This window comes from Enterobacter sp. RHBSTW-00994 (assembly GCF_013782625.1).
GTDB lineage: Bacteria > Pseudomonadota > Gammaproteobacteria > Enterobacterales > Enterobacteriaceae > Enterobacter.
Genome location: NZ_CP056199.1, coordinates 1,839,711 through 2,062,360 on the forward strand (window position 1 = coordinate 1,839,711; position 222,650 = coordinate 2,062,360).

253 protein-coding genes, 2 tRNA genes, 1 other RNA gene, 1 pseudogene and 1 other annotated feature (2 of these 258 cut by a window edge) are annotated in these 222,650 nt (G+C 50.5%); of the genes and pseudogenes, 151 read left to right on the top strand and 106 right to left on the bottom strand.

Annotation, left to right across the window (positions count from 1 at the left end; all coding sequences use genetic code 11):
• From phoQ to rluE, 7 genes are all read right to left on the bottom strand, one after another.
• A protein-coding gene (gene phoQ / locus HV346_RS08660) for a two-component system sensor histidine kinase PhoQ (RefSeq protein WP_181623104.1) crosses the window boundary here: on the bottom strand, positions 1 to 340 show its start. 1,124 nt of this gene lie to the left of the window's left edge; the window shows 340 of its 1,464 coding nt (coding positions 1-340); the start codon lies at positions 338 to 340; the stop codon falls past the left edge of the window.
• Complete coding sequence (gene phoP, locus HV346_RS08665) at positions 341 to 1,012, bottom strand: two-component system response regulator PhoP (RefSeq protein WP_181623728.1); 672 nt, start codon at positions 1,010 to 1,012, stop codon at positions 341 to 343.
• A gap of 124 nt (positions 1,013 to 1,136) precedes the next feature.
• Positions 1,137 to 2,507: an adenylosuccinate lyase gene (purB, locus tag HV346_RS08670; protein ID WP_181623105.1), complete on the bottom strand. Its 1,371-nt coding sequence runs from the start codon at positions 2,505 to 2,507 to the stop codon at positions 1,137 to 1,139.
• Between the two features lie 19 nt (positions 2,508 to 2,526).
• Positions 2,527 to 3,156, bottom strand: a complete 630-nt coding sequence (gene hflD, locus HV346_RS08675; RefSeq protein ID WP_181623106.1) for a high frequency lysogenization protein HflD — start codon at positions 3,154 to 3,156, stop codon at positions 2,527 to 2,529.
• A 27-nt stretch (positions 3,157 to 3,183) separates the two neighbouring features.
• Positions 3,184 to 4,296 (bottom strand): tRNA 2-thiouridine(34) synthase MnmA, encoded by a 1,113-nt coding sequence (gene mnmA / locus HV346_RS08680; protein ID WP_181623107.1) that lies wholly within the window; start codon positions 4,294 to 4,296, stop codon positions 3,184 to 3,186.
• Between the two features lie 40 nt (positions 4,297 to 4,336).
• Positions 4,337 to 4,810, bottom strand: coding sequence for an NUDIX hydrolase (locus tag HV346_RS08685; RefSeq protein ID WP_181623108.1), 474 nt, complete (start codon positions 4,808 to 4,810; stop codon positions 4,337 to 4,339).
• 10 nt (positions 4,811 to 4,820) lie between these two features.
• Positions 4,821 to 5,474, bottom strand: a complete 654-nt coding sequence (rluE, locus tag HV346_RS08690; RefSeq protein WP_181623109.1) for a 23S rRNA pseudouridine(2457) synthase RluE — start codon at positions 5,472 to 5,474, stop codon at positions 4,821 to 4,823.
• 117 nt (positions 5,475 to 5,591) lie between these two features.
• Between rluE and icd the strand changes: the two genes are divergently transcribed.
• Positions 5,592 to 6,842, top strand: coding sequence for an NADP-dependent isocitrate dehydrogenase (icd, locus tag HV346_RS08695; protein WP_181623110.1), 1,251 nt, complete (start codon positions 5,592 to 5,594; stop codon positions 6,840 to 6,842).
• Between the two features lie 113 nt (positions 6,843 to 6,955).
• Here the strand turns inward: icd and HV346_RS08700 are convergent, their stop codons facing one another.
• Both HV346_RS08700 and HV346_RS08705 read right to left on the bottom strand, forming a co-directional pair.
• On the bottom strand, positions 6,956 to 8,098 hold the full coding sequence (locus HV346_RS08700; protein WP_181623111.1) for a phage integrase Arm DNA-binding domain-containing protein: 1,143 nt from the start codon (positions 8,096 to 8,098) through the stop codon (positions 6,956 to 6,958).
• A complete protein-coding gene (locus tag HV346_RS08705) occupies positions 8,088 to 8,324 on the bottom strand; it encodes an excisionase (RefSeq protein WP_181623112.1) in 237 nt (78 codons plus the stop codon). The genes HV346_RS08700 and HV346_RS08705 overlap by 11 nt, the downstream gene beginning before the upstream one ends.
• 215 nt (positions 8,325 to 8,539) lie before the next feature.
• Between HV346_RS08705 and HV346_RS08710 the strand changes: the two genes are divergently transcribed.
• Complete coding sequence (locus tag HV346_RS08710; protein WP_181623113.1) at positions 8,540 to 8,893, top strand: hypothetical protein; 354 nt, start codon at positions 8,540 to 8,542, stop codon at positions 8,891 to 8,893.
• A gap of 76 nt (positions 8,894 to 8,969) precedes the next feature.
• On the opposite strand, the gene HV346_RS08715 is transcribed toward HV346_RS08710, so the two are convergent.
• From HV346_RS08715 to HV346_RS08735, 5 genes are all read right to left on the bottom strand, one after another.
• On the bottom strand, positions 8,970 to 9,299 hold the full coding sequence (locus HV346_RS08715; RefSeq protein WP_249415131.1) for a hypothetical protein: 330 nt from the start codon (positions 9,297 to 9,299) through the stop codon (positions 8,970 to 8,972).
• Complete coding sequence (locus HV346_RS08720; protein WP_181623114.1) at positions 9,292 to 9,492, bottom strand: hypothetical protein; 201 nt, start codon at positions 9,490 to 9,492, stop codon at positions 9,292 to 9,294. The genes HV346_RS08715 and HV346_RS08720 overlap by 8 nt, the downstream gene beginning before the upstream one ends.
• A 109-nt stretch (positions 9,493 to 9,601) precedes the next feature.
• Positions 9,602 to 10,006, bottom strand: a complete 405-nt coding sequence (locus HV346_RS08725; RefSeq protein WP_181623867.1) for a hypothetical protein — start codon at positions 10,004 to 10,006, stop codon at positions 9,602 to 9,604.
• Entirely contained in the window at positions 10,003 to 10,830 is an 828-nt protein-coding gene (locus HV346_RS08730) for a chromosome partitioning protein ParB (protein ID WP_181623115.1), read from the bottom strand. The genes HV346_RS08725 and HV346_RS08730 overlap by 4 nt, the downstream gene beginning before the upstream one ends.
• The gene (locus tag HV346_RS08735; RefSeq protein ID WP_181623116.1) at positions 10,830 to 11,189 is read right to left on the bottom strand and encodes a hypothetical protein; all 360 of its coding nucleotides are present in this window, start codon (positions 11,187 to 11,189) and stop codon (positions 10,830 to 10,832) included. The genes HV346_RS08730 and HV346_RS08735 overlap by 1 nt, the downstream gene beginning before the upstream one ends.
• A gap of 204 nt (positions 11,190 to 11,393) precedes the next feature.
• On the opposite strand from HV346_RS08735, the gene HV346_RS08740 reads away from it, so the two are divergent.
• The 3 genes from HV346_RS08740 (at position 11,394) to HV346_RS08750 (ending at position 13,493) form a co-directional block, all read left to right on the top strand.
• Positions 11,394 to 12,091, top strand: a protein-coding gene (locus HV346_RS08740; protein WP_249415132.1) for an IS1 family transposase whose coding sequence is annotated in 2 segments (ribosomal slippage) — positions 11,394 to 11,643 and positions 11,643 to 12,091 — 699 coding nt in all. Because the reading frame shifts where the segments join, the coding sequence is not laid out codon by codon here.
• A 574-nt stretch (positions 12,092 to 12,665) separates the two neighbouring features.
• Positions 12,666 to 12,851 carry a hypothetical protein gene (locus HV346_RS08745; RefSeq protein WP_181623117.1) on the top strand — a complete coding sequence of 62 codons (186 nt, stop codon included), beginning with the start codon at positions 12,666 to 12,668 and terminating at the stop codon, positions 12,849 to 12,851.
• 156 nt (positions 12,852 to 13,007) lie between these two features.
• A complete protein-coding gene (locus HV346_RS08750) occupies positions 13,008 to 13,493 on the top strand; it encodes a hypothetical protein (protein WP_181623118.1) in 486 nt (161 codons plus the stop codon).
• Positions 13,494 to 13,852: 359 nt separating this feature from the next.
• Here HV346_RS08750 and HV346_RS08755 read toward each other — a convergent pair whose 3' ends face one another.
• Positions 13,853 to 14,479, bottom strand: coding sequence for a LexA family transcriptional regulator (locus HV346_RS08755; RefSeq protein WP_181623119.1), 627 nt, complete (start codon positions 14,477 to 14,479; stop codon positions 13,853 to 13,855).
• 101 nt (positions 14,480 to 14,580) lie between these two features.
• Here HV346_RS08755 and HV346_RS08760 point away from each other — a divergent pair, with 101 nt between their 5' ends.
• From HV346_RS08760 to HV346_RS08970, 44 genes are all read left to right on the top strand, one after another.
• Positions 14,581 to 14,778, top strand: a complete 198-nt coding sequence (locus tag HV346_RS08760; RefSeq protein ID WP_181623120.1) for a Cro/CI family transcriptional regulator — start codon at positions 14,581 to 14,583, stop codon at positions 14,776 to 14,778.
• Between the two features lie 40 nt (positions 14,779 to 14,818).
• Positions 14,819 to 15,370, top strand: a complete 552-nt coding sequence (locus tag HV346_RS08765; RefSeq protein WP_181623121.1) for a YmfL family putative regulatory protein — start codon at positions 14,819 to 14,821, stop codon at positions 15,368 to 15,370.
• Positions 15,371 to 15,533: 163 nt separating this feature from the next.
• Entirely contained in the window at positions 15,534 to 15,740 is a 207-nt protein-coding gene (locus tag HV346_RS08770; protein WP_181623122.1) for a DUF4222 domain-containing protein, read from the top strand.
• Positions 15,703 to 16,629, top strand: a complete 927-nt coding sequence (locus HV346_RS08775) for a conserved phage C-terminal domain-containing protein (RefSeq protein ID WP_181623123.1) — start codon at positions 15,703 to 15,705, stop codon at positions 16,627 to 16,629. The genes HV346_RS08770 and HV346_RS08775 overlap by 38 nt, the downstream gene beginning before the upstream one ends.
• Positions 16,626 to 17,120, top strand: a complete 495-nt coding sequence (locus tag HV346_RS08780) for a hypothetical protein (protein WP_181623124.1) — start codon at positions 16,626 to 16,628, stop codon at positions 17,118 to 17,120. The genes HV346_RS08775 and HV346_RS08780 overlap by 4 nt, the downstream gene beginning before the upstream one ends.
• Positions 17,120 to 17,779: an MT-A70 family methyltransferase gene (locus HV346_RS08785; RefSeq protein WP_181623125.1), complete on the top strand. Its 660-nt coding sequence runs from the start codon at positions 17,120 to 17,122 to the stop codon at positions 17,777 to 17,779. Before HV346_RS08780 ends, HV346_RS08785 begins: the two co-directional genes overlap by 1 nt.
• On the top strand, positions 17,776 to 18,003 hold the full coding sequence (locus tag HV346_RS08790; RefSeq protein ID WP_047716552.1) for a hypothetical protein: 228 nt from the start codon (positions 17,776 to 17,778) through the stop codon (positions 18,001 to 18,003). The genes HV346_RS08785 and HV346_RS08790 overlap by 4 nt, the downstream gene beginning before the upstream one ends.
• A complete protein-coding gene (locus HV346_RS08795) occupies positions 18,000 to 18,389 on the top strand; it encodes a RusA family crossover junction endodeoxyribonuclease (RefSeq protein ID WP_045337005.1) in 390 nt (129 codons plus the stop codon). The genes HV346_RS08790 and HV346_RS08795 overlap by 4 nt, the downstream gene beginning before the upstream one ends.
• Before the next feature lie 24 nt (positions 18,390 to 18,413).
• Entirely contained in the window at positions 18,414 to 19,130 is a 717-nt protein-coding gene (locus tag HV346_RS08800) for a phage antirepressor KilAC domain-containing protein (RefSeq protein WP_346010422.1), read from the top strand.
• A complete protein-coding gene (locus tag HV346_RS08805) occupies positions 19,127 to 20,116 on the top strand; it encodes a DUF968 domain-containing protein (protein ID WP_181623126.1) in 990 nt (329 codons plus the stop codon). The genes HV346_RS08800 and HV346_RS08805 overlap by 4 nt, the downstream gene beginning before the upstream one ends.
• Before the next feature lie 13 nt (positions 20,117 to 20,129).
• Complete coding sequence (locus HV346_RS08810) at positions 20,130 to 20,708, top strand: DUF1133 family protein (protein WP_181623127.1); 579 nt, start codon at positions 20,130 to 20,132, stop codon at positions 20,706 to 20,708.
• 101 nt (positions 20,709 to 20,809) lie between these two features.
• On the top strand, positions 20,810 to 21,499 hold the full coding sequence (locus HV346_RS08815; protein ID WP_181623128.1) for a hypothetical protein: 690 nt from the start codon (positions 20,810 to 20,812) through the stop codon (positions 21,497 to 21,499).
• 87 nt (positions 21,500 to 21,586) lie between these two features.
• Positions 21,587 to 21,982, top strand: coding sequence for a phage holin family protein (locus HV346_RS08820; protein WP_016063604.1), 396 nt, complete (start codon positions 21,587 to 21,589; stop codon positions 21,980 to 21,982).
• Positions 21,969 to 22,274, top strand: a complete 306-nt coding sequence (locus HV346_RS08825) for a phage holin family protein (RefSeq protein ID WP_181623129.1) — start codon at positions 21,969 to 21,971, stop codon at positions 22,272 to 22,274. Before HV346_RS08820 ends, HV346_RS08825 begins: the two co-directional genes overlap by 14 nt.
• The gene (locus HV346_RS08830; protein WP_181623130.1) at positions 22,252 to 22,794 is read left to right on the top strand and encodes a glycoside hydrolase family 108 protein; all 543 of its coding nucleotides are present in this window, start codon (positions 22,252 to 22,254) and stop codon (positions 22,792 to 22,794) included. The genes HV346_RS08825 and HV346_RS08830 overlap by 23 nt, the downstream gene beginning before the upstream one ends.
• Positions 22,791 to 23,066 (top strand): hypothetical protein, encoded by a 276-nt coding sequence (locus tag HV346_RS08835; RefSeq protein WP_065102231.1) that lies wholly within the window; start codon positions 22,791 to 22,793, stop codon positions 23,064 to 23,066. Before HV346_RS08830 ends, HV346_RS08835 begins: the two co-directional genes overlap by 4 nt.
• Positions 23,017 to 23,217, top strand: a complete 201-nt coding sequence (locus HV346_RS08840; RefSeq protein WP_181623730.1) for a hypothetical protein — start codon at positions 23,017 to 23,019, stop codon at positions 23,215 to 23,217. Before HV346_RS08835 ends, HV346_RS08840 begins: the two co-directional genes overlap by 50 nt.
• 70 nt (positions 23,218 to 23,287) lie before the next feature.
• Entirely contained in the window at positions 23,288 to 23,791 is a 504-nt protein-coding gene (locus tag HV346_RS08845) for a hypothetical protein (RefSeq protein WP_181623131.1), read from the top strand.
• A 78-nt stretch (positions 23,792 to 23,869) separates the two neighbouring features.
• Positions 23,870 to 24,220, top strand: coding sequence for an HNH endonuclease signature motif containing protein (locus HV346_RS08850; protein WP_181623132.1), 351 nt, complete (start codon positions 23,870 to 23,872; stop codon positions 24,218 to 24,220).
• A 123-nt stretch (positions 24,221 to 24,343) separates the two neighbouring features.
• On the top strand, positions 24,344 to 24,841 hold the full coding sequence (locus tag HV346_RS08855; protein ID WP_181623133.1) for a phage terminase small subunit P27 family: 498 nt from the start codon (positions 24,344 to 24,346) through the stop codon (positions 24,839 to 24,841).
• Positions 24,838 to 26,571, top strand: a complete 1,734-nt coding sequence (locus tag HV346_RS08860) for a terminase large subunit (protein WP_181623134.1) — start codon at positions 24,838 to 24,840, stop codon at positions 26,569 to 26,571. Before HV346_RS08855 ends, HV346_RS08860 begins: the two co-directional genes overlap by 4 nt.
• Positions 26,568 to 26,729 (top strand): hypothetical protein, encoded by a 162-nt coding sequence (locus HV346_RS08865; RefSeq protein WP_181623135.1) that lies wholly within the window; start codon positions 26,568 to 26,570, stop codon positions 26,727 to 26,729. The genes HV346_RS08860 and HV346_RS08865 overlap by 4 nt, the downstream gene beginning before the upstream one ends.
• Positions 26,719 to 27,945 carry a phage portal protein gene (locus HV346_RS08870; protein ID WP_181623136.1) on the top strand — a complete coding sequence of 409 codons (1,227 nt, stop codon included), beginning with the start codon at positions 26,719 to 26,721 and terminating at the stop codon, positions 27,943 to 27,945. The genes HV346_RS08865 and HV346_RS08870 overlap by 11 nt, the downstream gene beginning before the upstream one ends.
• A complete protein-coding gene (locus HV346_RS08875) occupies positions 27,938 to 28,537 on the top strand; it encodes an HK97 family phage prohead protease (protein WP_181623137.1) in 600 nt (199 codons plus the stop codon). The genes HV346_RS08870 and HV346_RS08875 overlap by 8 nt, the downstream gene beginning before the upstream one ends.
• Before the next feature lie 9 nt (positions 28,538 to 28,546).
• Positions 28,547 to 29,767, top strand: coding sequence for a phage major capsid protein (locus HV346_RS08880; RefSeq protein ID WP_181623138.1), 1,221 nt, complete (start codon positions 28,547 to 28,549; stop codon positions 29,765 to 29,767).
• 73 nt (positions 29,768 to 29,840) lie between these two features.
• A complete protein-coding gene (locus HV346_RS08885) occupies positions 29,841 to 30,164 on the top strand; it encodes a head-tail connector protein (protein ID WP_181623139.1) in 324 nt (107 codons plus the stop codon).
• On the top strand, positions 30,161 to 30,574 hold the full coding sequence (locus HV346_RS08890; RefSeq protein WP_181623140.1) for a phage head closure protein: 414 nt from the start codon (positions 30,161 to 30,163) through the stop codon (positions 30,572 to 30,574). Before HV346_RS08885 ends, HV346_RS08890 begins: the two co-directional genes overlap by 4 nt.
• Positions 30,549 to 31,052: a hypothetical protein gene (locus HV346_RS08895; RefSeq protein ID WP_181623141.1), complete on the top strand. Its 504-nt coding sequence runs from the start codon at positions 30,549 to 30,551 to the stop codon at positions 31,050 to 31,052. Before HV346_RS08890 ends, HV346_RS08895 begins: the two co-directional genes overlap by 26 nt.
• Entirely contained in the window at positions 31,052 to 31,612 is a 561-nt protein-coding gene (locus tag HV346_RS08900) for a hypothetical protein (protein WP_181623142.1), read from the top strand. The genes HV346_RS08895 and HV346_RS08900 overlap by 1 nt, the downstream gene beginning before the upstream one ends.
• Before the next feature lie 8 nt (positions 31,613 to 31,620).
• Positions 31,621 to 31,803, top strand: a complete 183-nt coding sequence (locus HV346_RS08905) for a DUF2635 domain-containing protein (RefSeq protein ID WP_181623143.1) — start codon at positions 31,621 to 31,623, stop codon at positions 31,801 to 31,803.
• Positions 31,800 to 33,293: a phage tail sheath subtilisin-like domain-containing protein gene (locus HV346_RS08910; RefSeq protein ID WP_181623144.1), complete on the top strand. Its 1,494-nt coding sequence runs from the start codon at positions 31,800 to 31,802 to the stop codon at positions 33,291 to 33,293. The genes HV346_RS08905 and HV346_RS08910 overlap by 4 nt, the downstream gene beginning before the upstream one ends.
• Complete coding sequence (locus HV346_RS08915) at positions 33,293 to 33,649, top strand: phage tail tube protein (RefSeq protein ID WP_181623145.1); 357 nt, start codon at positions 33,293 to 33,295, stop codon at positions 33,647 to 33,649. The genes HV346_RS08910 and HV346_RS08915 overlap by 1 nt, the downstream gene beginning before the upstream one ends.
• A complete protein-coding gene (locus tag HV346_RS08920; RefSeq protein WP_181623146.1) occupies positions 33,649 to 33,918 on the top strand; it encodes a phage tail assembly protein in 270 nt (89 codons plus the stop codon). The genes HV346_RS08915 and HV346_RS08920 overlap by 1 nt, the downstream gene beginning before the upstream one ends.
• A complete protein-coding gene (locus HV346_RS23525) occupies positions 33,885 to 34,067 on the top strand; it encodes a hypothetical protein (RefSeq protein ID WP_346010423.1) in 183 nt (60 codons plus the stop codon). The genes HV346_RS08920 and HV346_RS23525 overlap by 34 nt, the downstream gene beginning before the upstream one ends.
• Positions 34,060 to 35,850 (top strand): phage tail tape measure protein, encoded by a 1,791-nt coding sequence (locus tag HV346_RS08925; RefSeq protein ID WP_181623147.1) that lies wholly within the window; start codon positions 34,060 to 34,062, stop codon positions 35,848 to 35,850. Before HV346_RS23525 ends, HV346_RS08925 begins: the two co-directional genes overlap by 8 nt.
• Positions 35,851 to 35,915: 65 nt before the next feature.
• Positions 35,916 to 36,440 carry a hypothetical protein gene (locus HV346_RS08930; protein ID WP_181623148.1) on the top strand — a complete coding sequence of 175 codons (525 nt, stop codon included), beginning with the start codon at positions 35,916 to 35,918 and terminating at the stop codon, positions 36,438 to 36,440.
• A gap of 60 nt (positions 36,441 to 36,500) precedes the next feature.
• A complete protein-coding gene (locus HV346_RS08935; RefSeq protein ID WP_181623149.1) occupies positions 36,501 to 37,802 on the top strand; it encodes a DNA circularization N-terminal domain-containing protein in 1,302 nt (433 codons plus the stop codon).
• A complete protein-coding gene (locus HV346_RS08940; protein ID WP_181623150.1) occupies positions 37,799 to 38,878 on the top strand; it encodes a phage baseplate assembly protein in 1,080 nt (359 codons plus the stop codon). Before HV346_RS08935 ends, HV346_RS08940 begins: the two co-directional genes overlap by 4 nt.
• Positions 38,878 to 39,420, top strand: coding sequence for a phage baseplate assembly protein (locus HV346_RS08945; RefSeq protein WP_181623151.1), 543 nt, complete (start codon positions 38,878 to 38,880; stop codon positions 39,418 to 39,420). Before HV346_RS08940 ends, HV346_RS08945 begins: the two co-directional genes overlap by 1 nt.
• On the top strand, positions 39,420 to 39,845 hold the full coding sequence (locus HV346_RS08950; protein ID WP_181623152.1) for a phage GP46 family protein: 426 nt from the start codon (positions 39,420 to 39,422) through the stop codon (positions 39,843 to 39,845). The genes HV346_RS08945 and HV346_RS08950 overlap by 1 nt, the downstream gene beginning before the upstream one ends.
• Positions 39,832 to 40,890 carry a baseplate J/gp47 family protein gene (locus HV346_RS08955; RefSeq protein WP_181623153.1) on the top strand — a complete coding sequence of 353 codons (1,059 nt, stop codon included), beginning with the start codon at positions 39,832 to 39,834 and terminating at the stop codon, positions 40,888 to 40,890. The genes HV346_RS08950 and HV346_RS08955 overlap by 14 nt, the downstream gene beginning before the upstream one ends.
• Positions 40,881 to 41,462, top strand: coding sequence for a YmfQ family protein (locus HV346_RS08960; RefSeq protein ID WP_181623154.1), 582 nt, complete (start codon positions 40,881 to 40,883; stop codon positions 41,460 to 41,462). The genes HV346_RS08955 and HV346_RS08960 overlap by 10 nt, the downstream gene beginning before the upstream one ends.
• Positions 41,463 to 41,473: 11 nt before the next feature.
• Entirely contained in the window at positions 41,474 to 42,160 is a 687-nt protein-coding gene (locus HV346_RS08965; RefSeq protein WP_181623155.1) for a hypothetical protein, read from the top strand.
• A 3-nt stretch (positions 42,161 to 42,163) separates the two neighbouring features.
• On the top strand, positions 42,164 to 42,598 hold the full coding sequence (locus HV346_RS08970) for a tail fiber assembly protein (RefSeq protein WP_181623156.1): 435 nt from the start codon (positions 42,164 to 42,166) through the stop codon (positions 42,596 to 42,598).
• Between the two features lie 33 nt (positions 42,599 to 42,631).
• On the opposite strand, the gene HV346_RS08975 is transcribed toward HV346_RS08970, so the two are convergent.
• On the bottom strand, positions 42,632 to 43,387 hold the full coding sequence (locus tag HV346_RS08975) for a sialate O-acetylesterase (protein ID WP_181623157.1): 756 nt from the start codon (positions 43,385 to 43,387) through the stop codon (positions 42,632 to 42,634).
• Positions 43,388 to 43,540: 153 nt separating this feature from the next.
• Complete coding sequence (locus tag HV346_RS08980; protein ID WP_181623158.1) at positions 43,541 to 43,807, bottom strand: DinI family protein; 267 nt, start codon at positions 43,805 to 43,807, stop codon at positions 43,541 to 43,543.
• Between the two features lie 99 nt (positions 43,808 to 43,906).
• On the opposite strand from HV346_RS08980, the gene HV346_RS08985 reads away from it, so the two are divergent.
• Together HV346_RS08985 and HV346_RS08990 are read left to right on the top strand one after the other, a co-directional pair.
• Positions 43,907 to 44,146 carry a hypothetical protein gene (locus tag HV346_RS08985; RefSeq protein ID WP_058673523.1) on the top strand — a complete coding sequence of 80 codons (240 nt, stop codon included), beginning with the start codon at positions 43,907 to 43,909 and terminating at the stop codon, positions 44,144 to 44,146.
• Positions 44,146 to 44,466, top strand: coding sequence for a hypothetical protein (locus tag HV346_RS08990; RefSeq protein WP_181623159.1), 321 nt, complete (start codon positions 44,146 to 44,148; stop codon positions 44,464 to 44,466). The genes HV346_RS08985 and HV346_RS08990 overlap by 1 nt, the downstream gene beginning before the upstream one ends.
• 12 nt (positions 44,467 to 44,478) lie before the next feature.
• Here the strand turns inward: HV346_RS08990 and HV346_RS08995 are convergent, their stop codons facing one another.
• Positions 44,479 to 44,865, bottom strand: coding sequence for an Arc family DNA-binding protein (locus tag HV346_RS08995; RefSeq protein ID WP_129344088.1), 387 nt, complete (start codon positions 44,863 to 44,865; stop codon positions 44,479 to 44,481).
• Positions 44,866 to 44,980: 115 nt separating this feature from the next.
• Between HV346_RS08995 and HV346_RS09000 the strand changes: the two genes are divergently transcribed.
• From HV346_RS09000 to HV346_RS09015, 4 genes and pseudogenes are all read left to right on the top strand, one after another.
• Positions 44,981 to 45,142, top strand: a complete 162-nt coding sequence (locus HV346_RS09000) for an Arc family DNA-binding protein (RefSeq protein WP_129344089.1) — start codon at positions 44,981 to 44,983, stop codon at positions 45,140 to 45,142.
• A complete protein-coding gene (locus HV346_RS09005) occupies positions 45,123 to 46,076 on the top strand; it encodes a Bro-N domain-containing protein (RefSeq protein ID WP_249415133.1) in 954 nt (317 codons plus the stop codon). Before HV346_RS09000 ends, HV346_RS09005 begins: the two co-directional genes overlap by 20 nt.
• 591 nt (positions 46,077 to 46,667) lie before the next feature.
• Positions 46,668 to 46,835: pseudogene (locus HV346_RS09010) on the top strand (isocitrate/isopropylmalate family dehydrogenase); the annotation flags it as partial.
• Between the two features lie 203 nt (positions 46,836 to 47,038).
• Positions 47,039 to 48,172, top strand: a complete 1,134-nt coding sequence (locus HV346_RS09015; protein ID WP_181623160.1) for an acyltransferase — start codon at positions 47,039 to 47,041, stop codon at positions 48,170 to 48,172.
• Between the two features lie 41 nt (positions 48,173 to 48,213).
• On the opposite strand, the gene HV346_RS09020 is transcribed toward HV346_RS09015, so the two are convergent.
• Positions 48,214 to 49,713 carry a cyclic diguanylate phosphodiesterase gene (locus HV346_RS09020; protein WP_181623161.1) on the bottom strand — a complete coding sequence of 500 codons (1,500 nt, stop codon included), beginning with the start codon at positions 49,711 to 49,713 and terminating at the stop codon, positions 48,214 to 48,216.
• A gap of 240 nt (positions 49,714 to 49,953) precedes the next feature.
• On the opposite strand from HV346_RS09020, the gene HV346_RS09025 reads away from it, so the two are divergent.
• The 4 genes from HV346_RS09025 to HV346_RS09040 all read left to right on the top strand — a co-directional run bounded on the left by HV346_RS09025 (position 49,954) and on the right by HV346_RS09040 (position 54,450).
• The gene (locus HV346_RS09025; RefSeq protein ID WP_181623162.1) at positions 49,954 to 50,397 is read left to right on the top strand and encodes a hypothetical protein; all 444 of its coding nucleotides are present in this window, start codon (positions 49,954 to 49,956) and stop codon (positions 50,395 to 50,397) included.
• A gap of 193 nt (positions 50,398 to 50,590) precedes the next feature.
• Positions 50,591 to 52,129: an EAL domain-containing protein gene (locus HV346_RS09030; protein WP_181623163.1), complete on the top strand. Its 1,539-nt coding sequence runs from the start codon at positions 50,591 to 50,593 to the stop codon at positions 52,127 to 52,129.
• 227 nt (positions 52,130 to 52,356) lie between these two features.
• Positions 52,357 to 53,883, top strand: a complete 1,527-nt coding sequence (locus HV346_RS09035; protein WP_249415134.1) for a sensor domain-containing diguanylate cyclase — start codon at positions 52,357 to 52,359, stop codon at positions 53,881 to 53,883.
• A 318-nt stretch (positions 53,884 to 54,201) separates the two neighbouring features.
• Positions 54,202 to 54,450, top strand: a complete 249-nt coding sequence (locus tag HV346_RS09040; RefSeq protein WP_181623164.1) for a GlsB/YeaQ/YmgE family stress response membrane protein — start codon at positions 54,202 to 54,204, stop codon at positions 54,448 to 54,450.
• A 129-nt stretch (positions 54,451 to 54,579) separates the two neighbouring features.
• On the opposite strand, the gene HV346_RS09045 is transcribed toward HV346_RS09040, so the two are convergent.
• Entirely contained in the window at positions 54,580 to 54,678 is a 99-nt protein-coding gene (locus tag HV346_RS09045) for a YoaK family small membrane protein (protein ID WP_049003319.1), read from the bottom strand.
• Positions 54,679 to 54,723: 45 nt separating this feature from the next.
• Entirely contained in the window at positions 54,724 to 55,752 is a 1,029-nt protein-coding gene (locus HV346_RS09050; protein WP_181623733.1) for a sensor domain-containing diguanylate cyclase, read from the bottom strand.
• 321 nt (positions 55,753 to 56,073) lie between these two features.
• Here HV346_RS09050 and HV346_RS09055 point away from each other — a divergent pair, with 321 nt between their 5' ends.
• Together HV346_RS09055 and HV346_RS09060 are read left to right on the top strand one after the other, a co-directional pair.
• Complete coding sequence (locus HV346_RS09055; RefSeq protein ID WP_181623734.1) at positions 56,074 to 56,322, top strand: DUF333 domain-containing protein; 249 nt, start codon at positions 56,074 to 56,076, stop codon at positions 56,320 to 56,322.
• 78 nt (positions 56,323 to 56,400) lie between these two features.
• Positions 56,401 to 56,706 (top strand): hypothetical protein, encoded by a 306-nt coding sequence (locus HV346_RS09060; RefSeq protein ID WP_181623165.1) that lies wholly within the window; start codon positions 56,401 to 56,403, stop codon positions 56,704 to 56,706.
• Here HV346_RS09060 and HV346_RS09065 read toward each other — a convergent pair.
• Together HV346_RS09065 and HV346_RS09070 are read right to left on the bottom strand one after the other, a co-directional pair.
• Positions 56,699 to 57,052: a DUF488 domain-containing protein gene (locus HV346_RS09065; protein ID WP_181623166.1), complete on the bottom strand. Its 354-nt coding sequence runs from the start codon at positions 57,050 to 57,052 to the stop codon at positions 56,699 to 56,701. The genes HV346_RS09060 and HV346_RS09065 overlap by 8 nt on opposite strands.
• Positions 57,039 to 57,542, bottom strand: a complete 504-nt coding sequence (locus HV346_RS09070) for a DUF523 domain-containing protein (protein ID WP_181623167.1) — start codon at positions 57,540 to 57,542, stop codon at positions 57,039 to 57,041. Before HV346_RS09070 ends, HV346_RS09065 begins: the two co-directional genes overlap by 14 nt.
• Before the next feature lie 156 nt (positions 57,543 to 57,698).
• On the opposite strand from HV346_RS09070, the gene HV346_RS09075 reads away from it, so the two are divergent.
• Positions 57,699 to 58,406: a CTP synthase gene (locus HV346_RS09075; protein WP_181623168.1), complete on the top strand. Its 708-nt coding sequence runs from the start codon at positions 57,699 to 57,701 to the stop codon at positions 58,404 to 58,406.
• A gap of 32 nt (positions 58,407 to 58,438) precedes the next feature.
• Here HV346_RS09075 and HV346_RS09080 read toward each other — a convergent pair whose 3' ends face one another.
• Positions 58,439 to 59,626 (bottom strand): CynX/NimT family MFS transporter, encoded by a 1,188-nt coding sequence (locus tag HV346_RS09080; RefSeq protein WP_181623169.1) that lies wholly within the window; start codon positions 59,624 to 59,626, stop codon positions 58,439 to 58,441.
• A 99-nt stretch (positions 59,627 to 59,725) separates the two neighbouring features.
• Between HV346_RS09080 and HV346_RS09085 the strand changes: the two genes are divergently transcribed.
• Positions 59,726 to 60,517, top strand: a complete 792-nt coding sequence (locus tag HV346_RS09085; protein WP_181623170.1) for a helix-turn-helix transcriptional regulator — start codon at positions 59,726 to 59,728, stop codon at positions 60,515 to 60,517.
• On the opposite strand, the gene HV346_RS09090 is transcribed toward HV346_RS09085, so the two are convergent.
• Entirely contained in the window at positions 60,501 to 60,947 is a 447-nt protein-coding gene (locus HV346_RS09090) for a DUF441 domain-containing protein (RefSeq protein WP_181623171.1), read from the bottom strand. The genes HV346_RS09085 and HV346_RS09090 overlap by 17 nt on opposite strands.
• Positions 60,948 to 61,096: 149 nt before the next feature.
• On the opposite strand from HV346_RS09090, the gene yoaI reads away from it, so the two are divergent.
• The gene (gene yoaI / locus HV346_RS23400) at positions 61,097 to 61,201 is read left to right on the top strand and encodes a small membrane protein YoaI (RefSeq protein ID WP_249415135.1); all 105 of its coding nucleotides are present in this window, start codon (positions 61,097 to 61,099) and stop codon (positions 61,199 to 61,201) included.
• A 21-nt stretch (positions 61,202 to 61,222) separates the two neighbouring features.
• Here the strand turns inward: yoaI and HV346_RS09095 are convergent, their stop codons facing one another.
• On the bottom strand, positions 61,223 to 61,723 hold the full coding sequence (locus tag HV346_RS09095; protein ID WP_181623172.1) for a YbaK/prolyl-tRNA synthetase associated domain-containing protein: 501 nt from the start codon (positions 61,721 to 61,723) through the stop codon (positions 61,223 to 61,225).
• 164 nt (positions 61,724 to 61,887) lie between these two features.
• On the opposite strand from HV346_RS09095, the gene HV346_RS09100 reads away from it, so the two are divergent.
• Complete coding sequence (locus tag HV346_RS09100) at positions 61,888 to 62,784, top strand: diguanylate cyclase (RefSeq protein WP_181623173.1); 897 nt, start codon at positions 61,888 to 61,890, stop codon at positions 62,782 to 62,784.
• Between the two features lie 35 nt (positions 62,785 to 62,819).
• Here the strand turns inward: HV346_RS09100 and HV346_RS09105 are convergent, their stop codons facing one another.
• Both HV346_RS09105 and yeaG read right to left on the bottom strand, forming a co-directional pair.
• Complete coding sequence (locus tag HV346_RS09105) at positions 62,820 to 64,103, bottom strand: YeaH/YhbH family protein (RefSeq protein ID WP_181623174.1); 1,284 nt, start codon at positions 64,101 to 64,103, stop codon at positions 62,820 to 62,822.
• Between the two features lie 71 nt (positions 64,104 to 64,174).
• On the bottom strand, positions 64,175 to 66,109 hold the full coding sequence (gene yeaG / locus HV346_RS09110) for a protein kinase YeaG (protein WP_154125124.1): 1,935 nt from the start codon (positions 66,107 to 66,109) through the stop codon (positions 64,175 to 64,177).
• Positions 66,110 to 66,542: 433 nt separating this feature from the next.
• Here yeaG and HV346_RS09115 point away from each other — a divergent pair, with 433 nt between their 5' ends.
• Both HV346_RS09115 and HV346_RS09120 read left to right on the top strand, forming a co-directional pair.
• A complete protein-coding gene (locus HV346_RS09115) occupies positions 66,543 to 67,289 on the top strand; it encodes a MipA/OmpV family protein (protein ID WP_181623175.1) in 747 nt (248 codons plus the stop codon).
• Between the two features lie 90 nt (positions 67,290 to 67,379).
• Positions 67,380 to 68,234 (top strand): aldo/keto reductase, encoded by an 855-nt coding sequence (locus tag HV346_RS09120; protein WP_181623176.1) that lies wholly within the window; start codon positions 67,380 to 67,382, stop codon positions 68,232 to 68,234.
• A 45-nt stretch (positions 68,235 to 68,279) separates the two neighbouring features.
• Here HV346_RS09120 and HV346_RS09125 read toward each other — a convergent pair whose 3' ends face one another.
• Together HV346_RS09125 and gapA are read right to left on the bottom strand one after the other, a co-directional pair.
• The gene (locus tag HV346_RS09125) at positions 68,280 to 69,164 is read right to left on the bottom strand and encodes a D-hexose-6-phosphate mutarotase (RefSeq protein ID WP_181623177.1); all 885 of its coding nucleotides are present in this window, start codon (positions 69,162 to 69,164) and stop codon (positions 68,280 to 68,282) included.
• A gap of 75 nt (positions 69,165 to 69,239) precedes the next feature.
• The gene (gene gapA, locus HV346_RS09130) at positions 69,240 to 70,235 is read right to left on the bottom strand and encodes a glyceraldehyde-3-phosphate dehydrogenase (RefSeq protein WP_181623178.1); all 996 of its coding nucleotides are present in this window, start codon (positions 70,233 to 70,235) and stop codon (positions 69,240 to 69,242) included.
• Between the two features lie 341 nt (positions 70,236 to 70,576).
• Here gapA and msrB point away from each other — a divergent pair, with 341 nt between their 5' ends.
• Positions 70,577 to 70,990 (top strand): peptide-methionine (R)-S-oxide reductase MsrB, encoded by a 414-nt coding sequence (gene msrB, locus HV346_RS09135; protein WP_181623179.1) that lies wholly within the window; start codon positions 70,577 to 70,579, stop codon positions 70,988 to 70,990.
• Between the two features lie 41 nt (positions 70,991 to 71,031).
• Entirely contained in the window at positions 71,032 to 71,307 is a 276-nt protein-coding gene (locus HV346_RS09140; RefSeq protein ID WP_181623180.1) for a YeaC family protein, read from the top strand.
• 59 nt (positions 71,308 to 71,366) lie between these two features.
• On the opposite strand, the gene yajD is transcribed toward HV346_RS09140, so the two are convergent.
• The 4 genes from yajD to sppA form a co-directional block, all read right to left on the bottom strand.
• Positions 71,367 to 71,711 carry an HNH nuclease YajD gene (gene yajD, locus HV346_RS09145; protein ID WP_181623181.1) on the bottom strand — a complete coding sequence of 115 codons (345 nt, stop codon included), beginning with the start codon at positions 71,709 to 71,711 and terminating at the stop codon, positions 71,367 to 71,369.
• A 62-nt stretch (positions 71,712 to 71,773) separates the two neighbouring features.
• Positions 71,774 to 72,415, bottom strand: coding sequence for a bifunctional nicotinamidase/pyrazinamidase (gene pncA / locus HV346_RS09150; protein ID WP_181623182.1), 642 nt, complete (start codon positions 72,413 to 72,415; stop codon positions 71,774 to 71,776).
• A 9-nt stretch (positions 72,416 to 72,424) separates the two neighbouring features.
• Positions 72,425 to 73,441: an asparaginase gene (ansA, locus tag HV346_RS09155; RefSeq protein ID WP_181623183.1), complete on the bottom strand. Its 1,017-nt coding sequence runs from the start codon at positions 73,439 to 73,441 to the stop codon at positions 72,425 to 72,427.
• Positions 73,442 to 73,502: 61 nt separating this feature from the next.
• Positions 73,503 to 75,359, bottom strand: coding sequence for a signal peptide peptidase SppA (sppA, locus tag HV346_RS09160; RefSeq protein WP_181623184.1), 1,857 nt, complete (start codon positions 75,357 to 75,359; stop codon positions 73,503 to 73,505).
• Between the two features lie 166 nt (positions 75,360 to 75,525).
• On the opposite strand from sppA, the gene HV346_RS09165 reads away from it, so the two are divergent.
• Entirely contained in the window at positions 75,526 to 76,077 is a 552-nt protein-coding gene (locus tag HV346_RS09165) for an NAD(P)H nitroreductase (RefSeq protein WP_181623185.1), read from the top strand.
• A 554-nt stretch (positions 76,078 to 76,631) separates the two neighbouring features.
• Here HV346_RS09165 and HV346_RS09170 read toward each other — a convergent pair.
• On the bottom strand, positions 76,632 to 76,937 hold the full coding sequence (locus HV346_RS09170; RefSeq protein WP_181623186.1) for a hypothetical protein: 306 nt from the start codon (positions 76,935 to 76,937) through the stop codon (positions 76,632 to 76,634).
• An 886-nt stretch (positions 76,938 to 77,823) separates the two neighbouring features.
• Here HV346_RS09170 and selD point away from each other — a divergent pair.
• Together selD and HV346_RS09180 are read left to right on the top strand one after the other, a co-directional pair.
• The gene (gene selD, locus HV346_RS09175; protein WP_181623187.1) at positions 77,824 to 78,867 is read left to right on the top strand and encodes a selenide, water dikinase SelD; all 1,044 of its coding nucleotides are present in this window, start codon (positions 77,824 to 77,826) and stop codon (positions 78,865 to 78,867) included.
• Between the two features lie 4 nt (positions 78,868 to 78,871).
• On the top strand, positions 78,872 to 80,779 hold the full coding sequence (locus tag HV346_RS09180) for a DNA topoisomerase III (protein ID WP_181623188.1): 1,908 nt from the start codon (positions 78,872 to 78,874) through the stop codon (positions 80,777 to 80,779).
• Between the two features lie 54 nt (positions 80,780 to 80,833).
• Here HV346_RS09180 and gdhA read toward each other — a convergent pair whose 3' ends face one another.
• Complete coding sequence (gene gdhA, locus HV346_RS09185; protein ID WP_181623189.1) at positions 80,834 to 82,177, bottom strand: NADP-specific glutamate dehydrogenase; 1,344 nt, start codon at positions 82,175 to 82,177, stop codon at positions 80,834 to 80,836.
• Between the two features lie 242 nt (positions 82,178 to 82,419).
• Here gdhA and HV346_RS09190 point away from each other — a divergent pair, with 242 nt between their 5' ends.
• Positions 82,420 to 82,677 carry a YnjH family protein gene (locus tag HV346_RS09190; RefSeq protein ID WP_239006361.1) on the top strand — a complete coding sequence of 86 codons (258 nt, stop codon included), beginning with the start codon at positions 82,420 to 82,422 and terminating at the stop codon, positions 82,675 to 82,677.
• Here HV346_RS09190 and HV346_RS09195 read toward each other — a convergent pair.
• Entirely contained in the window at positions 82,637 to 83,053 is a 417-nt protein-coding gene (locus HV346_RS09195) for a pyrimidine (deoxy)nucleoside triphosphate diphosphatase (RefSeq protein WP_275943329.1), read from the bottom strand. The genes HV346_RS09190 and HV346_RS09195 overlap by 41 nt on opposite strands.
• Positions 83,054 to 83,128: 75 nt before the next feature.
• On the opposite strand from HV346_RS09195, the gene HV346_RS09200 reads away from it, so the two are divergent.
• Both HV346_RS09200 and HV346_RS09205 read left to right on the top strand, forming a co-directional pair.
• Entirely contained in the window at positions 83,129 to 83,698 is a 570-nt protein-coding gene (locus HV346_RS09200) for a carboxymuconolactone decarboxylase family protein (protein ID WP_181623191.1), read from the top strand.
• Positions 83,691 to 84,308 carry a CDP-alcohol phosphatidyltransferase family protein gene (locus HV346_RS09205; RefSeq protein WP_181623192.1) on the top strand — a complete coding sequence of 206 codons (618 nt, stop codon included), beginning with the start codon at positions 83,691 to 83,693 and terminating at the stop codon, positions 84,306 to 84,308. The genes HV346_RS09200 and HV346_RS09205 overlap by 8 nt, the downstream gene beginning before the upstream one ends.
• Here HV346_RS09205 and HV346_RS09210 read toward each other — a convergent pair.
• From HV346_RS09210 to xthA, 6 genes are all read right to left on the bottom strand, one after another.
• Positions 84,305 to 85,612 carry a sulfurtransferase gene (locus tag HV346_RS09210; RefSeq protein ID WP_181623193.1) on the bottom strand — a complete coding sequence of 436 codons (1,308 nt, stop codon included), beginning with the start codon at positions 85,610 to 85,612 and terminating at the stop codon, positions 84,305 to 84,307. The two genes, HV346_RS09205 and HV346_RS09210, sit on opposite strands and share 4 nt — an antisense overlap.
• Positions 85,613 to 85,697: 85 nt before the next feature.
• Entirely contained in the window at positions 85,698 to 86,318 is a 621-nt protein-coding gene (locus HV346_RS09215) for an ATP-binding cassette domain-containing protein (RefSeq protein WP_181623194.1), read from the bottom strand.
• Positions 86,318 to 87,853: a thiamine ABC transporter permease gene (locus tag HV346_RS09220; protein WP_181623195.1), complete on the bottom strand. Its 1,536-nt coding sequence runs from the start codon at positions 87,851 to 87,853 to the stop codon at positions 86,318 to 86,320. Before HV346_RS09220 ends, HV346_RS09215 begins: the two co-directional genes overlap by 1 nt.
• The gene (locus HV346_RS09225; RefSeq protein ID WP_181623736.1) at positions 87,826 to 88,989 is read right to left on the bottom strand and encodes an ABC transporter substrate-binding protein; all 1,164 of its coding nucleotides are present in this window, start codon (positions 88,987 to 88,989) and stop codon (positions 87,826 to 87,828) included. Before HV346_RS09225 ends, HV346_RS09220 begins: the two co-directional genes overlap by 28 nt.
• A gap of 22 nt (positions 88,990 to 89,011) precedes the next feature.
• Positions 89,012 to 89,692 carry a TVP38/TMEM64 family protein gene (locus tag HV346_RS09230; RefSeq protein ID WP_181623196.1) on the bottom strand — a complete coding sequence of 227 codons (681 nt, stop codon included), beginning with the start codon at positions 89,690 to 89,692 and terminating at the stop codon, positions 89,012 to 89,014.
• 5 nt (positions 89,693 to 89,697) lie between these two features.
• Complete coding sequence (gene xthA, locus HV346_RS09235) at positions 89,698 to 90,504, bottom strand: exodeoxyribonuclease III (RefSeq protein WP_181623197.1); 807 nt, start codon at positions 90,502 to 90,504, stop codon at positions 89,698 to 89,700.
• A gap of 433 nt (positions 90,505 to 90,937) precedes the next feature.
• Between xthA and HV346_RS09240 the strand changes: the two genes are divergently transcribed.
• The 7 genes from HV346_RS09240 to ves all read left to right on the top strand — a co-directional run bounded on the left by HV346_RS09240 (position 90,938) and on the right by ves (position 98,681).
• A complete protein-coding gene (locus HV346_RS09240) occupies positions 90,938 to 92,158 on the top strand; it encodes an aspartate aminotransferase family protein (protein WP_181623198.1) in 1,221 nt (406 codons plus the stop codon).
• The gene (gene astA, locus HV346_RS09245; protein ID WP_181623199.1) at positions 92,155 to 93,189 is read left to right on the top strand and encodes an arginine N-succinyltransferase; all 1,035 of its coding nucleotides are present in this window, start codon (positions 92,155 to 92,157) and stop codon (positions 93,187 to 93,189) included. The genes HV346_RS09240 and astA overlap by 4 nt, the downstream gene beginning before the upstream one ends.
• Positions 93,186 to 94,673, top strand: a complete 1,488-nt coding sequence (gene astD / locus HV346_RS09250) for a succinylglutamate-semialdehyde dehydrogenase (RefSeq protein WP_181623200.1) — start codon at positions 93,186 to 93,188, stop codon at positions 94,671 to 94,673. Before astA ends, astD begins: the two co-directional genes overlap by 4 nt.
• The gene (gene astB, locus HV346_RS09255) at positions 94,660 to 95,985 is read left to right on the top strand and encodes an N-succinylarginine dihydrolase (protein ID WP_181623201.1); all 1,326 of its coding nucleotides are present in this window, start codon (positions 94,660 to 94,662) and stop codon (positions 95,983 to 95,985) included. The genes astD and astB overlap by 14 nt, the downstream gene beginning before the upstream one ends.
• Before the next feature lie 10 nt (positions 95,986 to 95,995).
• The gene (gene astE, locus HV346_RS09260) at positions 95,996 to 96,961 is read left to right on the top strand and encodes a succinylglutamate desuccinylase (protein ID WP_181623202.1); all 966 of its coding nucleotides are present in this window, start codon (positions 95,996 to 95,998) and stop codon (positions 96,959 to 96,961) included.
• A gap of 368 nt (positions 96,962 to 97,329) precedes the next feature.
• A complete protein-coding gene (gene spy, locus HV346_RS09265) occupies positions 97,330 to 97,824 on the top strand; it encodes an ATP-independent periplasmic protein-refolding chaperone Spy (RefSeq protein ID WP_181623203.1) in 495 nt (164 codons plus the stop codon).
• Positions 97,825 to 98,123: 299 nt separating this feature from the next.
• On the top strand, positions 98,124 to 98,681 hold the full coding sequence (gene ves / locus HV346_RS09270; RefSeq protein ID WP_181623204.1) for an environmental stress-induced protein Ves: 558 nt from the start codon (positions 98,124 to 98,126) through the stop codon (positions 98,679 to 98,681).
• A gap of 40 nt (positions 98,682 to 98,721) precedes the next feature.
• Here ves and nadE read toward each other — a convergent pair whose 3' ends face one another.
• A complete protein-coding gene (gene nadE / locus HV346_RS09275; RefSeq protein ID WP_181623205.1) occupies positions 98,722 to 99,549 on the bottom strand; it encodes an ammonia-dependent NAD(+) synthetase in 828 nt (275 codons plus the stop codon).
• Positions 99,550 to 99,780: 231 nt separating this feature from the next.
• On the opposite strand from nadE, the gene osmE reads away from it, so the two are divergent.
• The 8 genes from osmE (at position 99,781) to cedA (ending at position 105,996) form a co-directional block, all read left to right on the top strand.
• Positions 99,781 to 100,125: an osmotically-inducible lipoprotein OsmE gene (gene osmE / locus HV346_RS09280; protein WP_181623206.1), complete on the top strand. Its 345-nt coding sequence runs from the start codon at positions 99,781 to 99,783 to the stop codon at positions 100,123 to 100,125.
• 280 nt (positions 100,126 to 100,405) lie between these two features.
• Positions 100,406 to 100,726, top strand: a complete 321-nt coding sequence (locus HV346_RS09285; RefSeq protein WP_181623207.1) for a PTS sugar transporter subunit IIB — start codon at positions 100,406 to 100,408, stop codon at positions 100,724 to 100,726.
• An 80-nt stretch (positions 100,727 to 100,806) separates the two neighbouring features.
• Entirely contained in the window at positions 100,807 to 102,165 is a 1,359-nt protein-coding gene (gene chbC / locus HV346_RS09290) for a PTS N,N'-diacetylchitobiose transporter subunit IIC (RefSeq protein WP_181623208.1), read from the top strand.
• 46 nt (positions 102,166 to 102,211) lie between these two features.
• Positions 102,212 to 102,559, top strand: a complete 348-nt coding sequence (chbA, locus tag HV346_RS09295) for a PTS N,N'-diacetylchitobiose transporter subunit IIA (protein WP_181623209.1) — start codon at positions 102,212 to 102,214, stop codon at positions 102,557 to 102,559.
• A gap of 29 nt (positions 102,560 to 102,588) precedes the next feature.
• Positions 102,589 to 103,407 carry a transcriptional regulator ChbR gene (gene chbR / locus HV346_RS09300; protein ID WP_181623210.1) on the top strand — a complete coding sequence of 273 codons (819 nt, stop codon included), beginning with the start codon at positions 102,589 to 102,591 and terminating at the stop codon, positions 103,405 to 103,407.
• A gap of 111 nt (positions 103,408 to 103,518) precedes the next feature.
• Entirely contained in the window at positions 103,519 to 104,874 is a 1,356-nt protein-coding gene (locus HV346_RS09305; RefSeq protein ID WP_181623211.1) for a 6-phospho-beta-glucosidase, read from the top strand.
• 11 nt (positions 104,875 to 104,885) lie between these two features.
• Positions 104,886 to 105,638 (top strand): chitin disaccharide deacetylase, encoded by a 753-nt coding sequence (gene chbG / locus HV346_RS09310; protein ID WP_181623212.1) that lies wholly within the window; start codon positions 104,886 to 104,888, stop codon positions 105,636 to 105,638.
• Between the two features lie 118 nt (positions 105,639 to 105,756).
• Positions 105,757 to 105,996: a cell division activator CedA gene (gene cedA, locus HV346_RS09315; RefSeq protein WP_239006353.1), complete on the top strand. Its 240-nt coding sequence runs from the start codon at positions 105,757 to 105,759 to the stop codon at positions 105,994 to 105,996.
• A 48-nt stretch (positions 105,997 to 106,044) separates the two neighbouring features.
• Here the strand turns inward: cedA and HV346_RS09320 are convergent, their stop codons facing one another.
• From HV346_RS09320 to hxpB, 4 genes are all read right to left on the bottom strand, one after another.
• A complete protein-coding gene (locus tag HV346_RS09320; protein WP_181623214.1) occupies positions 106,045 to 107,436 on the bottom strand; it encodes an L-cystine transporter in 1,392 nt (463 codons plus the stop codon).
• Positions 107,437 to 107,562: 126 nt separating this feature from the next.
• Entirely contained in the window at positions 107,563 to 108,153 is a 591-nt protein-coding gene (locus tag HV346_RS09325) for a metal-dependent hydrolase (RefSeq protein WP_181623215.1), read from the bottom strand.
• Between the two features lie 94 nt (positions 108,154 to 108,247).
• Positions 108,248 to 109,009, bottom strand: coding sequence for a 2-dehydro-3-deoxy-D-gluconate 5-dehydrogenase KduD (gene kduD / locus HV346_RS09330; protein ID WP_181623216.1), 762 nt, complete (start codon positions 109,007 to 109,009; stop codon positions 108,248 to 108,250).
• A gap of 142 nt (positions 109,010 to 109,151) precedes the next feature.
• A complete protein-coding gene (gene hxpB, locus HV346_RS09335; protein WP_181623217.1) occupies positions 109,152 to 109,823 on the bottom strand; it encodes a hexitol phosphatase HxpB in 672 nt (223 codons plus the stop codon).
• Positions 109,824 to 109,971: 148 nt separating this feature from the next.
• On the opposite strand from hxpB, the gene HV346_RS09340 reads away from it, so the two are divergent.
• Positions 109,972 to 110,508 (top strand): YniB family protein, encoded by a 537-nt coding sequence (locus HV346_RS09340; RefSeq protein ID WP_181623218.1) that lies wholly within the window; start codon positions 109,972 to 109,974, stop codon positions 110,506 to 110,508.
• Positions 110,509 to 110,544: 36 nt separating this feature from the next.
• Here HV346_RS09340 and HV346_RS09345 read toward each other — a convergent pair whose 3' ends face one another.
• From HV346_RS09345 to pfkB, 3 genes are all read right to left on the bottom strand, one after another.
• Complete coding sequence (locus tag HV346_RS09345) at positions 110,545 to 111,405, bottom strand: fructosamine kinase family protein (RefSeq protein WP_181623219.1); 861 nt, start codon at positions 111,403 to 111,405, stop codon at positions 110,545 to 110,547.
• 105 nt (positions 111,406 to 111,510) lie between these two features.
• Positions 111,511 to 111,801, bottom strand: a complete 291-nt coding sequence (ghoS, locus tag HV346_RS09350) for a type V toxin-antitoxin system endoribonuclease antitoxin GhoS (RefSeq protein ID WP_181623220.1) — start codon at positions 111,799 to 111,801, stop codon at positions 111,511 to 111,513.
• Positions 111,802 to 111,904: 103 nt separating this feature from the next.
• Positions 111,905 to 112,837: a 6-phosphofructokinase II gene (pfkB, locus tag HV346_RS09355; RefSeq protein WP_181623737.1), complete on the bottom strand. Its 933-nt coding sequence runs from the start codon at positions 112,835 to 112,837 to the stop codon at positions 111,905 to 111,907.
• 294 nt (positions 112,838 to 113,131) lie between these two features.
• Between pfkB and HV346_RS09360 the strand changes: the two genes are divergently transcribed.
• Positions 113,132 to 113,890: a YdiY family protein gene (locus HV346_RS09360; protein WP_181623221.1), complete on the top strand. Its 759-nt coding sequence runs from the start codon at positions 113,132 to 113,134 to the stop codon at positions 113,888 to 113,890.
• Positions 113,891 to 114,155: 265 nt separating this feature from the next.
• Complete coding sequence (locus tag HV346_RS09365; RefSeq protein WP_181623222.1) at positions 114,156 to 114,389, top strand: hypothetical protein; 234 nt, start codon at positions 114,156 to 114,158, stop codon at positions 114,387 to 114,389.
• A gap of 206 nt (positions 114,390 to 114,595) precedes the next feature.
• Here the strand turns inward: HV346_RS09365 and yniD are convergent, their stop codons facing one another.
• Positions 114,596 to 114,703 carry a small membrane protein YniD gene (gene yniD / locus HV346_RS09370; protein ID WP_008500658.1) on the bottom strand — a complete coding sequence of 36 codons (108 nt, stop codon included), beginning with the start codon at positions 114,701 to 114,703 and terminating at the stop codon, positions 114,596 to 114,598.
• Between the two features lie 98 nt (positions 114,704 to 114,801).
• Positions 114,802 to 114,984 (bottom strand): stress response membrane protein YncL, encoded by a 183-nt coding sequence (yncL, locus tag HV346_RS23530; RefSeq protein WP_346010421.1) that lies wholly within the window; start codon positions 114,982 to 114,984, stop codon positions 114,802 to 114,804.
• A 235-nt stretch (positions 114,985 to 115,219) separates the two neighbouring features.
• Here yncL and thrS point away from each other — a divergent pair, with 235 nt between their 5' ends.
• The 14 genes from thrS to selO all read left to right on the top strand — a co-directional run bounded on the left by thrS (position 115,220) and on the right by selO (position 127,845).
• Positions 115,220 to 117,148: a threonine--tRNA ligase gene (gene thrS, locus HV346_RS09380; protein ID WP_181623224.1), complete on the top strand. Its 1,929-nt coding sequence runs from the start codon at positions 115,220 to 115,222 to the stop codon at positions 117,146 to 117,148.
• A 3-nt stretch (positions 117,149 to 117,151) separates the two neighbouring features.
• Positions 117,152 to 117,694 (top strand): translation initiation factor IF-3, encoded by a 543-nt coding sequence (gene infC, locus HV346_RS09385; RefSeq protein WP_181623738.1) that lies wholly within the window; start codon positions 117,152 to 117,154, stop codon positions 117,692 to 117,694.
• A gap of 96 nt (positions 117,695 to 117,790) precedes the next feature.
• Positions 117,791 to 117,988, top strand: coding sequence for a 50S ribosomal protein L35 (gene rpmI / locus HV346_RS09390; protein ID WP_001124225.1), 198 nt, complete (start codon positions 117,791 to 117,793; stop codon positions 117,986 to 117,988).
• A 54-nt stretch (positions 117,989 to 118,042) separates the two neighbouring features.
• Complete coding sequence (rplT, locus tag HV346_RS09395; RefSeq protein ID WP_012017122.1) at positions 118,043 to 118,399, top strand: 50S ribosomal protein L20; 357 nt, start codon at positions 118,043 to 118,045, stop codon at positions 118,397 to 118,399.
• A gap of 117 nt (positions 118,400 to 118,516) precedes the next feature.
• Positions 118,517 to 118,640 (top strand) — a sequence feature (Phe leader region).
• Positions 118,522 to 118,566 (top strand): pheST operon leader peptide PheM, encoded by a 45-nt coding sequence (gene pheM / locus HV346_RS09400; protein WP_001386830.1) that lies wholly within the window; start codon positions 118,522 to 118,524, stop codon positions 118,564 to 118,566. It overlaps the preceding feature by 45 nt.
• Before the next feature lie 40 nt (positions 118,641 to 118,680).
• Positions 118,681 to 119,664 carry a phenylalanine--tRNA ligase subunit alpha gene (pheS, locus tag HV346_RS09405; RefSeq protein WP_181623225.1) on the top strand — a complete coding sequence of 328 codons (984 nt, stop codon included), beginning with the start codon at positions 118,681 to 118,683 and terminating at the stop codon, positions 119,662 to 119,664.
• A gap of 15 nt (positions 119,665 to 119,679) precedes the next feature.
• Positions 119,680 to 122,067: a phenylalanine--tRNA ligase subunit beta gene (gene pheT / locus HV346_RS09410; RefSeq protein WP_181623226.1), complete on the top strand. Its 2,388-nt coding sequence runs from the start codon at positions 119,680 to 119,682 to the stop codon at positions 122,065 to 122,067.
• 4 nt (positions 122,068 to 122,071) lie between these two features.
• Positions 122,072 to 122,371, top strand: coding sequence for an integration host factor subunit alpha (gene ihfA, locus HV346_RS09415; RefSeq protein ID WP_003857805.1), 300 nt, complete (start codon positions 122,072 to 122,074; stop codon positions 122,369 to 122,371).
• 100 nt (positions 122,372 to 122,471) lie between these two features.
• The gene (btuC, locus tag HV346_RS09420) at positions 122,472 to 123,452 is read left to right on the top strand and encodes a vitamin B12 ABC transporter permease BtuC (protein ID WP_181623227.1); all 981 of its coding nucleotides are present in this window, start codon (positions 122,472 to 122,474) and stop codon (positions 123,450 to 123,452) included.
• 35 nt (positions 123,453 to 123,487) lie between these two features.
• Complete coding sequence (locus tag HV346_RS09425; protein WP_181623228.1) at positions 123,488 to 124,039, top strand: glutathione peroxidase; 552 nt, start codon at positions 123,488 to 123,490, stop codon at positions 124,037 to 124,039.
• Complete coding sequence (gene btuD, locus HV346_RS09430; protein ID WP_181623229.1) at positions 124,039 to 124,794, top strand: vitamin B12 ABC transporter ATP-binding protein BtuD; 756 nt, start codon at positions 124,039 to 124,041, stop codon at positions 124,792 to 124,794. The genes HV346_RS09425 and btuD overlap by 1 nt, the downstream gene beginning before the upstream one ends.
• Positions 124,795 to 124,868: 74 nt before the next feature.
• Positions 124,869 to 125,333 (top strand): NlpC/P60 family protein, encoded by a 465-nt coding sequence (locus HV346_RS09435; RefSeq protein WP_181623230.1) that lies wholly within the window; start codon positions 124,869 to 124,871, stop codon positions 125,331 to 125,333.
• Positions 125,334 to 125,627: 294 nt separating this feature from the next.
• Positions 125,628 to 126,341: an EAL domain-containing protein gene (locus HV346_RS09440; RefSeq protein ID WP_181623231.1), complete on the top strand. Its 714-nt coding sequence runs from the start codon at positions 125,628 to 125,630 to the stop codon at positions 126,339 to 126,341.
• Positions 126,342 to 126,402: 61 nt separating this feature from the next.
• On the top strand, positions 126,403 to 127,845 hold the full coding sequence (selO, locus tag HV346_RS09445) for a protein adenylyltransferase SelO (RefSeq protein WP_181623232.1): 1,443 nt from the start codon (positions 126,403 to 126,405) through the stop codon (positions 127,843 to 127,845).
• Here the strand turns inward: selO and HV346_RS09450 are convergent.
• The 8 genes from HV346_RS09450 to HV346_RS09485 all read right to left on the bottom strand — a co-directional run bounded on the left by HV346_RS09450 (position 127,842) and on the right by HV346_RS09485 (position 136,004).
• Positions 127,842 to 128,621 (bottom strand): heme ABC transporter ATP-binding protein, encoded by a 780-nt coding sequence (locus HV346_RS09450; RefSeq protein WP_181623233.1) that lies wholly within the window; start codon positions 128,619 to 128,621, stop codon positions 127,842 to 127,844. The genes selO and HV346_RS09450 overlap by 4 nt on opposite strands.
• Entirely contained in the window at positions 128,614 to 129,606 is a 993-nt protein-coding gene (locus tag HV346_RS09455; RefSeq protein WP_181623234.1) for an iron ABC transporter permease, read from the bottom strand. Before HV346_RS09455 ends, HV346_RS09450 begins: the two co-directional genes overlap by 8 nt.
• Positions 129,606 to 130,427: a hemin ABC transporter substrate-binding protein gene (locus HV346_RS09460; RefSeq protein ID WP_181623235.1), complete on the bottom strand. Its 822-nt coding sequence runs from the start codon at positions 130,425 to 130,427 to the stop codon at positions 129,606 to 129,608. Before HV346_RS09460 ends, HV346_RS09455 begins: the two co-directional genes overlap by 1 nt.
• Positions 130,424 to 131,452, bottom strand: a complete 1,029-nt coding sequence (gene chuS / locus HV346_RS09465; protein WP_181623236.1) for a hematinate-forming heme oxygenase ChuS — start codon at positions 131,450 to 131,452, stop codon at positions 130,424 to 130,426. Before chuS ends, HV346_RS09460 begins: the two co-directional genes overlap by 4 nt.
• 46 nt (positions 131,453 to 131,498) lie before the next feature.
• A complete protein-coding gene (locus HV346_RS09470; protein WP_181623237.1) occupies positions 131,499 to 133,484 on the bottom strand; it encodes a TonB-dependent hemoglobin/transferrin/lactoferrin family receptor in 1,986 nt (661 codons plus the stop codon).
• A gap of 77 nt (positions 133,485 to 133,561) precedes the next feature.
• Entirely contained in the window at positions 133,562 to 133,750 is a 189-nt protein-coding gene (gene hemP / locus HV346_RS09475) for a hemin uptake protein HemP (RefSeq protein WP_181623238.1), read from the bottom strand.
• A 220-nt stretch (positions 133,751 to 133,970) separates the two neighbouring features.
• On the bottom strand, positions 133,971 to 135,017 hold the full coding sequence (aroH, locus tag HV346_RS09480) for a 3-deoxy-7-phosphoheptulonate synthase AroH (protein WP_181623239.1): 1,047 nt from the start codon (positions 135,015 to 135,017) through the stop codon (positions 133,971 to 133,973).
• Between the two features lie 153 nt (positions 135,018 to 135,170).
• On the bottom strand, positions 135,171 to 136,004 hold the full coding sequence (locus HV346_RS09485) for a pyruvate, water dikinase regulatory protein (RefSeq protein WP_181623240.1): 834 nt from the start codon (positions 136,002 to 136,004) through the stop codon (positions 135,171 to 135,173).
• Between the two features lie 337 nt (positions 136,005 to 136,341).
• Between HV346_RS09485 and ppsA the strand changes: the two genes are divergently transcribed.
• A complete protein-coding gene (gene ppsA, locus HV346_RS09490) occupies positions 136,342 to 138,720 on the top strand; it encodes a phosphoenolpyruvate synthase (protein WP_181623241.1) in 2,379 nt (792 codons plus the stop codon).
• Positions 138,721 to 138,759: 39 nt separating this feature from the next.
• On the opposite strand, the gene HV346_RS09495 is transcribed toward ppsA, so the two are convergent.
• The 3 genes from HV346_RS09495 to ydiK form a co-directional block, all read right to left on the bottom strand.
• Positions 138,760 to 139,416: an epoxyqueuosine reductase QueH gene (locus tag HV346_RS09495; protein WP_181623242.1), complete on the bottom strand. Its 657-nt coding sequence runs from the start codon at positions 139,414 to 139,416 to the stop codon at positions 138,760 to 138,762.
• Between the two features lie 83 nt (positions 139,417 to 139,499).
• Positions 139,500 to 139,607, bottom strand: an RNA gene (rprA, locus tag HV346_RS09500) — antisense sRNA RprA.
• Positions 139,608 to 139,801: 194 nt separating this feature from the next.
• Positions 139,802 to 140,914: an AI-2E family transporter YdiK gene (gene ydiK / locus HV346_RS09505; RefSeq protein ID WP_181623243.1), complete on the bottom strand. Its 1,113-nt coding sequence runs from the start codon at positions 140,912 to 140,914 to the stop codon at positions 139,802 to 139,804.
• A gap of 325 nt (positions 140,915 to 141,239) precedes the next feature.
• Here ydiK and HV346_RS09510 point away from each other — a divergent pair, with 325 nt between their 5' ends.
• The 3 genes from HV346_RS09510 (at position 141,240) to HV346_RS09520 (ending at position 144,993) form a co-directional block, all read left to right on the top strand.
• Entirely contained in the window at positions 141,240 to 144,296 is a 3,057-nt protein-coding gene (locus HV346_RS09510; RefSeq protein ID WP_181623244.1) for an FAD-binding and (Fe-S)-binding domain-containing protein, read from the top strand.
• A complete protein-coding gene (gene menI / locus HV346_RS09515; protein ID WP_042715638.1) occupies positions 144,293 to 144,703 on the top strand; it encodes a 1,4-dihydroxy-2-naphthoyl-CoA hydrolase in 411 nt (136 codons plus the stop codon). The genes HV346_RS09510 and menI overlap by 4 nt, the downstream gene beginning before the upstream one ends.
• Positions 144,704 to 144,798: 95 nt before the next feature.
• Entirely contained in the window at positions 144,799 to 144,993 is a 195-nt protein-coding gene (locus HV346_RS09520; protein ID WP_181623245.1) for a YdiH family protein, read from the top strand.
• A gap of 55 nt (positions 144,994 to 145,048) precedes the next feature.
• Here the strand turns inward: HV346_RS09520 and HV346_RS09525 are convergent, their stop codons facing one another.
• Positions 145,049 to 145,678: a winged helix-turn-helix transcriptional regulator gene (locus tag HV346_RS09525; RefSeq protein ID WP_181623246.1), complete on the bottom strand. Its 630-nt coding sequence runs from the start codon at positions 145,676 to 145,678 to the stop codon at positions 145,049 to 145,051.
• Positions 145,679 to 145,764: 86 nt separating this feature from the next.
• Positions 145,765 to 146,412: a helix-turn-helix domain-containing protein gene (locus tag HV346_RS09530; protein ID WP_181623247.1), complete on the bottom strand. Its 648-nt coding sequence runs from the start codon at positions 146,410 to 146,412 to the stop codon at positions 145,765 to 145,767.
• Between the two features lie 367 nt (positions 146,413 to 146,779).
• On the opposite strand from HV346_RS09530, the gene HV346_RS09535 reads away from it, so the two are divergent.
• From HV346_RS09535 to fdnI, 9 genes are all read left to right on the top strand, one after another.
• Positions 146,780 to 147,286 carry a fimbrial protein gene (locus tag HV346_RS09535; protein WP_249415142.1) on the top strand — a complete coding sequence of 169 codons (507 nt, stop codon included), beginning with the start codon at positions 146,780 to 146,782 and terminating at the stop codon, positions 147,284 to 147,286.
• 60 nt (positions 147,287 to 147,346) lie between these two features.
• Entirely contained in the window at positions 147,347 to 148,024 is a 678-nt protein-coding gene (locus tag HV346_RS09540; protein ID WP_181623249.1) for a fimbria/pilus periplasmic chaperone, read from the top strand.
• Between the two features lie 83 nt (positions 148,025 to 148,107).
• Entirely contained in the window at positions 148,108 to 150,609 is a 2,502-nt protein-coding gene (locus HV346_RS09545) for a fimbria/pilus outer membrane usher protein (RefSeq protein ID WP_249415143.1), read from the top strand.
• Positions 150,606 to 151,553, top strand: a complete 948-nt coding sequence (locus HV346_RS09550) for a fimbrial protein (RefSeq protein ID WP_181623740.1) — start codon at positions 150,606 to 150,608, stop codon at positions 151,551 to 151,553. The genes HV346_RS09545 and HV346_RS09550 overlap by 4 nt, the downstream gene beginning before the upstream one ends.
• Before the next feature lie 10 nt (positions 151,554 to 151,563).
• The gene (locus tag HV346_RS09555; RefSeq protein ID WP_181623250.1) at positions 151,564 to 152,073 is read left to right on the top strand and encodes a fimbrial protein; all 510 of its coding nucleotides are present in this window, start codon (positions 151,564 to 151,566) and stop codon (positions 152,071 to 152,073) included.
• A gap of 51 nt (positions 152,074 to 152,124) precedes the next feature.
• Positions 152,125 to 152,784 carry a LuxR family transcriptional regulator gene (locus HV346_RS09560; protein ID WP_181623251.1) on the top strand — a complete coding sequence of 220 codons (660 nt, stop codon included), beginning with the start codon at positions 152,125 to 152,127 and terminating at the stop codon, positions 152,782 to 152,784.
• A gap of 151 nt (positions 152,785 to 152,935) precedes the next feature.
• A complete protein-coding gene (gene fdnG, locus HV346_RS09565) occupies positions 152,936 to 155,986 on the top strand; it encodes a formate dehydrogenase-N subunit alpha (protein ID WP_181623252.1) in 3,051 nt (1,016 codons plus the stop codon).
• Between the two features lie 12 nt (positions 155,987 to 155,998).
• A complete protein-coding gene (gene fdxH / locus HV346_RS09570; protein WP_181623253.1) occupies positions 155,999 to 156,886 on the top strand; it encodes a formate dehydrogenase subunit beta in 888 nt (295 codons plus the stop codon).
• A complete protein-coding gene (gene fdnI / locus HV346_RS09575; protein WP_181623254.1) occupies positions 156,879 to 157,517 on the top strand; it encodes a formate dehydrogenase-N subunit gamma in 639 nt (212 codons plus the stop codon). The genes fdxH and fdnI overlap by 8 nt, the downstream gene beginning before the upstream one ends.
• Positions 157,518 to 157,555: 38 nt before the next feature.
• Here fdnI and fdhF read toward each other — a convergent pair whose 3' ends face one another.
• Positions 157,556 to 159,706, bottom strand: a complete 2,151-nt coding sequence (fdhF, locus tag HV346_RS09580; RefSeq protein WP_181623255.1) for a formate dehydrogenase subunit alpha — start codon at positions 159,704 to 159,706, stop codon at positions 157,556 to 157,558.
• 287 nt (positions 159,707 to 159,993) lie between these two features.
• Positions 159,994 to 160,497, bottom strand: a complete 504-nt coding sequence (locus HV346_RS09585; RefSeq protein ID WP_181623256.1) for a DUF1543 domain-containing protein — start codon at positions 160,495 to 160,497, stop codon at positions 159,994 to 159,996.
• A gap of 436 nt (positions 160,498 to 160,933) precedes the next feature.
• On the opposite strand from HV346_RS09585, the gene sufA reads away from it, so the two are divergent.
• The 7 genes from sufA (at position 160,934) to HV346_RS09620 (ending at position 167,559) form a co-directional block, all read left to right on the top strand.
• Positions 160,934 to 161,302 carry a Fe-S cluster assembly scaffold SufA gene (gene sufA, locus HV346_RS09590; RefSeq protein ID WP_181623257.1) on the top strand — a complete coding sequence of 123 codons (369 nt, stop codon included), beginning with the start codon at positions 160,934 to 160,936 and terminating at the stop codon, positions 161,300 to 161,302.
• A gap of 8 nt (positions 161,303 to 161,310) precedes the next feature.
• The gene (gene sufB / locus HV346_RS09595; RefSeq protein ID WP_181623258.1) at positions 161,311 to 162,798 is read left to right on the top strand and encodes a Fe-S cluster assembly protein SufB; all 1,488 of its coding nucleotides are present in this window, start codon (positions 161,311 to 161,313) and stop codon (positions 162,796 to 162,798) included.
• A 9-nt stretch (positions 162,799 to 162,807) separates the two neighbouring features.
• Complete coding sequence (gene sufC, locus HV346_RS09600) at positions 162,808 to 163,554, top strand: Fe-S cluster assembly ATPase SufC (RefSeq protein WP_181623259.1); 747 nt, start codon at positions 162,808 to 162,810, stop codon at positions 163,552 to 163,554.
• Positions 163,529 to 164,800, top strand: coding sequence for a Fe-S cluster assembly protein SufD (gene sufD / locus HV346_RS09605; RefSeq protein ID WP_181623260.1), 1,272 nt, complete (start codon positions 163,529 to 163,531; stop codon positions 164,798 to 164,800). The genes sufC and sufD overlap by 26 nt, the downstream gene beginning before the upstream one ends.
• Positions 164,797 to 166,017, top strand: a complete 1,221-nt coding sequence (gene sufS / locus HV346_RS09610; protein WP_181623261.1) for a cysteine desulfurase SufS — start codon at positions 164,797 to 164,799, stop codon at positions 166,015 to 166,017. The genes sufD and sufS overlap by 4 nt, the downstream gene beginning before the upstream one ends.
• 14 nt (positions 166,018 to 166,031) lie before the next feature.
• Positions 166,032 to 166,448, top strand: coding sequence for a cysteine desulfuration protein SufE (gene sufE, locus HV346_RS09615; RefSeq protein ID WP_181623262.1), 417 nt, complete (start codon positions 166,032 to 166,034; stop codon positions 166,446 to 166,448).
• 97 nt (positions 166,449 to 166,545) lie between these two features.
• Positions 166,546 to 167,559 carry a L,D-transpeptidase family protein gene (locus HV346_RS09620; RefSeq protein WP_181623263.1) on the top strand — a complete coding sequence of 338 codons (1,014 nt, stop codon included), beginning with the start codon at positions 166,546 to 166,548 and terminating at the stop codon, positions 167,557 to 167,559.
• A 60-nt stretch (positions 167,560 to 167,619) separates the two neighbouring features.
• Here the strand turns inward: HV346_RS09620 and lpp are convergent, their stop codons facing one another.
• The 4 genes from lpp to HV346_RS09640 form a co-directional block, all read right to left on the bottom strand.
• Positions 167,620 to 167,856 (bottom strand): murein lipoprotein Lpp, encoded by a 237-nt coding sequence (gene lpp, locus HV346_RS09625; protein ID WP_010430241.1) that lies wholly within the window; start codon positions 167,854 to 167,856, stop codon positions 167,620 to 167,622.
• A 310-nt stretch (positions 167,857 to 168,166) separates the two neighbouring features.
• The gene (gene pykF / locus HV346_RS09630; protein WP_181623264.1) at positions 168,167 to 169,579 is read right to left on the bottom strand and encodes a pyruvate kinase PykF; all 1,413 of its coding nucleotides are present in this window, start codon (positions 169,577 to 169,579) and stop codon (positions 168,167 to 168,169) included.
• A gap of 377 nt (positions 169,580 to 169,956) precedes the next feature.
• Complete coding sequence (locus HV346_RS09635; RefSeq protein WP_181623265.1) at positions 169,957 to 171,102, bottom strand: PLP-dependent aspartate aminotransferase family protein; 1,146 nt, start codon at positions 171,100 to 171,102, stop codon at positions 169,957 to 169,959.
• Positions 171,103 to 171,114: 12 nt separating this feature from the next.
• Complete coding sequence (locus HV346_RS09640) at positions 171,115 to 172,485, bottom strand: cystathionine beta-synthase (RefSeq protein ID WP_181623266.1); 1,371 nt, start codon at positions 172,483 to 172,485, stop codon at positions 171,115 to 171,117.
• Between the two features lie 400 nt (positions 172,486 to 172,885).
• Here HV346_RS09640 and HV346_RS09645 point away from each other — a divergent pair, with 400 nt between their 5' ends.
• From HV346_RS09645 to fumD, 4 genes are all read left to right on the top strand, one after another.
• A complete protein-coding gene (locus tag HV346_RS09645) occupies positions 172,886 to 173,908 on the top strand; it encodes an ATP-binding cassette domain-containing protein (protein ID WP_181623267.1) in 1,023 nt (340 codons plus the stop codon).
• Positions 173,901 to 174,569: a methionine ABC transporter permease gene (locus tag HV346_RS09650; protein ID WP_181623268.1), complete on the top strand. Its 669-nt coding sequence runs from the start codon at positions 173,901 to 173,903 to the stop codon at positions 174,567 to 174,569. The genes HV346_RS09645 and HV346_RS09650 overlap by 8 nt, the downstream gene beginning before the upstream one ends.
• A gap of 28 nt (positions 174,570 to 174,597) precedes the next feature.
• Positions 174,598 to 175,410: a MetQ/NlpA family ABC transporter substrate-binding protein gene (locus tag HV346_RS09655; RefSeq protein WP_181623269.1), complete on the top strand. Its 813-nt coding sequence runs from the start codon at positions 174,598 to 174,600 to the stop codon at positions 175,408 to 175,410.
• A 108-nt stretch (positions 175,411 to 175,518) separates the two neighbouring features.
• A complete protein-coding gene (gene fumD, locus HV346_RS09660; RefSeq protein WP_008500615.1) occupies positions 175,519 to 175,728 on the top strand; it encodes a fumarate hydratase FumD in 210 nt (69 codons plus the stop codon).
• Here fumD and HV346_RS09665 read toward each other — a convergent pair.
• Genes HV346_RS09665 through HV346_RS09680 form a run of 4 tightly spaced genes read right to left on the bottom strand, consistent with a single transcriptional unit; the run spans position 175,709 to position 178,815 of the window.
• The gene (locus HV346_RS09665) at positions 175,709 to 176,395 is read right to left on the bottom strand and encodes an amino acid ABC transporter permease (protein WP_181623270.1); all 687 of its coding nucleotides are present in this window, start codon (positions 176,393 to 176,395) and stop codon (positions 175,709 to 175,711) included. The two genes, fumD and HV346_RS09665, sit on opposite strands and share 20 nt — an antisense overlap.
• Positions 176,392 to 177,168: an amino acid ABC transporter permease gene (locus HV346_RS09670; protein WP_181623271.1), complete on the bottom strand. Its 777-nt coding sequence runs from the start codon at positions 177,166 to 177,168 to the stop codon at positions 176,392 to 176,394. The genes HV346_RS09665 and HV346_RS09670 overlap by 4 nt, the downstream gene beginning before the upstream one ends.
• Positions 177,168 to 177,983, bottom strand: coding sequence for an amino acid ABC transporter ATP-binding protein (locus tag HV346_RS09675; RefSeq protein WP_181623272.1), 816 nt, complete (start codon positions 177,981 to 177,983; stop codon positions 177,168 to 177,170). Before HV346_RS09675 ends, HV346_RS09670 begins: the two co-directional genes overlap by 1 nt.
• 1 nt (position 177,984) lies before the next feature.
• Positions 177,985 to 178,815 (bottom strand): ABC transporter substrate-binding protein, encoded by an 831-nt coding sequence (locus HV346_RS09680; RefSeq protein WP_181623273.1) that lies wholly within the window; start codon positions 178,813 to 178,815, stop codon positions 177,985 to 177,987.
• Positions 178,816 to 179,059: 244 nt separating this feature from the next.
• On the opposite strand from HV346_RS09680, the gene HV346_RS09685 reads away from it, so the two are divergent.
• On the top strand, positions 179,060 to 179,227 hold the full coding sequence (locus HV346_RS09685) for a hypothetical protein (RefSeq protein WP_181623274.1): 168 nt from the start codon (positions 179,060 to 179,062) through the stop codon (positions 179,225 to 179,227).
• 79 nt (positions 179,228 to 179,306) lie between these two features.
• Here the strand turns inward: HV346_RS09685 and HV346_RS09690 are convergent, their stop codons facing one another.
• Positions 179,307 to 180,170 (bottom strand): LysR family transcriptional regulator, encoded by an 864-nt coding sequence (locus HV346_RS09690; protein ID WP_181623275.1) that lies wholly within the window; start codon positions 180,168 to 180,170, stop codon positions 179,307 to 179,309.
• A gap of 147 nt (positions 180,171 to 180,317) precedes the next feature.
• Here HV346_RS09690 and HV346_RS09695 point away from each other — a divergent pair, with 147 nt between their 5' ends.
• Together HV346_RS09695 and HV346_RS09700 are read left to right on the top strand one after the other, a co-directional pair.
• Positions 180,318 to 181,043, top strand: coding sequence for a glutamine amidotransferase (locus HV346_RS09695; protein ID WP_181623276.1), 726 nt, complete (start codon positions 180,318 to 180,320; stop codon positions 181,041 to 181,043).
• Positions 181,044 to 181,055: 12 nt separating this feature from the next.
• Positions 181,056 to 181,745 (top strand): amino acid racemase, encoded by a 690-nt coding sequence (locus HV346_RS09700; protein WP_181623277.1) that lies wholly within the window; start codon positions 181,056 to 181,058, stop codon positions 181,743 to 181,745.
• 17 nt (positions 181,746 to 181,762) lie between these two features.
• On the opposite strand, the gene HV346_RS09705 is transcribed toward HV346_RS09700, so the two are convergent.
• A complete protein-coding gene (locus HV346_RS09705; protein WP_181623278.1) occupies positions 181,763 to 182,683 on the bottom strand; it encodes a LysR family transcriptional regulator in 921 nt (306 codons plus the stop codon).
• A gap of 120 nt (positions 182,684 to 182,803) precedes the next feature.
• Between HV346_RS09705 and HV346_RS09710 the strand changes: the two genes are divergently transcribed.
• Genes HV346_RS09710 through HV346_RS09720 form a run of 3 tightly spaced genes read left to right on the top strand, consistent with a single transcriptional unit; the run spans position 182,804 to position 185,616 of the window.
• Positions 182,804 to 184,243: an NAD-dependent succinate-semialdehyde dehydrogenase gene (locus tag HV346_RS09710; RefSeq protein ID WP_181623279.1), complete on the top strand. Its 1,440-nt coding sequence runs from the start codon at positions 182,804 to 182,806 to the stop codon at positions 184,241 to 184,243.
• Positions 184,244 to 184,280: 37 nt separating this feature from the next.
• Positions 184,281 to 184,613, top strand: a complete 333-nt coding sequence (locus HV346_RS09715) for a carboxymuconolactone decarboxylase family protein (protein ID WP_181623280.1) — start codon at positions 184,281 to 184,283, stop codon at positions 184,611 to 184,613.
• A 13-nt stretch (positions 184,614 to 184,626) separates the two neighbouring features.
• Positions 184,627 to 185,616: an NAD(P)H-quinone oxidoreductase gene (locus HV346_RS09720; RefSeq protein WP_249415136.1), complete on the top strand. Its 990-nt coding sequence runs from the start codon at positions 184,627 to 184,629 to the stop codon at positions 185,614 to 185,616.
• A gap of 82 nt (positions 185,617 to 185,698) precedes the next feature.
• Here HV346_RS09720 and HV346_RS09725 read toward each other — a convergent pair whose 3' ends face one another.
• Positions 185,699 to 185,839: a hypothetical protein gene (locus HV346_RS09725; RefSeq protein WP_003857665.1), complete on the bottom strand. Its 141-nt coding sequence runs from the start codon at positions 185,837 to 185,839 to the stop codon at positions 185,699 to 185,701.
• Positions 185,840 to 186,065: 226 nt separating this feature from the next.
• Here HV346_RS09725 and HV346_RS09730 point away from each other — a divergent pair, with 226 nt between their 5' ends.
• Positions 186,066 to 186,701: a carbonic anhydrase gene (locus tag HV346_RS09730; RefSeq protein ID WP_181623281.1), complete on the top strand. Its 636-nt coding sequence runs from the start codon at positions 186,066 to 186,068 to the stop codon at positions 186,699 to 186,701.
• A gap of 30 nt (positions 186,702 to 186,731) precedes the next feature.
• Here the strand turns inward: HV346_RS09730 and HV346_RS09735 are convergent, their stop codons facing one another.
• From HV346_RS09735 to mdtK, 4 genes are all read right to left on the bottom strand, one after another.
• A complete protein-coding gene (locus HV346_RS09735; RefSeq protein WP_181623282.1) occupies positions 186,732 to 188,324 on the bottom strand; it encodes an FAD-NAD(P)-binding protein in 1,593 nt (530 codons plus the stop codon).
• Between the two features lie 119 nt (positions 188,325 to 188,443).
• A tRNA-Val gene (locus HV346_RS09740) sits at positions 188,444 to 188,520 on the bottom strand.
• Between the two features lie 4 nt (positions 188,521 to 188,524).
• Positions 188,525 to 188,601: transfer RNA gene (locus tag HV346_RS09745), tRNA-Val, on the bottom strand.
• 153 nt (positions 188,602 to 188,754) lie between these two features.
• Entirely contained in the window at positions 188,755 to 190,128 is a 1,374-nt protein-coding gene (gene mdtK / locus HV346_RS09750) for an MdtK family multidrug efflux MATE transporter (RefSeq protein ID WP_181623283.1), read from the bottom strand.
• A gap of 226 nt (positions 190,129 to 190,354) precedes the next feature.
• On the opposite strand from mdtK, the gene HV346_RS09755 reads away from it, so the two are divergent.
• On the top strand, positions 190,355 to 190,996 hold the full coding sequence (locus HV346_RS09755) for a riboflavin synthase subunit alpha (RefSeq protein WP_181623284.1): 642 nt from the start codon (positions 190,355 to 190,357) through the stop codon (positions 190,994 to 190,996).
• A 29-nt stretch (positions 190,997 to 191,025) separates the two neighbouring features.
• Here HV346_RS09755 and cfa read toward each other — a convergent pair whose 3' ends face one another.
• A complete protein-coding gene (gene cfa, locus HV346_RS09760) occupies positions 191,026 to 192,174 on the bottom strand; it encodes a cyclopropane fatty acyl phospholipid synthase (RefSeq protein WP_181623285.1) in 1,149 nt (382 codons plus the stop codon).
• 300 nt (positions 192,175 to 192,474) lie between these two features.
• Positions 192,475 to 193,674 (bottom strand): purine nucleoside transporter PunC, encoded by a 1,200-nt coding sequence (gene punC / locus HV346_RS09765; RefSeq protein WP_181623286.1) that lies wholly within the window; start codon positions 193,672 to 193,674, stop codon positions 192,475 to 192,477.
• A gap of 114 nt (positions 193,675 to 193,788) precedes the next feature.
• Here punC and punR point away from each other — a divergent pair, with 114 nt between their 5' ends.
• On the top strand, positions 193,789 to 194,700 hold the full coding sequence (gene punR / locus HV346_RS09770) for a DNA-binding transcriptional activator PunR (RefSeq protein WP_181623287.1): 912 nt from the start codon (positions 193,789 to 193,791) through the stop codon (positions 194,698 to 194,700).
• Between the two features lie 18 nt (positions 194,701 to 194,718).
• Here the strand turns inward: punR and purR are convergent, their stop codons facing one another.
• Positions 194,719 to 195,744 (bottom strand): HTH-type transcriptional repressor PurR, encoded by a 1,026-nt coding sequence (gene purR / locus HV346_RS09775; RefSeq protein WP_181623288.1) that lies wholly within the window; start codon positions 195,742 to 195,744, stop codon positions 194,719 to 194,721.
• A gap of 297 nt (positions 195,745 to 196,041) precedes the next feature.
• Here purR and HV346_RS09780 point away from each other — a divergent pair, with 297 nt between their 5' ends.
• Positions 196,042 to 196,131: a YnhF family membrane protein gene (locus HV346_RS09780; RefSeq protein ID WP_181623289.1), complete on the top strand. Its 90-nt coding sequence runs from the start codon at positions 196,042 to 196,044 to the stop codon at positions 196,129 to 196,131.
• A gap of 1 nt (position 196,132) precedes the next feature.
• On the opposite strand, the gene HV346_RS09785 is transcribed toward HV346_RS09780, so the two are convergent.
• Positions 196,133 to 196,297, bottom strand: a complete 165-nt coding sequence (locus tag HV346_RS09785; RefSeq protein WP_181623290.1) for a hypothetical protein — start codon at positions 196,295 to 196,297, stop codon at positions 196,133 to 196,135.
• On the opposite strand from HV346_RS09785, the gene HV346_RS09790 reads away from it, so the two are divergent.
• Positions 196,296 to 197,462 carry an MFS transporter gene (locus HV346_RS09790; protein ID WP_181623291.1) on the top strand — a complete coding sequence of 389 codons (1,167 nt, stop codon included), beginning with the start codon at positions 196,296 to 196,298 and terminating at the stop codon, positions 197,460 to 197,462. The genes HV346_RS09785 and HV346_RS09790 overlap by 2 nt on opposite strands.
• Positions 197,463 to 197,499: 37 nt before the next feature.
• On the opposite strand, the gene sodB is transcribed toward HV346_RS09790, so the two are convergent.
• Together sodB and HV346_RS09800 are read right to left on the bottom strand one after the other, a co-directional pair.
• A complete protein-coding gene (gene sodB, locus HV346_RS09795; protein ID WP_181623292.1) occupies positions 197,500 to 198,081 on the bottom strand; it encodes a superoxide dismutase [Fe] in 582 nt (193 codons plus the stop codon).
• Positions 198,082 to 198,202: 121 nt separating this feature from the next.
• The gene (locus HV346_RS09800) at positions 198,203 to 198,970 is read right to left on the bottom strand and encodes a C40 family peptidase (RefSeq protein WP_181623293.1); all 768 of its coding nucleotides are present in this window, start codon (positions 198,968 to 198,970) and stop codon (positions 198,203 to 198,205) included.
• A 338-nt stretch (positions 198,971 to 199,308) separates the two neighbouring features.
• Between HV346_RS09800 and grxD the strand changes: the two genes are divergently transcribed.
• Entirely contained in the window at positions 199,309 to 199,656 is a 348-nt protein-coding gene (gene grxD / locus HV346_RS09805; RefSeq protein ID WP_181623294.1) for a monothiol glutaredoxin 4, read from the top strand.
• A 58-nt stretch (positions 199,657 to 199,714) separates the two neighbouring features.
• On the opposite strand, the gene rnt is transcribed toward grxD, so the two are convergent.
• The 5 genes from rnt to eptA form a co-directional block, all read right to left on the bottom strand.
• Entirely contained in the window at positions 199,715 to 200,365 is a 651-nt protein-coding gene (gene rnt, locus HV346_RS09810; protein WP_181623295.1) for a ribonuclease T, read from the bottom strand.
• Positions 200,366 to 200,461: 96 nt separating this feature from the next.
• Positions 200,462 to 200,869: a lactoylglutathione lyase gene (gene gloA / locus HV346_RS09815; protein ID WP_181623296.1), complete on the bottom strand. Its 408-nt coding sequence runs from the start codon at positions 200,867 to 200,869 to the stop codon at positions 200,462 to 200,464.
• Positions 200,870 to 200,957: 88 nt separating this feature from the next.
• Positions 200,958 to 202,055 carry an alkene reductase gene (locus tag HV346_RS09820; protein ID WP_181623297.1) on the bottom strand — a complete coding sequence of 366 codons (1,098 nt, stop codon included), beginning with the start codon at positions 202,053 to 202,055 and terminating at the stop codon, positions 200,958 to 200,960.
• Between the two features lie 53 nt (positions 202,056 to 202,108).
• Positions 202,109 to 202,708: a TetR/AcrR family transcriptional regulator gene (locus tag HV346_RS09825; RefSeq protein WP_181623298.1), complete on the bottom strand. Its 600-nt coding sequence runs from the start codon at positions 202,706 to 202,708 to the stop codon at positions 202,109 to 202,111.
• Positions 202,709 to 202,746: 38 nt separating this feature from the next.
• The gene (gene eptA / locus HV346_RS09830) at positions 202,747 to 204,375 is read right to left on the bottom strand and encodes a phosphoethanolamine transferase EptA (RefSeq protein WP_181623299.1); all 1,629 of its coding nucleotides are present in this window, start codon (positions 204,373 to 204,375) and stop codon (positions 202,747 to 202,749) included.
• A 150-nt stretch (positions 204,376 to 204,525) separates the two neighbouring features.
• On the opposite strand from eptA, the gene HV346_RS09835 reads away from it, so the two are divergent.
• Both HV346_RS09835 and HV346_RS09840 read left to right on the top strand, forming a co-directional pair.
• On the top strand, positions 204,526 to 204,765 hold the full coding sequence (locus tag HV346_RS09835; RefSeq protein WP_181623742.1) for a DUF1289 domain-containing protein: 240 nt from the start codon (positions 204,526 to 204,528) through the stop codon (positions 204,763 to 204,765).
• 48 nt (positions 204,766 to 204,813) lie between these two features.
• Complete coding sequence (locus HV346_RS09840) at positions 204,814 to 205,710, top strand: aldo/keto reductase family oxidoreductase (RefSeq protein ID WP_181623300.1); 897 nt, start codon at positions 204,814 to 204,816, stop codon at positions 205,708 to 205,710.
• Between the two features lie 22 nt (positions 205,711 to 205,732).
• Here HV346_RS09840 and HV346_RS09845 read toward each other — a convergent pair whose 3' ends face one another.
• From HV346_RS09845 to HV346_RS09855, 3 genes are read right to left on the bottom strand one after another with little or no spacing between them, the layout of a single operon-like run.
• Complete coding sequence (locus HV346_RS09845) at positions 205,733 to 207,766, bottom strand: FUSC family protein (RefSeq protein ID WP_181623301.1); 2,034 nt, start codon at positions 207,764 to 207,766, stop codon at positions 205,733 to 205,735.
• Positions 207,763 to 208,626, bottom strand: a complete 864-nt coding sequence (locus HV346_RS09850; RefSeq protein WP_181623302.1) for an HlyD family secretion protein — start codon at positions 208,624 to 208,626, stop codon at positions 207,763 to 207,765. The genes HV346_RS09845 and HV346_RS09850 overlap by 4 nt, the downstream gene beginning before the upstream one ends.
• Before the next feature lie 2 nt (positions 208,627 to 208,628).
• Positions 208,629 to 208,865: a DUF1656 domain-containing protein gene (locus HV346_RS09855; RefSeq protein ID WP_181623303.1), complete on the bottom strand. Its 237-nt coding sequence runs from the start codon at positions 208,863 to 208,865 to the stop codon at positions 208,629 to 208,631.
• A gap of 186 nt (positions 208,866 to 209,051) precedes the next feature.
• Here HV346_RS09855 and slyA point away from each other — a divergent pair, with 186 nt between their 5' ends.
• Positions 209,052 to 209,492 (top strand): transcriptional regulator SlyA, encoded by a 441-nt coding sequence (gene slyA / locus HV346_RS09860; protein WP_181623304.1) that lies wholly within the window; start codon positions 209,052 to 209,054, stop codon positions 209,490 to 209,492.
• 35 nt (positions 209,493 to 209,527) lie between these two features.
• Here the strand turns inward: slyA and HV346_RS09865 are convergent, their stop codons facing one another.
• Both HV346_RS09865 and slyB read right to left on the bottom strand, forming a co-directional pair.
• A complete protein-coding gene (locus tag HV346_RS09865) occupies positions 209,528 to 210,889 on the bottom strand; it encodes a GGDEF domain-containing protein (protein WP_181623305.1) in 1,362 nt (453 codons plus the stop codon).
• A 203-nt stretch (positions 210,890 to 211,092) separates the two neighbouring features.
• The gene (gene slyB / locus HV346_RS09870; RefSeq protein ID WP_181623306.1) at positions 211,093 to 211,560 is read right to left on the bottom strand and encodes an outer membrane lipoprotein SlyB; all 468 of its coding nucleotides are present in this window, start codon (positions 211,558 to 211,560) and stop codon (positions 211,093 to 211,095) included.
• A gap of 254 nt (positions 211,561 to 211,814) precedes the next feature.
• Here slyB and anmK point away from each other — a divergent pair, with 254 nt between their 5' ends.
• The 5 genes from anmK to pdxY all read left to right on the top strand — a co-directional run bounded on the left by anmK (position 211,815) and on the right by pdxY (position 216,398).
• On the top strand, positions 211,815 to 212,939 hold the full coding sequence (anmK, locus tag HV346_RS09875) for an anhydro-N-acetylmuramic acid kinase (protein WP_181623307.1): 1,125 nt from the start codon (positions 211,815 to 211,817) through the stop codon (positions 212,937 to 212,939).
• Between the two features lie 95 nt (positions 212,940 to 213,034).
• Positions 213,035 to 213,358: a C-type lysozyme inhibitor gene (gene mliC, locus HV346_RS09880; RefSeq protein WP_181623308.1), complete on the top strand. Its 324-nt coding sequence runs from the start codon at positions 213,035 to 213,037 to the stop codon at positions 213,356 to 213,358.
• Positions 213,359 to 213,415: 57 nt separating this feature from the next.
• Positions 213,416 to 214,072 carry a pyridoxamine 5'-phosphate oxidase gene (gene pdxH / locus HV346_RS09885; RefSeq protein ID WP_181623309.1) on the top strand — a complete coding sequence of 219 codons (657 nt, stop codon included), beginning with the start codon at positions 213,416 to 213,418 and terminating at the stop codon, positions 214,070 to 214,072.
• Positions 214,073 to 214,197: 125 nt separating this feature from the next.
• A complete protein-coding gene (gene tyrS / locus HV346_RS09890; RefSeq protein ID WP_181623310.1) occupies positions 214,198 to 215,472 on the top strand; it encodes a tyrosine--tRNA ligase in 1,275 nt (424 codons plus the stop codon).
• A gap of 65 nt (positions 215,473 to 215,537) precedes the next feature.
• The gene (gene pdxY, locus HV346_RS09895) at positions 215,538 to 216,398 is read left to right on the top strand and encodes a pyridoxal kinase PdxY (protein WP_181623311.1); all 861 of its coding nucleotides are present in this window, start codon (positions 215,538 to 215,540) and stop codon (positions 216,396 to 216,398) included.
• Between the two features lie 58 nt (positions 216,399 to 216,456).
• Here pdxY and gstA read toward each other — a convergent pair whose 3' ends face one another.
• From gstA to rsxC, 7 genes are all read right to left on the bottom strand, one after another.
• Positions 216,457 to 217,062 (bottom strand): glutathione transferase GstA, encoded by a 606-nt coding sequence (gene gstA / locus HV346_RS09900; RefSeq protein ID WP_181623312.1) that lies wholly within the window; start codon positions 217,060 to 217,062, stop codon positions 216,457 to 216,459.
• Between the two features lie 107 nt (positions 217,063 to 217,169).
• Entirely contained in the window at positions 217,170 to 218,678 is a 1,509-nt protein-coding gene (dtpA, locus tag HV346_RS09905) for a dipeptide/tripeptide permease DtpA (protein ID WP_181623313.1), read from the bottom strand.
• Between the two features lie 614 nt (positions 218,679 to 219,292).
• Entirely contained in the window at positions 219,293 to 219,928 is a 636-nt protein-coding gene (gene nth / locus HV346_RS09910; protein WP_181623314.1) for an endonuclease III, read from the bottom strand.
• A complete protein-coding gene (locus HV346_RS09915; RefSeq protein WP_181623315.1) occupies positions 219,925 to 220,611 on the bottom strand; it encodes an electron transport complex subunit E in 687 nt (228 codons plus the stop codon). The genes nth and HV346_RS09915 overlap by 4 nt, the downstream gene beginning before the upstream one ends.
• Positions 220,612 to 220,613: 2 nt before the next feature.
• Positions 220,614 to 221,234, bottom strand: coding sequence for an electron transport complex subunit RsxG (gene rsxG / locus HV346_RS09920; protein ID WP_181623316.1), 621 nt, complete (start codon positions 221,232 to 221,234; stop codon positions 220,614 to 220,616).
• Between the two features lie 4 nt (positions 221,235 to 221,238).
• Positions 221,239 to 222,297 carry an electron transport complex subunit RsxD gene (gene rsxD / locus HV346_RS09925; protein ID WP_181623317.1) on the bottom strand — a complete coding sequence of 353 codons (1,059 nt, stop codon included), beginning with the start codon at positions 222,295 to 222,297 and terminating at the stop codon, positions 221,239 to 221,241.
• A protein-coding gene (gene rsxC, locus HV346_RS09930) for an electron transport complex subunit RsxC (protein WP_181623318.1) crosses the window boundary here: on the bottom strand, positions 222,298 to 222,650 show its 3' portion. The gene runs 1,840 nt beyond the window's last position; the window shows 353 of its 2,193 coding nt (coding positions 1,841-2,193); its start codon lies off the right edge, out of view; it ends in the stop codon at positions 222,298 to 222,300. It abuts the gene before it with no gap.

Consider the following 222,650-nt stretch of genomic DNA (forward strand, 5'->3'; position numbering starts at 1 on the left):
GCCACTCAGGGCGTATACGTTTTACCAGCCAGGGAACGTCGCGCTGTGCCCACAATAATTGCCCTTTTTCATTATAAATGAGGGCCATTGTCGGGCTTTGCTGGTTCAGGTTATCCGGCATTTCCACACTGATATGATTATTTTCCCACCTGGCAAGGGTATAAAACAGATTACTTTCGCCACGTAAGAGACGAAAGGTTGTTTTATCAAAACTCACGCTATACCCAACCAGTGCCACCATGCCATAGGAGAGCGATAACACCAGTACAACGGCTGCGGTTGCCAGTAAAAAGCGAACCCGTAGAGAGAGGGGTAAAATGTGGCGCAGGATCCTTTTCATTTAGCGTAATTCGAACAGATAACCCTGACCACGCACGGTGGTGATCACATCCTGCGGGTGCTGCGCCTGGATTTTTTTGCGCAAACGTCCCATCAGCACATCAATGGTGTGGCTTTCACGCAGTTCAGCATCAGGGTAAAGCTGTAGCATCAATGAGTCTTTACTCACAACCTTACCTCTGTTGCGAATTAACGTTTCCATAATGGTGTATTCAAAGGCTGTCAACTTGATGACGTCATCATTAATGGAGAATTCGCGACGGGAGAGGTCCACCTGAAAAGGGGGGATAGAGATAATCTGTGAGGCCAGTCCGCTGTTGCGACGCAATAGTGCCTGCATGCGTGCAGCCACTTCTTCAATATGAAACGGCTTGGTGACGTAATCATCTGCACCCGCACTAAGGACTTCAACTTTATCCTGCCAGCCTTCGCGGGCGGTTAAAACCAGAACGGGCAGGGAGACATCATGGCTACGCCAGCGACGAATCAATGACAGACCGTCTTCATCAGGGAGCCCTAGATCGACAATGGCGATATCAGGCAAATGTTCATTGAGATAATAGTCGGCTTCTTTTGCGTCTTCGGCATCGTCCACCTGGTGTCCCATCTCCTGAAGCTGTACTTTCAGGTGATGGCGTAACAATGCATTATCCTCAACAACCAATACGCGCATCATCTCTTCTCCCTAAATTAATGGTATGAATAGTTTAACGCTGATTATGTTGTTGTGGGGATAAACATTTATTAAACCGAGGGAAAGCTGCCTCTTTTCCGGGCGGAAAAGAGGCTGAGGGGCATCACTTCAGTTCATCAACCATTGTGATAGCACGACCAATATAATTGGCTGGTGTCATGGCTTTCAGACGTGTTTTCTCGTCTTCAGGCAGTGCAAGGCCATCAATAAACTGCTTCATACCTTCGGCATCAACGCGTTTTCCGCGGGTCAGTTCTTTCAGTTTTTCGTACGGTTTTTCGATGCCATAACGACGCATTACCGTCTGGATAGGTTCAGCCAGTACTTCCCAGTTGTGATCCAGCTCATCCAGCAGACGATCGCGGTTCACTTCCAGTTTACTTACACCTTTCAGGGTGGATTGATAAGCGATCAGCGCATAGCCAATACCCACGCCCAGGTTACGCAAAACGGTGGAGTCTGTCAGGTCACGCTGCCAGCGTGAAACCGGGAGCTTGCTGGCCATATGTTGCAGGAGGGCGTTAGCCAGACCTAGGTTGCCTTCGGAGTTTTCGAAATCAATCGGGTTCACTTTATGCGGCATCGTTGAAGATCCGATTTCACCGGCGATCGTTTTCTGTTTGAAGTGATTCAGTGCAACATAACCCCAGATATCGCGATCGAAATCGATCAGGATGGTGTTGAAGCGGGCGATGCAATCAAACAGTTCAGCGATGTAGTCATGCGGCTCGATCTGCGTGGTGTACGGGTTCCACTGAATACCCAGAGAGGTCACAAACTCTTCGCTGAACTGATGCCAGTCCACTTCAGGATAGGCTGCAATATGAGCGTTATAGTTACCGACTGCACCGTTGATTTTACCCAGGATCTCAACCTGCGCCAGCTGGCGATACTGGCGCTCCATACGGTACGCAACGTTCGCCATCTCTTTACCCATGGTGGATGGTGTGGCTGGTTGACCGTGAGTACGGGAAAGCAGTGGAATATCGCGATACTGAACGGACAGGTCTTTTACGGCATCAATAATTTTGCGCCAATAAGGCAGCACCACATCCTGACGCGCGGTGGAAAGCATCAACGCGTGGGAGAGGTTGTTAATATCTTCTGATGTGCAGGCGAAGTGGATAAACTCAGAAACAGCATGCAGCGCCGGAACACTTGCCACTTTTTCTTTCAGGAAGTATTCAACCGCTTTCACGTCATGGTTAGTGGTGCGTTCAATGGTTTTAATGCGTGCAGCATCTTCTTCGTTGAACTCGGCAACGATTTTATCAAGGTAATCGTTTGCCTGGCTGTCAAAAGCAGGAACTTCCTTGATTGCTGCCTGAGTGGCCAGCTTTTGCAGCCAGCGCACTTCAACCTGTACACGGAACTTCAGCAAACCATATTCGCTGAAGATCTCGCGCAGCGCGCTGACTTTATCGCCGTAGCGTCCGTCGACAGGGGAAACGGCGGTCAGTGAGGATAATTCCATAATTCGCAACTCCGGGAGGTTAACAATGAGCAAGAATTTGTTTTGCCTGAGTGGTCAGGCGATTACGAGAAAACATTAACTGCAGGCGGCCACCGCCAACCTGATGCCACAGTACGGCTGCACGAATACCTGCCAGCAGCGAGGCACGAACCTTCGCCTGCACCTGTGGGCTTTGCAGCACAGCAGGGGAGCCAGTAACCTGAATGCGTGGCCCCAGTGGGCTGATGACGTCGACATAAATGCCAGCCATTGCGCTGAGCAGCGTTTCTGATTGCAGATCAAAATGGTCAAGCTGACGCTGCAAGCCGGCAATACGGTTACCGAGGGTATCGAGCGCCCCTTTTGCAGCCGTCAGCTTACGTTCCAGTACCATCAAACTCAGGGTGTAGCGAGTGAGTTCCGCATTCAAACCCTGACGGTTGCTGGCGTTAAGTACACCGAGCAGAGTTTCAAGACCGAGGCGAAGATTCGTTTCACTTCCACCGAAGACACCCAGCGTGGAGCCAGGGTTAAGATCGATAACGCTGTTAAGTGAAACGTGCAGCGCGTCAGCATCGCAATGACCCTGATGCGCCAGCTGTTGCACCAGACGGGCTGACTGGCAAATTCCCGCCAGCGCCAGGGTGATGTCATAATAATTCTTCGCCACACGTTCTCCTTTATGTGTGCAATCGTGTTAGGCAGCAGTCAGTGGCAGACGCTGTTCAATGATCCCGCCGCCCAGGCAAATTTCACCGTGATAGAAGACGGCTGACTGGCCTGGGGTGACAGCAGCAACAGGCTCATCGAAATGGACTTCAATACGGTCATCGTCAAGCGCCGTGACAGTACAAGGAATATCCGTCTGACGATAGCGTGTTTTTACCGTACAACGCAGCGTACCTTTAACCGGTTCACGATCAACCCAATGCAGTTGCTGGGCGATCAGACCCACCGACATCAGTCGTGGATGGTCGTGTCCCTGAGCAACGATCAGAATGTTGTTTTCAACATCTTTGTCGACGACATACCACGGATCTTCGCTGCCTTCTTTCGTACCACCAATACCCAGACCTTTACGCTGGCCGAGAGTGTGGTACATCAGACCCTGATGTTGACCAATTTCGTCACCGTCAACGGTCACTATTTTCCCCGGCTGCGCTGGCAGGTAGCGACCCAGGAATTCACGGAATTTGCGTTCACCGATAAAACAGATACCGGTGGAGTCTTTTTTCTTCGCGGTGATCAGATCCAGCTCTTCAGCGATTTTGCGCACTTCAGGTTTTTCCAGTTCACCAACCGGGAACAGGCTTTGTGCGATCTGCTCATGGCTCAGTGTGTACAGGAAGTAGCTTTGATCTTTGTTGCCATCCAGACCACGCAGCAGCTGGCTTTTGCCATTCACATCTGCGCGACGAACATAGTGGCCGGTTGCAATATAATCAGCGCCCAGGTCTTCCGCGGCAAATTCAAGGAAGGCTTTAAATTTGATCTCTTTGTTGCACAGAATATCCGGGTTTGGGGTTCGGCCCGCTTTGTACTCTTCAAGGAAAAGCTCGAATACGTTGTCCCAGTATTCTGCAGCAAAGTTAACGGTGTGCAGTTCGATACCGAGTTTATCGCATACGGCCTGCGCATCGGCGAGATCGGCTGCGGCAGTGCAGTATTCCTCGCCATCGTCTTCCTCCCAGTTCTTCATGAACAGGCCTTCTACCTTATAGCCCTGCTGTTGCAGCAGGTAGGCGGAAACGGAGGAATCGACACCGCCGGACATGCCGACGATTACTTTTTTCTGGCTGTTATCTGACATGGAATACTCACGACATTGAACTTCAAGGCGGCGTATTCTATCACGCGCCCCCACCATTGACACCCTCTGTAAACGGCCAGTTAAATTCTCCGATAACATCAAGCGGTAAGCGCCCCGTTGAGTGCCAGCAGCGGATACTTTCGGCAACCAACGGAGAACGCAGGTTTGGTGCATTCAGGATCTCATCAGCAGTCAGCCACAGGCAGCGATCGATATCGTCATCATGTGGTTCAGTGGCGCACGTTTCGCTAAGTTCGATGGTAAATAAAAAGCGCAAAAACGGGGTGCGGTCAGGCGCGATCCATTGATGCAAACGAATGAAGTGCTGCGGTACGGCATGGATACCCGTCTCTTCCCACAGTTCACGCGTTGCGGCCTGCACCAGTGTTTCATTCTCTTCAAGATGTCCGGCCGGTTGATTCCACAACGCTTTACCGTTGATGGTCTCTTCCACTACCAGAAATTTACCCTGCGCGTGAACGACGCAGGCAACCGTCACATGAGGTTTGAACATTATTTCTCCTTTAAGGGGCAACGTCTCGCCATTCACCGTTTGCCAGTGAATTCAGGGTGTAACTGCCCATGCTGTAGCGGATAAGTCGCAGGGTAGGGAATCCTACATGCGCGGTCATCCGGCGAACCTGGCGGTTACGACCTTCGTAAAGGGTGATTTTTAGCCAGGCGGTTGGAATAGATTTACGTTCACGAATAGGGGGATTGCGCGGCCATAACCAGTCCGGTTCACCTACTCTTTCAATGCCTGCCGGCAAGGTTGGACCATCGTTGAGTGTTACGCCTTTGCGCAAGGCTTCAAGTGTCTCTTCATCCGGTTCGCCTTCAACTTGCACGAAGTAAACCTTACCTGTCCGTTTGCCCGGTTGGGTGAGTTTTGCCTGTAACGCCCCATCGTTGGTTAATACCAGCAAGCCCTCGCTATCCCGATCCAGGCGGCCTGCAGCGTACACGCCTTGTACAGGAATGTAATCTTTAAGGGTGCTACGCCCGGCTTCATCCGTAAATTGTGGCAAAACATCGTAGGGTTTATTGAACAAAATGACCCGCTTTGGCTGGTTTTCTGGCGATCTTCTGGTGGCTTGTCGTGAGCTGAATCGCTCAACCCGGTGATTTCTAAAAGAAGTTTTCTTCATGGTATTTTCAGACTTTATCAATTGCCGCATTATAGCCTAATAACGAAGACCTTTCATGGCGCCGGACATTCGGGTACTATCGGGAGGCTCATTACAAATTATTAACATAAGATCAGTAACAACCAGAAGCGCTCGAAGGAGAGGTTAATGGAAAGCAAAGTAGTTGTTCCGGCGGAAGGTAAAAAGATCACCCTGCAAAATGGCAAAATTAACGTTCCTCACAATCCGATTATTCCGTTCATTGAAGGTGATGGTATCGGTGTAGACGTTACTCCAGCAATGCTGAAAGTGGTTGATGCCGCTGTTGAGAAAGCCTACAAAGGCGAGCGTAAAATTTCCTGGATGGAAATTTACACCGGTGAAAAATCGACCCAAGTTTATGGCCAGGATGTCTGGCTGCCAGCGGAAACGCTGGACCTGATCCGCGACTACCGTGTTGCCATCAAAGGCCCACTGACGACCCCTGTTGGCGGCGGTATCCGTTCCCTGAACGTTGCTCTGCGTCAGGAGCTTGACCTGTACGTGTGTCTGCGTCCGGTTCGTTACTACCAGGGCACGCCAAGCCCGGTTAAACGTCCAGAGCTGACCGACATGGTGATCTTCCGTGAAAACTCTGAAGACATCTATGCAGGTATCGAGTGGAAAGCGGACTCTGCTGATGCAGAAAAAGTGATTAAATTCCTGCGTGAAGAGATGGGCGTGAAGAAAATTCGCTTCCCGGAACATTGCGGTATCGGCATCAAGCCGTGCTCTGAAGACGGAACCAAACGTCTGGTGCGTGCAGCGATTGAATATGCTATCACCAACGATCGTGATTCTGTGACGCTGGTTCACAAAGGCAACATCATGAAGTTCACCGAAGGCGCGTTCAAAGACTGGGGCTACCAGTTGGCGACCGAAGAGTTCGGTGGTGAACTGATCGATGGCGGACCATGGCAGAAGATCAAGAACCCGAACACGGGCAAAGAGATTATTATTAAAGACGTGATCGCCGATGCGTTCCTGCAGCAGATCTTGCTGCGTCCTGCTGAATACGACGTGATCGCCTGTATGAACCTGAACGGTGACTACATCTCCGATGCGCTGGCTGCCCAGGTTGGTGGTATCGGTATCGCCCCAGGCGCGAATATCGGTGACGAATGCGCTCTGTTTGAAGCAACCCACGGTACTGCGCCGAAGTATGCCGGCCAGGACAAAGTGAACCCAGGTTCTATTATCCTGTCTGCAGAAATGATGCTGCGTCATATGGAATGGTTCGAAGCCGCAGACCTGATCGTTAAAGGTATGGAAGGCGCGATTAACGCGAAAACCGTAACTTACGATTTCGAACGTCTGATGGAAGGCGCTAAGCTGCTGAAATGCTCAGAGTTTGGTGACGCGATTATCGCGAACATGTAATCCAGACTCTGGGTTAAACAAGAACGGGAGCCGATGGGATCCCGTTTTTTATTACCTCAGAAAAATCTTCCCCAAAACTTTCCCCAAAACGTTTCCCCAAAATCCCACCAGAATTATCCCGTTTTAGCATCGACAACAACCCAATCCTTGCCTCGGTCATCGTTATATTTGTCAGTCATTTTTCTTGATCTGTGCCCAAGTAACTTCTGAGTATCTATCCCTTGCTCTCTATAAATTCTCTCAGATAAAGAGCGTTGTTCATGGAAGGTTGGTGCTGTTCCTTTTTCCCATTCAATACCGCATTTATTCCTGGCTTTTTTAAAGGTGGTTGTAAGGCTGCTTGAAGAAACACTATCTCCCCTGGTCGATTTAGAAGTCGAGTGGCGAAAGTGAACCAGGTATTTGCTAATAACTGCATCCCGGCATTTTGCAACCACATCGCGAAGCGTCAATCCTAATGCCTCGCATTTCAGGTTAAGAGGAATAGCCAGTTTTGAACCTGTCTTTTCTTGTTCAATATGGAGCATATCGTCCCATATATCTGAGAATTTCATGTTACAAATATCACCAAGCCTTTGCCCGGTGACCAGAGCAAGTAACATCCCACATTGCAGATACGATTGCTGATTCTCTGCCGCATCATAAATTGACTTCCATTCTTCAAATGAAAGCCGCTGTCTGGTGACTTTATGCCGTGGTTGCTTGGTAGCCATCGCTGGGTTATAGCCAGGAGGGACATGTCCTGCATGCTGAGCTTCTTTAAACACATCAACCAGAACCAAACGTACAATCTGCGCCATTCGTCCATGCCCTGCATTTTTAATATCATCGGTGATTTCCGCGATATCAAGAGTTTCTATATCTTTCAGATGACGCATACCACAGTGTTCTCTGAAGAGCCGCAACGGTTTATTTTTCTGTAGAAAAGAGTTTGGTCGTAGTTCGTTATTATTGAGACGATCCTCTTGTATCGTTATATATTTATCGATCCACTCAGTAACAGTTATATCTGTCCTTTTCCCTTGCATTCTTGCAAGGCGGTCATTAACGCGAAGGATTTGCCGGGTTCGCTGCTCGGCAATAATGATATTGGCCTCGTTAGCTACCTGTTTTGCTTCGGACTCATCTGTTCCAAGACTATGAAAGCGCCCAGAAATGGGGTGTTTATACTGCCAGTAAACCTTTCCAGTTCTCTTATCTAACTTGCAATACAGATTAGGAATAGAAATTTTGTGTGTGCGTGGTCTAGCAGCCATCAGCAATGATCCGTTTTAATCTGGGGTTTGAATTAGCAGGGACAACAGGTTCGGCTATTACTCCTACGTAACGAGCCTCACGGTCAACCATCCAATAGCGGCCAACCTTAACGGCTGGCGGAACCATCATTCGGCCCTTAGCGTATTTTTTCAATACACGCTCACTTGGCGCTTGTTCTCCAAACTCTTCTTGTGCCCAGTCGATTAAAGGCATCATGCGGGACATAAGTTCCTCCACTTAACCGGCTGCACCCGGCTATCTCTTATAGAAAATGCATGATGAACATCCGCCACGGAGCCCATCGCTACAGGCACGACATACGTCAAATTAAAGGTATGTGTCTAAAATACAGATCACTTCCATTGGCGTAGTGCTGCCATATTTCTAAGTGAAATTGTTAATTTCGAAGCGTATTATTCCGCCATAAAACAGGAGTGATCATGCGTATCAAATCCATTCCATCCCCAAATGCCAAAAAAGCCTCTCGAAAAAAAAACGCCAGGGCAGCCTCTGTTTCTACTCCGCTCTTTGGTCCTGATAGTGTTAGGCCTGTTGGTGATAGCCCTGAAAGCATTGCGAGGGAGAACGCAGCGAAGTTGCGCGAGCGTAATTTTAAAAAAATTGCTGAGACTCTCTACAAATCTGGTGTCATAACACTGATCACATTTGACAGAGAGTGCTCTGTAGGAGGAAAAGACAGGAAGTATTTGCGACATATCTTTTCTCTCCTTTTGGCCGAAAAGGTTAAGTCTAAGAAAAAGAAGCTTGCTCTCAATGAGATGAAGAGAATCTAAGCTGTCATTTTTTGTTGTTTTCCTTGCAGCTAATCATCCGAGGACTCATCGGTCAGATGCGAATAATCAGCAATGCTCATTCTGCTGCTCCTTGACGTAACCAGATACACACAGCGCCGTCTTCGGTATCGTGGATCGAACCTACAAACCAGCCATAACCAGCAGGGGGGGCGGGTTGCCACGTTGATATATCGTATCCATCTACTTCAGGGTCAAAATCATCTTCATCACGGTAATCGACTTTCCATTCCAGACCGTTTTCTTTCAGCCAGACGTTGAGCTCATCAGGCGAGATAAATTCACGCCCGTCGCAGAATGCATCGTAAAGCGGGTGGGTCCAGTAACCGTACCTGTCACGTTCAACAGGGATTGCTACGATCTGACTGCTCATTGGGCGGCTATTCATCGCTATTATCCTCACTGCAAAAGTGGCGACCTTCTGGGTCAGCGCTTATGTGTCCGCAGATATCGCACTCTATGCCTTCACCACCAGGCCATTCTTCCATATCATCTTCATGCTGGCAGTTACGGCACAACTGCTGTCCTTTCCACATATCCTCTTTGCAGCGCGGACAGCGGTCTAAATCTTCGTCTTTCATTCTTCACGCGCCTCGCAGGTGTGTGTCTCTGGCTCATCAGCCTTGTAGTAACCGCCGCAGATTGTGCATGGCACCATTGGCACTTCGTCGTAATGAGAGGTTCCGGTAATCACGACTGCACTCCTTTGCGAAACTGGGCTGCGAACTCATCGAGAGCCTTTGAAACTGCGTAAGCTCCTGCTGTGCGCTGCTCTGCGTCTTCATAGCTGATTCCGTTCGACTCCATAACACAGTCAGTGTCAAACACCCCATCTAGCGATTTAAGTGCATCTGTGATTGCACTGGCCCGCACCTCAGCCAGGAAAGCGTCTAAAGCAGGCGTTTCGCGTTTCGATGGCAGGTATGTGCCAGGATGTTTCAGGTCGTACACTTCCGCAGCCAGCGCTGCGCATTTGGCTTCAGAGTCGGCCAATTTATTGCGCAGACCATCAGCACAATCATGCGCGCCACTGCGACCTCTCTGGAAAAAAAATCCGCAGTCGCAATAAAAAACATTATTTTTTTCGGTAATCATGATGTTGCTCCATGGCGATGAGCGGCGATAGCTTTGTGCTCGTCGATAATTTCCAGCACTTCTGCATGGACCAATCCTTCGAGAGAGATAACACCTGTGTCGCTTATACCTGCCAGGCTGATCAGCTCTACAAGACGACGCGCTTTCTTCACGCTAATTTCTGGCGCTATAACGCTACGGGTAACTTTCTTCTTACCTTTGGCAGCAGCAGAAGCTTTATCCTTCTGAAGAACCTCACCGGCTTTTTCGCCGAACTCTTTTACGCGGTTCACAGCTACATCTACTGACACGGTACCGGACTTAACTTCCCGCTGTACGTCGTGGTTAGCAGCGCTTAGTAGCAGAAGTTTTTCAACAGTCGGCACAGATTTGTTGACCAGTTTTGCAATCTCGCTGGTGGTCTGGTTGAAGGCGTTATGCAGCTCCTGAATAACTGCAGCCTGTTCCATATCGGAGAGTGGCAGCTGGTTGTTACTGGTCATGATGCGCGCCAGGCGCTGAACATCGTTACCGTTAAACGGCATGATGTGTATGCGGTCTACTGGCTTGCCAGCTTCAGCGCAGCGTGCATAGCATCGGCGGCGACGGTGACCTTCAACAACCCACACTCCACCTTCATCACGAGCGATAACTTCCAGTGGTGGAACTGATCCGCCGTTCATCAGATAGCTGAACAGGTCATCATCAGCCTGGCGGGTGCGTTCATCGTCTTCACGCTTGTTGAAACCTTCACGCGCATAGATTTCATCGAGACTGATGAACATCCCGGTATCTGTGCGCTTGATTGTCCCGTCACGGGTCATTTGCTTGAATGAGTTAGCCATTAGAGAGCAACCTCGCTATTCATGGAAATGACCACAGGAGATAGCTCACGCAATTCTCGCTGAGCTTCCAGCAGATGCATGTTGCTAGGCGTTTTGGTGTGGCGCTCTTCGATGCGGTCGCACTCTTTGGCCCAGATGGCAACATCCTCACGCAGGGTGGAGTTCTGCTCAGCCAGTTCCTTACGCTGTGCCAACGCCTCACAAAGCGCGACGCTGGTAACATCAAGGCGCGTAGCCAGTTCGTTAACCATCCAGCCGTAAGCGGCAGGGAGGAGAGGGGCGGCCTTACGAGCTGCGTCGATAAGCTGTTCTCTGGTCATACGTGGTTGTAACTCGGTGACGTTCTGTGTGTTCGTCATGGATAGTTTCTCCGTGTTATATGCGCTCTGCACAGCGCGAAAAATCAAAAATATAATTAAAGATTTTGTCTTCATTTCCGATTATATTTTTGTTCTCTCTAATTCTTTAAGATAACAATAAAGGGTCAACGTAATGTCTAAGAAAAGACGGTGATGCTGCCAACTTACTGATTTAGTGTATGATGGTGTTTTTGAGGTGCTCCAGTGGCTTCTGTTTCTATCAGCTGTCCCTCCTGTTCAGCTACTGACGGGGTGGTGCGTAACGGCAAAAGCACTGCCGGACATCAGCGCTATCTCTGCTCTCACTGCCGTAAAACATGGCAACTGCAGTTCACTTACACCGCTTCTCAACCCGGTACGCACCAGAAAATCATTGATATGGCCATGAATGGTGTTGGATGCCGGGCAACCGCCCGCATTATGGGCGTTGGCCTCAACACGATTTTACGTCACTTAAAAAACTCAGGCCGCAGTCGGTAACCTCGCGCATACAACCGGGCAGTGATGTGATTGTCTGCGCTGAAATGGACGAACAGTGGGGCTACGTCGGTGCTAAATCACGTCAGCGCTGGCTGTTTTACGCGTATGACAGGATACGGAGGACGGTTGTGGCGCACGTCTTCGGTGAACGCACTCTGGCCACACTGGAGCGTCTTCTGAGCCTGCTGTCGGTCTTTGAGGTCGTGGTATGGATGACGGATGGCTGGCCGCTTTATGAATCACGCCTGAAGGGAGAACTGCACGTTATCAGCAAGCGTTACACTCAGCGCATTGAGCGACATAACCTGAATCTGAGACAACATCTGGCAAGGCTGGGACGGAAGTCACTGTCGTTCTCAAAATCGGTGGAGCTGCATGACAAGGTCATCGGGCATTATCTGAACATAAAACACTATCAGTAAGTTGGAGTCATTACCAGAAAAGACTAGAAGTTCCTTTTGAAGGTAATGATCAATACTATGAAGGCATACGTGGCCTTATGCTCAGTTCTATTTGTTCAGTGCTTGGCGTTATTCTATATGCTGGATTGTTAGGTAAATTGACATTAAGTAATTTTAGCCTTGATATAATGATTGCGTTATTCGGCTGGGTATTCGTCTGTTTAGTCATATTGATACTCTCCTTCAAACGAACCAATAGGGTATTGATTTCTTTTTCAGAACCTACACCACGTCCAAGAGTGGCTGCTGTTTTCTTAATTCTGTTATACATAGTTATCGGTATCTTTTGCGCTCTCCTATTTGATGCTCTGACAATGTTAGATGACCCATTGACAAAAGCTGACGACTTTTGGAAAACGTTTAAAGCATTCCTTATTACCGCGGGATGTATGTTCGTCTTCCTGTTTGCTTTCGGTAATTACGCTGTAAATAAGGTGTCCCCCTTAACTACCTCAGAGTAGTTTTAAGCACGTAGCGTCCTTTTGGACGCTTAAGCTATCCTCGTATTTTCCGTGTTATCACACCAGCCACGCGGGTGAAACGTCTCTGGCTGTCGTACTCGCTTGGCTTGCACATTCCGGCTACCCGCTGGATCGGGATACTGCCTAAGAATCCCCGGACCGCTGCGGAACATGTGCCAATTACCGTACTGCAACTGCTGCCTGTCTTTTCACCACATCAGGCTCAGTGGATCTTGTCATTCCCCAACAACAAGAATTGAGTTAATCTGGATATCCCCAACAACATGAAGGAAAGCTGAAAGATGGCTTACGATTATGAGGAAAAGCATCTGCCGCCAAAAAAACCGCCGCAGAAGCATGAACCACCTCCAAAACCGCAACACCCTGATAAAAAATAAGGGTGAATGGAGAATAAAATGAGCAGAGACGACTTAAACTTCAATATTTATTACTCTTACATTCTTGAAAGAATGAATTACACGCTGCTTTCAAGAATTGATAAGTGTATTACTTTAGTTTTAATCGTTTTGGGGTTTTCTGTTTTTGCTCCATTTAGTAATTATTTCTTTTTTGGTGTGGTAGTTGCCGCATTGTCTGTATTCCAACTCGTATACCGCTATGGAGAGGAAGCCGGTATTTCAAAGGAGCAAATGAAGCAATATAAAAAATTGCTTGTTTCTGCGCCGTCTTTATCAGATGAAGAATTACAGGCTCAATACATCTCTGTTCAAAATACTGACAGCAATCCTTGGCGCACTCTTGAACACCCTGCTTACATCGTTGCCTGTCTTTACTTTGATCTTGAGGTTAAGCGTGACATGACATGGAAGGAGTGCATGATGTCGAGATTATCTGGTGGCTACCCAGTCGAAAGAAAAAGCGAAGAGGAAAAAAATGAGTAGACCAGTAGAACCATTTCATGTACCGCCTCACCCTAGACCTCCTGAGAAAAAATGTGGTGCAGATATTCACTACATTTATGAAGGTCCGCAACCAGACAGTCAGATTCCGCCAAAGCCCCGACCTGTACCTAGACCAAGGTAAGCTGTTGGGATATCCAGATTGTTAAAGAGCTAAGCGTCCTATGGGCGCTTTTTTTTGTTACCTGCGAATCATCCGGTCATTCATACGCCACCGGCGGCTACTTCGTGGGCGTCCTGCCTGTTCGCTGTCGATGGAATGAATCTAATTTAACTTAGCTTTCTGGTCAAGAGGGAAAACCAAGCTTTTCTTAGTTTGGTGTTTTGAAGGTGGGGGACACTTAGATTTCGTACTGAACGCCTTTAACTACACCGATGATGATGCAGTTGCCGTTAATGGGAATGTTTGGGTAGCGTGGGTTTAGCGGAACTAGAAATTTTTGATGCCCGTCTATGACGAGTTTCTTTACTGTCGCTTCGTTCGTTCCATCCAATCGAGCAACCACAATTTTGCCATTCATAGGCTCCGCATCAGGATCAACAATTACAGTTGCTCCTTGAGGGATTGTAGGCAAACCGTTAGGGTTGGTCATAGAGTCGCCCTGTACATCAAGTGCAAAGGAGCGATCACTTACGCGAAGAGCAGTCTCGACCCACCGATTAGCCTCACTCACAATCTCAGCTGGACTTGTTTCGGTAAAACGCCCTGCCTGCACCCAAGAAATAACAGGGAGCCTCCTCATGCTAGTGATTAACTTATCTTCAAATTGAGTTCCATAGAGAATGTAGTCAATAGAAGTGTTGAAATATTTCGCCAGCTTACCTAATGCCTCACCACCTGGAACATTGACATCTTTTTCCCAGTAGCCGACAGCGACATCACTTACGCCGCAGAATTTACCTAATTCCTTCTGCGATGTTTTAGTTATTCGTCTTAGCCCTTTAATTCTCTGCCCAACCGTTTCCATTCTCACACCACTCTCCGAAATAAAACTAACTAATCTTAGTTTTTATTGACCAAAGATAGATTGGTATTTAATATCTAATCAAACTTAGTAATGGAGGTGTTATGACGACCGATGAAGTAGAGAAATATTTCGGCAGTACCGAAAAGGTTGCGGTTTTTTTCGGTATCACAAGTGAGGCGGTTTACCAGTGGCGCAATCGACCTGGGCGACTGATTCCAAAGGGCAGGGCAGCTGAGGCTGCATATCGCACCGAGGGTAAATTGCCTTTCCGTCCTGAGCTGTATGGCAAGTCTAACTAGGCATCCTCGAAACAGTAACCACAGAATCAAGAGGTTAACCGTGGGTAATGAACACTGGAAGGTAGAGAAACAACCAGCCTGGCTGGTAGCCGCAATTCGTAAGACGATCGCAGCTTTGCCGGGTGGATATGTGGAAGCAGCCGAAATACTGGACGTAACACAGGATGCACTGTTCAACCGTCTGCGTACTGGTGGTGATCAGATCTTCCCAATGGGTTGGGCGATGGTCCTGCAAAAGGCTGCTGGTGTGAGTTATATCGCCGATGCATTTTCCCGTGAAACAGATAACGGGATACATGTTCCTGGTGCTGTTCCAGATGACGAAAACGAAGAGATTGGCCTGAAGCTGGCAGAGCTGGTGGGGCGGCTCGGTGAGTTGGTCAATGCATACCGCCATTACATCGAAGATGGCGTTGTGGATAAAGGCGAGTGGCAGAGTCTTAACGATATTGCATATCAATTCAGGGTCACTCTCATGACGTTCCTGAATCTGATTTCTCGTGTTTATTGCCTTCCAGAAATGGGTGACGCCCGCGAGTGTGCAGCTCCGGGCGTCGTGGCGTGTCGATTCAGTGGAGAAACTAACGCATGAACAGTTTAACGGTAAACAACCGTCTTCCGCAACTACGGGGAATTCCCGTATATGGGACCTCGTCGTTTCGGTATGAGCGCATGGTATCAGGCCGCTGGGTTCCGTGTAACCACAGTAGAGCGCTGGCAATTGTGGGTGTATGGCGTCGTAAAGGGAAATCGTTATGCGAGAACTTAACCGGCGATTCAAAGACCACAGAGGTATCACCGTCCACGTCATCAGATGGGAGCCACAGACTCGACGCGTTATATACCTTCGCGAAGGGTACGATCATGAGTGCTTCAGCCCTCTTGAGCAATTCCAGCGCAAGTTTACAGAGTTAAAGGACTGCCATGAGCCTGTTAATGCCATCCCGGCCGATAGTGATTAACCCTGACCTTGCATACAGCATTGGCCTGAACGAGGCTATTGCGTTGCAGCAGGTGAACTACTGGCTGAAAGAAACCACCTCCGGACTGGAGCGTGACGGCGTGCGCTGGATTTACAACACCAACGAGCAGTGGCTGGAGCAGTTCCCGTTCTGGTCTGAGTCTACGCTGAAGCGCACATTCACCCGCCTGAAGAACCTCGGCGTGCTCAAAGTTGAGCAGCTGAACAAGTCTCAGCGCGACATGACGAACTACTACACGATCAACTACGAAAGCGAGCTTTTAGATGAGGTCAAAGTGACCAAATCGAAGAGTTCAAAATGCACTCTTCCATCAGGTCAAAATGAACCGATGGAAGAGGTCAAAGTGGAACTCTCCATCGGGTCAAAACGAGCCGATGTCATCAGGTCAAATTGCACCGATGTTCTTACAGAGAATACAACAGAGAATACTACAGATATTAAAACCCCTTCTTGTCCGGTTGCCTCGCAACCAGACCGTGATGTGCTGATCACCGATCAGGCTAAACAGGTTTTGGTTCACCTGAATCAGGTGACTAACTCCCGGTATCAGGTTTCAACCACCTCGCTACAAAACATCCGCGCCCGCATTGGTGAAGGGTTCACCGTGGAAGAGCTTACGCTGGTGGTGGACTACTGCAACGCGAAGTGGGGCAATGACCTGAAGATGTCCGATTACCTCAGGCCACAGACGTTGTTCCAGCCGTCCAAGTTCCCTGGCTACCTGAAATCTGCGAACAACTGGGCCAAAGCTGGCCGACCAGCCCGTGTTAACGGTGAGTGGGCCCGCGAAGATGGCGTATTCCGTTCCAGCTTCCAGAACACTGACTACAGCAAAGTCCCCAACGGTTTCAGAGGAGCGAACTCATGAGCTTTCTCAAAACAATCCAGATGTTCGTTGCCAATAACCCTGGACTGACGAACAAGCAGATCGCCGCAGCACTCCCGGAGTACGCATTGCACAGTGTTCAGCGTGCGGTATGCCGCCTGGTCATGCTTAACCGCGCTGAGCGCAAAAGTGTGCGTCCTAACTTCCGTTACTACGCAAAAGCTCCGACAGGACCTATTGGGCCGATCATCCCACGCGCACCGATCGAAAAAGCTGAAGTAATTCCTGAGCCAAAACAGGAAACAGCACCAAACCAGGCTGTCATTGCGATGATGGACAAGGCTAAAGAGTTATCTGACAAGGGGCTTTATCTGCGTGCTGCGACCGTTCTGATGGAGGCATTCAATCGCTCAAAGAACGAAACCATGCGAGCCAAAATTCTCAAAGAGCGTAAGCGCTGCCTGAGCATGGCGCCGAGGGTTAAAACCACCGGCGATGGCTGGTGTCTGGCTGGCAGAGCGAGGAACGTCTGATGAAATACTCTCTGATTTACGCTGACCCAGCCTGGGAATACGGCAACACCGTCAGCAACGGCGCGGCTACAAATCACTACGGCACAATGAAGCTGATCGACATGAAGCGTCTTCCAGTGTGGGACCTTGCTGCCGATGATGCTGTTCTGGCCATGTGGTTCACCGGCACGCATACCCGCGAGGCAATCGAACTGGCTGAGGCGTGGGGCTTTAAGGTCCGCACGATGAAGGGCTTCACCTGGGTTAAGTTCAACCAGCTGGCTGAGCAGCACATCAACAAAGCGCTTCAGGCTGGTGGAGTGGAGGACTTTTACGACTTTCTCAACCTTTTAAACGCGCAGACGCGCATGAACGGCGGCAACTACACCCGAGCCAATACCGAGGACATACTGATCGCCACCAGGGGGAATGGACTGGAACGCCAGTGCGCCAGCATCAAACAAGTTATCTACAGCCCACTCGGTGAGCACAGCAAAAAGCCAGCAGAGGCGCGCTTCCGTCTGGAGAAGCTTTACGGTGACGTTCCGCGCATTGAACTCTTCAGCCGCTGTGGTGCGCCTGGCTGGGACCACTGGGGTAATCAGGCCGAGTCAGCTGCAGTCGAGTTGATTCCCGGTGTTGCTGTTCCGGTCACAAATAATCGGGAGCATGCAGCATGAAGAAGCTATCAACCGAGCAGGAGAATGCGGTGCGTGACGTTGCCCGTCAATGCTCTGATGCCATTAAGAAAGCACTGAAGAAGAAGCCGAAGCCAAGCTGGAACGTCGTTGTACCTCCGATCCTGAAGGAGTACCACGAGAAGGTAAAACCGATGGGCGTAAGCCTAGTGATGTTCAATAGCGTAATTGGGCGCCTAAACGGGCGATATGGAGTTGATTCATGAGACTGATTCTCCCGTTTCCCCCGAGCGTAAACACCTACTGGCGAGCCCCTAACAAGGGGCCGTTAAAAGGCCGCCATCTTATCAGTGAGAAAGGCAGGGCATATCAGAGTGCGGCATGCGCAGCGATTATTGAGCAACTGCGTTGCCTTCCAAAACCATCATCATCACCAGCTGCGGTGGAGATCCTTCTCTTTCCGCCAGATGCACGCCGCCGCGACATCGATAATTACAACAAGGCTCTGTTTGACGCGCTTACGCACGCTGGCATCTGGGAGGATGACAGCCAGGTGCAGAGAATGCTGGTGGAGTGGGGCCCGAAAGTACCCGGTGGACGAGTAGAGATATCGATCAAGAAACATGAACCTCTGGCGGGTGCAGCCGCCTGAAAAGTGGAGAAGAGCATGAATCAGATGAATATCACCGTAATGTGTCCGAGCCACCACGCCGGAGCGATGGGGCAGCAAATAACGATGTCCAGCCGTGAGATTGCAAAGCTGGTCGACTCACGCCACAGCAACGTATGTGTGACCATCGAGCGCCTCATGAATTCTGGCGTAATTGGGGGGTATGCTGCATTGCAGTACACCCACCCTCAGAACCAGCAGGTTTACCACTACTACGAAGTTAACAAGCGAGACAGCTATGTGATCGTCGCGCAGTTGTGCCCGGAGTTTACCGCCCGTCTGGTTGACCGCTGGCAGGAACTGGAGAGCGGGGCCGGGATGGTGGTACCGCAAACACTTCCTGAAGCACTTCGCCTCGCTGCCGATCTTGCCGAACAGAAGCAACGCCTGAGTGAAGAACTGGCCATAGCAGCGCCTAAGGCTGAATTTGTTGATCGCTACGTCAAAGCCACTGGCTCAATGACGTTCCGGCAGGTTGCTAAACTCCTGAACGCCAAAGAACCAGAGTTCGCGATGTTCCTCATTGAGAACGGCATCATGTACCGGTTAAACCGTGTGCTTACACCAAAGAGCAAGCACATCGAAGCAGGGCGCTTCGAAGTTAAGACAGGGACCACCAACCAGACTAACTACGCATTCAATCAGTCCCGCTTTACTGCAAAGGGCGTGCGCTGGATTGGCGGCCTGTGGGCTGAACATATTGCTAAGGGGCAAATTGCGTGAGAGCCATACTGACACCTGAAGTTGCGCCTATGTCCGGGGTAGTTCTGTTCCGCCCTGGAAACGAACTGCTGTGGCTGTTTCGTCGTGGCCGGGTGGTGATTGAAACTCCTTCGGAAGCCATCCAGCATCTGCCATCTGGGCTGATTCCTGAAGCTCACCAGCCACTGAAAGATGATGTAAGTATGCAGGAACTTTTCCTGAACGAGCGGGTTATTCAGCGTGCTGGTGGACTGAGTGGCCTTGATGCCTGGCTGGAACGTAAATTCGAATGTCAGTGGCCGCACAACGAATGGCACTCAAAGGACTTCACACTGCTACGCCACGCCCCCGGCAGTATTCGACTGTGCTGGGGATGCGATAACCAGTTGCGTGAACAAACCACTGAAAGACTGGCAGGAATTGCCATGCAGAACCTGGTAAAATGGCTGCAGGAAAGGGTGAATATCATGCTGGGTTTCAGCGCTGACCACACCCTGACGTTGCCGGAGTTTTGCTGGTGGATGGTACGTAACGATCTGGCTGACCTGATTCCTGAATCAGTGGCTAACCAGGCGCTACGGATTAAGCCTGAATCGCACACCTCAGTGATGCGGGAAAGCGATATTGTTCCGTCATTACCGGCAACTGAAATCCTCCAGGAGAAAGTTAAGAAGATAGTCTCGGTGAAGGTCGATCCTGAATCACCTGAATCTTTCATGTTGAGGCCAAAGCGCCGCCGCTGGGAGAACGAGAAGTACACCCGTTGGGTGAAGTCGCAGCAGTGCAGTTGCTGCAATAACCCGGCAGACGACCCCCACCACCTGATAGGCCACGGGCAGGGCGGAATGGGTACCAAAGCGCATGACCTGTTCGTGATACCGCTGTGCAGAGCGCATCACGACGAGTTGCACGCTGATCCTGTGGCATTTGAAGCGAAGCACGGCGACCAGTTAACGCTGTTGTTTCGGTTTTTAGATCGTGCGCTGGCAATAGGCGCACTGGCGTAAGTGGAGACGCAACATGATCAATCCTTCAGAAGTTGGCAAATCCGGCGAGATGGTTCGCCTTCGCACTCTCGAAAGCATCTGGGTACAGGGCAAGCTCCGCATGTGGGGCCGCTGGTCATACATCGGTGGTGGTTCAGGCGGAAACATGTTCAACCAGCTGCTGGCATCCGGGAAAATCACCAAGACCGCAATCAACGATGCGTTGCGCCGAATGAAGAAATCCGGCATCACTAAACCTGAGCTGGAAGCTTACCTGCGCGAAATCTTAGACAGCAAAAACAAAACAGGACTCGCTTTCTGCTCAGACGAAGAAGGCCTTAAGGTGGATGGTGTTATTGCTTCGGTTCTGATGAATGATGAATACCGTGGTTTATATGGCGTAATAGTTGACCGTCACCGGCTGCGTAAGAGCAAACTGCAGATGGCCAACGAGCTTAATTCAAAACACCCTGACTGGACCCTAATCACATGCCGCCGACGCATTGACACATGGGTAAGTTTGGCAGAATCGATCCTGTACGCTCCACTTTGTGATGCGTTTGGCACAAATGGCGACAGATTTAAGTTGCAGAGTGAGCAAGAAAGTGCTTAAATTGTGATAAGCTCGGGACGTTAAAACGAACTGAGCAACAAATAAATGAAACCCGCCAACAGTGCGGGTTTTTTGTTATGATGCCTCAAAAAGGAGGCGTTATGGCTTGGCAAGGTATTCCGTTCCCGCTCAATGGTTCTTTAGGGTTATTAATTGAAAAAATACCCCATCTTAATGTGACAACTAATTCTGGTTTTGGCTGGGATACTATTACAGCGAGTGTGGCAGGTGCTATCATCGCTTCAGCTATACCTGCGGCAATTGCTTGGTGGTCAATTAAAAACAATAATAGAACCATGCGCGAAGACAGGGATAAACAGTTTAAAGATTTTGAAGAAAGTCGAAAGACACAAATCACAATTGCTGAGGAAGGGCGTAAAGCTCAAGTAATTTCAGCTAATAGATTAGTTTGGATAAAAGATCTGCGAGAGGCTTCTGCCGAATTCGTCTCTACAGTTTATGAAAATATTGTTCTGAGTCAGCGACTTGTTTACGAAGTGCACGCGAAAACTTCAGGGCAACAGTTAACTTCAACGAAAAACGCTTTAAATGATTCATTTATTAAACTAGTACTTCAGTCAACTCGGATAAGAATGATGTTGAACCCGAGTAGAAAGGACCACGACAAGATAGTTGAAATAATGTCAGAACTTAAGACTCATTCTGAACATATGATTAAAACGTCAACGGAAATGGATTCAGTAAAAGTAAATGAAAATCTGAATAAATTCGTTTTAGCAATGCAGTTACTCTTAAAAGAGGACTGGGAAAAAGCCAAACAAAATCTTTAATCAACAATACTTTATCGAGGCTGCCTATTGGCAGCCTTTTTTATTCCCCTCGTTCTGAGAGGAGTCACGGCAATAAGAGGGGGCTAAATGTCCGATCCTGTTTCTGGCACTACGGTAGCGGCTGGTGGTCTGATGGGGGCCAGCATGTTTGGCCTGGCAACCGGCATAGACTACGGTGTGGTGTTCGGCGCATTCGCTGGTGCGGTGTTCTACGTCGCTACAGCGGTAAACATCAGTCGACTTAAGCTGGTGGGCTACTTCATCACATCATTCATCTTCGGTGTTATCGGTGCGCCTCTGCTTGGTTCGTACTTCTCAAAGTGGACGGGCTACAGCGACAGGCCGCTTGATGCGCTGGGTGCGGTAATCGTTGCTGCGGTGGCGATCAAGCTGCTGACGTTCGTCAACAGTCAGGATTTGGGCAGCCTGTTTGGAATTCTCTCTCGCTTACGTGGAGGAGGGGCCAGCAATGGTAACAAGTGATCCGAGTGCAATGGCAAACGCTCTTATCTGTGGAGTCATTGTCGTTGCCCTGATGTTCTACCAGCGCGGCGGGGCGAGACATCGCCCTCTGGTATCGCTGATGGCTTATTTCACGGTGCTGGTATACGCCAGCGTCCCTTTTCGTTACCTGTTCGGCCTGTACCATGAATCACACTGGTTCGTGGTGCTGGTGAACGTCCTGATATGCGCCGCCGTTCTCTGGGCTCGTGGAAACGTAGCACGCATCATTGACGTCCTGAGGCATTCACATGACCAAAGACGAAATTTTTAATGCCATCCTCGGTAAAGAGGGCGGCTACGTTAATCACCCTGACGATAAGGGCGGTCCAACTAACTGGGGGATCACACAAGCGGTAGCTCGCGCCCACGGATTCACCGGGGATATGCGAAACCTGACCCGCCAGCAGGCGCTGGATATCCTGACGGCTGACTACTGGACAGGGCCACGCTTTGATCTTGTTTATGAGGTATCACCAGCCATCGCCGCAGAACTGTGCGATACCGGCGTTAACATGGGCCCATCGGTGCAGACCAAATGGTTCCAGCGCTGGCTGAACGTGTTCAACATTCAGGGCACGCTCTATCCCGATCTTATTGCAGATGGTTTTATCGGCCCGCGAACGATCAGCGCGTTAAAAAGCTATCTTACCCGGCGCGGAAAAGAGGGCGAGTTGGTTATGCTCCGGGCCCTGAATTGCAGCCAGGGTCAGCGTTATCTCGAACTGGCAGAACAGCGCAGCGCGAACGAGGCGTTTGTTTATGGCTGGGTAAAGGAACGGGTGGTTATATGACGCTTGAGATGATCACCGGACTCGTTGTAGCAGTATTTGCTGCTATCGCTGCCGCGTTTGGCTTGGGTCATTCACGCGGAACCAGCAAAGCGGAAGCGAAAGCAGACCAGCAGCGCACTGAAGAAAAGGCCGCAGCCACTGAAGCAGTAGCCGAACGCCGGGTAGAAGCAACGAAAGAGGCCAGCAATGTACAGCAGACTGTTAACCGCATGCCTGATGACGATGTTGATCGCGAGCTGCGTGACACGTGGAAGCGTCCCGGTGGTGGTTGATACCGCGTGTGACTGGGTAAAGCCAATCTACCTGACTGATCACGACATCGATGTTATGGACCGCCAGACGAAGAAAGACATCTTGGCGCATAACAAAGCGTGGCTGGCAAACTGCCAGCATCCAACTTCCGTCACCCTGCCAAAAGGATAGTCATTAAAGAAAGTATTCACTGATCGCCTTTGATAATGCATGATATGGTCATTTATAAGGTGAGGTGACTATGACTATTAGCGATATAATGGCTTTATTAGGTTTATTAGTGGGCGTTGTGGCAGCGTTTTTTGCATGGAAAGCATATTCAGTTTCGAAAGAACTATCTTTTCCTGCAAAGAAGGCCCACACGAATGCATGTTACCTAAAGCCTTTGTCGAAGAATGCTGAAGATTTTAGAAGGTTTTTGGAAGAAAATAATTTCAAAAAAATATACTTAAACATTCAATTTGATAGTGATGATTGCGAATATGCTGAGTGTGATGGGGAAAGTAAATTTAATGTCACTGCGACTCTTACTTTCTGGGTTGATAATTTCACTCCCTTAAAGGAAGGCGAGGTTCTTAATAGTTTTAATTCTTCCTCTCTTTTAATTCAAGTTAGCGGAGCACATGAAAGGCACCTCTATTGGCATAAAGGGGGATATCGTCTTCAGGGCTACTTTGCATTAGAAGGTTATGGTGTGCAGCAGGGCCACTCAGGCTGCCTATTAAGGCCATTACCTATTACCTAAATTATTGTAATTAGCAAATAGTCATCTAACCATCTGAAGCCACAAGCATATGCTAGTGGCTTTTTTATTGGGATCAAAATGCCACCACGAACGCCAAAAGCCTGCCGTGTTCGCGGCTGCCGCTCCACCACTACAGACCCATCCGGTTACTGTGAAAAACATAAAGGCGAAGGATGGAAATCCTATAAACCGGGTCAATCCCGTCAAAAGCGTGGATATGGGGCGAAGTGGGAAGCCATACGCGTCCGCATACTGAAGCGCGATAAAGTTCTTTGCCAGAACCATCTACGTCAGGGGATTGTGAAGCAGGCTTCGTGTGTTGACCACATCAAGGCGAAGGCTCACGGCGGTACCGATGAAGACAGCAACCTTGAAAGCCTGTGTTGGTCGTGTCATGCGGCGAAAACCGCGCGCGAGCGGCTCAAGTGAGAATAAGTGTCATCATAAGCTAGGGGGGGAGGTCAAATCTCTGTAGCCCCTTGCCTTCCGGACTGCCCGCCTCCTCGAATTTTTTTACCCGCAAAAAATCAAATTTAACCAGGAGTGTCGCTTATGGCTGGAACGGCGGGGCGTTCCGGGCGTCGCCCCAAGCCTACGGCGCGCAAGGAACTGGCTGGAAACCCCGGCAAGCGAGCCCTGAATAAAGAAGAACCAGTTTTCACACCAATTAAGGGTGTAACAGTGCCGGAGTGGTTTTCTGAAGATGACGGTATGCCCCTGGCAACAATCATGTGGGAACTGACAACGAAAGAGTTATGTGGTCAGGGGCTTTTATGTGTTACCGATCTCGCGGTACTTGAGCGCTGGTGTGTGGCGTATGAATTCTGGCGTCGTGCTGTTAAAAACATCGCCAGAGATGGGCTCTCAATTGTTGGTGCAATGGGCGGAAAAATTAAGAATCCCGAACTCACCGCCAAGAAAGAACAGGAATCGGAGATGAGTTCTACCGGTTCAATGCTGGGTCTTGATCCCAGCAGCCGCCAGCGTTTGATCGGTCTCGCCGGGCAGAAGAAAACCTCCAACCCATTCCTGAAGATGATTAACTCATGAGCCGGAAATCGTACCCCAACGTTAACGCCGCGAATCAGTATGCCCGCAACGTTGTGCGGGGAAAAATTACGGCGTGTCAGTATGTCATTCAGGCCTGCCAGCGTCACATTGACGATATGGCGCAGGAGAAGAGCAGAAAATTCCGGTATCGCTTCGACAAGGATATGGCGGAAAAGGCTGCGAAATTTATTCAATTGCTGCCACATACAAAGGGTGAGTGGGCATTCAAACGGATGCCGATCACCCTGGAGCCGTGGCAACTGTTCATTGTCTGTTGCTCATTTGGCTGGGTGCAGAAAGGTACTAAGCTGCGACGGTTCCGTGAGGTCTATACGGAAATACCGCGTAAGAACGGGAAGTCAGCGATCTCTGCTGGTGTGGCTTTGTATTGCTTCACCTGCGATAACGAATTCGGCGCGGAAGTTTATTCCGGCGCGACAACTGAAAAACAGGCATGGGAGGTTTTCAGACCCGCTCGCCTGATGTGCAAGCGTACGCCACTGCTGGTGGAGGCTTTCGGTATTGAAGTAAACGCTTCAAACCTTAACCGCCCGGAAGATGGTGCGCGTTTTGAGCCATTGATTGGCAACCCAGGTGACGGGGCATCCCCTCACTGTGCCATCGTCGATGAATACCATGAGCACCCCACGGATTCACTTTACACAACCATGCTCACAGGCATGGGGGCTCGTCGCCAGCCGCTGATGTGGGCCATCACTACAGCAGGCTACAACATTGAAGGACCATGCTACGACAAACGCCGTGAAGTGATTGAAATGCTCAACGCTTCTGTTCCAAACGAAGAGTTGTTTGGTGTTATTTACACAGTGGATGAAGGCGACGACTGGACAGATCCGAAGGTGCTGGAGAAGGCCAACCCCAACATGGGGGTCTCGGTATACCGTGATTTCCTTCTCAGCCAGCAACAGCGAGCGATAAACAACGCTCGTCAGGCTGGTGTGTTTAAAACGAAACATCTCAACATCTGGGTTGCTGCAAGAGCCGCGTTCTTTAACCTGGTATCCTGGCAGAACTGCGAGGATAAAACGCTGACGCTGGAACAGTTTGAGGGGCAGCCGTGCGTGCTTGCATTTGACCTGGCTCGCAAACTGGACATGAACAGCATGCCTCGTCTGTTCACAAGGGAAATCGACGGGAAAATACATTACTACTGCATTGCTCCGCGTTTCTGGGTTCCTTACGACACGGTCTACAGCGTAGACAGAAACGAGGATCGGCGCACAGCTGAGCGTTTCCAGAAATGGGTTGAGATGGGTTTGCTGACGGTAACGGATGGGGCAGAGGTTGATTATCGCTATATCCTCGAAGAGGCTAAAGCGGCAAACAAATTAAACCCGGTAAGTGAGTCACCGATCGATCCATTTGGCGCTACAGGTCTTTCCCATGACCTTGCTGATGAGGGACTAAACCCCATCACCATTGTTCAGAACTACACCAACATGTCTGACCCGATGAAAGAGCTGGAGGCAGCAATTGAGTCGGGACGATTTCATCACGATGGAAACCCGATCATGAACTGGTGTATCAGCAATGTTGTCGGTAAATACCTTCCGGGTAACGACGATGTGGTTAAACCTATCAAAGAGCAGAACGAAAACAAGATCGACGGCGCTGTTGCGCTGATTATGGCAATCGGGCGGGCAATGCTTAAAGAGCCTGGCGATTTCCTTTCATCTCTTGATCCGGACGATGACCTCTTAATTCTATGAAATCACTTATCACTGATGTAATCGGGCTAACCGGTTACGGCCTGCTCACGTCTGGGTTTTACCTGCAGTTTGGCCTGGCCCCGGCTCTGATGTTCTCCGGTGGACTACTGCTGGTGGCCGCACTGGCTATTGCCAGAAGGGGGAAACGTGCTGCTTGATGCTTTATTTCGAAGCGAATCACTTGAGAATCCTGCCACACCAGTAACAGGTGATGCGGTTGATACCGATGGCTTGTTCAGGGCTGATGTTTATGTCAGTCCTGAAACCGCGATGAAACTGGCGGCAGTTTACGCCTGTATCTATGTTCTTTCTTCAAATCTCGCTCAGATGCCATTGCATGTTATGCGTAAGCATAATGGCAAAGTTGAACCTGCACGGGATCACCCTGCTTTTTACCTGGTACATGATGAGCCGAACACCTGGCAGACCAGCTATAAATGGCGCGAGTTAAAGCAGCGCCATATCCTCGGCTGGGGAAACGGGTATACGCGGATCAAGCGTAGCCGTCGTGGTGAGGTGCTCTCACTTGATTGCTGTATGCCGTGGGAAACAACCCTGTTAAAAACAGGCGGTCGTTATACCTATGGTCTTTACAACGAAGAGGGTGCGTTCGCAATAAGCCCTGATGACATGATCCACATCCGCGCGCTGGGTAATAACCAGAAAATGGGGTTAAGCCCGGTGATGCAACATGCCGAAACGATTGGTATGGGCATGAGTGGGCAGAAGTATACCGAGAGCTTTTTCAGTGGTAACGCCAGGCCAGCCGGGATCGTTACTGTAAAGAGTGGGCTCAATAAAGAAAGCTGGGGCTGGCTGAAGGAGCAATGGAAGAAAGCGGCTCAGGCGCTGCGCAGCCAGGAAAATAAAACCATGCTGTTGCCCGCAGACCTCGATTATAAAGCGCTGACCGTGTCACCGATCGATGCGCAGGTCATCGACATGTCAAAACTCAACCGATCAATGATTGCCGGGATTTTCAACGTGCCCGCGCACATGATTAATGACCTCGAAAAAGCCACCTTCAGCAACATTACACAGCAGGCGATCCAGTTCGTACGCTACTCAATGATGCCCTGGGTGACGAACTGGGAGCAGGAACTTAACCGCCGCCTGTTTACCCGTGCGGAACTGGCCGCAGGCTATTACGTCCGTTTCAACCTGACGGGATTGCTTCGCGGCACACCGCAGGAACGGGCACAGTTCTATCACTTTGCTATTACTGATGGCTGGATGAGTCGCAATGAAGCCCGCGCTTTCGAAGATATGAATCCCGTTGATGGACTGGATGAAATGCTTGTCAGCGTTAATGCCGCTAATCCTGCTGCTGATTTTAAGCAAACCAAAACCGAAGAGGAAAAAACCGATGAGTGAACGCGAGATTCGCTGTTACAGCGGTGAAGTCCGTGCCGATCAGCAGGGGGATCAGCCCACGCGCATTATCGGTTATGGGTCGGTATTTAACAGCCGATCAGAACCGCTATGGGGATTTCGGGAAATCATTAAACCCGGTGCGTTTGATGATGTGCTTGGTGACGATATCCGGGGCCTGTTTAACCATGACCCCAATTTTATTCTTGGCCGGAGTAGCTCAGGAACACTGAGTGTGAGTGTTGATGATAAAGGACTCCGCTATGACATCGCTGCCCCTGATACCCAGACCATTCGTGATCTCGTACTGGCCCCGATGATGCGTGGCGATATCAATCAGTCATCTTTCGCATTCCGGATCGCTCACGATGGCGAGAACTGGTATCAGGACGATGAAGGGATTGTTATTCGTGAAATTAACCGTTTTTCACGCCTCTTCGATGTCAGCCCGGTGACTTACCCGGCGTATCAGGAGGCAGATTCTGGCATCCGTTCCATGAAAGCCTGGCAGGAAGCGCGCGAAAGCGGTGCGCTAAAGAACGCCATTAACCAACGAATGGCGCGTGAGCGCCTGCTGACTCTTCTTAACGCGTAAGGAAAAAACATGAAATTGCATGAACTGAAGCAAAAACGTAACACCATCGCCACTGACATGCGTGCCCTGCACGAAAAGATTGGTGATGCCACCTGGACTGATGAGCAGCGCAACCAGTGGAATACTGCTAAATCAGAACTGGATGCACTCGATGAGCAGATTGGTCGCGTAGAAGAGCTTCGTCGCCTCGACCAAACCCATGTTGAAGAGCAGGAAGAAGGACATCGGCAGCAGCGTAACAGTTCTCCGGAAAATCAGAATGCAGAGCGTCGCGCTGTAGCGTTTGATAAGTTTCTGCGTAACGGTTTCAGCGAACTATCTTCTGAAGAACGTCAGGCACTCAAAGAATTACGTGCGCAGGGTACTTCACCCGATGCTAAAGGCGGTTACACAGTGCCAACGCAGATGCTGAATAAAATCGTCGACTCGATGAAAGCCTATGGCGGCATTGCCAGCGTTGCGCAGATCCTTAATACCTCTAATGGACAGGATATTACCTGGTCAACGTCTGACGGTACTGCGGAAGAAGGGGAGCTCCTGGGTGAAAATACCGAAACTACCGAAGAGGATGTGACCTTTGGTACTGCAATTCTCGGTGCTAAAAAGCTTTCTTCTAAAATCATCCGTGTCTCAAACGAGCTTCTGCAGGACAGTGGCGTGGATATTGAGGCATACCTTTCGGCTCGCATTGGTCAGCGTATCTCTCGTGGTGAAGCCCGATACCTGGTTCAGGGCTCTGGCGCAGGTGCACCTGTTCAGCCAAAAGGACTGGTTACATCGGTGACGGGTACGGTGAACACCGCTGCGGCGGCTGCATTCACCTGGCAGGAAATGAACAAACTGAAACATGCAATCGACCCGGCTTATCGCGGTGGTCCTAAATTCCGCTGGGCTTTCAACGATTCGACGTTACAGGTGATCGAGGAGATGGTTGATGGTCAGAACCGACCTTTGTGGTTGCCTGACGTTGCTGGTGGCACTCCTGCAACTATCCTGAATATTCCCTACGTTATCGACCAGGCTATCGACAGTGCCGCAGCGGGTAAAAAATTCGCTTTCCTGGGCGATTTTGACCGATTCATTATTCGCCGCCTTAACTATATGACGCTGAAGCGACTGGTCGAACGTTATGCTGAGTTTGATCAGACGGCGTTTCTGGCCTTCCACCGCTTTGACTGTGTTCTGGAAGATACTGCAGCGATTAAAGCGTTGGTGGGAAAACCAGCGTAATTCTTACCACTGTCAAATGACGCCGCGAAAGCGGTTTTTTTATGCCTGCTGTATGGCGGGCATAAGGATTCTTATGCTGCTTGACCTGAGTGAAATTAAGCGGCAGCTCCGGCTTGAAGATGATTATGCAGAGGAAGACGAGCTGCTGAATATGATTGGCGGTGCTGTACAGTCCAGAACCGAGTCATTCCTGAATCGTAATCTTTATGCGAAAAAATCGGACCTCTCCGACGCTGATCCAGAGGGTCTGGTCATGACTGACGATATAAAACTGGGGATGCTGCTTCTGGTAACCCATTTTTATGAGAATCGTTCATCTGTTTCTGAAGTCGAAAAAATGGAAATGCCACAGTCATATACCTGGCTTGTTGGCCCTTACCGGTTTATCCCGTTATGAAACTTCGACAGACTCAAACCAGCGCAACGTACCTGCTGCCTGATCCTGGTGAACTCGATAAAAGGGTGATGATCCGCCAGCGCGTCGACACGCCGTCAGATGATATGGGCACGGAGCCGACTTACCCGGTGTCGTTTTATACCTGGGCAAAGGTGGTACAGACCAGCGCGACGACGTATCAGGAAACGGCCCAGACCGACAACGCAATCACCCATTACATCACCATTCGCTGGCGCAGTGGCATCACCTCAGATTTCGAGGTGGTGCAGGGTGATATGGTGTTCCGTGTGCATCGTGCGCGGGATCTGAACAGCAAGCGGCGATTTTTACTGCTTGAGTGTACCGAGCTTGGCGTTCAGCCAGCGACATCAGGAGGGAACAGTAGTGGCAACTCCCTTTTTTCACGTTGATTTTCAGCAACCGAAGGAGATGCGCTTCAACCGGGCCCGTGTCCGCCGCGCATTTATTCATATTGGTCAGCGCCATATGCGTGACGCCCGCCGTCTGGTGATGCGCCGGGGCCGATCTGAACCAGGTGAAAACCCCGGTTATCAAAGTGGACGCCTGGCAAAATCAATCGGCTTTATGGTCCCCAGGGCAAGTAAAAACCGCCCCGGCTTTATGACCCGCATTGCACCTAACCAGCGTAACGGTCAGGGAAACCGGCTTATCACGGGCGATTTTTACCCAGCCTTTCTTTTCTATGGTGTTCGTGGTGGCGCAAAACGTCGTCGCAGTCATCAGCGCGGTGCTTCTGGCGGCAGCGGCTGGCGGCTGGCTCCGCGAAATAACTTCATGGTGGAAACGCTGGAAAAAAACAGCCCGTGGACGCGCTATTACCTTCTGCGTGAACTTCGCCAGTCGCTTAAACCGGAGAAACGTCGCTGATGAAACTCACCCCTGTTATTGCTGCGCTTCGCGCCCGATGTCCTGTTTTCGAAAATCGTGTTGCGGGTGCGGCGCAGTTTAAGGACCTGCCTGAAGTCGGCAAGATGAAACTCCCGGCAGCTTATGTTGTTCCTGGTGATGATTCACCTGGGGAGCAGAAAAGTCAGACGGATTACTGGCAGACGCTGACTGAAGGTTTTTCCGTGATCGTGTTTGTCAGCAACGGACGTGACGAACGCGGCCAGTTTGCATCTTATGATGTGGTTCATGATGTCCGTCAGATGTTGTTTAAAGCGTTGCTGGGCTGGAATCCGGAAGAACGCGGGAATCCGATCACCTACAGCGGAGGCTCGCTCCTTGATGTAAACCGCCATGAACTGAGCTATCAGTTCGACTTTGTCGTCGAAAACGAACTGGGTGAAGACGACACGCGGCAGCAGGGCGAGCTAAACGACCTGGATGATTTTAAAACACTCTCAATCGATGTGGATTTTATTAACCCTGGCAATGGGCCTGATGATGTGATCGAACATCACACAGAAATTACTCTTCCTGACTGAGGAACACCATGTTTGTGAAACCCAAAGACGGGCGGTCAGTTCATGACCCAGCCCGGGGCGACTTATTGCCTGTAGAAGGGCGGAACGTCGAACCGAACCAGTACTGGTTCCGTCGTGAAATCGACGGTGATATCGAAATTGGTCAGCCGGAAAAAGGCGGTAAACCGGATAATAAGGTGGTCACTAAATGACTGTATCCATGAATAACATTCCGTCCGATCTCCGCGTACCGCTTTTCTACGCCGAAATGGACAACAGTGCGGCAAATACAGCGCAAACCAGTGCCCCATCGCTGCTGATTGGTCATGCGAATACCGGGGCAAATATTGCCACGAATCAACTGGTCTTTATGCCGTCGAAAGACTACGCGATCCAGCAGTGCGGTGCAGGCAGTCAGATGGCGCGTATGGTGGAAGCCTACCGGCTCACCGATCCATTTGGTGAGTTATGGGTGATTGCCGTACCTGATACTGGCACAGCCGCAACGTTTACGCTGACAGTAACTGGCGCGGCCACGGAGTCCGGTGTTGTCAGTCTGTACATTGGACGCAGACGTATTCAGGCTAACGTTACCACTGGTGATGATACCTCTGCTGTGGCATCTGCCATTGCCGCCGCCATTACTGCTGACGGGCAAACGCCGTTTACCGCATCTGCTGCTGCAGGTGTTGTAACGCTTACGGCCCGCCATAAAGGAACATGGGCAAACGATATTCCGATCACACTGAACTACTACGGCTTCAGTGGAGGTGAAGTGCTTCCTGCCGGCATTCTTATTGCTATTGCAGCGGGTGTGGCTGGAGCGGGTGCGCCGGTATTGTCAGGAACCATTGCAGCGATGGGGGATGAACCGTTCGACTATATTGGACACCCGTTCAACGACACCGCGTCTATGAACACGTTCACGCTGGAAATGAACGATACCAGTGGTCGCTGGAGCTGGTTACGCCAGATTTACGGGCACGTGTATACGTCTAAAATCGCTGCGATAAGTGACCTGATCACCGTTGGCGATATGTTCAACGACCCGCATGTGACGCTGGCAGGCTATGAAAAAGCGGTGCAGTCGTGCCCCGATGAGCTGGCGGCGAGCCGTACAGCCAGGGCTGCAGTGTTCCTGCGTATAGACCCTGCACGCCCGACGCAAACGGGCGAGCTTACCGGGATGCTTCCGCCTCCGAAGGGTAAGCGATTTATTAGTACCGAACAGCAGTCATTACTGACTCACGGTATCGCTACTGCGAAAGCAGAAGGTGGTGTGCTGCGTACTCAGCGCGATATCACCACGTACAAGAAAAATGCCTATGGCGTGGCGGATGACAGCTATCTGGACAGTGAAACGCTGCATACCAGCGCGTATGTCCTCCGTCGTCTTAAATCGGTGATCACCAGCAAGTACGGGCGTCATAAGCTGGCGAATGACGGTACACGCTTTGGCCCTGGCCAGGCCATCGTAACGCCTGCGGTTATTAAGGGTGAATTGCTGGCGACATATCGCCAGATGGAGCGTGAAGGCATAGTAGAAAACTATGAACTGTTCAAAAAATATCTGATCGTTGAGCGCGATGCTAATTACCCGACCCGCATCAACGTGCTGTACCCACCTGACTACGTTAACCAGTTGCGTGTCTTCGCATTGCTTAACCAGTTCCGTCTTCAGTATCAAGAGGAGTCCGCATAATGTCGCGCATTGGTGGTACTTGTTATTTCAAAATTGACGGCCAGCAGTTGTCGCTGACAGGCGGCATTGAAGTTTCGATGAACAAGACGGTCAATGATGATGTCATTGGCCAGGACGGTTCAGTGGATCGTAAAGAGACACACCGCGCACCATACATCAAAGGCACTTTCAAAGTGCCTCAGAATTTTCCAGTCAGCAAGATCACTACGTCAGACCAGATGACAATTACTGCTGAGCTAGCGAATGGTCAGGTCTATGTTCTGTCGTCTGCCTGGCTGCACGGTGAAGCCAACCACAACGCCGAAGAAGGCACGGCTGACCTTGAATTCCACGGAGAAGAAGGAGATTACCAGTAATGAAAGAGCTTCCGCTGGTAAAAGCTGTCACTGCGCATGGAGAAACGATCGGCGTCCTGGAATTCAACGACCCCACGGGTAAAGACGTTCGTGAACTGGGTTATCCCTACCAGATGAACCAGGATGAGTCGATCAAGCTTCAGGCACACATTATTGCGAAATACATTGTCAGGCTGGCAAATGTCCCTTTGAGCACTGTTGATCAGATGTCCCCAGGAGACCTGAATTCTGCTGGCTGGCTGATTGCCGGTTTTTTCCTCCAGGGCTGACGGCGGAGTATCTCACCGACCGCTATTTTGACTGCGCCAGTTACTGGCGCATCAATCCTCTTGAATTGCTGAATATGCCTATCAGTGAGATCCCTTTACTGGTCAGCCAGGCAAACAGAATAGAGCAGGAGAAGCATCGCAATGGCTGAGTTTGAATTAAAGGCGCTAATCACAGGCGTGGATAAACTTTCCCCTGCGCTTTCTCGAATGCAGAAAAACATTCGTGGTTTTAAACGCCAGGCTGAAGAGGCATCAAAAGGAGGGATTGCTCTTGCTGGTGGTCTGGCGGCAGGGCTGACAGTATCCCTCAAAGCCTATGCAGATCAGGAGAATGCGGCCACAGGTCTGAAAGTGGCGATGATGCAGGCCAATGGTGAGGTCGGCAACAGTTTCGAAAAAATCAATAAACTTGCTGTCGGGCTTGGTAATCAGTTACCGGGCACGACGGCTGATTTCCAGAACATGATGCAGATGCTTGTCCGTCAGGGTATTCCGGCAGAGAACATCCTCGGGGGAGTGGGTAAGGCTACAGCCTATCTTGCTGTGCAACTGAAAAAGACACCTGAAGCGGCTGCTGAGTTTGCAGCAAAAATGCAGGACGCAACAGGAACTGCCTCGGATGACATGATGGGGCTGTTCGATACCATACAGAAGGCATTCTATCTTGGTGTTGATGATACCAACATGCTCTCGTTCTTCACCAAGACCAGCTCTGTACTGAAGATGGTAAACAAGGATGGACTGAAAGCCGCACAGGGGCTGGCCCCAATCAGCGTGATGATGGACCAGATGGGTATGCAGGGTGAATCTGCTGGTAACGCCCTGAGAAAAGTCATTCAGTCGGGTCTTGATGTCAAAAAAGTTAAAGGTGTAAATAAAATTCTTGATCGTCAAAAACTTGGGGTAAACCTTGATTTTACTGACGGTAAAGGAGGCTTTGGCGGTCTGGACAATATGTTCCAGCAGCTTTCAAAGCTACGCAAATTAACTGACGTCAAACGAACTGGAGTACTTAAGGCGTTGTTTGGTGATGACGCGGAGACACTCCAGGTTGTTAATGCACTTATCGACAAAGGTAAGGATGGTTACGATCAGGTTCAGCAGAAAATGAACAAGCAGGCCAGCCTGAACAAACGTGTAGAAGCTCAGCTCGGAACACTGGCTAACCTGTGGGAGGCAATGACAGGTACGGCTACCAACGGGCTTGCTGCTATCGGTAGTGCATTTTCTGGTGACACAAAAAATCTGACGATCTGGCTTGGTGATTTGGGCGAAAGATTCACGACCTTTGCTGACCAGAATCCGAGGGTTATTCGTAGTGTTGTGGGACTTGTTGCAGGTCTTGCCACCCTCAAACTGGGAATTATGGGGGTAGGGCAGGCCATCACTATTGCCAGCAGACTTGCATCAATGACGCCGCTTGGGATGATCCTGTCAGGAATAGCGTTGGCTGCTGGTCTTATTATTTCAAACTGGGATGCCATCGGACCTTATTTTAAAAAAATGTGGGACACAGTTAGCCCTTATTTTGAAACCGGATGGGAACTTATCAAAAAGGTGTTTGGCTGGACACCGCTTGGGATGGTTATCAAAAACTGGGCTCCGGTTGTTAAATGGTTCCAGGATAAGTGGGAAAAACTAAAACCCATCATCGAGTGGTTTACCGATGGAGCGAGTGATACGGTCGCTGCCGCGAATGCCGCTCAGTGGGGGGCGGGTGGCTATGGGGCTTATGGTACGGGTGTACCATCACCAGGCTATAACCCTTACCAGATAAAACAGGGACCAGCCTCTCAGCCACAGGGAAAGGTTACTGTTCAGTTTGAGAATGCTCCGCCAGGCATGAAGGTCACTGACACACGCGCTTCCGGCATTGATGTAAATCACGATGTTGGTTATACGAGGATCGGTAAAGTTGGCATGGGTGGTTAACTGAATGTATTGTGTATTCTCTATCATTTGCATAGCAAATAACTTCACCTTAACTAAGGTTAATCATGAATAACACTATTGTGGCCAGCGCAATCATTGGCGTGTCGATGATTTTTTCTGGACTTATCATATCTGAGAACATCTCCTTCAAAGATCAGCATGTAATCCCACTTGCTGGTGGCGCTGTAAAGCTTGGTGATATATATAAGGAAGAGAAACTAATTAGCGCAAAACTCATTTTTAAACAGGGTGAGCAGGTGTTAATTTCTCAAGGCAATCCCGATGACTTTAGCAGTGAAGTTGATAATAAAATTGCTGAAATTATCAAAGGACTAAATGCCGATAAAACGAAAAATGACGAGCGCATTACACCTGAAACACTCAGTGTTCTTGATGATGCTGAGTTGGAATTAGTTTCAGCAGTGAGATACAACAGTGAGCATCAACCAATGTTTACTTTAACTCTTGAAAAAAAAGTTATTCCAATGGTTAAGGGTTCTTACATCAAGGATTTTTCTCTTCAAAATATTAAAAAGTTCGTTGAAAGCCAGCAGCAAGCCTATAGTCAGTCTCTGTTTATAACAAAGTAATTACCGATATGTTTGAATAAAACCCGCCAATAAGCGGGTTTTTTATTATCTGGAGTTTATATGGCGTGGAAAGACAGACTTCAGGAAGCGTCCTTTCGGGGGATTCCATTCAAGGTTGAAGGGGAAGGGGCTCCGGTAGGGCGTCGTGTTGAAACCCATGAATACCCAAATCGGGACAAACCCTACACGGAAGACCTGGGCAAAGTCACTTTCCGCCCGAATATTACCGCTTATGTTGTGGGTGATGATTGCTGGGAACAGCGTGACAGACTTATTGAAGCGCTAAACAAACCGGGACCGGGGGCGCTGATTCATCCGACATATGGAGAAATAAGCGTCTGTGTTGATGGTGAGATTAAAGTCAGCACCACAGCAGGTGAAGGCCGGATGGTTCGCTTTGATCTCCAGTTCGTTGAAGCTGGCGAGTTATCTTATCCCACTGCCGGTGCAGCAACAGCCAACACCCTGGTATCTTCTTGCTCGGTTCTGGATGACTGTATCAGCGATAACTTTGAAAATTTCAGTATTGATGGTGTTGCTGATTTTGTTCAAAACGATGTTATCGGCTCAGCCACGGAAATGATGGGGTCTGTATCAGATGCCATGAAGGTGGTGGATTCAACGGTTTCTGATGCCGCCAGGCTGATGCAGGGTGATATCTCTGTTTTGCTCCCTCCGCCATCATCCGGGAAAACGTTTGTGGATCAGCTTCAGTCCATGTGGCGTACAGGTAAGCGACTGTATGGCAATACAGGTGACCTGCTGACGATGATCAAAACGTTTTCAGGAATAAGCCTGGGCAGTGACCTGCAGCCTCATGGCGTGTGGAAAACCGATAGTGTCACGACGAAGACGGTTAAAGAGCAGCGCAATTATGTGGCGAGTGCCATTCGGACTACTGCAATCTCCGAGGCTGCTTATACCGTCACCACGATCCCCGCACTTTCTCAGTCAACAAATAATTCACCCCGGGAGGCAACCGGCTGGCCGTCGGTCACACATCCGGCACTGAATAATGCGGCAGAAGAAACGGTGACTGTTGATGTGCCCACCTGGGATGAACTGGTAGATATCCGTGACACGCTGAACACTGCCATTGATAAAGAGATGGCAAGAACCACAGATGACCGATTATTCCTTGCTCTGCGCCGTGTAAAGTCCGATCTCAACAGTGACATCAAATCCCGTCTTGCTCAGACAGAAAAAACGGTTGAGCGTACCCCGTCTGAGGTTTTGCCTGCGCTGGTTCTTGCTGCAACCTGGTTTGATAATGCAGCCCGTGAGTCTGACATTGTCAGGCGCAATGCGGTCACACACCCCGGCTTTGTGCCAGTTTCACCTCTGAGGGTTCCTGTACGATGAGCGATAACGTAACGCTGCGGGTTAACGGACGTGAATGGGGGGGCTGGACATCAGTCCGCATAGGTGCAGGCATTGAGCGGCTGGCACGAGATTATAGCGTAGAGATTACACGTGAGTGGCCTGGTGGTGATGGTGTGGCATCGCTGCAACCACGAGTGAAAAATGGTGATCGTGTTGAGGTGCTGATTGGGGATGATCTGGTAATAACCGGCTGGGTGGAAGCAACGCCAGTCAGGTACGATTCCCGGTCAATCAGTACAGGTATCAGTGGACGCAGTATTACAGCCGATCTAATTGACTGTGCAGCAGAGCCAACTCAATTTAACGGCCGATCTCTGGTACAGGTAGCCGCAGCACTGGCTAAACCCTTCAGCATTGAGGTAGTTAATTCCGGCGCACCTTCTGCTGTTATTCCCGGTGTTCAGCCCGATCACGGTGAAACCGTTATTGAAGTGCTGAATAAAATGCTGGGGCAGCAGCAGGCGCTGGCCTATGACGATCCTAAAGGGCGTCTTGTTATTGGAGGTATTGGCTCAACGCGTGCGCATACCGCACTGGTGCTGGGGAAAAACATTATTTCCTGTGATACCGAAAAGAGCATCCGGGAGCGTTTTTCTACGTATCAGGTTTCAGGCCAGCGAGCAGGTAATGATGATGACTTTGGTGCTGCGACCACAACGGCACTACGGGCTAAAACCACTGATGCGGCGATAGGGCGTTATCGCCCGATGGCTGTTCAGCAGACGGGACAGGCCACAGGCGCGAGCTGTATCGCCCGAGCAGAGTTTGAAGCAAGGCAGCGCGCAGCGCGTACCGATGAAACAACATATGTAGTCTGGGGCTGGAGGCAGGGAGACGGGAGCCTGTGGCAACCAAACCAGCGCGTCATTGTTTTCGACCCGGTTTGCGGCTTCAACAACAGCGAACTCCTCATCTCTGAAGTGACATTCACAAAAGACAATAACGGTACGCTGACAGAATTGCGTGTCGGGCCTCCAGATGCCTATCTTCCTGAGCCTGAAGACAAACAAACGAAAGGTGCTAAAAAACGCAAAGTGAAGGAGGACCCGTTCTGATGGGGACTTTACAGAGCCTTCAGCGGCAGGTACTGAGCCTGATTGGTCGTGCAGTAGTGAAAAGCATTGATGCCGCGAGCAAATGCCAGACGGTTGATGTTGAACTGGTAGGAGGACAGCCAAAAAGTGGAATTGAACATTTTGAGCCATACGGTTTCACGTCACGGGCTAACGCCGGGGCTGAGGCTCTCGTCTTATTTCCTGATGCGGATCGATCGCATGGTATTGCTGTTGCGGTTGCTGATCGGCGTTATCGCCTGAAAGGGCTGAAAACAGGAGAGGTCGCTCTCCACGATGACCAGGGCCAGTCAGTCACTCTGACACGAAATGGGATAGTGGTTGATGGTGGGGGGAAAATAATCACCTTCAAAAATGCCCCAAAAGCCCGCTTTGAAATGGACATCGAATCGACAGGGCAGATTAAGGACTTATGTGATTCCTCTGGGCGGACAATGGCCGAAATGCGTATTACCTACAACGGGCACAAACATAAGGAGAACGGAAATATCACTGACATACCTGATACGAAAATGGAGGCGTAATGGAACTCTGGTTAACGGTAAACGGGAAAACAGTCAGCGCCAGTTCTCAGCTCGACATGCTAACCCGTGCAGTTGTTATTTCACTCTTCACTCACCGGCGTGCCGATCCTGACGACAATGTTGATGTACCGATGGGATGGTGGGGGGATACCTGGCCTGTTGTTGAAAATGACCGATACGGCTCAAAACTCTGGTTACTGCAACGCAGCAAACTGACGAATGCCCTGGTGAATACTGTACGTAATTATCTGCGCGAAGCACTCCAGTGGATGCTTGATGATGGCGTGGTATCTCGCGTAGACATCGATATTCAGCGAACCGGTATTAACGAACTGGGAAACAGAATTGTCCTCTGGCGCAGGGATGGTCCCGTCACTATTTCCTTCAATGACTTATGGAGTGTAATCACCAATGGCGGACAGTGAATTTCAGCGGCCAACGCTGGCCGAAAATATTAGCATGATCCGCACAGACCTTTTTGCCCGTCTCGACATCAATGATGAGCTTCGTCGTATGGATGAAGATGTCAGGGCTAAGGTTTATGCGGGGGCTCTGCATACGGTCTACGGCTATATCGATTACCTGGCAATGAATATGCTGCCTGACCTTTGCGACGAATCATGGCTTTACCGTCACGCAGCAATGAAACGCTGCCCTCGAAAAGATGCCGTGGCCGCGTCTGGTTTTATGCGCTGGGACGGCGTATCGAACGGGCTGAAGGTGAGCGCCGGGGCGGTAATTCAGCGTGATGACCTCGTGCAGTATACGGCGCAAGCAGATGCTACAAGTGCGGGCGGCGTTCTTCGCGTCCCCGTTCTTTGCAGTGTGACAGGCATGACCGGAAATATGGATGACGGGGAGACGCTTTCACTGGTTTCGCCTGTTAACGGACTCCCTTCCGGCGGCCTGGCAGATACGATAACCGGCGGCTTTGATATTGAAGATCTTGAGGTATGGCGCGCCCGAGTTCTTGAGCGTTACTACTGGACCCCACAGGGGGGTGCAGACGGCGATTATGTTGTCTGGGCAAAAGAAGTTCCTGGCGTAACCCGCGCATGGACCTACCGGCACTGGATGGGAACGGGAACGGTTGGTGTTTTGATAGCCAGCAGTGACCTCATTAACCCTATTCTGGATGATGCAACGGTTGCAGCAGCTCAGGCTCATATAGAACCTCTGGCACCGGTTGCGGGTTCAGACCTTTATGTGTTCAAGGGAACACCAAAAACGGTCAACTACACAATCGACCTGAATCCTGACACGCCAGAAATACGCGCTGCGGTGGAGGCTGAACTCCGCTCATTTCTGCTGCGGGACGGCTATCCGGAAGGAACCCTGGAGCTTTCCAGGACGAACGAGGCGATTTCTATTGCTGCGGGCGAGTACAGCCATAAACTTCTTTCGCCAACAGCAGATACGCCGATCGCGAAAAATGAACTTGCCGTTCTGGGGGTAATAACGTGGGCGTGAGCAATGATGATTATGTCCAGCTTCTGGGGGCGCTGCTGCCTCCTGGCCCTGCATGGTCAGTTGACGATGTGGCGATAAGCGGCGCTGCTCCGTCTTTACTCAGGGCACATCAGCGTGGGGACGAGCTCATGCTGGAGATCGACCCACGAACGACAACAGAGCTTATTGACCGATGGGAGCGGTGCTGTGGTCTGCCTGACGAATGTATTCCGTCCGGAACACAGACTTTGCGGCAGCGGCAGCAGCGGCTTGACGCTAAGGTCAACCTTGCTGGTGGTATTAATGAAGATTTCTATCTTCGCCAGCTGGCAGCACTGGGTAAGCCGGGAGCCACGATCACGCGCTATAACAATGGTCCATTTAAATGCACATCATCGTGTGTCGATGTGACCTACTCAACTGAATGGCGGTATTACTGGCAGGTCAATATGCCTGCTTCAACAGATGCCACCTGGATGACCTGCACAGACAACTGTGAAACACCGGTTCGCTACTGGGGAGATACGGTTGCTGAATGCGTCATCAATAAACTCTGCCCGTCACATACCTACGTCATTTTTAAATATCCGTAATCGGAGACATTATGCATCGCATCGACACACCTACTGCGCAGAAAGATAAATTCGGCGCGGGAAAGAATGGCTTTACCCGTGGCAATCCACAGACAGGAACCCCGGCCACAGATCTTGATGACGATTATTTTGACATGCTGCAGGAAGAACTGGCTGGCGTGGTTGAAGCTACAGGGGTTGTGCTGGATAAATCCAAACACAACCAGCTTCTGACAGCCCTGAAATCATTGTTGCTCAGTCGCGTACATCCATTTGCTGATATCAAAGCTGATGGCTCTGCTGCAGTGGCCGAAGCTCTCACAAATCTGGGAATTGGGGAAGCAGCAAAGCTTGGCGTCGCTACCAATTCGCAGATGGCAGCCGGAACAGCAACTAATCTCCTACCAAGTGTTGCAGCAGTTATGAGTCTTTTCAGTAAACGAAATTTTGCAACGAAGGATTATATCCGTATTCCAGATGTACCTGGTGGGTTAATTATACAGTTTGGAACAAGTGTAATTAGCGCAACTTCGGGGTCACTTGCATTTGCCACACCTTTTCCCAACTCAGCATTAGCATTTGTAGCATTGAAAAATGGAAGCGATGGTCGCTTTGTTTCTTATTCTGGACTTATTTTGAATGGTGTTAGTGTTTATGGTTTTTCAAATACTACCCCTACAAATATTGATACGTTTAACTGGCTTGCTATAGGGTATTAAATTATGGGGTGCGCATATTTCTCACCATCAAAATTAATATTTATTCCTGAGGAGTGGAAGAGTGATGGAACATATAGTGATACAACTTGGCCTCCGGACGCAATTCTTCTTTCACAAGAGGAGTCTAACTGTTTTTGGCGTAATGACCCACCGGAAGGTAAGCAGTTAGGCGAAGTTGGAGGAAGGCCTTCTTGGGTGAATACTCCTAAACCAACGGCAGAACAATACATTGAAGAAGCTGAAGTAAAAAAGAAAGGCTTGCAGTTGTTTGCCACTAATAATATTATTGTATGGCAAACTAAATTATTAATGGGACGAGCGTTAACGAATATAGAAAAATCGCAGCTAGATAAATGGATGGATTTTATTGATTGTTTATCAGCTGTTGACGTAACTAAGAGTCCCAACATTGATTGGCCAGAACCACCAGGAAATTAAATATTGCATGGGAGGCAAAAAGCCTCCCTGTAATTAATTAAGTGACTTGGCAAATAACTGATCGAGATTAACAATACCTTTTGTATCATAGTGTAGATTATCAGGCCCTTTGGATAATCCATCACAGTCAAACCACTTGTAACCATCTGCATGAACATTTTCTTGGGCATTCCTCACGACTGAAGTATATTTAAACATCGAATCTGGAGAGGTTACCCTGCATACAGAGAACTTAAGATTCTCATTACCTGTCTCTTTCTTGATATTTCTAATGAATTTTTCTAGATTTGATTTGTACGCTTCTGCATATTCAGCATTCCCACCATCACTTTCACCCTGCATCCACATAACGCCTTTAATGGAAATTTTCCTGGTTTTTTCAGCGGCACTGATCTCTGCAAGTGTTTTTTGGTAGAGGAATCCCTTTGGCTCAGAGTTCCATTCCTTTGCTAATTTAGTATCACCTGCGGAAACTTTGATAATTCCTATCTTTTCTTTTTTAGCTATCTCATGAGCAAAGGAAACTTCAGGGCCGAAACCTTTTACCTCAAAAGATGATGGGGAAACCTGAACCCATTTACCCTCTTTGAAGATGAAGGCATTCTCGCTTGGCTTCTTCAAATCCTCTGGCAAATCTGCGGCAACAGACCTCATTCCAACCATGTTGCTTTGACCAAGAAGTAGATAGACGGGTAATGGCGATTCAGTTTTCACTGACGCTGAATTGTCGCATCCAGATACAAGAAAAGCAGACGCAACGGAAAACGCAAAGACATATCCAGTTTTCATAAAAGTCCAGTTACATGAATGATTAATGCATTAGCCATCAGGCATATGATGTTATAATAACCCCTAATAACTCTAAGCTTAAGAGTAAATTGCCTTGATCTATTTTCCAACTAAAACTACTGCATACACATACAGTAGATAGACTGCATAGTTTCAAAGACCAACCTGGTGAACTGTCGGGAACTCTGAAACCAACCACATATCGGACTCTTCAAACATATCCTCCAGCATGCGGTTCAGCTTTTCCCGATCGCTTTTGCTGGCATCACTATTTAAGGCGTTTGCTTGCATTGGCTTCACCCTCACTTCGGCATCAGGGAAAATCCGGTGCACCCGCTTCGTCAGCTCGGCCAGGATGATACCTCTGGCCTCTTGGAGCCCATCAACATTTCGCTTGTCATAAACCAGTTCAACAAACATACCGATCCTCTTATAAGTGAAAACTGCCTGTGTTTGATCTGTGTTTGTAAAAATACTACTGTATATGCATACAGTCAATGGGTGAATGAGGGTGCGTTTATGCCTCGTCAACCGGATATTCGTGCTGCTTTTATTGCGGCCATACAGCAAAACCCGAAGGGCTATCTCTGCCTGCATACAGACAAATTCATCGCTGAACTGCAGGAGAGGCACTGGCATTTCAGTCAGACGGATGCAAATTCATGGATTGAGCGATACCAGCCAGACTTCGCCGATAAGACGACAAACGGAAGCGAGAACCGCTACTGGATCTTACGCAACATGGGGAGGATATTCTGATGGGCTTTCCTTCACCGGCAATGGATTACCAGGAACAGCGGTTAACCATAGATCTGCTATGCGGAATTGACGGGAACTGCCGGGTAATAGAGACGTCATGTGGTTGGGCTGTCATTAACGTTGCCCTGAGACCAGAGCAGGGAGATACGCTACTGGTAAGAATGGATAACAGGAATGAGTTTGCAAAGCTTTACGGTTCTGCATTGGTCACTGAAGATGGTGAAGCGATAGAAGGCGACGCACTGGATGGTGTGGAGGTTTTTGGAGTGTTAACGCATAGCCTTAACAGGGTAGGGAACGATGATTGCCCGGCGATTTGATTTGAGCCCAAATTAGGGCTCTTTATCTTCATTCTTTAATCCATGTCTTTCAGCGATTTCTTTATAATTTACTGTTTTATTTAAAAAATCCTGAATGTCAACTCCTGTTGCCATCTTATAATGTAGTTTTAAGAGCGCGATCTGTTCGGTGGCTAAGTTGAACGATTTTTCCTGCAAATCAATTACGGACTTCATAGCTTCAATTTGTTGTTCATAAAGTTTTATGAGGTCTTCATCATTACCTTCCCCCTCTCCAGAATAGCCCTCAAATGATTCTTCAAGGATTTGAACGATTTCAGCATTCATTGAGCGACCATGTGCCTTGGCTTGCTCTTGAATTTTTTCTTTTAAATCAGAAGGCATCCGCACCCCATACGGTGCAATATCACGAACTTTCATAAATAACCCTGTGGATAAGAACCTTCTACACAATGTAGCTACTTCAGGTTTGACATTCTATGCTCACAATGTAATATTTGTGTAGTCATTACACGATGTAGAAAAGGTGAGCGTTATGTGTAAGGTTAGCAACATACCACCAACAGGAATCAGATTCCCAGAATACTTAAAGGAACTACTTAAGGAGGCGGCAAAAAGGGAAGGTAGGTCTGTCAACAATGAAGTGGTTAAGCGCATAGAAAGGAGCCTTAAGGAAGATGGATTTATCAAGGCTTAGAAATAGTGAAACCCCAAAGGCGGCAACCTTTGAGGCTTCTAATTTGTCAGCAACTTACGAGAAACCAACAATGAAGAGTTTAGCAAAAACAACGGCAAATTTCACTATCTTCAATTTCGGTGATAGTACGATCAGAGTAACCGATAAAAGCGGTGAACCTTGGTTTGTTGCAAAGGATGTTTGTGAAGTACTTGGTATTGCAAACAGCCGAGATGGAATAAGTAGACTGGATGCTGATGAAAAGGATGTAGCTTTAACCGACACCCTTGGTGGCCAACAAGAACTTGCTGTCGTGAGCGAGTCAGGGATGTACACATTGGTCTTACGATGCCGTGATGCAATTAAGCCAGGAACGGTGCCACATTCTTTCCGGAAGTGGGTTACTGCAGAAGTTTTGCCTGCTGTTAGGAAGAATGGAGTTTATGAAAAGCCTTTATCAAATAAAAAGGATCACCAGTCTACTGCCACCCAACTCACACCTCTTAGGCAAACAGCGGAACGTTTGATCACCACCGGAATTGGCCGCATCTATCCTGATATCTGGAAATTAGTTCATAAAAAATTTGGAGTTGACCATATCCACCAACTCCAACCAAATCAGGTGTTTGAGGCTATTGAATACTTGAATGCAATAGAAGGGGAATACATTTCCAATAAGAGTCGACAGCTATCGCTACCGATCAGTTATCCCATGTCTTACTTTGACCAGTATCGTTGGATGATTGGCGATAAAGGATTGTCTTCTCCATGGAACTATCCTGAAAAAATGCTGGTTCCAAACGGAGATTTTCCTAACCCTTTAGGTCGTCTTCTTTTTGATTTAAGGAATGCAGGTTATGAAGTTGATGCTGCGATGTTTCAACTCAAAGCCCTTCAACACCATATTGAAGCTTTGCACTCGAAAATTGAGAAGGTTAGTGCTGCTTTAAGATAGGTTAAACCATCATTTCACCATAGTTTCACCATAGAGATTTTACACAAAGAAAAAACCAGCCGTAAAAGGCTGGTTTTGATAATAATTTTGGTCGGCACGAGAGGATTTGAACCTCCGACCCCCGACACCCCATGACGGTGCGCAAGTTAAATTTAGCTAGTGCCAAGAGACCTTGGACACCGCCTGTCATGACGCCAGCCACCACACTTATCATCCCAGCCCATACAGTTTCAGTGAAACATGATACGAACATTACTACCTGACGAATTATTTTACCCATAAGCTTCTCCTCATTATTTTTGCTATTGACGTAATCGTTTAACAACACACTTACATAACGTATTACAGCAAGGATGGGAATCGCTGAGATGAGTATTGTGGTTAGGGGAATCGAACCCACTGATGCACTAGCTAAATTCACTCAGCGAGTATGATAACAGATGCGCGAAAATTTACAAGGAAGCGTTCCCCAAAACTAAAAACAAAGTTAGTGGTATCAGCAAGTTAGCATATGGCATTATTGTTGTATAATGACATAAAGATTGTTGATAATTATCTTTAAAAGCAGTAGCTTAAGCAAAGCCCAAACATGTAATGCTGCGTCATATGGAATGGTTCGAAGCGGCCGACCTGATCGTGAAAGGTATGGAAGGCGCAATCAACGCGAAAACCGTAACTTATGACTTCGAACGTCTGATGGAAGGCGCTAAGCTGCTGAAATGTTCAGAGTTTGGCGACGCGATTATCGCGAACATGTAATCCAGACTCTGGGTTAAACAAGAACGGGAGCCGATGGGTTCCCGTTTTTATTGTTAAATAACGACGCCAGCCAGCCTTATTTATCTTCTGGATAAGAGCAAGTTTTCATATTTGTTTGTTATTTTTTGGTTCGCTTCAATAGAAACTTCACATATAATAACCCCCTTTTTTATTGGTAGAATATATTCAGGGTGTGAATTTTTATGTCTGCTTCAGTTAACCATGAAGTGATGCCCAAAAAACGGTTTGAGTTTCTTGATGGTATTAGAGGATGGGCTGCACTGATAGTTGTTTTTGGTCACACGATGGTTGGTGTTATTGCTTTAGACGCTCCCGATTTTGTGCATCAAATTTATCTTAAATTTATTACTCACGCATATCTGTCTGTGATGATTTTCTTCGTATTATCTGGGTACGTTCTCTCTATAAGTCAAATTTTAACAACTAAGCGAAACTTAGCAATAACAACAGTAGCCAGATATTTTCGGTTGTTAATCCCGGTCTTTGTTGTAACAGTTATTGCCTACTTATTTCTCAAAATGGGTTTTTTTTACAATGTCGAATCGTCAACTACTGAGGAAGCAAAGTCGTGGTTAGGTCGTTTTTATACCTTTAGTCCAGATATTATCGATGCTCTAAGATTTGCGTTTTTTGATACTTTTTTTAATTATGATGGGCAACATACGTATAATTCGTCTTTATGGACAATGCCAGTGGAGATGATGGGCTCCATTCTCATTTATTCGTACATTGCTATATTTAGGGTGATGGATAAAATATACTGGCTAGTCGCTGCTGTATTGGTTGTTTATTTTTATAACGTTTCGCCATACATGTTTTGTTTTATGGCAGGATATATGTTAGCAGAGCTAAAAATACGGCAAAGAAATTTCACCAACGGTATCACACAAGTATTGCTTGTTTTACTTTTTATTGGTGTTATTTTTTATGATACGTTTAATCGTCCAGCGACGGATCAAGGCAATTGTCTGGAAGCCGTAATCCTTATCTTTTGTATTTCATATTCTCAACCATTGATGCATTTCTTTTCAAACTCTTTCTCTAAATATCTTGGGAGAATTTCGTTCTCATTATATCTCATTCAGATAGTCGTTATTTGCTCATGGTCCTCATATCTTCGTATTCACTTACCTGCGTATGGTTTTGGGATTTATGTTGATGCAATTATTAACCTGATATCAACAATCGCAATATGTATTGGTTTTGCACATTTATTGACTCCTGTTGATATTGCTGCGGTGAAATACTCTAAAATTATCGCCAGGAAAATTTTGTACATTAAAACTGGGGAAACAAAACCCGTGGAGATAGGTTAATAGGGGCAGGCGGGAGTCAATAGATTCCCGTTAATTCCTTTTTATCTCTGGCGAGGTGATAAGATGTTGTTCAGTTCGTTTTTGCTCAGTGATTTAGAAAAATACCATCCCTGGATAAGAGAGTGAGGGTATCGGGATGCAATAAAATCATATTGAATATGATCTTCGACTCCTTCGAAAACAAGTGTTTTATTAAGTTTCATCAATGCATCGCAGAAAATAATGAAAATATCTTGTTTATAATTTTCGCTAATACCATCAACAAGTGATTTGTCGATTTTTATTTCATCATACTCAAGTTTTGCCAGTCTGGATATATTAGAGTTTTGCACACCAAAATCATCGATAGATATTTTAACGCCAATTGATTTTAGCTCTTTACAAAACTCTTCGAGAATACCTTCACTGGCGACAGCTTTTTCAGAAAGCTCGATTTTTATCAATGACAACGGTATGTTGTTAAGTAAACACTCGCGATGTAACACTTTACTGAATGTTTTATCTTCAATTTCGGTTCTGCCGACATTCAATGAGATAAGTAGTTGATGTTCCGTAATAAGACTTGATATTTCAGAAAATGCTTTTCGCATTATATGTGTATAGTACTCGTCATAAAGTCCCAACTTTTCAATTAGAGGTATGAAAAATTCTGGTGATATATGCATATGGTTCGTATCACGCCATCTGGACAGAACCTCAACACCAGTTATTTTTTGATCATAGGTTCGAATGATTGGCTGGTAGTTGACCTCGAAAGCATTAGCTTTCACTGCTTTGACGAGTGTCCTTTCAAGAGAGAAACGATCTTCATACAGTCTGGTAGTGAAAAGTAACAGTGAGAACCAGATAAAATAAAGCACAGCCCCAAGAAGTATAAATACCACAACTGATAGCGAAGCCAGTCCTGCATCATTATGTTTGACGGTAACGCATAAATCCCAGGTTGAACTGCATTTTGTTATGGTCAATGTAAATAACTTTGAGGATAACCAACTTCGATTTTCTGATGATGGAGATGCGGTAAAAAAAGTCCTGCGGAAATCTTTTGTTGTCGAATTTAATGAATAGCTTGCAGTTACCGGAATAAATTTATCATAAGCATATCTGGACGTAAAAATGATAATGTTATTATAAATAGCAGCATTGCCTGTGAAAAATTTTTTTTGCGAAAATTGAACCAGAGTAAAGCCATTTGGGGTCCGATGTAACTCATTGGGAAGTAATATAGGGGTTGTCAGTTTTCCCCAGAATGCTGTGCAGAGTATTTTACCTTTTTGTACAAAGCCAATATCACTGAAGTACAGACTGTCGAGTTTTACTTTTCGGTAATTATCGATGCTTTCTTTGTCACATCCCTGAGTGGTCATACTTTTAAGTGTACTCGCGACACTTAAGGATAAATTTTCAGAATACTGCAACAACGTATTGGCGATCTCACGCTGTTTGCTTTTTTGCTGTTGTACAATTGCTGAATTAACCGCATAGAAAGACAGGATAACCAGGATGGTTGAAATGATAGACACAACAATGATCTTTTTCATTTTTATTGCCCTGTCTACTTATTATCTTAAATAGCCCAGATTTTAACACAAACAAGAGAAGCCTCAAGCCTACCAATAACAGGATGTATCTGTACTTTGCTCATCAATTTTGACTCAGGACTTCGTTTCATTGACTGTTTTAGGGCGTGGATAACATAATAAGTGAGAATACTCCTTGTTGGTGATGTTTTCTGTGCCTTCTGAGTAATCGATTTGGCAACTCTGACGTTAAGGAAAACGATGAAATTTTATGCGATGGCTCTCCTCTTTTTATCCTCAACTTCTGCTTTGGCAACTTACCAGGCTCGTGAATACAATACGTGGTACGCAAAGGATGCTGTCTTGTCTGTTATGACGCAGACATCTGAGGGATTGCCCGTAATGGTGAGCTTCTCTCATCCGGGACAGAATTCTGCTAATCTCGTCATTTCACAGGCAACAGATGGCGAGTGTGCCGATGGCATTCAGACTCTTAATGTGAATGGTGCGATTGTTCCGGCGGCTTATACTTGCATCGATCTGTCCGGAAAAAGAATTGAACATTTTACTGTTGTCGATGCAGATCATGTGAATGACATGTTTGCCCACTTGAGATCAGACTTCACACTTCTGCTACAGGGAAACATCAAAGTCTGGGCGGCAAATGTGAAAAAACCGCGATATGGCATTGCGCCAAAATTTTGAAATGCCTTGCGTCACTTGGCTTTGCGTCGGCTCACTCGGGGTAGAGCCAGTGAAAAAGTCAGGCGCGGTAGCCAGGCCTTCAACTTAAATCTCAGCTATGCTCTACTCATCGCCATAAGCGGCGCTGAGTCAGTCTCTGTCTCTCATTCAACCTGACAAAACGGCTTGTTTTTTCTGTATAAAGGAAAAAATTGTGCGCAACGTTTTTATCCCCTTGCTCAGTGCTTTGTTTCTGTTTATGGCCGGGTCGCTGATCATAAACTGGCAACTTTGGCATATGGCGACGATGAGCACCGCCGAGGCCGCCAGGATCAGCACGCATAAAATAGACACTATTCTTAATGAGGCTGTGAGCGCAACAAATACAGCGCAGCGAGTTGCCGAGCAAGGATGCACGGACCGAGGACAACTAGACTTAGGGACCGAAGCGGCACTTAAACCGCATTTGCGCGCAATTATGATAGAGCAGAAGGGGAGAATTATCTGCACCTCACTTCCCGGAAATGGTGTATTAATTATTCATCCTGAAACTCTGCCCAACCTAAAATTAATGTTGCTTCCTGGTAGGCGGTTATTAAATGATGTTCCTGTTCTTATTTTTCAGACCCCCATCGCTAATGGACGCATTATGATCAGCATCAGTGATGCGCATTTGCGAGATGTGATGGCTGGTGTATCAGAAGGGCTGAATTTGTCATTACAGGTGGGGGATCATAGTCTGAAACGTACAGGGGATGTCAGTATTGTGGCGTCATCGCATGAAGTTCCTGTCATGGTGTCCTCGACAATGTTCCCCTTCAGCATAACCTGGCAGCCTCTACCATTTTTTAACTCAACGCGGTTAGTGCAACAGGGTTGGAGCCTCCTGTTATTGATTTTCTTTCTGTCCGTTGTCATGGGAATTTTGTTGCGTCGGTATATGGGTAAAAGCACTACATTTGAAGATGATCTCCGTAAAGCCATCACCAAAGGAGAAATTACTCCGTATTACCAGCCAGTGGTAAACGGCGAAACCGGTGGGCTTTATGGTGTAGAGGTACTTGCAAGATGGAAGCACCCGAAATCAGGATTCATCCCGCCAGATGTATTTATTCCGATAGCTGAACGTAGTGGATTGATTATTCCTCTTACGAAAAATCTTATGGCGAAGGTCGTTAGTCAACTTAAACCTCTCTCACCTAAGCTACCTGATGGTTTTCATATTGGGATCAATGTGAGTGCCAGTCATATTAATTCGTCCTCCTTTATTGGGGACTGCCACGCGTTTGGTCAGGGATTCAAGGGAAAAAAAGTAAAACTGGTTCTGGAAATCACGGAAAGGGAGCCTTTGCTTGACAATCCTCACTTGATTGAGAATTTAAACACGCTGCATGACGCCGGATTTGTTATTGCATTAGATGACTTTGGCACAGGTTATTCAGGTCTCTCCTGCCTTAATAATCTTGCAATTGACTACATCAAAATTGACAAGAGTTTTGTGAACAGAGTAACAGAGCAGAAAGATTCAACGATGCTTCTGGACTGTGTTATTGAGTTAGCGAAAAAACTATCATTAAGTATCGTGGCTGAAGGGGTCGAAACAAAGGAGCAACTAGACTATCTTAATCGCAATGAAATTACTTTGTTGCAAGGGTATTATTTCGGTAAACCGGTCTCATACATTGAGCTTATTAAGCTATTACTTTCCAAACCCAGGGAGAAGATCAAACTCTATGAAAATGAGAAGATGTGAGCTGGTGTTATCACTGAAAATGTACCCTTTATTGTAGCGATAATATGGAGTTTTCATCGATACATGGGCCTTATCTTTACCATATAATGGGTATCACGACTCCACACATCCGGTTTGCAATGCGGTTGCGAAACTTTCGACGCCTAAGCACAATTTGTTTTTCTCTCCTCTTGACCTTTGCTACAGTAACGAGACGTGCCAGCAAGGGAGTTTTAAGGTGCGATAAGGTGGGTAAGATAGTGCATGTGAAGAGTGTTTTTTACACAACAACCATTACTGTTATCATCGTCTCATTTGTTATTTCGCTGTCGCTTGCTTTTCAAATCACTACATCCAGGCAGCAGTCAATTCATCAAATTAACACGAGTGTCGCCAACCTCAGTCATACGCTAGATGTTTATACTGAGGGGATCATGCGTCAGAGCGAAATGCTTATAACCACGATCTCTGATATGACTGAAATTTATGGCATGATCCCACAACAGGCCGCCAATATTCAGCGGATGATGAAAAATCAGGACGACCTTCTTTCTCAAATTAATAATGTGATCATTTACGATAGCAGAGGAGATGTGGTCACGGCATTGCATGAGGATTTTTCAGGGCGACGAAACAGTGCAGACAGGGCATTTTTCATCTATCACCGGGAACACAGCGGGAAGCGTGTTTTTATCGGACAACCGGTGATCAGCAGGACTAATGGTAAATGGGTTATCACTATCAGTAGACGACTCGAAACCCATACTGGTGATTTCAACGGTGTCGCCGTCGTCACCCTGGGCATTGAAAACTTTCTGGCGCTGTATGGACAGATTGATATTGGCCATTCGGGCGTTATTGGGTTAACCACGGAGTCAGGGGTGTTATTGATAAGATATCCCTTCAAGAATAACTATATTGGTGCGATCGTTTCCGACTCTCCGCTTTTCAGAAAATACCTAAAGGTCCAGAATTCAGGTATTGCCAGGTCAATATCGCGGTTTGACAACATTGAGCGAATATACGCGTTTGAGAAGAATAAGCGTTACGGTTTAGTCACTACGGTCGCCGTTAGTACTGATGAGGCAATGTATTCATGGCGAAAACAGGCTATTCAGTTAGCTGTACTGATATTCATCTTTACTGTGGTCCTCATTGTAGCTTCCTATTTCCTGTATTCAGATTTATCAAAAAAGCACAAAATGAACAAAGAACTTGCTGCCGCTAAAAATGTGTTAAAGCAAGCAAATGAAGAGCTTAAGGTTATTGCCTCAGAAGATGCTCTGACGGGTCTTAATAACAGACGTATTTTTGATGAAAAATTGCTCTCTGAAATTGCACGTTGTGCACAGCAAGATTCCCTGATTTCAGTCCTGATTGTGGACGTCGATTATTTCAAAAGATTCAATGACAACTATGGTCACCCGGCGGGGGATCGCTGCCTGGCGCAGCTCGGTGAAATCCTTAAAAAGAGTGTAAGGGGTGACGATCAGATTGTCGCGAGGTATGGCGGCGAAGAATTTACCCTGATCTTACCCCATATGGGCAACGCGGAGGCGATCAGTCTAGGGGCGTCTATAATCCGGGAGGTCAATGCAGAAAATATTGAGCACGGGTTTAGTCCATTTGGTCGTGTCACGGTGAGTGTGGGAATTTCAACGGCGCGTGCTGTCACGCTTGCCGGTAAAGAACAAAGTATCGTCATGTCTGCCGACAATGCGCTGTATCAGGCGAAACGCTCAGGACGAAATCAGTATGCCTTTGTGGCTGGGTAGCTGTGGGCAGGAAAGCCCCTTAAAGAGAAGGGCGCGCAAAAAAAAGCCCACTCGAAAGTGGGCAAGAAATACTGGAAGCAATGTGAGCAATGTCGTACTAAATACCTGAGCGTTTAACTCAACTATTCAGTGTTGAGAACAATAATCTTTCTCAACAAAAGATGCAACCCCGCATTTCATGTGGAAAGCCATTTTTTTCAGCCAGAAACTGCGTCAGGTCATTTTGTGATGTATATCACAAATCATCTTTTGCTCATCTTGTGCTATCCTTTCCTGTGTTGTTGATTTAATGACAAAAACCATACAGAGAGGAAAGCTATGGGAATCATATCCTGGATTATCTTTGGGTTAATAGCGGGTATTCTGGCTAAGTGGATCATGCCGGGCAAGGATGGTGGCGGATTCTTCGTGACCGTCATTCTGGGGATTGTCGGTGCGGTCGTTGGCGGCTGGATCAGCACCTTCTTCGGTTTTGGCAAGGTCGATGGTTTCAATATCGGCAGCTTTGCTGTTGCGGTGATTGGCGCGCTGGTACTTCTGTTTATTTACAGAAAGATCAAAAGCTAAATCTGATATGCGTTGAAAAAGGCTGCCTGATGGCGGCCTTTTTACCTTCAGGCACTACCACCAGCCTAATTGCGCTCCCGCAACGGCCACGATCGCAATGATCAACATAATGATGGTTGTTTTTCTCATTTATGCCCCCGGAGCGGCGTATCCGCCGACGAAAAACCACGTTAAAAAAACCACTGCCGTTATGAAAATAACGACCGGGAAGAGTATTCCAATTCTCATGCCATCACCTGTGTCGGTTTACGTAACATTGCAGAGTGTACGGGCTTAATCCATTGTGAGAAAGCGCGTTTTATTTTTTCCTTTTTTATCCTGATACATCGCCACATCCGCAGCGCGTAATGCGCTGTCTGCATCCGTCTGGGTAGGATCGACTTCAATGACGCCGAGGCTTGCTCCGGGATAAAAAATATGGACGTTTCCCAGACAGTATTCGCCTGCGATACGGGCGCTGATACGCGTTTTGAGCAGGCTGATCTGGCTCTTTTCTCCATCATTCTCGTTGTGGCTCAGACACGCGACCAGAAACTCATCGCCCCCCAGACGGCCGATAATATCGTCCTCAGTCTGTTCCTGAGTGAGTCGCTTCCCCACCTCAATCAAAAACTGGTCGCCGGCTTCGTGCCCGTGGAGATCGTTAATCAGTTTAAAATCATCAAGGTCGATAAATGCGATGATGGCATTTCGTTTCAAATGCTTCGCGAGGGAGAACAAGGTTGCGAGATGTTCAAATATCGCCCGGCGATTCGGTAATCCGGTAAGCGCATCGGTATAGGAGTGCGCGACGAGTGCAGCATTGGCTTCACGAAGCTGGGCCACCAAAGACTCTTTTTGAATGTACTGCGCAATTAATCCGGCGAAAAGCCTCAGAACCTGTTCACCGCGTTCGCTAAGCTCTTGCTTCTGCGTACTGGTTGCACAAAGTGTGCCGTAGAGTGAGCCATCAGCAAGGTGAATGGGAATGCTCATATAAGTCGTGATTCCCAGTGCTTTGGCTGCGTCGCAGTCCGCCCAGCGTTCAGCCACCTCGTTACTGAAAAAACTGCTGCTATCAATTGCGCGTTTGCACAGTGTGTCGCCCCAGGGAACGCTGAGTCCCTCCGGGATCTGCATTTGCTTGCTGTTGCGGGCATACAAAATATGCTGCAATCGCGCATTGATATCGACTTTCGTCAGGTAGGTTGACTCCATATCGGTCACAATCTCCAGCATTTCCAGTAACTGACGTACCAGGCTTTCGAGGGATTGTTCAGTGGCGAGAGTTTCTGAAACACGGGCAAGAATAATATCCGACATGACGTAGGTGGACTCCCATGCAGAAGACGTCTGTATCTGCATGTTATGCTGAAATTTTCGACTCTTGCCATAGTAAAACATGAATATTAAAAATTTTATATATCTTAAATAGGGGTGGGCTGCAGGAGAGAGAGGGGAGAAAAAGGCCCCGTTGTTGAGACCGGGGCAAAGACATCTTGATTACGGAATGATGTTCTCAGGTCATTGCGAGAACCAGCTCACTATAGAGTTGAAAAGTGCAGGTTTAATGGAGAAATCATGGAGAAAGCCGTGACGACTCGTTACTCTTACGTTTTCAGTTTGTTTAAAAAGGTCAAAGAGATGAGATCCCTGTTGCTGATGCTGGCATTTCCGCTAGCGGCGTGTACGACAACAACGCCACCCGATGCGCCGAAACCTCCACAAATCGGGATGGCCAATCCTGCCTCAGTTTACTGCTTGCAGAAGGGCGGAGAGCAGATCCCGGTGCAAAGTCCGCAGGGGGTTCGTACCGAGTGCAAATTGCCTGGTGGTGAGGTTATTGAGGAATGGGATCTCTATCGTCGGGATCATCCAACACCGGCCAGGTGACAGAGGTATGTTGACTGCGATACACTTCTCTTTAGGATTATTCTTAGCCCCTGCGGCTGCATTCAGTGCGAGAGAAGTATGTTTCAGCTAAAACCGGGTAGCCTGGCAATGGTTATTGGCGCCCGTACGGCAGCAGGCCGTCGTAATATCGGTAAATCTGTAGAGCTGTTTGCGCTTTGCCAGCCGGGTGTACAATTTGTAAACCCGGTCAATGGGATCATGACGCAATTACCCGCCACCGCGGATCGCGCGCTTTGGCTTGTGACGGGAGATGTTTACGCGTTTGATAACCAACTGGGTTTTGCCTTTGTGCGACCAGAACATCTGATGCCACTTTCTCCGGATAGTGCGCCGCACATGCTGGATGAACTGATGCTCAACTGAGCTCGAGGTGGCGCAGCCAGTCGGCTAATACCAGCGCATGGTTCTGTTTGGTATTTTTCGCGCCATAGAGCAGCGTCAGGGGCTGTTTTTTGCTGAGTTCGACAAGACGCAGGCCTTCATCCTTATGTTGTGCCAGCTCTTCGCGATATTGCTTGCTGAAAGCAGCAAAATCAATTACCTCACCGTGGAAGGCTTTGCGTAACGCGTCTGACGGCGTTAGCGTTTTACACCACTCATCACTGTTGAGATCGGTTTTTTTCATTCCTCGTGGCCAAAGTCTGTCCACCAGCACCCGGTAGCCATCCTCTTTACTTGCCTGCTCGTAAACACGTTTACACTGAATCATTGTCCCTCTCCTCAACCCAGGCGATAAGTTCTGCCAATTGGTTATCTGAAAATACCTGAATTCCATTTTTTTGCAGTAGTGCTGCGGCAACCCCCATTCCGGCCTGACGCTGACCGCTAAACGTGCCACTGTAAATTTCCTGGCTTCCGCAGGTTGGACTTCCGTCTGTCAGTATTGCCGCACAACATCCTGCCTCTTGCGCCGCACGTAATGCCAGCCAGGCGGCAAGCTGATAGTGTGCTGTGACATCATGACCGTCACTTTCCAGTATACGGGCGCGACCCTGCATCACGTCATACCCTGTGCCATCCACGATCTCGGCGGGCAAACGAGGAATGGAAAGCCCTGCCGCCAGTTCCGGGCAGTGTGTGACCAGGCGATGCTCATTTTGCCAACGTCTGAGCGTCTCCTCAAGGTGCGCTTTCTCGCTGCCGTTATAACGAACTTTGTGGCCCATCAGGCAGGCACTGACCAGAATTTTCGATTTCATGACGTCATTATCGGTTCGTAGTAAAGGAAGATACGCTATCACACTATAGCTCTCGGTATTTTTCCACCCAATTTAAGGTATTGTGATAATTGCAAAAGATCGGTAGTCTGAGGTTCCTTATGTTATCTGATAATACTCTGGCATAAGGACCCTTTCATGGAACTCTCCCCGGTTAAAAATACACTGCGCATTGCGTTGGTCGGCGATTACAATCCTGCTGTGATTGCGCATCAGGCTATTCCCCTGGCTATCGATGATGCCGCTGCGGTACTGGAACTCACGGCCGATTATGACTGGCTTGCCACTCCGGATTTGACCAGCCCTGAAGATTTAGTGGGGTACGATGCCATCTGGCTGGTTCCCGCAAGCCCGTATAAAAATGCAGACGCGGCGTTCATTGCTGCTCGTTATGCCCGTGAAAATAGCATTCCTTTTCTTGGAACATGCGGAGGGTTCCAGCATGCGTTAATTGAATACGCACGTAATGTACTGGGCTGGAGTGATGCCGCTCATGCTGAGACGGACACTGAAGGCACGATGGTGATTGCGCCATTAGCCTGCTCGCTGGTGGAAAAAAAGGATGCAATTGAACTGCGGGACAACACGCTGATTGCCAAAGCGTATGGCAAATCAGAGATTGAAGAGGGGTATCACTGCAATTATGGCGTTTCACCTGAATTTGCTCAGGCGCTGGAAAGTGGTGATATGCGCGTGACCGGATGGGATGAGCAGGGCGACATTCGGGCTGTCGAGTTGGTTACGCACCCGTTCTTTGTTATTACGCTGTTCCAGCATGAACGTGCCGCGTTGGATGGGCGTCCGGTTGTGCTGGCGCAGGCAATGCTACGCGCCGCTCGCGGATAAAAAAAGGCAGGCCAAATGGTCTGCCTTTTTGCTTAGCGGGGGGTGATCTCCCGGTCACGCCCGGCAAGTACCCCGCAGACCGCCATCACCACAGAGGCGAGTGCACACGCCAGCAACGGAATGCGCCAGTCGCCAGTGGTATCGTGAATTTTCCCCATCAGAGGCGGTCCACAAGCAGCCAGAAGATAGCCGATGGATTGCGCCATGCCGGAGAGGGCTGCGGCCTGGTGTGCTGAGCTGGCACGGAGTCCGATAAACGTCAGACCCAGGATCATGGTTGCGCCAGAGCCGAAACCAAACAGCAGCGTCCACAGCACTGCCTGGGAAGGAATAAACCAGAAACCCGCAGCGCTTACCGCACACATCATCGCAACCAACCCGGCGATACCGCGCTGATCTTTCAAACGATGGAGGATCAATGGAACAGCAAGACCTGGCGCGGCAGTGGCGAGTTGCAATAAGCCATGCATGGAACCCGCCTGCGTTTCGCTATAACCGTGGCTGAGCAATATGGCCGGAAGCCAGCCGATAATCACATAGTAAATCAGCGAGTTAATACCCAAAAACAACGTCACCTGCCAGGCAAGGGCAGAGCGCCAGATGGCGTGATTGTGAAGAGTACCGGCTCCGGTCACGGATGCGACTGGCGTCTGACGCCACTGCGGAAGCCAAAGCAGCAAAGCCAACAACGGGAATACCATCAGCATTAACAGTGCGCCATGCCAGCCTCCATTTCCCTGTGCCAGCGGAACAATCAGTGCCGAACCCAGCGCCGCAGAGGCCCCCATTGTCAGGGAGTACGCGCCCGTGAGTTTTGCCACCTGGCCTGGGAAGTCTCGTTTGATAAGCCCTGGCAGCAGCACGTTTCCGAGAGCAATACCGCAACCGATGACTGCCGTACCGCCAAACAGTAGCGCGGGCGAGGGCATCGAACGAATACCAATACCGATGCAAATCAGTAGCAAAGCGATAAAGAGACTGCGTTCCATGCCAATCTTGCGCGCGAGCCCGGCGGCGAGCGGCGAAACTAACGCAAAGGCCAGGAGGGGAAGGGTGGTGAGCAGGCCGGTTTGTGCTGTGGTGAGCCCATAATCAAGGCGGATCATATCGAGCAACGGCGCTGCACCCGTGAAGGTGACGCGCAACGTTGTGGCAATCAGCAGGATGCCTGTAATCAGCAGCATCCCGTGTTTCCCTAAAGTACGAATGGCAGTAGTCATTTTTTTCTCTTACGTCGAAGCAAGCGCACACAATACCGATTTTCACGACTGTTGAAATCAAGCTAAAATGACAGTTTATCGCTAATATCGGACAACTTAATGATTGGTCTGGGACTTGACGGCTACGATCCTGATAGCCAGCACGATGCTGCCGTGGCGTTTCGTATTCGTGTTGTCGAAGACGAACAACGCATCCCTCTGCACCAGCATCGAAAAGGGCAATTAATCCTGGCTCTTCGGGGCGCTATCACTTGTGAAGTTGAAAATGCAATGTGGATGGTTCCACCGCAGTATGCGGTGTGGATCCCAAGCCAGGTTGCACACAGTAATAAAGCCACACCAAGTGCCCAGCTCTGCTTTCTCTTTATTGAACCCAACACTGTTGCGTTGCCCGATCGCTGTTGTACCTTAAAAATCTCCCCGCTGGTTCGGGAACTGATTTTGTCTCTGGCAACGAAAACGCGTGAGCAACTGCTGTTACCTGCCACATCGCGTCTGGTTGAAGCTCTTTTTGACGAATTACCGCAGCAGCCTCAGGAACAGTTGCAGTTGCCAGTATCTGCTCATCCTAAAATTCGTCTGATGAGCGAAACCATGGCCCAAGAGCCTGCGGCATGGCAGACGTTAACTCAGTGGGCGCACCATTTTGCGATGAGTGAACGCAACCTGGCGAGGCTGGTCGTGAAAGAGACCGGGCTGAGCTTTCGCCGCTGGCGGCATCAGTTACAGTTAATTCTGGCGCTGCAATTATTGATCAGTGGCAAATCTGTGCAGCAAACGGCGCAATCACTGGGCTACGACTCAACCACGGCGTTTATCACGATGTTCAGAAAAGGGCTGGGACAGACGCCCGCTCGTTACATCACAAGCCTTTCTACGACTTCCCAATAAACAGAGACACCAGCCCGGCCGCAATTAACGGACCAACCGGAACACCACGGAACAAGGCTACACCGAGTACGGTCCCTACCAGTAATCCCGCCACTAATGATGGCTGTGAACTCATCAATGTGACACCCCGCCCGCCAAGCCAGGAGACAAAAATACCGACGACGATGGCAACCAGCGATTTCCAGTTAACAAAGGAGTGGAGTAGCGTTGACGCTGGTAATGTGCCGCTGGCAATCGGCGCCATTACACCAATCGTCAAAATGATGATCCCGACGGTCAGACCCTGTTTTTCGATCCAGGGGAAAAAAGTATTGAGCGGTGTGACGCGCACAATAATCAGCACCAGTATGGATACGGCGACGGTCGTGTTATGGCTGATAAAGCCCAGTGCGGCCAGCCCCATTAGAACCAGCAGGGTAGGGTCAAACATGATTCATCCTTGCCAAAAAAAAGTAAGCCTGCTTACTGTACGCGTAAAAACTTTTGTAAGCAGGCTTTTATAAAAATATCTTTTGGCTGTCATTTAGCTGTCATGCCTGGGGGATAAAAAGGGCTAAATAAGGCAGAAGGAGATACATCATGAACGATCAAATGTTTCTTGAAACGCTGTTTATCTCGTCATCTTTCTTTACGATCGCAATCATTCTGGTGGCATCGGTCATTTTTCTGGAGAAACATGGCTGACCGCGCCACATATTATGAGCCTCAGACTTTTCTGAAGGTGACCAGCTCAGGCCGGGCGATACGCAGGTAGTCATGGGTGTCCATAATGACGGACTTTTCCAGCAAACCGGCGTTAAACGCGATCTCGTCAAAACGCTCGAACAGCAGTGGGTCGGCAACCAGCGTGAGATCAGGGTGAAAGCTAAAAGGCGGAATCGCGCCAAATACACAGGCAGTCAGGTTATCGACTTCTACCGGGCTCGCAAGTGAGGCTTTGAGACCACCAAAATGGCTGGCAAGTTGCGCCAGATCAGCGTGTTGATCGGCTGCAAGGATTGCCAGAATGTGTTTTTTAACGCCGTTTCCCTTTACTTTGCACACCAGCGCTTTTGCCCCTTGTCCCAGGTCAGTTCCTCGAATTTCACTCACTGCTTCACATTTACCGACAGGCTCATGCTCCACAACACGGTATTTTGCCCGTTGAGCAGTTAACAGTGAAATTAATTGCTGGTGGGTTGCTGTCCCTCTTATTTCTTCAGACATGACGTTCATTACCTGTGGGAGATTAAGTCAGCCTTCTACAGTACCACATATTATTTCTCCGATGTGCTGTTGCAGCATCAAGGTTATATACGCCCTGCTGACAAATATAGAGATACCGTTTGTTATTATTCTGAACAGTTATTAACTCATTAGCAGGAGCGCTTATGAACAGAAAGTTCAGGGAAATTGACGCAACCCTTCGGGGATTGAATTATTCCACAGATGCCCATTTTAAATGGTTAGTGACCATACTGCGGTTTGTTGCTAACCGGGATGTTGAGCTACCAGAGATCACCCATGATGATGCTCATCATCGCTGTGAGTTTGGGCTGTGGCTAAATAATCAATTACAGGATGAGCAAAACGACAGTCATTATCTGCTCGATATTTCAGCAAAGCACCATCAGGTGCATCAGACGTGTCGACAAATCATGGCGTCTATTGAGCGACAAGAGGAGTGTCCGGCCTCGTACGATGCGTTTGAAGTTGCGCTGCTGGCATTCACTGAATCGCTTTCTCATTATAAGGCACATTTACTCCAGCTCCGCACGAGCTACGATGCGTTGACGGGGCTTCCCTTGCGCCGGATTCTGGACGAATCGTTTGATCGACTTAATGCCGGGGCAGAAGAGAGAGGACTGTATCTGCTGTTGCTCGATATCGATCATTTCAAAAAGGTGAATGACAATTACGGTCATCTGACCGGTGATGCCGTGTTGCGTTCTTTGGCGCTGCATCTTGAGGATAATGTTCGTCGCTCTGAGTCGGCGTACCGTTACGGAGGTGAAGAATTTATCATTCTTCTTCGGGCGAATAACGACCGTGAAGCCGCCGCTGCTGCAGAACGTCTGCGGCACATTATTGCTGACGCTGAAACCGTCTTTGGCGGGCATACTATCCGCATCACCTTTACCTCTGGATTGACGCGGGTCCATCGCGGTGAGCCATTGCGCGAAGTGTTGGAAAGAGCAGATATGGCGCTATACAGAGGTAAACATGGAGGGCGAAATTGCACCATGCTTATTAACCGGAATCTGGATTGTATTAATGTCAGCACGTAAATAAATGGCCAGCGGGTTATCCGCTGGCCATTGAGTCAGGCGTTACTGGTGGTTGATTGCTTGTGAAACAGCTCTCGGAATACCGGATAAATATCATCCTGATCGCGGATGTGCTGCATCGCAAAGTTATCGAACATGGACTGCAGATGCTCATATTCACGCCAAAGCGTCTGATGTGCCCGACGGGTTATTTCGATATAGCTGTAATAACGCACCACGGGCAAAATTTTCTTCGCCAGAATTTCATGACACAGCGGTGAGTCATCAGCCCAGTTATCACCATCCGAGGCTTGCGCTGCATAGATGTTCCACTGCGCGGGATCGTAGCGTTCTTTCACCACATCATCCATCAGCTTCAGCGCGCTCGATACAATCGTTCCTCCGGTCTCTTGCGAGTAGAAGAACTCGTGCTCATCCACCTCTTTCGCCTGCGTGTGATGGCGAATATAGACAACTTCTACGTTCTTATAGGTTCTGCTTAAAAACAGATAAAGCAGGATATAAAAACGCTTGGCCATGTCTTTGGTGGCCTGGTCCATGGAGCCCGACACATCCATCAGACAGAACATGACCGCCTGGCTTGAAGGTTCAGGGCGTTTTTCGTAGTTTTTATAGCGCAGGTCGAACGTGTCGATAAACGGGACTCGCTCGATTTTTGCGCGCAGTTCGGCAATCTCTTTACGCAGGCGCTCCTCTTCCAGTAACTGCGCAGGTTCCGTGTTTTCAACCGTTTTGAGACTGGTTTCCAGTTCACGTAACTCACGGCGTTTACCGGCCGTCATTGCTGTGCGTCGTGCCAGTGAATTTTGTAATGAACGCACGACACTAATATTTGCAGGTACGCCATTGGCGGTATAACCCGCACGGTGGGTTTTATACTCGTTCAACTGGCGATGTTGATTCTTTTTGAGATTGGGTAAGGCCAGATCTTCAAAGAGCAGATCGAGATATTCGTCTTTTGAAATCTGAAAGACGAACTCATCCTGACCTTCACCGTCCTGGCCTGCCTGCCCTTGACCACTTCCCGAACCGCCTCCGCCCCCTTGTGGACGCTCGATTCTGTCGTTCTGAACGAAGTGATCATTACCGGGATGGACACGATGGCGAAGCCCGCCACGCCCCTGATGGAACATCGGTTCGCTGATATCATCCGTCGGGATAGAGACGGATTCACCGCTATCGACGTCAGTCACCGAACGCTTGTTGATGGCTTCGGAGATCGACTGTTTAATTTGCGCTTTATAACGTCGCAAGAAGCGCTGGCGGTTCACCGTGCTCTTGTTTTTGCCGTTAAGACGCCGGTCAATAAACCAGGTCATATGCCCCCCGTACTGCCAACTATTTGCAGATGTTGTCAGCCCGGCGAGTATCGCGTCGCCGGGCATATGTTTTACGACGATTTACGGACACGCAGATACCATTCGCAGAGCAGGCGAACCTGTTTGCGGGTGTATCCTTTCTCCATCATCCGGTCGACAAAATCGTCATGTTTTTTCTGCTCATCGGTTGAGGTCTTGGCATTAAACGAAATGACCGGCAACAACTCTTCGGTGTTAGAGAACATTTTCTTCTCAATGACCGTGCGCAGTTTTTCGTAGCTGGTCCAGTTCGGATTCCGCCCGCTGTTGTGCGCTCTGGCACGCAGCACGAAGTTCACAATCTCATTACGGAAATCTTTCGGGTTACTGATCCCGGCGGGTTTCTCAATTTTTTCCAGCTCGGCGTTCAGTGATTCCCGGTCAAACAACTGACCCGTATCTGGGTCGCGATACTCTTGATCCTGGATCCAGAAATCTGCATAGGTGACGTAACGGTCAAAAATGTTCTGCCCGTATTCAGAATAGGACTCCAGATATGCTGTCTGGATCTCTTTGCCGATGAACTCAGCATATTTCGGGATCAGATAGCCTTTGAGGAATTCAAGATAACGCTCTGCTTGCTCTTGCGGGAATTGTTCGCGCTCAATTTGCTGTTCCAGGACGTAGAACAGATGAACGGGGTTTGCGGCCACTTCAGCATGGTCGAAGTTAAATACGCGGGAGAGAATTTTAAAGGCAAAACGGGTGGAGAGACCATTCATCCCTTCATCAACCCCAGCGTAATCCCGATACTCCTGATAGGACTTCGCTTTCGGATCGGTATCTTTCAGGCTTTCACCATCATAGACACGCATTTTAGAGTAGATGCTGGAGTTTTCCGGTTCTTTCAGGCGCGACAGAATGGAGAATCGCGACAAAGTTTCCAGCGTGCCTGGGGCACACGGCGCATGTACCAGTTCACTGTGATTAAGCAGTTTCTCGTAAATTTTGATCTCTTCGGAGATCCGCAGGCAATAAGGCACTTTGACGATATACACGCGGTCAAGGAACGCCTCATTGTTTTTGTTATTACGGAACGTGACCCACTCTGATTCGTTTGAGTGCGCCAGAATAATACCGTTAAACGGCAGGGCTGAAATACCTTCGGTCCCGTTGTAGTTCCCTTCCTGGGTCGCTGTCAGCAGGGGATGCAGCACTTTAATCGGTGCTTTAAACATCTCGACAAATTCCATTACACCCTGGTTCGCGCGGCAGAGAGCACCGGAATAGCCATAGGCATCCGGGTCGTTTTGTGCGTGGTGTTCAAGTTTACGGATATCAACTTTACCCACCAACGCTGAGATATCCTGGTTGTTCTCGTCGCCAGGTTCTGTTTTGGCGATAGCAATCTGTTCCAGAATGGACGGCCATACTTTGACAACGCGGAATTTGGTGATATCTCCGCCGAACTCATGCAGACGTTTTGCTGCCCATGGCGACATAATTGTGCCGAGGTAGCGATGTGGAATGCCAAATTCTTTGTCCAGAATCTGCGCATCTTCCTGCGGATTAAACAGGCACAGTGGATGATCGTTCACTGGACTGCGTTCACCATTCGCGCTCAGCACATAGATAGGTACGCGTTGCATCAGCGCCTTAAGCCGTTCTGCCAGTGAGGATTTACCGCCACCTACCGGACCGAGTAAATACAGGATCTGTTTCTTCTCTTCCAGCCCCTGTGCGGCATGTTTCAGGTAGGAGACAATCTGTTCTATGGCATCTTCCATGCCATAGAACTCTTCAAACGCGGGATATCGGGCGACGACCCGATTCGAAAAAAGACGGGAGAGCCGTGGCTCCAGGGCAGTATCAACCATGTTTGGCTCACCAATAGCCATCAATAGCCGTTCTGCCGCATTGGCATAGGCACTGCGATCTTGCCGACAAATGGTAAGAAACTCCTGCAGTGTGAACTCTTCGTCCTTGGCAGCTTCATAGCGCTGGCGATAGTGATCGAATATATTCATGGCATGCCGTCCTTTCGTTTTTTAGCACAGGATAAGAGCCGTTCGTATAAGTAATGGAGGCTCCCGGAAGAAAGTTTCTCGCCTCTCACTCTCCAGTGCAGCAACCTGTGTGCCAGGTCAGACGCTGGAAACCGCTGGGCGTTCAGGAAAATTTCTTCTTACGTTAAAGCGTAGATGGCATTTGCAAAACTTGCATGCCAGGAAAATCTAATTTCAATGACATATCAATAACTCATCAAAAAATTTCCACCTTTGTTATAAGGCAAAAGTGTCGCTTTCATTTCGTCGTCACATAAATGAAAGCTGCTGGTCATCTGAAAAGTTGAAATTAAGGGGTTAATCAAACGCATTAGCAGGCAAAAAATTTTGGGATGTACGGGAAGGGCAGGTACACTTCACCCGCTGATTATTTGACTACAGGAAAGAATGGATTGTGACCAAACTCAAACTTCTGGCATTGGGCGTCCTTGTTGCCACCTCTGTAAGTACTGCAAATGCAGCCGACCAATGGTCTGTTGGTGCGGGTGTAGGTGTGATCAATAGCCCTTACAAGCAGTATGATCGCGATGTGTATCCGGTTCCGGTTGTCACCTATGAAGGCGATAACTTCTGGTTCCGTGGCCTGGGTGGCGGCTACTATCTGTGGAACGATCAGGCGGATAAGCTCTCCATTATGGCGTACTACGATCCTATGCACTTCAAACCTGGCGACAGTGACAGTACCCCACTGCGCCGTCTCGACAAGCGTAAGAGCACGATGATGGCAGGTCTGTCGTACGTGCATAACACCCAATATGGCTTCCTGCGTACCGCGCTGGCGGGCGACACGCTGGACAACAACAACGGCTTTATCTGGGATCTTGCCTGGCTTTATCGCTACACCAATGGCGGTCTGACTTTGACCCCGGGTATTGGTGTGCAATACAGCAGTGAGAACTATAACGACTACTATTATGGTGTTTCCAAAAACGAATCCCGCCGCAGTGGTCTTAAGACCTACGGTGCTGATGACGGCTGGGATCCGTACCTGGAGCTTACCGCGAGCTATAATTTCCTCGGCGACTGGAGCGTATACGGCACAGGCCGCTATGTGCGTCTTAGCGATGAAGTGAAAGATAGCCCGATGGTGGACAAATCCTGGTCAGGTATCTTCTCAGTCGGTGTTAGCTACAAATTCTGATTGTGCATTATTACAGTGCATTCTATGCATCATGACGGGGCGCTTGCGCCCCGTTTGCTTTATGGTGGTGCAGAAAAACAGGAGAACACTATGAACGCAAAATCGGTGACTTTTTCTCGTTCGCATACGCTTGCCGCAATCGGGCAAGGCACATGGTATATGGGTGAAAAAGCCAGCCAACGCAACGACGAAGTGAATGCACTGCGCGCGGGCATTGATCTTGGCCTGACATTGATTGACACCGCTGAAATGTATGCTGAAGGCGGGGCTGAACGGGTTGTAGGAGAAGCGATCAAAGGACAACGTGATAATGTCTACCTGGTCTCTAAAGTTTATCCCTGGAATGCAGGTGGTTCTAAAGGTCAGGCTGCTTGTGAAGCCAGCCTTCGACGTCTGGGAACCGATCATATTGACCTGTACTTGCTGCATTGGCGAGGCGATATCCCTCTGGATGAAACCCTTCAACTCATGATCCGGCTTCAGCAGCAGGGCAAGATTGGTCGCTGGGGCGTCTCGAATCTGGATCTCGGAGATATGCAGGAACTGTGGAGCGAGGAAGGGGGGGCTGATTGTGCAACCAACCAGGTTCTGTATCATCTGGCTTCCCGTGGTATTGAATATGACCTGCTTCCCTGGTGTCAGGAACATGCGATACCGGTGATGGCCTATTGTCCGTTAGCTCAGGCGGGACGGCTGAGATCGGATTTAATGAATCATCCGGTCGTGAACGAGATTGCCCATAATCATCAGTCCACAGTTGCACAGATTTTGCTGGCGTGGGTCATCAGTCATCAGGATGTTATGGCTATCCCTAAGGCGGCGTCGATTGCACATGTCAGGGAAAATGCTGGTGCACTCGATATCATGCTGAGCGCTGAAGAGCTGATTAGACTGGGCAGTGCATTTCCTGCACCAAAACATAAAAGCCCGTTAGATATGGTGTAACGGGCTTTTTACCCTCTCATCACTGGAGAGGGTAAGGCGTCGGCATCAGCGTTTAACGATGCGGATCGTCTGAGCCAGACGAGAAGGTTTATCTCCGCTGGCTTTTTGCAGTGGAGAGACACAGGCTGTTTCAACACAGACGAAGGTTTTGTAACCGTCATCCGGAACATCGCCCATGCTCACAGAAAGTGCGGGACCTGGATTCCAGCCCACAACGTTACTGTTGTGGTGGTGGATAACCTCGATGCCACGATTCAGTTTTGTATCGTGGATCACGCTGCATGCTTCTGGGTTCAGATAAACACGGTCTGTGCGGTCAGGGAAGGTCTGCACGCCGTCGGTTAATTTTCCTTCTTTGGCGTTATCGACTTTGTCGATATAGGTATCGCCAAGTCCGCTTACTTTTACTGCATTGATATCACCTACGTTGAAATAGGTGTGCAGGGCAGAAGAGGTTTCGAAGTCACCGTGGGCTTCGAGTTCGATTTCGCAGGTTTTGCCCAGCTTGAAGCGTGCGTACAGGGTGAAATCGTGCGGCCAAAGTGCGTGCGTTTCATCATTGCTGTGCAGCTCAAAGGTCAATACAGCACCGTTGTCATCTTCGTTATGTGCTTTCAGTGTCCACTGCTGGTTACGGGCGAAACCGTGAGAGGGCAAACCTTGTTCTGCTGCCGGGCCAAACCATGGCCAACAGACAGGAACGCCTCCGCGGATCGCGGCCCCTTTTTTGAAAGAGGTGACAGCGCTCAGCCACAGACCTTCTTCTTCCCCTTCAGGCTTCCAGGAGAGAAGGTGCGCACCATTGAGTGCAACAGATGCTTTAACACGCGGATGATCGACGACAATAATGTCAGCTTCATCAATCTTGCGGCGGGAAAGCACAGGGGTAAGTTGTTCGACTACCGGAAGTGCAAAAATTGTTTTAATCATTACGCAATCCTCTGTCTTTAAAGCAATAAAAAAGGCGACCGAAGTCGCCTTTTTGGATCAGTTTCTCATCTCAACTTATTTGGAGATGTGAGCGATCAGGTCCAGTACTTTGTTAGAGTAACCAGTTTCGTTGTCGTACCAGGATACCAGTTTCACGAAGTTGTCGTTCAGTGCGATACCTGCTTTAGCATCGAACACGGAAGTGCACACTTCACCGTTGAAATCGGTAGATACAACGTCGTCTTCGGTGTAACCCAGAACGCCTTTCATTGGGCCTTCGGAAGCAGCTTTGATTGCTTTCTTAATTTCTTCATAAGAAGCAGCTTTTTCCAGACGAACGGTCAGGTCAACTACAGATACGTTAGGAGTTGGAACGCGGAACGCCATACCCGTCAGTTTACCGTTCAGCTCAGGCAGTACAACGCCTACAGCTTTAGCAGCACCGGTAGAAGAAGGGATGATGTTCTGAGCCGCGCCACGGCCGCCGCGCCAGTCTTTGTGAGACGGGCCGTCAACAGTTTTCTGAGTAGCGGTGGTTGCGTGAACAGTGGTCATCAGGCCTTCAACGATACCGAAGTTGTCGTTGATAACTTTAGCCAGTGGAGCCAGGCAGTTGGTGGTGCAGGATGCGTTGGACACGATGTCCTGGCCTGCGTATTTTTCAAAGTTTGCGCCTTTAACAAACATTGGGGTTTTGTCTTTGGACGGACCAGTCAGAACCACTTTTTTCGCGCCAGCAGTGATGTGCTTACGAGCGGTTTCGTCGGTCAGGAACAGGCCAGTTGCTTCAGCAACAACGTCAACGCCCACTTCGTCCCACTTCAGGTTAGCCGGATCACGCTCAGCGGTAACACGGATTTTTTTACCGTTAACGATCAGATGACCGTCTTTCACTTCAACGGTACCGTTGAAACGGCCGTGAGTGGAGTCATATTTCAGCATGTAAGCCATGTAGTCAGCGTCTAACAGATCGTTGATTGCAACAATCTCGATGTCAGAACGTTCCTGAGCAGCACGGAAAACAATGCGACCGATACGGCCAAAACCGTTGATACCTACTTTGATAGTCATATATTCCACCAGCTATTTGTTAGTGAATAAAAGGTTGCCTGTAAAATTACAAAAACCTTACGCAGCGTCAAGCGGAATCGTGTCAATCATTGCGACAAATCAATCCTGTGACTAACGTTTGTGCGACTGACTCGCCTCACTTTCCCTTTGAGCTAGCAACCACATGGGGGCTGCGCCCGGAATTTTAAAGGCCCGTCAGTATAAAAATGTGATTCGCATCACAATTGACTGACCGGCTTTTCGCGACAAGTAAGTTTAGAACAAAAGTTCAGACTTCAGTGTTAATGTTTTGTTAGAATCCGGGTGAGAAGGTGTCTGTTTCTACAGCGAGATGTAAGCATATGTCGAACCAACGTAACCCTGATGAACTGAAAAAAAATCTCACCGAAATGCAGTTCTATGTCACCCAAAATCATGGGACAGAACCGCCATTTACCGGGCGTTTATTGCACAATAAGCGAGACGGTATCTACCACTGCCTGGTGTGTGACGAACCATTGTTCACTTCGCAATCAAAATACGATTCTGGCTGTGGCTGGCCGAGCTTTTATGAGCCGGTAAGCGATGACGCAATTCGTTACCTGAATGACACAACCCACGGTATGCAGCGCACGGAAATCCGCTGCGGAAACTGTGATGCACATCTCGGGCATGTATTCCCGGATGGCCCTCAACCGACAGGCGAGCGTTTCTGTGTTAATTCCGCATCATTGAGCTTCAGTGATGATGAAAATGGTGACCAGACTAAAGGTTGAAAAAACGATTCAGCAAATTATTCCTTTGAAAGGGAGATATCATGAATATTGAGGACATGATTCACAGCATGACGCCGGACATTTATCAGCGTCTGGTCACTGCCGTTGAACTCGGAAAATGGCCTGATGGTGTGGCGCTGACTGCGGAGCAAAAAGAGAACAGTTTGCAACTGGTGATGCTGTGGCAGGCTCGCAATAACACGGATGCCCAGCACATGACCATCGACACACAAGGTCAGATGGTGATGAAAAGCAAGCGTGAGCTAAAAGAAGACTTTGGTATCACGCCGAAGCCGATTGCGACATTTAGATCCTGATTGTTCTCATCCCTCTGGGGCAAATCTTTCGTTTGCTCCGGAGGAAGAGAACAGGGCGATCACTTCTTATCCATCATCGCTTTAAGATTGGCAAACGGGTTGTATTTGGCTTCGCCAACGCTATCCTGCGCGTCTTCCCCTGCCACAACCGTTGAACCATATTGGTCGGCTTCGGTGTATTTCGAATGTTCATGGTCATGGCAGTACAGGCACAACATTTCCCAGTTGCTGCCATCCTCAGGGTTATTCGAGTGGTCGTGGTCGATATGATGCACGGTCAGTTCGCGCAAATTCGAATAGACGAACTCACGAGAACAGCGCCCACAAACCCAGGGGAAGAGCTTTAGCGCCTTTTCCCGATAACCGACTTCCAGTCGCGCGTAATTTTTAGGGATAAAAGCCATAATCCTCAAGTCTCCTGCTTAAATGATGAGCGATAGCAAACGTGCTATCGCTGATTGATGCTTTACGGCTGGGTCTCTTCCCAGTCTGCCAGTGTATACAGCGTTGCACCCGCAACTGACATCTCCATAAAGGCTAATGTGCTGTCCTGCGTCTGAATGTTGACGCCCCGACATCCGTCGGTGATTACGCTGACGTTGTACCCGAGTTTGAGTGCGTCCAGTACCGTAAATTTCACGCAGTAATCTGTCGCCAGCCCCATTACGATGAGATCGCGGATCTCATGGTGGCGCAACCAGGCATCCAGTTCCGTCTTTTGGCGATGACCGTTGTCAAAAAACGCACTGTAGCTGTCAATGCGTGGGTTTTCACCTTTGTGGAAGACAGCATCAATCGCTTTCTGGTTCAGCAGCGGGTGCAGTTCCGCACCTGGCGTTTGCTGAACACAATGATCGGGCCAGAACGTTTGCGCCAGTCCATCAAGTTCTCCCTGGGTGAAGGGAGCAACGTGATGCTGGCTGGCGAAACTGCCGTGGTTCGCAGGATGCCAGTCCTGGCTTGCGACAACGGCGTCTTCGCGCGCGTTGCACCAGGCAATAAGCCTGTTTGCCACGTCGATGGTGCTGTCACCTTCGGTGACAGCCAGCGCGCCACCCGCACAGAAGTCATTTTGCAGATCAACCAGTAGCAAAGCACGATGTGACATACGAGCTCCTTATTCGTCTGGCGTCAGTTCGCCGCGCAGATTTTGCATCATGGCATTGCGGATGGACTGTACATCCAGATCCTGACTGAGTAAGTAGTGAAGTTTAGTCAGCGTCGCCTCGACCGTCATATCAAAACCGCTAATCACCCCCGCATGCGCCAGCGCATTCCCGGTTGCATAGCCTCCCATGTTAACTTTGCCAGACATACATTGAGTCAGGTTGACGACGACAATCCCGCGTTCACTTGCTTCCTGTAGTTCTTTCAGGAACTCGCCGTTCTGCGGGGCATTACCCACACCGTAAGAACGCAGGATCAGGGCCTTCACTGGCTGGCGCAGGAAGTTGCGCACCACGTCGGCGGAAATTCCCGGATAGATGGTTACCACGCCGATAGGTTGTGGCGTAATCGGATGGACAATCAGTTCACCTGCGGTATGGGGGGCAGGCGGTGTTCCCAGACGGCGAATATGGATCCCCGCTTCCAGCAAGGGTTGTAGATTTGGCGAGGCAAAGGCATCAAAACCATCGGCATGGGCTTTCGTGGTGCGGTTGCCGCGATACAGACGATTGTTAAAGAACAGCGATACTTCATTGATCGGGTAGTTAGCCGCTACGTACAGAGAGTTAAGCAAATTGATCTGCCCGTCTGAGCGCAACTCGGCCAGCGGGATTTGTGAGCCAGTGACAATGACAGGCTTACCCAGATTTTCCAGCATGAACGAGAGGGCCGACGCGGTAAACGCCATGGTGTCAGTGCCGTGCAGAATGACAAAACCATCGTACTTGTCGTAGTTAGCCTGAATATCGTCAGCAATATGCTGCCAGTCTTCCGGCGTCATATCTGAGGAATCCATCAATGGTTCATATTCGTGGATGGTGAAATCTGGCATTTCCGGGCGATGAAACTCCGGCATCAAGGCGAGCTGACGTTGCAGGTGACCGGATACCGGGATATAGCCATTTTCAGAGCGCTGCATACCAATAGTCCCGCCGGTATACGCTACATAGATTGATTTCTTCTGCATGATAGTGAGTTTCTTGTGCTTCAAAGAAAAATCCCCTCTTCTCGCAAAGAGGGGACCGGTTTTAACGTACGTTTGCGCAGGTCAGGCAAAACGCATAACGGCTCTGTGGATCATTAAAGGTGGCGAGTTTGTCGCTTTCCACTTTCATCGCTTTTGCAGCAGTAGCGACAGGGGCTGGCAGGTACGCCTGCAAAGCGTCTGGCAACATGGCACGCACGGAGCCAGACATACTATCCATCACCATATCGAAGAAAGACGGTTCATCCTGGTAGTATTCAACATGCCATTGTTTGAGTTTTGCCAGTTCAGCCGCTTTGGCTACGGCGTCATCAAAATCACCAAGGCTGTCCACCAGACCGTTGTTCTTCGCATCTTGCCCGGTCCAGACGTGACCTTGCGCAATCTGGTCGATCTGTTCAGGTGTTTTTTTACGGGAATCGGCCACCAGCGAGATGAAGCGCTTATAGCCGCTTTCAATGCTGAGCTGCATCATTTCCGACACTTCTGGCGGCAGGGCTTTCGTTACGGAGATGTCAGCCAGGGGAGAGGTCGAAACGCCATCCGTATGAACGCCCAGATAATCAAGGCTGTTCTCAACGGTATTAATGACGCCGAAGATCCCGATGGAGCCGGTCAATGTGCTTGGGTTGGCCACAATATAGTTAGCAGGCGTGGAGATCCAGTAACCACCTGATGCCGCCATTCCCCCCATGGAGACCACAACCGGCTTGCCTGCCGCGCGGGCGGCGACCAGTTCAGCGCGGATCACTTCAGAGGCGCTAACGCTACCACCAGGACTGTTGACGCGCAGGACGATGGCTTTGACTTTTGGATCAAGGCGGGCATCGCGGATCTGTGAGGCCGTGGTATCACCGCCGACATTTCCCGGCGTTTCCTGGCCGTCCATAATGGCGCCGTTGGCGAATACCACCGCCACGCTGCTGCCAGTTTCCGCTGGTTTCTTCGGCGTGTAATCGTACAGGCTTATCGCACTGTAATTTTTATCTTCTTTGCTCCAGCCAAACTGTTTGGTCAGGGCTTTTTCTATTTCTGCACTGGAACCCAGTGCATCCACCAGTTTGTTATCGAGGGCATATTTCGCGGTATCACCCTCCGCTTTACGCAACCCAGCCAGCATTCCTTGTGCTCCAGGGAAGACTTGCTCAGCAGTGATCTGGCGGTTGGCCGCAATCGTGCCCAGATAGTTCTGCCACAGCTCGCCAATCCAGCGGCTGTCTGCTTCACGGGCAGCAGGTGACATATCATCACGGATAAACGGTTCTACGGCAGATTTATAGGTCCCGACACGGAAAACATGCGTGGTGACTTTCAGTTTATCGAGCAGCGATTTGTAGTACAGACCGTTGGTTGCAAACCCATGCAGATCGACAGTACCTTGTGGCGAAAGCCAAATTTTATTTGCAAAACTCGCCAGATAATATTGTCCCTGGCTGTAGCTATCACCGACGGCAATCACTGGTTTGCCGCTGTCGCGGAATTCGCGTAATGCTTTACCGATGTACTGCATCGAGGGTTGATCAGCCCCGGCAAAGTTTTTCAGATCGAGAACGATCCCGGTAATGTTGCGATCGTCTTTTGCCTGGCGAATAGCATCGACGATATCAAAGAGCGAGTTTTCCTGCAGACGATCGGATGTTGCACCAAACAGTTGACGGCCAATCACGCCCAGGCGGTTGCTGGTGGATGGCTTATCAACGATAACTCCGGCAATATCAAGCAACAATGCGCCGCGGGTCGAATGTTGCGCCTGGCTGGTGCTGCTGATGTGCATCCAGATGCCCGCACAAACCAGAACCAGGAAGATGAAAAACAAGTTCATCATCAGTTCGCGGACAAAGTTGAGCAGTCGCCACGTCCATTTAAAGAAGCCGGCAAAGATTCGCCAAAGGGTTCGCATGTATTCTCCCTAACCAGATAATAACGGTTCCGTCGCTACTGGACGGCAATGTGGGGTTATCGTAATGACCCAACCGCCACTTGTCAGCAGGAATCGCCCACCGCGCTGTAACAAAATCTGCTGTCGTGTTAATTTTGTGAGCAAATTTCAAGACAGGAGTTAATTAATGGACGCACTTGAACTGCTTGTTAACCGTCGTAGTGCTTCGCGCCTGGCTGAGCCTGCGCCTGCAGGCGAGCAACTGGACAACATTTTGCGTGCCGGTATGCGCGCGCCGGATCACGGTACGTTGCAGCCATGGCATTTCTTTATCATTGAAGGTGAAGGCCGCGATCGCTTCAGCGCCTTGCTGGAGCAAGGGGCTATTGCTGCAGGCCAGGATGAAAAAGGGATCGAGAAAGCCCGCAGTGCACCGTTCCGCGCGCCAATGATCATTGCCGTGGTGGCGAAATGTCAGCCTGAACATAAAGTACCGGTGTGGGAACAGGAGATGTCAGCGGGTTGTGCGGTAATGGCGATGCAAATGGCTGCTGTCGCACAAGGTTTTAACGGTATCTGGCGTACGGGGCCGCTCACCGAAAGCCTGGTGGTGCGTGAAGGTCTGGCGTGCGGCGAACATGATAAAATCGTCGGATTCCTTTATCTCGGCACGCCACAGCTTAAAGCATCCAGTACAATAAACGTGCCGGACACGACGCCTTTCGTCAGCCGTTTCTGACCGCACGCTAACTGTCTGGATCCTGATCACTTGCAGCAAAATTCAGACAGTTAAACATTTCTTTTTCCCTCAACGTATTATCAAATACCAAATCCGGTTTCGACGTTCCAGACTATAGCGAACATCAGATATAATCTGTTCGAACGTTAATTCCTCCCATACCGCCAAACATTCCAGCATACCTTTAATTTGTCGACTGGAAACCTGGTGGTAAATTACATCCTTTATTTCTTCCTTTGAGTACCAAACAGGACATTTATTTTTGTAATCAAAAATAGGGAACTTATTCATGTTGACTGTAATAACCCACAGCATGTTGATTTTTTTATTTTAAAAGCCGAATCCTTTACACCCTGTAACTGCTATTTTTCGATAACAGGCCAAACCATCTCTGTTTAACAAACGGAGTAAACGTTCTCAGTTGCTTAAACATAGCTTGCTAATACAAGTAAAAAGAAATACAGATTGATCAGGATTGATATTGCAAACAGTGACCAGAAAATGATTTTTTTCATTGACGATTAAAACGTAAAAGGTTGAGCCCGTACAACACATTAAAACCAACACGTCGACCCGTTGTCTGCTTGTGAACCTCCAGTTTCGCCGCAAGCAGGGAGGGTTTTTCCGTCATGGGTAATCATGGTGTAGCCATCGCTGCTTTTATACGTTGAGCTTTGCTTCTTGTGTTTAGGGTGTGGTTTGACATCGCAATCACCGTGAGCCTCCTGGACTTGTGTACAATAGCCGCTTGCATAAAGATCGACATCATCGCCGTCTATACGATGTTTATGAGAATGAGGGGCTGCGACAACACAACCACTTAAAACCATCACCCATGCTATCAAAATGACTTTTTTCATTTTTTAGAACCTATACATTAAACAGATTAAGGAATATTTTTATTATTGATGTAAAACCAATTGTAAGTAACACGAATAACACCCATGTGAAAAAATAGAGCTCACTCATTTCATTGTGCTTGCCTCAGTATAAAATCAACGATCAAATCCATCAAAAAAGAATGTTCAATCCAATGAACTATTTCTAGCCACAAAAGAATACCTATAATTAAATAAAGGCAATGCCAAATACCTTTAATTTGGTTCATTTATTCACTCGGAAGTGTTGTTTTAGTTTAATACCTGATAGTCAGGGGGAGTTGATATAACAGATATTAACAATGCACCTGTTTAACAATCTTCTCCATAGTGTTAACGATAAATGGATAAAGCCAATGTGTTAACGCTGGAAGTATTCATCATTTAATGTGTACTGCATTTTTACTTTAAACATATTTGTCGGCCTTTAATTTCGGTGTGAAATAATGGTAACCCGGTAAAATGCAGGGATCAATGTGTTTCTATAAAAGATACATTAAAGATTTTTATGAACATGCATATAAAATAAATGTTTACTTATTCTGACCCTTTCGTTCGAAATTAGTTTGCTGACCATTAGCCGCCTAAATTAAATGATTGTTGTAAATAACCATTTACTGAGTTAAATCGGGTTCCACATCCTTCATCAGACCCGGTAATAACGCAATGGCCCTGTCAGGCAATTGTACTTCACGCGTATTCTTTTCACCGGGCGGGAGATTAGTCCTGAAGATGAAACACGTCCTTTAGCGGTGATGCCCGCCATGATAGAATTCTTCTAAATTTACACCGATTTTACGATGTGCTATGTGAGATTCTGTAATATATACATCTACTTACATGGCTTTCATCCGGTCAGGAGATGTCAATGAGCGAGCAAACTATTCGTTTAACGCAATACAGCCACGGAGCGGGTTGCGGTTGTAAAATTTCCCCAAAAGTGCTGGAAACCATCCTGCACAGTGAGCAGGCGAAGTTTGTCGACCCGAACCTGCTTGTTGGTAATGAAACGCGGGACGATGCCGCGGTCTACGATTTAGGTAACGGCACAAGCATTATCAGTACTACTGATTTCTTTATGCCTATTGTCGACAATCCGTTCGATTTTGGGCGCATCGCGGCAACCAATGCCATCAGTGACATTTTCGCAATGGGCGGCAAACCGATTATGGCCATCGCGATTCTGGGTTGGCCCATCAACACGCTTGCACCGGAAATTGCTCGCGATGTGATTGAAGGCGGCCGTTTTGCCTGCCAGCAGGCGGGTATCGCCCTTGCTGGAGGTCATTCTATCGATGCCCCTGAACCTATCTTTGGTCTTGCCGTCACCGGCGTTGTGCCAACTGAACGTGTCAAACGCAACAGCACGGCGCAGGCCGGGTGTAAACTTTTCCTCACCAAGCCACTGGGTATTGGCGTGCTCACCACGGCGGAGAAAAAATCGCTGCTCAAACCGGAACATATTGGTCTGGCAACAGAGGTGATGTGTCAGATGAACCTCGCTGGGGCAGCATTCGCAAATATTGACGGCGTTAAAGCGATGACGGATGTGACCGGCTTTGGTCTGCTCGGCCATTTAAGCGAAGTGTGCCAGGGTGCAGGTGTGCAGGCGCAAGTCTGGTATCAGGATGTGCCGAAGCTGCCGGGCGTTGAAGCTTATATTGCACAGGGCGCAGTGCCGGGCGGTACACAGCGTAACTTCGCCAGCTACGGTCATCTGATGGGCGATATGCCTGCCGAATGGCGCGACCTGCTGTGCGATCCGCAAACTTCCGGTGGTCTGTTGTTGGCTGTAACGCCAGATGCCGAAGCTGACGTTCAGGCCACGGCCGCAGAGTTTGGTATCACGCTGACCACGATCGGCGAGCTGGTAACCGCGCGCGGTGGTCGTCCAATGATTGAGATCCGTTAATTCGATGCGGTTGTTTATTGCCGAAAAACCGAGCCTGGCCCGTGCTATTGCTGATGTGCTGCCAAAGCCACATCGCAAGGGCGACGGTTTTATCGAATGCGGTAACGGGCAGGTGGTCACCTGGTGTATTGGTCACCTGCTGGAACAGGCGCAACCTGATGTTTACGACAGCCGCTATGCTCGCTGGAACCTCAACGACCTCCCCATCGTGCCGGAAAAGTGGCGTCTGCAACCTCGTCCGTCGGTGACAAAACAGCTTAACGTGATCAAGCGTTTCCTGCATGACGCGTCTGAAGTTATCCACGCGGGTGACCCTGACAGAGAAGGACAACTGCTGGTGGACGAGGTGCTGGATTATCTCGAACTGGCTCCGGAAAAGCGCCAACAGGTGCAGCGTTGTCTGATAAACGATCTCAACCCGCAGGCGGTAGAGCGGGCGATTTCCCGTCTGCGTGCTAACAGTGAGTTTATTCCATTGTGCGTTTCCGCCCTGGCGCGTGCGCGTGCGGACTGGTTGTACGGGATCAACATGACCCGTGCTTATACCATTCTGGGACGCAACGCGGGCTATCAGGGCGTGCTTTCTGTCGGGCGTGTTCAGACCCCGGTGTTAGGACTGGTGGTACGCCGTGACGAAGAGATCGAGAATTTCGTCGCTAAAGATTTCTTTGAAGTCAAAGCACACATTGTTACGCCTAAGGATGAGCGTTTCACGGCGACATGGCAGCCAAGCGATGCCTGTGAATCCTATCAGGATGAAGAGGGGCGGTTGTTGCACCGTCCGCTGGCGGACCATGTGGTCAACCGGATCACCGGCCAGCCCGCGTTTGTCACCAGCTATAACGATAAACGGGAATCAGAACCTGCTCCGCTGCCATTTTCCCTTTCTGCATTGCAGATTGAGGCTGCCAAGCGGTTTGGTCTGAGCGCGCAAAATGTGCTCGATATCTGCCAGAAGTTGTATGAAACCCATAAGTTGATCACCTACCCGCGTTCAGATAGCCGCTATTTGCCTGAAGAACACTTTGCGGGACGGCAGGCGGTCATGAACGCGATTAGCGTTCACGCCCCGGATTTACTACCGCAACCAGTCGTCAACCCGGATACCCGTAATCGTTGCTGGGATGATAAAAAAGTGGATGCCCACCACGCGATTATCCCGACAGCGCGCAGCAGTTCGGTCAACCTGACGGAGAATGAGTCGAAGGTATATAACCTCGTTGCCCGCCAGTACCTGATGCAATTCTGCCCTGATGCGGTGTTCCGCAAGTGTGTGATTGAGCTGGATATTGCCAAAGGCAAATTCGTCGCTAAAGCACGCTTCCTCGCAGAGGCTGGCTGGCGCACGCTGTTGGGCAATAAAGAGCGTGACGAAGAGAATGACGGCACGCCGTTGCCGGTGGTGGCAAAAGATGACGAACTGTTGTGCGAGAAAGGGGAAGTGATTGAACGGCAAACTCAGCCGCCGCGTCATTTCACCGATGCCACACTGTTATCTGCAATGACCGGGATCGCCCGTTTTGTGCAGGATAAAGATCTGAAAAAGATCCTGCGTGCCACGGATGGTCTGGGAACTGAAGCGACACGCGCAGGTATTATTGAGCTGTTGTTTAAACGCGGTTTCCTGGTCAAAAAAGGGCGCTATATCCACTCTACTGACCCAGGACGGGCACTGATCCACTCCCTGCCTGAACTGGCGGCTCGCCCGGACATGACGGCACACTGGGAGTCGATCCTGACGCAAATCAGTGAGAAGCAGTGCCGCTATCAGGATTTCATGCAGCCACTGGTGGGAACATTGTTTGAGTTGATTAACCAGGCGCGTAGCACGCCGGTGAAGCAGTTCAGAGGAATGGTTGCGCCAGGCGGCGGCGCGAAGAAACCGTTCAAAAAGAAGAAAAGTGCGGCCTGACACCCGATTGTGGCCCTCTCCCGACGGGAGAGGGCCAGCCGCACGATCAATATCTTAAATTACACCTTGTCCGATCATGGCATCGGCAACTTTCACAAACCCGGCAATATTGGCTCCGCGCACATAATTGGTTTGCTTCGCCTCACCGCCGTATTCCACACATGCGTGGTGAATATCCAGCATGATGTGGTGCAGACGCGCATCCACTTTCTCCGCTTTCCAGCCCAGACGTGCGGCGTTTTGCGCCATTTCCAGCCCAGAGGTGGCCACGCCACCTGCGTTTGCCGCTTTACCTGGCGCAAACAGCACGCCAGCTTCCAGGAACAGATCGGTTGCTTCAATGGTGGTTGGCATGTTGGCGCCTTCCGCGACCGCTTTCACGCCATGCGTAATCAATGCGCGCGCGGCTTCAGCGTCCAGTTCGTTTTGGGTTGCACATGGCAAGGCGATATCAACAGGCACAGACCAGGGTTGTTTACCTTCGAGATAGATCAGGCCAAACTCGCGGGCATAATCTGCCACGCGGCCATCGCGGCTGGCCTTGATTTCACAGAGCCGCGCCAGTTTTTCTGCCGTAAAGCCCGCTTCATCTACGACTGTGCCACTGGAATCTGACGCTGTTACTACGCGCGCCCCAAACTGCATCGCTTTTTCAATGGCGTACTGCGCAACGTTTCCAGAGCCTGAAACCGCCACCCGCATCCCTTCAAAACTCAGTCCATGACGCTTCAGCATGGCCTCCGTGAAATAGACCAGCCCATAGCCAGTGGCTTCCGGGCGAATCAGGCTGCCGCCAAACGAGAGGCCTTTTCCGGTAAAGACGCAGGCACTGTTATTGGACAGTTTTTTCATCATACCAGCCATAAAGCCGACTTCACGGCCACCCACGCCGATGTCTCCCGCAGGGACGTCAGTGTCCGGGCCAAGATGACGGTACAGTTCCGTCATCAGCGCCTGGCAGAAGCGCATCACTTCACCTTCGCTTTTGCCTTTTGGATCGAAATCACTGCCGCCTTTGCCGCCACCCATTGGCAGGGTGGTGAGCGCATTTTTAAAGGTCTGTTCAAAGCCCAGGAACTTCAGGATCGACAGGTTTACGGAAGGGTGGAAACGCATTCCCCCCTTAAAAGGACCAATGGCCGAGTTAAACTGCACGCGCCACGCGCGGTTCACCTGTACCTGATTGCGATCATCGACCCAAACAACGCGGAACTGAATCACTCGTTCTGGTTCAACCAGGCGTTCGAGCAGAGACATCTGACGATAACGTGGGTTTTCTTCGAGGAATGGCCACAAGGTGGTCATGACTTCGCGTACGGCTTGTGCAAACTCGCTCTGATGCGGGTCGCGCTGTTGAACATGGGTTAAAAACGATTCCAGAGAGCGTGTCTGATCCATAGATATAAGAACCTCTTATAATATTTTATGTATGTTGTGTAGGCGATTTGTGGTCTTTTTCGACTATACCACCCGTACCGCTTTGCCAGGCAAGCAGAAATTGACCGCTAAAGGGAAATTCATTATCGGGCGCGGGTCATAACAAAAAGCGATGACAAGAGAAATTAAAGGTTCGGCGTTGATTTACCGTTATAGTCAGTATCAGGAGACAACAGGAAGAGACCTCTATGAATCGTTATGTGATGACCGCTGTGTTTGCCCTTTTATCTGCCAGTGCGCAGGCGGACCGTCTTCGTCCGGATGTACAGGTGAATGTCCCGCCGGACGTGTTCAGCTCCGGCGGACAAAGTTCGCAGCCCTGCAATCAGTGCTGCATCTATCAGGATCAAAATTATTCTGAAGGGGCGGTGGTGAAGGCAGACGGTGTGCTGTTGCAGTGTCAGCGTGATGAGAGAACCATCAGCACGAATCCGCTGGTCTGGCGTCGCGTAAAAGGATAAACGCGTGCAGCAGCGGGATATCTGCCGGGGCTAAGGAATAAGTCAACGCCTCTTCAGGCGTACACCACGCCAGGGCGCTGTGGTAGTGCGCCGTAAGTTCGCCAGTATACGCGGGAACATGCCACGCATGCAGATGGATGAGCCTCTGCGAGACTTCCCGCTGATGACTGGCGATATAGCATCCAGGCTGCGCAACAATCCCCAGTTCTTCACGCAATTCGCGGGTGAGTGCCTGCGGTTGCGTCTCTCCTGCTTCCACTTTTCCTCCGGCAAATTCCCACATTCCCGGTTGATCGGCATGGGCGGGGCGTTGTGCCAGCAAAATGCGACCGTCTTTTTCGAGGATTGCAGCCACTACATCGATGGTTTTCAGCATGGTCGTCAATAACAGGTTACGGAAAACGACATAATATCTTGCGCGTCAAAAGAGTCCACCCATCAGGAGAATCAGGTGAAAGAGACAACCGCCTGGGTAGCCCCCGTAAAACATCTTCCCGTCAGCGTAAAACCCATCGCCGCAATGCAACAAAAACACTTCGGTGCGGTACTGAACCCTACACGTTGGTGGGGAAGAATGCCTCGCCTGTTTTGGCTCGTGGCTCTGTTTGTGGGGTTTCTGGAGCGTCGTGCTGCGCGTGTCAGCCCCGAATTGCGTTCGTTGTTAATGACGCGGGTATCGCAGCTTTGTCATTGTGCGTTCTGTATTGATGCAAACAGTCTCCGTCTGGCTGAACGCTCCGGGGCGCTCGATAAAGTTCAGGCCGTTAGCCACTGGCGAGAAGCGTCGATTTTCAATGAAGAAGAGCGTGTTGCACTGGCGTATGCGGAGGCTGTCACCGCCACGCCACCACAGGTAGACGAGGCTATTAAAATGCAGATGAAGCGTTATTTTACCGATGACGCAATTGCCGAAATGACGGCGTTGATTGCATTTCAGAACCTGTCAGCTCGCTTTAATGCTGCCCTGGATATTCCGGCCCAGGGCCTTTGTGCCACGTTCCAGGGGAAACCTCATGCTTGATCGCCATCTGCATCCGCGTCTGAAACCGGTACTGAATCAACTGGCGAGCTTGCTGGATAAGCCCGTTATCTCCCCCGATGGCCTGACGTTAACAGGGTTTGCGACAGGCGTGCTGGCGTTGCCCTTTTTGGCGCTGGGCTGGTATCCGGCGGCACTGGTTGCCATTGTGCTGAATCGACTACTGGATGGGCTTGATGGCGCACTGGCCCGTCGGCGGGGGTTAAGCGATGCGGGCGGATTTCTGGATATTGTGCTCGATTTTCTCTTCTATGCGCTTGTGCCGTTTGGATTTGCGTTGGCTGCACCTGCGGAAAATGCGCTGGCATCCGCCTGGCTGTTATTCGCGTTTATCGGTACGGGAAGCAGTTTCCTCGCGTTTGCAGCGCTGGCGGCGAAACACAATATTGCTAACCCAGGCTATGCGCACAAGTCGTTTTATTACATTGGTGGGTTAACGGAAGGGACAGAGACAATCGCGCTGTTTGTGCTGTGCTGCCTGTTTCCGGCGTACTTCCCTCTGTTTGCCTGGATCTTTGGCGCGTTGTGCTGGCTCACCACCACAACGCGCATCTGGAGCGGTTACGTCACGTTAAAATCGCGGGTGCGTTAACGTGAACTTTCCGGCCCGCGCGCTCCCACAGAGACCGGGTTTTGCGGATGGCTGCTCCATTCGTACCAGCCACCATCGTAGACGGCGACATTTTTCCAGCCCATCGCACGGGCGTACATAAAGGTTTCAGAGGCTCGCCAGCCTGTGCCGCAATAAAACGCCACATGCTGGTCGGGCAGAATGTCCCACTGTTTCCACATCGCGGCGATGTCATCGGCGCTACGCATTGTGCCATCCGGGTTATGGAAGTCTTCCATGTGAGTGGCGTCGCTGCCCGCATGCCCCCATCGAGCACCCGCAATCTCGCCTTTTGGTTTGATGTAGCTATAGCCGCTGGTTTCACCAATGAATTCTGGCCATGAACGAATGCTGACCAACGAGGCATCCTGGCGGTGCAACATGCCGCGCGCGCCTTCCATGTCCACCATCAGCTGTGGCTGGCCAGGGATCGGTGCACCAAAATCGGGGGCAGGTTTCACCTCCGCAGGCATGCCACGCTCAACCGGAAGACCTGCATCGGACCAGGTTTTCCAGCCACCATCAAGAATACGTACATCCTTGACCCCGGCGTAGAGCATGATTTGCGCCACGCGTGCCGCGGCATACACGTCCCGACCGTACAGGATCACCGTAGTGTTGTGACGGATCCCGTGTTTAGCCAGCATGGTTTTTAGCTTATCGTCAGAGACTTTATTCCACAGCGGTTCACTTTCGACTTCATTGGTATCAATGTAGCCCGCGCCAGGGATGTGATTCAGCAGGAAAAACTTCGGCGCGCCCCAGCCGGCTTCAAGTACCTTCCATTCGCCCGCAGGCGCGGCGGCGATCGGTTTACCCTGCTGTAACTGATGGATCCACTGAGGATAAACCAGTTGTTCAAAGTGCGGTAAGCGTTGCAGACGGCCAGCCTGTTGCAGGGCATCACTCAGGACCGATACTTGTGAATACCCGGCTTTTTTCAGACGCGTTCTCACCGCCAGGTTATCGGCCTCGCTGCCATAGAGAGCAATGGGGGCTGAAGGCGCAAGATGATGCTGTTTCGCCCAGCCAGCAAGCTGTTCGTCGCTCATGGCGCTGAGCCAGGAGGCCGAGAGGTTGAGCGCTGCCGGTTCATGTCCAGATGGTCCGCTCAGGGACTGTGGCCAGCCGTTGTAGAAGGCACTCACTCGGGTGTCGATGACGGCCCCGTGTTGTTGTTGCACCTGTTCCAGCGTCAGTGAGTGGGGCATATCAGCAGCCACTGAGGAAAATGAGGCGAGGCCACAGAGCAGAGCCAGCGCGGTCAGTTGAGAAACACGTTTCATCGAAAAGCCTGACGTCAATAAAAGAGGCGGTCATTGTCATCTCACCTGAAACAGAAAACATTGCGTTAGCACAGATTGAAGCACGTTATTGCCAGCGGGATAGCTGAATCACCTCACCATCTGGTGGAATATCCTCTTCGTCGTGAGTGACCAGTATCACGGGGATTTTGCGTGCGCGTACGGTGGCAAATACCCAGGCCCGAAAGGCGGTGCGCAGAGTTTTGTCCAGGCGGCTGAAGGGTTCATCAAGCAGCAACGCCTGGGGCTGAGCCAGCAAGGCGCGTAATAAACTGACCCTGGCACGCTCGCCGCCGGAGAGCGTTGCTGGATCGCTGGCATAGTGATCTGCCAGACCTGCCGAGGCCAGTGCCTGGTGTACTTCCACTTTTCGCGCGTGCCCGGTGATATGTGCCGGAAGAGCCAGCAACAGGTTTTGCCCTACGCTGAAGTGATCAAACAGCAGAGCATCCTGAAACAATATCCCAAGGCCGCGTTCTTCCACGGGGAGTGTGTCGCAGCGACGTTCAGCAAGCCACAGCTCGCCCTGGGCATGAAAATTGGCGGTAAGCGCCCCGACCATCCAGGAAAAAAGTGTCGATTTTCCGCTGCCGGAAGGTCCCATCAGGGTGACAATTTCACCACACTGTACGCAAAAATTAACCTGGCGGAAAAGCGGTTCAATGGAGAGATTTTTCACCATCAGCATTAACGTAATCCTTGTCGGTAACGGCCTGCGAGCCGGGATAACAGGGCCGCAATACTGAATATTGCGCCTGTTAATAATAAAAGTCCCAGCGCACGGGAAGCCAGAATGGGGACGCTGCCGCCACTGCTGAGTGCGACCGCTTCGGTGGTGAGTGTGGCGTAACGTCCCGCACCTAACCAGAGTGTCGGCATGTACTGTGCCATGCTCACGGAAAAACCGGTGGCAAAAGCCAGTAGTGCGGGGCGAAGCATTAGCGGGCATTTTAGCAGCCAAAAGCACTTTACGCGCCGCCAGCCCAGCGTTCGGGCAATCAGGATGAGCCGGGGATCAAGCCTGCGCCACGCAGGTTGCATTACCAGCAACATCCACGGAAATACCCACAACAGATGGCCCCATAATATGGTTGTAAACAGCCCATCGATCCCGAGGTGCAGGGCAATGAAATATTGCCCGGAGACTAACGGTAGCGCAGGAAGTGCCAGCGGCAGCCAGACCCAGACCGCACCACGTTGCGGCCCCCATTCGAGCCAGAGGAAGATCACGACCAGCGCCAGCAAGCTGGCGAGCAGGCCAAAAGAGAGGCTGATGATGAGGGGGGCGAGCGCGGTTTCTCTGTGCTGCGCCAGTACGCCGAGAATCAACAGACTGGCGATCCCGATACCGGGCAGCAACCACTGAAGTACGGCGCCGGGAAGAGGGATGCGCGAGGCGTGACGAACGCCGGAAACGTTCGGCAGTCTCCTCCGCCATACTTTCCCTATGCACAAGCCAGTGGCTGCCAGTAACGCCAGCATCAGCACTAAAACCAGGCACAGCAGGGCGCCTTTCGTCTGTTGCTGCGCATCGCCCTGGCTGAGCCATTGCCACGCCAGCACCGCGAGCGTCGGGGGATTTCCTGGCCCCAGAATTATCGCCACATCCACGACGGCGAGCGACCATGCCAGCACTGCCAGCATTACCGCCCCGAGGGCAGGGGCGATGGTCGGGATGACCAGCCAGCACAGTGTCTGAAAACGCCCATAGCCGAGGGTTTGTAATACCACTTTTTGTTGCGCCAGACCTTTGACCGGTAACACGGCATAAATGGCCCACAGCACAAAAGCGCTCTCTTTGAGCGCGAGCGTTAACCCCAGTCCTACGCCAAACCGGTCAAACGGGGGGGTACAGAATGAGCACAACTGATACCACAGCCCACCCTCTGCAAACATCAGCAGAAGGCTGGTGGCGAAGGCCACATGGGGAATGGCCAACAGCCACGGCAGACGCGTACTCAGGCGATGCCAGCGTTCTCCAGGCCAAAGCGCGGCAACGAGAAAAAGGGCAATAACGAGTGACCCCAGGGTGGCGATAAGCGTTGAGCTTAGGGTGGCGGCAAATGCCTGTGGGAGCTGCGGATCGCTCAGCAGCGACCGCCAGTTTTCAGCGGAGAATGCCGGAGCCAGTATCGTGACTCCGGCAGGAAGCAGCGGGATATAAATGACCGCAACGGCAAGCCAGGCCAGCCCGCTTAGCGGGTTCCGTAACGGCGAAGCCATTCCTGCTCCAGCAACGGGATCCACGCTGCATGAGGTTCCCCTAGCACATCAGGAAGACCTTCAGGCGTATGCCCGTTCAGTTTTTCTGCATCGCTGTCCGAGAGTTTTTTGACATCCAGTACGCTGGGATCGCCCCAGATGGCCGGAGCGGCTTTGCGCAGTTGTGCCCTGGGCGACAGCAGGAAGTTAGCGACAACTTTGGCTCCTGCACTGGCACTGGCGTTAGCCGGGATGGCAACAAAATGTACATTACCGATCATCCCGTTGCGAAAACCGAAGCTGTAACTGTCGGCCGGGAGTTCACCGCTGGCCACTTTTTGTCGGGCATGAGCGGGGTTGAACGTCAGCGAGAGGTTGATGTTGCCACTGGCAAGCAAGGCATCCATTCGCGCGGGGGAAGGCGGAAAATCGCGCCCTTCACGCCACAGATAAGGATGCAGTTTGTCGAGGTATGCCCACAATGGCGCGGTGACCTGAGCCAATGTCGCGGTGTCCGGGGCCGTTTTTAGCGCGTCCGGGTGCGTAGTCAACGTCAGTAAAAGCTGTTCCAGGAACGCTGTACCGGTAAAGTCAGGCGGTCGTGGATAGGTCACTTTTCCAGGATGCTGCTGCACATAATCAAGCAGCATGGCGGGATCGTTCAGCGGTTCAGGCAGGCTCGCGTTGCGGGCGATAAAGGTGAGCTGCGCGCCGCCCCACGGAGATTCTGCCCCATCGGTTGCGATGGCGAAATCTTCCGTCACGGGTTTACGGGTATCGACGTAACGCCAGTTGGGGAGGCTTTGTGCCCAGCCTGTCTGTAGCAGGTTGGCCTCTTTTAAGGTGCGGAAATTCTCGCCGTTGACCCACAATAAATCGACAGAGCCGTTGGTCTTACGCCCGGCGGCGTGCTCGGTCTGAATACGTTTAACCGCATCGGCCGCATCGGCAAGATGAACGATCCTGAGATTGATGGCGTAGTGGCTTTTCATCTCGCCACTGACCCAGTCAAGGTAGCGGTTAACTGCCTGATCGCCGCCCCAGGCATTGAACCAGACGGTCTGGCCACTGGCTTCCCGTTGGATAGTCTGCCAGTTAGTGTCGGCAAAAGCGGGACTTGCCAGTAACAATCCCGTCAGAAACGCGCAAAAACGCACACGGCGCATGATGCCTCCCTGTTTACAGCGAAGAGTGGTAGAAACGAGAAAACAGCCAGCGTGTGACCAGTGGTAATAACCCCAATAGTGTAAAGGCGAATACCATTCCCGGCGACAGAATATCGCGCAGGGAGGTCAGTTTGCCCAGTTCGCGTCCGGCATTAAGAAAGATAACAGTGGCGGGTAGCATCGCAAGCTGGCTGACCCACCAGTACTGGCGCACACCCAGGCGCGTGAGCCCTGCGAGTAGATTCACCAGGAAAAAGGGAAACAGCGGCATAAGGCGGAGTGCAAAAAGATACCCAGTACCGTCGCGATCCATACCGTGATTGACCGTTTTCATCTGCTCGTTAAAACGCTGCTGTACCCAGTCGCGAAGCAAGTAACGGCTCATGAGCATGGCGAGCGTTGCGCCGAGCGTGGAGGCAAAAGAGACTAACAACACGCCTTGCCATAGTCCAAACAGCGCCCCGCCCAGCAGCGTCAGAATCGCCGCGCCCGGAATCGACAACGTCGCGACCGCCACATAGACCGCAAAGTAGAGAGCTGCGCTGCGTACAGGATGATCTTCAACCAGGAGGAGGAGCGTCTGATGGTGCGTTTTTACCGAGTCGAGAGAGAGCGTGCCTGGCGGTAAAAGGGCAAAAGCCAGCAAAAATGCGCCCAGAAGGGCGCACAGGAAGACGATTTTTTGAATGTTCACACAGGTTACAGCTTGAATTTAGCCCACACAGGCGCATGGTCAGACGGTTTTTCCATGCCACGAATAGCGTAATCAATACCGGTTTCGATGCAACGTTCTGCCAGAGGGGCGCTTGCCAGCAGCAGGTCGATACGCAGACCACGGTTATCGTCAAAGCCTTTCGAGCGATAGTCGAACCACGAGAAACGATCCTGCGTTTCCGGGTTCGCGGCGCGGAAGGTATCAACCAGTCCCCAGTCCTGGAGTCGCTGCATCCATTCCCGCTCTTCCGGCAGGAAGGAACATTTACCGGTACGCAGCCAGCGCTTGCGGCTGTCTTCGCCAATGCCGATATCCAGATCGGTTGGGCTGATGTTGACATCTCCCATGATCAGCACCGGGTTGTCTTTGTTCAGTTCGGTGTTCAGGTAATCCTGAAGATCCTGATAAAACTTCGCTTTTGCCGGGAATTTGGTCGGATGGTCACGGCTTTCGCCCTGCGGGAAGTAGCCATTAATCACCGTAATGTTACCCAACGGTGAGGGGATCTCGGCCATGATAATGCGACGCTGTGCCTCTTCATCGTCACCAGGGAAACCACGACGAACGGCAACAGGGGTCTCTTTGGTCAGCAGCGCGACGCCATAGTGACCTTTCTGCCCGTGATAAAAGACGTTGTACCCCAGCTTTGCCACTTCTTCGAGAGGGAACATATCGTCGTGAACTTTTGTCTCCTGCAGGCCAATCACATCCGGTTGATGTTGCTCAACAATGGCTTCCAGTTGGTGAGGGCGGGCGCGCAGGCCGTTGATATTAAAAGAGACAAATTTCATAGTCGCTGCCAATGCAAGGTGAATAGTGCATGGATGGTAGCAGAAATTGCACCGTCTGTTATGCGGGATGACCAATAACTGCAACAGAAAATGCCAACGGTGCAAGATTTGCACCATTCCAACGCGCTACGCCCCTGAATGGTGCGTAAACGGCCAATAAATTTCGCGAGCGATCACAATTCCAGAATTATATTTGGCCTGTGAATAGTCTTTCATGTTTTCGTTCGGCAAACCGCCGCCTGTCATAAAAATATTCACTTTTTATGCAATAACAGTGAATAACTCCATATTGCAACTCGTTGATATTCTGTCCTCCCCTGCCATTTATGCATTTTTATCGCTGGCTGGCACGAACCCTGCAATCTACATTTACAGCGCAAACACTCAATTATTTAACATTTAAACAACTATTTATTTACCGGATGAGGTCGCTATGTCTCTGTCAATTACGCGTGAAAATTTTGATGAATGGATGATGCCGGTTTACGCTCCGGCGGCTTTTATTCCGGTACGTGGGGAAGGTTCGCGCCTGTGGGACCAGCAGGGCAAAGAGTATATCGATTTTGCTGGCGGTATCGCGGTTAACGCACTGGGACATGCGCACCCGGCATTGCGTCAGGCGCTGAACGATCAGGCTGCGAAGTTCTGGCATACCGGTAATGGTTATACTAACGAGCCGGTGCTGCGTCTGGCGAAGAAACTGATTGACGCGACGTTTGCCGAGAAAGTCTTTTTCTGTAACTCCGGTGCAGAAGCCAACGAAGCGGCACTGAAGCTGGCGCGCAAATACGCGCATGACCACTTTGGTGCGCAGAAAAGCGGGATTGTGGCATTTAAGAATGCGTTCCACGGTCGCACGTTGTTCACCGTCAGCGCCGGTGGGCAACCCTCCTATTCGCAAGACTTTGCGCCTCTGCCTCCGGATATTCGTCATGCCGTTTATAACGATTTGCGCTCAGCAAGCGAGCTGATTGACGACAATACCTGTGCGGTCATTGTTGAGCCGATGCAGGGGGAAGGCGGGGTCGTCCCGGCGCAGAAGGCGTTCCTGCAAGGGCTTCGCGAGTTATGCGATCGCCACAACGCCCTGCTGATTTTTGATGAGGTTCAGACGGGGGTGGGACGTACCGGCGAGCTGTATGCCTATATGCACTATGGTGTAACTCCGGATGTGCTTTCGACGGCGAAAGCGTTGGGTGGCGGCTTCCCGGTGGGGGCCGTGTTGACGACCAACAAATGTGCCAGTGCCATGACGGTAGGCACGCACGGGACAACCTATGGCGGTAACCCGCTGGCGTCGGCGGTGGCGGGGCAAGTACTGGACATCATCAATACGCCGGAAGTGCTGAACGGGGTGAAATTGCGTCATGACTGGTTTGTCGAACGCCTGAATGCCATCAATACCCGGACCGGGCTGTTTAAAGAGATCCGCGGTCTGGGGCTGTTAATTGGGTGCGAGCTGGCCCCTGAGTTTGCCGGAAAAGCTAAACTTATTTCACAGGAAGCGGCAAAAATGGGCGTAATGGTGCTGATTGCTGGCGCTAACGTGGTGCGGTTTGCCCCTGCGCTGATTGTCAGCGAAGAAGAGGTAAATACCGGCCTGGACCGTTTTGCGCAGGCCTGTGAACACGTGAAGTCAGAGGTGTCATCATGATGGTCATCCGTCCCGTTGAGCGCGGCGATCTCGCCGGGCTCATGCAGCTCGCGGGGAAAACCGGGGGAGGGTTGACCTCGCTTCCTGCTGATGAACAAACGTTGTCGGCGCGTATAGATCGTTCCCTGCAAACATGGCTTGGAACGTTGCCAAAAAGCGAACAGGGCTACGTATTCGTGCTTGAAGATACCGATACAGGAACCGTGGCCGGGATTTGCGCCATTGAAGTGGCGGTCGGGCTTAATGATCCCTGGTACAACTACCGCGTCGGAACACTCGTGCATGCGTCGAAAGAGCTGAATGTCTACAACGCATTACCGACGCTGTTTCTCAGTAACGATCACACTGGCAGCAGTGAGCTGTGTACGCTGTTCCTCGATCCGGCCTGGCGTAAAGAGGGTAATGGCTATTTGCTCTCCAAATCGCGCTTTATGTTTATGGCTGCGTTTCGCGATCGCTTTAATGAGAAAGTGGTGGCCGAAATGCGTGGCGTGATTGACGAGACGGGATATTCCCCGTTCTGGGAAAGTCTCGGCGAACGCTTTTTCTCGATGGAGTTCAGCCGCGCGGATTACCTGTGCGGTACGGGGCAGAAAGCCTTTATTGCGGAATTGATGCCTAAGCATCCTATCTACACCCATTTCCTCAGCCCTGAGGCGCAGGCGGTGATCGGCGAAGTTCACCCGCAGACTGCACCCGCGCGTGCGGTGCTGGAGAAAGAAGGTTTCCGTTACCGGAACTATGTTGACATTTTCGACGGTGGACCGACGCTGGAGTGCGATATCGATCGCGTACGTGCGATCCGTAAAAGCCGTTTGGTTACGGTGTCCGAAGGCCAGCCTGCGCCGGGGGAGTGGCCTGCGTGCCTGGTCGCCAATGAACAATACGACCACTTTCGCGCCATGCTGGTACAGGCCAACCCGAAATGTGAACGTCTGGTGTTGACTGCCGCCCAACTGGATGCCCTGAAATGTAGCGCAGGCGACACGGTTCGTCTGGTGCGACTCTGCCCTGAGGAGAAAACAGCATGACATTATGGATTAATGGTGACTGGGTCACGGGTGAAGGCGCACCGCGCGTGAAAACGAACCCGGTGAGTAAAGATGCGTTGTGGCAGGGAAATGATGCCAGCGCGGCCCAGGTGGAACTGGCCTGCAAAGCGGCAAGACGAGCGTTCCCGGCCTGGGCGAAACAGCCGTTTACTGTCCGTCAGGCGATTGTCGAAAAGTTTGCCTCTTTGCTTGAGGCGAATAAAGCCGAACTGACACGCGTTATTGCCTCGGAAACCAGTAAACCGCGCTGGGAGGCCGCAACCGAAGTTACGGCGATGATCAATAAAATTGCGATCTCGGTGAAGGCGTATCACACCCGAACCGGAGAGCAACACACTGAGATGGCGGATGGTGCAGCGACACTGCGCCACCGTCCGCATGGCGTGCTGGCCGTATTCGGTCCCTATAATTTCCCAGGGCATCTGCCGAATGGCCACATAGTGCCAGCGCTACTGGCGGGGAATACCGTCATTTTCAAACCCAGCGAATTAACGCCGTGGAGCGGCGAAGCGGTAGTGAAATTGTGGGAGCAGGCCGGTTTGCCGCCAGGCGTACTGAACCTGGTTCAGGGGGGCCGTGAAACCGGCCAGGCACTGAGTGCGCTGAACGATATCGATGGATTACTGTTTACCGGCAGCGCCGGAACAGGCTATCAGCTGCATAAACAGCTGGCAGGTCAGCCGGAAAAAATTCTGGCGTTGGAAATGGGCGGCAATAACCCGCTGATCGTCGAAGATCCGGATGATATTGACGCGGCGGTACATCTGACGATCCAGTCGGCCTTTATTACCGCCGGGCAACGTTGTACCTGCGCACGACGCCTGCTGGTGAGACGCGGCGAACGGGGCGATGCTTTCCTGGCGCGCCTTGTTGAAGTCGCTGCACGTCTTGTTCCTGCCCGGTGGGACGCTGATCCCCAGCCGTTTATGGGGGGACTGATTTCCGAGCAAGCCGCACTTCAGGTTCTGAAGGCCTGGCAGGAGCATGTTGCGCGGGGTGCTAAAACCTTGCTGGAGCCGAAACAACGACATCCTGGAACATCTCTTCTGACTCCTGGGATCATTGAGATGAGCGAGGCAAGTCATGTACCGGATGAGGAGGTCTTCGGCCCGCTGTTGTGTGTCTGGCGCTATGACGCGTTTGAGGATGCCATCCACATGGCGAATAACACGCGCTATGGCCTGTCGAGCGGATTGATCTCTCCTCAGCGTGAAAAATTCGAACAATTGCTGCTGGAGGCGCGAGCCGGCATTGTGAACTGGAACAAGCCGCTCACAGGGGCCGCAAGTACCGCGCCATTTGGTGGGGTGGGAGCGTCGGGTAACCATCGCGCCAGTGCGTGGTATGCCGCAGATTATTGCGCATGGCCAATGGCGAGCCTGGAAACGCCGGCATTAACGCTACCGGAAACGCTGAGTCCGGGGCTGGATTTTAGTCAGGGGAATGCTCATGAAAGCGCGTGAAGTTAACTTTGATGGGCTGGTTGGGCTGACGCATCACTATGCCGGGCTGTCGTTTGGTAATGAGGCGTCGACGAAACACCGTTTTCAGGTCTCGAACCCGAAACTGGCGGCTAAGCAGGGGCTACTGAAAATGAAGGCGCTCTCGGATGCCGGGTTCCCGCAGGCGGTTATCCCGCCACAGGAGCGTCCGAATGTGCCTGTCCTGCGTCAGTTGGGTTTTAGCGGTAGCGACGAGCAGGTGGTCGAGAAAGCGGGGACGCAAGTGCCGCATTTACTCTCTGCGGTCAGTTCTGCCTCTTCAATGTGGGTGGCGAATGCGGCAACCGTTGCGCCTTCGGCGGATACGCTGGATGGCAAAGTGCATTTGACGGTTGCGAACCTGAACAACAAATTCCACCGCGCGACCGAAGCCGGGACCACAGAGCGTGTGTTGCGTGCCATCTTCCGCCATGAGGGCCATTTCAGCGTGCATGGCGCGCTGCCTCAGGTCGCGATGTTTGGGGATGAAGGGGCCGCTAACCATAACCGCCTGGGCGGGGATTATGGCGATCCTGGTCTGCAGCTTTTTATTTATGGGCGTGAAGAGGGCGGTCATTCCGCACCGTCACGTTATCCTGCACGGCAAACGCTGGCGGCGAGTCAGGCCGTTGCCCGCCTGAACCAGGTCAATCCATCGCAGGTGATTTTTGCGCAACAAAACCCGCATGTTATCGATCAGGGCGTGTTTCATAATGATGTGATTGCCGTTTCTAACCGACAGGTGCTGTTCTGTCATGAACAGGCGTTTGCCCATCAGGAAAAGCTCCTTGCTACGCTCCAGGAGCGTGTGCCGGGGTTTATGGCGATCCAGGTTCCGACCGGGGCCGTAAGTGTACAGGACGCAGTTGAAACGTATCTCTTCAATAGCCAGCTGTTAAGCCGTGATGACGGCAGTATGATGCTGGTCCTGCCGCAGGAATCTCGCAATCACGACGGCGTGTGGCGCTACCTGAGTGAACTCGCGAAGGCTGATAACCCTATTTCTGAACTCAAGGTGTTTGATCTGCGCGAAAGTATGGCAAACGGTGGTGGGCCTGCCTGTTTACGCCTGCGGGTGGTGTTGACCACGGATGAGATGAAAGCGGTTAATCCGGCGGTGATCATGAATGAGGCACTCTTTAATACCCTGAATAACTGGGTCGATCGTTACTATCGCGACCGGTTGACGCAGGCTGATTTGGTTGACCCGCATTTGTTGCGCGAAGGGCGCGAGGCGCTGGATGCCTTAACGACGATCCTGCAACTGGGTTCTGTCTATCCGTTCCAGCGTTAAAGGAGATGTTATGGAGAATTTACTGGCACTGACGCTGGCGGATGAAACGCCGGACGCAAGTGAAGGGGAAGGTCCTTCATTCGGCTGGCGATGGCTGGGAAGTGGCATACTCGAACTGACGCCGTTCGAGGCCAGTGAGCAGTCTCTGGTGCTGTCAACGGGCATTCACGGTAATGAAACCGCACCCGTCGAGATCGTTGATCTCCTGCTGCGTACGTTATACCGCGGGGATATTACGTTACGCTGTCGCGTGCTGGTGGTGTTGGGGAATCCTCCGGCTCTGGCGCAAGATAAGCGCTTTCTCGTGAGCGATATTAACCGGATGTTTGGCGGTCGCTGGGCACAGTTCCCGGACAGTGAAGAGACGCGGCGAGCTCAATGGCTGGAAAATGTGGTGGAGGCCTTCTTTTCCTCTGCTGGAGAAAATCGGTGGCATCTCGATCTGCATACGGCGATCCGCGCCTCATATCATGTGCGTTTTGGCGTGTTACCGCAGCGGACGCGGCCCTGGGATGACGATTTTCTGACCTGGCTTGGCGATGCGGGGCTGGAGGCGCTGGTATTCCATCAGTCGCCAGGCGGTACGTTTACTCATTTCACCTGCGAAAAATTCGGTGCACTTTCGTGCACACTGGAGCTGGGAAAAGCCCTGCCGTTTGGGCATAACGATCTTGCGCGTTTTGCGATAACACATCGCGCGCTTCAGGCGCTGCTGTCAGGAAGTGCGCCTGAGCACAATGCGGAGACGGTGGAGCGCTATCAGGTGGTTCAGCAGATCACGCGGCAAAGCGAGGCATTCTTATTGCACATGGCGGCGCACACGCTTAACTTCACGCCGTTCAGGCAGGGCTTCCTGCTGGCAGAGGATGGTGAGAAACGCTATGAAGTTCACAAGACCACGGAGTATGTGTTGTTCCCGAACCCATCGGTAGCTTTTGGGCTGAGAGCCGGGTTGATGCTGGAAAAAATAACGTAATGTTTATCGCCCCTCTTTCGTAAGTAGAGGGGCGGTATCACTGGTGTGTTTTTTCCAGGGCTATTCCATTTATTTTCTTAGCGATTATGGCGGTCTGATTTTTTTTACGGATTATTCCTGGTTGTTTGCTTTCAAAATAAACACCGTTTCGCTATACTCATAAACAATCCATTTAAAATCAGTAAATTGAATATTTTAATTTCAACTCTCCACGCTTTTTCCTTAATTTCTCCACATTTGGCGATAATTTGTTTTTTACACTTTCATTGTTTTACTGTTGCTCTGACTAATTGACGATAAACCCCGTAAAGTTAATCTCGTCAACACGGCATAGCGCCGAAGAATAACTGAAAGTAAGGACATAAATTATGCGTAAATTAACTGCACTGTTTGTTGCTTCTACCCTGGCTCTGGGCGCTACCAGCATGGCGTTCGCCGCCGATACTGCGACCACCACCGCAGCGCCAACGGAAGGAAAAATGATGATGCATCATAAAGGCAAACCGGGTCCGCATCATGAGATGATGATGTTCAAAGATTTGAACCTGACGGATGCACAGAAACAACAGGTCCGCGACATTATGAAAAGCCAGCGCGACCAGATGAAACGCCCACCGCTGGAAGAGCGTCGTGCAATGCATGACATCATCGCGAGTGATTCTTTCGATAAGGCAAAAGCCGAAGCGCAGATTGACAAGATGGCTGCACAGCATAAAGCCGGTATGCTGGCCCGTATGGAAACACAGAATAAAATCTACAACATTCTGACACCGGAACAGAAAAAACAGTTTAATGCCAATTTTGAGAAGCGTCTGACAGAACGTCCGGCCCCAGAAGGTAAAATGGCTCCGCCTGCTGAATAATCAGCACATCACATTAAGACCGCCGGAATCCTGTTCACAAAAGCGCTATCGCTGTGGACAGGTCCGGCGGTTTTTTCTTTCATGCCCTCTTGCCAGCCGCCAGAAGCGCGGTATTCTCCTGTAGTCGTCCCAGAGAATGTATAACAGAGTCATGGCGTTAGTATTTTTCTCAACGCCTGGCTAATACATGTCTGCTCTGCTGCCGATAATACGTCTGTGATTACCCAACGATAACAATCAAGATAGCGACGATAGGCATATCGTTGCACTGGCGCATGTTGTGCCTTTCAGGAGTGGTGATGGAGTTTTTTGATATCCGTAAGATGCCTGTCAGTCTCTGGCGTAATGGTGCTGGCGAGACACGAGAAATTTGTTGTTTTCCTCCCGCGACGCGCGATTTTTCCTGGCGCGCCAGTATTGCTTCCCTTGCCAGTAACGGTGAGTTCTCTTCTTTCCCCGGAGTTGATCGGGTGATTACGTTGCTTGAAGGCGGTGAGGTGACACTTGATGCAGGTAAGGCTTTTTGCCATACCCTGAAAACTCATCAACCGTTTAGCTTTCCGGGCGACCAGCCAGTAAAAGCCCAGCTTACAGATGGCCAGATGTCGATGGACTTCAATATTATGACGCGAAGGGATCGCTGCCGGGCTAAAGTCCGCGTGGCGGATCGCACCTTTACGACATTTGCTTCTCGTGGTGGGGTGGCGTTTGTGCTCAGTGGCGCATGGCAACTGGGGGATAAGCTGTTGACGGCGGATCAGGGAGCAAGCTGGGAGGAGGGGATCCATACTCTGCGCTTACTTGAATCTGAAGGGACACTGCTATTCAGTGAAATTATCTGGCTGGCAGGGCATTAATCCCAAAAAGAGGCGGCGTTAGCGCCGCCTGTATGTGTGATTACCGTTTCCAGAAATCATCAAATACGGTGATGGGTGGACGGCGTTTGTGCTCCGTTTTCAGATACCAGCCTTCAATAATCCGCGCCGTACCTTCATCAAGGGTTTTGCCTTCCAGATAGTCATCAATGTTGTCATAGGTGACACCCAGTGCAGCTTCGTCTGGCAGAGAAGGGCGGTCGTCTTCCAGGTCCGCCGTTGGTGCTTTATTGTATAAGTGCGCCGGGCAACCCAATAACGCGAGCAACTGTTTACCCTGACGCTTGTTCAGACGGAAGATCGGGTTAATATCGGTTCCACCATCACCGTATTTGGTGAAGAAGCCTGTCACAGCTTCTGCTGCATGGTCGGTCCCAACCACTACGCCTTTTGTCATGCCTGCAATACTGTACTGCGCTTTCATCCGCTCGCGGGCTTTCTCATTACCGCGTACAAAATCGCTTAATTCGATACCGGCTTCACGTAAGGCTTGCTCACTTGCCAGCACAGACCCTTTGATATTTACGGTGAGCACACGGTCAGGCTGAATAAAGGTGATCGCGTCCTGACAATCCTGCTCATCAGCCTGGACACCATAGGGGAGGCGTACGGCGATAAACTGTAATGCCGTGTCGCCAGTTTCTTCACGCAACTCTGAAATCGCCAGTTGGCACAATTTCCCGGTGAGTGTGGAATCCTGACCACCACTGATGCCCAGCACCAGGGATTTCAAAAAGGGATGGGTTTTCAGATAGGATTTTAAAAAATCGATGCTACGGCGGATTTCATCGTGTGCATCGATCGCAGGCTTAACGCCAAGCGCCTGAATAATCTCTTGTTGCAGAGCCATTACGCCCTCCATATGCAGTACTAACCAGAATGTGTGATCTGTTAAAACTAACCCTTTGGGCGTAAAACGACAAGGATCACAGTTTCGAGTGCGGCAAATTGCGGCGATTTAGCAGGTTATCTTTGTTTTATTGGAATCTTCCGAAAGTCATCCTGTAAAGCCCGCATAGTTGAAAAATGATATTTTATATTCCAGGCTTAGATAACACGCTGATAAAAAAGAGGACGAAATATGAACAAGAACGTAGCAGGCGTTTTGGCAGCAGCAGCGGTAGTAACGATGTTGGCAGGCTGTTCAGCTTACGATCGTACGAAAGATCAATTTACACAGCCGGTCGTAAAAGACGTCAAAAAGGGGATGACCCGTGCGCAGGTGGCTCAAATTGCGGGTAAACCGTCTTCTGAGATCACCATGATTCATGCCCGTGGTACATGCCAGACCTATATCCTCGGTCAACGGGATGGTAAAGCAGAGACCTACTTTGTGGCGCTTGATGACACAGGACATGTGATTAATTCTGGTTATCAGACCTGTTCGGAATATGACACTGATCCTCAGGCAGCCAAAGCCCAGTAGGGTCATTTACTGAGCATCGAATGAAACCGGCCCTATGGCCGGTTTTTTTTTACTGAGTATAATCTTATTTATTTGCGCGAATTATTTGCCCGAAATGTGAAGGGAGTCAATACGCAAGGTCAATGAGAGACAATTTTAGGTCATCCGGTAATATCCCCTCCTTGTACCATGCCGTATACTCACTTTAACGATAAACAACGGTAAGCAAACTACCCGTCAGCCAGGATAGCGAGTCGTCTGATGATGCGACGGTGGGTAGTCATACAAGAGGGAAGTTACTATGGAAAAGAAACATATCTATCTGTTCTGCTCGGCGGGCATGTCAACCTCACTGCTGGTTTCCAAGATGCGCGCTCAGGCTGAAAAGTATGAAGTACCTGTGGTAATCGAAGCATTTCCTGAAACGCTGGCGGGCGATAAAGGCCAGACAGCGGATGTCATTTTACTGGGGCCACAAATCGCATACATGTTGCCTGAAATTCAGCGTTTGTTGCCGAATAAACCGGTTGAAGTGATCGATTCTGCGCTGTACGGCAAAATCGATGGTTTGGGTGTATTGAAAGCTGCAGTTGCAGCAATTAAAAAAGCTGCTGTTAATTAATTTATTATTTTTCCCGTCAAAGAGCAATTTCACACACATTACGCCGCAACGTTTGTTGCGGCATTTAAGGGTATTTTCCTATGAGTAAAGTCATCGCTTCACTTGAAAAGGTACTCCTTCCTTTTGCTGTAAAAATAGGAAAGCAGCCTCACGTTAATGCCATCAAAAACGGTTTTATTAAAGTTATGCCGTTGACGCTGGCCGGGGCAATGTTCGTTTTAATTAACAACGTATTTTTGAGCTTCGGAGAAGGGTCCTTCTTTTATTCATTAGGTATTCGGTTAGACGCCTCCACTATTGAAACTCTCAACAGCTTTAAAGCTATTGGGGGTAATGTTTACAACGGTACATTGGGTATTATGTCACTGATGGCGCCGTTCTTTATTGGGATGGCACTTGCAGAAGAACGTAAAGTAGACCCGTTGGCGGCTGGGTTACTATCCGTGGCTGCATTTATGACCGTGACGCCATATAGTGTAGGTGAAGCTTATGCGGTAGGGGCGAATTGGTTAGGTGGGGCAAACATTATATCCGGTATTATTATTGGTTTAGTGGTTGCTGAGATGTTCACTTTTATTATTCGTCGCAACTGGGTTATTCGCTTGCCGGATAGCGTACCCGCTTCTGTATCTCGTTCATTTTCCGCGTTGATCCCGGGCTTTATTATTCTCTCCATCATGGGGATTATTTCCTGGGCGCTCTCTCATTGGGGTACAAACTTCCATCAGGTCATCATGGACTCAATCTCAACGCCACTGGCGTCGATGGGTGGTGTGGTCGGGTGGGCGTATGTGATTTTCACCTCTCTGCTGTGGTTCTTCGGCGTACACGGTTCACTGGCACTGGCTGCGCTGGACAGCGGTATCATGACCCCATGGGCACTGGAAAACGTGGCCCTTTACCAGCAGTACGGTTCCGTTGATGCGGCGCTGGCGGCAGGTAAAACCTTCCATGTGTGGGCGAAGCCGATGCTTGATTCCTACATCTTTCTGGGCGGTACAGGGGCGACACTGGGTCTTATCATCGCGGTCTTTATTACCTCTCGTCGTGCTGACCATCGTCAGGTTGCGAAACTGGCTCTGCCATCAGGCATCTTCCAGATTAACGAACCGATTCTGTTTGGTCTGCCAATTATCATGAACCCGGTCATGTTCATCCCGTTCATCCTGGTGCAGCCTCTGCTGGCCGCGATTACTCTGACGGCGTACTACCTTGGCATTATTCCGCCGGTGACGAACATTGCACCGTGGACCATGCCGACAGGCCTTGGCGCATTCTTTAACACCAACGGTAGCGTAGCGGCCTTCCTGCTGGCGATATTCAACCTCGGCGTAGCAACACTGCTGTACATGCCGTTTGTGGTTATCGCGAACAAAGCACAAACCGCTATTGATGAAGAAGAGAGCGAAGAGGATATCGCGCTCGCACTGAAATTCTAAGATTGACCGGCGCGGGGAAACCCGCGCCCGCAAAGGAGAGAAAGAGATGTTAGATTTGGATACAATCGTGGCAGAAGACGTGGTCGAGAACGATCTGGAAGAAGTGGTGATGGGGCTTATCATCAATTCGGGGCAAGCGCGTAGCCTGGCCTATGCTGCACTCAAGCAGGCCAAACAGGGTGATTTCGCCGCCGCGAAAACCATGATGGATCAGTCCAGAACCGCGCTGAATGAAGCGCATCTTGTCCAGACTAAACTTATCGAAAGCGATCAGGGTGAAGGAAAAATGAAGGTCAGCCTGGTCCTGGTGCACGCGCAGGATCATCTGATGACCTCAATGCTTGCACGCGAGTTGGTTGCAGAGTTGATTGAGCTTCACGAGAAAATGCAGTAAGTCGAAACAGGTAGCAGGAGGTCAGCACGATGGAAATTAAAACCGCACTTGAGCAGCAACTGTTTAATGGCAAGAATTTTCACGTGGTTATCTACAACAAAACGGAAAGCGCCAGTGGTTTGCATCAGCATGATTACTACGAATTCACGATTGTTCTGACCGGGCGTTACTACCAGGAGATTAACGGTAAACGGGTCTTACTGGAACGCGGCGATTTTGTCTTTCTTCCGATGGGCTCCTACCACCAGAGCTTTTATGAATTTGGCGCGACGCGCATTCTCAATGTAGGGGTGAGCAGGCGTTTCTTTGAGAAGCATTACCTGCCGCTCGTGCCATTCTGTTTTGTTGCCTCGCAGGTGTATCGCGTCAAGAACGAGTTTATGACCTGGATCGAAACGGTTATCGCCTCGCTCAACTTCCGTGACGGTGAATTTGATGAGTTTATTGAAACCGTGACGTTCTACGTGATGAACCGCCTGCGTCATCATCGTGAAGAGCAACAGGTAATTGATGATATCCCGCAATGGTTACGCAGCACCGTTGAAGTGATGCACGATAAAGGACAGTTCAGCGATAATGCGCTGGAAAATATGGTAGCGTTGTCAGGCAAATCGCAGGAATATCTTACCCGCGCAACCCAGCGCTACTATCGTAAAACCCCTGTGCAAATTATTAATGAAATTCGTATTAATTTTGCTAAAAAACAGCTGGAAATAACCAATTACTCTATTACAGATATTGCATTTGAGTCAGGTTATAGCAGTCCCAGTCTTTTTATTAAAACGTTTAAAAAACTGACTTCATTCACACCGAACAGCTACCGGAAGAATCTGACGGTAATTAATTAATTTCGGCGGAATACTTCGCCGTAAATATTGACGTGGTCGCTTGCCCAAAATAGCGGGACTGGAACGCTATACCTTGCAGGTGACTAACCTGATACGCTAAGGGAGATATATATGCAACAGAAATTAAAAGTCGTAACCATTGGCGGCGGCAGCAGCTATACCCCAGAATTACTCGAAGGTTTTCTGAAACGCTATCATGAATTACCGGTCAGCGAATTATGGCTGGTGGACGTTGAAGAAGGTCAGGAGAAGCTCAACATTATTTATGACCTGTGCCAGCGAATGGTTAAAAAAGCTGGCGTCCCGTTAACCGTTTATAAAACGCTGGATCGTCGTGAAGCGCTGAAAGGTGCGAACTTTGTTACGACGCAATTGCGCGTGGGTCAGTTGAAGGCACGCGAACTTGATGAGCGTATTCCATTGAGCCACGGTTATCTGGGACAAGAGACCAACGGTGCGGGTGGGCTGTTTAAAGGGTTACGCACTATCCCTGTTATTTTTGACATTATTAAAGATGTAGAAGAAATTTGCCCTGATGCCTGGGTCATTAACTTCACCAACCCGGCAGGCATGGTCACAGAAGCGGTTTATCGCCACACGGGTTTCAAACGCTTTATCGGCGTATGTAATATCCCGATCGGCATGAAAATGTTCATCCGCGATGTGCTGGAACTCTCGGACAGCGATGATCTTTCTATCGATCTGTTTGGCCTGAACCACATGGTCTTTATCAAAGATGTGCTGGTAAATGGCAAGTCACGCTTTGCTGAACTGCTGGATGGTGTTGCATCTGGTCGCCTCACTGCGGCATCCGTGAAAAACATCTTTGATTTACCGTTCAGTGAAGGTCTGATTCGTTCTCTTAATCTTCTGCCGTGTTCATATCTGCTGTATTACTTTAAGCAGAAGGAGATGCTGGCGATTGAAATGGGAGAATATTATAAAGGCGGTGCGCGCGCTCAGGTTGTACAGAAAGTGGAAAAGCAGCTGTTTGATTTGTATAAAGATCCAAACCTGAATATCAAACCAAAAGAGCTGGAGCAGCGCGGCGGCGCTTACTATTCGGATGCGGCATGTGAAGTGATCAACGCTATTTACAATGATAAGCAGGCCGAGCACTACGTTAACGTTCCTCACCATGGGCATGTTGGCAACATTCCGGCAGACTGGGCTGTTGAAATGACCTGTATCCTGGGACGTGATGGCGCGAAACCTCATCCGCGTATCACCCACTTTGACGATAAGGTGATGGGACTGATTCACACCATCAAGGGGTTTGAAGTGGCAGCAAGCCATGCTGCACTCAGTGGCGAATTGAATGATGTTCTGCTGGCGTTGAACCTGAGTCCACTGGTGCATTCTGACCGTGATGCAGAATCACTGGCTCGCGAGATGATTCTGGCACACGAGAAATGGCTGCCTAACTTTGCTGCGACAATTGCGAAGCTGCAAGACGAATGCCATTAAGAGGGATAACGATGGAAAACCTGTTGATCGTTAATGCCGATGATTTTGGTCTGTCGAAGGGACAAAACTACGGCATTGTTGAGGCTTGTCGCCATGGCGTTGTCACGTCAACCACGGCGTTGATCAATGGTGAAGCGGTTGAGCATGCGGCATTGCTCAGCCGTGAATTGCCTGAATTGGGTGTCGGCTTGCATTTTGTGCTTACGCTCGGAATGCCACTTTCGCCGATGCCTGGTTTGGCCCGTGACGGGCTGTTGGGTAAATGGATTTGGGAAATGGCAGAGCAGGGAGCATTGCCCCTGGATGAAATGACGCGCGAACTGGATTGTCAGTTCAACCGTTTTGTCGATGTCTTCGGCCGTGAACCGACACATATTGACAGTCATCACCATGTCCATATGATCCCGGCACTGTTCCCGTTAGTGGCAGAGTTTGCACAGCGAAAAGGTGTGTCGTTGCGCGTTGACAGGCAGGCATTACAGGAGGCTTTGTTACCCTCGGTTGTAACGACAGATGGTTTCAGCAGTGGATTTTACGGCGATGAGATCAGTGAATCGCTATTTCTGCAGGTTTTGGATGATTCATCACAGCGCGGGGAACGTTCTGTCGAAGTGATGGCGCACCCGGCATTTGTTGATAATACCGTGCGTAAAAGTGCTTACTGTTGGCCACGCCTGGCAGAACTGGATGTGCTGACCTCCTCATCACTGAAATATGCCATTGCGGAGCGTGGTTATCGCCTGGGAACATTCAGGGATCTCTGACACAACGCGGTTTAGCTAAAGCTGGCAAGGATTGCATGCAAGGCGCGACTTACGAGGCGGGAATCGGCTATGATAGAGGTTTCCGTCTCTGGAATTTGCTTTAGTGAACCCGTCGCTTATGAAACCATTTCGCCAACAAAACCGTCCTGTTATTAGCTACGTGCCCCGCGTCGAACCAGCGCCGCCTGAACACGCCCTGAAGCTTGATGGCTTTCGTGACGTCTGGCAGTTGCGTGGGAAATATGTGGCATTTGTTATGACGGGAGAGCATTTTCGTCGCTCTCCTGTATTCGCCGTACCGGAGTCGGCTCAGCGGTGGGCAGAGCAAATCCGTCAGGATGAAGATGTTGAAGAATAGCAGACATAAAAAAACCGCCAACTGGCGGTTTTTTTATGTCTGAATCGATTAACGATGTGCGAGTTCGACGTCGTCTTCACTTTCCAGAACTGTTTTGTCTGTCTGTTTCAGCCACTGGCTGGTCAGTGTACCTGCAGTCATGGAGCCGCTCACGTTCAGTGCTGTACGACCCATGTCGATCAATGGCTCAACAGAAATCAGCAGGGCGACCAGTGTCACTGGCAGACCCAGAGCGGGCAGTACAATCAGGGCTGCGAAAGTCGCACCACCGCCAACACCTGCAACACCTGCGGAGCTCACGGTAACAATTCCTACCAGCGTGGCAATCCACACCGGATCCAGCGGGTTGATACCGACGGTTGGGGCAACCATTACCGCCAGCATTGCCGGGTAAAGGCCTGCACAACCGTTTTGTCCGATGGTTGCACCAAAGGAGGCTGAGAAGCTGGCAATCGATTCGGGTACACCCAGGCGACGAGTCTGTGCTTCAACATTCAGCGGAATAGACGCTGCACTGGAACGGCTGGTGAAAGCGAAAGTCAGTACTGGCCACACTTTACGGAAATATTTCAGTGGGCTCACGCCGTTTACCCCCAGCAGGATACCGTGCACCACGAACATGATGCCGAGACCCAGATAAGAGGCAATCACAAAGCTACCGAGCTTAATGATGTCCTGCAGGTTAGAACCCGCAACGACTTTGGTCATCAGTGCCAGGACGCCGTAAGGGGTTAACTGCATAACCAGGCGTACCAGTTTCATCACCCAACTTTGCAGCGTATCGATAGCGGTGAGAACACGCTGGCCTTTCGGCGCATCGTCTTTCAGCAGTTTCAGCGCAGCGACACCGAGGAAGGCTGCAAAAATCACCACACTAATAATCGAGGTTGGGTTTGCGCCAGTCAGGTCAGCAAATGGGTTCTTAGGAATGAAGGAGAGCAGCATCTGTGGAACGGTAAGGTCTGCCACTTTACCCACATAATTACTCTGAATCGCAGCCAGACGCGCTGTTTCTGCGGACCCCTGAACCAGACCTTCAGCCGTCAGGCCAAACAGATTAGTGACCAGCACACCAACCAGCGCGGCAATGAGCGTGGTGAACAGCAGTGTACCGATAGTCAGGAAGCTGATTTTACCCAACTGGCTGGCGTTGTGCAGGCGTGCAACGGCACTGAGAATGGACGCAAACACCAGTGGCATAACAATCATCTGCAGCAGTTGTACATAACCGTTACCGACAATGTTAAACCACTGGATAGAATCTTTCAGCACGGGATTATCAGAGCCATAAATAGCCTGCAATGCCAGACCAAATACGACACCCATGGCCAGACCGACCAGTACTTTTTTTGCCAGACTCCACTGTTTATGACGAGCCTGTGCCAGAAGCAATAACAAAATAACGAACACGACTACGTTCGCGATGAGTGGAAAATTCATCCCCGTTCTCCTGATTTATTATGTGGTCGGTATAACCGACTCTGTTGGCGCAAGGTTAGCAGAAGTGTGATGTTGCGCTTATATCCAAATGGAATGGATTATGACAAATGAGATTATTTTGCTGATTTAGTGTTCAATCTGGTGATTAATAAAACGATTAAACTGAAATTGCAGCGAATTGATCATTTGTGATGACCAGCGGACTGCACCATTTTCGGGCAGCGTCTGCGGCATCCAGACGGCATAAGCGAAGAGTGCCATACAAAGAACGCGTTCCAGTTGATTGCCTTTTTGCGGAGCCAGTATCGGGAAGCGAAAACGCCACCGACAGGGCCACAGCAAGGGAACACCGGCAGGCGTTAGCATATCTGCCAGTATATGGCTGAGGTAGCCGATCACCATACCCTGAATGGCATCTGCCGGGAAAATCCAGCTGTCAGGGACTTTCAAATAAAACAGCGTTAACAGGCCAAATACAGCCAACAGACTGTGGGTAAATCCACGATGACCAAATGCCCGGGCGATGGGTTTTGCGATCCATTTTAAACGCTGACCAAGGAAGGATTTTGGATGGTCAATGTCGGGTAACAGACAGGTCAATACGGCGGAAGGGATAATATGCCACCAGTCCCCTTGTGTCAGCACAGGCGTCAGCTCAGCGTTTTTGGCAAACACTGCGCATGCAATAGAAAAAAGCAGATGGCCTTCCGCCGTCATGATAAAACCCACAAAACTGTCAATTCATACAGTATAGGGTTTTTATACAGTGGGCGGAAGAGGTGACGGTGTAACTCTTTGTCACAAACAGGCGCTAGCGCGCCAACCAACCACCATCCACGGCTAAGGTGTGACCATTAACGTAATTTGAGGCGCTTGACGCCAGGAAAACCACAGGGCCTTGCAGGTCTTCCGGTAACCCCCATCGGCCTGCTGGAATGCGTTCGAGGATTTCCTGGCTACGTTGTTCATCGTCGCGTAATTGCTGCGTGTTGTTGGTGGCCATATAGCCTGGCGCAATGGCGTTGACGTTAATGCCATGTGCGGCCCATTCGTTTGCCAGAAGGCGAGTGATACCCAGCACGCCACTTTTGGACGCGGTATAGGAAGGGACGCGGATCCCACCCTGGAATGAGAGCATGGAGGCAATATTGATGATTTTTCCACCCTGACCCTGATGAATAAACTGCCGGGCAACAGCCTGAGAGAGAAAAAAGACCGATTTGAGGTTCAGATTGATCACCTCATCCCAGTTTTTTTCGCTAAACGAGAGTGCATCTTCCCGGCGGATCGTCCCGGCATTATTCACCAGAATATCGACCCGCCCCATTTCGGCGACAGCTTTCTTCACTACGTCAGGAATACTTGCCTGCTGGCTGAGGTCGGCCTGAACAGCCACGAAGCGTCTTCCTGTCGCTATAACGCGCGCAGCGGTTTCTTCAGGGATCTTCCGATTAACACCGACGATATCGCACCCGGCCTGTGCCAGTGCAATCGCCATTCCTTGCCCCAGACCGGTATCGCATCCGGTGACGACAGCCACTTTGCCTGAAAGAGTAAAGGCATTCAGTATCATATACACCTCAGAGGTAGGGTTATTTTCTCTCTGAGCGTAAGAATAGGAGGGGGATAAAATAAAATCAATTAAAAATGAAACGATGTTTTATTTTATTTTTTTGGGAAGGTTTCAGGCAGCATAACGCTGCCTGACGAAAACACTACTTGCCGTGCAGGTTTTGGGCTGTCAAGTCTGCAAGTGATGTCAGCTTGACATCCGCCAGCGCAAAGCGTGGGTCGTGTTGGCCTTCTTCGGCAGGTACGACAATTGAACGCATGCGAGCGGCTTTTGATGCCACCATTCCGTTAACGGAATCTTCCAGCGCCACGCAGGCGAGAGGGTCGATCCCCAGTTTCGCAGCACAGTCCATATAGACTTGTGGGTGTGGCTTGCTGTAGGGGAGCTTTTCCGCAGAGGCAAGGGCGTCGAAGCTGTCCCGAAGCTCAAACATGGTCAGCACTTTTTCCAGCATATGCAGGGGCGATGCCGAAGCCAGACCAATTTTCAGGCCTTGTGATTTACACAGCGCGATAGCTTCACGGACACCTGGCAGAAGAGGGCGATTCTCTTCGACCAGCGCAATCGCGCGGTTGATGATGAGCGTTGTAACGTCTTCGCGGCCAGGGCCTTCCCACGGCTGATGGGCATACCAAAGGTCAACCACCATATCGATGCGCAGCCCCAGAGTATCGGGAAGCTCATTACGGCGACGAATATCTACGCCCAGGCTAGCGATTACCTCCAGTTCAGCGCGATCCCAAAGTGGTTCGGAATCGATCAGCAATCCATCCATGTCAAAAATAGCGGCAAGAATTTGGCGCGGTGTCGACATTACAACTTCTCCTTATCTAAGGCGTACGGCAGACGATGCGTACTCAGCACTGATTGCAATTTACCATATCGACCTTAAAGATCGGGCGAAAATGATGAGCAGCGGGTAGACTTAGGCACAAATAACGCGTCTTTTGAAAGGGGAATAGATGACGTATCAACAAGCTGGACGCATCGCTGTATTAAAACGTATTGCCGGTTGGGTTATTTTTATCCCGGCGGTCATTTCTACGCTGATTTCTGTGTGCAAGTTTATGTATGACCACAGCGAGAAACAGCCTGGCATTAATGCAGTAATGCTCGATTTTGCCCACGTCATGATTGAGATGATGCGTTTTAATACGCCTTTTTTAAACCTTTTCTGGTACAACTCACCCACACCTGATTTTCATCAGAAACTTAACATCGTATTTTGGATTATCTACGCGTTGATTTTTATTGCGATGGCGTTGCAGGCGTCAGGCGCAAGAATGAGTCGCCAGACGCGATTTTTGCGCGAAGGTGCTGAAGATCAACTGATCCTGGAGCAGGCAAAAGGAGCAGAAGGGTTGAGCCGCACACAGATCGAATCACGGATTGTTGTTCCACGCCACACGATCTTTGTGCAGATTTTCCCGCTCTATGTGTTGCCCGTTATTATCATTATTGCAGGGTATTTCTTCTTCTCACTGCTCGGTTTTTTATAAGAAAAAATGGGTGGCGTTAGGCCACCCATTTCTATCCTATGCCGCCAATACGCGTTCCAGCGCACGCTGCGCCGTAACAAGATGCTCACCGCCAAACAATATTGCGCGGTTAATCAATGTGTAGAGCTGATAAACGGGTTGGCGCTCCAGAAAATCCGTTGGCAGCGGGGAAATTGACTGATAACCGTCGTAAATCTGTGGGGGCTGTTCTGGATGCAGGGGCAACATGGCAAGATCGCACTCTCTGTCGCCCCAGTAACAGGCAGGATCAAAGATATACGGGCCGTTTGGCCCAAGCGCACAGTTTTCTGACCATAAGTCTCCGTGCAAGAGTGAAGGCTGAGGCTGATGCGATGCCAGGCGCTGTTGCACATGATCAACAATGGTGTCGATATTGCCAAATTCCAGCCCCCTTTCAGCAGCCAGTTCCAGTTGCCAGCCAATTCGTTGCTCGGCAAAAAAGGTGGACCAGCGACGTTGCCAGGCGTTAGGTTGCGGGGTGGTGGACAGATCGTTATCAAAGTCGAGACCAAATTGCGGCTGATCGCTCCACTGATGCAGGCGGGCAATTTGCTGTCCCAGAATGAAGGCGTTATGGGCGTCTAACGGACGGGCAGGAAGATAATCCATGACCAGGAAACTGTAGTCGCGATCGCTGCCTACCGCCCAGACCTGAGGAACGGCGACGGTTTTGCTGCGTGACAACAGTTCGAGTTGATCGGCTTCGGCGGTAAAAATAGGGAGTAATTCCCGTTCATCACACTTAACAAAGAAATCACGTCCAGCGTAGCGTAAATGCCATGCGGCGTGGATCTCCCCGCCTGGCAGTTCGTTACGCAGTTCAATTTCACCTTCACCCAGTTGTTCACTTAAAAGATGACTGATAGCCTGCCACATGATGTCTCTCCCATGTTGTCTGCCAGATCATAACGTTAGCGCAAAACCGTGGTTAAAAAACAAGAACTGACGCACACCTGAGCCGTTTAGATTCATGCAGGGCACTTATTGTCCTTGTTTTTGCCAATTTTCCCAGGTGTCCACGTCAATTTCTGCTGTTCTGTGGATAGCGCTTTCTACGAGGCCGCTTGCCAGTGCTTTCACTTCATCTTTACTGAGGGAACTTATCAAAGCAAATGTTAGTGTGCCAAGTTCGTGAATAGTGCCCTCATCATCTGTCAGCGTGAGCAAGAAGTTTGCGCGGGTCAGGGTGTTATTGATTTCGTTGAGCTCGGTCAGTGATGCTTCATGAAATTTAACGACTATGACGTAGCGAATGATGTCACCACTGCTCATATTTCACCTCATTGTTATCATGGAAGTTTTCTTAGCTTAGTCGATAGTACCGGTTTGGCGACTTTTGATCGTACTCCCCTTGTGCTGGCAAGGGGAGTCGCTGTCAGGATCGGGATAAGTACTCGACGATTTTCTGTGTGTCGGCAAGTGAACACAAGCGTGTTCCGTGATTAATGGTCGCAGCGCTACCGGCGGCAACACCGTAGCGAGTCATCTCCAGCAAAGAAGCGCCTTGTGCGAGTTTTAACGTCATCGCCCCCACCATGCTATCGCCAGCACCAACGGTGCTCTGACTTTTCATCGGTGGTGGCACAACCTGTACAAAGCCTGTTTCATCGACCGCAAGCGCCCCTTGTGGGCCCAGAGAGACGACCACGCGACGCGCTTTTCCACTGCATACCAGCTCCTGTGCAGCGGAACGTACATCGTCGGGTTGGGTCAGCTCACGATTAACCAACGCGCTTAACTCTTTCTGGTTTGGTTTGACAAGTTCAAGATTGCCCGGTATCAGAGCCGCATGAAGCGCCTCACCGGAACTGTCGACAATGCAACGGGTCCCTTTTTTCTGCACTGCACGAATGAGCAGAGTCAGTTTTTCTGTGTCAACACCGGGTGGAAGACTGCCGCTAATGACCAGCAGAGCACCACTCTCAATGGCAAGCACTTTTTCCTCTAATTGACAAAACTCATCATCGCTCAGGTGTGCACCAGGCATCACAAAACGGTACTGTTCTCCACTGGACTCAACATGGACGTGTAAGTTTTGCCGCGTCCAGTCTTCAGCATTGACAGTCTCAACGGCCACGTTTTCGTCTGTAAGAAGCGCGACCAGATGTTCCCCGGTTGCTCCACCAACAGGAAAAATGGCGGTGGCTTTACCGCCAAGATGCGTAATTGCCCGCGCGACATTAATACCGCCACCGCCAGGTTCAAAAACAGGGGCGCTGCAGCGCAGTTTACCTTCCGGGTAAATCTGAGGTGTCAGGGTTGCGGAGTCGAGAGAAGGGGAAAGTGTCAGCGTATAGATCGGAACCATCATGACCTCCTTTTTATATGGATATCAGTAAGCCTGGCATCAATTAAGCCGAAGGGAAAGTAAATAACAGTATGATTTTAAAAATGAATGCCGACAAATGTGATGGAAGGTTATTATAAATTAAATGCTGCTTTGAGAGCGTTCTTATTCAAAAAATGAAAGAATAAATCATTGCTATGTTATTAGCGCCTTTTTATAATTTGTTACCTTTCTCTGGACGCCTTGTCATTGATCCTCAAGAAAGTTTCCGGGACCGTGGTGGTCTCTTTTTTTGTTGTACGGACTCCTTAATAAATGAAGCTTTTGAAGACAGTACCTGCTGCACTGATGCTGGCAGGTGGTGTGTTTGCATCAATGAATGCAGCCGCCGATGATACCGTTTTTACTGTCATGGACGATCCCACGACTGCGAAAAAACCCTTTGAAGGTAACCTGAATGCAGGGTATCTGGCGCAGTCGGGTAACACGAAAAGCTCTTCCCTTACCGCTGACACAACCCTGACCTGGTATGGCAGTAATACGGCCTGGTCGCTGTGGGGCAACGCCAGCAATACGTCCGCGAACGACGAGCGCTCCTCGGAGAAATATGCTGCGGGTGGACGTAGCCGTTATAATGTGACTGACGCTGACTACCTGTTCGGTCAGGCAAGCTGGTTAACTGACCGCTATAACGGTTATCGCCAGCGTGATGTATTCACCGCAGGTTACGGTCGTCAGTTCCTGAACGGGCCTGTTCACAGCTTCCGTTTCGAATTCGGTCCGGGTGTTCGTTACGATGAATACACCAACGATGAGACGAAGACACAACCGTTAGGTTATGCGTCTGGTACGTATGCCTGGCAGTTCACTGATAACGCGAAATTTACTCAGGGTGTTTCTGTTTTCGGTGCTGATGATACGACGCTGAACTCTGAGACTGCATTGAACGTTGCCATCAACGAACACTTCGGCTTAAAAGTGGCTTATAACGTGACCTGGAACTCTTCACCTCCAGCCTCTGCGCCGGATCATACCGACCGCAGGACCACGATTTCACTGGGCTACAAGATGTAATTTAGATGGGCCGATATATTATCGGCCCATCTATTTATTTTAACAGGTTGTGCTATTTTACATTGAACAGTGTTTTAAAATAATTGACCTGACAATATCTCCATATTTTCTTCATAATTAGAGCCTGGGATATACAATCAGTTTATTTGACACGAATTGATAAATAAATTGACTAGGAAAAAGTGTGATCAAGATCTACACTCATATCACAGGCAACATTTCGCCTTAAGACGTTCTGCATTAATTTAGAAAGAGAACAACGATTATGAAAAAAATCAAATCCGCTGCTGCAGCAATGGTGCTTTCTGCACTTTCATTTGGTGTATTTGCTGCTGATACAGTCAACCAACCTGCCAGTACCACCACTAGCCAAATTGGTATTACTCAAGCCTCTGATGTAGAAGCTGGCTCTAACATCGCCCCAGGCTCTCAATCAACGGGTCAGTCAATGAATGATGCCTTCGATGTGCACAAACTCGTTGCCGGTGAGTGGTCCTGATAAATACACTGTCGTGTTGTTATTGAATTTCAAGCAATAAATCAACCGTCAAAAAACCGGATTTTGTTGTACCGGTTTTTCGCAGTGAATAGTGTAAGGTTATTTAAGTTTTACTATTAATCTGTATTTCGTATTGACAAAAAATGAGCCGCTGTAATTTATTGTCTGAAACGTAGTTTCTTGTTTTTACTTATTCATTTAATTCACTATCCCCAAATCATTGCGGCCCAGCGTAATAACAGCATTGCGCCACAAATGGCAATTAACACCAGCACCATCTTCCAGTGTTTTACGGCAAAACGTTTTGTTGGCATAACTCAGTCCTTGTCAGTTGATACTGTTAGTGTATCAAACCGAGGGGAGAAATGCTGGCATCCTGGGATAAGCTTATACGCCATGAGTGCAGGCAGACTTAAAACCAGTGAAATTTATCGGCGAGAATCAACACGACACCGGCTGCTGAAAGAATGTTCAATATCACCACAGTTCTGCTGGATACGTTCATCGTTTTCCCCTTTGGATTAGCGAACCTGTTCAAGAATAGTTCAGCGCATGTGAAATGCGAGCACCGGGAACTGACCGTTTGTAAACTCATGCAAAAGTATCAGACGCATCTATCTGACCTCAGAGGGTGCATTCTCCCTTTTGTTAGTGTTAACATTGCAAAGCTTGCCGTGAATCATCCTTTATCTGAATTTCGGGCGAGTGCATGATGACGAGCCAATTTGACGATTGTTGGTCAGATGGCGTCGCAATCTACTGTTAAAACACGATTATTTTCTTTGTATATGCTCTTATGTGTGGGGCATCACTGCAAATAAGGATATAAAATGCCTGTAATTACTCTTCCAGATGGCAGCCAACGCCATTACGACCACGCCGTTAGCCCAATGGATGTTGCCCTGGACATCGGTCCTGGACTCGCAAAAGCGACCATCGCTGGCCGTGTTAATGGTGAACTGGTTGATGCGTCCGATCTGATTGAAAACGATGCGCAGTTATCCATCATCACCGCGAAGGACGAAGACGGTCTGGAGATCATTCGTCACTCCTGTGCGCATTTATTAGGTCATGCGATCAAACAGCTTTGGCCGAATACTAAAATGGCAATTGGTCCGGTAATTGACAACGGTTTTTACTATGACGTTGACCTTGACCATACCCTGACCCAGGAAGATATCGACGCGCTCGAAAAACGAATGCACGAGCTCGCTGAAACCAACTACGACGTCATCAAGAAGAAAGTCAGCTGGCACGAAGCGCGTGAAACCTTCGTAAAACGCGGCGAGAACTACAAAGTTTCTATTCTTGATGAGAACATCGCGCATGATGACAAGCCAGGCTTGTATCATCACGAAGAATATATCGACATGTGCCGTGGACCGCATGTGCCGAATATGCGTTTCTGTCATCACTTTAAATTGATGAAAATCGCGGGTGCATACTGGCGTGGCGACAGCAACAATAAAATGTTGCAGCGTATCTATGGTACTGCATGGGCAGATAAAAAAGCCCTGAATGCGTATCTGCAGCGTCTGGAAGAAGCAGCTAAGCGTGACCACCGTAAAATCGGTAAGCAACTTGACCTGTATCACATGCAGGAAGAAGCGCCGGGTATGGTGTTCTGGCATAACGACGGCTGGACTATCTTCCGTGAACTGGAGACTTTTGTTCGCTCCAAGCTTAAAGAGTATCAGTATCAGGAAGTGAAAGGCCCGTTCATGATGGACCGTGTGCTGTGGGAAAAAACCGGGCACTGGGACAACTATAAAGATGCAATGTTCACTACCTCTTCAGAGAACCGTGAATACTGCATTAAGCCAATGAACTGCCCTGGGCATGTTCAGATCTTTAACCAGGGTCTGAAATCCTACCGTGACCTGCCGTTGCGTATGGCCGAATTCGGTAGCTGCCACCGTAACGAGCCATCAGGCGCGCTGCACGGGCTGATGCGTGTTCGTGGCTTTACTCAGGATGATGCACATATTTTCTGTACCGAAAATCAGGTGCGCGATGAAGTTAACGCCTGTATCCGTATGGTCTACGATATGTACAGCACCTTTGGCTTCGAGAAAATCGTCGTCAAACTCTCAACGCGTCCGGAAAAACGTATCGGTAGCGATGAGACATGGGATCGTGCTGAGGCGGATCTGGCTGTTGCACTGGAAGAAAATAACATCCCGTTTGAATATCAACTGGGTGAAGGTGCATTCTACGGTCCGAAAATTGAATTTACCCTGTATGACTGTCTCGATCGTGCATGGCAGTGCGGTACTGTACAGCTGGACTTCTCTCTGCCGCAGCGTTTAAGCGCCTCTTATGTGGGCGAAGATAACGAGCGTCAGGTCCCGGTTATGATTCACCGTGCGATTCTTGGTTCTATTGAACGCTTTATCGGCATTCTGACCGAAGAGTTTGCTGGTTTCTTCCCGACCTGGCTTGCGCCAGTTCAGGTTGTCGTGATGAACATTACTGATTCTCAGGCTGATTACGTTAAAGAATTGACGCAGAAACTACAAAATGCGGGCATTCGCGTAAAAGCGGACTTGAGAAATGAGAAGATTGGCTTTAAAATCCGCGAGCACACTTTACGTCGTGTCCCGTATATGTTGGTCTGTGGTGATAAAGAGGTGGAAGCAGGCAAAGTTGCCGTTCGCACCCGCCGTGGTAAAGACCTGGGCAGTCTGGACGTAAGTGACGTGATTGAGAAGCTGCGACAAGAGATTCGCAGCCGCAGTCTTCAACAACTGGAGGAATAAGGTATTAAAGGCGGAAAACGAGTTCAAACGGCGCGCCCGAATCGTATTAATGGCGAAATTCGCGCGCAAGAAGTTCGCTTAACAGGTCTGGAAGGCGAGCAGCTTGGTATTGTGAGTCTGAGAGAAGCTCTGGAAAAAGCAGAAGAATCCGGAGTAGACTTAGTCGAAATCAGCCCTAACGCCGAGCCGCCAGTTTGTCGTATTATGGATTACGGCAAATTCCTCTATGAAAAGAGCAAGTCTTCTAAGGAACAGAAGAAAAAGCAAAAAGTTATCCAGGTTAAGGAAATTAAATTCCGACCTGGTACCGACGATGGCGATTACCAGGTAAAACTCCGCAGCCTGGTACGCTTTCTGGAAGAGGGTGATAAAGCTAAGATCACACTGCGTTTCCGCGGTCGTGAGATGGCTCACCAGCAGATCGGTATGGAAGTGCTTAACCGCGTCCGTGACGATCTGAGTGAACTGGCAGTAGTCGAATCCTTCCCAACGAAGATCGAAGGCCGTCAGATGATCATGGTGCTCGCTCCTAAGAAGAAACAGTAAGGCCTTCAAGTAGCAATTCCTGTGGAGCCTATAGGTTTTACAGGCATTGCTCGCCTATGTTTCGTTTATTAACAATGCGAAGTGGAAGTTATTAAGATGCCAAAAATTAAGACCGTACGCGGTGCTGCTAAGCGCTTCAAAAAAACCGGTAAAGGTGGTTTTAAGCACAAGCACGCAAACCTGCGTCACATTCTGACTAAGAAAGCTACCAAGCGTAAACGTCACCTGCGTCCTAAAGCCATGGTTTCCAAAGGCGATCTGGGCCTGGTAATCGCGTGCCTGCCGTACGCATAAGTCGTTAACGTTTTTTAAACCTTTTTTAATTAGAATAGATACAGGAGAGCACATATGGCTCGCGTAAAACGTGGTGTAGTTGCCCGTGCACGTCACAAGAAAATTTTGAAACAAGCTAAAGGCTACTACGGTGCGCGTTCTCGCGTATACCGCGTTGCCTTCCAGGCTGTTATCAAAGCTGGTCAGTATGCTTACCGTGACCGTCGTCAACGTAAGCGTCAGTTCCGTCAACTGTGGATTGCGCGTATCAACGCAGCAGCACGTCAGAACGGTATTTCTTACAGCAAATTCATCAACGGCCTGAAAAAAGCCTCTGTTGAAATCGACCGTAAGATCCTTGCTGACATCGCAGTATTCGACAAATTAGCGTTTACCGCGCTGGTCGAAAAAGCGAAAGCAGCACTGGCATAAGCCAGTTGAAAGAGGGAGCTTTTGCTCCCTCTTTTCATTTAACACCATCAGAAGATTGACTTTTATCCGTTGAGCCTTTTCAATAAGAGCTCAAGATCCTTACCACACAAGGTAACGCAAGCATGAATGCTGCTATTTTCCGCTTCTTCTTTTACTTTAGCACCTGAATTCAGGAGGCTAGCGCGTGAAAGATGAAACGAAAAACAGCGCCAGAAAGCCTCCGAATGGAGGCTTTTTTTGTATCTGCAGCTGATGAATATCGCCACATAATGAGGAAAACCATGTCACATCTCGCAGAGCTGGTTGCCAGTGCAACGGCTGCCATTAACCAAGCGTCAGATGTTGCCGCGTTAGATAACGTCCGCGTCGAATATCTGGGCAAGAAAGGACATTTAACCCTTCAAATGACCACCCTGCGTGAGCTGCCGCCAGAAGAGCGTCCAGCTGCGGGTGCGGTCATTAACGAAGCGAAAGAGCAGGTGCAGCAAGCGCTGAACGCGCGTAAAGCCGATCTGGAAAATGCCGCACTGAATGCTCGTCTGGCTGAAGAGACCATTGACGTTTCCCTGCCTGGCCGTCGTATTGAGAACGGTGGTCTGCACCCGGTAACCCGAACAATCGATCGTATTGAAAGTTTCTTCGGTGAGCTCGGCTTTACCGTGGCGACTGGTCCGGAAATCGAAGATGACTACCATAACTTCGATGCGTTGAACATTCCTGGCCATCATCCGGCACGTGCTGACCACGACACTTTCTGGTTTGATGCCACCCGTCTGCTGCGTACTCAAACTTCGGGCGTACAGATCCGCACGATGAAGGATCAGGCGCCGCCAATCCGTATTATCGCGCCGGGTCGTGTCTATCGTAACGACTACGATCAGACTCACACCCCAATGTTCCACCAGATGGAAGGCCTGATTGTCGATAAAAATATCAGCTTTACTAACCTGAAAGGGACGCTGCACGACTTCCTGCGTAACTTCTTTGAAGAAGATCTGCAGATCCGTTTCCGTCCATCCTATTTCCCGTTCACCGAACCGTCTGCGGAAGTTGATGTGATGGGTAAAAACGGCAAATGGCTGGAAGTGCTGGGTTGCGGCATGGTGCATCCTAATGTACTGCGCAACGTGGGTATTGACCCGGAGGTGTATTCCGGTTTCGCATTCGGTATGGGCATGGAGCGTCTGACCATGCTGCGCTACGGCGTAACCGATTTGCGCGCATTCTTCGAAAACGATCTGCGTTTCCTCAAACAGTTTAAATAAGGGCAGGACAGAACAATGAAATTCAGTGAACTGTGGTTACGCGAATGGGTGAACACCTCTCTTGATAGCGATGCGCTTTCAAACCAGATCACCATGGCCGGTCTGGAGGTTGACGGTGTTGAGCCAGTTTCAGGTGCATTTAATGGTGTGGTTGTCGGTGAAGTTGTTGAGTGCGGCCAGCATCCAAACGCGGATAAACTGCGTGTAACAAAAGTTAATGTAGGTGGCGACCGCCTGCTGGATATCGTCTGCGGCGCGCCAAATTGCCGCCAGGGCCTGAAAGTGGCTGTGGCAACGGTGGGTGCTGTTCTGCCAGGTGATTTTAAAATTAAAGCGGCGAAACTGCGTGGTGAGCCTTCTGAAGGCATGCTGTGTTCTTTCTCTGAACTGGGTATTTCCGACGATCATAACGGCATTATTGAATTGCCACAGGATGCGCCAGTTGGAACAGATATTCGCGAGTATCTGAAACTCGATGACAACACCATTGAAATCAGTGTGACGCCAAACCGTGCAGACTGCTTAGGTATCATCGGCGTAGCGCGTGACGTTGCGGTATTGAACCAGACTGAACTGAACGTGCCGGAAATCACACCGGTTGCGGTAACCATCAGCGACACGCTGCCTATCCAGGTTGAAGCGTCAGATGCATGCCCACGTTACCTCGGTCGAGTGGTGAAAGGCATCAATGTTAAAGCACCAACGCCGATGTGGATGAGAGAGAAGTTACGCCGCTGTGGTATCCGTTCTATTGATGCCGTTGTTGATGTGACTAACTACGTCTTGCTGGAACTCGGTCAGCCGATGCACGCGTTCGATAAAGATCGTATCGAAGGCGGTATTGTCGTGCGTATGGCGAAAGAGGGCGAAACTCTGGTTCTGCTGGACGGTAGCGAAGCGAAGCTGAACGCCGACACGCTGGTGATTGCCGATCACGCTAAAGCACTGGCAATGGGCGGTATCTTTGGCGGCGAGCTCTCGGGTGTAAATGACGAAACGCAAAATGTGTTGCTGGAATGTGCATTCTTCAGCCCGCTGTCCATCACCGGCCGCGCACGTCGTCACGGCTTACATACTGATGCCTCTCACCGCTATGAGCGTGGCGTGGATCCAGCGCTGCAATACAAAGCAATGGAACGTGCGACACGTCTGCTGATCGATATCTGTGGCGGTGAAGCTGGCCCTGTTATTGATGTCACGAACGAAGCGACGCTGCCTAAGCGTGCCACTATCACCTTGCGCCGCAGTAAACTGGACCGTCTGATTGGTCACCATGTTACTGACGCACAGGTAAGCGACATTCTGCGTCGCCTGGGTTGTGATGTAACTGAAGGCCAGGACGAATGGAAAGCGGTTGCGCCAAGCTGGCGTTTCGATATGGAAATCGAAGAAGATCTGGTTGAGGAAGTGGCCCGTGTATACGGCTATAACAATATTCCCGATGAACCGGTACAAGCGGGTCTGATCATGGGTACGCACCGTGAAGCGGATCTGTCCCTGAAGCGTGTGAAAACCATGCTGAATGACAAGGGTTATCAGGAAGTGATCACTTATAGCTTCGTTGACCCTAAAGTACAGCAACTGGTACACCCAGGTCAGGAAGCATTGATTCTGCCAAGCCCAATCTCCAGTGAGATGTCCGCCATGCGTCTCTCTCTGTGGACGGGGCTGCTCGGAACGATTGTGTATAACCAGAATCGTCAGCAGAACCGCGTACGTATTTTCGAAAGCGGTTTACGCTTTGTGCCGGATACACAGGCTAACCTGGGGGTTCGTCAGGATCTGATGCTGGCGGGGGCAATAAGTGGCAACCGTATTGAAGAGCACTGGGATCTGGCAAAAGGTACAGTTGATTTCTACGATATGAAAGGCGATCTGGAAGCTGTTCTCGATCTGACCGGTAAATTGTCTGAAATCGAGTTCCGTGCAGAAGCCATCCCTGCTTTGCATCCCGGTCAGAGCGCTGCTATTTATTTAGAGGGCAAACGCGTTGGTTTCATTGGCGTTGTTCACCCAGAGCTGGAGCGTAAACTGGATCTGAACGGTCGCACAATCGTATTTGAACTGGAGTGGAATCCGGTTGCAGACCGCGTCATACCTCAGGCACAGGACATTTCTCGCTTCCCGGCAAACCGTCGTGATATCGCTGTTGTGGTCGCTGAAAATGTTCCTGCAGCAGATATTTTGGCCGAATGTAAGAAAGTTGGCGTAAATCAGGTAGTTGGCGTAAACTTATTTGACGTGTACCGCGGTAAGGGCGTAGCGGAGGGTTCGAAGAGCCTCGCTATTAGCCTTATCCTTCAGGATACCAGCCGTACACTCGAAGAAGAGGAGATTGCCGCTACCGTTACCAAATGTGTAGAGGCATTAAAAGAGCGATTCCAGGCATCATTGAGGGATTGAACCTATGGCGCTTACAAAAGCTGAAATGTCAGAATATCTGTTTGATAAGCTTGGGCTTAGCAAACGGGATGCCAAAGAGCTGGTAGAGCTGTTTTTCGAAGAGATCCGTCGTGCTCTGGAAAATGGTGAGCAGGTAAAACTCTCCGGTTTTGGCAATTTTGATTTGCGAGACAAAAACCAACGTCCGGGCCGTAACCCGAAGACGGGGGAAGATATTCCCATTACAGCTCGCCGCGTGGTGACCTTCAGACCCGGCCAGAAGTTAAAAAGCCGTGTCGAAAACGCAACGCCCAAAGCAGAGTAATATGAACTAACTAAAAAGGCCGCATTCGCGGCCTTTTTTCTTTGCTCTCCCGCAAACCCACCGTAAAATCAAATACCTCTCATCCTGGTAAACAGCATCCATGCTTGATTTAGTGCATCGCCAACGCCAATCTGACCTCCGTACTCTGTCGGTGCTCATGATTCTGCTCGTGATAACGACGGGGGTTAGCCTGTGTGCAGGTGACAGATGGCTCGGCCCCGAAAACTGGTTTGGCATTGATGGGCAACTTTTTGTCTGGCAGATCCGTCTGCCGAGAACCCTGGCGGTGATCCTTGTCGGCGCCGCATTAGCCTTGTGTGGAACCATTATGCAGGCCTTGTTCGACAACCCGTTGGCAGAACCTGGTTTGCTGGGTGTCTCAAATGGGGCGGGCGTTGGCTTTATCGCAGCCGTCATGTTGGGCGGTGGAGAACTTTCAACGCCTGGTATCAGCGTGAGCGCTATTGCTGGCGCGCTGGTAATAACCATTATCTTACTCCGTTTTGCCCGACGCCATCTTTCCACCAGTCGGTTGCTTCTGGCGGGGGTGGCATTGGGGATTATTTGTAGTGCGTTGATGACCTGGGCGGTCTATTTTTCGACCTCGTTTGATTTACGCCAGCTTATGTATTGGATGATGGGCGGTTTTGGCGGAATTGACTGGCGACAAAGCTGGCTGATGGTACTGCTTGTTCCTGTGATGTTATGGGCCTGCTGCCAGTCTCATCCGCTTAATATCCTGGCATTGGGGGAAACAACAGCCCGCCAGCTAGGTATGTCGATCGGCCTGTGGCGTAACATACTGGTTATCGCGATTGGCTGGATGGTGGGGGTGAGTGTGGCGCTGGCGGGGGCAATTGGTTTTATTGGTCTGGTTATTCCGCACATGTTACGCCTTTGCGGAATCACCGATCACCGTACCTTACTCCCGGCATCAGCGGTAGCGGGGGCCGCAACGTTACTGGTCGCGGATATCATCGCGAGGCTTGCACTGTCCGCCGCGGAGTTACCGATTGGCGTGGTGACTGCTACGCTGGGCGCGCCAGTCTTTATCTGGCTACTATTAAAATCCGGACGTTAAAACGACATAATCGTGAGACAAACTGAGGGCATGCTATGCAATACGATATTCTGAATACCGAAGTGACGACGATCGACGGCGAAAAAACCACGCTGGAAGGCTACAAAGGTAAGGTGCTTCTGCTGGTTAATGTGGCCTCTAAATGTGGCCTGACACCACAGTATGAACAGCTTGAAACACTGCAGCAAGAATGGGAGAAAGAGGGCTTTACCGTGCTCGGTTTCCCATGCAACCAGTTCCTGGGACAAGAGCCGGGCAGTGAAGAGGAAATTAAAACGTTTTGCAGCACGACCTATGGCGTGACATTCCCGATGTTCAGCAAAATTGATGTGAACGGAGAACATCGTCATCCGTTGTATGAAAAACTGGTTACTGCTGCGCCTATTGCTGTTGCGCCGGAAGGGAGTGGTTTTTATGAGCGAATGGCCAGCAAGGGCCGCGCACCGCTTTCTCCTGAAGATATCTTGTGGAATTTCGAAAAATTCCTGATTGGTCGTGATGGTCAGGTCATTCAGCGTTTCTCGCCAGATATGACCCCGGATGATCCTGCGGTAATTAAAGCCATTAAACAGGCCATTGCTCACTAATGACCTTGCTGATGCAGCTGACAGATGTCGCAGAAAAGGGACGTCTTAAGCCCATCACGGCTGCGGTAAATGCAGGAGAAATCCTGCATCTCGTGGGGCCTAATGGGGCAGGGAAGAGCACGTTGCTGGCGCGTATGGCGGGGCTAACCAGAGGTGCGGGCAATATTGCTTTGCAGGGCCATTCTCTTTCTGAGTGGCCCTCCCTGGCGCTATCAAATCGTCGCAGTTATCTTGTTCAGCAACAAACGCCTCCGTTTGCGATGCCGGTTTGGCACTATCTGATGCTGCATCTGCACGATAAAAACCACACTGAGTTACTGAAGGATGTCGCCCGGTCGCTGGGGCTGGAAGATAAACTCGCGCGTCATGCCAGCCAGCTTTCCGGTGGTGAGTGGCAGCGTGTACGGCTTGCAGCCGTTATTCTCCAGATTCACCCTGCGGGAAATCCATACGGATGTTTGCTTTTGCTGGACGAACCCATGAGTGGTCTGGATGTAGCCCAACAGGCCGCGTTGGATCGAATGTTAAGCGCACTTTCCCTAAAAGGCATTGCGGTGGTGATGAGCAGTCACGATTTGAACCATACACTGCGCCACGCGCATCGGGTGTGGTTATTGGCCCGTGGGGAGATGATTGCCAGTGGGTCGCGTGATAGCGTGCTGACCCCCCCAAACCTTGCCATCGCGTACAATATGCCTTTTCGTCGTCTGGATATTGAAGGGCACAAGATGTTGATTTCTACTGCACAAGAGTAACCGTTTCTTGCGCAGGGGCGTATTTGCACGCTAAATTACGGAAAGAACAATAAAAGCAGAGGATTCGTCTGAAAATGCGATTCTGGATTATCCTTGCAGCGGCATTATTCCTTGCGGGATGCAGTAGCCATCGTGCGCCGCCACCTAACCCGAGGTTATCGGATTCTATCACGGTCATTGCCAGCCTGAACGACCAGTTGAGTCACTGGCGCGGCACGCCCTACCGTTATGGCGGTATGAGCCGTGGCGGTGTGGATTGCTCGGGTTTTGTGTTAATGACGTTTCGCGATAAGTTTGATTTACAGCTCCCGCGTGAAACGCGTAAACAAGCCGAAATTGGCACGGAAATTGATAAAAACGATTTACTGCCAGGCGATCTGGTCTTTTTCAAAACAGGTTCGGGCGAAAGTGGTCTGCATGTCGGTATTTATGATACAGACAACCAATTCATTCATGCTTCGACCAGTCGCGGTGTGATGCGTTCATCGCTGGATAATGTTTACTGGCGCAAAAACTTCTGGCAAGCGAGACGTATTTAATACACCGTAAAAGAAGTCTTTATGCAGGCGCGGTCGCTAAAAAGCCGCGCATGGGTTTCGGATATATGTTGCTTAAAGTTAAATTTCCGCCTAATTAATTATACGCGTATGTGCCTGTTTTACCTAAAACTGGCTATTATTCGGCAACCAGGATAAGATTATTTTAGATTCAGGGAAAAATCTGAAAGTTAATACGGAACGAATGAAATTAATCTTATTAAAATCAATACAGTGGAATTGTGCCTGCAATTGCTCCAGGATGTCCTCTATCATCTTTAATGCGGGGCGAGCGCGATGATTATCACGCTAGATAATGCTTACCAGTCTGAATTTTTACTTCTTCCTGCACGTAATAGCGAAGGGGAGCTTAAAGGTTTAGAGATTATGGTTAACTTTGTTGGCGTTGACACGGATGTGCGAATTCCCACTGAACTGGTTATCCCACACCTTTCTGCAGAAGAAGAGTTAGCGCTTTTCAATGAAAAACTGCAGCTGCTTGATACCTGTAAACTGTTCTTTATTCAGCATCATCTAATTGCATGGATAAGTATTACTCCAGTCATTGTTGCGTTTTTATTAACGAGCGAAAATGCGGTTTCAATTCTCGATCGTTATCCGTTTCTGGAGTTCACCATTAGTGAGAATTATCCTGGTTTAAATAACGGGAAAGACGATCTGGATCTGGCGAGAATGGCGATCCGTTTCCCGCTCGTTTTAGCCAACTTTGGTGCGGGGGCGGCGTCGCTAAAACCTGTATACGACGGGTTATTTAAACGGGTTATCCTGGATAAAGGGTTTGTTCATCAGCACGTATTTGACCTCTCTTTCGAGCCTTTTATGCGCGCGATCCTCTGGCAAATAACACCACATTGTCAGTCGGTCATTGTGTCCGGAATTGACGATCACAGCATATTGCAACGCGTCATGTCATTTAGCATTGGTGCAATGCAAGGAAATCTCTGGCCTGCGGTCGCGGCAGAGCAAGTCACCACTCTCGTTCAGCGATAACCCTATTTTTCACCCGTGTTTAACCTGGGGTAAACACTCTACACTAAAAGCAGGAGGACTTATGACCCTGTCTTTTACTGCTCACTGGCATGATGAATTACCCGGTTTTTACACGGCGCTCAAACCGACCCCTTTAGATAATGCTCGTCTCATCTGGCATAACGATGTGCTGGCCGACGCGCTGAATATTCCGCCCTCGTTGTTCCAGCCAACTTCAGGTGCGGGTGTCTGGGGCGGCGAAACCCTGCTTCCGGGTATGCAACCGTTGGCTCAGGTCTACAGTGGACACCAGTTTGGCGTCTGGGCCGGCCAGTTGGGTGATGGCCGTGGCATTTTATTAGGTGAACAGCACTGCGCTAATGGCCAAACGTTTGACTGGCATCTGAAAGGTGCGGGTCTTACCCCGTATTCGCGTATGGGTGACGGCCGCGCAGTGCTTCGTTCGACAATCCGCGAGAGTCTCGCCTCCGAGGCGATGCACGCTCTGGGTATTCCCACTACGCGAGCTCTGTCGATTGTCACCAGCGATACGCCAGTTGCGCGCGAAACGATGGAGCGCGGTGCGATGTTGATGCGTATTGCGCAAAGCCATTTGCGTTTCGGCCATTTTGAGCATTTCTATTATCGCCGGGAGCCGGAAAAGGTTCGCCAGCTTGCCGACTACGCCATTCATCGCCACTGGCCTCAGTGGCAGGACGAGGCGGACAAATACATGCTCTGGTTCCGTGATATCGTCGCCCGGACGGCGGCAACGATCGCTCGCTGGCAAACGGTAGGCTTTGCTCATGGGGTGATGAACACCGATAACATGTCCATTCTGGGGCTGACCTTTGATTACGGCCCATTCGGTTTTCTTGATGATTACCAGCCGGGTTATATCTGTAACCACTCTGATTATCAGGGGCGCTATAGCTTTGATAATCAGCCCGCGGTGGGGCTGTGGAATTTGCAACGCCTTGCTCAATCTTTGTCACCGTTTATTGATGTTGAGGCTCTCAATGACGCGCTTGATAGCTATCAGGAAATCCTGCTGCGCGAGTATGGAACCCTGATGCGCGGTAAGTTGGGGCTACAGACGCAAGAGAAGGGCGATAATGAGATCCTGAATGGGTTACTTGCACTGATGTCACGTGAAGGGAGTGATTTCACGCGTACTTTCCGCCTGCTGGGCCAGACGGAACAGTACAGCAGTGCGTCACCCCTGCGCGATGATTTTATCGATCGCCAGGCTTTTGATGACTGGTTCCGTCTCTACCGGGAACGCTTACAGCGAGAAAGCATCGATGATGTGATGCGTCAGGGGCAGATGAATGCAGCTAATCCGGCGATGGTCTTGCGTAACTGGCTGGCACAGCGTGCGATTGAGCAGGCGGAGCAGGGGGAATATGAAGAACTGCACCGGCTGCACATTGCCCTGCGCACGCCCTTTGCGGAGCGTGATGATGACTATGTCAGCCGCCCACCGGACTGGGGCAAGCGGCTGGAAGTTAGCTGTTCAAGCTAGGGGGCGAGGAAAACGTGTGGTGCAGCATGAGCCGGATGCCTGCCGACATGAACCTGCGCGCCATACCAGTGCGCCAGGGCGTCGGCCTGTAATACCTGGTCGGGTGTGCCGTGGGACACAATACGACCGTTGTGCAGGAGTATGATACGGTCCGCCCACAGTGCCGCCAGGTTAAGATCGTGTAGCACCACGCACACATGCAGATGCCCTTGGCCGGTCAGCGTTTTCAGCAGGCGCAACAACTGTTGCTGGTGGTAGAGATCCAGTGCCGAGGTGGGTTCATCCAGAAATAGCCATCCGCGCGGGCTGCCATCGTGCCAGAGTTGCGCCAGTGCGCGGGCAAGCTGAACGCGTTGTTGTTCTCCCCCCGACAGTGCCGCGTAAGATCTTCCGGACAACGGCAAACAGCCGGTTATCTGCATCACGTCGTGGATCACTGATGCTTCCGGCTGGCGAGTCCAGGGCGCGCGACCCATCCCGACGACGGCTTCCACTGGCCAGTCAAAGCCCAGTTGCGTTTGCTGGCGCATCACAGCCCGGCAGCGAGACAGCGCTTCGGTACGCCATTCGGTAAGGGGTTTTCCCCCCAGGATACACTGCCCTCCTGACGGAGGGAGATAGCCTGTCAGCAGGCGCAATAATGTCGACTTCCCTGCACCATTGGGGCCAATCAGGGCGACGAGTTCACCTTGTGACAGCGAAAGCGAGACGTCCTTGATAATGGTGCGTTGCGCCACCCGGCAGGAGAGGTGTTGAGCGCTAAAGTGTTCAGCCATGCTGGCCTCCGCGACGGAAAATAAGCCACAGGAACCACGGTGCGCCGAGAAGGCTGGTCAGTAACCCCACGGGCATTTCGGCGGGTGCGACCAGGGTTCGCGCAACTGTGTCGGCTACCAGTAACAGAAATGCCCCCGCCAGCACAGAGCCAGGGATCACCGCCCGATGGTCAGCACCAAGCCACATGCGCATCAGATGCGGCACAACAAGGCCGACAAATCCAATCACTCCGCTAACGGCGACGGCGGCAGCAACCAGCAACGCGCTACACAGCAGCAAAATACGCTGTACAACGCGAACATCCACCCCGAGGTAATGAGCCTCTTCCTCACCCAACTGCAGCAAATTGAGTGTGGCCGCGAGACGCCAGATAATCCACACCGTAGGGACCATCAACGAGGTGACAGCCAGGAGTGTAGACCACTGCGCCTGACCAAGACTGCCCATGCCCCACAGGGACAATTGACGTAACTGGGCGTCGTTACTGACCCAGGAGAGAACCCCTACAGCTGCGCCGCACAGGGCGTTAATGGCAATACCAACCAGCAGCAGGCGTGATAATGAACTGTCCTGCTGTTGGCTGAGAAAGAAGATCACCACTGTTGCGGCAAGCGCGCCGAAAAAGGCAGCTAACATTGGTGCGTACAGCATCATCAGAGCGGGTAAGGTGAACGGAATGACAACCCATAACGCCACGGCAAGTGCCGCGCCGCTACTGATCCCAAGCAGGCCAGGATCGGCAAGCGGGTTGCGAAACAACCCTTGCATCACGCAGCCAGCCAGTGCCAGCGAACCACCAATTACCAGCGCCAACAATACTCTTGGCAGACGGATGATGAACCAGATCTGACGGAGTGCCTCATCGCTGTTATTCCACAGCAGGCTGACGGGCAGACGCAACGCGCCAAACCCGGTCGCCAGCAGGGTCATTAACAGTAATGTTGCGGTTAGCCCCCAGAGTGAAAGCGTGATACGCCGGGTCATCAGGGTAACTGCTCCGCTTTGGTTCGCAATGCCTGAATGGCATGAGGAGTCCGCACACTAAAGCCCAGCAGCGCCATATCATCAATGGCAAGAACCTGCTTATTACGTCCTGCGGGTGTTTGCGCCAGACCCGGCAGTTTCCACAGATTCTCCTCCCCGCCTAATGCCTTTACACCGTCCCTGGAAATCACCACCAGATCGGGCTGGCTGGCAATAACCCCTTCCTGCGAGAGCGGTTGGTAGCGGGTGAATCCTTGCATCGCATTCTGCAAACCTGCGGCGCGAATGGCTGCATCCGCGCCGGTTTGCTGCCCGGCGGCCATGGCGGTCATCCCGCCATGATTGAGGATAAACAGTACGCGTTTATTCAGCGGTGATGCGGGAAGTGCCGCCAACTCCTGGCGTAGCGTATTGCGCAGGGTTTCACCCTGCGCTTCACGATGTGTCGCCTGGGCAATCACCCGTATTTTTTCATCAATAACGCTGAGATCGTTGCTACCCGGAACGGTAACGACCTTCACGTTGCTCTGTTCGACCTGCTGCAATGCAAGAGACGGCTGCGCCTGTGCGCTTGCCAGGACCAGCGTCGGACGAACGGACAAAATGCCCTCCGCATTAAGCTGGCGCAGATAGCCCACATCCGGAAGTATGGTTGCAGGTTGCGGCCACTGGCTGGTGCTGTCGCGGGCAACCAGCGAGGACTGCGCGCCGAGCGCGTACACAATCTCAGTAACATCTCCCCCGAGCGTGACAATTTTCTCAGACGTCGAGGCAAAGGCCACCAGAGGGAAGATGCTCAGCAGGGCGAACAGTTTTTTCATGCCGCCAGTCCTTTTGGTGTCAGGGCGTCAATCTGGCTACGCCACTGGCTTTGCTCTGGTTCGCCTTCGGTACGTTGACCATAAAGCTGGGCGATTTGCGTACCGTCAGCGGCAAACAGCTCAAGGCTGGTGACGTGACCGTCGGCGGTGGGTTTACGCGTTACCCAGGTTTCTGCAATGGTCTCTTCCAGCAGATGTAAGGTAAAGGCGGGGTTAAAGATATTCAGCCAGCCTTTCATCGGAACCAGTTTTTCCACGACGCCAGTAAAGATCTGCACACATCCACGGTTACCGACAAAAACCATAATCTCGTTGCCATCCTGGCGTGCGGAGTCTAAAAGCTGTGCCAGCGCGCGGTTATCCACTTTACAGGCGAGGTCATCACCGACCAGACGGAAAGCCTGTTGGCGGCTCAGGTTGTGACGTTTCAACAGGGTAAAGAACTGGTGTACATCCGTCATGGCGCGCCATTCTTGATCGACGGTCCCGGCATCGGCGTGAGAGGTATTGACCACCGCTTCTGCAGGTTTCAGCGCCAGTGGCGGGTTATCAGCAAAGATAAAGCGGGTCAGCACATCACCCCATGCAGACATGTCAGTGTTGTCCGTGGTGTATACCTTCAGGAGTGCATCACCCTGATGATCGAAGAACTGAATGCTCTGACGCTCACCGCGTGCAGTGGCTTCGCTGATGTGAAAGACGCTCGCCCATTGGTTAAGGAACAGGCGTAAATCAAGGGCGCGTGGGTTCAGCACCAGACCTGCGTGGCCATTGAGATGCTGATTGGTAAAGCTGCCGACCTGCTCGTGTACGGCATACTCGTTGCGGCAGATGCATTTGGTTTCACCAACGGCTTCGAGCGCACTCAGGATGTCACGAATTTCCCCGTGCAGACGCCACGCATCGTGTCCGACGCGGGAGAATGTCAGCTCAGCTTCACTGATGTTCATCAAACCTGCGATGTCACGCGCGTACTTACCTGGGTTTTCTTCTTTTAGCTCAAGCCAGCGTGTGTAGTGATTCATTGTCTCTTCCTTCCAGATAAATGCCCCGGCGAACCGGGGCGAGGGGTTACCACTGATAACTCACAAAAATCTTACCGTTACGGCCATCCTGCGGAATGCCCTGCGGCGACCAGTACTCTTTGTCGAAGGCGTTACCCAGTACCAGCGTGGTGGTCACGCCTTTGAGCTGCTCTTGCCCCTGGTAACTGACGTAGAAGTCATTTACCGCGTAGCCTGGTTGCTTACTGTAGCTGCTGCTGATGTGCGTTGAGCGATCAACGAACGTACCGATCCAGCCTACGGAGAATCCGCTCTGTGCAACAGGGATATCCAGCTTGCTGGTGACGGTATCCGGGTTAATGCTGGAGATGTACTCACCGGTATCGGTGTCTTTGCCACGCGTGCGGTTGTAAGCCATATCCAGGCTGAACAGGTCAGCGGAGTATTTAGCCATCACATCCCAGCCCCAGATTTTGGCGTTAGGAACGTTATAGGACATGGTGGTTGCCGCTGCAAAGTCGACGGTGGTCGAGATGTAATCTTTAGCTTTCGTGTCGAAGTAGCTGGCTTTGAACTCCAGCGCATCGTTGGCAAGCATCAGATCGTCAAAGCGCAGACCGAAGCCGTACTCTTGCGTTTCGTTAGTTTCCGGACGCAGATTCGGGTTTGGAACCCAGTAGTTGGTATAGAAACGGCCAATAGAGAAGTGTTTTGCGTCGTTATACATCTCACCCATGGTTGGGGCGCGGAACGCCTGAGCGTAAGAGCCGAACAGCATCAACCAGTCTGTTGGGCTAACCGTTACGCCCGCACGGGATGACCACTGGTCTGCATCGACATCATCGTAACCGTCACTGCTGCCGCGATAATTGTCATAGCGCGTGCCGCCAAGGAGAGTAATGGGCAGATCGCGCAATGTGATTTCATCCTGTAACCAGCCAGAACTGAAATCGATTTTGGCGTCCGGGAAGCCAGTAGTCATCCCGCCCTGATTCTGCTCCTGACGGTAATATTCTCCGCCATAGGTCAGCAGGTGTGAGGCGAATGAATCGGTAAACAGGCGCGTGCGGTTTTCAACTTTACCGCCTTTGGTGGTCTGCTTGCGGAACTCGCCAGAACCATCAACATTCTGAGCGTTAATGCGAGCCTCGGACCAGTACACCTTCGCACTGGCGTTCAGCCAGTCATTACCTTCGGGCGCAATGGCGTAGCCCAGCTGTGCATCACGCTGAATGGTGGAGCGATCGGTCATCGGGTTGCTGGTGTCGTCCGCTTCAGACGTCTGTGGGTTTTTTGGCTCCTGGGCATCGTTATTGTAGTAACGCAGCGAGCCACTCAGGGTCTGAGCCGGGTCGATCTTCCAACTGCCTTTGGCCAGCATATTGTTGATAGATTCATCGTTTGGGGCGGTTGTGCCATTACTCTGGCGAATATCACCACGATCGCGGCTTGACCAGGCGACCAGACCATCCAGCGAGTCAGTGCGTCCATACGCGCTAGCGCCCATGCCGATGCTGTGATCGCCGGTCGCGCCTGTGCCAAATACGCGATAACCACTGTTTTTACCCGACTCCAGCAGGTCTTTCGCATCTGCTGTGTCATAAGAGATCACGCCGCCTAATGCGCCGCTACCGTAAAGCAGTGCCGAAGGGCCACGCACGACTTCAATACGTTTGATCAACGCCGGATCCAGGAAGGTACTGTTGAGATGGCCGGTGTCAGTACCCTGACGAACACCATCCACCAGGACCAGGACGCCACGGCGATCGTAACCACGCAGGTTAACATCCTGACCGTTGGTACGACCGGTTCCGTCCAGCGTCAAACCCGGTACTTTACGCAGCAGGTCAGCGGCGGAGCTGGCGGTCTGGTTTTCCGGCGCGGTGGCGTCAATAACGCTCACCATCATCGGGGCTTCAAATGCACTGCGGGCGTTGCCCGTCGCGGTAACGGTTATATCATCTGCGGCAGCAAACGCGACGCCCGGCAGGGTGCTGACAATGGCCAGCGCCAGCAATGATGGACGTAAAGACGCGGAATGCGGGTATGGCATAGCAACTCTCCATTATGAATCGAAAGCGCTGGCTGCCTGGGGATCACCTGGGTGGCTGGCGTATTTTTTTGTTTAGTTTATTTAGTAAGAATGAGTTTTCCGGCATGGGTCTGGCGCAACAGGTACTGCTGGCCGTCATGCTCGATAATCACCCGACCTTCATCGCCCAGCAGAGTTTTGCTGTCAATGCGACGATCGGTAGCGGCGGGGGATGGTGCTGTGTGGTTTTTTGTAGGCGTTGCCGCTGTGTTATCCATACGTGACATAATGTTTACAAATGACAATCAATGTAACAATGATAATCATTATCAATAAAGTTAAATTTCACAGCAAGTCTTTTTGTGAAAAAATTGTGACGGGATCAATTTTGATGTGATTTGTATGGTGTGATGCCTTCGCTTCAACCCCTTCCACGGGCAAGGGAGGAAGAAAAAAACGACAACAAATGTTGCCGTTTTGCATTTACCTTACCAGCCGGAATATGTCTTAAAAACGTGTGTCCACCGCGGTGGCTAGCTTCTCAAGCAGCAATTCACTGTCTTCCCAGTTCAGGCATGGGTCCGTGATCGACTGGCCGTACACGAGGGGCTGCCCTGCGACGATTTTCTGTGTGCCTTCTTTCAGGAAACTTTCGGCCATGATACCGGCCACGGCAGTCGAACCGCTGCGGATCTGCTGACAAATATCGTCACAGACATCCAGTTGTCGACGATGCTGTTTCTGGCAATTGCCATGGCTGAAGTCCACCACCAGATGTTCCGGCAGATCGAATTCACTCAGCGTTTCACACGCTGCGGCGATATCCTCGGCATGGTAGTTCGGCTTTTTCCCGCCACGCATGATGATATGGCCATACGGGTTGCCGCTGGTCTGGTAGATAGTCATCTGGCCATTTTTGTCTGGCGAGAGGAACATATGGCTGGCGCGAGAGGCACGAATCGCATCGACCGCGATGCGGGTATTGCCGTCGGTTCCGTTTTTAAACCCGACAGGGCAGGAGAGCGCCGATGCCATCTCACGGTGGATCTGGCTTTCGGTAGTGCGTGCGCCAATGGCCCCCCAACTGATCAGATCGGCGATAAACTGTCCGGTCACCATATCAAGAAACTCGGTGGCCGTGGGTACGCCCAACTCGTTCACCTCGAGCAGCAGTTTGCGTGCCAGCTCAATACCGTGATTGACGCGATAACTGCCGTTCAAATCCGGGTCGGAAATCAGCCCTTTCCAGCCGACAACCGTACGCGGTTTTTCAAAGTAGGTACGCATGACAATTTCAAGGCGATGCTGGTGTTTTTCACGCAGGAGCTGAAGGCGTTTTGCGTAATCCATGGCGGCATCCAGATCGTGGATGGAACAAGGACCGATAATTACCAACAGACGGCGATCTTCACCATTAAGAATTTTTTCAATGCGGCGGCGTGAAGCCGTGACATGTTCCGCAACATGGGCGGAAACAGGGTGTCGCTGCGCCAGTTCAGCCGGTGTCACCAGGCTGTCAATGCGCGCAGTGCGAAGTTCATCGGTTTTATTCATGGGATATCTCAGAAATTTTTTGCTTCATCGGCAGACTACCGGGAAGTGATGGGCATCACCTTAAACCAATCTCTGCTGATTTCAAGTTCGGGGCAAATGAGCCCCCGACGATGTGCAAGATAATACCTGAATCAGAGTTAACGTACTAGCTTATTAGTACATTCGACGATTCAGTCCCATAATGTCGAGGATTTTGGTCGCGATCTCTTCGACCGAATAGTTGGTACTGTTGAGCCACGGGATCTGGTTTTTACGGTACAGCGCTTCAACTTCAGTGACTTCCATCCGGCACTGGCGCATAGAGGCGTAACGACTGTTCTCGCGGCGTTCTTCGCGAATTGCGGCCAGACGTTCGGGGTTGATCGTCAGCCCGAATAATTTGTGTTGCAGCGGTTTGAGGGCGGCAGGCAAAACCAGGTTATCCATGTCGTCGGCAATAAACGGGTAGTTTGCTGCGCGGATCCCAAACTGTAGGGCCAGATAGAGGCTGGTGGGGGTTTTCCCGCAGCGTGACACTCCCAGTAAAATAACCTGCGCCTGATCGAGGTTGCGCATCGAAATGCCATCATCGTGAGCAAGGGTGTAATCAATCGCCGCGATGCGCGCATCATACTTCATAAGGTTACCAGGGTTCAGGCCGTGAGTACGGTGAGCAACCGGAGTCGGGTCGAGCTTTAACTCGCTCTGGAGTGGAGCAACCAGTGCCTGCACGATATCCTGACAGAAACCTTCACTTTGCAAAATGATGCTGCGAATTTCCGGGATGACAATCGAGTAGAACACCAGCGGGCGTACGCCTGATTGCTGGTAAATGGCATCTATTTGCTCTTTCACGGCTCTGGCGCGGCTTTCATTTTCCACAAACGGCAGTGTGATGCTGTTGATGGACACCGGGAACTGTGACATCACGGCGTGCCCCAGCACTTCGGCGGTAATCGCCGTACCATCAGAAATATAAAAAACATGGCGATCGACAGCATTATCCATTTTTCTCACCCTGAATATCATACCTAATTGACTGAAAGCATAAATTAAAAAAGTAAAATACAACAGAGAGTAAATTGTCTTAATTATAAATGAAACGGTATTTTTAATTTAAGTGAAAAGTGGATTTCATTTTTTAAAAAGAGGGTATAAACCGATGGTTTTTGTGGGAATCCATTATAATCATTGAGTTAGCTGCTGGTGGGGAAGTGTCCGAAAAATGAAAAAATAAAGTTGCTTACACGATTCACCGTTTTTTTCCCGAGAACAAATATGCCAGGATAAATACGCATTAAGGTGTTTCTTAAACCCGTTCTAATATCACAAAAGGATTGTTTCGATGTCCAACAATGGCTCGTCACCGCTGGTGCTTTGGTATAACCAACTCGGCATGAATGATGTAGACAGAGTTGGAGGCAAAAATGCCTCCCTGGGTGAAATGATTACTAATCTGTCCGGTATGGGTGTCTCCGTCCCGAATGGATTTGCGACTACCGCCGAAGCGTTTGACCTGTTTCTTGACCAGAGCGGTGTAAACCAGCGTATTTACGAACTGCTGGATAACACGGATATTGATGATGTCTCCGCGCTTGCCAAAGCCGGGGCGCAGATCCGCCAGTGGGTCATCGACACACCTTTCCAGCCGGAGCTGGAAAAAGCCATTCACGATGCTTACGACCAACTGTCTGCTGACGATGCTCAGGCATCATTTGCGGTGCGCTCGTCGGCTACAGCAGAAGATATGCCGGATGCCTCGTTTGCCGGACAACAGGAAACGTTCCTTAATGTCCAGGGCTACGATGCCGTTCTGGTGGCCGTGAAGCACGTCTTTGCGTCGCTGTTTAACGACCGCGCTATCTCTTACCGTGTACATCAGGGCTATGACCACCGCGGCGTGGCACTATCCGCAGGCGTACAGCGTATGGTGCGTTCTGATGTGGGTTCATCCGGCGTGATGTTCTCCATCGATACCGAATCTGGTTTCGATCAGGTGGTATTCATTACCTCAGCCTGGGGCCTGGGTGAAATGGTTGTTCAGGGGGCGGTGAACCCGGATGAATTCTACGTGCACAAACCGACGCTGGCAGCCAACCGTCCAGCCATCGTTCGTCGCACTATGGGTTCGAAAAAAATCCGTATGATTTACGCGCCGACGCAGGAACACGGCAAGCAGGTCAAAATTGAAGATGTGCCGCAGGAGCAGCGCGACCGCTTCTCACTGACCGATGACGACGTTCAGGAGCTGGCAAAACAGGCTGTTCAGATCGAGAAACACTATGGTCGTCCAATGGATATCGAATGGGCGAAGGATGGCAACACCGGCAAATTGTTTATTGTCCAGGCTCGTCCTGAAACCGTGCGCTCGCGCGGTCAGGTGATGGAGCGCTATACGCTGCACGCGCAGGGTAAAGTGGTCGCTGAAGGGCGTGCTATCGGCCACCGCATTGGTGCGGGCCCGGTAAAAGTCATTCAGAACATTAGCGAAATGAACCGCATTCAGCCAGGCGATGTGCTGGTGACCGACATGACCGACCCTGACTGGGAACCGATCATGAAAAAGGCGGCGGCTATCGTCACTAACCGTGGTGGCCGTACCTGTCACGCAGCCATTATTGCTCGTGAACTGGGTATTCCGGCGGTCGTGGGATGTGGTGATGCGACTGAACGCATGAAGGACGATGAGAACGTCACGGTCTCTTGTGCCGAAGGCGATACGGGTTATGTCTACGCGGATCTGCTGGATTTCAGCGTGAAAAGCTCCAGCGTTGATACCATGCCTGATCTCCCGCTGAAGATCATGATGAACGTGGGCAACCCTGATCGTGCGTTTGACTTCGCCTGCCTGCCTAACGAAGGTGTGGGTCTGGCGCGTCTGGAATTTATCATCAACCGTATGATCGGCGTTCACCCGCGTGCGTTGCTGGAGTTCGACGACCAGGATGCGCCACTGCAGCGCGAAATCCGCGAAATGATGAAAGGCTACGACTCGCCAAAAGAGTTTTATGTGGGTCGTCTGACGGAAGGGATTGCGACGCTGGGCGCGGCATTCTGGCCGAAACGTGTGATTGTCCGCCTGTCAGACTTCAAATCTAACGAATATGCCAATCTGGTTGGTGGCGAACGTTATGAACCTGAAGAAGAGAACCCGATGCTGGGCTTCCGTGGTGCTGGACGTTATGTGTCCGACAGCTTCCGCGATTGCTTTGCGCTGGAGTGTGATGCGGTTAAACGTGTTCGCAACGACATGGGGCTGACAAACGTCGAAATCATGATCCCGTTTGTACGAACGGTTGATCAGGCGAAAGCGGTCGTTGAAGAACTCGCGCGTCAGGGGCTGAAGCGTGGCGAGAACGGGCTGAAACTCATTATGATGTGCGAGATCCCGTCTAACGCCTTGCTGGCAGAACAGTTCCTCGAATATTTCGATGGCTTCTCTATCGGCTCAAACGATATGACACAGCTGACGTTGGGGCTGGATCGCGACTCTGGCGTGGTTTCTGCGCTGTTCGATGAACGTAACGAGGCGGTGAAAGCGCTGCTGTCGATGTCCATCCGCGCGGCGAAGAAACAGGGCAAATATGTCGGAATTTGTGGTCAGGGTCCGTCCGATCACGAAGACTTTGCGGCCTGGTTGATGGAAGAGGGGATCGATAGCCTGTCCCTGAACCCCGACACCGTGGTGCAAACCTGGCTTAGCCTGGCTGAACTGAATAAGTAATCTAAAATACCCAGCGGGCAACACTCGCTGGGTAAACACTTAACTCTCATCATCCCCGTAAAACAGTTTTCCAATTTTAATCAGTGGTCGACCCTGTGTTTTTCGGTGCATATTTGAATCACGCAGCGAATAGACGCAGCCGCAATACTCCTGCTGGTAGAAACGCTCGCGCTTGCTGATTTCTATCATCCGTGATGAGCCGCCTTGCTTACGCCAGTTGTAATCCCAGTAGATCATCCCTTCATAAGGGGCGACAGCCCGCTGACCGCAGTCGTTGATTTGCTGCATATTCTTCCACCGGGAAATACCAAGGGAACTGGAAATTGTACTGAAGCCATTTTCCCAGGCGTACAGTGCCGTGCGTTCAAAGCGCATATCAAAACACATGGTGCAACGTACGCCGCGCTCAGGTTCCCATTCCATACCTTTTGCCCGTTCGAACCAGTTGTCGGTATCGTAATCGGCATCGACAAATGGCACACCGTGTTTTTCGGCAAAACGAATATTCTCCTCTTTACGGATGAGATATTCCTTTTGCGGATGAATGTTGGGGTTGTAAAAGAAAATAGTGTAATCGATGCCGGATGCCTGAATAGCTTCCATGACTTCCCCGGAACACGGGGCACAGCATGAGTGGAGCAGAAGCTTTTCTGCTGCGTTAGGGAGTTCGAGTTTAGGACGTTCAAATGGCGGCATGTTGCACCCGGTACTGTTAATAAAGGGTTAAGTATAGTTTTTTTGGCGGGATGGGTCGAAACCCAATACCTGGTGGGGCGCGGATAAAAAAAAGCCCATCGTGGGAGATGGGCAAAGACTACACACAGCAATTCGTTGTTTCACTCAGGGGATTTCCATGCTTATAAATCAAGGTGTTGATTTATAACCGTGACCTAATAGTAGGCATGGCGAATTTTTGCGTCGATCAGATTCGTCTCAATAGTTAAAGAGACGTAAAGATTCTTTGGCAGGAATCAGTGGATTAAGACGTTTCCGTGGCATGACGAGGCAAAAGGGAGGTAAGAATGGTTAATGTTTCTTAATGTTACCTGGGCGGTCAAGATTCCGCCCAGGCCGAACAATATCAGGTATTGCGTTCTTCGATTTCGCTCAGCTCTTCCAGGATCTGGTCGGGATCGTCACTCGGCGGCGGCACTTCATGCACCCAGGCGGAGAACAGACGCCAGGTCACGGCGAGCAGGACCGGGCCGATAAAGAGGCCGATCATCCCAAACGCAATTAACCCGCCGATGACGCCAGACAGGATCAGTATCAACGGCAGGTCTGCCCCCATGCGGATCAGTATCGGGCGGATCACGTTATCCATCGTCCCGACCACGCAACTCCACACCAGCAATACGGTTCCCCAGGTGGTGTCACCACTCCAGTAGAGCCAGATGATGCAAGGAACGAGTACCAGCAAAGGCCCCAGTTGCGCAAGGCAGGTCAGGATCATGATGACGGTAAAGATAGTGGCGTAAGGAACCCCTGAAATGGCAAGACCAATTCCCCCCAACACGGCCTGAACGAGCGCCGTCACCACGACCCCGAGAGCGACCGCACGGACGGCCTGAGCCGCGAGGAGTATTGCGGCATCCCCGCGTTTGCCTGCCAGTCGGGTTGCAAAGTGACGCACACCGAGCGCCACTTGTTCACCACGCCAGTACAGAAGGGCGCTAAAGACCAGCATCAGCGCACAGTGCATCATAAAGCGGCCGATATGCGCGGCCTGACCGACAAACCAGGTCGTTGTTGTGCCAATGTACGGGCGCACTTTCGCCATAATCGCGCTACCGCCCATCTCCAGCAGGCCGTGCCAGCCGCTGTAGAGTTTCGCTCCAATCACCGGAATGCTGTTAAGCCAGGCGAGATCCGGGAGGGTCATATCTCCGCTGCTTATTGCGCGGATCACGGGGCCACTGGTATCGACCAGGCTGTTGACCAATAGCGCAATGGGAATAATAAAGAGCAGAAAAAGCAGTAATGTCATCACCAGTACAGCAAGCGCGCGACGGCCCCATAACAGCTTCTGTAGACGTAATAACAAAGGCCAGGTAGCGACGACGACGGTAGCAGCCCAGGCGAAGCCGAGCACGAAAGGTTGAACAATCCACAGGCACGCAATAATCATGATTGCCAAGAACAGCACCGACAGCAAAATTTGCGCAACATCCCTGGGCTGACGAAGATTGACCATAAATGAAATTTACCTTTGATGAGCACCAGCTGCGCTGGCGGGAATATGAAACCGCATCTCTCTAATCATTAGTGATTTCAGCGATTTTTGACAGGCGAATTCTGCCTGTAATTCTGCTGGGCGTATAAGAAAAAAATGTGATACAACCTTTGAGACACAACGCAAACGATTATCCCCGTTATATTTCAAGTTGCAGATGCGTTGGCGGCGTGTGCTCACCCCCCGGTTACCGCGATATCTATTTAACCGGCGATCCACGCACTTGCCGCCTTCCTGTCACTCGAATTATTGAGGGGAATTACAACTCTTATTAGGGTCGACCGTAATGATCCCACAGATTTCTCAGGCACCTGGCGTCGTTCAACTGGTGCTAAACTTTTTGCAGGCACTGGAGCAACAGGGTTTTACCGGCGATACCGCGACACGTTATGCCGACAGGCTGACGATGGCGACCGATAACAGTATCTACCAGCTACTTCCCGATGCCGTCGTTTTTCCACGCTCTACTGCAGATGTGGCGCTGATTGCCCGTCTCGCGGCACAAGAGCGATTCACTTCTCTGATTTTCACTCCTCGCGGTGGCGGCACGGGCACAAATGGCCAGGCTCTAAATCAGGGCATCATCATTGATATGTCGCGCTACATGAACCGCATTATTGAGATCAACCCTGAAGAGGGTTGGGTGCGTGTTGAAGCGGGCGTGATCAAAGACCAGCTTAATCAATACCTAAAACCTTATGGCTACTTTTTTGCGCCGGAGCTTTCGACCAGTAACCGGGCAACAATTGGCGGTATGATCAACACCGATGCGTCCGGGCAGGGTTCTCTGGTTTACGGTAAAACCTCCGATCACGTTATGGGCGTTCGCGCGGTTCTGCTGGGGGGAGACATCCTCGATACTCAGCCGATGCCGGTACAGCTCGCAGAAACCCTGGGCCAGGATAACACGGCGAGCGGGCGAATTTACCGCACCGTACTGCAACGTTGTCGCGATAACCGCCAACTGATCCTCGACAAATTCCCGAAACTGAACCGCTTCTTAACCGGTTACGACCTGCGTCATGTCTTTAATGACGATCTCAGCCAGTTCGATTTAACCCGCGTATTGACCGGTTCTGAAGGAACACTGGCCTTTATCACCGAGGCGCGACTGGATATCACTCGCCTGCCGAAGGTGCGTCGCCTGGTCAACGTCAAATACAACTCCTTTGATTCTGCGCTGCGCAATGCGCCGTTTATGGTTGACGCGCGCGCGCTGTCGGTGGAAACCGTCGATTCAAAAGTGCTCAATCTGGCGCGAGAAGACATTGTCTGGCACTCCGTGAATGAGTTGATCACGGATGTGCCGGATAAAGAGATGCTTGGGCTGAACATTGTTGAATTTGCAGGTGATGACGCACAGCTGATTGAAAGCCAGGTCAGCACGCTGTGCCAGCGTCTCGACGAACTTATCGGGACGGGTGAAGGCGGCGTTATTGGCTGGCAGTTGTGTAACGATCTTTCGGGCATTGAACGTATTTATGCGATGCGTAAAAAAGCCGTGGGCTTACTGGGTAACGCCAAAGGTGCGGCGAAACCCATTCCGTTTGCGGAAGATACTTGCGTACCGCCGGAACATCTGGCGGATTACATCGTGGAGTTTCGTGCATTACTCGACAGCCACGGTCTGAGCTACGGTATGTTTGGCCATGTGGACGCCGGAGTATTGCACGTGCGTCCGGCACTGGATATGTGCGACCCGCAGCAAGAGATCCTGATGAAACAGATCTCTGACGACGTGGTCGCGTTAACCGCAAAATACGGTGGTTTGTTGTGGGGCGAGCACGGTAAAGGTTTCCGTGCGGAGTATAGCCCGGCGTTCTTCGGTGAGCAGTTGTATGCTGAACTGCGTAAAGTGAAAGCGGCATTCGATCCTCAAAACCGCCTTAACCCTGGCAAGATTTGTCCGCCGGAAGGTGTCGACTCCCCAATGTTGCGGGTTGATGCCGTGAAGCGCGGCACGTATGACCGGCAAATCCCGATTGCAGTGCGTTCCTCATGGCGCGGCGCAATGGAATGTAACGGCAACGGGCTGTGCTTTAACTTCGATGTGAAAAGCCCGATGTGTCCGTCGATGAAAATCACCAGCAACCGCATCCACTCGCCAAAAGGTCGCGCCACGCTGGTACGTGAATGGCTCCGCTTGTTGGCCGATCGGGGTGTTGACCCACTGAAACTTGAAAGTGAGCTTCCCGAGAAAGGAGCCAGCCTGCGCACGCTTATAGAGCGAACCCGCAACAGCTGGCATGCCCGTAAAGGCGAATACGATTTCTCGCATGAAGTCAAAGAGGCGATGTCAGGGTGTCTGGCCTGTAAGGCGTGTTCGACCCAGTGCCCGATCAAAATCGACGTCCCGGAGTTTCGCTCACGCTTCCTGCAGCTTTATCACACGCGCTATCTCCGTCCGATGCGCGATCATCTGGTGGCAACCGTCGAAAGTTATGCCCCGCTGATGGCGCGAGCGCCAAAGACGTTCAACTTCTTTATCAATCAGCCGCTGGTGCGCAAGCTTTCCGAAAAACATATCGGCATGGTGGATCTGCCTTTGCTGTCGACGCCGTCGTTGCAACGTCAATTGGTCGGGCATCGCTCAGCAAACATGACGCTGGAGCAGCTTGAGGCGCTCAACCCTGAGCAAAAAGAGAATGTTGTGCTGGTGGTGCAGGATCCCTTTACCAGCTACTACGATGCGCAGGTGGTGGCCGATTTTGTCCGCCTGGTTGAACGCTTGGGCTATCAGCCCGTTGTGTTGCCATTCTCACCGAATGGCAAAGCGCAGCACATTAAGGGCTTCCTGAACCGTTTTGCAAAAACCGCACAGAAAACGTCAGACTTCTTAAATCGCGTGGCAGAACTGGGTATGCCGATGGTGGGTGTTGATCCGGCGCTGGTGCTCTGTTATCGCGATGAATACAAGCAAACGCTGGGCGATAAACGTGGCGATTTCCACGTCATGCTGGTGCACGAGTGGCTACCGGCGGCTTTGCAGCAAACTGCAACCACGGATGTCAGTGGTGAGTCCTGGTATCTGTTTGGTCACTGTACTGAAGTGACCGCATTGCCGGGTGCGCCCTCTCAGTGGGCCTCAATTTTTGCCCGTTTCGGTGCAAAACTGGAGAACGTCAGCGTGGGGTGCTGTGGTATGGCGGGAACCTACGGACATGAGGTCAAAAACCATAGCAATTCATTGGGGATTTATGAGTTGTCGTGGCATCAGGCGATGCAACGTTTACCGCGCAACCGCTGTCTGGCGACAGGTTACTCCTGCCGAAGCCAGGTGAAACGGGTTGAAGGTAACGGGGTGCGCCATCCGTTACAGGCTTTACTGGAGATTATGGGATGATCTGGAAACGTGCAGTGACGTTACAGGCACTGAATGCGATGGGTGAGGGAAACATGGTCGGTCTGCTGGATATCCAGTTTACGCGCATTGGCGAGAACGAACTGGAAGCGACCATGCCTGTTGATAGCCGCACACATCAACCCTTTGGCCTGTTGCACGGCGGTGCATCCGTTGTGCTGGCTGAAACGCTGGGTTCTGTGGCTGGCTATCTGTGCACGGAAGGGGAGCAGAAGGTGGTTGGGCTGGAAGTGAATGCCAACCATATCCGTTCTGTCCGCAGTGGACGCGTACGGGGAATTTGCCGCGCGCTTCACGCCGGGAGCCGCCATCAGGTCTGGCAGATTGATATTCTGGATGAACAGGAACGGTTGTGTTGCTCGTCGCGTCTGACCACTGCGGTTGTTTAAAAGCGTGTAAACATGCCGAATGTTTTGCCTTTGGTCAAAAGATGGGCAGCAAAAGGTGTTATACTGCTCATGTTTTGTACACAAACGAGGACATCATGGATACCGAATTGAACCCAGCCCAACTGGCAATTGAATATTTACGTCGCGATAAGAGCAACCTGTCTCCGGCGCAGTACCTGAAAAAGCTCAAACAACTTGAGCTTGAGTTTGCCGACCTGCTCGCGCTCTCTTCTAATGAACTCAAAGAAGAGATCTATTTTGCCTGGCGGCTGGGCGTTCATGTCCATTAATTACAGGGTTTGCAAGTGAACTCAGAATAAAGGCCGCATTTGCGGCCTTTTTTTATCAGTATTTTGCAGGAAGTTTATTGATTCGGATAAGCCTGCCTTCCTCCATTTTTACGTAATTTCCTGCTTTTAAGGCCGCCAGGATCCGCATGGTTCCACTCCGCGACAGATGAGTTTTATCCCTGATGTATTGTTCCGCCGTGATGGATAGGCGAAAGCTCTCCTCTTCACTCATCAGTTCAGTCAACTGGTGGCGAATGACATCATAAGCGGTAAGTGCATTTTGCGGCATGATGTTGTGGTAGAGCCGATTACAGACATACATAAGTTGTTTCGACAGTAGACACCACAAATCTTTTTCTTTGATGACCGCACTGACATCATCCGTCGTCATCACACCGAGCAGACAGGGTTTTAGCGTGATGAGGTAATCATTGAGGAAAATGCCAGCGAGATTACTGACACCAAAAATAGCGGGACTCGTTGCCGTCGAAAGTAGCATCGTGTCTTTACGGCGATAAACGGCCACAGAGCCTTCGAGAATCAGATAACACATGCCCTGACCATTGACCTGAAAATCCAACTGTTTCCCTTGAACACAGCTTTGTACCTGACAAAAAGGCTGCAAATGAGAAATAAACTCCCGGGCATAGGGTGAACCGCGACGGCGTGCGGCAGCAGATAACATAGACGATAACCTTTAATATGGCCTACCTGATTGGGGCGCTATCATTAAGGCAGGCATTTCTTATAGAAGCAATAGCGCATTACCGCTCAATATCTTCGTGGTAAATGACGTATTTCAAGTAATACTCCCCGCTGCATAGTGATGTACTCTCCTGTGCGAAGCTCGGCAAGAATACGCATTATTCCGCTGCGAGAAAGATTGCTGTGATTTTTGATATAGGCAACCGCAGTAATATTTTTTCTGTAAGTATCTTGCTCATTCATCAATGCCACAAGCTGGAAGCGGATAATGTCATAGGCCGATGCCTGCGCGATTTTTACACAATGCTCATAAGCCCTGGATGCGGTGTAGATTAAGAGATTCGAAAAACTCTCCCAAAGGTTTTTATTCGCAACGATCTGGTTAAAGTATGCCAGGGAAATACGCGCGATTTCAGATTTTTCAAGCACTTTGACATAAAGATCTTCTGACGAAAACTGGTTACTCACCCCGAGAACAAAGGGTGCTGATTCTGAATTCAGGACAGTACCATCGCAACGGCGATGCAGTGCCAGGTTGCCCTGTAAAAGTAAAAAACATTGCCTGGTGCTATTATGATAATAATGAATATTCTCTCCTTTCGGTAACGTGATGTGTTCAGCAAAGGGAAGCGTATGAGCGATGATATTGTTGATATGGTCGAAGGGTTTTAATTCAAATGCCCTTTTTTTCTTCTCCGTTGGCAAAGCCTTCATTCGAGGTCCTCGTTAACATTAAAAAGGGAGTTTTCGTATAAACGCTTAGAATTATCTTAAAATTGATTGAAATATGGAATAACAATTGAATGTATACAGTGGGATAGAATTCAATCACTATTAATTAATTCATTGAAAAATAAGTGGAAAAAATCATAGTCTAAAAATAGACAACGCCAGCATTTTGATATGAACGATGTTTATAACATGAAGTCTACAGCTAGACCTTAAAACAAATTGAATTGTCAGAGCGCATTGTTTAGATTTCCCTCACCAAGTATCTCTTCCGCATTATATTTTAGATCTGCGGGGTTAATGATTATTTATCTGGGAAAAATCCATCATGAATAAAATCATCGCAATTTTTATGGTTATTACGGGAATAACATCCCCGGTTTTTGATGTTTTTGCATCAGCAGGAACGATAACATTTACAGGCAATGTTCTGGATTCCGCATGCGAGGTGACTGTTGCTTCACAAAATCAGGCGGTGGTGATGGGCGATTATTACAAAAAAGAATTTCCAGCAGCGGGTTCGAAAACGGCAGCAACGAAATTTGATATCGTTCTGAAGAATTGCCCCACTACGATCAAAAATGCAAAAGTACGATTTGATGGTAAACCGGATGCCACCAACAGTAATTTATTGGCGATTAACACCTCAACCGCAGGTGCTGCGACAGGCATCGCGATCAATCTCATGGCAGCAGATAAAACAGATTTACCTCTGCATGGGAGTAACAATTATACCTATGTGCTTAGCGGTACGACGGATAACACGTTGAGTTTCTATGCGCAGTATATTTCAACGGTAGACGCGGTGGTTTCCTGTAAGGCAAATTCTTCCGCCAACTTTTCCATTGTTTATAATTAAATTCTTGAAGTAAATAATAATAGCGTTGGTACATCGTTCTGTTTATTTATAGAGGTGTAAATGAAGTCAATTCTGAATGCACTTCTGGCCTGTACAGTTGTGGCATCAGCCATTCCTGTCGCGAATTCAGGTGTGATTATTGGTGGGACGCGTGTTGTTTTTGATGGAGCCAGGAAAGAGGCCTCCATCAGTGTAAGCAATCCTGACGACGCTGATTATTTAATTCAGTCATGGGTCGAGTCTGAACACGGAGGTGAGGGGCGCGTTCCATTTATTATTACACCTCCCCTTTATAGGCTTGATAAAGGTCAAAAAAATGTTGAACGTATAGTGATGACAGCCCCGCTATCTCAGGTGAGCGAAAGTTTATATTGGCTGAACATTAAGACTATTCCATCAATGATAGAGCAAGAAAACGTATTGCAGATTGCGGTAAAAACCCGCATTAAATTAATCTACCGGCCTGAAAGTCTGAGCGCCGCCTCACCTGAAGAACAGGCGGGTAAACTTATCTGGACACGCACAGGAAGGGGTTTACACGTACATAACCCAACGCGTTATATCATTAATTTTAATGAGATATACATTGATGGTAAAAGCGTCGAGGATGTTTCATACGTTTTACCGGGTATGTCTAAAGAATTTAGTTTTCCAGCCGCTATAAAAGGCTCATGGGTGGCATTCAGTGTGATCAATGATTATGGCAGTGCAGGGGATATGCATAAAGTCAGGTTGTAATTTATAACGAAATTGACTGCGTGAGTAATAATTTAATGATCATGAAGATGCCCGCGAAGGATAATGCAAGCGACTCGGTGTGTATGGCCTGTTTTACTCTTTCGGTACTATTTTTATCATTAAACAGTAATGATGCACAGGGTGCTTTTAATTCAGAACTGGTGGAGCTGGATTCATTGGAAACAGAGAGAGTGGATCTGTCCGTTTTTGAATCAGGTTCATACGGACCAGGAACTTATCGTGTGGATATTACGCTTAACGATCAGAAGATTGAAACGGATGATATTGAATTTGTCTCGATAAAGGGACCCGGTGGATCTCGTAAACTGAAACCTTGTCTGAATATTGGACAACTCAGGCGATGGGGTGTCAACGTCGAACGATACCCAACGTTAATAATGAAGCATTCCCCTTGCGCTAATCTGCAGGCGATCCCGCAGGCAGAAACGGATTTTCAATTTGCAGCACTGCGTCTGGCGATCAGCCTGCCGCAGGCCGCGATTATCACCCCGGCAAGAGGATATATTTCCCCTGAATTGTGGGATGAAGGAATTAATGCCTTCATGCTCAACTACAGTATGAGCGGTGCAAATTCACGGATGAAACAGGGAAATAGCACATTAAGCACCAGCCAGTATGCCAACCTGCGGCCCGGTATCAATATAGGTGCATGGCGATTTCGTCACTACACGACCTGGTCGCGTGATACATCCGGACACCGTTCCTGGGATACGGTCTACACCTATGCCCAGCGATCGATTATCCCCCTTAACGCACAACTTGTGTTGGGGGACAGTTCTGCTCCCGCAGATGTGTTCGATAGCATGCCTTTTCGCGGAGTCCAGTTGTCGTCAGATGAGGAGATGTTACCGGATTCTCTGAAAGGGTATGCGCCAGTAGTACGTGGTATCGCAAGAACACATGCGCAGGTGATGGTTCGCCAGAATGGATATCTGATCTACCAGAATTATGTTGCGCCAGGAGCCTTTGAAATTACGGATATGTACCCCGCGGGGGGAGCCGGCGATCTGGATGTCACGATCAGGGAAGATGATGGCAGAGATCAGCACTATACGGTGGCCTATGCCGCATTGCCTGTTTTACAGCGCGAGGGGCGACGAAAGTATGCGCTAACAATGGGAATGTACCGTTCTTACAACCACAGTGTAGAAAAAACACCTTTTGCGCAGGCTACCGCGATTGCAGGTTTATCGTCAGGATTGACGCTGTACGGAGGGGGGCAGGTGTCGCCTAAATATCATGCAATGACGGCAGGCATGGGCAAAAATATGGGTGGCATTGGTGCTATTTCCGCCGATGTAACACAAAGTCGGTCGGTTCTCCAGAACAGGCGGCACGCTACAGGCCAGTCATGGCGGGTGCGATATAGCAAAGATGTGGTCAGTACAAGGACTCATTTTTCCATTGCCGCCTACCGTTATTCAACCCGTGGTTATTATGATATGCAGGACGTTCTGGACTCCTGGGGAAATACACATGCACCACAGGACAGACGACGCAACCGTACAGAACTGTCGATGAACCAGATATTAGGTCGGTATGCAGGGGCGTTGATGTTGAGTATTTCCCGTGAAGATTACTGGGATTGCGATAAATCCGCTGCGTCATATTCCGTGGGTTATAGCAATGCCTGGCACAATATGGGTTACAGCCTGGCCTGGACTTACAATCAAAGCGGCGGAATGGTTTCATCAGGCCACAAATACGGCCACGACCAGATATTGGCCATTAACCTGAATGTGCCGTTTGATAAATTTCTGCCACAGACATGGGTGAGCCATAGTGTCAATATCCGTCCTGATAACGGTACTCACCACGATATCAGTATTAGCGGTGTGGCGATGGAAAATAATGCGCTGAACTGGAATTTGCAACAAGGTTATGGTTCCCGAGGCGAAGGGTATTCCGGGAGTATGAGCGGTGATGTTAAAACCCGCTACAGCGAAATTAAAGCGGGATACAGTTATGACCCACAAAGTCAGCGTGTAAACCTGGGTCTCCAGGGCGGGGTTATACTTCATTCAGACGGGGTGACATTTTCTCAACCATTTGGCGAGACGAATGTACTGATTAAAGCGCCTGGTGCACACGATATCGGGATCAGAAATCAGTCGGGCATTAAGACTGATTTTCGTGGGTTCGCCGTTGTCAGCGCTATTTCGGCCTATCGTAAAAATGAGATCACGCTGGAGCCGGAAAATATGCCTGCTGATATTGAACTTGAATTAAATAGCCAGACGATAATACCGACAAGAGGTGCTGTTGTTAGTGCTGATTACATTACCCATGTCGGACGACGGGTACTGATGACGCTGAAGAATCAACACCGCCCTCTGCCCTTTGGCGCTATCCTGAAAATATCCGGAGATGAAAACCGTCATTTTATTGTTGGTGATAAAGGGCAGGTATATCTCTCTGGCTTGAAAGAAAAAGGACAACTTACGGTAGTGTGGGGACGGCAGCCGTCGCAACGCTGTATTGTGGAATATCAATTACCAGAGCAGCGTTCATTTGGTGGGATCACTGAAATGAGCACTTATTGCCGTGGGAGTACAGACCGGTGAGAGTTTTAATATTATGTTGCCTGACCGGTATTATCATCGGTTGTTCTCCCGTCTTCGCCAGCACATGTTTACTTATTTTTCCTAAAACATCGACGATTTCTATTGGAACTATTACTGTTCAACGTGATGCAGCAGTCGGTACGGTTTTATTCTCACAAAAAGCAACCAGTACAAAATCTTACCTTGAGCGCTGCTTTGGCACGTTGACGCTTCGCTTTAGCATGCGATATTACAATGCAATACGCAGTAGTTATGGGGATCATGTTTATGATACGAATATCAGTGGCGTTGGTATTCGCTTTTCTTCCGGTAAATTTTTTGATAATCCGGGTACAACATTTCCATATCCGATGAGAACATCCTATGTTGAATGGTTTGGAGGAAAGGTTGAATTAATTGTCACAGGGCCAGTATCTCCGGGGTTACTCAATTCTGGTGTGTTAGGTGTGATCGCGGTTAAAGACAGACGCGGTGCATTTGTTAATGGGCTTACCACCATGATTACCGGAGGGCGCATAAATGTCGTGGCATGCAGTGTTAATACGAAACAACTGAATTTTCCCTTGGGTAATGTTCCGGTTTCCGCATTTGGGTCATCCCCTGGGACTCATCTGCCCGGTGTACAAAATACGCAAAATTTAGGCTTAACCTGTAATGAAGGGACAAATATCAATCTTTCAATCAGTGGCGTGAAAAACCCAGATATCAATGCCACTAGCGTATTGTCATTAACGGGACAGGGACAGCAGGAAACAGCAAAAGGCGTTGGCGTACAGCTTTTATATAATGGGAAACCATTGGTGCTGAACAGTAAAATACGATTGAAATCATCAGCCACAGGTCATGAAACGTTTCCGTTAACGGCGCGGTATTACCAGACCCTGGCGTCAGTTACGCCAGGCACGGCTAATGCCTCTGCCACACTCAATTTAACGTACCAGTAATCAATATAAAATGGCAAAAAAAACACTCCTTTTTGTTTTTTGCTTATTTTCCCGGCTTGTTTTTTCGGCGGATACTGTCAATGTTAATATAACGGGGAATATCGTTGCATCACCTTGTGTATTTAATGGAGGGAATAAGGCACTTAACGTTAATCTTGGTTCTATTCAGGCAATAAATATGGCCACGCCGATGTCGTCGTCGGAATCGGTTCCTTTTAAACTGGCGTTCACCCAATGTCCCATTTCTACTCAAAGTGTGACGGTGATTTTTGCAGGTGTCGCGGACACAACGGCTGGGGGAGATTATTATTTAAATCATGGAACGGCAACGCAGATTGCAATTGCGTTAACCGATTCTCGTACCCATCGCCTTAAAGGTGTCGGTTCCAGTATCACCCAAACAGTAGATAAGGACAGGTCTGTCTCTATTGCGATGCAGGCACGCGCCTATTCATCTGCTGGTCACGTCAGGCCTGGAACGATTAACGCAGTTGTGGTGTTGATAATTCAATATAATTGACCCGCAGTGGTTATCGAATAATAATATTTCCATTATGAGATGATATTATCCATGATTAATATTGTAATAAAAGAACCTAATGTTCTTTACCGTCACGGTCTGTACTGTTTTTTGGCGGATATTTTTTTTGATGAATTTCAACAAGGCACATGTTTTAGTATTGAACTTAACCCAGAGAGTATTTGTTGGGCTGATATTATCATACTCTCTGTACCACTTGAAGAATGTGAATCCTGCTTTTCTGAATTAAAGGCTCGGAAGACGGGGATAATAATAGTGTTGGTGAATGATGAGGGGGTGTCCATCCCGTCATGTTCTTTCTGCTTGCCGGGGAGTGTTTTTATTTCACGGAGGTTATCGCTAAATGAATTTAGAAAATGCTTACTGAGGGAATGGCGCAAAACGCAGTTACCTAATTATCAGTTGAGCAATAATTACTGCTGTAACTGTCAGTATCAGACATTATCATTACAACAATTGCGAATTATGAGCTCCTTATATAAAGGAAAATCGACCCTGGAGATTGCGAATGAATTGATGATCAGTAATAAAACGGTTTTTACCCATAAGTACCGGGTTATGAAGAAATTTGGTCTGCGTAGCGACGTCGAATTACGATTATTTCTTATCCGGTTGGCCGAAAAAAAGTTCTGCCCCATTATGTGCCGCGAGATCTCTGATGACGTTGTGGCAAAAATGGGCGTTTTTTGACCTGCCTCGCCCGGTCTTGTCAGGAAGAGGGCTGCTCAAAGCCCTCTGAAAGAACATGGCCTTATAACCATAAATGGATAATGGTTTATCCGTGGTAATACCCCTATAATCTCCATCCCTTTTCATGTCTTAAGTTTAAGCTGGAGGAAGCATGGAGCTTAGCCGGAGGCAGTTCTTCAAGATCTGCGCGGGCGGTATGGCAGGAACAACTGTTGCATCTCTCGGATTCTTATCATCTTTTTCTGTTCACGCAGAAACTCGTCAATACAAACTCTTAAAAGCAAAAGAGACGCGTAATAACTGTACCTACTGTTCAGTCGGTTGCGGCATGCTCATGTATAGCCTGGGCGACGATGCCAAAAACGTCAGGGAAAGTATTTATCACGTTGAAGGTGACCCGGACCATCCGGTCAGCCGGGGCTCATTGTGCCCGAAAGGGGCAGGGGTGCTGGATTACATTCACAGTGATAACCGTCTGCTGTATCCCGAATATCGCGCACCGGGGTCGGATAAGTGGCAGCGGATCTCCTGGGATGATGCCATTGAACGTATCGCCCGCCTGATGAAGGCGGATCGTGACGCCAATTTTATTGAGAAAAATGCACAAGGGTTAACCGTCAATCGCTGGACGACAACCGGAATGCTCTGCTCATCGGCGGCCAGCAACGAAACCGGTATTCTTGACGGTAAATTTACCCGGGCGCTGGGGATGACGGCCATCGACTGTCAGGCTCGTTTGTGTCATGGGCCGACGGTTGCCGCGCTGGCGCCAACTTTTGGTCGCGGGGCGATGACCAATAACTGGGTCGATATCAAAAATGCCAACGTGGTGCTGATCATGGGCGGTAACGCCGCAGAAGCGCATCCGGTCGGGTTTAAATGGGTGATTGAAGCCCAAACCAAAAATGATGCCACGGTGGTGGTGGTTGATCCACGTTTTAACCGCAGTGCTGCGGTTGCCGATCTTTACGCGCCGATCCGCGCAGGCTCTGATACAGCATTCCTGCTGGGCGCAATCCGCTACCTTATTGAGCATGATGCTATTCAGCACGAATATGTCCGGGCCTATACCAATGCCAGCCTGCTGATCCGCGAGGATTACACTTTCGACGACGGCCTGTTCAGTGGGTATGACGCCAACAAGCGCCAGTATGATAAATCAAGCTGGTTCTATCAGCTGGATGCGCAGGGGAATGCCCTGCGTGATGAGACACTCAGCCATCCACGCTGTGTGTGGAACCTGCTGAAGGCACATGTCGATCGTTATACGCCAGAGATGGTTAACCGCCTGTGCGGAACCTCCATCGCGGACTTTACCCGCATCTGCGACATTCTGGCCAGTACCAGCGTCCCCGATCGTACCGCAACCATTCTCTATGCTCTTGGCTGGACACACCATTCCGCAGGGGCGCAGATCATCCGAGCGGCAGCGATGCTGCAACTGTTGCTGGGAAACATTGGCATGGCGGGAGGCGGTGTCAACGCCCTGCGCGGCCACTCCAATATTCAGGGCTATACCGACCTGGGACTGCTCTCAACCAATCTACCGGGTTATATGCCTCTTCCGTCTGAAAAACAGCCGGACTATCAAACCTATATTTCGCAAATTACGCCGCCGTCACTGGGGCTGAATGAAGTGAACTACTGGCAAAACACGCCGAAATTTTTCATCAGCATGATGAAAAGTTTCTGGGGAGAGCATGCCACAGCGGAAAATAACTGGGGCTACGACTGGTTACCGAAGTGGGATCGCCTGTACGACGTGATGACCCAGGCTGAGCTGATGCTGGAAGGGAAAATTAACGGCTATATCGTGCAGGGCTTTAACCCGCTGGCGGCATTCCCGGACAAGAACAAGTCTTCCCGTGCGCTCGCAAAACTGAAATACATGGTGGTCATCGATCCGCTGGTCACTGAATCTTCAACGTTCTGGCAGCATCACGGTGAGATGAACGACGTGAACCCGGCGGATATTCAGACCGAAGTGTTCCGCCTGCCGTCATCCTGTTTTGCTGAAGAAGATGGGTCGATCGCGAACTCGGGGCGCTGGCTGCAGTGGCACTGGGCAGCGGCAGAACCGCCAGGAGAGGCGATGCATGACGGTAAGATTCTGGGCCGCCTGTTTATGCGCCTGCGTGAGTTGTACCAGCAGGAAGGCGGTGCAAATCCCGAGCCGGTGCTGAACATGTCGTGGGAGTATAAAAATCCCCGCGATCCGCACCCGGAAGAGATCGCCCGTGAAGCCAACGGTATCGCACTCGCCGATCTGTTCGATGACAAAGGTCAGTTGATTGCGAAAAAAGGTCAACAGCTCAGCAGCTTTGCACAGCTACGTGATGATGGTTCAACCAGCAGCTACTGCTGGGTGTACTGCGGTAGCTGGACGGAGCAGGGCAACCAGATGGCGAACCGTGATAACAGCGATCCGTATGGGCTGGGTTGCACGCCCGGCTGGGCGTGGTCGTGGCCTGCCAACCGTCGCATTCTGTATAACCGCGCATCGGCCGATCCCGCGGGTAAACCCTGGGATGCCAAACGCGCCTTGCTGCACTGGGACGGCAAAAAATGGTCCGGGATGGACGTGGCCGATTTCAATGCGTCTGCACCGGGGAGCCACGTAGGGCCGTTTATCATGAACCCGGAAGGGGTCGCACGCCTGTTCTCCATCGACAAAATGAACGACGGCCCGTTCCCGGAACACTACGAACCGATCGAATCGCCTATTGGTACTAACCCGCTGCACCCGAATGTGGTCTCCAGCCCTGTCGCCCGTATTTTCAGGGACGATATGGCCAATATGGGCAAAGCAGATGCGTTCCCGTATGTCGCGACAACCTATTCCATTACCGAACTTTTCCGCCACTGGACCAAGCATGCGCGGCTTAACGCGATTGCCCAGCCGGATCAGTTTATTGAGATCGGCGAAACGCTGGCTCAGGAAAAGGGCATTGTGGCCGGTGATACGGTGAAGGTGATGTCGAAACGCGGCTTTATCAAAGCTAAAGCGGTGGTCACCAAACGCCTGCAAACCCTGACTATTGATGGGCATCACGTTAACACTATCGGCATTCCGTGCCACTGGGGGTTCGAAGGGGCGACGCGCAAAGGCTTCCTGGCGAACACGCTGACGCCATCGGTAGGTGACGCAAACTCACAAACGCCTGAGTACAAGGCGTTTCTGGTTAACATCGAGAAGGCGTAAGGGAGGCCGCGTATGTCCATGCAATCACAAGATATTATTAAACGCTCGGCCACGAACAGCATGACGCCGCCACCTCAGGCGCGTGACTTCAGAGCAGAGGTCGCAAAACTTATCGATGTCTCCACCTGCATTGGCTGTAAAGGGTGTCAGGTGGCGTGTTCGGAGTGGAACGATATTCGCGATGACGTCGGGTATTGCGAAGGTGTTTACGACAATCCAATGGATTTGAGTGCTAAATCCTGGACGGTGATGCGCTTTAGCGAAACCACGCAAAACGACAAGCTGGAGTGGCTAATCCGCAAAGACGGCTGCATGCATTGTGCAGAGCCTGGCTGCCTGAAGGCCTGCCCGTCTGCGGGGGCGATCATCCAGTATGCCAACGGGATCGTGGATTTTCAGTCTGAACACTGTATTGGCTGTGGTTACTGTATCGCAGGCTGCCCGTTCAACATTCCGCGTCTTAACCCGGATGATAACCGTGTCTACAAGTGCACGCTCTGCGTCGACAGGGTCAGCGTCGGGCAAGAGCCTGCCTGCGTGAAAACCTGCCCGACCGGGGCGATTCATTTCGGGACTAAAAAAGAGATGCTGGAGCTGGGCGGATCTCGCGTTGAGCAGTTGAAAAAACGCGGTTACCACCACGCAGGCGTCTATAACCCGCAGGGTGTCGGTGGGACACACGTCATGTACGTGTTGCATCATGCTGACCAGCCGGAGCTGTACCACAATTTGCCCAATGAGCCGAAAATCGACGTGCCGGTGAATCTGTGGAAAGGGGTTCTTAAACCACTCTCTGCCGCCGGGTTTATCGCCACCTTTGCAGGGCTGATTTATCACTATATCGGTGTGGGGCCAAATAAAGAGACGGATGACGACGAAGAGGAGAACGATCATGAGTAAAAGCAAAATGATCCTGCGCACGACGTTTATCGATCGCGCGTGTCACTGGACAGTGGTGATCAGCTTCTTTCTGGTGTCGCTCTCCGGCATTGCGCTCTTTTTCCCAACGCTGCAATGGCTGACCGAAACCTTTGGCACACCGCAGATGGGGCGTATTTTGCACCCGTTTTTCGGCGTGCTGATCTTCGTCTTGCTGATGTTTATGTTTGTGCGTTTTGTGCATCACAACATTCCCGATAAACAGGATATTCCCTGGGTTAAAGGGATTGTTGAGGTGCTGAAAGGCAACGAACATAAAGTGGCGGATGTCGGTAAATATAATGCCGGTCAGAAGATGATGTTCTGGAGCATCATGAGCCTGATCTTCGTCCTGCTGGCGACGGGCATCATTATCTGGCGTCCCTGGTTTGCTCATTATTTCCCGGTCAAACTGGTGCGCTGGAGCCTGCTGATTCATGCCACGGCTGCCATCGTGCTGATTCACGCTATTCTGATCCACATCTATATGGCGTTCTGGGTGAAGGGCTCGATTACCGGCATGATTGAGGGCAAAGTCAGCCGTCGCTGGGCGAAGAAACACCATCCTCGCTGGTATCGTGAACTGGAAGCGAAAGAGAAGAGTCAGGAGTAGCAATACTGCCGGGTAGCAAGCGCTACCCGGCAAGCCCGTCAGACATTGACTGCGTTAATCAACCGCGTTTTCATCGTTTGGTAGCTGGACGCAGCAAAATCTTCAGCCCAGCGCTGGTCCTGAATCGCCTCCAGTTGTACCGCACAATATTTGGTTTCCGGCGTTTTGGAGATAGGGTCGAGATTGTCCTGCGTCAGTTCGTTACAGGCTCCAATCCACCACTGATACGTCATGTAAACCGCACCTGTATTGATGCGCTCGCTGATACTGGCGCGTGTAATGACTTTACCTCTGCGGGAACGCACCCACACCAGTTGTCCATCACGAATGCCAAGTTTTTCAGCATCTGCAGGGTTCATCTGGACCCGTCCTGGCTCGTCGGCCAGGCTTTGCAGCGCAGCACAGTTACCGGTCATGGAACGACAGGAGTAGTGACCCACTTCGCGGACGGTGCAAAGGACTAATGGATAGTCACTATCAGGGACTTCCGCAGGTGCACGCCAGGCGGCGGCAAAAAGCTGTCCTTTTCCGCTTGGGGTATCGAACTGGTTGTCTTTATACAAATACGGCGTGCCGGGATGATCAAGCGTTGGGCATGGCCACTGAACATGCCCCATCTCACCCATTTTTTCGTAAGTAACTCCGTAAAACAGTGGGCACAGGTCGCGCATCTCATCCCAGATCTGCTGGTTGGAGTCATAGTGCATTGGGTAGCCCATCTCGGTGGCGAGAAGGCTGATAATGTCCCAGTCACGCTTTACATTCCCGCTGGCTTCGATGGCTTGACCAAAACGCTGGAATCCGCGATCAGCGCAGGTGAAAACGCCGCCGTGTTCCCCCCAGGACGTTGCCGGAAGCAGTACGTCGGCCACTTCGGCCGTTTTGGTCATAAAGATGTCCTGCACGACCACGAAATCGAGCGCCTCAAAGCCGCTACGTACCAGACCAAGATCGGCCTCAGTCTGGAGCGGATCTTCGCCCATGATGTAATAGGCTTTGACCTTGCCTTCAAGTGCGAGATGAGGCACTTCGGTAATGCGTGTTCCGACGCGATCGTCCATTTTGCTGGCATCGATCCCCCAGGCATCGGCAAATTTCTGGCGAACATCCGGGTCGGTGACATCCTGATAGCCGGGGAACATATTGGGCAGAACGCCCATATCACACGCACCCTGAACGTTGTTCTGACCACGAACCGGGCCAACGCCGACTGCCGGGCGACCCAGATTGCCGGTGAGAAGCGCCAGGCTGGAAAGCCCTTTGACCACATCAACCGCCTGACCAAACTGGGTGACTCCCATGCCCCACATCACCGTAGCGGATGGGGCGGCTGCGAAGGTACGCATCGCCTGGCGCACATCTCTTGCCGGGATACCGGTCAGGTGCTCGACCTTCTCAGGCGCATAGTCTTTTACCGTCTGGCGATATGCGTCGAGCCCTTCGGCAAAGCGTGCCACATAGTTTTTATCGTACAACTCTTCTTCCAGCAGTACATAACCGAAGGCATTGACCAGCGCCATATTGCTGCCGTTTTTCAACTGGAGGTGTTGATCGGCAATGCGTGCCGTTTCAATCCTGCGAGGATCGCAGACAATGATTTTCGCCCCATTTTCACGGGCTTTAAGTACGCGTCTGGCGACAATAGGGTGTGAATCGGCACAGTTGTAACCAAACACCAACAGGCATTTTGAGTTTTCAATATCATTAATTGAGTTGCTCATCGCGCCATTGCCGAGAGTCTCCTGCAATCCGGCGACAGAGGGGCCGTGACACACGCGAGCGCAACAATCGACGTTGTTAGTATTCAATACCGCGCGGGCAAATTTCTGCATCACATAGTTGGTTTCGTTGCCCGTGCCTCTGGAGGAGCCGGTCGTCATGATCGACCGGGGGCCAAACTGTGCTTTGATGGCACTGAGCTTGCTTGCGGTATAGCGGATAGCTTCTTCCCAGGTGACCGGCGTGAAGGCATCACCTTTGTTATAGCGGATCATGGGTTGCGTTAAACGTGGGGTCAGGAGACGGGTGTCGTTGAGAAAATCCCAGCCGTAAAACCCTTTCAGGCACAACGTGCCCTGGTTGGTTACGCCATTTGCGGCCTCGGCACGGATAATACGGTTATTTTCAACGACAAGATTCAGTTTGCAGCCCGCACCGCAGTATGGGCAGACGCTTGCGATTTTTTTCATCAATAACAGACCTGTTAAGAAATGAAGTGATACGGCTCCGATAAGCCGGGAGCCGCATCATGAGATTCCATTGTATGAGCCAGCATTCTCTGACCAATCGTTTAAGCACGAATCATGCCAGTATTTAATTTATTAATTTTATTGAGAATTTTATGTCTGATGAAACCAGTCGACATGACACTCGACATAAATGACGATGTGAGGAATTGCACAAACAGGCGGCATAAAACCGCCGCTCAGGTTCGCATTAAAGTGAGGATGAATGTCTTACTGCTATACGGGTCGCGTTAAAGACCAATTGGCTGATAGCCTTGCCACTCTGGCCTGACCCGGCGGCCTGTCGCGTTCGGCGTAAGATGAACAAATAAATTACCAAGCTTTTCAAGTAACAGGCAGTCATCCACCTCTTTCAGGTTATCTTTGTGCTGCTGGTCGACACCGCAGAGCAGGGTTGACAGCGCCTTTTGTTTTGCCTCTTGCGCGCTGTCTGCGACAAAAAGGTCAAATTCATGTAATTCAGCCAGTGTGTCAGGGCGGTATCCGCCAGCATTCACAAAAAAGAGTTTTTTCGCTGATGGGGCTGGTTGGTCAGAGAGGGTGACGGAATAACCATCGGCCCAGGTGATACGGCTATAGCCATCAATGTGGATCTTATCCTTGTCACCAAACCACGCTTCCCGCAATGCCGGCCAGGCGTCTTCTGGCGTCTTTGCTGCAACAAACTGAATGTCATGGACTTCGATATTCGATTTTCCTGCGTTTCCGCCGACGTAAAACATGTACAGATTCATTACGATTCCCTGTTTTTGTTTAATCGATATATAAACAAATATACAGCGATGAATTCAATAACGGGAGTCGCTGGCGTGATAAAAAGGATCAAAAATGTCGATAATCTGATTATCCTTGAAAATACCAACTCACTGATTTTGATGAAATTAGCGGGGATAGCGCATTTTTTGCACCCTATCTCAAAAATAGGCATTTCCGATACATATTTTACTTTTCCCGAAAAAGCCTGCCTTTAGAATGTTAAATGCATTATTAATCAATGTATTGAACAATTAAATCCATTCCACCGAGCTGTCCTGACAGGGTCTATGCTTATTAAAAGTAGCCAAAAAGGGCGATTTAGCGGAAAGCCCCTGCTGTCAGGGGGTTGAAGTGATAATCGTTATCACTAACATGGTGTTTATGCCCTTGAGGCTCAACAGATGAGGTGGACCTATGGAATTGCATTCAGAAACCTTCAATCCCGCTGATTTTGCCTGGCGAGGTTTAACGCTCACGCCGGCGGCAGCTGCGCATATCCACGAGCTGGTGGCAAAAAAGCCCGAGCTTCTGGGCGTCCGTTTAGGCGTTAAGCAGACCGGTTGTGCCGGGTTCGGCTATGTGCTGGATACCGTCACTGAACCCGACAAAGACGATCTGGTGTTTGAAACCGACGGCGCAAAACTGTTCGTCGCGCTACAGGCGATGCCTTTTATCGACGGGACGGAGGTCGATTACGTGCGTGAAGGTTTAAACCAGTTATTCAAATTTCATAACCCGAAAGCCCAGAACGAATGCGGCTGCGGCGAAAGCTTTGGGGTATAGGCGGTACTATGTCTCGTAATACTGAAGCAACTGATGATGTCAACACCTGGAGCGGCGGACACCTCAACTACAAAGAGGGGTTCTTCACCCAACTGCAGACGGATGAACTGGCGAAAGGCATCAACGAAGATGTCGTCCGCGCGATTTCGGCAAAACGTAACGAGCCGGAATGGATGCTCGAGTTCCGTTTGAATGCTTTCCGGGCCTGGCTGGAGATGGAAGAGCCACACTGGCTGAAAGCGCATTACGACAAACTGAATTATCAGGATTACAGCTATTACTCCGCGCCATCCTGCGGCAGCTGTGATGATACTTGTGCCTCCCAGCCAGGAGCGGTACAGCAGACGGGGGCGAACGCCTTTTTAAGCAAAGAGGTTGAAGAGGCCTTCGAACAACTGGGCGTGCCGGTACGTGAAGGCCGAGAGGTGGCAGTTGATGCCATTTTTGACTCGGTCTCCGTCGCCACGACATACCGGGAAAAGCTGGCCGGGCAGGGGATCATATTCTGCTCCTTTGGCGAAGCGATTCATGATCACCCCGAACTGGTAAAGAAATATCTGGGTACGGTTGTGCCAGGCAATGACAACTTCTTCGCGGCGCTGAATGCCGCGGTTGCGTCTGATGGAACCTTTATCTACGTGCCAAAAGGAGTTCGTTGCCCGATGGAACTGTCGACCTATTTCCGCATTAATGCGGAAAAAACGGGCCAGTTCGAGCGCACGATCCTGATTGCCGATGAAGGCAGCTACGTCAGCTATATCGAAGGGTGTTCTGCCCCGGTTCGCGATAGCTACCAGCTCCATGCGGCAGTCGTTGAGGTAATCATTCACAAAGACGCTGAGGTGAAATACTCCACGGTGCAGAACTGGTTCCCTGGCGACGGCAATACCGGCGGTATTCTCAACTTCGTGACCAAGCGTGCGCTGTGTGAAGGTGAAAACAGCAAAATGTCCTGGACGCAGTCGGAAACGGGATCGGCCATTACCTGGAAATACCCAAGCTGTATTCTGCGTGGAGACAACTCCATCGGTGAGTTTTACTCGGTCGCCCTGACCAGTGGTCACCAGCAGGCGGATACCGGCACGAAAATGATCCACATTGGTAAAAACACCAAATCAACGATTATTTCGAAAGGGATCTCCGCCGGTCATAGCCAGAACAGTTACCGCGGGCTGGTGAAAATCATGCCGACGGCGACCAATGCCCGTAATTTTACCCAGTGTGATTCCATGCTGATTGGCCCGGACAGCGGGGCGCATACCTTCCCGTATGTTGAGTGCCGCAATAACAGCGCACAGCTTGAACACGAAGCGACAACATCGCGTATTGGTGAAGACCAGCTCTTCTACTGCCTGCAACGCGGTATCAGTGAAGAAGATGCGATTTCAATGATTGTGAACGGCTTCTGTAAGGATGTGTTCTCTGAACTGCCGCTGGAATTTGCCGTTGAAGCACAAAAACTCCTCGCCATTAGTCTTGAACACAGCGTCGGTTAAGGAAAGCACATGTTAAGTATTAAAGATTTACAGGTCAGCGTGGAAGATAAAGCAATTCTGCGTGGGCTCAATTTCGACATCCGTCCGGGTGAGGTTCACGCCATCATGGGGCCAAATGGCTCCGGGAAAAGTACGCTTTCAGCGACGCTGGCGGGGCGTGAAGATTATGAAGTGACCGGTGGAACGGTTGAGTTCAAAGGCAAAGATTTGCTGGAACTGTCACCGGAAGAGCGCGCGGGCGAAGGGATCTTTATGGCCTTCCAGTATCCGGTTGAGATCCCCGGCGTCAGTAATCAGTTCTTCCTGCAAACGGCGCTTAATGCCGTGCGCAAGTACCGCGGGCTGGATGAACTGGATCGCTTTGATTTCCAGGATCTGATGGAAGAGAAGATCAAGCTGCTCAAAATGCCGGAAGATTTGCTGACCCGTTCGGTCAACGTGGGGTTTTCTGGCGGGGAAAAGAAACGCAATGACATCCTTCAGATGGCCGTGCTTGAGCCTGAGCTCTGTATTCTCGATGAAACCGATTCAGGTCTCGATATCGATGCCCTGAAGATTGTCGCTGATGGCGTCAATTCGCTGCGCGATGGCAATCGTTCATTCGTTATCGTTACCCACTACCAGCGTATTCTTGACTACATCAAACCGGATTACGTCCACGTACTTTATCAGGGACGCATTGTGAAATCGGGGGATTTCACGCTGGTTAAACAACTGGAGGAGCAGGGTTATGGCTGGCTTACCGAACAGCAGTAATGCACTCCAGCAATGGCATCGCCTGTTTGAAACGCAGGGGGAAAGACGTTCTGAAGAGGCTCAACAGCATTTGCAACAGATGCTGCGCCTCGGCTTGCCGACGCGAAAACATGAAAACTGGAAATACACTCCGCTCGAGGGGCTGCTCAACCGACAGTTTGTGATGCGGCCAGCGAAGGTTGATCCGGCGTTGCGTGATGCTCTGTCACTCAGTGTGGATGCGGTGCGTCTGGTGTTTGTTGATGGGCAGTTCCACCCGGACTTAAGTGACAGCGTTGATGACTGCGGCTTTGACATCACCGTGAATGACGATCGCCAGTCGCTTTCCTCGCCGGTACAGTCGGAAGTGTTTCTGCATCTGACGGAAAGTCTGGCGCAACGTGTGACCCACATTCGTGTGAAGCGTAACCAGCGCCCGGTGAAACCGTTGCTGTTAATGCACATTACCCAGGGGCTGGAAGGTGAAGAGGTTAATACGGCGCACTATCGCCACCATCTTGATCTGGCCGAAGGGGCCGAAGCGACGATTATCGAGCATTACGTCAGCCTTAATGAAACCACGCACTTTACCGGTGCGCGTCTGACGATGAACGTGGCCGCCAATGCGCAGCTTCATCATATCAAGCTGGCCTTTGAAAACCCGGTAAGCCACCACTTCGCGCATAACGACATGATTCTGGCGGCGGATGCGGCAGCCTACAGCCACAGTTTTTTGCTCGGTGGCGCGGTTTTGCGACATAACACCAGTACGCAACTTAACGGTGAGAACACCACGCTGCGGATCAACAGCCTGGCGATGCCGGTGAACGCGGAAGTGTGCGATACCCGAACCTGGCTCGAGCACAATAAAGGCTACTGCAATAGCCGCCAGTTGCATAAAACCATCGTCAGCGATAAAGGCCGGGCGGTGTTTAACGGCCTGATCAACGTGGCGCAACACGCGATAAAGACCGACGGACAGATGACCAATAATAATCTGCTGTTAGGGCGTCTGGCGGAAGTGGACACAAAACCGCAACTGGAAATCTATGCCGATGATGTGAAATGTAGCCATGGCGCAACGATAGGGCGCATTGATGACGAACAGATGTTCTATCTGCGTTCGCGCGGCATCGATAAGCAGGCGGCACAGAAGATGATTATCTATGCCTTTGCCGCTGAACTGACGGAAGCGCTGAGTGATGGCGCGTTAAAGCAGCAGGTTCTGGCACGCATTGGTCAGCGCTTGCCTGGAGGCGAAGCATGAGTTTCCCCGTAGAGAAAGTACGGGCAGATTTCCCGGTTCTGACCCGTGAGGTGAATGGGCTGCCGCTGGCTTATCTTGACAGTGCGGCCAGCGCGCAGAAACCCAATCAGGTGATTGATGCGGAGGCCGCGTTTTATCGTCACGGCTATGCGGCTGTGCATCGCGGCATTCATACGTTGAGCGCCGAGGCGACGCAGCGTATGGAAAATGTGCGGACGCAGGTGGCCGCGTTTCTCAATGCGCGCTCACCTGAAGAGCTGGTATTTGTGCGCGGCACAACGGAAGGGATCAATCTGGTCGCAAACAGTTGGGGCAGTGCGCAGGTGCATGCGGGCGATAACATCATCATTACCCAGATGGAGCACCACGCCAACATTGTGCCGTGGCAGATGCTGTGCGAACGCGTGGGGGCGCAATTGCGGGTGATTCCGTTGAACGAAGACGGAACGTTACAGCTTGAGCAACTGGATGCGCTGCTGGATGAGCACACGCGACTGGTGGCGGTCACGCAGGTCTCTAATGTGCTGGGGACTGAAAACCCGGTGGCGGAGATCATCGAAAAAGCCCATCAGGCAGGGGCAAAAGTGCTGATCGATGGCGCGCAGGCGGTGATGCACCACACGACGGACGTGCAGGCGCTGGATTGCGATTTCTATGTTTTCTCCGGGCATAAGCTGTACGGGCCGACGGGTATCGGCGTGCTGTATGTCAAAGAGGAGATCTTGCAGGTCATGCCGCCCTGGGAAGGGGGCGGATCGATGATTGCTACCGTCAGCCTGACCGAAGGGACGACCTATGCACGTGCGCCGTGGCGCTTTGAAGCGGGAACGCCCAATACGGGGGGGATTATTGGGCTGGGGGCCGCCATTGAATATGTTTCTGCCATCGGTCTGGACACCATTCAGGAATACGAACAACTGCTGATGCATTATGCATTACAGGAGCTTGCCGGTGTGCCGGATCTCACCTTATACGGCCCCAGTGACCGCCAGGGTGTGATAGCGTTTAATCTGGGTAAGCACCACGCCTATGACGTGGGCAGTTTTCTCGATAACTACGGCGTGGCGGTCCGTACCGGGCATCATTGCGCCATGCCGCTGATGGCATTTTACCAGGTGCCGGCAATGTGCCGCGCGTCACTGGTGATGTATAACACAATGGAAGAGGTCGACAGGCTGGTGGCAGGGTTAAAACGCATTCACCAGTTGCTCGGTTAACGGAGAGGCAAGAAATGGCCGCACTGCCGGACAAAGAAAAATTACTGCGTAACTTTGGCCGTTGCGCAAACTGGGAAGAAAAGTATCTCTACATTATTGAGCTGGGGCAACGCTTACCGGCGCTCAGTGAAGAGGCTCATAACCCGGACAATATTATTCAGGGCTGCCAGAGCCAGGTGTGGATCGTTATGCACCAGAACGAAGAGGGTGCGATTGAACTAGAAGGTGACAGCGATGCTGCCATCGTCAAAGGGCTTATTGCTGTCGTGTTCATCCTTTATCACCAGATGTCTTCGCAGGATATCGCGGCGTTTGATGTCCGCCCGTGGTTTGAAAAAATGGCACTGACACAGCACTTAACGCCTTCACGCTCCCAAGGACTGGAAGCGATGATTCGCGCAATTCGCACCAAAGCGGCAATCCTTAGCTAGACTCAATAGACAGCATTCATTCTGTTTCGCGAGGTGGTTCCCGCCTCGCTGGTTTTTCAGCTTTCTGGCGTTCTGTCAGTGAATAAGGAATCTCAGCATGAAGCGCGCGTCTCTTATTACGTTATTACTCCTCGGTGCTCTTGGCACACTTAATTCGGCCAGTGCGGTTGAATATCCATTACCTCCTGCAGGTAGCCGTCTTATTGGTCAAAATCAAACCTACACTATTCAGGAAGGGGACAAAAATTTACAGGCGATTGCTCGCCGGTTTAATACGGCGGCTCAGGTGATCCTTGAAACCAATAATACCATTGCGCCTGTTTATCCGGCTCCGGGAACGGTGATCACCATCCCTTCGCAAATGCTGCTACCGGATACACCGCGCGAGGGGATTGTGGTGAATCTTGCAGAACTGCGACTCTATTACTTCCCGCCAGGTGAAAACAGCGTGCAGGTCTATCCGCTGGGTATTGGACAACTGGGGCTTGAGACCCCGGTGACGACGACCCGCGTGAGTCAGAAAATCCCCAACCCAACATGGACACCGACAGCGGGTATCAGAGCCCGCTCACTGGCTCAGGGCATCAAATTGCCGCCCGTAGTACCCGCCGGCCCCAATAACCCGCTGGGGCGCTTTGCGCTGCGTCTGGGGATAGGGAATGGGGAATATCTTATTCACGGAACCAGTGCACCGGACAGCGTAGGGTTGAGAGTCAGCTCGGGTTGCATGCGCATGAACGCTGCAGATATCAAAGCGCTGTTCGAGCAGGCGCACGTGGGGACACGAGTGCAGATCATCAACGAGCCGGTGAAATTCTCTGTTGAACCAGATGGTAAACGCTATGTTGAGGTTCATCGCCCACTGGCGCAGGTTGAAGGTGAAAACCCGCAGACAACGCCTATTTCGCACTCCACGGGCTTTGCTTCGTTTGTGTCTGATGAAGGGAGCGACAAAGCGCTAATCAACAAAGCGCTGTCTCGCCGGGCAGGGATCCCTGTTGTCGTCTCTGAGGGAAACGGACTATCAGCCAGTAATGCGGTGTTGTCGGTGCAGAACAGTCGGGTTTCAGTAGCGGTAGCAGAAGGTGAGAGCGAGGCGGTAACGCAGTAACGGTTTTGTCAGGGTAAAAAAAATGGCGCACAATGTGCGCCATTTTATTAACAGGTACTATTACTTACGGTATTTAGTAGCCTGGTTGTCCAGACGCTGGTTAGCGCGAGCTGCGTCGTCTTTAGCAGCTTGAACGTCGGAACGGATTGCGTTCACGTCGTTGCTCAGCTGGTCAACTTTAGCGTTCAGAGTCTGAACGTCAGAAGACAGCTGATCGATTTTAGCGTTGCTGGAGCAACCTGCCAGCAGAGTAGAACCCAGGATTACCGCGCCCAGTACCAGTTTAGTACGATTCATTATTAATACCCTCTAGATTGAGTTAATCTCCATGTAGCGTTACAAGTATTACACAAAGTTTTTTATGTTGAGAATATTTTTTTGATGGGAATACGCCTATTTTTGATCGTTCGCTCAAAGAAACATCGAATCTGACCATTTCGGCCAAAAAGCCATGTTAAAAAAGACAATTTTCATCGGATTCATCTTAGATAAATCGCTATTAAATAGAAAAACCCGATTTGCTTTTTGAATAAATATGGCTAATGCCAGTAATAAAAAAAGCGCCCCGAAGGACGCTTTTTATCAGAAATAATTCGTTCAGTAATGATTACAGTACGTGAACAGATGCCGTATTGGTTGTACCACTTGGAACCAGAGCACCAGAAACCATCACCACAACATCACCTTTCTGTGCCAGACCGCTTTCCAGCGCCAGCTCTTTACCCTGAATGTAGAAATCGTCAGTAGAAGCGATCTCTTTCACCAGGTGAGCAACAATACCTTTGCTCAGAACCAGCTGACGAGCAGTGGTTTCGTTGGTGGTCAGCGCCAGGATGGTCGCATCCGGGAAGTATTTACGTACTGCACGTGCAGATTTACCGCCCTGAGTCGCAACAACAATCAGTGGTGCGTCCAGTTTCTCAGCAGTTTCTACTGCACCACGGCACACTGCTTCGGTGATACGCAGTTTACGGCTGTCGTTGTTGAAGTCCAGACGGCTGGTCATCACGCGGTCGGTACGTTCGCAGATGGTTGCCATGATGGTAACGGCTTCCAGCGGGTATTTACCTTTTGCGGATTCGCCAGACAGCATAACGGCATCAGTACCGTCGAGGATGGCGTTAGCCACGTCGCCTGCTTCAGCGCGGGTTGGACGTGGGTTTTTGATCATGGAATCCAGCATCTGCGTTGCAGTGATAACCACTTTACGCGCGCGAACACATTTCTCGATCATCATCTTCTGCGCGAAGATCACTTCTTCTACCGGGATTTCAACACCCAGGTCGCCACGAGCAACCATGATGCCGTCAGATGCTTCGAGGATTTCGTCGAAGTTGTTCAGACCTTCCTGGTTTTCAATTTTGGAGATGATCTGGATCTTCTCGCCGCCGTGTGCTTTCAGATGCTCACGGATTTCAACCACGTCAGAACGTTTACGGATGAAAGAGGCCGCAACGAAATCAACGCCTTGTTCGCAACCGAAGATCAGGTCTTGTTTGTCTTTTTCAGCCAGTGCTGGCAGCGCGATGGACACACCCGGCAGGTTAACGCCTTTGTTTTCGCCCAGGTCGCCGTTGTTCAGTACTTTACAAACAACGTTTTTGCCTTCGATAGCGGTGACTTCCATACCGATCAGGCCGTCATCCACCAGAACGGTGTTGCCTACGGACAGATCGCTGGTGAAGCCTTCATAGGTTACCGCAACGATTTCGTTGTTGCCGATAACAGACTTGTCAGTGGTGAAAGTGAAGGTCTGGCCCGCTTTCAGGGAGACGTCGTTACCGCCTTCCAGTTTGATGGTGCGGATTTCAGGACCTTTGGTGTCGAGCAGGATAGCGGCTTTTTTGCCGGTTTTGCTCATCACGTTGCGCAAGTTCTGGATACGCTGACCGTGTTCAGCATAGTCGCCGTGTGAGAAGTTCAGACGCATAACGTTCATGCCGGCGTCCAGCATTTTGGTCAGCATCTCTTCAGATTCGGTTTTCGGGCCGATGGTACAAACAATTTTCGTCTTTTTCATGACAGTCTTAGTCTTTAAGTTGGGAAGGATATGGAAATCTCGCTCCGGGGGCGCACCGCCGCGGAGTCAAACCTGTGTTGCGAAAGAGTCTGTGACACGCACTAAGGATAGGTGACATCAAATGAGCGTGCAGAAGAAAGTGTGCCTGAGTTTCAGCCCAACGGAGGAGAGGAGAAGTTGTACGTTGTTTTTTGTATTCCAAGCGCTGAAACCATTCACCAGGGATTAGGCGCGCATTATACGCTGATTTTATGCTAAAAGGAAAATGAAAACAGCGTTTCAAAAATAATCTGTGCAGATTCACATAAGATTGTTATCAAGGCGTTAAGGCGTGATGACATATTAGGGCGGCAGACGTAAAGCCTGCCACCGTTTGCTTAGTTTTTCAGCGCTTGCTCAAGATCGGCGATCAAGTCTTTGACATCTTCGATACCCACCGAAAGCCGGATAAGCTGCGGCACAATACCGTTTGCCAGTCGTTGTTCAAGAGGGATTGAAGCGTGGGTCATGCTGTAGGGCTGGCTGACCAGGCTTTCCACGCCTCCCAGGCTTTCCGCAAGGGTGAAGAGCGTCAGTTTGCGGATGATCTCCGTTGCGCGTTGCGCATCGCCTTTCACGACCACCGAAATCATTCCGCCGGGCAGGGCCATTTGCGTGCGGGCAAGCTGATATTGTGGATGCGATTCCAGCCATGGGAACCACACTTTCTCCACCTGCGGGTGCTGTTCCAGCCATTGCGCAATGGCCAGCGCGTTAGCACTGTGTTTTTCGATCCGCAGTGCGAGGGTGCGAATGCCGCGTAAGGTCAGGAAACTGCTAAACGGATCCAGCACCCCGCCAACGGCGTTTTGCAGATAGCCCAGTTTATCGGCCAGAGCCGGGTTGTCGCCGACAACCGCCAGCCCGGCAACCACATCTGAATGGCCATTGAGGTATTTGGTGGCGGAGTGCACTACGATATCAAAACCCGATTCCAGCGGGCGATGGATAACCGGGGAGGCAAAGGTATTGTCGGCCACGCTGATGACATTATGACGACGGGCGATTGCGGCAATGGCGGCAAGATCGGCCAGTTTAAGCAGCGGATTGGTCGGGGTTTCCACCCAGATCATTCGTGTGTCAGGCCGGATGGCAGCGTCCAGCGCCGTGACATCACCCGGTTTGACCCAACTGACCTGCAAGCCGGTACTGCGTTTGCGCACATTCTCAATCAGCCGGTATGTGCCGCCATAGACATCGTCAATCGCGACAATATGGCTGTCTTTATCCAGCAACTCCAGAACTGTCGAGATCGCAGCCAGACCGGATGCAAAGGCATATCCGCGTGTACCGCTTTCCAGTTCGGCAATGGCCGTTTCCAGCGCGTGACGGGTAGGGTTGCCACTGCGGGAATATTCGTACCCGGTGTGCTCACCCGGTGAGGGTTGCGCAAACGTCGACGTGGCGTAAATCGGCGGCATTACCGCCCCGTGTTGATCGTTAAATTCGCCGCTGTGTACACTCAGTGTGGCCAGATTCTTCATGTTTTTTTTCCTTTATTGTTGTAGACGGTTACGCCAGGCCGTCAGAACGTCACTGCGCGTAATCAGGCCGAGAAAACGGTCATTGTCGTTAATCACCGCCACCAGACCGCGGTCAAAAATGGCATTCAGGGCGCTTTCCGGCGCATGTTTATCGAGAAATTCGACCTGGCGCGCCATCGCCTCTGTCACCGGGAGGGAGAAGCGATCGCCATCGCCGCCAATGTGGCGCAACAGGTCCCATTCATCGATGATGCCGACAACCTTGCCGTTTTCCAGTACCGGAAGTTGCGAGATATCGTACAGGCGCATGCGCCCAAGAACGGTCGACAGGGTGTCATCCGGTGCGGCGGTGACGGTTGCGCCTTCGTCATGGCGCAGGGCAATGTAGTCCGAGAGATCGCCCGTCTGAGGGCGCGAGATAAGTCCCTGCTGGCGCATCCAGTCGTCGTTGAACATTTTCGACAAGTACTTATTCCCGCTGTCACAGGCGAAGGTGACGACACGTTTAGGCGTGGTCTGGGCCTGACAGTACTTAAGGGCGGCTGCCAGCAGCGTTCCGCTTGAGGACCCTGCCAGAATCCCCTCTGTCTTGAGCAGTTCACGCGCGGTGGTAAAAGCTTCACGATCGGTGATCCGCCAGGCATGATTCACCCCTTCAATGTGCGCCAGTGGCGGGATAAAGTCTTCGCCAATCCCTTCCACCAGCCAGGAGCCTGCGCCCTGGTGGCGGCCAGTCTCAACCTGATCGGCCAGAACAGAGCCTGCCGGATCGGCCAGCACAAACTCCGTCTGTGGGGAGTGTTCTGCAAACCAGGCCTGTAATCCGCCCAGCGTACCGCCTGAACCAACTCCAACCACAATGGCGTCAATATGGCCGTCAAGCTGGGCAAAGAGTTCGGGGGCAGTCGTGGTGCGGTGTGCCAGCGGGTTGGCTTCGTTGTTGAACTGATCGATATAAAACGCCCCAGGCAGTTCATTTGCCAGACGCTGGGCGTAATCCTGGTAATATGCGGGATGGCCTTTATTGACGTCAGATCGGGTCAGTACCACCTGAGCGCCCAGGGCCCGCAGGTGGAAAATCTTCTCGCGGCTCATCTTGTCGGGGACGACAAGAATCAATGAATACCCTTTTTGCGCGGCAATCAGCGCCAGTCCCAGCCCCGTGTTTCCGGCCGTGGCCTCAATAATGGTTCCACCAGGCTGCAGTAAGCCAAGACGTTCGGCTTCGTTAATCATCGACAGGGCGACACGATCTTTAATCGATCCACCTGGGTTTTGGTTTTCCAGTTTCAGAAATAATGAACAAGGGCCGGTATCCAGTTTGTGGAGCTGAATCAGCGGAGTGTGACCGATCAATTCGGTCACAGAATGATAAATCGCCATGAAGTTTTCCTCTCAGAAGGTCATGGCGGGATGATAGTGCCGTGAAATTTTCGCAATAAAGAACGTTTCACTGCCTTTTAGAACAGAAAGGAATATTAATGGCGATTTCGGATGTAAGGATAGCAAGACGTAAAGTTGTCTGGATGTAGGGATGTCTATATCGGCATAAAATGCGGTAAAAATAGCCATTTTTATCCCCTCGGTCCCGCGATATTCCCATCTGGCAGATAATCATTGCTGAAAAAGTACTAATTGCGTTCCGCCCAGCAAATCTGCTGTTTATTACTTTGAGGTATAAGAAATTCTTTTTTGGTCATTTAAAACCTGGTAACGCCTGTTTACACTCATTTGGACATCCATACTGCTAAACCGCTATATGCGTAACGGATAAAGAATAAGAATGATTGTACTCAGGAATATTTCGAAGATTTTTGACAACGGAAAAGTGGCACTGACTGCCGTTGATAACGTCAATTTGACGGTAGAGCAGGGACAAATTTACGGCATTATTGGCTACAGTGGCGCGGGTAAAAGCACCCTGATCCGCCTGCTTAACGGCCTGGAAAAGCCCAGCGCCGGAAGTGTCACCATTAATGGGCAGGATATCTCCGCCGCAAAAGGGGAAGCACTGCGTCAGGCACGGCTGAAAATCAGCATGGTGTTCCAGCACTTTAACCTGCTGTGGTCAAGGACGGTAAACGAGAATATCGCCTTCTCTATGCAGATTGCTGGTGTACCAAAAGCCAAAATTAATGCCCGCGTGGCAGAACTTGTCGACCTGGTTGGGCTGAAAGGCCGCGAAAATGCGTATCCGTCACAGCTCAGTGGCGGGCAAAAACAGCGTGTGGGGATTGCGCGCGCACTGGCCAATAACCCGGATGTGCTGTTGTGCGACGAGGCCACCTCAGCGCTCGACCCGCAAACCACCGATCAGATCCTCGATCTGCTGCTCGATATTAACCGTCGTTTCAAACTGACCATCGTGTTGATCACCCATGAGATGCACGTAGTGCGTAAAATCTGCGACCGGGTTGCGGTGATGGAAAACGGCAAAGTAGTGGAAGAAGGTGACGTGTTGAGCGTATTCACCCATCCCCAGCAGCCAATCACACAACAATTTGTGCGTCAGGTGAGCCAGTATGCCGAAGATGAGACCTTCAATTCGGAACTGGCGAGCGAGCTGGAAGGCTCGGTTATCAAACTGACCTTCACCGGACACAGTACACATAAGCCTGTCGTCGGGGAGCTGACGCTCCGCTACGGCCTGCCGTTTAACATCCTGCACGGGAAAATGACACAAACTGCCCATGGTGTTTTTGGACAATTATGGGTGCACGTTGTGGCATCCGAAGAACAACTGAACAATATCCTCGCCGATCTGCAGCACAGCGATATTGACGGCGAGGTGATTAAACATGGCTGAGAATCTCTTTCCACACCTGAAGTGGGATCAACTCTGGGCGGCAACGCAGGAGACGCTGTACATGACCGCGCTCTCCGGTGTGGCGACGTTTGTCCTCGGTATCGTGCTTGGTCTGGCGCTGTTCTTAACCGCACGCGGCGGGTTGTTCCACAACCGCACGGTGTACAGCGTGATTTCGATTGTGGTGAACGTGTTCCGATCCATCCCGTTCATTATTTTGATTGTGTTGTTGATCCCCTTCACCAAAACCATCGTCGGCACGATCCTGGGCGCAAACGCGGCCCTGCCGGCTCTGATTGTGGGAGCCGCGCCATTCTACGCACGTCTGGTTGAGATTGCCCTGCGCGAAGTGGACAAAGGGGTGATTGAAGCAACACGCTCTATGGGCGCTCGACTGAGTACCTTAGTTTTTCGGGTTTTACTGCCTGAATCATCACCTGCTCTGGTCTCAGGCATCACGGTGACGCTGATTGCACTGGTGAGCTACAGCGCAATGGCGGGGGTGATTGGGGCGGGCGGTTTGGGAAATCTGGCTTATCTGGAAGGATTCCAGCGCAACCATGGTGACGTCACGCTGGTGGCAACGGTGACCATTCTAATCATCGTTTTCATTATCCAGTTCTGCGGCGACATCATTACTTCACTGTTAGACAAAAGATAATCTCTAATAACACACAGGAACCATCATCATGAAAAAGACACTGACACTGATCGCCGCAGCAACCCTGAGTGCCCTGAGCTTTGCCGCCTGGGCGGATACCCTGACGGTGGGCGCATCCAACACGCCGCACGCTGAAATTCTGGAGCAGGCGAAACCGATTCTGGCTAAGCAGGGTATCGATCTGGAGATTAAACCCTTCCAGGACTACATTCTGCCAAACACTGCGCTGGCGGGCCGTGACATCGATGCCAACTATTTCCAGCACATTCCGTATCTGAACAGCGTTCTGAAAGACCATGCTGGCGATAAAGATTACGATTTTGTCAGTGCCGGTGCGATTCACATTGAGCCAATTGGTATTTATTCCAAAAAATACAAATCGCTGAAAGATCTGCCGGAAGGCGGCAAAATCATCATGCGTGATGCCGTGTCTGAAGAGGGCCGCATTCTCTCTATCTTCGAAAAAGAGGGCGTGATCAAGCTGAAGCCGGGCATTGATAAAGTGACCGCGCGTATCAGCGATATCGTTGAGAACCCGAAAAAACTGCAGTTCACGCCAAATGTTGAAGCGTCTCTGTTGCCACAGATGTACAACAACGACGAAGGTGCAGCGGTGGTGATCAACGCCAACTACGCAATTGATGCGGGTCTGGATCCGGTTCATGATCCGATTGCCGTTGAAAGCGGTGAAAATAACCCGTATGCCAACATCATTACCGTACACCGTGGCGACGAGAAGAAAAAAGACATCGTTGCGCTGGTGAGTGTGCTGCACTCGAAAGAAATTCAGGACTGGATCCGCACTAAATACAAAGGTGCTGTTATCCCTGTAAACAACTAATCATTTGATTTTATGAATGAAGCCCGGTGAGTCTCTCACCGGGCTTCTTTTTTGTATCCAGCCGATGAATCATTTAAGCTGAGTTTTTAGAGCAATGGAGTGATGGCAATGGGCAATGTGACCAAAGACGAAGCGCTGTACCAGGAAATGTGTCGGGTGGTCGGGAAGGTCGTTCTCGAAATGCGTGATTTAGGGCAGGAGCCGAAGCATATTGTGATTGCCGGAGTCTTGCGTACTGCGCTGGCGAACCAGCGCGTCAAACGTAGCGAACTGACAACAGAAGCCATGGAAACGGTGGTTAAAGCGCTGGCCGGTTAAGCCGCCAGCGTTTTGCGAACTGCTCCAGGGAACAGCAGAGCAGGTAGTAGACGACACCCGTAAAGATAAAAATAGCCGCCGGGTAGATTTGTACCCGGTTGTTCACCTGACCTGCCACAGTTGTTAGCTCGGGAACGTTCACGATAAATGCCAGGGACGTGTCTTTCAGCAGGCTGATAAAAATCCCCACCAGAGATGGCGATATATTGCGTAATACCTGCGGGAGCAAAATTCGCCACAGCGTTTGTTGCGTACTGAATCCCTGCGTCAGCGCGGCTTCGTATTGCCCGGTCGGTAATGCGCTCAGCCCGGCTAAAACGGAATGCATCACCGTTGCGGCCGTAAACCACGCGAGGGCCATCGTCACAGTTAGCGCACCAGGCAGATCGCCCCCGGTGATAAGGGGTAGCAGATACCACATCCAGAAAATCACGAAGATAAGCGGGATGCCGCGAATCAGTTCCGCCCACGCAAAGAGTGCTTTGCGAACGATGCCCGGAAAACGCCAGGCAAGTGATGCCAGCCCGATACCTCCTGGAAGGGCTATCGCTGCCGCACCGAGCGCCATCAGCAGCGTCAGTAATACTCCTCCCGGCTCGCCGGTAGCCATTCGTCCCCATAACAAATAATCCAGGTTATCGGTAATGATGCTGAGTCCTGTCATCATGTGTTTTCACTCCCTGTGATGACCGCCGCATGAGGATGGCGACCGGTTCCTTTTTTGGGCGAAGGGCCAAGACGAACCAGCACTAACCCCATGGCGACGCCGGTCAACAGGTAAAGTACGGTCCCGACAGTGAAGGCCTCCAGTGCATGAGCGTTATAGCTTTCGATTTGCCGGACCTGGTAGGTGAGTTCAGCGAAACCAATACCGCTGGCGAGCGAGGAGAGCTTCATCAGATTGAGATATTGCCCGACAACAGGCTGCCAGGCATTTGCAAGCCCTTGCGGCAGAAGGATGTAACGAAAAAGTCGCCAGGGTGAGAACCCTTGCGCCAGTGCCGCTTCGCGTTGCCCCGACGGTACAGCACGCAGACCTGACGCCACTTCCTCGATTAAAAAGGCTGAAGTAAAAACACCCAGTCCCCAGGCTGAGCATAAAAACTCTGGCGTAAACCACCAGACGTCACCCGGCAGGATTGACCAGTTGTGATCAGCATTAACCACGTCACGAAACGTCATCGGTAGCCAGTTCCATGCGGCGAAATACCAGAACAGCAGTTGCACCAGTAACGGCGTATTGCGAAAGAGGGATACCCAGCTACTGACCGCCAGGTGGCCGAGGCGTCCACCAGAGAGACGCAGGAGCATAAGAAGTACGGCCAGCGTACTGGCCAGAACCATGCCCGCCAGCGTGACCCACAACGTGGTCAAAAAACCGGAAAAAATCCACTGCAGAGGTTGTCCGGTTAGCACCCCTTGCCAGTCGAGCGCGGGCATTACAGATGCTCCTGATGAAGGGGATTAAGCACTTTTTGCAGGAAGCGTTGCGCACGGGGATGGGACGGTTGTACGAAGAACTGTTCCGGCGGGGCGGTTTCCAGGATCTGTCCGCCATCGATGAAAACTATCCTGTCGGCAATTTCACGGGCGAACTGCATTTCGTGGGTTACCACTATCATGGTGATCCCGCTGTGGGCGAGGGCTTTCATGACGAATAACACCTCGCCAATCATTTCGGGGTCGAGTGCTGAGGTGGGTTCATCAAACAAAATGATCTGCGGTGACGATGCCAGGGCTCGTGCAATCGCCACGCGTTGTTGCTGTCCACCGGAAAGCTCCGCCGGAAAATGGTGTGCTTTTTCCAGCATGCCCACTTTTTCCAGCAGCGTCAGGGCCTGCGCCTGTGCGGGCTCTGACGTCCAGCCATGCACATGTTCCAGCGCCAGAGTGATGTTTTGGCTGGCGGTCAGGTGAGCGTAAAGATTAAATTGCTGGAAGACGAACCCCACGCGGCTGCGAAGCTGGCGCAGGGCTGCACCAGAGAGCTGCGAGGTGGGTTTGTTGTCGACCAGAATCTCTCCGCCGTTAAGGGTTTCAAGCTGGTTGATAAGACGGATTAGCGTGGATTTACCGGAGCCCGACGGGCCCAGTATGGCGACAACTTCGCCGGGGCTAATGGTGAGGTTAATACCGTTTAACACGTGGTGAGCGCCGTAACTTTTGACGACATGTTGAAACTCAACGCTGGCGTGTTCCAGATGTGAAAAATCCGCGGCACGGGCCGCGGAGCGTGAAAATAAACCTGAGAGCATATTACTGGGCTTCTATTTTAAAGGCGCGTGGCTGTGGGGATTGTGTTTGTGGACCAAACCAGACGTCGTAGATTTTGGCGGCCTGGCCATTCTTCTCCAGATTAACCAGCTCATCATTGACGGCTTTCAGCAGCGCGGTTTCTCCTTTTTTTACCCCAACGCCGATCTCTTCTTTGCTGAGCAGATCAGGCAGAATTTTAAAGTTGGCTTTATCCGGAGCCTGAGCCAGCAGGCCTGCCAGGATCGTGCTGTCCTGAGTGATCGCCTGCACATTGCCGTTACGCAGTGCCGTCAGTGCCAATGGAATATCATCATAAGAGAGGACGCGAGACTGCGGGAAACGCTGGTGCAGAGCCTGTTCGCCTGTTGTCCCTTTTACTGCACCAATACGTGATTTACTGTAAGCATCAAGCGTATCCGCCGATTTTGCCGGAACCAGGAACTGCTGGCCGGTGACAAAATAAGGGGTGGAGAAATCAATAACCTGTGCGCGCTCTGGCGTGATGGTGATATCTGCCACAATCAGGTCCGCTTTTCCTGACTGCAGCAAAGGAATGCGGTTAGCCGGGTTGGTCGCAACCAGTTCCAGCTTCACGCCAAGTGTTTTTGCCAGCGCTTTGGCGAAATCGACGTCGTAACCAACGATGTCGTGGGTTTTGGCATCGATGGAACCAAAGGGTGGGTTAGCGTCAAATGTAGCGACTTTTACCACGCCTGCCGCCTTGATATCCGCCAGCTGGTCGGCCTGAACCTGCGTTGAAAGAATGCCACCTGTCGCCAGTAAACCCAGAGCCAGTACCAGCTGCTGATAAGATTTTTTGTATGCTGCCATAGTATTACGTCTTCCCGTCGTTTTTGTTTTGTCCTGATACGCTCCCATAAGCGATACCTATCGCCAAATAAGAAATCGTTCTTTGCTATAAGAAAAAAAGCATTAGTGAACAGAGTGTTATCGATGAGTAAATGAAAGGCGGGCTATTTGCAAATCCTGCACATACACAGTTGATATTCGTATTTCCCTGGCAATGAATTTGGGTGTTTAACTGAGTGCAGGTTGAACAACAAAGGTAAAGGCGATGAAAAAGTGGATAAGCACGTTACGGCGGTTTTTTGTAACCCGATCAGCAAATGCGGAGAACAGTGCGCAACGTGTTCTTGAGTCGATATTACCTGTTGCCAGCCTGTACGGCGTGGATATCGCGAATATTGATCCGGAGTGGTTCCATGACAAAACGTCACGCTGAACTTCGCCAGACGCGCGAAATGTACTGGAATGAGGTGTGCTGAGGTCATGCCTCTGTTTCGCCAGGCAAGCGCTGTTTGTTAACGCGGTTGTTCTTTGAGAACGTCTATTAATGCACGTGTGTTGGCGGTGCTATTTTCTTTTCTCCAGATAAGTTCAGTCGTTATTTGACTGAATGCTGTTTCAAAAGGATGAATATCTACACAGCCTGATATGTGAAATGTATCGAAAAGTGATTCAGGAATAACGCCAATTCCCATACCCCCACTGACCCCTCCAAGAATGGCATGGTAAGACGACATGACGGCTATCCGATGAGGATTTACCTGATGATGCCTGAACCATGATGTTAAGCGATCGCGATAGGAGCAGCCGTCCTGAAAGACCAGCAACGTCTCCTCAATGAGGTCCAGCGGGGAGGCAATTGAGTGGTAACCAGACGCTGTAACGATCACCAACTTTTCGTCGAAAGCCGGAAATCGCTCCAGTCTCTCATCATGCGGGGCATCAGCGATGAATGCGGCATCCAGTTCATAATCCAGGATCGAACGGTACAGAGTGCTACTGATACCCGTTACGAGTTCAATAGCAATCTCCCGATGCCGTTTGTAGAGGAGAGTCAACGGCGTGGGTAACCGCGTTGCCGCCATACTGTCTAACGCACCTAATCTGAGTGTTCCACCTGGCAAAGTGTGGGTGGCTTGTTGTTCTGCGGAGGACACCAGCCTGACAATCTGCAGTGCGTTTTCATAAAGGACTTTGCACGTACTGGTAGGAATGAAACGCCTATTTTCTTTTATAAATAATGTGTTACCCAGTTCGCTCTCGATATTTTGTAACCGGGTGGTAATGGCCGATGGGACTCGCCCAAGAGACTGTGCAGCTTCACTGATACTCCCTTTTTCCACAAGGGCGATAATTGTACGAAAGTCAGATATGTCCACATTTTTCTCCATAATTGAATTGTAGATGCAATATTATTCAATTGAATTGAAAATTCATATTCTTTATCGTCAAAGGAAAGGTCATTCTCGTCCTGATGATGGCGAGGAAAGATGATGAACACTGAATCCAAAAAGGCAGCAAACTCTATGTCGATACTTCCCAGGGTTTTCATTATTCAGACAGGCACACCCCCGGAGCCCATCCGGGAGCAACATGGCGATTTGCCCCATTGGTTTTGCAACGCGTTGGACATCGAGCCAGACAGGATCGAGGTGGTGAAGGTTTTTGAAGGCGCAGAGTTACCGAAGCCCGATGCCGGTAGTGTGGCAGTGATTACCGGCTCATGGGACATGGTGACGGACAAACTCCCCTGGAGTGAACTTACAGCGGAGTGGATACGGCACGCAATAAGTGCTGGCATGGGGCTGTTTGGTGTCTGCTACGGGCATCAGCTCATTGCGTATGCGTTGGGCGGTATCGTGGATTACCACCCGGATGGACGGGAAGTCGGATGCCATGACATCTCGTTGAATCAGGCGGGAAGGGATGATCCCCTGGTTGGGCAATTTCCCCAACGTTTTAAAGCACATTTGACCCACATGCAGACTGTCATTTCATTACCTCCGGGCGCACAGGTGCTGGCGTCCTCTGCGCATGACCCGCATCAGATCGTTCGCTACGGACCTAAGGTTCTCTCAACCCAATTTCATCCTGAATTTACCCGGGACGTTGCAGATTCACTCATTGATATTCGTACGGATGTCTTGCGTCAGGAGGGCCGAGATCCTGCTGCGATCCGCCGTTCGCTTTCGGATACCGTCGAGGCCAGGGAACTACTGCCGTTGTTTATCAACATGTGTGTGCAGAAATAATCAGGATGTAACATGAAAAAGTTGGGACTGATTGGCGGTACAGGGCCAGAATCGACACTTCTGTATTATCGAAAGTTTGTGTATGAGGCCAATAAACGTGTGGGAGATACCTACTTTCCCCCTCTGACGATCGAAAGTATTAACGTTTACAACGTGCTGGATATGTGTGCCCGTCAGGAGTACGTCGGCCTGATCGATTATCTTTTACAGGCAATACATAATTTGATCGCGGCAGGTGCAGAGGTGATTGCCTTAACAGGCAATACACCACACATCGTCTTTGATGAACTGAGGGTTCGTTCCCCTGTGCCATTAGTGAGTATTATTGAATCAACTTGCGAAGTGGCTATTGCGCAGCAACGGAAAAAAATCGGATTGCTGGGGACTCGTTTCACAATGGAGGCGGATTTCTTTAAGAAACCGTTTCTGGATAACGGGATTGAGGTGGTTATCCCTTCGGCCACCGAGCGAGACTTCATTGCTGGCAGTATTCATCACGAACTCGAAAGAGGGATCGTGACCGTAGCAACCCGCGAGACGTTTATTGCCGTGGTCGAAAGGATGTACAACGATGAGAATATCGATGCAGTCGTTTTGGGTTGTACCGAACTGCCGTTATTATTCGCTGACGTCAGGCTACCCGTTGCGGCACTGGACACCGTCGATATTCATCTTGACGCCCTGTTTAAGGCGCTGGTTTAAGTGACGCACAAGGGCCCTTAATCGGGCCGCCAGATGGGCGGTGAACCGATAAATTCACGCAGTGCATCAAGAAAAACGGTGACGCGCGCCGGAGGATGCCGCAGTGCGCGCAGGGCGTAGATCCCGGTCGACGCCTGAGGCTGCGCCGACCACTCAGGAAAGAGTTGACGCAATACCCCTTGCTTAATGTCGTGACCCACAACCCAGTCTGGCAGGTAAGCGATCCCCATACCCTCGACGGCGGCCTGGCGCATCGCTTCAAAATCATCGCAGCCAAACATCGGCATTGCCACCTGTCCTCTGGCCGGATGACCAATGATGTTTCCCCAACCCAGCAGGTCTGCACCGTGAAGTTTATCAATGAGACGGTGAGAGGCAATGTCGGCACGTGTTTCCGGCATGCCAGCCTGTGCGAGGTACGTGGGACTTGCGCACAAGACACGTGTTTGCAGGGCGATCCGACTACTAATAAGCGTACTGTCCGCCATTTCACCGATACGAATAACCACATCCAGCCGTTCCGCTACCGGATCTGCCAGCCGCTCCGTGAGATCCAGGTCGAGACTCAGTTCCGGATACTGACGGGCGAGCACTCCCATAACAGGCAACACGTAGCGCTTCCCGAAGGTGGGATAACAGGCAACCCGCAATACGCCGGTGACATCCCCTTTCAACGAGGCCAGCTCCTGCTGAACATCAACCAGTGAATCCAGAATTTGTCGTGCCCGGATGAGCAGCGTTTCGCCTGCATCGGTCAGGGTTAAATGGCGCGTTGAACGCAGAAACAAAGGCGTGTCGAGGTACGCCTCCAGGGCGTCAATCTGTCGTCCTGTTGACGACGGGGTGCGTCCACGGCGACGTCCTGCACCGGAAAAGCTGTTCTCACGGGCGACATCGACAAACACGCCCAGGAATTCTGCAAATTTCTCTGATTGCATCTGTGCATTTCTTGCATAGCTGTTGTGGGGAGACGCCATCTTATCAGTGAATGGTCCAGACCTTAATATTCAGCTCACCGAATGCTCATAGTTAACCTGGTCTATCAGAGGATAAGCATCATGCAGAATGACAATTACGACTCACTTTATCTGTTCATCAATGGCAACTGGCTGGCAGCGGAGCATCGCGATACGGTCGCCGTCGTCAACCCGGCGACGCAAGAGACAATTGGCCGCTTGCCTCTGGCGACTGCAGCAGATCTGGATTTGGCACTGACGGTTGCCAGTGCCAGCTTTAAAACCTGGCGTCGCACCGTGCCAGCAGAACGTGCCCGCATCCTGAAAAATGCAGCAGGTTTAATGCGTGAGCGTATCGAACATATTTCGATGTTAATGACGCTGGAAGAGGGCAAACCGCTTGCGGAAAGTCAGGATGAGGTTCTGCGAGCCGCTGAGTATTTCGAATGGTTCGCTGAAGAGGCGCGCCGTATTGATGGACGTGTGGTTCCTGCAAACCGGCCAGGGGTGTTGCAACTGGTCAAAAGAGAAGCAATTGGGCCGGTGGCTGCATTTACCCCGTGGAATTTCCCGGCAATTACCCCGGCACGCAAACTCTCCGCCGCACTGGCCGCAGGGTGCAGCGTTATTCTGAAACCTGGCGAAGAAAGCCCGGCGACGGCGTTGGCACTGGCGCGTTGTCTGGATGATGCCGGTCTTCCTAAAGGCGTGCTGCAAATTGTCTTTGGCGTGCCGGACCAGGTTTCTGCCACGCTGATCGCCTCCCCGATTATTCGTAAGGTGGCCTTTACCGGGTCCGTCCCTGTCGGGCGTTTGCTTGCGGAGCGCGCTGCGGCAGGCGTTAAACCCATCACGCTGGAGTTGGGTGGTCACGGGCCGGTTCTGGTCTTTGCCGATGCAGACATTGATGCTGCTGCATTCGGTGGGGCGGCTAACCGCTTCCGTGGAACCGGACAGATCTGCATATCGTCAACGCGCTTCCTGATTCAGCGTGATGTATATGACCGCTTTGTCGAGCGATTTGTGTCTGCCACTCAGGCACTGGTTATTGGTGATGGACGACAGGAAACCACTCAGGTGGGGCCGTTAGCCAATCAACGGCAACTGGAAAAAATGGAAGCGCTGGTGGCTGATGCCGTTGCCCAGGGCGCAACTGTGCTCACAGGCGGAAAGCGTATCGATCGCCCCGGCTATTTCTTTGAACCAACGGTGCTCGCCGATGTGCCTATGACTGCACGGATTATGCATGAAGAGCCGTTTGGACCCATTGCCGTGATACGTCCTTTCGACACGCTGACAGATGGCCTTGAGGAGGCTAATCGCCTGCCTTATGCCTTGTCTGCATATGCCTTTACCCGTGATGTCCGTACGGCGATGGATGTCGGTGATGGCCTTGAAGCTGGCATGATCGGCATTAATCAATACCGCATTGTTGCCACTGAACTGCCGTTTGGCGGTATGAAAGAGAGCGGTATTGGCTCAGAAGGTGGGCGCGAAGGGATTGACCATTACCTGACCAACAAATTTATCAGCCAGATCTAACCCCTCTAATTTTTCTGTATACAGAAAGGATAACACCATGAAACCTATCGATTTTACACGCCCGCGTGCGGCGGCTCGTCCCTTCACGCCCAAACTGTCTGACTTTGTTGAACAACCGCTCTATTCAGACGTATGGACCGACGCTGATCTTGCGCCGCGTGACCGCAGCCTGATCACCATCGCCTGCCTGATTGCGCTTAACCACTCAAATGAGTTGCCGGCGCATTTACGCCGCGGTGTAGAAAACGGCCTGACAAAAACGGAACTCTCTGCGCTGATCACCCATATGGCTTTTTACGCTGGTTTTCCGGCTGCCATTACGGCATCAGCCTATGCAAACGCCACTTTTGCTGAAACCGAAAACGAATAAGTCTGAGGAATAAATGATGAAAGCAATAACCTTTGACCAGTTTGGTCCCGCCGATGTTTTAAAAATCAGTGATGTGGCAGAGCCGCAGTGTCGGCCTGATGATTTAGTGGTTCGTGTCCGTGCAGCAGGTGTTAACCGGGCCGACCTGACCCAGCGCCGGGGAGGCTATGGCCGGCCTGATTTCGGTGACTCCACGCTGATGGGGCTTGAAATTGCCGGAGATGTTATCGCTGTTGGCGAAAAGGCGAAGGGTTACCGTGTTGGTGATCGGGTGATGGGGATTGTTGGCGGAGGGGCCTATGCGGAAATCGCCCGCATTGATTATCGCATGGCGATGCCCATCCCTGAAAACATGGATTACATCCACGCCGCGGCCATTACAGAAGTGTTTGTCACTGCGCACGAGGCCCTGATTCATTTAGGTAAATTGAAACCGGGCGAAACGGTACTGATTCACGCCGGTGCTGGCGGAGTGGGCGGGGCCGCAGTACAACTGGCCCACGCAACCGGTGCGACAGTGATTACGACGGCGAAGCGTGAGGCACATGAACAGGTTCATCGCCTGGGAGCGGATCATGCGATTGACTATGTTAATGAGGACTTTTCGAATGTTGTCGCCCGTTTGACCGAAGGACGCGGAGTGGATGTTATTCTGGACTTTATTGGCGCGCCCTATTTTGAACGCAATGTGAATGCGCTGAACTTTGGTGGACGGCTGGTGCAGATTGGCATTATGGGGGGCGTGGAAAATGCCCGCATCCCGCTGGAGAGAGTGTTGTATCGCCACCTGCAGATCATGGGAACGGTGATGAAATCCCGGTCGCAGGAGGTTAAGCATGAGATGTCACGCCGTTTCAAAGCGCGCTGGTTATCTCACTTTGGTGAAGCGGGGCTTAATCCTGTTATTGACAGCGTATTTCCACTGGCTGAGGCAGGAAAGGCGCACCAGAGAATGGAAGACGGACTGAATGTCGGCAAGATTGTTTTGACGATGACAGAGTGAGTTTCCGCTAACAATAGCCGCCTTCATCAGAAGGCGGATAAAAAAACACCGGCACAATGTCCGGTGTTGAGTGATTCAGAGATCAGATCTTACAGGCATCGCCACAATCATCATCTGCCACAATGGCCTGCGCTTTCTTGTCGGCATCATCCAGACGTTCTGCATTGCGTTCTTCTGCTTCATCCAGTCCGTTAAACACCAGATTGTCGAGATCAATTTCCATCATTTACCTGCTTTTTCGGTTTTTGCTGTCGACACAGTATAGGGTAAAAAAACGGGGCAATGTACCCACCAGAATGCGGAACAGCCAGAAGTGCAAAGTCAGTGAAGAGATTGTCAGGTGGTCGGGTCAGCAATAAAAGTCTTGTATGATGTTAAGCGGGATAGGTAAACTTTAACAACGTGATCACAGTCACGCCTAAACTAAAACAGATCAAAGAGACATTACTATGCAACATATCATTGAAGGTTTTCTCAGCTTTCAAAAAGAAGTTTTCCCGCAACGTAAAGAGCTCTTTCGCAGTTTAGCGTCCAGCCAGAATCCCAAAGCGTTGTTTATATCTTGCTCTGACAGTCGTCTGGTTCCAGAGCTGGTCACTCAGCAAGAACCGGGACAGCTCTTTGTCATTCGTAACGCTGGTAATATTGTGCCACCTTTTGGTCCAGAACCGGGCGGTGTATCAGCGACGATCGAATATGCCGTTGTCGCGTTGGGTGTTACCGATATTGTGATTTGCGGACACTCTAACTGTGGGGCAATGAAGGCGATTGCCGATAATGCGAACCTGGATCCGATGCCTGCAGTTTCTCATTGGTTGCGTTATTCCGATGCGGCGAAAGCAGTGGTCGAAAACAAAACCTGGGGTAACGAGACCGACAAAGTGAACGCGATGGTTCAGGAGAACGTGTTTGCGCAGCTGAGCAATATCAAAACCCATCCATCAGTTGCTGTGGGTCTGCGTAATAACTCCATTCGCCTGCATGGCTGGGTTTACGATATTGAGAGCGGTGACATTCGTGCTCTGGATAAAGACACAAAAACATTTGTGTCGCTGTCTGATAACCCGGACGTTTACTTCGAGTAAACCCCGCATTTCTGGGGCAAGGATGCCCTGTCAATCATCGCCATAAAGCCATTTTCTGCGTAATCTGGATGCGGGTTTTTCTGCCGCTTTTGCCATCGCTTCGCCCGTGCTGGCACACTCCTCCAGCCCCTGAATAAAGGGACGATCGTGCATCAGCCACGGGATCGCTCCAAAGGTAATCCTGCCACGAAGCAGGGCCGGTTCTCTGAAGGTATAATCTTCGCCTATCTCTGGGATCTCTTCTCCCACGGACTGAAGGTGTTTACGCAATGAAGGGAAGGGCAGATCTTTCGTTTTTAGCGGTTTTTGTCCACGGGCATCAATAAACACGTCGAATTCCCAGGTGTTATCGCGGGTCGTAATGACGGTACTGTCGTCCTTGATATCCAGTTCATAATCATCTCCCAGGGCCAGAACGCTGATGATTCCTGCTTCCCGAAGTGCCAGAAGCCTGCGAATAGACTGCGACGGAATGGCGGCATAATTATCGATAAAGACGCGCGCGAGCCCGTTCCTGAAGCGTTCTTTGTCCCGTTCATTGAGGTAAGGAACACTATCCTGCACAACCTCATGCAGCCGAAGTACGGCGTAACGCCAGGCAACCGTTCGTCTGCTCCGTTTGTTTTGCTCAACTTCGTGCAGGTTCTCTTCTGCCCACAAAAACGGATCGTGCTTTTTACGCTCTGCGAACCAGGCTTCACGGACAGTGTCTGCATCCAGTGTATGAAGAGAGATGGCTTCGCTCCACACGGGGTCGGCGAGGGCGATCTCTTCCACCATCAGCGCAAATATTCTGTCGAGTAGCCCTTCACTGCCTCTGGCTATTTCCGTTTCGATGACCTCTAGAGTCAGTACTGAAAGGGGATCATAAGGGATAGGACAATAAAAATCGGCTTCGGGCAGGATCCCGGTTCGGGACATCAGCACGATTTTTAACGGCTGGCTTGCGTCATCCAACCTGAATGCATTTTCAACAAATTCGCCATGCTGAATAGCCACCGCCATCGCCGCATCCAGTCCGCTCAGGGACGCTCCCATAATGCCCACATGACAGGCACAGATTTTGGCATCCATTAGCCCGGACCAGGGGCTGGGGAAGAACGTCGGGCTTGCATCATCATCCGACCAGACGTGCCCGGTGGCGATAACGGCAAGGTCATACGTGTCAGGAAAAAGTGTGTCGTTTACCGAGAGCGTTACCCCGTCAGAGGTGACGTCAAGATCGGTGACTAACGATGATTCGTGTATTTGTACCTGAAACCCGATTTTTTTAGCCTCTGCCACTACCGCCAGAAAACGATCACGGAAGTATTCCCCCAACAGAATTCGGGGCAAGAATTGTCGGTCGTGGAGAGTGGATTTCCTGATGTCAAAACGGGTCAGATGCGCTTCTGGCTGATTTTTTAGCCAGTCGAGATAGGTAATGAAAATCGGAGGAATTTCAATGCTGGCAATGTTCGCCAGCATCAGACGCGAATTGTCTTCACCGTTGTAAGGCATACCTACGCCTGCTTTATTCGTTTGTTCAAAAACAGTGACGGCAAGTGGTGATTTGCTTTTCAGCAGAGAATAGAAGGTATAAATGCCCGTAGGGCCAGCGCCAATAATCGCGATCCTGAACATCGCTATTTTTCCTGCCTGTTTTGCCATGAGAAAAGCGTAGCAGGACACGTGTCGCTAAATTCGATTATGGGGAATATTTAGGATAAATAGAGAGAATTTGCACCATTTCAGGACTGAAATGGTGCGTCCGAGTGGACTCGAACCACCGACCCCCACCATGTCAAGGTGGTGCTCTAACCAACTGAGCTACGGACGCAGAATGGTGCGTTCAATTGGACTCGAACCAACGACCCCCACCATGTCAAGGTGGTGCTCTAACCAACTGAGCTATGAACGCAACGTGTTGTCTGTGACAACGGGAACGAATATTAGCGGCACAGCCTGGCTGAGGCAAGAGGGAAAATGCAATTTTCTCTCAGATTTCACGCGATTGCTTCATTCCCGCGCAAAATGAAGAGAAAGTAGCCGCCTGAGGGCGGCTACTGTGCGCTTAACGTGCAGCGCGTTGCAAAATCACCGTCGAAGGCTGACGTTGCAGGAAGCGCATTCGCAGCATCATCAGAATGGCGGCTGATGTTAACCCAATGATAAAGCCCATCCAGAATCCGGCAGGCCCCATACGGTCAACCACCAGGTCGGTAAGTGCCAGGATGTAACCTGCAGGCAAACCCAGAACCCAATAGGCAATGAAGGTAATAAAGAAAATGGAACGTGTATCTTTATATCCGCGTAACACGCCGCTGCCGATGACCTGAATGGAGTCTGAAATCTGGTAAACCGCCGCCAGCAACATCAGGTGAGAGGCGAGCATCACGACCTCCGGGTTGTCGTTATAGAGCAATGCAATTTGCTCACGGAGTGCGATGGTAAAAAGAGCTGTACAGGCAGCCATGCACACGCCAACGCCCAGTCCTGTTCGTGCCGCAGTTTGCGCGTCGAGTGTTGAGCCTTGCCCCAGTCGGAACCCTACGCGAATTGTCACGGCTGCCGCGAGTGACATTGGCAAGACGAACATGAGAGAACTGAAGTTCAGTGCAATCTGGTGTCCGGCAACGTTCACAATGCCCAACGGGGAAACCAGCAGTGCGACCACTGCAAACAGGGTGACTTCGAAGAACAGGGCGAGCGCGATCGGCAAACCTAACTGGACGAGGCGCTTCAGAATATTCATATCGGGTTTGCTGAAGCGACTTTCATTGCGAATATCACGCATTGAGCGAGCGCGGTTGACATAGGTGATCATGCTAAAGAACATCACCCAGTACACTGCCGCCGTGGCAACGCCACAGCCAACACCACCCAGTTCAGGCATCCCGAAATGGCCGTAAATAAAGATGTAGTTCACCGGGATATTCACCAGCAGACCGATAAACCCCATGACCATGCCCGGTTTCGTTTTTGCCAGACCTTCACACTGGTTACGTGCCACCTGGAAAAAGAGGTAGCCAGGCGCACCCCAGAGCAGTGCTCGCAAATAGCCCACCGCTTTGTCGGCTAATGCCGGATCAATATTATGCATTGCACGGATGATATGGCCTGCGTTCCAGAGTACCACCATGATCAGCACAGAGACCGCACCTGCAAGCCAGAACCCCTGACGCACCTGATGCGCAATGCGTTCGCGTCGACCTGAGCCATTAAGTTGTGCGATAACCGGCGTCATCGCCAGCAACAGGCCGTGGCCGAAAAGGATCGCCGGGAGCCAGATGGATGTACCGATCGCTACCGCGGCCATATCGGTGGCGCTATAACCACCGGCCATGACGGTATCCACAAACCCCATTGCGGTTTGGGCAACTTGCGCGATGATCACTGGTATTGCCAGTGCTAATAACTGACGCGCTTCATTCATGTACTTCTGCACGTGAACACCTTTTGTATTGTTGTTATTTGAAAGACTAAAAAAGCCGCCGTAACTGGCAGCAAGAAGAAAAAATAGGGGGATGCCAGCTATTGTAGCGGGGTTTAACTAATTATCTAGTGAAAAAATCGCCAGAAAATGCGCTCTGCTGGCAACCTGTTTTTCCAACTGTTATTGTGATGGGATTAAACGGTGTCACCACCGTCCGGAAAAAACAGGAGTTGTAAGCATGTTTACTGGTATTGTGCAGGGCACAGCAAAACTGGTGTCCATTGATGAAAAACCTAACTTTCGCACCCACATTGTGGAGCTGCCGGAATATATGCTTGATGGGCTGGAAACTGGAGCATCGGTCGCGCACAACGGATGTTGTCTGACGGTAACCGAAATTAACGGCAACCATATCAGTTTTGATTTAATGAAAGAGACGCTGCGCATCACCAATCTGGGTGAGCTGGCTGTAGGTGATACCGTAAACGTCGAGCGTGCGGCGAAGTTTAGCGACGAAATTGGCGGGCATTTGATGTCGGGCCATATCATGACAACGGCAGAGGTTGCGAAAATCCTGACCTCTGAAAATAACCGTCAAATCTGGTTTAAAGTTCAGGATCCGTTATTAATGAAATACATCCTGTACAAAGGATTTATTGGTATTGATGGTATTAGTCTGACCGTGGGGGAAGTTACACCTACGCGTTTCTGTGTACATTTAATACCAGAGACATTGCAACGCACCACATTGGGCGCGAAAAAACTGGGGCATCGTGTCAATATCGAAATAGATCCCCAGACGCAAGCCGTAGTGGATACCGTTGAACGCGTGCTTGCCGCAAAAGAAGCTGCGGTAAAAAATTCAACCGTTGATGAATAAAAATAACCCCGGATATCCGGGGTTATTTTTTAGCGGGCTACGCGTAGCCCGTGTTCTACACCGCGGCTGAATACAACCTGCCATAGCTGAATATCACGCGCCCGGAAGGCCCCTGCACAGGCGTTCAGGTAATAGCTGAACATTCGTTTGAATCGTTCCGAATAGTTGTCAGAAATCTCAGACCATGAAGCCTGAAAACGAGCATGCCACGCCATTAACGTGGTGTCGTAGTCTGCGCCAAAGTTATGCCAGTCCTCCACAATAAAATGCGGTTCACTCGCATTAGCGATCTGGCGTACAGAAGGCAGGCAGCCATTCGGGAAAATGTATTTGTTGATCCACGGGTCGACATTATGGTCGGTCACTTTCGAGCCGATAGTGTGTAGCAAAAAAATACCGTCGGGTTTTAAGTTACGGTCAGCGACTGAAAAATAGGTTTTGTAATTTTTGGGCCCGACATGCTCAAACATCCCGACAGAAACAATGCGATCAAACTGGTCATTCAGCTCACGGTAATCCTGCAATAAAATCGTCACGTCAAGATCGCGACACCGTTCCTGTGCCATCTTCTGCTGTTCTGCTGAAATGGTCACACCAACGACGCTAACGCCGTAGTGTTGCGCCATATACTGTGCAAGACCGCCCCAGCCACAGCCGATATCGAGTACCCGCATGCCTGGCTGTAATTGCAGTTTTTCACAAATCAGGCGCAATTTTGCCTGTTGAGCTTCTTCCAGGGTCGTTGCGTCTTTCCAGTAACCGCATGAATATTGCATGAAGGGATCAAGCATGCGGCTAAAAAGGTCATTACCCAAATCGTAATGCTCTTTGCCGACGATCCATGCCCGTTTTTTACTTTGCAGATTGAACAGGCGGGCGGAGGCGACACGCAGTGTATCTTTCAGATGGTGGGGGAGTTGGTTCTCCAGCCCGGCACGTAAAACGCTACTAAAGAAAATATCCAGACGTTCACACTCCCACCAGCCATCCATATAGCTTTCACCGAGACCTAACGACCCCTCCTGCAATACGCGTTTAAAAAAATCGGGATGTTTTACCTGAGGGTCGGAGGCGGAAGACCCGTTAATCGTAATGCCCGCACGACCCAATAGTTCACTGACGATCCTGGACCAGTTGTCGTCCGGAATGCTGACTTCTTCTATGCACGATGAACTCATAGCTTCTCCATCACCTTGCTGTGATCAGAACCTTCAAACAGCGTAGACGCTTTTTCTGGTTTGTGAGAAATCTCACGGTATTACGCCCGCGAGGCTAGTATCCGACGTAGAACAGAGGAAGGGAGATAACCCTTGCCGAAAGGCCGTCCATGGTAAAACGGGAGCACTCCGGCTCCCGTTAACACATAATATTTATCGTATTTATATGAACCAAATTCAGTATAGGCCTCAAAAATGCGTCATTCAATAGAAAATTCTTAGCACCCTAATCACTGAAATGTAACATAATTCCTATCGCAACTATGCGTGGGAGGTCTCTGGCTGAGAATGACTATCCCGTTCATTCTGTGCAGACGACTGCATACGGTATCCGATAGCAGCCAGAACGACTGTAACAAGCATAACGCTGGTGGTGGTCAACAGCGGCGTGGCGATCAACGCAGAAACGACAAGACTTGCCAGGAAGCACAGGCCCAGTTGCAGAGTGTTCTGTAATGCGGCAGCGCTTCCCGTCGCTTGTGGGAATGGACGCAAGGCTTGCGCCACGACGATAGGATAAATTGCGCCATTTGCGATAGCCATTACGCAGAATGGGCTCAAAATTGCCGTCAGTGAAACGCCAGGGATAAAACCTACTGCCCAGGTACTTATGACGCTGAGTGCGAAAAGAGCCAATAGCCACGGTAGCATCTGCTGTCCTTGCCATTTTTGCAGCGCGGCGCGACACCCATATCCACCGACCAGGAAGGCGATCGTTTGTGGGACATAACTCAGGCCGATAGCCGCCGGACCGTAGCCCATCTCATGCAAAATAAACGGTGAACCAGTCAGCCACGCAAAAAAACTTGCTGAACAGGCAGCGTAAATCAGGACGTTACCGCGATATGCTTTGGTACGCAGTAAAGAGATAAACGTAATCGGTTTTGCATCCGGATGTGGTTTTTCCTTAGATGCAGGTTTCAGCGTTAAGGCAGGCAGCATCAGTATCAGGGTGATTGCAAACAACGTGGCGAAGATAGCCTGCCAGTCAAAATGCGCCAGGATCCAGCTTCCCAGCAAAGGTGCGAGGGCTGGAGAAAGCCCCACCAGTGGCATAATTGTGGCAAAGATACGATTGGTGCGTGACGCCGGATAGTGATCCGTTACCAGCGCTTGCCAGGTGACTGCTGCGGCACAGACACCGACCGCCTGAACGAAACGCAATACCAGCAACCAGGTGGCGTCACGTACCCACAACATCCCCAGACAACCCAAAGCAAAAATGGCTAACCCCAGTAACAGCACCGGTTTACGACCAAATCGGTCAGAGAGTGGTCCCCAAAGCAGTTGAGCAAACGCAAAGCCTGCAAGAAATAAACTCAGGCTGGCGCTAATGGCCGCGGCAGGTGTTTGTAAATCTTCCTGCATAGCAGCGAAAGCCGGTAAATACATATCGGTGGCCAAAAAACCCAGCACGCTTAAGCCGCCGAGCCACACTAAAAATCCTTTCCTGGGGTGCATTGTTTTTTTCTCCTGAGGAGGCAGGTGTACATTGGCGCTGAGTGTAGGGAGTGCAAAGCTGCTTGTGAAACGCTAATATTTGGCGAGTGCATTCAAATTTTTTGTAGGCAGAAAATGTGGTCAGATTATTCTTTGGAAGTGGTGGATGCTGTCGCCCGTAACGGCAGTTTCAGCGGTGCAGCTCAGGAGCTTCATCGGGTTCCATCAGCGATAAGCTATACGGTGCGTCAACTGGAGGAGTGGCTGGCAGTGCCGCTGTTTGAACGACGCCATCGCGATGTGGAGTTAACACCTGCAGGTGTATGGTTTTTGAAAGAAGGGCGTTCTGTTATCAAAAAAATGCAGATCACCCGTGAGCAGTGCCAGCAAATAGCGAACGGTTGGCGAGGGCATCTCTCCATTGCCGTCGACAATATCGTCAAACCCGAACGGACTCGGCAAATGATTGTCGATTTTTATCGCCATTTCTCTGATGTTGAGTTGCGGGTTTCACAGGAAGTATTCAACGGCGTCTGGGATGCTCTGGCGGATGGCAGGGTCGAAATGGCTATTGGCGCAACGCAGGCCATTCCTGTCGGGGGGCGCTATGCGTTTCGCGATATGGGAATGCTCAGCTGGACTTGTGTGGTGGCAAGTCACCACCCCCTGGCTGCAATGAAGGGGCCGCTGAGTGACGACACACTCCGTAACTGGCCTTCACTGGTGCGGGAAGATACGTCCCGTTCACTGCCGAAGCGTATTACCTGGTTGCTGGACAACCAAAGGCGTGTTGTTGCGCCTGACTGGGAATCCTCAGCAACATGTTTGTCGGCCGGGCTGTGTGTGGCGATGGTTCCCGTACACTTTGCGCGTCCAAAAATTGACAGCGGTGAGTGGGTTTCGCTGGAACTGGAGAACCCGTTCCCGGATGCAGCTTGTTGTCTTACCTGGCAGCAAAATGATATTTCGCCTGCGCTGGCCTGGCTACTGGAGTATCTGGGAGACAGTGAAACGATGAATAAAGAGTGGTTGAGGGAGCCGGATTAACCGGCTCCGAAAAGAGCATTAGCGACGATAGTCACGGAATGGGCCATCCGCAACAGAGCGACGCTCGATAAGCCGAGGGTGGACTTCAATTGTTTGCGATTCTTCGCGCTTGCTGACAATTCTGTCCATCAACATATTGAACGCTGTTTCACCAAGTGAATCTTTTGGCTGATGAATCGTGGTCAGTGCCGGTGTAAAGAAGCGAGCATTTCGCACATTGTCATACCCGATCACCGAAATATCCTGTGGTACGCGCAGACCAAGTTCATCGGCTGCACACAGTGCGCCCATCGCCATAATGTCGCCACCGCAGAATACAGCGGTTGGTCGGTGCGGCTGTGACACGATCTGCTGCATGGCGTGATAACCAGATTCAGGCTCAAAATCGCCCTGTACAATCCAGTTTTCCGGAACTGTGATCAGCGCTTCTTCCATCGCTTTCATAAATCCAGCCAGACGTCCCGCTCCAGTGTTGCGCTCCAGTGGACCCGGAATGACGCCAATATCGCGGTGGCCACGCTCAACCAGGTAGCGTCCCGCCATGTAACCACCTTCGAAGGCGTTATCATTCACTGAGTCGGTGAAATCAGCCCGGGTATCTCCCCAGTCCATCACAACCATAGGAATATGGCGATACTCTTCCAGCATGGAGAGCACGGACTCAGGGTATTCGGAACACATAACCAGCAGACCATCAACGCGCTTTTGCGCCATCATGGACAGGTAAGCGCGTTGTTTTTCAATGCTGTTCCATGCATTGCCCAGGATCAGCGTATAGCCTTTCTGGAAGCAATTTTTTTCTACTGCTTCAATAATCTCAGCAAAATAGGCTGCTTCACTACTGGTCGCCAGCAAACCAATGGATTTGGTGTGATTGACTTTCAGGCTGCGTGCAACGGCACTCGGCGAATAGTGTAGCTCTTTAATCGCTGCCCAGACCGCATTGCGTGTCTCTTCAGCAACAAAGCGCGTTTTGTTAATTACATGTGATACGGTTGTAGTGGAAACGTTTGCGCGTTTTGCCACGTCTTTTATTGTTGCCATTAAATGTCACTCCAGACCATATCCTAAGCTCCTGAAAAACTTGAAGGTAAACGTTTGCCTTCTCTCACCCTTATCACGCAATTATGAATCGCGACACGCCGGGAAAACGACACAGGACGTCAGGAGGGGGTCAATGGCCGGTACGCTAATAAATTTAGCGTGGAATTTTGTCTGATCTTGACCAAAAGGGGAAGAGCAAAAGTGGTTATCAGTTTAAATCCTGGAAGATTTTTGACGTAAACTGTGTAAAAATGAGCAAGCTCACTTTTCATGTGGGGATTAAAAGGGGAAAAATTGATGAGTACCGATCTTAAGTTTTCGTTAACGACCACCATTATTGTGCTGGGTTTGATTGTTGCCGCAGGTTTTACTGCCATTCTGCACTGATTTAAACGGGGGGAGAAACCTCTCCCTCCGAACCTTCCTCAATTGTTGCTTTTCCGCTAAATATCTTTTGCTGTTTTGCTAACTTTTCATTTTTTGTGATTGATGTCATGCTTTCCGCTTCTTTGTTCTGTGTCGAGAACCGACGCAGCATCCGGAGTTGACCCATGAAAATCAATTTTCCTCTGCTGGCCCTGGCGATTGGCGCCTTTGGGATTGGCACTACTGAGTTCTCCCCGATGGGGCTACTGCCGGTTATTGCCCGGGGTGTAGATGTTTCTATACCTGCGGCAGGCATGCTGATCAGTGCTTATGCCATTGGTGTAATGGTTGGCGCACCGTTAATGACGTTGCTGCTTTCGCATCGTGCTCGCCGTAATGCTCTGATTTTCCTGATGGCTATCTTTACGCTGGGAAATGTGCTTTCAGCCATTTCGCCGGATTACACCACGTTGATGCTGTCACGCATTCTGACGAGTCTTAACCATGGTGCATTCTTCGGCCTGGGCTCGGTTGTTGCTGCCAGTGTCGTGCCTAAACATAAACAGGCCAGCGCAGTGGCAACCATGTTTATGGGGCTGACGATCGCCAATATTGGTGGTGTGCCGGCGGCAACATGGCTGGGAGAGGTCATTGGCTGGCGGATGTCTTTCCTGGCAACGGCCGCGCTGGGTGTTGTGGCAATGGTCGCGCTCTTCTTCTCATTACCAAAAGGGAGCGCCGGCGAGCGTCCTGATGTCCGTAATGAACTGGCGGTATTGATGCGCCCTCAGGTGTTGTCGGCACTTCTGACCACCGTACTGGGTGCGGGGGCGATGTTTACGCTCTATACCTATATTTCGCCGGTACTGCACGACATTACCCATGCGACTCCCGTCTTTGTGACGGCTATGCTGGTGTTGATTGGCGTCGGATTTTCTCTGGGGAACTACCTGGGGGGAAAACTGGCCGATCGCTCCGTCAGTGGTACGCTGAAAGGGTTCTTAACCTTGCTGATTATCATTATGCTGGCGATCCCGTGGCTTGCGCGCAGTGAAGTCGGGGCTGCTGTCAGTATGGTTATCTGGGGCGCGGCAACGTTTGCGGTAGTCCCACCACTGCAAATGCGCGTCATGCGTGTGGCCAGCGAAGCACCGGGTCTGTCGTCTTCGGTAAATATCGGGGCGTTTAACCTGGGGAATGCTCTCGGGGCCGCCGCAGGTGGGGCGGTGATTTCAGGTGGCCTGGGCTACAGCTTTGTTCCTGTGATGGGGGCGATTATTGCTGCACTCGGGTTGTTGCTGGTGTTGATGTCAGGACGTAAACAACCTGAAACGGCTTGCGCCACAGATTAAATAAAAACGCAGAAGGGCGAACCCTTCTGCGTGTCTTTTATGCAGCGAAATTCTTCGCAACAAATTCCCAGTTAACCAGTGCCCAGAAATGCTCCAGGTAATTTGGACGGGCATTACGGTAATCGATGTAATATGCGTGTTCCCACACATCGACCGTCATCAGTGGTGTTGCTTTAGTGGTCAGTGGCGTGCCTGCGTTAGAGGTCGAAACGATAGCCAGCTTGCCATCAGCCTCTTTCACGAGCCAGGTCCAGCCAGAGCCAAAGTTTTTCACTGCGGCATCAGTAAACTTCGCTTTAAAATCTGCGAAGCTGCCAAATGTAGCATTAATAGCAGCAGCCAGTTCACCGGTAGGTTCTCCGCCCGCATTTGGAGCCAGGCAGTGCCAGTAAAACGTATGGTTCCACACCTGAGCCGCGTTATTGAACACGCCCCCTTCAGAACTGCGTACGATCTCTTCCAGCGTTTTGCCTTCGAAATCGGTGTCTTTGATCAGGTTATTCAGGTTGGTGACATACGTCTGGTGATGTTTGCCGTAATGGTATTCCAGGGTTTCCACAGAAATGTGTGGGGCCAGGGCGTCTTTTGCATACGGTAGTGCAGGTAATTCGAACGACATTGCTTCTCTCCTTATTATTTTGTTGCTGCCAATAACCATAAAGACAGCAGGGATAGAGTAGCAAATTGAAAGGGTATGCAAAAGAGGAACTTACCCTGCCACGGAGGTGGCAGGGCAGGGGTTAGCGGATGGTTTTTGGCGTCATCACACGGCGAGCGCCCACGTAGTGGCGTACCCAGTAATCTTCGCTCAGAGAGGTGATTTGAATGTCCTGGCCGCTACGTGGAGACTGGATGAATTTCCCGTTACCTACGTAAACGCCCACATGGTCGGCCATCCCACGCCCTTGGGTGCGGAAGAAGACCAGATCGCCGCTTTCGAGTTCGCCACGGTCGACAGGAGAGGCATCACGCAGGTGGTACATCTCGTTTGCAGTACGTGGGATACGGAATTTCACCAGGTCTTTGTAGGCGTAGTAGACAAGACCGCTGCAATCAAAACCGGTACGCGGTGATGTTCCGCCCCAGTGATAAGGCTTGCCAATTTGCCCCATCAGTTTATTCATGGCCGTTTTTTGTGCCTTTTGCACGCGTACCTTATGAACTTCAGCCACCTTCGTCACTTTGACGCATTTCGCTTTATGGCCTTTACGTGGCGTGCATTTTTCGGTCACAACCTTTGTCAGTACAGGAGTGGCTTTTCGGGTAGCGGAATGGGCAGTGCGAGTCGTTTTGGTTTTACTGGAGGCGGTATGCTTGGTTTGAGCGGTAGTTTTTTTCTTTTCGTTCTTACTGCTTGGTTTTTTCTTACGTTCTGTGGTTTTTGCCAGATGCGATTTTTGCACAGCAGAGTGCCGCGCCTGCTCGGAGGCGTTAGCCGCTGGCGTGAAAGCGAGTGTTGTAAACAGTAAAGCACAGAGCGTGATCGAGATTTTATTTATCCGCGCCACTGGGCAGTCCCCTGATAAATGCCGGTCATCAATAAGACCCGCGTATGATTTACAAAGCCCGTCGATTCTAATCTATAAAAACCCGAGAAGTTAATAGCATTTTTCAATCTAAAATCGTGTTTCGTTAGCAAGTGCAAAAAAATTCATCAATCTGTCGCACTATTGTTCACTCCCTAAGCAAAACCTTAGATTAAATAGGGTTAAGCTACATTTGGAATGCAACTTATACGCGTAACCGTTAAAATATATAGACGTGACAAAAATGTTATTTTCCGATGTCCGTCTGAACCGCTACAATGACAGACGAATGCCGTAACAGAAGTTAAAGGAAGCAAGACATGAGCACCACTATTGAAAAAATCCAGCACCAGATTGCTGAAAACCCGATTCTCCTGTACATGAAAGGTTCTCCAAAACTGCCAAGCTGCGGTTTCTCCGCGCAAGCGGTCCAGGCGTTGTCTGCCTGCGGCGAGCGTTTTGCTTACGTTGATATCCTGCAAAACCCGGATATTCGCGCTGAATTACCAAAATATGCAAACTGGCCGACGTTCCCGCAACTGTGGGTTGATGGTGAGCTGGTTGGTGGTTGCGACATCCTGATTGAAATGTATCAGCGTGGCGAACTGCAGCAGTTGATCAAAGAAACGGCAGCTAAGTACAAATCAGAAGAGCCTGATGCGGAATAAGTTTTTGCCCCAGTAAAAAAGCGACCATAGCGGTCGCTTTTTTTATGTCTGGTACAGATTACTCTTCGCTTTCGCCCATCGATAACGGCCAGCCGCCAAGACGCTTCCAGCGGTTCACAATCTCACAGAATAACTCTGCTGTACGTTCGGTATCGTACAATGCGGAGTGCGCCTGTGTACCGTCAAAATCGATCCCTGCGGTGATGCAGGCTTTCGATAGCACAGTCTGACCAAGTGCCAGGCCGCTCAGGGCCGCGGTATCAAAGGTAACAAACGGGTGGAAAGGGTTGCGTTTGAGGGATGCTCGCTCGGCAGCAGCCATCATAAAGCTGTGATCAAATGTGGCGTTGTGGGCCACCATAATTGCGCGACTGCAATCACTCTCTTTCATCCCTTTGCGTACCATTTTAAAAATGGCGTGCAGGGCGTCGTACTCGCTCACCGCACCGCGCAGGGGGTTATGCGGGTCAATACCGTTAAATGCCAGCGCTTCGGGTTGCAGGTTTGCACCTTCGAAGGGGTCAACATGGAAATGCAGCGTGGTGTCCGGTGAAATCCAGCCCTGTTCATCCATCTTCAGCGTGATGGCAGCAACTTCAAGCAGCGCATCGGTTTTAGCGTTGAATCCCGCAGTTTCAACATCAATAACAACAGGATAAAAACCACGAAAACGGTCGCGTAGACCGGCAAATTGAGCGTTATCGGACATCAGGGTCTCTTACAAGGGGAAAAAAGCAGAGCGCATTATGGCAAATTTTGAGGGGGGATGCAGTAAAACTAGGGGCGCATCGCGCGCCCGTGAGAATCAATTGCCCAGACCACGACCCGCATCTTTGGCTTCGATCAACTCGATTTTATAACCATCAGGATCTTCAACAAAAGCAATGACCGTCGTGCCGCCTTTTACCGGACCGGCTTCGCGCGTGACGTTGCCGCCGTTGCCACGAATACGTTCGCAGGCCTCTGCCGCATTATCGACTTCGAGGGCGATATGGCCGTAGGCCGTGCCCAGCTCGTATTGGTCTACACCCCAGTTATAGGTCAGCTCAATGACCGCTTCATCGCTTTCCGGGCCGTACCCGACGAATGCCAGCGAGTATTTATATTCCGGATTTTCACTGGTACGCAGCAGTTTCATGCCCAGTACGTTAGTGTAAAAATCGACAGAACGTTGTAAATCGCCAACGCGCAGCATGGTGTGAAGTAGGCGCATAATTTCCTCATTAACGAATGGATTATGTTTTTGAACAGAAACGATGTTTTAGTATAGCGGCGAAGTATCGCCGCTATCAATGAGGGGATTATAAAGAAGGGTAATCGGTGTAGCCTTCAGCCCCGCCGCCGTAGAAGCTTTCTGGACGCTGTGGATTCAGTTCCGCTTTACGTTCCAGTCGGGCGACCAGATCAGGGTTGGCAATATAATCGCGCCCAAAAGCAACCGCGTCGATCAGACCTTTGCTAATCAGATCTTCTGCTTTTTCTGGGGTATATGCGCCTGCACCAATAATCACACCGTGGAAACGTTCACGCACTTTCTGGCGGAATGCTTCGGTGTAAGGCTGACCACCGGCCCAGTCTGGCTCGGACATGTGCAGATAGGCAATACCACGTTTAGCCAGCTCTTCAATCAGATACAGCGCATCGGCTTCTTCGTTCGGACCGTTGTCAACGTTCTGGAAAGAACCAACTGGAGATACACGAATACCAATACGGTCCGGGCTCCACTCCTGACAGACGGCATCAACCACTTCCAGTACCAGGCGTGCACGGTTTTCCACACTACCGCCATACTGGTCGGTACGATGGTTGGAAGACGGAGACAGGAACTGGTGTAGCAGGTAGCCGTGAGCAGAATGCAGTTCAACCAGATCAAAACCCGCTTCGCGCGCGTTAGCTACGGCCTGACGGAAATCGTTCACAATGCCAGGGATCTCATCAAGCTCAAGTGCGCGCGGCATAGAGGTATCAACACGAATGGCATGTCCGTTTTCATCACGCAGAGAGGTACGCGTACCTGCGCTCAATGCGGAAGGAGCCACAGGAGCCTGACCACCAGGTTGAATGCTGTTATGTGAAATACGACCGGTATGCCACAGTTGAACCGCAATGCGACCCTCTTCAGCATGAACACCCGCTGTAATTTTCTTCCAGGCTGCCACTTGTTCCGGGCTGTGCAGGCCTGGTGCGCCAGCATATCCTTTTGCCTGGGCTGAAATTTGAGTTGCTTCTGAGATGATAAGACCAGAGCTGGCACGCTGACGGTAATATTCACCCATCAGTGGAGTTGGGATATCACCCGGTTCAATACTGCGCAGGCGTGTAAGAGGGGCCATGAATACGCGGTTTGGTGCGGTAACGGCTCCCACTTTCAGTGGGGTAAATAATTTTTCAGCTGACATAGAAACTCCTGAGTAGACCGGTCGACTAGTAATGAGGTAAATAAAAACGCCTGTCAAACGCCAGGCGTTGTAATACTGTTTTTCACATGAGCCAACGCGCTTTCGAGCGGCACGGCACTGCGAGAAATCTTGGCTTGCAGGTTTGCACCTAACCAAAGGGCATATAAAACCTGGGCCTGCGTTAACGGCTCGCCGGTGAAGGTGAGCGTTTTTTCACTGCGACCTTTTTCCAGCGCCTGAGCCAGCAGGGCGATAACCCCGCTTGCTCCTTTGTCCATTGCGGTGCGCATATCTTCTGAAAGATCGCACACTTCCGCAGAGAGTTTGACCGTCAGGCAACCGCTAATAATGCCCTGTTGGCAAAACTGTTTCAGCGTTTCCTGATAGTAGTTAAGAACACGATCCCGATAGTTACCTTCACCGCTCGTAAAGTGGGTGGCAAGTCGCTGGTGGTAGCTGGCATAGTGCCGCTCAAGCATGGCCACGCCAAACGCTTCTTTGGATCGAAAATAATGGTAAAACGATCCTTTAGGAACCTCAGCGGTTTTCAATAACTCGCTCAGACCCATTCCCGTAAACCCCCGGTGCATACACAGGCGCTCGCCGGTTTCCAGGAGGTGTTCACGGGTATCATGTTCTGTGTTTCTGCTCATGCCGCCACTCTAATAGACCGTTCGGTCTAATGCAAGCATCATTGTTGACGACAATGTGTCAGAAGATCCAGCTGTGGTTGATAAACGGTTGATTTTACATTCATCATCCCCAGGACTGTTGAGAACAGATTGTCCTGAGAAACAGCCTCTTTTGCGGCCTGGTCGCGCAAACATTGCTCATTAATCCCAAAGTTTTTTGTGTAGTCCGGGGACAGCCAAAACATGAAAGGAATGTGCGTCTGCTGCTCAGGGGCCAGCATATATGGCGTGCCGTGCAGATAAATCCCGCTTTCGCCCAATGATTCACCGTGATCCGAGAGGTAAACCAGGGCTGTGTTCATGGTTGACTGCCGTGCTTTCAGAGCGTCGATTGTTTTACTGACCACACTGTCGGTATAAAGAATGGTGTTGTCATAAGTGTTAATCAGTGCCTGGTGGTCGCAATCCTGAATTTCATTGGTATCGCAGGTTGGCGTAAATTGGCGGAAATTGTCCGGGTAGCGGTTGTAATACGCAGGTCCGTGGCTGCCCATCAGGTGAATCACGAGTACAGAATCTTGCTTCAGACCATCAAGAACATCATCCAGACGATAGAGGTTTACATCGTCAATACAGGATTTATCTTTGCAAAACTGCTCCAGCTTCCACTGAGTCATGTCGGTGTGCGGCACTCGGTCACAAGCCCCTTTGCATCCACCGTCGTTATCTCGCCACAGAATATTGACACCGGCATGGCCCAGTACGTCGAGCAAGCCTTCCTGATGGCGTGCAAGGTCTGCATCATATTTTTTACGGGTCATACCTGAGAACATGCAAGGTACAGAAACCGCGGTTTCCGTCCCACAGGAGGATGCCTGCGGGAAGTTGATCATGTTTTGTTTTTTCAGTTGCGGATTGGTTTCACGCTCATAACCATTTAGCGAATAGTTTGCCGCACGTGACGCTTCGCCAACGACCAGTATCAGAACGGTTTTCTTTTTCTGCCCGGAAATCAGTGGACCCTTGTGCGCATCTTCTCCAATGCGAACCAAAGATTGATCACCTGCAAACCAGCGTGCTTTGCTGTATTTCGCCATCGCACTGACATAGTTCGCTGGCGTGACCATTTTGACGATGCTTTTGTTATTACGAAACAGCGATGCGTAGTCCTTATAAAACACGGACGCGACGAGAATAATCACCAGTAGTGCGCCAAGAATAGACACGATACGCATCAGCAGAGCAACCCACCATTTCCCGGTGCGAATACGTACAAGTGCTAACACGACGGAAGGAATAATCCCCGCTATGGCAATCCATGTCAGTAGTTGGGGGGTGACTAACGCTGTGGCTTCCTGTGAATTTGTTTCGAAGACGTTGACCATCATATTCTGGTCAATAACGGCTCCATAGGTGTACATAAAATAGGTTGCAGCGGCGCAGCCAATAGTGAGCAGGATCAGCAGTGGCTTACGGATAAACGGGATATTCAGCAAGCTGAAGATAATCACCCAACCACAAAACAACACCAGCGGAATAGATGCTGCGAACAACATGTCATGAAACTGTGTTGGCGCAATAATAGCCCAGCTACGCTGGATAAAGAGCGCGTTGAGAAAGGTGAAAAGGAGTGCACAGCCCAGAGTGAATTTCGTGTCGTTACACTGTAACTTTTTAATCAACCACATCGAGATCATAACCATTCATTTTATTGATGCTGGCGAGTATAGAGAGGGAAGATTAGTGAAACCTTAATGCCACATTTCTGTGGTAAAGCCCTTGCACACGGGACGTTTAACGTCTTCACTGTAGGTGATGAATGGTGTGTGGAGGTGCGTGTGGCAGAGCAACTGGAGTTTTTCCCTGTCCAGAGCCCGTGCCGGGGTATTTGTCAGTCGGATGAGCGCGGATTCTGTCGGGGGTGTATGCGTACACGCGATGAGCGTTTTAACTGGCAAAATTTGAGCGACACACAAAAACAGGACGTTCTGCGTCTCTGTCGACAGCGCCTGCTGCGCAAATTACGCGCAAGCAAGACAGGTAATACCGAAGAACCCCAGCAACCTTCACTGTTTTAGCAGCGCAATTGCGTATACTCATAGCATCTATTCCTTGAGGAAATTGTTATGGTTCAGCGTATTGCCCTTGCACCCCAGGGCCCGGAATTCTCCCGCTTTGTGATGGGTTACTGGCGCCTGATGGACTGGAATATGTCCCCGCTTCAACTGGCGAGCTTTATTGAAGAGCACCTCGATTTAGGCATTACTACTGTCGACCATGCTGACATCTATGGCGGCTATCTGTGTGAAGCCGCATTTGGTGAAGCGTTAAAATTGGTTCCGGCGTTACGTAACCGGATGGAGATCGTCACAAAATGCGGTATCGCGACCACGGCCAAGCCTGAACACGCTCTGGGCCACTACATCACGACTCGCGATCACATTGTTCAGAGCGCTGAGCAATCTCTGGCCAATCTTGCGACCGATCATATCGATCTTTTGCTGATTCACCGTCCCGATCCATTGATGGATGCTGATGAAGTGGCAGAGGCGTTCCTGAACCTGCATCAGAGCGGTAAAGTTCGTCATTTTGGCGTATCAAACTTTACTCCGGCGCAGTTCACACTGCTCCAGTCTCGTCTGCCATTTACCCTGGCAACCAACCAGGTTGAGATCTCCCCGGTACACCAGCCGTTACTGCTGGATGGTACACTGGATCAACTGCAACAGTTACGTATACGGCCGATGGCATGGTCTTGCCTCGGTGGTGGGCGCTTGTTTAACGATGAGGCGTTCCAGCCATTGCGTGATGAATTGACCACGATTGCACGAGAACTGAATGCGGAAAGCATTGAGCAGGTAGTTTATGCGTGGATTATGCGTCTGCCATCGAAACCATTGCCAATTATCGGTTCTGGCAAAATTGAACGTGTTCGTGCGGCAATAGCGGCGGAAGAGCTGCAAATGACCCGTCAACAATGGTTCCGCATCCGTAAAGCGGCGCTGGGGTATGATGTTCCCTGATAACAAAACCCCCTGATTTCCATCAGGGGGTTTCCTCATGTTGTTCGGAAATGGTCCCAGGCGCAGGAGCCTGCTCAAGCTGAGAAAGAGAGCAATGTAAGCGCCAGATCAATGAGGCCAGGTCGCGTGCTGCAGGCGCAGGGTGGCGTCCCAGGGTTGTGCAAATTCGTTGTAACTCCTCCAGCGTCAGTGCCAGTGGTCGTTGCTGAACGCCCCGTTCACTCATCACGTCCCGCAGCAGCGCAATACAAACATCACGAACCTGCGACAACGGATCCGATCGTGTTTCCCAGGCGCGTAATTGCCACACCACATGTGAACAATTGAGCAAGACAACGCCCCAGCGCAGCAACCAGCGGCGGGAGAGAGAGTCCTGACTATTATTCAACTGGCTAACATGATGGTAAACCAGCGATTCATATTCACTCTCGCGAAGGTGGGGTTTACGGCTCAGTTGATCGACGAATCCTCTGCGCAACTCGCGAATATGGCGTCGACTCTTACGTGCGTCGGAGCCTGGTCGCAGAACGGCAAACGCCAGCCAGGCGAGGGCAACCCCCAGAATTTTTGCCAGGTTGTCGTTCAGGAAATCTGCAAAATCATAAACCGGTGGGTTTGTTACGGCGATAAATGACCCCATAAACACAATCAGTTGTCCCCATAAACCAGCCAGTTTCGGCATCTGTAACTTCAGCAGTTGCATGGTGGTGAGCAGAGGAAAGAGAAAAAGCAGAAATTGCCACAAGTCAGTGATTTGGACCATCAATCCGAACATGACCACAAAACTGAAGAGTGACAGGAGCGTCAGCGTACGCAGTAGTAGCGTCAGGGAATTAAAGGGAGAGGCGACCACGGAGTACAGTACGCAACTGATGGCGGCAAGTGTCAACGCTGCTGAACTTGCGTCCCACTGCGTTGCGATTCCCCATGTACCGACAAGCATGAGCGCACAAAAGGTACGAAAGCCGCTCCAGAGTGCTTCCATGTTATCTGTGTGTCTTGCTAGCGCTGGGCTTTGCGGGACCGCAAATTTCGTAATCGGTGTGGCATTTTCAATGGTATTTATCCAGCGACTGCTCTGCAAATAGAGCCGACAAAAATAGCGCAGCCTCTGCCAGAACGCGCGATGCCGGTAATCATACTCATCCACAGGGGCCAGTGGAGCAATAATGCGTGCAACGGTGTAAAAGTCGGTCTGCGGGCGGGCTAGGGTATTGAGCAGGGTTTCAATGACGTCACGGGTATTTTCAGGTGGATTAGGCCAGTTGAGCAACATTCGGCGCAGACTGGAGATCGCACTGGTCATCCGCAACTGTTGGTGCAAAACATAGTTGAGCAGCGCATTTTGGCGGCGAAAGCGGTAGTGGCTCCAGAACGCCTGGATCCGCAGAAGATTCATGGTCAGGATTTGACCGATGACTTTTTCATGAGCAAGGCGGATCTCGTCGTTGGTTTCGGGCTGCCAGAGAAGACTGGCATGCTCAAGCAAACGGGCATGCATTGTTTTCAATGCAATGATGAGTGCTGTGCCATCGGACGTGCTGGGCAAGATCATCATCATTACGCCGCCGCACAAAATGCCGACAATGACTTCGCAAACACGGGCCTGTGCGATATCCCACAGTTCAGTTGTGTCCAGAACATTGATCATCGGAAAAGCGATAATGGCCGCAGTATAGCCAGCCAGTTGAAACGCGTAAGCGACATTATTGGTAAAATGCGCGCAGGCCCAGGTACAAAAACCTAGCCAGCTCGCCATGCTGAGTAAAAACAGCCAGGGATCGTTGAGGGTATGACCTGCAATGATGAGCGCTGCAGTTGCGCCTAATAAGCTACCGACAACGCGCCCCAGGCTTTTGCTAATAACACCTCCAACGGTTGGGAAACTCACCACTGCCGCAGAAGTCATCGCCCAGTAAGGTTCATCCAGATTGAGATAATAAGCGATGGTAAGGGCAAGGCACATTGCAATGCCGTTTCGAAGCGCATACCGCCATTGTGGGCGCGTCGCTTTAATCCAGGGGGTATTACGCCAGGAAAAAGCCTGCAAATTCATCTGCGTGTTCCAATTGACACAGTGCAGGTTGTACCTGACACCAGTGTAATGTCCTGCGGTATGTTATCGAATTCCACCCGAACCGGGACACGTTGAGCAAGGCGCACCCAGGGAACATTGGGTTTGATATCCGGAACCAAACCGGAATCTGTCTCTACGCTTTGATCGTAAATGGCACGTCCAATGCTTGAAACGTGACCCTGTAACGTCTGCGAGCCGCTGTAAAGTGTGATCTGAGCGGGTGCTCCGTTCCGAATATGGCGTAATTTTGTCTCTTCAAAATAACCGACAACATAAAAAGAGTGGCTATCAATCAGCGCAAAAACGGGTTGACCGGTCGTTGCGTAATTACCGACGCGTGTAGATAAGTTTGTCACCCACCCATCCACAGGGGCTTTAACGACAGTTTGGGTCAGTTGCCATTCAGCCTGTTTAAGGGAAGCCTCAGCCACATCTACACTGGCCTGCATAGCCTTGACATTGATATTGGCGGTATCTAAGTCTTCTGCAGAAATGTAATTTTGCGATAAATGGCGGCGGCGGTTGGCTTCATTATTGGCTTTGGCCAGGTCGGATTGTGCCTTTGCAAGTTGCGCCTGAGCATTAAGGATCGCGATATGGTACGGCGTTTCATCGATGCGGAATAACACATCGCCCGCTTTTACGAACTGGTTATCTTTAATAAGAAGTGTCGTGATACTGCCTGAAACCTGAGGGGTAATGCTGACCTGCTCGGCGCGGATTTTTCCATCTCTCGTCCAGGGTGATTGCATATAAAAGTTCCACAGCCACCAACCGGCGAGGAGTGCCAAAGCGAGCACAAAAAGAGTGGAAAAGTATTTAAGCGTTTTCAGGGTCATAATCACCACACAATCAATACGGCAAGGCCAAGACACACGGACAGGGCAAACAGGGAAAGATCCATTAGCATGGGATGCCAGATTTCACCGGAATACATCCAGTCACGCAGTAGACGATGTGCAACAAGCCAAATCAAAAATCCCAGCAGGGCGGCTTTAAACAGGGGAGGAAAGTATACGGATGCGCCGACGATCAGATCTTGAAGAGGTAACCCTGCGGAGCGATAAGAGAACGTCACGAGCAGAAATCCTTTGCAGAGGAGAGAATGCCACGATGGCCTGTCTTAAAATAATGAAGCATCAGCATTCAGTGTAAATCATACTTTCGACATGGATGAATGTAGTATTGCATTTGTTTTGGCAATATAAATGCTGCACACTATTCTAAAATCAGTATAATAACTTAGCAAGCTAATTATAAGGAGATGAAATTGGAATCGCCATTAGGTTCTGATCTGGCAAGGTTAGTACGCGTCTGGCGTGCTCTGATTGACCATCGCCTCAAACCTCTGGAATTGACACAGACACATTGGGTAACGTTGCATAATATTCATCAGCTTCCACCCGAACAGTCGCAAATTCAACTGGCAAAAGCGATAGGCATTGAGCAACCGTCACTGGTACGTACGCTTGATCAGCTGGAGGAAAAAGGACTTATTTCCCGCCAGACCTGCGCCAGCGATCGTCGCGCTAAGCGGATTAAACTTACTGAGAAAGCGGCTCCCATCATCAGCGAGATGGAAGCGGTTATCAGCAAGACGCGAGGGGAGATCCTGTCAGGGATTTCACCCGCGGAGCTGGAGATGCTCATTAGCCTGATTGGGCGACTTGAACAAAATATCAGCGAACTGCAGTCACGTGGCTGATATCACTAAAAAGCCTTGCAGCAGCAAGGCTTTTTTTATCGATAGACCACGACGCGGTTTCGACCTGTCTCTTTAGCCTCGTACATCGCTTTATCGGCACATTCAACGCAATGCTCTGCTGTGACATTTGCGGATGTTGCGGTAAACACGCCCATACTGATGGTAATCGGCTCCGGGAGTTGTCCGTTGCTGCTGGCGTTGTCATAGCTGCTTAAATTTACGCGAATACGCTCTGCAACCTGACGTGCAGCCTCTGAAGGCGTATTGCTCAGGAGCAGAACAAACTCTTCTCCCCCAATCCGCGCGGCGATGTCTTGTGGTCTTACCGAGTCCACCAGCAGGTTTGAGACAAACTGCAAGACTTTGTCTCCCTGGAGGTGTCCGTAGCAATCGTTGATTCGCTTAAAGCGGTCAAGATCGCTGACGATCACAGACACAGGTTTTGACTCTTTCGCTGTGCTGAGTGCGAGGTTTAGCGTGTCGTAAAAATAACTGCGATTGTAGAGGCGTGTAAGCGGATCGCGAATCGAGTTTTGATAAGACTGTTGGTACTTCAAATGGGAATCGCGGTAGAGATTAAAAACATCATAAAGCAAAATGAAAATGATGAGTAATGTCGCAACCGTTTCAAATAAACGGGCGCGATACCAGGCAATATCTTCTGCATGACCACCAAATAACAGCATGGTCAATGTCACGATATAGCAGACACATAAAAAGTTTCCGCCCACCCAAAACAGATTGCGCAGACGGGTAATAATCATCAGGGTTACTAATGTAACAATCCATAAGATGATCAAAATGATATTGATAACCTGGCTCCAGAGAACCATAAATTGCCGGGTTTCATTATCAACTAAATCCAGCGTTAACAATGAAGAATGGCTGGAATAACACCACGCCAGCACAACCATACATACGGTAAAAAGAGATGCGACGGAAATAATTGAAACATGCGCCAGTCGTGACAGCGGAAAATCTCTGACGGTATAAAGTACGGCTGCAACGATAATCAATACGGCCATCATGATATGGCGGAACATAAAGAAAATCATGGCGTCGTTATAATTGATGACATTGAACTGGTACAGGTCAAGCCACTCGGGAAAGCTTGCTAATGTACCGACCATGAGTAGCGTCGAGCCTGAAAAGGTAAGCGCGATGACGATAAGATACAGCCGCTTTCGGTCACACCAGTATTTCATTGCCATGAAACAGGCAATAAATAGATGAAATACGAGTAAAAAGATGGTGAGTGTCGGGAATAAGAGCGGTGAAAACGAAGGGACGAGTTCGACCAGTTCTAAAAAAGAATATTGCAATATCCCGATGACAATAATGCAACAAAGGCTAAAGTAGACATAACGGTTGTTTACATAACGACTAATCAGAATCATATGTGTTTTTTTAAAAGATAATAGAGTGCATTAAAAGTAAGTTGGATTCTGACAGTCTAACGGGGTCACGAGAAAATACTTTGCGCAGGGACAATGCAGGTGGGGATTAATTAATTATATGATGAATGAATTAAGTAATTTTATTTATTTAAATGATGTTTATTGTCAAAGGATGTGGCTATGAAGCCACATCCTTTACATGATTATCGTGGAGAAACAGTAACCTGACTGCCGTTGCTGGCCAGTACCACACGTTGGCCGGATGAGAACTTGGTGTTGCCTTGTTTTTGAACAACCATAATGGTGTTGCCGTCGTCTTTACGGATTTCCAGCTCTACGCCCTGGGTTTTGTTCATTGCACCCTGAACCCCCTGGCCTGCGACACCACCAGCGACTGCGCCTGCTGCTGTTGCCAGAGAACGGCCTGTGCCACCCCCGACGGTGTTACCCAGGAAGCCGCCCAATACTGCACCACCGATTGCGCCAATCACGTTGTTGTCATCGCCACCCTGGATCTGAACAGGACGCACATTAACAACAGTACCGTAAGTCACGTTTTGAACTTGTTTAGCTTCGGAAGCGGTGTAAACGTCGCCAGAAAGGGAATCGTTATTCACACAACCAGCCAGAGTTAATCCAATCAGCGAAACGCCCAGTACACGTAAAATCATTTGAATCTCCTGTTCACCAAAAACGCTCAAGTGAGCATCCGTTATGGCTAAATTATATGGCATACCGAGCCATAGATCATATCTTTGCACTAACAATGGGAAAATTGTACTTGAATTTGACTTAACGAGACATAAACAAAAACGGGCAACGGTTACGTGTCTGACATTGTTAAAAAATCTTAACGCGACATAGTAAAGCATTGCGGTTTATGGTGGAGTGTTTGCCATTAGTTCACGCAACGTAAGGAATACGCATGAAATCGGGTCGCTACATAGGTGTTATGTCAGGCACTAGTCTTGATGGGGTCGATGTTGTATTGGCCGCAATAGATGAAAACATGGTGGCGCAGCAGGCAAGCCTGACCTGGCCGATTCCTGTCTCCCTCAAAGAAGATATTCTGAATATCTGCCAGGGCCAGCAACTGACACTTTCTCAACTGGGACGGCTTGATGTGCGGTTAGGCGTGTTATTTGCCGACGCGGTATTGGCGCTTATGCACAAAGAGAACCTTCAGCCTCAGGATGTGGTCGCGATTGGCTGTCATGGGCAAACGGTGTGGCATGAACCTACAGGTGAAGCGCCACACACGATGCAAATCGGTGATAACAACCAGATCGTCGCGAAAACCGGCATTACGGTTGTTGGTGACTTCCGGCGTCGTGATATCGCACTTGGTGGACAAGGTGCACCGCTCGTACCTGCTTTTCATCAGGCACTGTTGGCACATCCGCAGGAACGTCGAATGGTGCTCAATATTGGGGGTATTGCTAATTTGTCGATGCTCATTCCAGATCAGCCTGTGCGGGGTTACGATACCGGGCCTGGGAATATGCTGATGGATGCCTGGATATGGCGTCAATGCGGAAAACCCTACGACAAAGATGCTCTGTGGGCCTGCGAAGGAAAAGTGATTATTCCGCTGTTGCAGTCCATGTTAAGTGACCCTTATTTTTCTGCGCCAGCCCCGAAAAGCACAGGCAGAGAGTATTTCAATTATGGCTGGCTTGAGCGCCAGTTAGCACAATTCCCCGCGCTCGCCCCGCAGGATGTCCAGACCACTCTTGCTGAATTAACTGCGATATCAATTTCGGAACAAGTACTGCTCAGCGGTGGTTGCGAACGCCTGTTGGTATGCGGCGGCGGTAGCCGAAATCCGCTCGTTATGGCTCGTCTTGCCGGGTTATTGCCGGGTACAGAGGTTTCAACGACCGATGACGCAGGGATCAGTGGCGATGATATGGAGGCACTGGCATTTGCCTGGCTTGCCTGGCGAACCGTGGCCGGATTACCCGGTAATTTACCGTCGGTGACGGGGGCGCGCGAAGCCAGTGTTCTTGGGGCGATTTTTCCTGCAAATCCACGTCATAATCAGAGTTAACTGAAATTCAACGCAACGTGTAACCGCTAAGATTAACAGGAAAACAGGAGGGCAACGCTGCCCTCCAGGACCAGGATCGTCTTCGGAACACGCCCATGAAAAAACTCTTTCTTGTTGTTGCCCCTTTCTTACTGGCAGGATGTAGCGTCTACAACCAGTTTGTTGAACGTATGCAGACGGATACGCTCGAATACCGCTGCGATGAAAAACCGCTGACCGTTAAGCTGAACAATCCTCGTCAGGAGGCCAGTTTTGTCCTCGACAACAAACTGCTTACCCTGAAGCAGGGGATGTCGGCTTCTGGCGCACGCTATACGGACGGTATCTATGTGTTCTGGTCTAAAGGGGACAATGCGACGGTTTACAAACGTGACCGTGTGGTCCTGAACAATTGTGAGCTGCAAAATCCGAAGCGTTGAGATTTTTACAGGGGCGGCGCACAATAGCGCCACCCATAATCAATCTCAGCTAACGCCATGTCAGATAACGACGAATTGCAGCAAATTGCGCACCTGCGCCGTGAATACACCAAAGGCGGCCTGCGTCGCCAGGATCTTCCCGCCGAACCGCTGGTGCTTTTTGAGCGCTGGTTAAAACAGGCCTGTGAAGCGAAACTTGCCGATCCGACGGCAATGGTTGTGGCGACGGTTGATGAAAACGGTCAGCCATACCAGCGTATTGTCCTGCTCAAGCATTATGATGAAAAAGGGCTGGTGTTTTACACCAACCTGGGCAGCCGCAAAGCGCATCAAATCGAAAAAAACCCTCGCGTTAGCCTGCTGTTCCCGTGGCATATGCTGGAGCGTCAGGTGATGGTGACGGGGAAAGCAGAGCGCCTCTCAACGCTCGAAGTGCTGAAATATTTCCACAGCCGCCCGCGTGACAGTCAAATCGGGGCCTGGGTATCAAAACAGTCAAGCCGCATTTCTGCGCGTGGTGTGCTGGAGAGTAAATTCCTCGAGTTAAAGCAAAAATTCCAGCAGGGTGAAGTCCCACTGCCCAGTTTCTGGGGCGGATTTCGTATCCCGATCGAACAGATGGAGTTTTGGCAGGGTGGTGAACATCGCCTGCACGACCGCTTTTTATACCAGCGTGATAATGACACGTGGAAAATCGACCGACTGGCGCCATAATCCCCGAAATTTGTTGTGTTAAGCGCTAGCGCTACGTGCGCCAGCGCTTTATTCTATGTACCTTTCGCGTTAGGCGAAAAGTCGTGTACCGACAGAGGTGCAGTCGTTTATACATGGAGAATTTGATGGCAAGCAGTAACTTGATTAAACAATTGCAAGAGCGGGGTCTTGTGGCCCAGGTGACGGACGAAGAAGCGTTAGCAGAGCGACTGGCGCAAGGCCCGATCGCGCTCTATTGCGGCTTCGATCCCACCGCAGACAGCTTGCATTTGGGGCATCTTGTTCCATTGTTATGCCTGAAACGCTTCCAGGAGGCGGGTCATAAGCCTGTCGCGCTGGTGGGTGGTGCGACCGGTCTGATTGGTGACCCAAGCTTTAAAGCCGCTGAGCGTAAACTGAACACAGAAGACACCGTACAGGAGTGGGTGGACAAGATCCGCGGGCAAGTTGCGCCTTTCCTCGACTTTGACTGCGGCGACAATTCTGCGATTGCCGCAAATAACTACGACTGGTTTGGTGGCATGAACGTGCTGACGTTCCTGCGTGATATCGGCAAGCACTTCTCTGTTAACCAGATGATCAACAAAGAAGCGGTGAAACAGCGTCTGAACCGTGATGATCAGGGTATCTCCTTTACCGAATTCTCCTACAACCTGCTCCAGGGGTATGATTTTGCCTGCCTGAACAAACTGCATGGTGTGGCGTTGCAAATTGGTGGGTCCGATCAGTGGGGGAATATTACCTCCGGTATCGATCTGACCCGTCGTTTGCACCAGAATCAGGTCTTTGGCCTGACGGTTCCACTGATCACCAAAGCTGACGGAACCAAGTTCGGTAAAACTGAAGGTGGCGCAGTATGGCTTGATCCGAAGAAAACCAGCCCGTACAAGTTCTATCAGTTCTGGATTAACACGGCTGATGCCGATGTATATCGCTTCCTGAAGTTCTTCACCTTTATGGATATTGAAGAGATCAATGCCCTGGAAGAAGAAGACAAGAACAGCGGTAAAGCGCCTCGTGCCCAGTATGTTCTGGCCGATCAGGTCACAAAACTGGTACATGGTGAAGAGGGACTGGCTGCGGCGAAACGCATTACCGCCAGCCTGTTCAACGGCACGCTGAGCGATTTGAGTGAAGCGGACTTCGAACAGCTGGCGCAAGATGGCGTGCCGATGGTTGAGATGGAAAAAGGCGCAGACCTGATGCAAGCCCTGGTGGATTCAGAGCTTCAACCGTCCCGTGGGCAGGCCCGCAAAACGATTGCCTCAAATGCTATCACCATTAATGGCGAGAAGCAGTCCGATCCAGAATACACCTTTGTGGACAGCGATCGACTGTATGGTCGTTACACGCTGTTGCGTCGCGGTAAGAAGAATTACTGTCTGGTTTGCTGGAAGTAATCGAAAGTATGCAGGGGCGTGGGAAACCACGCCCCTTTGTTTTTCAGGGTTGTGGTAAGCAAAAAATGAAGAATATCCTCGCCATTCAGTCCCACGTTGTATTTGGACATGCTGGCAACAGCGCAGCGGAGTTTCCCATGCGTCGCCTCGGTGTCAACGTCTGGCCATTAAATACCGTTCAGTTCTCCAACCATACGCAATACGGTAAATGGACTGGCTGTGTCATGCCACCCTCTCATTTGACTGAGGTTGTGCAGGGCATTGCTGATATCGATCAGCTAAAACACTGTGATGCTGTGTTGAGTGGTTATCTGGGGTCAGCAGAGCAGGGTGAGCATATTCTTGGCATAGTCCGTCAGGTGAAAGCAGCGAATCCTGTAGCAAAATACTTTTGTGACCCGGTAATGGGACACCCGGAGAAAGGCTGTATAGTCGCGCCCGGTGTCGCGGAATTTCACGTTCGTCATGCGCTGCCCGCCAGCGACATCATCGCCCCAAATCTGATTGAACTGGAGATCCTCTGCGAGCATCCGGTGAATAGCGTACAAGAAGCGGTAATAGCTTCGCGCGAACTCATAGCGCAAGGTCCTGAGATTGTCCTTGTGAAACATCTGGCACGGGCCGGGTTGAGCAGGGACCGGTTTGAGATGCTGTTGGTGACAAAGGATGACGCCTGGCATATCAGCCGACCACTGGTGGATTTTGGTGCGCGTCAGCCAGTTGGCGTTGGTGATGTGACAAGTGGTCTTCTGCTGGTGAAATTACTGCAGGGGGCGTCGCTACGTGATGCACTGGAGCATGTGACGGCTGCCGTCTTTGAGATCATGATGGCGACGAAGAATATGCAGGAATATGAGTTGCAGGTGGTTGCTGCGCAAGAGCGTATCGCGAAGCCGGAGCATTATTTCAGTGCGACACAGTTATAACAGTGCGCATTTTTTTGCCGGGTAAGCGACAGCGCCACCCGGCAAACGGACCACTCGTTTAATTCAAACCTTCCGCTTTCAGCGCTGCTGCCACCGCAGGGCGCGCAGCCACACGCTCCATATAAGATGCGATATGGTCTAACCCTTCCATGTTCAGCTTAACCGCACGCGCCCAGCGCAGAACGGTAAACAGATACGCATCCGCAATAGTGAAGCGTGCACCACAAATCCACTGGTCTTCTTTCAGCGACTCATTAATGTATTGCAGTTTTTTCTCCAGCAGAGCGCGCACTGTGGGTTTGAATTCCTCAGGCGTGTCAGGACGAAACAGTGGAGTAAAACCTTTGTGCAGTTCTGTTGCGATGAAGTTAAGCCATTCCAGCGTCTTGTAACGCGAAATACTGCCTGTTGGCGCCAGCAAGTGGCGGTCTGGCACGTTGTCAGCGAGGAATTGCATAATTGCCACGCCTTCCGTCAGCAATGTACCGTCATCCAGCAGCAGGGCGGGAACTTGCCCCTTCGGGTTGATCGCAAAGTAGTCATCGCCGTTTTCCAGGCGCTTTTTCATCAGGTCAACGCCGTCCAGCGTAAAGTCTTTGCCGCTCTCACGCAGAGTAATGTGGGAGGCAAGCGAGCAAGCACCCGGTTTATAGAACAGTTTCATCGATAACTCCTTATTGCTGAGGTTTACGCTATGTTAGTGCCCGGACGAATAAAAAAAAAGCCGCTAACACACGTTAGCGGCCTATATTCAGTCGTTTCCCGATGACATTAAGCTGTTGCGGTTTTAGTCGCTTTCGCTGTTTTGTCGTCGTCCTGAGTCATACGATTCAGTTTAGGTGCAGTCAGCAGCATCAGCACAGCGATAACTGCGGTCGCGATACCAATCTGCATGAATACAGTACCGTAGACATTCAGAGAGACCAGCGGGTCAGTCACGTTTTCTGGTACAGCCATCAGGTTAGCAATCTTACCTGCGATGATTGCCGCACCGGCAGTCGTCAGGAACCAGCTGCCCATGATGAAGCCCATCAGGCGCTGTGGAACCAACTGAGCAACCATTGCCAGACCCAGACCGGATATCATCAGTTCGCCGATAGACTGCAGAGCGTAACTCAGAATCAGCCAGTTAACCGATACGATACCCGCGTCGGTCGCAAATTTCGTACCCAACGGCAGGACCAGGAAAGCACCTGAGCACAGCACCATACCGATAGCAAACTTGTGCGGCATCGGCAGGCGGTCACCCATTTTGTTATAAATAGCGGCCAGAATCGGGCTACCAATCATAATCCAGAATGGATTCAGGGCCTGGTACTGCTCCGGCTCGAACGCGATACCCAGGATAGAGTGCTCAACGTTACGGATAGCGAAGAAGTTCAGAGACGTTGGCATCTGGCTGTACAGAACGAAGAAGATAATCGCTTCCAGCATCAGAATGAACGCAACAATCATCTTGCGACGCGCAGCACCCTGCATTGCAAAGGCTTCTTTCGCGAAGATACACACAATACCCAGTGCAACAACACCAAGAACAGCGCGCGCAACACCCTGGTTATGTAACAGCCAGGTTGCGATTGCCGCGAGGATCACGACACCAACAATCGTTGCCAGCAGTTTGCCCACATGTACTGGCTCGAAGTCTGGTTTTGAACCGTAGTCTTTGACCCACTTTTTACAGAAGGCAAAGTTTACAACGGTGATCAGCATACCGACAACGGACAGGGAGAAGGCGACGCTCCAGCCAAACTTAGCTGCCAGCCATGGTGTTGCCAGCATAGAGAAGAATGAACCGATGTTCACAGACATGTAGTACATGGTGAATGCACCGTCCAGACGTGGGTCATCTTTGCTGTAGCAGGTAGAGAGCAGGGAAGACGGGTTCGCTTTGAACAGACCGTTACCGACAGCGATAGTCGCCATACCCATATAAACCACAGCAGCATCGTGACCAGACCAGGCCACCAGTGCGTAACCAATGGCCAGGACAATAGCACCCAGCATGATGACACGTTTAGTACCGAGAACTTTATCGCCCAGCCAACCGCCGATAGCGACCAGACCATACACCAGAGCACTGAATGAAGAAAACAGTGTGATGGAATCCGCTTCAGACATACCCAGTTGTTTTACCAGGTAAACAGCCATGATCCCTTGCAGGCCGTAATAACCAAAACGTTCCCACAGCTCAATCGTGAAGATGAGATAAAACGCTTTAGGTTGTTTAAAAGCGTTAAGACTTACGCTTTCTTCTGTTGGTTTATTGTTTGCAGTAGACACATATACCTCTTTTTTTACATCCCATATTAACGGGGGTGTTCATCGCGTGATGGCCGAAGTCCATTCGCTTTATAGTTATATTGGGAGGGGAAACGGCGGGTAATGTTCACTATCCTGGACGTTCTGGCAATACGTTTGCAATAATCTGTTACATTTAACTGGGGCGGAATAATGCACGGGTCATACAAATGTTATTCAGCGTTAAATTTTATTGGTCGTGGATTGCTGGTTTATTTCACTGCCAGAGGCCCCATAAAATGGGTTTTTGGCGATATGTTCTGCTATAAGACCTTTGGTGTAGTGATATAGCCCATCATCTGAGAAATGTCTGGTTTTATGTGTGGTTGATGGGCGGTTAAATCTTGTCTGACAAGGGGCTAATGAAGGTTTGCACAACAAAATTCCAACATGGCGTTATCAGAGTGATCGCGATCACATATGTATAGAAATTTTTGGTGATGAAAAAACAATTAACCTATTGGAGTGCTAAAACACCGAATAATCGACACGAAAGAAGATGGCAGGAACGGACAATTAACGTTCACAAGGAAGGTTTGCAGTTATACCTTCCTTTAGTAAGGTTTTGATAAGGGAGTAAAAAGGAAAGTAATACGTCAGGGATATACTTTTTCTTTAAATTCGCAGAGATCCTCGATGATACATGAGCCGCAACGCGGCTTACGTGCAATGCAGGTATAACGGCCATGTAAGATTAACCAGTGGTGGCAGTCGACCTTAAATTCAGCAGGAACCACTTTCAGCAATTTCTCTTCGACCTGCTCAACATTTTTACCCGGCGCGAAGCGGGTACGATTACAGACGCGGAAAATATGGGTGTCAACGGCGATTGTTGGCCAGCCAAACGCAGTGTTAAGAACCACGTTGGCGGTTTTACGCCCTACGCCTGGTAGCGCCTCCAGCGCTGCACGATCTTCAGGAACAACTCCACCATGTTGCTCCAGCAAAATGCGGCAGGTCTTAATGACGTTTTCCGCTTTGCTGTTAAACAGACCGATGGTTTTGATATATGACTTCACCCCATCAACGCCTAGCTCCAGCATCGACTGCGGCGTGTTGGCAACGGGATAGAGTTTGGCGGTAGCCTTGTTGACGCTTACGTCTGTAGCCTGAGCAGAGAGCAGCACCGCGATCAACAACTCAAACGGTGAGTTGAAATTCAGTTCTGTCGTCGGGTGAGGGTTCTCATCCCGAAGCCGGGTGAGGATCGTGATGCGTTTCTCTTTGTTCATGATGCTTTCTCTGGGATCCCTTCCTGCACGCTGCGTTCGGCAGCGCGACGTTTACGTTTCTCATCAATCAGGTATTTTATTGCCAGCATCATGCCGAGGCCAATAAAAGCGCCTGGTGGCAGCATTGCCAGCAGGAATGGTGTGTCGGTATGGAATACCTCAATGCGCAATACCTTTGCCCATCCGCCTAACAGTGCATCTGCGCCGTCAAATAACGTCCCGTTGCCCAGAATTTCACGCAGTGAACCCAGAACAAACATGGCACAGGTTGCCCCCATCCCGATGGCAAACCCATCCAGGGCAGAAATCAGCGGATCGTTTTTCACCGCAAAAGCTTCCGCGCGGCCTACCACAATACAGTTGGTGACGATCAACGGGATAAAAATACCCAAGGACTGGTACAGACCAAAGGCATAAGCGTTAATCAGCATCTGCACGATACTGACCACCGAAGCAATGATCATCACGTAGATCGGAATACGAATTTCCGAGGGTGTCCAGCGACGCAGAGCGGAGATAGACAAGTTCGTCAGGGTAAGCACCAGCGTGGTCGCCAGGCCAAGACCCAGTGCGTTAGTCGCGGTAGACGTAACCGCCAACAGGGGACACATCCCCAGCAACTGCACCAGCGCGGAGTTGTTTTTCCAGAGACCCTGGACAATAACCTCTTTAACCTGGCTCATGATTACTCCTCACAGGCCGAAAGATTGTTAAGTTGCGCGGGCAGCGTTTCTGCATACAACCCGGCACGTTTCACAGCATTGACAACGGCACGTGGGGTGATGGTTGCCCCGGTAAACTGGTCGAACTCACCGCCATCCTTCTTAACAGCAAACGCCGTGTCGTCTTCACCGCGGATCACTTTCCCCGCAAAGTGCAAAATCCAGTCGCTCAGACGCAGTTCAATCTTATCGCCCAGGCCCGGTGTTTCGTGGTGTTCCGTCACACGCGTACCTAGTACAGTTCCTGAAAAATCACTGCCGACGAGCAACTGGATTGCTCCGGAGTATCCGTCTGGTGCTGTGGCTTCCATTACGGCGCCGACTGCATCATTGCCTTTACGGGCAATAAAGACGCGGTGTGTGCCTTTACCGAGTTGTGGTGCTTGTACAATAAAGCAACTTTTCTGCAGGTCATTATCGTAGAAGTCCGAAGGGATAACCTGGTCGAAAAGCGCTTTTTGTTGTTTCGCAGCCTGTTCATCAATAGTTGTTTTGGTCAACTCATTAACCAGTGCGGTTAGCCCCGTTAAGGCCGCCGCGAAAATGGCCAACGTGACACCGTGTTTTTGCATCGTTTTTAGCATGATGTCACCCTTTGCGATGGCCATACACGCGAGGACGCGTGTAGTAGTCAATGAGTGGAACGGTAATATTGGCAAGCAGTACAGCAAATGCGACACCGTCCGGATAGCCGCCAAAACTGCGAATCAGCCAGACCAGAAGCCCCGCCAATGCACCGAAGATCAAACGTCCACGGTTGGTCGTCGATGCCGTTACGGGATCGGTCAGAATGAAAAAAGCACCCAGCATCGTTGCCCCTGACAAAAGATGCATCTGTGGGCTGGCCAGTGATTCTGGTGAGAACACCCAGCCCAGCGTCGAGCAAATCGCCAAAGTCAGCAGGAAACTTACCGGAATGTGCCAGCGAATCGCCTTTTGTTGCAGCAGAAACAGGCCGCCCAGCAGATACGCCAGATTGACCCACTGCCAGCCTGCGCCTGCCAGCATGCCGCTGTAAATGGCTGATTTCATGATCTGCTCAACACTGTGCCCGGCATGCAGAGACGTTTTAAAGGTATCAAGTGGAGTGGCCTGGCTGATGCCGTCTACGCCCATCCGAAGGGATGTGATATCCGCGCCATTTGCGGTATGCCCGGTGAAAATCACCTGGAGAGCATCCATAAAGCCAGGAACGGTTGCGGCGATGTCATGTGGCGGTAACCAACTGGTCATTTGGACCGGGAAGGAGATAAGCAGTACCACATAACCAATCATCGCCGGGTTGAACGGATTATGACCCAGCCCGCCATAGAGTTGTTTGGCGATAATGACGGCGAAAACTGTGCCCAGGACAACCATCCACCAGGGAGCAAAGGGGGGAATACTGATGGCCAATAACAGTCCGGTCAGAAGTGCTGAGTTGTCACTCAGGATCCGGGTGACATCCAGCTTTCGCAGCTTAAGAACCAGTGCTTCGGCGGCTAAGGCACTTACACAGCCGAGGAACAACTGGAATAGTGTCCCCCAGCCAAAAAACCAAAACTGCACGGCAATACCAGGCAATGCCGCGAGACAAACCAGCATCATAATACGCGATGTCTGCCGCTGGTTATGGGTATAAGGGGAACTTGCAATTCTGAAAACCATTTAATCCTCGTTAACGGGTTGCTGCGCGGCTTTCTTTGCCTGAACACGCGCAATCGCGGCGGCGACTGCGGCTTTGCGTGGGTCGTCGTTTGCTGCCTGTTCTTGCCCGGCCTGTTGCGCTGTTCTGCGTGCTTTTGCACGCGAAATAGCGGCTTCAACGGCGGCCTTGCGCGGGTCAACAGGTGCTTCAGGTTCCGGTTCGTGCTGGGCCGTTTTGCGTGCTTTAGCACGGGCAATCGCCGCTTCAACTGCTGCTTTACGCGGGTCAACAGGCGCTTCAGCTTCCGGTTCGTGCTGGGCCGTTTTGCGTGCTTTAGCACGGACAATCGCCGCTTCAACTGCTGCTTTACGCG

Excerpts from the sequence above, each read along its gene's own strand:
- phoP (WP_181623728.1), bottom strand. The coding sequence starts at position 1,012 with ATGCGCGTATTGGTTGTTGAGGATAATGCATTGTTACGCCATCACCTG.
- purB (WP_181623105.1), bottom strand. The coding sequence starts at position 2,507 with ATGGAATTATCCTCACTGACCGCCGTTTCCCCTGTCGACGGACGCTAC.
- mnmA (WP_181623107.1), bottom strand. The coding sequence starts at position 4,296 with ATGTCAGATAACAGCCAGAAAAAAGTAATCGTCGGCATGTCCGGCGGT.
- HV346_RS08685 (WP_181623108.1), bottom strand. The coding sequence starts at position 4,810 with ATGTTCAAACCTCATGTGACGGTTGCCTGCGTCGTTCACGCGCAGGGT.
- rluE (WP_181623109.1), bottom strand. The coding sequence starts at position 5,474 with ATGCGGCAATTGATAAAGTCTGAAAATACCATGAAGAAAACTTCTTTT.
- icd (WP_181623110.1), top strand. The coding sequence starts at position 5,592 with ATGGAAAGCAAAGTAGTTGTTCCGGCGGAAGGTAAAAAGATCACCCTG.
- HV346_RS08700 (WP_181623111.1), bottom strand. The coding sequence starts at position 8,098 with ATGGCTGCTAGACCACGCACACACAAAATTTCTATTCCTAATCTGTAT.
- HV346_RS08705 (WP_181623112.1), bottom strand. The coding sequence starts at position 8,324 with ATGTCCCGCATGATGCCTTTAATCGACTGGGCACAAGAAGAGTTTGGA.
- HV346_RS08710 (WP_181623113.1), top strand. The coding sequence starts at position 8,540 with ATGCGTATCAAATCCATTCCATCCCCAAATGCCAAAAAAGCCTCTCGA.
- HV346_RS08715 (WP_249415131.1), bottom strand. The coding sequence starts at position 9,299 with ATGAATAGCCGCCCAATGAGCAGTCAGATCGTAGCAATCCCTGTTGAA.
- HV346_RS08720 (WP_181623114.1), bottom strand. The coding sequence starts at position 9,492 with ATGAAAGACGAAGATTTAGACCGCTGTCCGCGCTGCAAAGAGGATATG.
- HV346_RS08725 (WP_181623867.1), bottom strand. The coding sequence starts at position 10,006 with ATGATTACCGAAAAAAATAATGTTTTTTATTGCGACTGCGGATTTTTT.
- HV346_RS08730 (WP_181623115.1), bottom strand. The coding sequence starts at position 10,830 with ATGGCTAACTCATTCAAGCAAATGACCCGTGACGGGACAATCAAGCGC.
- HV346_RS08735 (WP_181623116.1), bottom strand. The coding sequence starts at position 11,189 with ATGACGAACACACAGAACGTCACCGAGTTACAACCACGTATGACCAGA.
- HV346_RS08750 (WP_181623118.1), top strand. The coding sequence starts at position 13,008 with ATGAGCAGAGACGACTTAAACTTCAATATTTATTACTCTTACATTCTT.
- HV346_RS08755 (WP_181623119.1), bottom strand. The coding sequence starts at position 14,479 with ATGGAAACGGTTGGGCAGAGAATTAAAGGGCTAAGACGAATAACTAAA.
- HV346_RS08760 (WP_181623120.1), top strand. The coding sequence starts at position 14,581 with ATGACGACCGATGAAGTAGAGAAATATTTCGGCAGTACCGAAAAGGTT.
- HV346_RS08770 (WP_181623122.1), top strand. The coding sequence starts at position 15,534 with ATGCGAGAACTTAACCGGCGATTCAAAGACCACAGAGGTATCACCGTC.
- HV346_RS08775 (WP_181623123.1), top strand. The coding sequence starts at position 15,703 with ATGAGCCTGTTAATGCCATCCCGGCCGATAGTGATTAACCCTGACCTT.
- HV346_RS08780 (WP_181623124.1), top strand. The coding sequence starts at position 16,626 with ATGAGCTTTCTCAAAACAATCCAGATGTTCGTTGCCAATAACCCTGGA.
- HV346_RS08785 (WP_181623125.1), top strand. The coding sequence starts at position 17,120 with ATGAAATACTCTCTGATTTACGCTGACCCAGCCTGGGAATACGGCAAC.
- HV346_RS08790 (WP_047716552.1), top strand. The coding sequence starts at position 17,776 with ATGAAGAAGCTATCAACCGAGCAGGAGAATGCGGTGCGTGACGTTGCC.
- HV346_RS08795 (WP_045337005.1), top strand. The coding sequence starts at position 18,000 with ATGAGACTGATTCTCCCGTTTCCCCCGAGCGTAAACACCTACTGGCGA.
- HV346_RS08800 (WP_346010422.1), top strand. The coding sequence starts at position 18,414 with ATGAATATCACCGTAATGTGTCCGAGCCACCACGCCGGAGCGATGGGG.
- HV346_RS08810 (WP_181623127.1), top strand. The coding sequence starts at position 20,130 with ATGATCAATCCTTCAGAAGTTGGCAAATCCGGCGAGATGGTTCGCCTT.
- HV346_RS08815 (WP_181623128.1), top strand. The coding sequence starts at position 20,810 with ATGGCTTGGCAAGGTATTCCGTTCCCGCTCAATGGTTCTTTAGGGTTA.
- HV346_RS08820 (WP_016063604.1), top strand. The coding sequence starts at position 21,587 with ATGTCCGATCCTGTTTCTGGCACTACGGTAGCGGCTGGTGGTCTGATG.
- HV346_RS08825 (WP_181623129.1), top strand. The coding sequence starts at position 21,969 with ATGGTAACAAGTGATCCGAGTGCAATGGCAAACGCTCTTATCTGTGGA.
- HV346_RS08830 (WP_181623130.1), top strand. The coding sequence starts at position 22,252 with ATGACCAAAGACGAAATTTTTAATGCCATCCTCGGTAAAGAGGGCGGC.
- HV346_RS08835 (WP_065102231.1), top strand. The coding sequence starts at position 22,791 with ATGACGCTTGAGATGATCACCGGACTCGTTGTAGCAGTATTTGCTGCT.
- HV346_RS08840 (WP_181623730.1), top strand. The coding sequence starts at position 23,017 with ATGTTGATCGCGAGCTGCGTGACACGTGGAAGCGTCCCGGTGGTGGTT.
- HV346_RS08845 (WP_181623131.1), top strand. The coding sequence starts at position 23,288 with ATGACTATTAGCGATATAATGGCTTTATTAGGTTTATTAGTGGGCGTT.
- HV346_RS08850 (WP_181623132.1), top strand. The coding sequence starts at position 23,870 with ATGCCACCACGAACGCCAAAAGCCTGCCGTGTTCGCGGCTGCCGCTCC.
- HV346_RS08855 (WP_181623133.1), top strand. The coding sequence starts at position 24,344 with ATGGCTGGAACGGCGGGGCGTTCCGGGCGTCGCCCCAAGCCTACGGCG.
- HV346_RS08860 (WP_181623134.1), top strand. The coding sequence starts at position 24,838 with ATGAGCCGGAAATCGTACCCCAACGTTAACGCCGCGAATCAGTATGCC.
- HV346_RS08865 (WP_181623135.1), top strand. The coding sequence starts at position 26,568 with ATGAAATCACTTATCACTGATGTAATCGGGCTAACCGGTTACGGCCTG.
- HV346_RS08875 (WP_181623137.1), top strand. The coding sequence starts at position 27,938 with ATGAGTGAACGCGAGATTCGCTGTTACAGCGGTGAAGTCCGTGCCGAT.
- HV346_RS08880 (WP_181623138.1), top strand. The coding sequence starts at position 28,547 with ATGAAATTGCATGAACTGAAGCAAAAACGTAACACCATCGCCACTGAC.
- HV346_RS08885 (WP_181623139.1), top strand. The coding sequence starts at position 29,841 with ATGCTGCTTGACCTGAGTGAAATTAAGCGGCAGCTCCGGCTTGAAGAT.
- HV346_RS08890 (WP_181623140.1), top strand. The coding sequence starts at position 30,161 with ATGAAACTTCGACAGACTCAAACCAGCGCAACGTACCTGCTGCCTGAT.
- HV346_RS08900 (WP_181623142.1), top strand. The coding sequence starts at position 31,052 with ATGAAACTCACCCCTGTTATTGCTGCGCTTCGCGCCCGATGTCCTGTT.
- HV346_RS08905 (WP_181623143.1), top strand. The coding sequence starts at position 31,621 with ATGTTTGTGAAACCCAAAGACGGGCGGTCAGTTCATGACCCAGCCCGG.
- HV346_RS08910 (WP_181623144.1), top strand. The coding sequence starts at position 31,800 with ATGACTGTATCCATGAATAACATTCCGTCCGATCTCCGCGTACCGCTT.
- HV346_RS08915 (WP_181623145.1), top strand. The coding sequence starts at position 33,293 with ATGTCGCGCATTGGTGGTACTTGTTATTTCAAAATTGACGGCCAGCAG.
- HV346_RS08920 (WP_181623146.1), top strand. The coding sequence starts at position 33,649 with ATGAAAGAGCTTCCGCTGGTAAAAGCTGTCACTGCGCATGGAGAAACG.
- HV346_RS08925 (WP_181623147.1), top strand. The coding sequence starts at position 34,060 with ATGGCTGAGTTTGAATTAAAGGCGCTAATCACAGGCGTGGATAAACTT.
- HV346_RS08930 (WP_181623148.1), top strand. The coding sequence starts at position 35,916 with ATGAATAACACTATTGTGGCCAGCGCAATCATTGGCGTGTCGATGATT.
- HV346_RS08935 (WP_181623149.1), top strand. The coding sequence starts at position 36,501 with ATGGCGTGGAAAGACAGACTTCAGGAAGCGTCCTTTCGGGGGATTCCA.
- HV346_RS08940 (WP_181623150.1), top strand. The coding sequence starts at position 37,799 with ATGAGCGATAACGTAACGCTGCGGGTTAACGGACGTGAATGGGGGGGC.
- HV346_RS08945 (WP_181623151.1), top strand. The coding sequence starts at position 38,878 with ATGGGGACTTTACAGAGCCTTCAGCGGCAGGTACTGAGCCTGATTGGT.
- HV346_RS08950 (WP_181623152.1), top strand. The coding sequence starts at position 39,420 with ATGGAACTCTGGTTAACGGTAAACGGGAAAACAGTCAGCGCCAGTTCT.
- HV346_RS08955 (WP_181623153.1), top strand. The coding sequence starts at position 39,832 with ATGGCGGACAGTGAATTTCAGCGGCCAACGCTGGCCGAAAATATTAGC.
- HV346_RS08965 (WP_181623155.1), top strand. The coding sequence starts at position 41,474 with ATGCATCGCATCGACACACCTACTGCGCAGAAAGATAAATTCGGCGCG.
- HV346_RS08970 (WP_181623156.1), top strand. The coding sequence starts at position 42,164 with ATGGGGTGCGCATATTTCTCACCATCAAAATTAATATTTATTCCTGAG.
- HV346_RS08975 (WP_181623157.1), bottom strand. The coding sequence starts at position 43,387 with ATGAAAACTGGATATGTCTTTGCGTTTTCCGTTGCGTCTGCTTTTCTT.
- HV346_RS08980 (WP_181623158.1), bottom strand. The coding sequence starts at position 43,807 with ATGTTTGTTGAACTGGTTTATGACAAGCGAAATGTTGATGGGCTCCAA.
- HV346_RS08985 (WP_058673523.1), top strand. The coding sequence starts at position 43,907 with ATGCCTCGTCAACCGGATATTCGTGCTGCTTTTATTGCGGCCATACAG.
- HV346_RS08990 (WP_181623159.1), top strand. The coding sequence starts at position 44,146 with ATGGGCTTTCCTTCACCGGCAATGGATTACCAGGAACAGCGGTTAACC.
- HV346_RS08995 (WP_129344088.1), bottom strand. The coding sequence starts at position 44,865 with ATGAAAGTTCGTGATATTGCACCGTATGGGGTGCGGATGCCTTCTGAT.
- HV346_RS09000 (WP_129344089.1), top strand. The coding sequence starts at position 44,981 with ATGTGTAAGGTTAGCAACATACCACCAACAGGAATCAGATTCCCAGAA.
- HV346_RS09005 (WP_249415133.1), top strand. The coding sequence starts at position 45,123 with ATGGATTTATCAAGGCTTAGAAATAGTGAAACCCCAAAGGCGGCAACC.
- HV346_RS09015 (WP_181623160.1), top strand. The coding sequence starts at position 47,039 with ATGTCTGCTTCAGTTAACCATGAAGTGATGCCCAAAAAACGGTTTGAG.
- HV346_RS09020 (WP_181623161.1), bottom strand. The coding sequence starts at position 49,713 with ATGAAAAAGATCATTGTTGTGTCTATCATTTCAACCATCCTGGTTATC.
- HV346_RS09025 (WP_181623162.1), top strand. The coding sequence starts at position 49,954 with ATGAAATTTTATGCGATGGCTCTCCTCTTTTTATCCTCAACTTCTGCT.
- HV346_RS09040 (WP_181623164.1), top strand. The coding sequence starts at position 54,202 with ATGGGAATCATATCCTGGATTATCTTTGGGTTAATAGCGGGTATTCTG.
- HV346_RS09045 (WP_049003319.1), bottom strand. The coding sequence starts at position 54,678 with ATGAGAATTGGAATACTCTTCCCGGTCGTTATTTTCATAACGGCAGTG.
- HV346_RS09050 (WP_181623733.1), bottom strand. The coding sequence starts at position 55,752 with ATGTCGGATATTATTCTTGCCCGTGTTTCAGAAACTCTCGCCACTGAA.
- HV346_RS09055 (WP_181623734.1), top strand. The coding sequence starts at position 56,074 with ATGAGATCCCTGTTGCTGATGCTGGCATTTCCGCTAGCGGCGTGTACG.
- HV346_RS09060 (WP_181623165.1), top strand. The coding sequence starts at position 56,401 with ATGTTTCAGCTAAAACCGGGTAGCCTGGCAATGGTTATTGGCGCCCGT.
- HV346_RS09065 (WP_181623166.1), bottom strand. The coding sequence starts at position 57,052 with ATGATTCAGTGTAAACGTGTTTACGAGCAGGCAAGTAAAGAGGATGGC.
- HV346_RS09070 (WP_181623167.1), bottom strand. The coding sequence starts at position 57,542 with ATGAAATCGAAAATTCTGGTCAGTGCCTGCCTGATGGGCCACAAAGTT.
- HV346_RS09075 (WP_181623168.1), top strand. The coding sequence starts at position 57,699 with ATGGAACTCTCCCCGGTTAAAAATACACTGCGCATTGCGTTGGTCGGC.
- HV346_RS09080 (WP_181623169.1), bottom strand. The coding sequence starts at position 59,626 with ATGACTACTGCCATTCGTACTTTAGGGAAACACGGGATGCTGCTGATT.
- HV346_RS09085 (WP_181623170.1), top strand. The coding sequence starts at position 59,726 with ATGATTGGTCTGGGACTTGACGGCTACGATCCTGATAGCCAGCACGAT.
- HV346_RS09090 (WP_181623171.1), bottom strand. The coding sequence starts at position 60,947 with ATGTTTGACCCTACCCTGCTGGTTCTAATGGGGCTGGCCGCACTGGGC.
- yoaI (WP_249415135.1), top strand. The coding sequence starts at position 61,097 with ATGAACGATCAAATGTTTCTTGAAACGCTGTTTATCTCGTCATCTTTC.
- HV346_RS09095 (WP_181623172.1), bottom strand. The coding sequence starts at position 61,723 with ATGTCTGAAGAAATAAGAGGGACAGCAACCCACCAGCAATTAATTTCA.
- HV346_RS09100 (WP_181623173.1), top strand. The coding sequence starts at position 61,888 with ATGAACAGAAAGTTCAGGGAAATTGACGCAACCCTTCGGGGATTGAAT.
- HV346_RS09105 (WP_181623174.1), bottom strand. The coding sequence starts at position 64,103 with ATGACCTGGTTTATTGACCGGCGTCTTAACGGCAAAAACAAGAGCACG.
- yeaG (WP_154125124.1), bottom strand. The coding sequence starts at position 66,109 with ATGAATATATTCGATCACTATCGCCAGCGCTATGAAGCTGCCAAGGAC.
- HV346_RS09120 (WP_181623176.1), top strand. The coding sequence starts at position 67,380 with ATGAACGCAAAATCGGTGACTTTTTCTCGTTCGCATACGCTTGCCGCA.
- HV346_RS09125 (WP_181623177.1), bottom strand. The coding sequence starts at position 69,164 with ATGATTAAAACAATTTTTGCACTTCCGGTAGTCGAACAACTTACCCCT.
- gapA (WP_181623178.1), bottom strand. The coding sequence starts at position 70,235 with ATGACTATCAAAGTAGGTATCAACGGTTTTGGCCGTATCGGTCGCATT.
- msrB (WP_181623179.1), top strand. The coding sequence starts at position 70,577 with ATGTCGAACCAACGTAACCCTGATGAACTGAAAAAAAATCTCACCGAA.
- HV346_RS09140 (WP_181623180.1), top strand. The coding sequence starts at position 71,032 with ATGAATATTGAGGACATGATTCACAGCATGACGCCGGACATTTATCAG.
- yajD (WP_181623181.1), bottom strand. The coding sequence starts at position 71,711 with ATGGCTTTTATCCCTAAAAATTACGCGCGACTGGAAGTCGGTTATCGG.
- pncA (WP_181623182.1), bottom strand. The coding sequence starts at position 72,415 with ATGTCACATCGTGCTTTGCTACTGGTTGATCTGCAAAATGACTTCTGT.
- ansA (WP_181623183.1), bottom strand. The coding sequence starts at position 73,441 with ATGCAGAAGAAATCAATCTATGTAGCGTATACCGGCGGGACTATTGGT.
- sppA (WP_181623184.1), bottom strand. The coding sequence starts at position 75,359 with ATGCGAACCCTTTGGCGAATCTTTGCCGGCTTCTTTAAATGGACGTGG.
- HV346_RS09165 (WP_181623185.1), top strand. The coding sequence starts at position 75,526 with ATGGACGCACTTGAACTGCTTGTTAACCGTCGTAGTGCTTCGCGCCTG.
- HV346_RS09170 (WP_181623186.1), bottom strand. The coding sequence starts at position 76,937 with ATGAAAAAAGTCATTTTGATAGCATGGGTGATGGTTTTAAGTGGTTGT.
- selD (WP_181623187.1), top strand. The coding sequence starts at position 77,824 with ATGAGCGAGCAAACTATTCGTTTAACGCAATACAGCCACGGAGCGGGT.
- HV346_RS09180 (WP_181623188.1), top strand. The coding sequence starts at position 78,872 with ATGCGGTTGTTTATTGCCGAAAAACCGAGCCTGGCCCGTGCTATTGCT.
- gdhA (WP_181623189.1), bottom strand. The coding sequence starts at position 82,177 with ATGGATCAGACACGCTCTCTGGAATCGTTTTTAACCCATGTTCAACAG.
- HV346_RS09190 (WP_239006361.1), top strand. The coding sequence starts at position 82,420 with ATGACCGCTGTGTTTGCCCTTTTATCTGCCAGTGCGCAGGCGGACCGT.
- HV346_RS09195 (WP_275943329.1), bottom strand. The coding sequence starts at position 83,053 with ATGCTGAAAACCATCGATGTAGTGGCTGCAATCCTCGAAAAAGACGGT.
- HV346_RS09205 (WP_181623192.1), top strand. The coding sequence starts at position 83,691 with ATGCTTGATCGCCATCTGCATCCGCGTCTGAAACCGGTACTGAATCAA.
- HV346_RS09210 (WP_181623193.1), bottom strand. The coding sequence starts at position 85,612 with ATGAAACGTGTTTCTCAACTGACCGCGCTGGCTCTGCTCTGTGGCCTC.
- HV346_RS09215 (WP_181623194.1), bottom strand. The coding sequence starts at position 86,318 with ATGCTGATGGTGAAAAATCTCTCCATTGAACCGCTTTTCCGCCAGGTT.
- HV346_RS09220 (WP_181623195.1), bottom strand. The coding sequence starts at position 87,853 with ATGGCTTCGCCGTTACGGAACCCGCTAAGCGGGCTGGCCTGGCTTGCC.
- xthA (WP_181623197.1), bottom strand. The coding sequence starts at position 90,504 with ATGAAATTTGTCTCTTTTAATATCAACGGCCTGCGCGCCCGCCCTCAC.
- HV346_RS09240 (WP_181623198.1), top strand. The coding sequence starts at position 90,938 with ATGTCTCTGTCAATTACGCGTGAAAATTTTGATGAATGGATGATGCCG.
- astA (WP_181623199.1), top strand. The coding sequence starts at position 92,155 with ATGATGGTCATCCGTCCCGTTGAGCGCGGCGATCTCGCCGGGCTCATG.
- astD (WP_181623200.1), top strand. The coding sequence starts at position 93,186 with ATGACATTATGGATTAATGGTGACTGGGTCACGGGTGAAGGCGCACCG.
- astB (WP_181623201.1), top strand. The coding sequence starts at position 94,660 with ATGAAAGCGCGTGAAGTTAACTTTGATGGGCTGGTTGGGCTGACGCAT.
- astE (WP_181623202.1), top strand. The coding sequence starts at position 95,996 with ATGGAGAATTTACTGGCACTGACGCTGGCGGATGAAACGCCGGACGCA.
- spy (WP_181623203.1), top strand. The coding sequence starts at position 97,330 with ATGCGTAAATTAACTGCACTGTTTGTTGCTTCTACCCTGGCTCTGGGC.
- ves (WP_181623204.1), top strand. The coding sequence starts at position 98,124 with ATGGAGTTTTTTGATATCCGTAAGATGCCTGTCAGTCTCTGGCGTAAT.
- nadE (WP_181623205.1), bottom strand. The coding sequence starts at position 99,549 with ATGGCTCTGCAACAAGAGATTATTCAGGCGCTTGGCGTTAAGCCTGCG.
- osmE (WP_181623206.1), top strand. The coding sequence starts at position 99,781 with ATGAACAAGAACGTAGCAGGCGTTTTGGCAGCAGCAGCGGTAGTAACG.
- HV346_RS09285 (WP_181623207.1), top strand. The coding sequence starts at position 100,406 with ATGGAAAAGAAACATATCTATCTGTTCTGCTCGGCGGGCATGTCAACC.
- chbC (WP_181623208.1), top strand. The coding sequence starts at position 100,807 with ATGAGTAAAGTCATCGCTTCACTTGAAAAGGTACTCCTTCCTTTTGCT.
- chbA (WP_181623209.1), top strand. The coding sequence starts at position 102,212 with ATGTTAGATTTGGATACAATCGTGGCAGAAGACGTGGTCGAGAACGAT.
- chbR (WP_181623210.1), top strand. The coding sequence starts at position 102,589 with ATGGAAATTAAAACCGCACTTGAGCAGCAACTGTTTAATGGCAAGAAT.
- HV346_RS09305 (WP_181623211.1), top strand. The coding sequence starts at position 103,519 with ATGCAACAGAAATTAAAAGTCGTAACCATTGGCGGCGGCAGCAGCTAT.
- chbG (WP_181623212.1), top strand. The coding sequence starts at position 104,886 with ATGGAAAACCTGTTGATCGTTAATGCCGATGATTTTGGTCTGTCGAAG.
- cedA (WP_239006353.1), top strand. The coding sequence starts at position 105,757 with ATGAAACCATTTCGCCAACAAAACCGTCCTGTTATTAGCTACGTGCCC.
- HV346_RS09320 (WP_181623214.1), bottom strand. The coding sequence starts at position 107,436 with ATGAATTTTCCACTCATCGCGAACGTAGTCGTGTTCGTTATTTTGTTA.
- HV346_RS09325 (WP_181623215.1), bottom strand. The coding sequence starts at position 108,153 with ATGACGGCGGAAGGCCATCTGCTTTTTTCTATTGCATGCGCAGTGTTT.
- kduD (WP_181623216.1), bottom strand. The coding sequence starts at position 109,009 with ATGATACTGAATGCCTTTACTCTTTCAGGCAAAGTGGCTGTCGTCACC.
- hxpB (WP_181623217.1), bottom strand. The coding sequence starts at position 109,823 with ATGTCGACACCGCGCCAAATTCTTGCCGCTATTTTTGACATGGATGGA.
- HV346_RS09340 (WP_181623218.1), top strand. The coding sequence starts at position 109,972 with ATGACGTATCAACAAGCTGGACGCATCGCTGTATTAAAACGTATTGCC.
- HV346_RS09345 (WP_181623219.1), bottom strand. The coding sequence starts at position 111,405 with ATGTGGCAGGCTATCAGTCATCTTTTAAGTGAACAACTGGGTGAAGGT.
- ghoS (WP_181623220.1), bottom strand. The coding sequence starts at position 111,801 with ATGAGCAGTGGTGACATCATTCGCTACGTCATAGTCGTTAAATTTCAT.
- pfkB (WP_181623737.1), bottom strand. The coding sequence starts at position 112,837 with ATGGTTCCGATCTATACGCTGACACTTTCCCCTTCTCTCGACTCCGCA.
- HV346_RS09360 (WP_181623221.1), top strand. The coding sequence starts at position 113,132 with ATGAAGCTTTTGAAGACAGTACCTGCTGCACTGATGCTGGCAGGTGGT.
- HV346_RS09365 (WP_181623222.1), top strand. The coding sequence starts at position 114,156 with ATGAAAAAAATCAAATCCGCTGCTGCAGCAATGGTGCTTTCTGCACTT.
- yniD (WP_008500658.1), bottom strand. The coding sequence starts at position 114,703 with ATGCCAACAAAACGTTTTGCCGTAAAACACTGGAAGATGGTGCTGGTG.
- yncL (WP_346010421.1), bottom strand. The coding sequence starts at position 114,984 with ATGAGTTTACAAACGGTCAGTTCCCGGTGCTCGCATTTCACATGCGCT.
- thrS (WP_181623224.1), top strand. The coding sequence starts at position 115,220 with ATGCCTGTAATTACTCTTCCAGATGGCAGCCAACGCCATTACGACCAC.
- rpmI (WP_001124225.1), top strand. The coding sequence starts at position 117,791 with ATGCCAAAAATTAAGACCGTACGCGGTGCTGCTAAGCGCTTCAAAAAA.
- rplT (WP_012017122.1), top strand. The coding sequence starts at position 118,043 with ATGGCTCGCGTAAAACGTGGTGTAGTTGCCCGTGCACGTCACAAGAAA.
- pheS (WP_181623225.1), top strand. The coding sequence starts at position 118,681 with ATGTCACATCTCGCAGAGCTGGTTGCCAGTGCAACGGCTGCCATTAAC.
- pheT (WP_181623226.1), top strand. The coding sequence starts at position 119,680 with ATGAAATTCAGTGAACTGTGGTTACGCGAATGGGTGAACACCTCTCTT.
- ihfA (WP_003857805.1), top strand. The coding sequence starts at position 122,072 with ATGGCGCTTACAAAAGCTGAAATGTCAGAATATCTGTTTGATAAGCTT.
- btuC (WP_181623227.1), top strand. The coding sequence starts at position 122,472 with ATGCTTGATTTAGTGCATCGCCAACGCCAATCTGACCTCCGTACTCTG.
- HV346_RS09425 (WP_181623228.1), top strand. The coding sequence starts at position 123,488 with ATGCAATACGATATTCTGAATACCGAAGTGACGACGATCGACGGCGAA.
- btuD (WP_181623229.1), top strand. The coding sequence starts at position 124,039 with ATGACCTTGCTGATGCAGCTGACAGATGTCGCAGAAAAGGGACGTCTT.
- HV346_RS09435 (WP_181623230.1), top strand. The coding sequence starts at position 124,869 with ATGCGATTCTGGATTATCCTTGCAGCGGCATTATTCCTTGCGGGATGC.
- HV346_RS09440 (WP_181623231.1), top strand. The coding sequence starts at position 125,628 with ATGATTATCACGCTAGATAATGCTTACCAGTCTGAATTTTTACTTCTT.
- selO (WP_181623232.1), top strand. The coding sequence starts at position 126,403 with ATGACCCTGTCTTTTACTGCTCACTGGCATGATGAATTACCCGGTTTT.
- HV346_RS09450 (WP_181623233.1), bottom strand. The coding sequence starts at position 128,621 with ATGGCTGAACACTTTAGCGCTCAACACCTCTCCTGCCGGGTGGCGCAA.
- HV346_RS09455 (WP_181623234.1), bottom strand. The coding sequence starts at position 129,606 with ATGACCCGGCGTATCACGCTTTCACTCTGGGGGCTAACCGCAACATTA.
- HV346_RS09460 (WP_181623235.1), bottom strand. The coding sequence starts at position 130,427 with ATGAAAAAACTGTTCGCCCTGCTGAGCATCTTCCCTCTGGTGGCCTTT.
- chuS (WP_181623236.1), bottom strand. The coding sequence starts at position 131,452 with ATGAATCACTACACACGCTGGCTTGAGCTAAAAGAAGAAAACCCAGGT.
- HV346_RS09470 (WP_181623237.1), bottom strand. The coding sequence starts at position 133,484 with ATGCCATACCCGCATTCCGCGTCTTTACGTCCATCATTGCTGGCGCTG.
- hemP (WP_181623238.1), bottom strand. The coding sequence starts at position 133,750 with ATGTCACGTATGGATAACACAGCGGCAACGCCTACAAAAAACCACACA.
- aroH (WP_181623239.1), bottom strand. The coding sequence starts at position 135,017 with ATGAATAAAACCGATGAACTTCGCACTGCGCGCATTGACAGCCTGGTG.
- HV346_RS09485 (WP_181623240.1), bottom strand. The coding sequence starts at position 136,004 with ATGGATAATGCTGTCGATCGCCATGTTTTTTATATTTCTGATGGTACG.
- ppsA (WP_181623241.1), top strand. The coding sequence starts at position 136,342 with ATGTCCAACAATGGCTCGTCACCGCTGGTGCTTTGGTATAACCAACTC.
- HV346_RS09495 (WP_181623242.1), bottom strand. The coding sequence starts at position 139,416 with ATGCCGCCATTTGAACGTCCTAAACTCGAACTCCCTAACGCAGCAGAA.
- ydiK (WP_181623243.1), bottom strand. The coding sequence starts at position 140,914 with ATGGTCAATCTTCGTCAGCCCAGGGATGTTGCGCAAATTTTGCTGTCG.
- HV346_RS09510 (WP_181623244.1), top strand. The coding sequence starts at position 141,240 with ATGATCCCACAGATTTCTCAGGCACCTGGCGTCGTTCAACTGGTGCTA.
- menI (WP_042715638.1), top strand. The coding sequence starts at position 144,293 with ATGATCTGGAAACGTGCAGTGACGTTACAGGCACTGAATGCGATGGGT.
- HV346_RS09520 (WP_181623245.1), top strand. The coding sequence starts at position 144,799 with ATGGATACCGAATTGAACCCAGCCCAACTGGCAATTGAATATTTACGT.
- HV346_RS09525 (WP_181623246.1), bottom strand. The coding sequence starts at position 145,678 with ATGTTATCTGCTGCCGCACGCCGTCGCGGTTCACCCTATGCCCGGGAG.
- HV346_RS09530 (WP_181623247.1), bottom strand. The coding sequence starts at position 146,412 with ATGAAGGCTTTGCCAACGGAGAAGAAAAAAAGGGCATTTGAATTAAAA.
- HV346_RS09535 (WP_249415142.1), top strand. The coding sequence starts at position 146,780 with ATGGTTATTACGGGAATAACATCCCCGGTTTTTGATGTTTTTGCATCA.
- HV346_RS09540 (WP_181623249.1), top strand. The coding sequence starts at position 147,347 with ATGAAGTCAATTCTGAATGCACTTCTGGCCTGTACAGTTGTGGCATCA.
- HV346_RS09545 (WP_249415143.1), top strand. The coding sequence starts at position 148,108 with ATGGCCTGTTTTACTCTTTCGGTACTATTTTTATCATTAAACAGTAAT.
- HV346_RS09555 (WP_181623250.1), top strand. The coding sequence starts at position 151,564 with ATGGCAAAAAAAACACTCCTTTTTGTTTTTTGCTTATTTTCCCGGCTT.
- HV346_RS09560 (WP_181623251.1), top strand. The coding sequence starts at position 152,125 with ATGATTAATATTGTAATAAAAGAACCTAATGTTCTTTACCGTCACGGT.
- fdnG (WP_181623252.1), top strand. The coding sequence starts at position 152,936 with ATGGAGCTTAGCCGGAGGCAGTTCTTCAAGATCTGCGCGGGCGGTATG.
- fdxH (WP_181623253.1), top strand. The coding sequence starts at position 155,999 with ATGTCCATGCAATCACAAGATATTATTAAACGCTCGGCCACGAACAGC.
- fdnI (WP_181623254.1), top strand. The coding sequence starts at position 156,879 with ATGAGTAAAAGCAAAATGATCCTGCGCACGACGTTTATCGATCGCGCG.
- fdhF (WP_181623255.1), bottom strand. The coding sequence starts at position 159,706 with ATGAAAAAAATCGCAAGCGTCTGCCCATACTGCGGTGCGGGCTGCAAA.
- HV346_RS09585 (WP_181623256.1), bottom strand. The coding sequence starts at position 160,497 with ATGAATCTGTACATGTTTTACGTCGGCGGAAACGCAGGAAAATCGAAT.
- sufA (WP_181623257.1), top strand. The coding sequence starts at position 160,934 with ATGGAATTGCATTCAGAAACCTTCAATCCCGCTGATTTTGCCTGGCGA.
- sufB (WP_181623258.1), top strand. The coding sequence starts at position 161,311 with ATGTCTCGTAATACTGAAGCAACTGATGATGTCAACACCTGGAGCGGC.
- sufC (WP_181623259.1), top strand. The coding sequence starts at position 162,808 with ATGTTAAGTATTAAAGATTTACAGGTCAGCGTGGAAGATAAAGCAATT.
- sufD (WP_181623260.1), top strand. The coding sequence starts at position 163,529 with ATGGCTGGCTTACCGAACAGCAGTAATGCACTCCAGCAATGGCATCGC.
- sufS (WP_181623261.1), top strand. The coding sequence starts at position 164,797 with ATGAGTTTCCCCGTAGAGAAAGTACGGGCAGATTTCCCGGTTCTGACC.
- sufE (WP_181623262.1), top strand. The coding sequence starts at position 166,032 with ATGGCCGCACTGCCGGACAAAGAAAAATTACTGCGTAACTTTGGCCGT.
- HV346_RS09620 (WP_181623263.1), top strand. The coding sequence starts at position 166,546 with ATGAAGCGCGCGTCTCTTATTACGTTATTACTCCTCGGTGCTCTTGGC.
- lpp (WP_010430241.1), bottom strand. The coding sequence starts at position 167,856 with ATGAATCGTACTAAACTGGTACTGGGCGCGGTAATCCTGGGTTCTACT.
- pykF (WP_181623264.1), bottom strand. The coding sequence starts at position 169,579 with ATGAAAAAGACGAAAATTGTTTGTACCATCGGCCCGAAAACCGAATCT.
- HV346_RS09635 (WP_181623265.1), bottom strand. The coding sequence starts at position 171,102 with ATGAAGAATCTGGCCACACTGAGTGTACACAGCGGCGAATTTAACGAT.
- HV346_RS09640 (WP_181623266.1), bottom strand. The coding sequence starts at position 172,485 with ATGGCGATTTATCATTCTGTGACCGAATTGATCGGTCACACTCCGCTG.
- HV346_RS09645 (WP_181623267.1), top strand. The coding sequence starts at position 172,886 with ATGATTGTACTCAGGAATATTTCGAAGATTTTTGACAACGGAAAAGTG.
- HV346_RS09650 (WP_181623268.1), top strand. The coding sequence starts at position 173,901 with ATGGCTGAGAATCTCTTTCCACACCTGAAGTGGGATCAACTCTGGGCG.
- HV346_RS09655 (WP_181623269.1), top strand. The coding sequence starts at position 174,598 with ATGAAAAAGACACTGACACTGATCGCCGCAGCAACCCTGAGTGCCCTG.
- fumD (WP_008500615.1), top strand. The coding sequence starts at position 175,519 with ATGGGCAATGTGACCAAAGACGAAGCGCTGTACCAGGAAATGTGTCGG.
- HV346_RS09665 (WP_181623270.1), bottom strand. The coding sequence starts at position 176,395 with ATGATGACAGGACTCAGCATCATTACCGATAACCTGGATTATTTGTTA.
- HV346_RS09670 (WP_181623271.1), bottom strand. The coding sequence starts at position 177,168 with ATGCCCGCGCTCGACTGGCAAGGGGTGCTAACCGGACAACCTCTGCAG.
- HV346_RS09675 (WP_181623272.1), bottom strand. The coding sequence starts at position 177,983 with ATGCTCTCAGGTTTATTTTCACGCTCCGCGGCCCGTGCCGCGGATTTT.
- HV346_RS09680 (WP_181623273.1), bottom strand. The coding sequence starts at position 178,815 with ATGGCAGCATACAAAAAATCTTATCAGCAGCTGGTACTGGCTCTGGGT.
- HV346_RS09685 (WP_181623274.1), top strand. The coding sequence starts at position 179,060 with ATGAAAAAGTGGATAAGCACGTTACGGCGGTTTTTTGTAACCCGATCA.
- HV346_RS09695 (WP_181623276.1), top strand. The coding sequence starts at position 180,318 with ATGTCGATACTTCCCAGGGTTTTCATTATTCAGACAGGCACACCCCCG.
- HV346_RS09700 (WP_181623277.1), top strand. The coding sequence starts at position 181,056 with ATGAAAAAGTTGGGACTGATTGGCGGTACAGGGCCAGAATCGACACTT.
- HV346_RS09705 (WP_181623278.1), bottom strand. The coding sequence starts at position 182,683 with ATGCAATCAGAGAAATTTGCAGAATTCCTGGGCGTGTTTGTCGATGTC.
- HV346_RS09710 (WP_181623279.1), top strand. The coding sequence starts at position 182,804 with ATGCAGAATGACAATTACGACTCACTTTATCTGTTCATCAATGGCAAC.
- HV346_RS09715 (WP_181623280.1), top strand. The coding sequence starts at position 184,281 with ATGAAACCTATCGATTTTACACGCCCGCGTGCGGCGGCTCGTCCCTTC.
- HV346_RS09720 (WP_249415136.1), top strand. The coding sequence starts at position 184,627 with ATGATGAAAGCAATAACCTTTGACCAGTTTGGTCCCGCCGATGTTTTA.
- HV346_RS09725 (WP_003857665.1), bottom strand. The coding sequence starts at position 185,839 with ATGGAAATTGATCTCGACAATCTGGTGTTTAACGGACTGGATGAAGCA.
- HV346_RS09730 (WP_181623281.1), top strand. The coding sequence starts at position 186,066 with ATGCAACATATCATTGAAGGTTTTCTCAGCTTTCAAAAAGAAGTTTTC.
- HV346_RS09735 (WP_181623282.1), bottom strand. The coding sequence starts at position 188,324 with ATGTTCAGGATCGCGATTATTGGCGCTGGCCCTACGGGCATTTATACC.
- HV346_RS09755 (WP_181623284.1), top strand. The coding sequence starts at position 190,355 with ATGTTTACTGGTATTGTGCAGGGCACAGCAAAACTGGTGTCCATTGAT.
- cfa (WP_181623285.1), bottom strand. The coding sequence starts at position 192,174 with ATGAGTTCATCGTGCATAGAAGAAGTCAGCATTCCGGACGACAACTGG.
- punC (WP_181623286.1), bottom strand. The coding sequence starts at position 193,674 with ATGCACCCCAGGAAAGGATTTTTAGTGTGGCTCGGCGGCTTAAGCGTG.
- punR (WP_181623287.1), top strand. The coding sequence starts at position 193,789 with ATGTGGTCAGATTATTCTTTGGAAGTGGTGGATGCTGTCGCCCGTAAC.
- purR (WP_181623288.1), bottom strand. The coding sequence starts at position 195,744 with ATGGCAACAATAAAAGACGTGGCAAAACGCGCAAACGTTTCCACTACA.
- HV346_RS09780 (WP_181623289.1), top strand. The coding sequence starts at position 196,042 with ATGAGTACCGATCTTAAGTTTTCGTTAACGACCACCATTATTGTGCTG.
- HV346_RS09790 (WP_181623291.1), top strand. The coding sequence starts at position 196,296 with ATGAAAATCAATTTTCCTCTGCTGGCCCTGGCGATTGGCGCCTTTGGG.
- HV346_RS09785 (WP_181623290.1), bottom strand. The coding sequence starts at position 196,297 with ATGGGTCAACTCCGGATGCTGCGTCGGTTCTCGACACAGAACAAAGAA.
- sodB (WP_181623292.1), bottom strand. The coding sequence starts at position 198,081 with ATGTCGTTCGAATTACCTGCACTACCGTATGCAAAAGACGCCCTGGCC.
- grxD (WP_181623294.1), top strand. The coding sequence starts at position 199,309 with ATGAGCACCACTATTGAAAAAATCCAGCACCAGATTGCTGAAAACCCG.
- rnt (WP_181623295.1), bottom strand. The coding sequence starts at position 200,365 with ATGTCCGATAACGCTCAATTTGCCGGTCTACGCGACCGTTTTCGTGGT.
- gloA (WP_181623296.1), bottom strand. The coding sequence starts at position 200,869 with ATGCGCCTACTTCACACCATGCTGCGCGTTGGCGATTTACAACGTTCT.
- HV346_RS09820 (WP_181623297.1), bottom strand. The coding sequence starts at position 202,055 with ATGTCAGCTGAAAAATTATTTACCCCACTGAAAGTGGGAGCCGTTACC.
- HV346_RS09825 (WP_181623298.1), bottom strand. The coding sequence starts at position 202,708 with ATGAGCAGAAACACAGAACATGATACCCGTGAACACCTCCTGGAAACC.
- eptA (WP_181623299.1), bottom strand. The coding sequence starts at position 204,375 with ATGTGGTTGATTAAAAAGTTACAGTGTAACGACACGAAATTCACTCTG.
- HV346_RS09840 (WP_181623300.1), top strand. The coding sequence starts at position 204,814 with ATGGTTCAGCGTATTGCCCTTGCACCCCAGGGCCCGGAATTCTCCCGC.
- HV346_RS09845 (WP_181623301.1), bottom strand. The coding sequence starts at position 207,766 with ATGAATTTGCAGGCTTTTTCCTGGCGTAATACCCCCTGGATTAAAGCG.
- HV346_RS09850 (WP_181623302.1), bottom strand. The coding sequence starts at position 208,626 with ATGACCCTGAAAACGCTTAAATACTTTTCCACTCTTTTTGTGCTCGCT.
- slyA (WP_181623304.1), top strand. The coding sequence starts at position 209,052 with ATGAAATTGGAATCGCCATTAGGTTCTGATCTGGCAAGGTTAGTACGC.
- HV346_RS09865 (WP_181623305.1), bottom strand. The coding sequence starts at position 210,889 with ATGATTCTGATTAGTCGTTATGTAAACAACCGTTATGTCTACTTTAGC.
- slyB (WP_181623306.1), bottom strand. The coding sequence starts at position 211,560 with ATGATTTTACGTGTACTGGGCGTTTCGCTGATTGGATTAACTCTGGCT.
- anmK (WP_181623307.1), top strand. The coding sequence starts at position 211,815 with ATGAAATCGGGTCGCTACATAGGTGTTATGTCAGGCACTAGTCTTGAT.
- mliC (WP_181623308.1), top strand. The coding sequence starts at position 213,035 with ATGAAAAAACTCTTTCTTGTTGTTGCCCCTTTCTTACTGGCAGGATGT.
- pdxH (WP_181623309.1), top strand. The coding sequence starts at position 213,416 with ATGTCAGATAACGACGAATTGCAGCAAATTGCGCACCTGCGCCGTGAA.
- tyrS (WP_181623310.1), top strand. The coding sequence starts at position 214,198 with ATGGCAAGCAGTAACTTGATTAAACAATTGCAAGAGCGGGGTCTTGTG.
- pdxY (WP_181623311.1), top strand. The coding sequence starts at position 215,538 with ATGAAGAATATCCTCGCCATTCAGTCCCACGTTGTATTTGGACATGCT.
- gstA (WP_181623312.1), bottom strand. The coding sequence starts at position 217,062 with ATGAAACTGTTCTATAAACCGGGTGCTTGCTCGCTTGCCTCCCACATT.
- nth (WP_181623314.1), bottom strand. The coding sequence starts at position 219,928 with ATGAACAAAGAGAAACGCATCACGATCCTCACCCGGCTTCGGGATGAG.
- HV346_RS09915 (WP_181623315.1), bottom strand. The coding sequence starts at position 220,611 with ATGAGCCAGGTTAAAGAGGTTATTGTCCAGGGTCTCTGGAAAAACAAC.
- rsxG (WP_181623316.1), bottom strand. The coding sequence starts at position 221,234 with ATGCTAAAAACGATGCAAAAACACGGTGTCACGTTGGCCATTTTCGCG.
- rsxD (WP_181623317.1), bottom strand. The coding sequence starts at position 222,297 with ATGGTTTTCAGAATTGCAAGTTCCCCTTATACCCATAACCAGCGGCAG.